This window comes from Ideonella alba (assembly GCF_018069875.1).
GTDB lineage: Bacteria > Pseudomonadota > Gammaproteobacteria > Burkholderiales > Burkholderiaceae_C > Ideonella > Ideonella alba.
Genome location: NZ_JAGQDF010000005.1, coordinates 110,565 through 331,487, shown reverse-complemented (window position 1 = coordinate 331,487; position 220,923 = coordinate 110,565). Strand labels below are relative to the sequence as shown.

Annotated in this window: 199 protein-coding genes and 7 tRNA genes (2 of these 206 running past the window's edge); 78 read left to right on the top strand and 128 right to left on the bottom strand. The window is 70.8% G+C overall.

The annotated features are described in order from the left end of the window. Both KAK07_RS11090 and KAK07_RS11085 read left to right on the top strand, forming a co-directional pair. A protein-coding gene (locus KAK07_RS11090; protein WP_210860701.1) for a M48 family metallopeptidase crosses the window boundary here: on the top strand, nt 1-1,153 show its 3' portion. It extends 749 nt beyond the left edge of the window; 1,153 of the gene's 1,902 nt are visible here — the last part of the coding sequence; its start codon lies off the left edge, out of view; it ends in the stop codon at nt 1,151-1,153. 284 nt (nt 1,154-1,437) lie between these two features. Then, nucleotides 1,438-2,844 (top strand): hypothetical protein, encoded by a 1,407-nt coding sequence (locus tag KAK07_RS11085; RefSeq protein WP_210860699.1) that lies wholly within the window; start codon nt 1,438-1,440, stop codon nt 2,842-2,844. Here KAK07_RS11085 and KAK07_RS11080 read toward each other — a convergent pair. After that, nucleotides 2,825-4,228 (bottom strand): aminotransferase-like domain-containing protein, encoded by a 1,404-nt coding sequence (locus KAK07_RS11080; protein ID WP_210860697.1) that lies wholly within the window; start codon nt 4,226-4,228, stop codon nt 2,825-2,827. The two genes, KAK07_RS11085 and KAK07_RS11080, sit on opposite strands and share 20 nt — an antisense overlap. Nucleotides 4,229-4,351: 123 nt before the next feature. Here KAK07_RS11080 and gabT point away from each other — a divergent pair, with 123 nt between their 5' ends. Both gabT and KAK07_RS11070 read left to right on the top strand, forming a co-directional pair. Continuing rightward, nucleotides 4,352-5,656, top strand: coding sequence for a 4-aminobutyrate--2-oxoglutarate transaminase (gabT, locus tag KAK07_RS11075; RefSeq protein WP_210860696.1), 1,305 nt, complete (start codon nt 4,352-4,354; stop codon nt 5,654-5,656). A 152-nt stretch (nt 5,657-5,808) separates the two neighbouring features. Continuing rightward, nucleotides 5,809-7,287, top strand: coding sequence for an NAD-dependent succinate-semialdehyde dehydrogenase (locus KAK07_RS11070; protein WP_210854541.1), 1,479 nt, complete (start codon nt 5,809-5,811; stop codon nt 7,285-7,287). A 24-nt stretch (nt 7,288-7,311) separates the two neighbouring features. On the opposite strand, the gene KAK07_RS25260 is transcribed toward KAK07_RS11070, so the two are convergent. Beyond that, nucleotides 7,312-8,205 carry a GGDEF domain-containing protein gene (locus tag KAK07_RS25260; RefSeq protein ID WP_247661152.1) on the bottom strand — a complete coding sequence of 298 codons (894 nt, stop codon included), beginning with the start codon at nt 8,203-8,205 and terminating at the stop codon, nt 7,312-7,314. A 152-nt stretch (nt 8,206-8,357) separates the two neighbouring features. Here KAK07_RS25260 and KAK07_RS11060 point away from each other — a divergent pair, with 152 nt between their 5' ends. Further along, nucleotides 8,358-9,557 carry a tetratricopeptide repeat protein gene (locus KAK07_RS11060; protein WP_210860695.1) on the top strand — a complete coding sequence of 400 codons (1,200 nt, stop codon included), beginning with the start codon at nt 8,358-8,360 and terminating at the stop codon, nt 9,555-9,557. Nucleotides 9,558-9,601: 44 nt separating this feature from the next. Here the strand turns inward: KAK07_RS11060 and KAK07_RS11055 are convergent. Next, a tRNA-Gly gene (locus tag KAK07_RS11055) sits at nt 9,602-9,675 on the bottom strand. A 61-nt stretch (nt 9,676-9,736) separates the two neighbouring features. Here KAK07_RS11055 and trmB point away from each other — a divergent pair. After that, a complete protein-coding gene (trmB, locus tag KAK07_RS11050; RefSeq protein WP_210860694.1) occupies nt 9,737-10,450 on the top strand; it encodes a tRNA (guanosine(46)-N7)-methyltransferase TrmB in 714 nt (237 codons plus the stop codon). Nucleotide 10,451: 1 nt separating this feature from the next. On the opposite strand, the gene KAK07_RS11045 is transcribed toward trmB, so the two are convergent. Beyond that, nucleotides 10,452-11,276, bottom strand: a complete 825-nt coding sequence (locus KAK07_RS11045; protein WP_210854538.1) for an undecaprenyl-diphosphate phosphatase — start codon at nt 11,274-11,276, stop codon at nt 10,452-10,454. A gap of 171 nt (nt 11,277-11,447) precedes the next feature. Between KAK07_RS11045 and KAK07_RS11040 the strand changes: the two genes are divergently transcribed. Genes KAK07_RS11040 through KAK07_RS11015 form a run of 6 tightly spaced genes read left to right on the top strand, consistent with a single transcriptional unit; the run spans nt 11,448 to nt 18,882 of the window. Next, on the top strand, nt 11,448-12,098 hold the full coding sequence (locus KAK07_RS11040; RefSeq protein ID WP_247661151.1) for a TetR/AcrR family transcriptional regulator: 651 nt from the start codon (nt 11,448-11,450) through the stop codon (nt 12,096-12,098). Next, nucleotides 12,095-13,249, top strand: a complete 1,155-nt coding sequence (locus KAK07_RS11035; RefSeq protein ID WP_210854536.1) for an efflux RND transporter periplasmic adaptor subunit — start codon at nt 12,095-12,097, stop codon at nt 13,247-13,249. Before KAK07_RS11040 ends, KAK07_RS11035 begins: the two co-directional genes overlap by 4 nt. Before the next feature lie 18 nt (nt 13,250-13,267). Then, nucleotides 13,268-16,414 (top strand): efflux RND transporter permease subunit, encoded by a 3,147-nt coding sequence (locus tag KAK07_RS11030; protein WP_210854535.1) that lies wholly within the window; start codon nt 13,268-13,270, stop codon nt 16,412-16,414. A 51-nt stretch (nt 16,415-16,465) separates the two neighbouring features. After that, the gene (locus tag KAK07_RS11025) at nt 16,466-17,119 is read left to right on the top strand and encodes a protein-L-isoaspartate O-methyltransferase family protein (RefSeq protein WP_210860693.1); all 654 of its coding nucleotides are present in this window, start codon (nt 16,466-16,468) and stop codon (nt 17,117-17,119) included. A gap of 16 nt (nt 17,120-17,135) precedes the next feature. After that, nucleotides 17,136-17,471 (top strand): rhodanese-like domain-containing protein, encoded by a 336-nt coding sequence (locus KAK07_RS11020; RefSeq protein ID WP_210854533.1) that lies wholly within the window; start codon nt 17,136-17,138, stop codon nt 17,469-17,471. A gap of 49 nt (nt 17,472-17,520) precedes the next feature. Continuing rightward, entirely contained in the window at nt 17,521-18,882 is a 1,362-nt protein-coding gene (locus tag KAK07_RS11015) for a TolC family outer membrane protein (RefSeq protein WP_210860692.1), read from the top strand. On the opposite strand, the gene KAK07_RS11010 is transcribed toward KAK07_RS11015, so the two are convergent. Then, a complete protein-coding gene (locus tag KAK07_RS11010) occupies nt 18,860-20,170 on the bottom strand; it encodes a 3-deoxy-D-manno-octulosonic acid transferase (protein WP_210860691.1) in 1,311 nt (436 codons plus the stop codon). The two genes, KAK07_RS11015 and KAK07_RS11010, sit on opposite strands and share 23 nt — an antisense overlap. Further along, nucleotides 20,170-21,558, bottom strand: coding sequence for a phosphomannomutase/phosphoglucomutase (locus KAK07_RS11005; RefSeq protein WP_210860690.1), 1,389 nt, complete (start codon nt 21,556-21,558; stop codon nt 20,170-20,172). Before KAK07_RS11005 ends, KAK07_RS11010 begins: the two co-directional genes overlap by 1 nt. Before the next feature lie 174 nt (nt 21,559-21,732). Between KAK07_RS11005 and KAK07_RS11000 the strand changes: the two genes are divergently transcribed. Genes KAK07_RS11000 through KAK07_RS10975 form a run of 6 tightly spaced genes read left to right on the top strand, consistent with a single transcriptional unit; the run spans nt 21,733 to nt 27,179 of the window. After that, nucleotides 21,733-22,875: a sensor histidine kinase gene (locus tag KAK07_RS11000; protein ID WP_210860684.1), complete on the top strand. Its 1,143-nt coding sequence runs from the start codon at nt 21,733-21,735 to the stop codon at nt 22,873-22,875. 4 nt (nt 22,876-22,879) lie between these two features. Then, nucleotides 22,880-23,632, top strand: a complete 753-nt coding sequence (locus tag KAK07_RS10995; protein ID WP_210854528.1) for a LytR/AlgR family response regulator transcription factor — start codon at nt 22,880-22,882, stop codon at nt 23,630-23,632. 60 nt (nt 23,633-23,692) lie between these two features. After that, nucleotides 23,693-25,168: an Ada metal-binding domain-containing protein gene (locus tag KAK07_RS10990; protein ID WP_210860682.1), complete on the top strand. Its 1,476-nt coding sequence runs from the start codon at nt 23,693-23,695 to the stop codon at nt 25,166-25,168. Then, nucleotides 25,165-25,665, top strand: a complete 501-nt coding sequence (locus tag KAK07_RS10985; RefSeq protein WP_210854526.1) for a methylated-DNA--[protein]-cysteine S-methyltransferase — start codon at nt 25,165-25,167, stop codon at nt 25,663-25,665. The genes KAK07_RS10990 and KAK07_RS10985 overlap by 4 nt, the downstream gene beginning before the upstream one ends. Beyond that, nucleotides 25,662-26,555, top strand: coding sequence for a DMT family transporter (locus KAK07_RS10980; RefSeq protein ID WP_210860681.1), 894 nt, complete (start codon nt 25,662-25,664; stop codon nt 26,553-26,555). Before KAK07_RS10985 ends, KAK07_RS10980 begins: the two co-directional genes overlap by 4 nt. 39 nt (nt 26,556-26,594) lie before the next feature. Then, on the top strand, nt 26,595-27,179 hold the full coding sequence (locus tag KAK07_RS10975; RefSeq protein ID WP_210860680.1) for an NnrU family protein: 585 nt from the start codon (nt 26,595-26,597) through the stop codon (nt 27,177-27,179). 105 nt (nt 27,180-27,284) lie between these two features. Here the strand turns inward: KAK07_RS10975 and KAK07_RS10970 are convergent. The 24 genes from KAK07_RS10970 to KAK07_RS10855 all read right to left on the bottom strand — a co-directional run bounded on the left by KAK07_RS10970 (nt 27,285) and on the right by KAK07_RS10855 (nt 48,118). Further along, nucleotides 27,285-27,361: transfer RNA gene (locus tag KAK07_RS10970), tRNA-Asp, on the bottom strand. A gap of 84 nt (nt 27,362-27,445) precedes the next feature. Continuing rightward, nucleotides 27,446-27,521 (bottom strand) — tRNA-Glu (locus KAK07_RS10965). A gap of 38 nt (nt 27,522-27,559) precedes the next feature. Next, nucleotides 27,560-27,635: transfer RNA gene (locus KAK07_RS10960), tRNA-Ala, on the bottom strand. Between the two features lie 88 nt (nt 27,636-27,723). Beyond that, nucleotides 27,724-27,800: transfer RNA gene (locus tag KAK07_RS10955), tRNA-Asp, on the bottom strand. Nucleotides 27,801-27,884: 84 nt separating this feature from the next. Then, nucleotides 27,885-27,960: transfer RNA gene (locus tag KAK07_RS10950), tRNA-Glu, on the bottom strand. Between the two features lie 38 nt (nt 27,961-27,998). Continuing rightward, nucleotides 27,999-28,074 (bottom strand) — tRNA-Ala (locus tag KAK07_RS10945). Between the two features lie 93 nt (nt 28,075-28,167). Next, nucleotides 28,168-29,559: a glutamate--tRNA ligase gene (gltX, locus tag KAK07_RS10940; protein WP_210860679.1), complete on the bottom strand. Its 1,392-nt coding sequence runs from the start codon at nt 29,557-29,559 to the stop codon at nt 28,168-28,170. Next, nucleotides 29,556-30,797 (bottom strand): O-succinylhomoserine sulfhydrylase, encoded by a 1,242-nt coding sequence (locus KAK07_RS10935; protein ID WP_375141225.1) that lies wholly within the window; start codon nt 30,795-30,797, stop codon nt 29,556-29,558. The genes gltX and KAK07_RS10935 overlap by 4 nt, the downstream gene beginning before the upstream one ends. 2 nt (nt 30,798-30,799) lie before the next feature. Further along, on the bottom strand, nt 30,800-32,317 hold the full coding sequence (gene purF, locus KAK07_RS10930) for an amidophosphoribosyltransferase (protein ID WP_210854522.1): 1,518 nt from the start codon (nt 32,315-32,317) through the stop codon (nt 30,800-30,802). A 40-nt stretch (nt 32,318-32,357) separates the two neighbouring features. Beyond that, nucleotides 32,358-32,870 carry a CvpA family protein gene (locus KAK07_RS10925; protein ID WP_210860677.1) on the bottom strand — a complete coding sequence of 171 codons (513 nt, stop codon included), beginning with the start codon at nt 32,868-32,870 and terminating at the stop codon, nt 32,358-32,360. Between the two features lie 8 nt (nt 32,871-32,878). Further along, nucleotides 32,879-33,745, bottom strand: a complete 867-nt coding sequence (locus KAK07_RS10920; protein ID WP_210860676.1) for an SPOR domain-containing protein — start codon at nt 33,743-33,745, stop codon at nt 32,879-32,881. 70 nt (nt 33,746-33,815) lie between these two features. Continuing rightward, on the bottom strand, nt 33,816-35,108 hold the full coding sequence (folC, locus tag KAK07_RS10915) for a bifunctional tetrahydrofolate synthase/dihydrofolate synthase (protein WP_210860675.1): 1,293 nt from the start codon (nt 35,106-35,108) through the stop codon (nt 33,816-33,818). A 58-nt stretch (nt 35,109-35,166) separates the two neighbouring features. Further along, the gene (accD, locus tag KAK07_RS10910; RefSeq protein WP_210854518.1) at nt 35,167-36,039 is read right to left on the bottom strand and encodes an acetyl-CoA carboxylase, carboxyltransferase subunit beta; all 873 of its coding nucleotides are present in this window, start codon (nt 36,037-36,039) and stop codon (nt 35,167-35,169) included. Nucleotides 36,040-36,087: 48 nt separating this feature from the next. Next, complete coding sequence (gene trpA, locus KAK07_RS10905; protein ID WP_210860668.1) at nt 36,088-36,900, bottom strand: tryptophan synthase subunit alpha; 813 nt, start codon at nt 36,898-36,900, stop codon at nt 36,088-36,090. Next, on the bottom strand, nt 36,897-38,108 hold the full coding sequence (gene trpB / locus KAK07_RS10900) for a tryptophan synthase subunit beta (protein WP_210854516.1): 1,212 nt from the start codon (nt 38,106-38,108) through the stop codon (nt 36,897-36,899). The genes trpA and trpB overlap by 4 nt, the downstream gene beginning before the upstream one ends. A gap of 25 nt (nt 38,109-38,133) precedes the next feature. Then, nucleotides 38,134-38,796 (bottom strand): phosphoribosylanthranilate isomerase, encoded by a 663-nt coding sequence (locus KAK07_RS10895; RefSeq protein ID WP_210860667.1) that lies wholly within the window; start codon nt 38,794-38,796, stop codon nt 38,134-38,136. Next, nucleotides 38,793-39,632 carry a tRNA pseudouridine(38-40) synthase TruA gene (gene truA, locus KAK07_RS10890; protein WP_247661150.1) on the bottom strand — a complete coding sequence of 280 codons (840 nt, stop codon included), beginning with the start codon at nt 39,630-39,632 and terminating at the stop codon, nt 38,793-38,795. The genes KAK07_RS10895 and truA overlap by 4 nt, the downstream gene beginning before the upstream one ends. Next, the gene (locus tag KAK07_RS10885; protein ID WP_210854514.1) at nt 39,622-42,204 is read right to left on the bottom strand and encodes a motility hub landmark protein FimV; all 2,583 of its coding nucleotides are present in this window, start codon (nt 42,202-42,204) and stop codon (nt 39,622-39,624) included. Before KAK07_RS10885 ends, truA begins: the two co-directional genes overlap by 11 nt. A 340-nt stretch (nt 42,205-42,544) precedes the next feature. Continuing rightward, complete coding sequence (gene asd, locus KAK07_RS10880) at nt 42,545-43,672, bottom strand: aspartate-semialdehyde dehydrogenase (protein WP_210854513.1); 1,128 nt, start codon at nt 43,670-43,672, stop codon at nt 42,545-42,547. A 94-nt stretch (nt 43,673-43,766) separates the two neighbouring features. Further along, nucleotides 43,767-44,879, bottom strand: a complete 1,113-nt coding sequence (leuB, locus tag KAK07_RS10875) for a 3-isopropylmalate dehydrogenase (RefSeq protein WP_210854600.1) — start codon at nt 44,877-44,879, stop codon at nt 43,767-43,769. A 33-nt stretch (nt 44,880-44,912) separates the two neighbouring features. Further along, on the bottom strand, nt 44,913-45,566 hold the full coding sequence (gene leuD / locus KAK07_RS10870; RefSeq protein ID WP_210854512.1) for a 3-isopropylmalate dehydratase small subunit: 654 nt from the start codon (nt 45,564-45,566) through the stop codon (nt 44,913-44,915). 2 nt (nt 45,567-45,568) lie between these two features. Then, on the bottom strand, nt 45,569-45,694 hold the full coding sequence (locus tag KAK07_RS10865) for an entericidin A/B family lipoprotein (RefSeq protein ID WP_210801316.1): 126 nt from the start codon (nt 45,692-45,694) through the stop codon (nt 45,569-45,571). A gap of 17 nt (nt 45,695-45,711) precedes the next feature. Then, nucleotides 45,712-47,136: a 3-isopropylmalate dehydratase large subunit gene (gene leuC, locus KAK07_RS10860; protein WP_210860665.1), complete on the bottom strand. Its 1,425-nt coding sequence runs from the start codon at nt 47,134-47,136 to the stop codon at nt 45,712-45,714. A 16-nt stretch (nt 47,137-47,152) separates the two neighbouring features. Further along, nucleotides 47,153-48,118, bottom strand: coding sequence for a LysR family transcriptional regulator (locus KAK07_RS10855; protein WP_210854510.1), 966 nt, complete (start codon nt 48,116-48,118; stop codon nt 47,153-47,155). Nucleotides 48,119-48,358: 240 nt separating this feature from the next. On the opposite strand from KAK07_RS10855, the gene KAK07_RS10850 reads away from it, so the two are divergent. The 5 genes from KAK07_RS10850 (at nt 48,359) to KAK07_RS10830 (ending at nt 52,426) form a co-directional block, all read left to right on the top strand. Beyond that, nucleotides 48,359-49,492, top strand: a complete 1,134-nt coding sequence (locus KAK07_RS10850; RefSeq protein WP_210860663.1) for an MlaE family ABC transporter permease — start codon at nt 48,359-48,361, stop codon at nt 49,490-49,492. Beyond that, nucleotides 49,492-50,241, top strand: a complete 750-nt coding sequence (locus tag KAK07_RS10845; protein ID WP_210854508.1) for an ABC transporter ATP-binding protein — start codon at nt 49,492-49,494, stop codon at nt 50,239-50,241. Before KAK07_RS10850 ends, KAK07_RS10845 begins: the two co-directional genes overlap by 1 nt. Continuing rightward, nucleotides 50,238-51,239 (top strand): MlaD family protein, encoded by a 1,002-nt coding sequence (locus tag KAK07_RS10840; protein WP_247661149.1) that lies wholly within the window; start codon nt 50,238-50,240, stop codon nt 51,237-51,239. The genes KAK07_RS10845 and KAK07_RS10840 overlap by 4 nt, the downstream gene beginning before the upstream one ends. 14 nt (nt 51,240-51,253) lie before the next feature. Continuing rightward, the gene (locus KAK07_RS10835; protein ID WP_210854507.1) at nt 51,254-51,823 is read left to right on the top strand and encodes a PqiC family protein; all 570 of its coding nucleotides are present in this window, start codon (nt 51,254-51,256) and stop codon (nt 51,821-51,823) included. A gap of 135 nt (nt 51,824-51,958) precedes the next feature. After that, complete coding sequence (locus KAK07_RS10830) at nt 51,959-52,426, top strand: CZB domain-containing protein (protein WP_210854506.1); 468 nt, start codon at nt 51,959-51,961, stop codon at nt 52,424-52,426. 40 nt (nt 52,427-52,466) lie between these two features. Here KAK07_RS10830 and KAK07_RS10825 read toward each other — a convergent pair whose 3' ends face one another. The 10 genes from KAK07_RS10825 to scpA form a co-directional block, all read right to left on the bottom strand. Then, a complete protein-coding gene (locus KAK07_RS10825) occupies nt 52,467-54,704 on the bottom strand; it encodes an NADP-dependent isocitrate dehydrogenase (RefSeq protein ID WP_210860660.1) in 2,238 nt (745 codons plus the stop codon). 217 nt (nt 54,705-54,921) lie between these two features. Then, complete coding sequence (locus tag KAK07_RS10820; protein ID WP_210860652.1) at nt 54,922-56,817, bottom strand: propionate--CoA ligase; 1,896 nt, start codon at nt 56,815-56,817, stop codon at nt 54,922-54,924. A gap of 104 nt (nt 56,818-56,921) precedes the next feature. After that, complete coding sequence (locus KAK07_RS10815; RefSeq protein WP_210854504.1) at nt 56,922-57,386, bottom strand: VOC family protein; 465 nt, start codon at nt 57,384-57,386, stop codon at nt 56,922-56,924. Further along, nucleotides 57,383-58,411, bottom strand: a complete 1,029-nt coding sequence (gene bioB, locus KAK07_RS10810) for a biotin synthase BioB (RefSeq protein ID WP_375141223.1) — start codon at nt 58,409-58,411, stop codon at nt 57,383-57,385. The genes KAK07_RS10815 and bioB overlap by 4 nt, the downstream gene beginning before the upstream one ends. A gap of 10 nt (nt 58,412-58,421) precedes the next feature. After that, a complete protein-coding gene (locus KAK07_RS10805; RefSeq protein ID WP_210860650.1) occupies nt 58,422-60,497 on the bottom strand; it encodes an acetyl-CoA carboxylase biotin carboxylase subunit in 2,076 nt (691 codons plus the stop codon). After that, nucleotides 60,490-60,615 (bottom strand): hypothetical protein, encoded by a 126-nt coding sequence (locus KAK07_RS25610; protein ID WP_256441078.1) that lies wholly within the window; start codon nt 60,613-60,615, stop codon nt 60,490-60,492. Before KAK07_RS25610 ends, KAK07_RS10805 begins: the two co-directional genes overlap by 8 nt. A 25-nt stretch (nt 60,616-60,640) precedes the next feature. After that, nucleotides 60,641-62,173: an acyl-CoA carboxylase subunit beta gene (locus KAK07_RS10800; protein WP_210860649.1), complete on the bottom strand. Its 1,533-nt coding sequence runs from the start codon at nt 62,171-62,173 to the stop codon at nt 60,641-60,643. Between the two features lie 24 nt (nt 62,174-62,197). Further along, nucleotides 62,198-63,196, bottom strand: a complete 999-nt coding sequence (gene meaB / locus KAK07_RS10795) for a methylmalonyl Co-A mutase-associated GTPase MeaB (RefSeq protein ID WP_247664334.1) — start codon at nt 63,194-63,196, stop codon at nt 62,198-62,200. Between the two features lie 76 nt (nt 63,197-63,272). Further along, nucleotides 63,273-63,737, bottom strand: a complete 465-nt coding sequence (locus KAK07_RS10790) for a GNAT family N-acetyltransferase (protein ID WP_210854501.1) — start codon at nt 63,735-63,737, stop codon at nt 63,273-63,275. A gap of 12 nt (nt 63,738-63,749) precedes the next feature. Then, entirely contained in the window at nt 63,750-65,903 is a 2,154-nt protein-coding gene (scpA, locus tag KAK07_RS10785; protein ID WP_210854500.1) for a methylmalonyl-CoA mutase, read from the bottom strand. 80 nt (nt 65,904-65,983) lie between these two features. Here scpA and KAK07_RS10780 point away from each other — a divergent pair, with 80 nt between their 5' ends. Together KAK07_RS10780 and KAK07_RS10775 are read left to right on the top strand one after the other, a co-directional pair. Further along, complete coding sequence (locus KAK07_RS10780) at nt 65,984-66,694, top strand: GntR family transcriptional regulator (protein ID WP_210854596.1); 711 nt, start codon at nt 65,984-65,986, stop codon at nt 66,692-66,694. Between the two features lie 32 nt (nt 66,695-66,726). Then, entirely contained in the window at nt 66,727-67,944 is a 1,218-nt protein-coding gene (locus KAK07_RS10775) for an SUMF1/EgtB/PvdO family nonheme iron enzyme (protein ID WP_210860647.1), read from the top strand. Here KAK07_RS10775 and KAK07_RS10770 read toward each other — a convergent pair. The 22 genes from KAK07_RS10770 to KAK07_RS10665 form a co-directional block, all read right to left on the bottom strand. Beyond that, nucleotides 67,937-68,416, bottom strand: a complete 480-nt coding sequence (locus KAK07_RS10770) for an MSHA biogenesis protein MshP (protein ID WP_210854498.1) — start codon at nt 68,414-68,416, stop codon at nt 67,937-67,939. The two genes, KAK07_RS10775 and KAK07_RS10770, sit on opposite strands and share 8 nt — an antisense overlap. Beyond that, nucleotides 68,413-69,300 (bottom strand): type II secretion system protein, encoded by an 888-nt coding sequence (locus KAK07_RS10765; protein WP_210854497.1) that lies wholly within the window; start codon nt 69,298-69,300, stop codon nt 68,413-68,415. Before KAK07_RS10765 ends, KAK07_RS10770 begins: the two co-directional genes overlap by 4 nt. Next, nucleotides 69,297-69,755: a type IV pilus modification PilV family protein gene (locus KAK07_RS10760; protein WP_210854496.1), complete on the bottom strand. Its 459-nt coding sequence runs from the start codon at nt 69,753-69,755 to the stop codon at nt 69,297-69,299. The genes KAK07_RS10765 and KAK07_RS10760 overlap by 4 nt, the downstream gene beginning before the upstream one ends. Beyond that, nucleotides 69,739-70,203 (bottom strand): GspH/FimT family pseudopilin, encoded by a 465-nt coding sequence (locus KAK07_RS10755; protein WP_210854495.1) that lies wholly within the window; start codon nt 70,201-70,203, stop codon nt 69,739-69,741. Before KAK07_RS10755 ends, KAK07_RS10760 begins: the two co-directional genes overlap by 17 nt. Then, nucleotides 70,203-74,378 (bottom strand): NIDO-like domain-containing protein, encoded by a 4,176-nt coding sequence (locus KAK07_RS10750; RefSeq protein WP_210854494.1) that lies wholly within the window; start codon nt 74,376-74,378, stop codon nt 70,203-70,205. The genes KAK07_RS10755 and KAK07_RS10750 overlap by 1 nt, the downstream gene beginning before the upstream one ends. Nucleotides 74,379-74,544: 166 nt before the next feature. After that, nucleotides 74,545-74,943, bottom strand: coding sequence for a type II secretion system protein (locus tag KAK07_RS25755; RefSeq protein WP_210854493.1), 399 nt, complete (start codon nt 74,941-74,943; stop codon nt 74,545-74,547). 33 nt (nt 74,944-74,976) lie between these two features. Further along, a complete protein-coding gene (locus KAK07_RS25750; RefSeq protein WP_310738595.1) occupies nt 74,977-75,384 on the bottom strand; it encodes a type II secretion system protein in 408 nt (135 codons plus the stop codon). Nucleotides 75,385-75,413: 29 nt separating this feature from the next. Then, a complete protein-coding gene (locus tag KAK07_RS10735; protein WP_210854492.1) occupies nt 75,414-75,917 on the bottom strand; it encodes a type II secretion system protein in 504 nt (167 codons plus the stop codon). Continuing rightward, nucleotides 75,914-77,146 (bottom strand): type II secretion system F family protein, encoded by a 1,233-nt coding sequence (locus tag KAK07_RS10730; RefSeq protein ID WP_210854491.1) that lies wholly within the window; start codon nt 77,144-77,146, stop codon nt 75,914-75,916. Before KAK07_RS10730 ends, KAK07_RS10735 begins: the two co-directional genes overlap by 4 nt. Nucleotide 77,147: 1 nt before the next feature. Beyond that, nucleotides 77,148-78,860, bottom strand: a complete 1,713-nt coding sequence (locus KAK07_RS10725) for a GspE/PulE family protein (RefSeq protein ID WP_210854490.1) — start codon at nt 78,858-78,860, stop codon at nt 77,148-77,150. 16 nt (nt 78,861-78,876) lie between these two features. After that, the gene (mshL, locus tag KAK07_RS10720) at nt 78,877-80,469 is read right to left on the bottom strand and encodes a pilus (MSHA type) biogenesis protein MshL (RefSeq protein WP_210854489.1); all 1,593 of its coding nucleotides are present in this window, start codon (nt 80,467-80,469) and stop codon (nt 78,877-78,879) included. Continuing rightward, nucleotides 80,466-81,668, bottom strand: a complete 1,203-nt coding sequence (locus tag KAK07_RS10715; protein WP_210854488.1) for a hypothetical protein — start codon at nt 81,666-81,668, stop codon at nt 80,466-80,468. The genes mshL and KAK07_RS10715 overlap by 4 nt, the downstream gene beginning before the upstream one ends. A gap of 1 nt (nt 81,669) precedes the next feature. Beyond that, nucleotides 81,670-82,398 (bottom strand): type II secretion system protein M, encoded by a 729-nt coding sequence (locus KAK07_RS10710; protein ID WP_210854487.1) that lies wholly within the window; start codon nt 82,396-82,398, stop codon nt 81,670-81,672. After that, entirely contained in the window at nt 82,395-83,027 is a 633-nt protein-coding gene (locus KAK07_RS10705) for a PilN domain-containing protein (RefSeq protein ID WP_210854486.1), read from the bottom strand. The genes KAK07_RS10710 and KAK07_RS10705 overlap by 4 nt, the downstream gene beginning before the upstream one ends. Then, complete coding sequence (locus KAK07_RS10700; protein WP_210860646.1) at nt 83,024-83,965, bottom strand: hypothetical protein; 942 nt, start codon at nt 83,963-83,965, stop codon at nt 83,024-83,026. The genes KAK07_RS10705 and KAK07_RS10700 overlap by 4 nt, the downstream gene beginning before the upstream one ends. A gap of 207 nt (nt 83,966-84,172) precedes the next feature. Continuing rightward, nucleotides 84,173-85,483 carry a citrate synthase gene (locus tag KAK07_RS10695; protein WP_210854484.1) on the bottom strand — a complete coding sequence of 437 codons (1,311 nt, stop codon included), beginning with the start codon at nt 85,481-85,483 and terminating at the stop codon, nt 84,173-84,175. Nucleotides 85,484-85,511: 28 nt separating this feature from the next. Beyond that, on the bottom strand, nt 85,512-85,781 hold the full coding sequence (locus tag KAK07_RS10690) for an FAD assembly factor SdhE (protein ID WP_210854483.1): 270 nt from the start codon (nt 85,779-85,781) through the stop codon (nt 85,512-85,514). Between the two features lie 38 nt (nt 85,782-85,819). Further along, nucleotides 85,820-86,527 carry a succinate dehydrogenase iron-sulfur subunit gene (locus tag KAK07_RS10685; RefSeq protein ID WP_210854482.1) on the bottom strand — a complete coding sequence of 236 codons (708 nt, stop codon included), beginning with the start codon at nt 86,525-86,527 and terminating at the stop codon, nt 85,820-85,822. A gap of 117 nt (nt 86,528-86,644) precedes the next feature. Next, nucleotides 86,645-88,411: a succinate dehydrogenase flavoprotein subunit gene (gene sdhA, locus KAK07_RS10680; RefSeq protein ID WP_210854481.1), complete on the bottom strand. Its 1,767-nt coding sequence runs from the start codon at nt 88,409-88,411 to the stop codon at nt 86,645-86,647. 33 nt (nt 88,412-88,444) lie between these two features. Then, nucleotides 88,445-88,807 carry a succinate dehydrogenase, hydrophobic membrane anchor protein gene (sdhD, locus tag KAK07_RS10675; RefSeq protein WP_210854480.1) on the bottom strand — a complete coding sequence of 121 codons (363 nt, stop codon included), beginning with the start codon at nt 88,805-88,807 and terminating at the stop codon, nt 88,445-88,447. A 22-nt stretch (nt 88,808-88,829) separates the two neighbouring features. After that, the gene (sdhC, locus tag KAK07_RS10670) at nt 88,830-89,261 is read right to left on the bottom strand and encodes a succinate dehydrogenase, cytochrome b556 subunit (RefSeq protein ID WP_210854479.1); all 432 of its coding nucleotides are present in this window, start codon (nt 89,259-89,261) and stop codon (nt 88,830-88,832) included. A 166-nt stretch (nt 89,262-89,427) separates the two neighbouring features. Further along, nucleotides 89,428-90,201 carry a GntR family transcriptional regulator gene (locus KAK07_RS10665; protein ID WP_210854478.1) on the bottom strand — a complete coding sequence of 258 codons (774 nt, stop codon included), beginning with the start codon at nt 90,199-90,201 and terminating at the stop codon, nt 89,428-89,430. 225 nt (nt 90,202-90,426) lie between these two features. Here KAK07_RS10665 and KAK07_RS10660 point away from each other — a divergent pair, with 225 nt between their 5' ends. The 4 genes from KAK07_RS10660 (at nt 90,427) to acnB (ending at nt 96,007) form a co-directional block, all read left to right on the top strand. After that, nucleotides 90,427-91,413: a malate dehydrogenase gene (locus KAK07_RS10660; RefSeq protein ID WP_210854477.1), complete on the top strand. Its 987-nt coding sequence runs from the start codon at nt 90,427-90,429 to the stop codon at nt 91,411-91,413. A gap of 94 nt (nt 91,414-91,507) precedes the next feature. Continuing rightward, nucleotides 91,508-92,518 (top strand): HpcH/HpaI aldolase/citrate lyase family protein, encoded by a 1,011-nt coding sequence (locus KAK07_RS10655; RefSeq protein ID WP_210854476.1) that lies wholly within the window; start codon nt 91,508-91,510, stop codon nt 92,516-92,518. Between the two features lie 98 nt (nt 92,519-92,616). Further along, on the top strand, nt 92,617-93,153 hold the full coding sequence (locus KAK07_RS10650) for a hypothetical protein (protein ID WP_210854475.1): 537 nt from the start codon (nt 92,617-92,619) through the stop codon (nt 93,151-93,153). Between the two features lie 265 nt (nt 93,154-93,418). Further along, the gene (gene acnB / locus KAK07_RS10645) at nt 93,419-96,007 is read left to right on the top strand and encodes a bifunctional aconitate hydratase 2/2-methylisocitrate dehydratase (protein ID WP_210854474.1); all 2,589 of its coding nucleotides are present in this window, start codon (nt 93,419-93,421) and stop codon (nt 96,005-96,007) included. A gap of 45 nt (nt 96,008-96,052) precedes the next feature. On the opposite strand, the gene KAK07_RS10640 is transcribed toward acnB, so the two are convergent. From KAK07_RS10640 to KAK07_RS10620, 5 genes are all read right to left on the bottom strand, one after another. After that, on the bottom strand, nt 96,053-96,616 hold the full coding sequence (locus KAK07_RS10640) for a GNAT family N-acetyltransferase (protein ID WP_210854473.1): 564 nt from the start codon (nt 96,614-96,616) through the stop codon (nt 96,053-96,055). Next, the gene (locus KAK07_RS10635; protein WP_210854472.1) at nt 96,613-97,932 is read right to left on the bottom strand and encodes an RNA polymerase sigma factor; all 1,320 of its coding nucleotides are present in this window, start codon (nt 97,930-97,932) and stop codon (nt 96,613-96,615) included. The genes KAK07_RS10640 and KAK07_RS10635 overlap by 4 nt, the downstream gene beginning before the upstream one ends. Then, on the bottom strand, nt 97,929-98,357 hold the full coding sequence (locus KAK07_RS10630) for a YciI family protein (RefSeq protein ID WP_210854471.1): 429 nt from the start codon (nt 98,355-98,357) through the stop codon (nt 97,929-97,931). The genes KAK07_RS10635 and KAK07_RS10630 overlap by 4 nt, the downstream gene beginning before the upstream one ends. 13 nt (nt 98,358-98,370) lie before the next feature. Further along, complete coding sequence (locus tag KAK07_RS10625) at nt 98,371-98,778, bottom strand: VOC family protein (protein ID WP_210854470.1); 408 nt, start codon at nt 98,776-98,778, stop codon at nt 98,371-98,373. Between the two features lie 86 nt (nt 98,779-98,864). Beyond that, complete coding sequence (locus tag KAK07_RS10620) at nt 98,865-99,221, bottom strand: YciI family protein (protein WP_210854469.1); 357 nt, start codon at nt 99,219-99,221, stop codon at nt 98,865-98,867. Between the two features lie 78 nt (nt 99,222-99,299). Here KAK07_RS10620 and KAK07_RS10615 point away from each other — a divergent pair, with 78 nt between their 5' ends. Further along, nucleotides 99,300-99,872, top strand: a complete 573-nt coding sequence (locus tag KAK07_RS10615) for a peroxidase-related enzyme (protein ID WP_210854468.1) — start codon at nt 99,300-99,302, stop codon at nt 99,870-99,872. A 13-nt stretch (nt 99,873-99,885) separates the two neighbouring features. Here KAK07_RS10615 and KAK07_RS10610 read toward each other — a convergent pair whose 3' ends face one another. The 10 genes from KAK07_RS10610 to KAK07_RS10565 all read right to left on the bottom strand — a co-directional run bounded on the left by KAK07_RS10610 (nt 99,886) and on the right by KAK07_RS10565 (nt 110,432). Beyond that, on the bottom strand, nt 99,886-100,899 hold the full coding sequence (locus KAK07_RS10610) for an MBL fold metallo-hydrolase (RefSeq protein ID WP_247661147.1): 1,014 nt from the start codon (nt 100,897-100,899) through the stop codon (nt 99,886-99,888). Next, nucleotides 100,896-102,284: a prephenate-dependent tRNA uridine(34) hydroxylase TrhP gene (gene trhP, locus KAK07_RS10605; RefSeq protein WP_210854467.1), complete on the bottom strand. Its 1,389-nt coding sequence runs from the start codon at nt 102,282-102,284 to the stop codon at nt 100,896-100,898. Before trhP ends, KAK07_RS10610 begins: the two co-directional genes overlap by 4 nt. 34 nt (nt 102,285-102,318) lie before the next feature. Further along, on the bottom strand, nt 102,319-102,714 hold the full coding sequence (locus KAK07_RS10600) for a PPC domain-containing DNA-binding protein (RefSeq protein ID WP_210854466.1): 396 nt from the start codon (nt 102,712-102,714) through the stop codon (nt 102,319-102,321). Further along, the gene (locus KAK07_RS10595) at nt 102,711-103,703 is read right to left on the bottom strand and encodes an NAD-dependent epimerase/dehydratase family protein (protein ID WP_210854465.1); all 993 of its coding nucleotides are present in this window, start codon (nt 103,701-103,703) and stop codon (nt 102,711-102,713) included. Before KAK07_RS10595 ends, KAK07_RS10600 begins: the two co-directional genes overlap by 4 nt. Further along, nucleotides 103,700-105,232 (bottom strand): class I adenylate-forming enzyme family protein, encoded by a 1,533-nt coding sequence (locus KAK07_RS10590; RefSeq protein WP_210860645.1) that lies wholly within the window; start codon nt 105,230-105,232, stop codon nt 103,700-103,702. Before KAK07_RS10590 ends, KAK07_RS10595 begins: the two co-directional genes overlap by 4 nt. A 13-nt stretch (nt 105,233-105,245) precedes the next feature. Then, nucleotides 105,246-105,944: a hypothetical protein gene (locus tag KAK07_RS10585; protein ID WP_210854463.1), complete on the bottom strand. Its 699-nt coding sequence runs from the start codon at nt 105,942-105,944 to the stop codon at nt 105,246-105,248. Between the two features lie 63 nt (nt 105,945-106,007). Next, nucleotides 106,008-107,129 carry a beta-ketoacyl-ACP synthase III gene (locus KAK07_RS10580; RefSeq protein WP_210860644.1) on the bottom strand — a complete coding sequence of 374 codons (1,122 nt, stop codon included), beginning with the start codon at nt 107,127-107,129 and terminating at the stop codon, nt 106,008-106,010. Nucleotides 107,130-107,208: 79 nt separating this feature from the next. Continuing rightward, the gene (locus KAK07_RS10575; RefSeq protein WP_210854461.1) at nt 107,209-107,898 is read right to left on the bottom strand and encodes a DUF6781 family protein; all 690 of its coding nucleotides are present in this window, start codon (nt 107,896-107,898) and stop codon (nt 107,209-107,211) included. Between the two features lie 82 nt (nt 107,899-107,980). Continuing rightward, a complete protein-coding gene (gene sbcB / locus KAK07_RS10570) occupies nt 107,981-109,411 on the bottom strand; it encodes an exodeoxyribonuclease I (RefSeq protein WP_210860643.1) in 1,431 nt (476 codons plus the stop codon). A 151-nt stretch (nt 109,412-109,562) separates the two neighbouring features. Continuing rightward, complete coding sequence (locus KAK07_RS10565) at nt 109,563-110,432, bottom strand: DNA ligase (RefSeq protein WP_210860642.1); 870 nt, start codon at nt 110,430-110,432, stop codon at nt 109,563-109,565. A 185-nt stretch (nt 110,433-110,617) separates the two neighbouring features. Between KAK07_RS10565 and KAK07_RS10560 the strand changes: the two genes are divergently transcribed. Continuing rightward, complete coding sequence (locus tag KAK07_RS10560; protein ID WP_210860640.1) at nt 110,618-112,141, top strand: methyl-accepting chemotaxis protein; 1,524 nt, start codon at nt 110,618-110,620, stop codon at nt 112,139-112,141. Here the strand turns inward: KAK07_RS10560 and KAK07_RS10555 are convergent. The 5 genes from KAK07_RS10555 to adh all read right to left on the bottom strand — a co-directional run bounded on the left by KAK07_RS10555 (nt 112,131) and on the right by adh (nt 117,404). After that, the gene (locus KAK07_RS10555; RefSeq protein ID WP_210854457.1) at nt 112,131-112,850 is read right to left on the bottom strand and encodes a riboflavin synthase subunit alpha; all 720 of its coding nucleotides are present in this window, start codon (nt 112,848-112,850) and stop codon (nt 112,131-112,133) included. The genes KAK07_RS10560 and KAK07_RS10555 overlap by 11 nt on opposite strands. 45 nt (nt 112,851-112,895) lie before the next feature. Beyond that, nucleotides 112,896-114,878: a response regulator gene (locus tag KAK07_RS10550; protein ID WP_210854456.1), complete on the bottom strand. Its 1,983-nt coding sequence runs from the start codon at nt 114,876-114,878 to the stop codon at nt 112,896-112,898. Nucleotides 114,879-114,898: 20 nt separating this feature from the next. Further along, nucleotides 114,899-115,312: a PAS domain-containing protein gene (locus KAK07_RS25910; RefSeq protein ID WP_210854455.1), complete on the bottom strand. Its 414-nt coding sequence runs from the start codon at nt 115,310-115,312 to the stop codon at nt 114,899-114,901. Between the two features lie 76 nt (nt 115,313-115,388). Beyond that, a complete protein-coding gene (locus KAK07_RS10540; protein ID WP_210854454.1) occupies nt 115,389-115,778 on the bottom strand; it encodes a DUF779 domain-containing protein in 390 nt (129 codons plus the stop codon). Nucleotides 115,779-115,883: 105 nt separating this feature from the next. Continuing rightward, the gene (adh, locus tag KAK07_RS10535; RefSeq protein WP_210854453.1) at nt 115,884-117,404 is read right to left on the bottom strand and encodes an aldehyde dehydrogenase; all 1,521 of its coding nucleotides are present in this window, start codon (nt 117,402-117,404) and stop codon (nt 115,884-115,886) included. 310 nt (nt 117,405-117,714) lie between these two features. On the opposite strand from adh, the gene KAK07_RS10530 reads away from it, so the two are divergent. After that, entirely contained in the window at nt 117,715-119,655 is a 1,941-nt protein-coding gene (locus KAK07_RS10530; RefSeq protein ID WP_210854452.1) for a sigma-54-dependent Fis family transcriptional regulator, read from the top strand. Between the two features lie 23 nt (nt 119,656-119,678). On the opposite strand, the gene KAK07_RS25745 is transcribed toward KAK07_RS10530, so the two are convergent. Further along, entirely contained in the window at nt 119,679-121,163 is a 1,485-nt protein-coding gene (locus KAK07_RS25745; RefSeq protein WP_210854451.1) for a methyl-accepting chemotaxis protein, read from the bottom strand. Between the two features lie 238 nt (nt 121,164-121,401). Between KAK07_RS25745 and KAK07_RS10520 the strand changes: the two genes are divergently transcribed. Together KAK07_RS10520 and KAK07_RS10515 are read left to right on the top strand one after the other, a co-directional pair. After that, on the top strand, nt 121,402-121,764 hold the full coding sequence (locus tag KAK07_RS10520; RefSeq protein ID WP_210854450.1) for a response regulator transcription factor: 363 nt from the start codon (nt 121,402-121,404) through the stop codon (nt 121,762-121,764). 34 nt (nt 121,765-121,798) lie between these two features. Further along, entirely contained in the window at nt 121,799-123,130 is a 1,332-nt protein-coding gene (locus KAK07_RS10515; protein ID WP_210854449.1) for a sensor histidine kinase, read from the top strand. Here the strand turns inward: KAK07_RS10515 and KAK07_RS10510 are convergent. The 5 genes from KAK07_RS10510 to KAK07_RS10490 form a co-directional block, all read right to left on the bottom strand. Further along, a complete protein-coding gene (locus KAK07_RS10510) occupies nt 123,120-124,322 on the bottom strand; it encodes an ammonium transporter (RefSeq protein WP_210854448.1) in 1,203 nt (400 codons plus the stop codon). The two genes, KAK07_RS10515 and KAK07_RS10510, sit on opposite strands and share 11 nt — an antisense overlap. 199 nt (nt 124,323-124,521) lie before the next feature. Next, nucleotides 124,522-125,007, bottom strand: coding sequence for a SixA phosphatase family protein (locus tag KAK07_RS10505; RefSeq protein ID WP_210854447.1), 486 nt, complete (start codon nt 125,005-125,007; stop codon nt 124,522-124,524). Beyond that, entirely contained in the window at nt 125,008-127,071 is a 2,064-nt protein-coding gene (ppk1, locus tag KAK07_RS10500) for a polyphosphate kinase 1 (protein ID WP_210854446.1), read from the bottom strand. It lies immediately after the preceding gene. Between the two features lie 86 nt (nt 127,072-127,157). After that, nucleotides 127,158-129,386, bottom strand: coding sequence for a xanthine dehydrogenase family protein molybdopterin-binding subunit (locus KAK07_RS10495; protein ID WP_210854445.1), 2,229 nt, complete (start codon nt 129,384-129,386; stop codon nt 127,158-127,160). 13 nt (nt 129,387-129,399) lie between these two features. Then, nucleotides 129,400-129,873: a (2Fe-2S)-binding protein gene (locus tag KAK07_RS10490; protein WP_210854444.1), complete on the bottom strand. Its 474-nt coding sequence runs from the start codon at nt 129,871-129,873 to the stop codon at nt 129,400-129,402. Between the two features lie 138 nt (nt 129,874-130,011). On the opposite strand from KAK07_RS10490, the gene KAK07_RS10485 reads away from it, so the two are divergent. Then, nucleotides 130,012-130,917, top strand: coding sequence for an AraC family transcriptional regulator (locus tag KAK07_RS10485; protein ID WP_210860638.1), 906 nt, complete (start codon nt 130,012-130,014; stop codon nt 130,915-130,917). Between the two features lie 48 nt (nt 130,918-130,965). On the opposite strand, the gene polA is transcribed toward KAK07_RS10485, so the two are convergent. Further along, the gene (gene polA, locus KAK07_RS10480) at nt 130,966-133,743 is read right to left on the bottom strand and encodes a DNA polymerase I (RefSeq protein WP_210860636.1); all 2,778 of its coding nucleotides are present in this window, start codon (nt 133,741-133,743) and stop codon (nt 130,966-130,968) included. A 56-nt stretch (nt 133,744-133,799) separates the two neighbouring features. Here polA and KAK07_RS10475 point away from each other — a divergent pair, with 56 nt between their 5' ends. Genes KAK07_RS10475 through KAK07_RS10465 form a run of 3 tightly spaced genes read left to right on the top strand, consistent with a single transcriptional unit; the run spans nt 133,800 to nt 135,879 of the window. Further along, nucleotides 133,800-134,087, top strand: coding sequence for a hypothetical protein (locus KAK07_RS10475; protein WP_210854441.1), 288 nt, complete (start codon nt 133,800-133,802; stop codon nt 134,085-134,087). A 42-nt stretch (nt 134,088-134,129) separates the two neighbouring features. Next, nucleotides 134,130-135,092 carry a homoserine kinase gene (locus KAK07_RS10470; RefSeq protein ID WP_210860626.1) on the top strand — a complete coding sequence of 321 codons (963 nt, stop codon included), beginning with the start codon at nt 134,130-134,132 and terminating at the stop codon, nt 135,090-135,092. Between the two features lie 7 nt (nt 135,093-135,099). Continuing rightward, entirely contained in the window at nt 135,100-135,879 is a 780-nt protein-coding gene (locus tag KAK07_RS10465; RefSeq protein WP_210860624.1) for a BPSS1780 family membrane protein, read from the top strand. Here KAK07_RS10465 and KAK07_RS10460 read toward each other — a convergent pair. Genes KAK07_RS10460 through KAK07_RS10450 form a run of 3 tightly spaced genes read right to left on the bottom strand, consistent with a single transcriptional unit; the run spans nt 135,834 to nt 142,284 of the window. Beyond that, the gene (locus KAK07_RS10460; RefSeq protein ID WP_210854438.1) at nt 135,834-137,900 is read right to left on the bottom strand and encodes a GGDEF domain-containing protein; all 2,067 of its coding nucleotides are present in this window, start codon (nt 137,898-137,900) and stop codon (nt 135,834-135,836) included. The two genes, KAK07_RS10465 and KAK07_RS10460, sit on opposite strands and share 46 nt — an antisense overlap. Continuing rightward, a complete protein-coding gene (locus KAK07_RS25740; protein WP_210854437.1) occupies nt 137,897-139,894 on the bottom strand; it encodes a diguanylate cyclase in 1,998 nt (665 codons plus the stop codon). The genes KAK07_RS10460 and KAK07_RS25740 overlap by 4 nt, the downstream gene beginning before the upstream one ends. Next, a complete protein-coding gene (locus KAK07_RS10450; protein ID WP_210854436.1) occupies nt 139,891-142,284 on the bottom strand; it encodes a UvrD-helicase domain-containing protein in 2,394 nt (797 codons plus the stop codon). The genes KAK07_RS25740 and KAK07_RS10450 overlap by 4 nt, the downstream gene beginning before the upstream one ends. A gap of 199 nt (nt 142,285-142,483) precedes the next feature. On the opposite strand from KAK07_RS10450, the gene KAK07_RS10445 reads away from it, so the two are divergent. After that, nucleotides 142,484-143,461: a GMP reductase gene (locus KAK07_RS10445; protein WP_210854435.1), complete on the top strand. Its 978-nt coding sequence runs from the start codon at nt 142,484-142,486 to the stop codon at nt 143,459-143,461. A 410-nt stretch (nt 143,462-143,871) separates the two neighbouring features. Continuing rightward, nucleotides 143,872-145,887 carry a putative bifunctional diguanylate cyclase/phosphodiesterase gene (locus KAK07_RS10440; protein WP_210860622.1) on the top strand — a complete coding sequence of 672 codons (2,016 nt, stop codon included), beginning with the start codon at nt 143,872-143,874 and terminating at the stop codon, nt 145,885-145,887. Here the strand turns inward: KAK07_RS10440 and KAK07_RS10435 are convergent. The 6 genes from KAK07_RS10435 to KAK07_RS10410 are packed head-to-tail and all read right to left on the bottom strand — an operon-like array spanning nt 145,877 to nt 153,041. Further along, nucleotides 145,877-146,275 (bottom strand): RidA family protein, encoded by a 399-nt coding sequence (locus KAK07_RS10435; RefSeq protein WP_210860620.1) that lies wholly within the window; start codon nt 146,273-146,275, stop codon nt 145,877-145,879. The genes KAK07_RS10440 and KAK07_RS10435 overlap by 11 nt on opposite strands. After that, a complete protein-coding gene (locus KAK07_RS10430; protein ID WP_210860618.1) occupies nt 146,272-147,888 on the bottom strand; it encodes an AMP-binding protein in 1,617 nt (538 codons plus the stop codon). The genes KAK07_RS10435 and KAK07_RS10430 overlap by 4 nt, the downstream gene beginning before the upstream one ends. Further along, entirely contained in the window at nt 147,885-149,051 is a 1,167-nt protein-coding gene (locus tag KAK07_RS10425) for an acyl-CoA dehydrogenase family protein (protein ID WP_210860616.1), read from the bottom strand. The genes KAK07_RS10430 and KAK07_RS10425 overlap by 4 nt, the downstream gene beginning before the upstream one ends. 3 nt (nt 149,052-149,054) lie before the next feature. Next, nucleotides 149,055-149,918, bottom strand: a complete 864-nt coding sequence (locus KAK07_RS10420) for an enoyl-CoA hydratase family protein (protein ID WP_210855674.1) — start codon at nt 149,916-149,918, stop codon at nt 149,055-149,057. 10 nt (nt 149,919-149,928) lie between these two features. Beyond that, nucleotides 149,929-150,684 (bottom strand): SDR family NAD(P)-dependent oxidoreductase, encoded by a 756-nt coding sequence (locus KAK07_RS10415; protein ID WP_210860615.1) that lies wholly within the window; start codon nt 150,682-150,684, stop codon nt 149,929-149,931. After that, on the bottom strand, nt 150,684-153,041 hold the full coding sequence (locus tag KAK07_RS10410; protein ID WP_210860614.1) for a bifunctional salicylyl-CoA 5-hydroxylase/oxidoreductase: 2,358 nt from the start codon (nt 153,039-153,041) through the stop codon (nt 150,684-150,686). Before KAK07_RS10410 ends, KAK07_RS10415 begins: the two co-directional genes overlap by 1 nt. A gap of 86 nt (nt 153,042-153,127) precedes the next feature. Here KAK07_RS10410 and KAK07_RS10405 point away from each other — a divergent pair, with 86 nt between their 5' ends. The 6 genes from KAK07_RS10405 to KAK07_RS10380 all read left to right on the top strand — a co-directional run bounded on the left by KAK07_RS10405 (nt 153,128) and on the right by KAK07_RS10380 (nt 160,542). After that, nucleotides 153,128-153,622: a MarR family winged helix-turn-helix transcriptional regulator gene (locus KAK07_RS10405; RefSeq protein ID WP_210855668.1), complete on the top strand. Its 495-nt coding sequence runs from the start codon at nt 153,128-153,130 to the stop codon at nt 153,620-153,622. Nucleotides 153,623-153,681: 59 nt separating this feature from the next. Then, nucleotides 153,682-154,302: an arylformamidase gene (kynB, locus tag KAK07_RS10400; RefSeq protein WP_210860613.1), complete on the top strand. Its 621-nt coding sequence runs from the start codon at nt 153,682-153,684 to the stop codon at nt 154,300-154,302. A 16-nt stretch (nt 154,303-154,318) separates the two neighbouring features. Then, the gene (kynU, locus tag KAK07_RS10395) at nt 154,319-155,617 is read left to right on the top strand and encodes a kynureninase (protein ID WP_210860612.1); all 1,299 of its coding nucleotides are present in this window, start codon (nt 154,319-154,321) and stop codon (nt 155,615-155,617) included. After that, the gene (gene kynA, locus KAK07_RS10390; RefSeq protein ID WP_210855662.1) at nt 155,614-156,483 is read left to right on the top strand and encodes a tryptophan 2,3-dioxygenase; all 870 of its coding nucleotides are present in this window, start codon (nt 155,614-155,616) and stop codon (nt 156,481-156,483) included. The genes kynU and kynA overlap by 4 nt, the downstream gene beginning before the upstream one ends. A gap of 115 nt (nt 156,484-156,598) precedes the next feature. Further along, a complete protein-coding gene (locus KAK07_RS10385) occupies nt 156,599-158,653 on the top strand; it encodes a putative bifunctional diguanylate cyclase/phosphodiesterase (RefSeq protein WP_210860611.1) in 2,055 nt (684 codons plus the stop codon). 80 nt (nt 158,654-158,733) lie between these two features. Beyond that, nucleotides 158,734-160,542, top strand: a complete 1,809-nt coding sequence (locus KAK07_RS10380; RefSeq protein ID WP_210860610.1) for an aminopeptidase P family protein — start codon at nt 158,734-158,736, stop codon at nt 160,540-160,542. Between the two features lie 106 nt (nt 160,543-160,648). On the opposite strand, the gene KAK07_RS10375 is transcribed toward KAK07_RS10380, so the two are convergent. Genes KAK07_RS10375 through msrB form a run of 4 tightly spaced genes read right to left on the bottom strand, consistent with a single transcriptional unit; the run spans nt 160,649 to nt 162,826 of the window. Next, nucleotides 160,649-161,446, bottom strand: a complete 798-nt coding sequence (locus tag KAK07_RS10375; RefSeq protein WP_210855656.1) for a peptidylprolyl isomerase — start codon at nt 161,444-161,446, stop codon at nt 160,649-160,651. A 21-nt stretch (nt 161,447-161,467) separates the two neighbouring features. Then, nucleotides 161,468-161,764, bottom strand: coding sequence for a BolA family protein (locus KAK07_RS10370; protein WP_210860609.1), 297 nt, complete (start codon nt 161,762-161,764; stop codon nt 161,468-161,470). Continuing rightward, complete coding sequence (locus tag KAK07_RS10365; protein WP_210855653.1) at nt 161,748-162,398, bottom strand: septation protein A; 651 nt, start codon at nt 162,396-162,398, stop codon at nt 161,748-161,750. Before KAK07_RS10365 ends, KAK07_RS10370 begins: the two co-directional genes overlap by 17 nt. Beyond that, a complete protein-coding gene (gene msrB, locus KAK07_RS10360; RefSeq protein WP_210855650.1) occupies nt 162,398-162,826 on the bottom strand; it encodes a peptide-methionine (R)-S-oxide reductase MsrB in 429 nt (142 codons plus the stop codon). The genes KAK07_RS10365 and msrB overlap by 1 nt, the downstream gene beginning before the upstream one ends. A gap of 150 nt (nt 162,827-162,976) precedes the next feature. On the opposite strand from msrB, the gene KAK07_RS10355 reads away from it, so the two are divergent. Further along, complete coding sequence (locus KAK07_RS10355) at nt 162,977-164,626, top strand: 3-(methylthio)propionyl-CoA ligase (protein ID WP_210855648.1); 1,650 nt, start codon at nt 162,977-162,979, stop codon at nt 164,624-164,626. Between the two features lie 76 nt (nt 164,627-164,702). Here the strand turns inward: KAK07_RS10355 and KAK07_RS10350 are convergent, their stop codons facing one another. Continuing rightward, nucleotides 164,703-165,557, bottom strand: coding sequence for a substrate-binding periplasmic protein (locus KAK07_RS10350; RefSeq protein WP_210860608.1), 855 nt, complete (start codon nt 165,555-165,557; stop codon nt 164,703-164,705). After that, nucleotides 165,557-166,042: a cytochrome c-550 PedF gene (pedF, locus tag KAK07_RS10345; RefSeq protein WP_210855644.1), complete on the bottom strand. Its 486-nt coding sequence runs from the start codon at nt 166,040-166,042 to the stop codon at nt 165,557-165,559. Before pedF ends, KAK07_RS10350 begins: the two co-directional genes overlap by 1 nt. A 278-nt stretch (nt 166,043-166,320) precedes the next feature. Between pedF and KAK07_RS10340 the strand changes: the two genes are divergently transcribed. Next, complete coding sequence (locus KAK07_RS10340; protein ID WP_210855642.1) at nt 166,321-168,432, top strand: sigma-54-dependent Fis family transcriptional regulator; 2,112 nt, start codon at nt 166,321-166,323, stop codon at nt 168,430-168,432. A gap of 75 nt (nt 168,433-168,507) precedes the next feature. Here KAK07_RS10340 and KAK07_RS10335 read toward each other — a convergent pair whose 3' ends face one another. After that, nucleotides 168,508-169,395: an MBL fold metallo-hydrolase gene (locus tag KAK07_RS10335; protein ID WP_210860606.1), complete on the bottom strand. Its 888-nt coding sequence runs from the start codon at nt 169,393-169,395 to the stop codon at nt 168,508-168,510. A 230-nt stretch (nt 169,396-169,625) separates the two neighbouring features. Between KAK07_RS10335 and KAK07_RS10330 the strand changes: the two genes are divergently transcribed. From KAK07_RS10330 to KAK07_RS10285, 10 genes are read left to right on the top strand one after another with little or no spacing between them, the layout of a single operon-like run. Further along, nucleotides 169,626-170,408 carry an MBL fold metallo-hydrolase gene (locus tag KAK07_RS10330; RefSeq protein WP_210855639.1) on the top strand — a complete coding sequence of 261 codons (783 nt, stop codon included), beginning with the start codon at nt 169,626-169,628 and terminating at the stop codon, nt 170,406-170,408. 14 nt (nt 170,409-170,422) lie between these two features. Further along, complete coding sequence (gene pedB, locus KAK07_RS10325; protein ID WP_210855637.1) at nt 170,423-171,136, top strand: lanthanide ABC transporter ATP-binding protein PedB/LutE; 714 nt, start codon at nt 170,423-170,425, stop codon at nt 171,134-171,136. Beyond that, entirely contained in the window at nt 171,133-172,095 is a 963-nt protein-coding gene (locus KAK07_RS10320) for a PQQ-dependent catabolism-associated beta-propeller protein (protein WP_210855636.1), read from the top strand. The genes pedB and KAK07_RS10320 overlap by 4 nt, the downstream gene beginning before the upstream one ends. Further along, nucleotides 172,092-173,243: a type 1 periplasmic-binding domain-containing protein gene (locus KAK07_RS10315; protein WP_210860604.1), complete on the top strand. Its 1,152-nt coding sequence runs from the start codon at nt 172,092-172,094 to the stop codon at nt 173,241-173,243. The genes KAK07_RS10320 and KAK07_RS10315 overlap by 4 nt, the downstream gene beginning before the upstream one ends. Next, entirely contained in the window at nt 173,240-174,067 is an 828-nt protein-coding gene (gene pedC / locus KAK07_RS10310; protein ID WP_210855632.1) for a lanthanide ABC transporter permease protein PedC, read from the top strand. Before KAK07_RS10315 ends, pedC begins: the two co-directional genes overlap by 4 nt. Beyond that, a complete protein-coding gene (locus KAK07_RS10305; RefSeq protein WP_247664319.1) occupies nt 174,067-174,771 on the top strand; it encodes a hypothetical protein in 705 nt (234 codons plus the stop codon). The genes pedC and KAK07_RS10305 overlap by 1 nt, the downstream gene beginning before the upstream one ends. A gap of 3 nt (nt 174,772-174,774) precedes the next feature. Further along, nucleotides 174,775-175,380, top strand: coding sequence for a hypothetical protein (locus KAK07_RS10300; protein WP_210855630.1), 606 nt, complete (start codon nt 174,775-174,777; stop codon nt 175,378-175,380). A 4-nt stretch (nt 175,381-175,384) separates the two neighbouring features. Further along, a complete protein-coding gene (locus KAK07_RS10295) occupies nt 175,385-175,879 on the top strand; it encodes a hypothetical protein (protein ID WP_210855627.1) in 495 nt (164 codons plus the stop codon). After that, nucleotides 175,879-176,577 (top strand): hypothetical protein, encoded by a 699-nt coding sequence (locus KAK07_RS10290; protein WP_247664318.1) that lies wholly within the window; start codon nt 175,879-175,881, stop codon nt 176,575-176,577. Before KAK07_RS10295 ends, KAK07_RS10290 begins: the two co-directional genes overlap by 1 nt. Next, nucleotides 176,568-177,557: a tripartite tricarboxylate transporter substrate binding protein gene (locus KAK07_RS10285; protein WP_210855623.1), complete on the top strand. Its 990-nt coding sequence runs from the start codon at nt 176,568-176,570 to the stop codon at nt 177,555-177,557. Before KAK07_RS10290 ends, KAK07_RS10285 begins: the two co-directional genes overlap by 10 nt. Before the next feature lie 15 nt (nt 177,558-177,572). On the opposite strand, the gene KAK07_RS10280 is transcribed toward KAK07_RS10285, so the two are convergent. Beyond that, nucleotides 177,573-178,226 carry a response regulator gene (locus tag KAK07_RS10280; RefSeq protein WP_210855621.1) on the bottom strand — a complete coding sequence of 218 codons (654 nt, stop codon included), beginning with the start codon at nt 178,224-178,226 and terminating at the stop codon, nt 177,573-177,575. Further along, nucleotides 178,219-179,631, bottom strand: coding sequence for a histidine kinase (locus KAK07_RS10275; protein ID WP_210860600.1), 1,413 nt, complete (start codon nt 179,629-179,631; stop codon nt 178,219-178,221). Before KAK07_RS10275 ends, KAK07_RS10280 begins: the two co-directional genes overlap by 8 nt. Before the next feature lie 112 nt (nt 179,632-179,743). Between KAK07_RS10275 and KAK07_RS10270 the strand changes: the two genes are divergently transcribed. After that, complete coding sequence (locus KAK07_RS10270; RefSeq protein WP_210860598.1) at nt 179,744-182,071, top strand: TonB-dependent receptor; 2,328 nt, start codon at nt 179,744-179,746, stop codon at nt 182,069-182,071. A gap of 366 nt (nt 182,072-182,437) precedes the next feature. On the opposite strand, the gene KAK07_RS10265 is transcribed toward KAK07_RS10270, so the two are convergent. Further along, nucleotides 182,438-184,174 carry a PQQ-dependent methanol/ethanol family dehydrogenase gene (locus KAK07_RS10265; protein ID WP_210860596.1) on the bottom strand — a complete coding sequence of 579 codons (1,737 nt, stop codon included), beginning with the start codon at nt 184,172-184,174 and terminating at the stop codon, nt 182,438-182,440. Nucleotides 184,175-184,389: 215 nt separating this feature from the next. Beyond that, complete coding sequence (moeA, locus tag KAK07_RS10260) at nt 184,390-185,673, bottom strand: molybdopterin molybdotransferase MoeA (protein WP_375141222.1); 1,284 nt, start codon at nt 185,671-185,673, stop codon at nt 184,390-184,392. A 113-nt stretch (nt 185,674-185,786) separates the two neighbouring features. Here moeA and KAK07_RS10255 point away from each other — a divergent pair, with 113 nt between their 5' ends. The 3 genes from KAK07_RS10255 to KAK07_RS10245 are packed head-to-tail and all read left to right on the top strand — an operon-like array spanning nt 185,787 to nt 188,049. After that, nucleotides 185,787-186,506: an ABC transporter permease gene (locus tag KAK07_RS10255; protein WP_210855611.1), complete on the top strand. Its 720-nt coding sequence runs from the start codon at nt 185,787-185,789 to the stop codon at nt 186,504-186,506. Continuing rightward, nucleotides 186,503-187,225: an ATP-binding cassette domain-containing protein gene (locus KAK07_RS10250; protein ID WP_210860594.1), complete on the top strand. Its 723-nt coding sequence runs from the start codon at nt 186,503-186,505 to the stop codon at nt 187,223-187,225. Before KAK07_RS10255 ends, KAK07_RS10250 begins: the two co-directional genes overlap by 4 nt. Beyond that, nucleotides 187,216-188,049, top strand: a complete 834-nt coding sequence (locus KAK07_RS10245; protein WP_210860592.1) for an ABC transporter substrate-binding protein — start codon at nt 187,216-187,218, stop codon at nt 188,047-188,049. The genes KAK07_RS10250 and KAK07_RS10245 overlap by 10 nt, the downstream gene beginning before the upstream one ends. On the opposite strand, the gene KAK07_RS10240 is transcribed toward KAK07_RS10245, so the two are convergent. The 6 genes from KAK07_RS10240 to KAK07_RS10215 all read right to left on the bottom strand — a co-directional run bounded on the left by KAK07_RS10240 (nt 188,001) and on the right by KAK07_RS10215 (nt 192,908). After that, nucleotides 188,001-188,462, bottom strand: coding sequence for a BLUF domain-containing protein (locus KAK07_RS10240; RefSeq protein ID WP_210855604.1), 462 nt, complete (start codon nt 188,460-188,462; stop codon nt 188,001-188,003). The genes KAK07_RS10245 and KAK07_RS10240 overlap by 49 nt on opposite strands. A 68-nt stretch (nt 188,463-188,530) precedes the next feature. Then, a complete protein-coding gene (locus KAK07_RS10235; RefSeq protein ID WP_210860590.1) occupies nt 188,531-189,445 on the bottom strand; it encodes a DUF3667 domain-containing protein in 915 nt (304 codons plus the stop codon). A 2-nt stretch (nt 189,446-189,447) separates the two neighbouring features. Continuing rightward, nucleotides 189,448-190,056, bottom strand: a complete 609-nt coding sequence (locus KAK07_RS10230) for a UPF0149 family protein (RefSeq protein ID WP_210860588.1) — start codon at nt 190,054-190,056, stop codon at nt 189,448-189,450. Between the two features lie 3 nt (nt 190,057-190,059). Then, a complete protein-coding gene (serS, locus tag KAK07_RS10225; RefSeq protein ID WP_210855599.1) occupies nt 190,060-191,379 on the bottom strand; it encodes a serine--tRNA ligase in 1,320 nt (439 codons plus the stop codon). A 60-nt stretch (nt 191,380-191,439) separates the two neighbouring features. Next, nucleotides 191,440-192,414 (bottom strand): 4-hydroxy-3-methylbut-2-enyl diphosphate reductase, encoded by a 975-nt coding sequence (gene ispH, locus KAK07_RS10220; protein ID WP_210855597.1) that lies wholly within the window; start codon nt 192,412-192,414, stop codon nt 191,440-191,442. After that, the gene (locus tag KAK07_RS10215; RefSeq protein ID WP_210855596.1) at nt 192,414-192,908 is read right to left on the bottom strand and encodes an FKBP-type peptidyl-prolyl cis-trans isomerase; all 495 of its coding nucleotides are present in this window, start codon (nt 192,906-192,908) and stop codon (nt 192,414-192,416) included. Before KAK07_RS10215 ends, ispH begins: the two co-directional genes overlap by 1 nt. A gap of 27 nt (nt 192,909-192,935) precedes the next feature. Here KAK07_RS10215 and radC point away from each other — a divergent pair, with 27 nt between their 5' ends. The 3 genes from radC to KAK07_RS10200 are packed head-to-tail and all read left to right on the top strand — an operon-like array spanning nt 192,936 to nt 196,675. Continuing rightward, nucleotides 192,936-193,610 carry a RadC family protein gene (radC, locus tag KAK07_RS10210; protein WP_210855594.1) on the top strand — a complete coding sequence of 225 codons (675 nt, stop codon included), beginning with the start codon at nt 192,936-192,938 and terminating at the stop codon, nt 193,608-193,610. 42 nt (nt 193,611-193,652) lie between these two features. Continuing rightward, nucleotides 193,653-194,576, top strand: coding sequence for a class I SAM-dependent methyltransferase (locus KAK07_RS10205; protein WP_210855592.1), 924 nt, complete (start codon nt 193,653-193,655; stop codon nt 194,574-194,576). Between the two features lie 11 nt (nt 194,577-194,587). Further along, nucleotides 194,588-196,675: an EAL domain-containing protein gene (locus KAK07_RS10200; RefSeq protein WP_210855590.1), complete on the top strand. Its 2,088-nt coding sequence runs from the start codon at nt 194,588-194,590 to the stop codon at nt 196,673-196,675. On the opposite strand, the gene KAK07_RS10195 is transcribed toward KAK07_RS10200, so the two are convergent. From KAK07_RS10195 to KAK07_RS10185, 3 genes are read right to left on the bottom strand one after another with little or no spacing between them, the layout of a single operon-like run. Continuing rightward, nucleotides 196,651-197,658: an LLM class flavin-dependent oxidoreductase gene (locus KAK07_RS10195; protein WP_210855588.1), complete on the bottom strand. Its 1,008-nt coding sequence runs from the start codon at nt 197,656-197,658 to the stop codon at nt 196,651-196,653. The two genes, KAK07_RS10200 and KAK07_RS10195, sit on opposite strands and share 25 nt — an antisense overlap. 27 nt (nt 197,659-197,685) lie before the next feature. Next, entirely contained in the window at nt 197,686-198,138 is a 453-nt protein-coding gene (locus KAK07_RS10190; RefSeq protein WP_210855585.1) for a DUF1569 domain-containing protein, read from the bottom strand. Next, entirely contained in the window at nt 198,135-198,662 is a 528-nt protein-coding gene (locus tag KAK07_RS10185; RefSeq protein ID WP_210855583.1) for an Mpo1 family 2-hydroxy fatty acid dioxygenase, read from the bottom strand. The genes KAK07_RS10190 and KAK07_RS10185 overlap by 4 nt, the downstream gene beginning before the upstream one ends. An 81-nt stretch (nt 198,663-198,743) precedes the next feature. Here KAK07_RS10185 and KAK07_RS10180 point away from each other — a divergent pair, with 81 nt between their 5' ends. Next, entirely contained in the window at nt 198,744-199,481 is a 738-nt protein-coding gene (locus KAK07_RS10180; RefSeq protein ID WP_210855581.1) for a Crp/Fnr family transcriptional regulator, read from the top strand. On the opposite strand, the gene pobA is transcribed toward KAK07_RS10180, so the two are convergent. Further along, nucleotides 199,448-200,641 carry a 4-hydroxybenzoate 3-monooxygenase gene (gene pobA / locus KAK07_RS10175; RefSeq protein ID WP_210855579.1) on the bottom strand — a complete coding sequence of 398 codons (1,194 nt, stop codon included), beginning with the start codon at nt 200,639-200,641 and terminating at the stop codon, nt 199,448-199,450. The two genes, KAK07_RS10180 and pobA, sit on opposite strands and share 34 nt — an antisense overlap. A gap of 192 nt (nt 200,642-200,833) precedes the next feature. Here pobA and KAK07_RS10170 point away from each other — a divergent pair, with 192 nt between their 5' ends. From KAK07_RS10170 to KAK07_RS10155, 4 genes are all read left to right on the top strand, one after another. Then, nucleotides 200,834-201,823, top strand: a complete 990-nt coding sequence (locus KAK07_RS10170; protein WP_210855578.1) for a hypothetical protein — start codon at nt 200,834-200,836, stop codon at nt 201,821-201,823. 36 nt (nt 201,824-201,859) lie between these two features. Further along, entirely contained in the window at nt 201,860-202,801 is a 942-nt protein-coding gene (locus KAK07_RS10165) for an extracellular catalytic domain type 1 short-chain-length polyhydroxyalkanoate depolymerase (protein ID WP_210855576.1), read from the top strand. 173 nt (nt 202,802-202,974) lie between these two features. Then, the gene (locus KAK07_RS10160; protein WP_210855573.1) at nt 202,975-203,622 is read left to right on the top strand and encodes a hypothetical protein; all 648 of its coding nucleotides are present in this window, start codon (nt 202,975-202,977) and stop codon (nt 203,620-203,622) included. Then, nucleotides 203,619-204,167 carry a DNA-directed RNA polymerase subunit alpha C-terminal domain-containing protein gene (locus KAK07_RS10155; RefSeq protein ID WP_210855571.1) on the top strand — a complete coding sequence of 183 codons (549 nt, stop codon included), beginning with the start codon at nt 203,619-203,621 and terminating at the stop codon, nt 204,165-204,167. Before KAK07_RS10160 ends, KAK07_RS10155 begins: the two co-directional genes overlap by 4 nt. Nucleotides 204,168-204,201: 34 nt before the next feature. On the opposite strand, the gene KAK07_RS10150 is transcribed toward KAK07_RS10155, so the two are convergent. Beyond that, on the bottom strand, nt 204,202-205,326 hold the full coding sequence (locus tag KAK07_RS10150) for a tetratricopeptide repeat protein (protein WP_210855570.1): 1,125 nt from the start codon (nt 205,324-205,326) through the stop codon (nt 204,202-204,204). An 83-nt stretch (nt 205,327-205,409) separates the two neighbouring features. Here KAK07_RS10150 and KAK07_RS10145 point away from each other — a divergent pair, with 83 nt between their 5' ends. After that, a complete protein-coding gene (locus KAK07_RS10145; protein WP_210855567.1) occupies nt 205,410-206,195 on the top strand; it encodes an ankyrin repeat domain-containing protein in 786 nt (261 codons plus the stop codon). Nucleotides 206,196-206,215: 20 nt separating this feature from the next. On the opposite strand, the gene KAK07_RS10140 is transcribed toward KAK07_RS10145, so the two are convergent. After that, the gene (locus tag KAK07_RS10140; protein WP_210855565.1) at nt 206,216-206,683 is read right to left on the bottom strand and encodes a MarR family winged helix-turn-helix transcriptional regulator; all 468 of its coding nucleotides are present in this window, start codon (nt 206,681-206,683) and stop codon (nt 206,216-206,218) included. 33 nt (nt 206,684-206,716) lie between these two features. Between KAK07_RS10140 and KAK07_RS10135 the strand changes: the two genes are divergently transcribed. Continuing rightward, nucleotides 206,717-207,448 (top strand): siderophore-interacting protein, encoded by a 732-nt coding sequence (locus KAK07_RS10135; RefSeq protein ID WP_210855563.1) that lies wholly within the window; start codon nt 206,717-206,719, stop codon nt 207,446-207,448. Nucleotides 207,449-207,545: 97 nt separating this feature from the next. After that, a complete protein-coding gene (locus KAK07_RS10130; RefSeq protein WP_210855561.1) occupies nt 207,546-208,046 on the top strand; it encodes a DUF4405 domain-containing protein in 501 nt (166 codons plus the stop codon). Nucleotide 208,047: 1 nt separating this feature from the next. Here the strand turns inward: KAK07_RS10130 and KAK07_RS10125 are convergent, their stop codons facing one another. The 3 genes from KAK07_RS10125 to KAK07_RS10115 form a co-directional block, all read right to left on the bottom strand. Continuing rightward, the gene (locus tag KAK07_RS10125; protein ID WP_210855559.1) at nt 208,048-208,536 is read right to left on the bottom strand and encodes an aminoacyl-tRNA deacylase; all 489 of its coding nucleotides are present in this window, start codon (nt 208,534-208,536) and stop codon (nt 208,048-208,050) included. Nucleotide 208,537: 1 nt separating this feature from the next. Further along, nucleotides 208,538-209,599 (bottom strand): aldo/keto reductase, encoded by a 1,062-nt coding sequence (locus KAK07_RS10120; protein ID WP_210855557.1) that lies wholly within the window; start codon nt 209,597-209,599, stop codon nt 208,538-208,540. Between the two features lie 70 nt (nt 209,600-209,669). Then, a complete protein-coding gene (locus tag KAK07_RS10115) occupies nt 209,670-210,275 on the bottom strand; it encodes a hypothetical protein (protein ID WP_210855555.1) in 606 nt (201 codons plus the stop codon). A gap of 24 nt (nt 210,276-210,299) precedes the next feature. Between KAK07_RS10115 and KAK07_RS10110 the strand changes: the two genes are divergently transcribed. From KAK07_RS10110 to KAK07_RS10100, 3 genes are read left to right on the top strand one after another with little or no spacing between them, the layout of a single operon-like run. Next, the gene (locus tag KAK07_RS10110) at nt 210,300-210,878 is read left to right on the top strand and encodes a DUF2975 domain-containing protein (protein ID WP_210855553.1); all 579 of its coding nucleotides are present in this window, start codon (nt 210,300-210,302) and stop codon (nt 210,876-210,878) included. After that, complete coding sequence (locus KAK07_RS10105) at nt 210,878-211,093, top strand: helix-turn-helix domain-containing protein (RefSeq protein ID WP_210855552.1); 216 nt, start codon at nt 210,878-210,880, stop codon at nt 211,091-211,093. Before KAK07_RS10110 ends, KAK07_RS10105 begins: the two co-directional genes overlap by 1 nt. Continuing rightward, nucleotides 211,080-211,658: a hypothetical protein gene (locus KAK07_RS10100; protein ID WP_210855550.1), complete on the top strand. Its 579-nt coding sequence runs from the start codon at nt 211,080-211,082 to the stop codon at nt 211,656-211,658. Before KAK07_RS10105 ends, KAK07_RS10100 begins: the two co-directional genes overlap by 14 nt. Before the next feature lie 15 nt (nt 211,659-211,673). Here the strand turns inward: KAK07_RS10100 and KAK07_RS10095 are convergent, their stop codons facing one another. Genes KAK07_RS10095 through KAK07_RS10085 form a run of 3 tightly spaced genes read right to left on the bottom strand, consistent with a single transcriptional unit; the run spans nt 211,674 to nt 216,087 of the window. Further along, a complete protein-coding gene (locus KAK07_RS10095; protein ID WP_210855548.1) occupies nt 211,674-213,632 on the bottom strand; it encodes a putative bifunctional diguanylate cyclase/phosphodiesterase in 1,959 nt (652 codons plus the stop codon). Then, a complete protein-coding gene (locus KAK07_RS10090; protein WP_210860586.1) occupies nt 213,629-214,135 on the bottom strand; it encodes a YfiR family protein in 507 nt (168 codons plus the stop codon). Before KAK07_RS10090 ends, KAK07_RS10095 begins: the two co-directional genes overlap by 4 nt. Before the next feature lie 5 nt (nt 214,136-214,140). Continuing rightward, on the bottom strand, nt 214,141-216,087 hold the full coding sequence (locus KAK07_RS10085) for a TonB-dependent receptor plug domain-containing protein (RefSeq protein WP_210860578.1): 1,947 nt from the start codon (nt 216,085-216,087) through the stop codon (nt 214,141-214,143). 178 nt (nt 216,088-216,265) lie between these two features. Between KAK07_RS10085 and KAK07_RS10080 the strand changes: the two genes are divergently transcribed. Further along, nucleotides 216,266-216,889, top strand: coding sequence for a DUF7901 domain-containing protein (locus tag KAK07_RS10080; protein ID WP_210855542.1), 624 nt, complete (start codon nt 216,266-216,268; stop codon nt 216,887-216,889). A 21-nt stretch (nt 216,890-216,910) separates the two neighbouring features. Here KAK07_RS10080 and KAK07_RS10075 read toward each other — a convergent pair whose 3' ends face one another. After that, entirely contained in the window at nt 216,911-218,671 is a 1,761-nt protein-coding gene (locus KAK07_RS10075) for an acetate--CoA ligase (protein ID WP_210855540.1), read from the bottom strand. Between the two features lie 207 nt (nt 218,672-218,878). On the opposite strand from KAK07_RS10075, the gene KAK07_RS10070 reads away from it, so the two are divergent. After that, on the top strand, nt 218,879-220,923 hold the 5' portion of the coding sequence (locus tag KAK07_RS10070; protein ID WP_210860576.1) for a chemotaxis protein CheB. Its footprint extends 820 nt past the window's final position; only the first 2,045 of its 2,865 coding nucleotides appear in the window; it begins with the start codon at nt 218,879-218,881; the stop codon falls past the right edge of the window.

Sequence of the window (220,923 nt, the reverse complement as noted above, 5' to 3'; positions counted from 1 at the left end):
CGACCAGACCTCGGTGCGCTGGGTCGGCGCCGCCGCGGCGGCCAATGCGCTGAAGCGGGTCAACCTGGCCGCCGCCGCCTGGTCGCAGTGGCACGACGAGTTGTTCCGGGGGGTGCGCGATCAACCCAGCCCGCCGACCGACCGCGCCCAGCGCTGGGCCGCGCTGTGCCGGCACAGCGACCCGCGCGCCGGCAACTGGTGGGTGCAGGCCGCCGACCGCCCGGCCGAGGTGATGGACACGCACCCGACGCCGCGCCGCCGTCTGCTGGCGATGGGGCTCGGTGCGGATGCGGTCGAGGCCACGCCACCGCCGCTGGCAGGCCCCAGTGCCGCCGAGGCCTGGTTCGGGCCCGGCGTGGCCTCGCTGCGCGAGCAGTTGCAGCAGCGCTGGCACGAGTCCATCGCCGAGGACTGGACCGAGCGCCACAGCGAACACCGCCAATGGCTGGCACGCGTGGCCGAGCTGCAGGCCCTGCCCGAGCGCGACCACGCGGCCGAACTGGAGCTGCTGAACCTGCGCCTGCGCACCGAACCCGAGGCCGATCTGCGCGCGCCGCTGCAGGCCCGGGTCGACGCCGAACCCGACAACGCGCTGGCCCACTACCTGCTGGGCCTGGCGCAACTCCGTGCCGACGACGTCCAGGGGCTGCAGAGCCTGGAGCGGGTGATCGCGCTGGATCCGCCCTCGACCAAGCCCGCCTGCGAGCGCGCCTGGGAATGGCTGCGCAGCCGCGACCGCGACGCCGCCGCGCACTGGCAGCAGCGCTGGCACGAGCGCCACGCGCTGGAGCAGGCGCGCGACCGGCAGCTGGAGAAGGTCAGCCCCACCGACCGTCTGGCCCCACCGGCGCTGGACGATGCCGCGCGCCACGAGGTGTTGCGCCTGTTGGCCACCCAGCAGGCCGTGCGACGGGCCTGGGTGGTGCGGCGTCTGATCGATGCCGATCCGACCGTGGTGGTCCATCTGGTGGTCCTGGAGCTGGGCTGGTGGGCCCGCCTGCGCCGCCAGCATGCGGACATCGTCTCGGCGCTGGCCCGCCAGCCGTGGCCGATGGGCTGCCACCTGCTGACGGCCCACACGCGTCGACGCCCGAAGGCGGAGAAGGTCGACGGTGCCTGGTGCGCCGTCAACCCGCGCACGGCTAGCGCCTGACCGGGTCGGCCGCGGCCCGTCGGCGGGTGGTCGACCCCACGTCCGCGGCGCTGCGCCACCCCGCGCCGCGCACATGGGCGATCCGGCAACGTCCTCGCGGGCGCCTGCGGGGCCGCTTCGTCAGCCACGCCGTGGGTCGTGCCGCCGTCCGACACCGCTGGGTGCCCATCCCACCGCCCTGGCGTTGGCGCGCATCGTGCCCCCCCAAAGATGAAGTACCCGCCTTAGCGGTGGTTAGCGGCGGTCCGGCCAACACTCTCGGCACTTTGTAAGGAGATGCATCCATGCCGGTCGTGACCGAATTCACCCAGTCGATGGACAAGTTCAAGAAGGCGACGCTGCCGCTGTCGCCCTCCGAGTCGTTCAAGGGCTTCCGCGACAGCCACAAGAAGATCCTCGAGGCCTTGAAGGCCATGGACCAGGTGGCCGGCAAGACCGCCGAAGGCATGCGCGAGGCCTACGGCAAGTACGACCAGGAGGTCACTCTCTGGCTGGACAAGATCGACAAGCAGTTGCTGAAGGAGACCAACAAGAAGCCCCTTCAGTCCGAGCTCACGAAGTTCAAGCAGTCGCTGGCGGCACTGGGGCTGGACTACCGGCAGACCTTCACCCGCCTGGCCGAGCAGGAATCCGCCGAGTCGTCGCGCGCCGAGACCCGCGAAACCGGCAAGGGTGTGGCCCAGTCCATGGCGCAGGAGGTCAATCAGCGCAAGCTCGATGCCGCGGTGAAGTACATGAAGGAGAAGCGGTCCGAGGAACTGCACTCGCAGACCGACCTGGAAAAGAAGATGCTGCGCCAGAACCAGGAGATGGTGTCGCACAGGGAGGAGGCGCAGAAGCTGCTGCGTCTGGCCGAGCAGGACGCCGCCGACGGACGCCAGGAGCAGGCGGCGAAGAAGGCCGACCTGCTTCGACGCACGGCCGAGCAGCTGCAGGAAAATGCCCAGAGCCAGTATGAGGAGATGGACCGGGTGCAGAAGGGCTTCGCCGACTTCCGCAGCTCACTGAACTGGGGGGCGATCTCCAAGAAATTCGATCTGGACGCCGTCGCCAACACAGCGGTGTTCCAGAAGGCCTATGAGAAGGAGCTCAAGGGCCAGGCTGGCAAGTATTCCGCCGCCATCCGCCTGGGCATGTCGTGCATCCGCCTGGCCAAGGCCACCAAGGAGGTCGCCAACGATGTGGAGATGATGGCCGGGCAAGCGGTGGCCTTGTCCCGGTCGGCCAAGGACGTGCTGGAGTTCGTGCTGGTCAACCTGATGGACGGCAAGGGCAAGACCCACCGTGCCGCCTTCAACCAGGCGCTGAGCGACGAGCCGAAGAACTCGGTGGACCACCAGTTGCGCTCGCTCGAGTCCGCGCTCTCGTCGGTGAAGGGCTACGTCCAGGACTTCTCCAGCGCCCGCAACGAGGAGGACCGCACACAGGCCGCCGACAATGCGCTGATGCAGTGGGACCGTGCGGAGATCGCCCTGCTCGGTGCGCGCGAGCAACTCAACGCCGCCGTCTCCGCGCTGGGCCAGGCCAAGAGCCGCGTGCCGTCCACCTTGAGCGACAACCCGCTGGTGAAGAAGGCCCTGATGGAGATGGGCAGCAAGGTGATCGAGCGCCAACGCACGCTCAAGGAGCAGGCGCAATCCGCGGAGATGCTGGGCAAGCTGTTGCGTCAGTTCAAGATCCTGCAGGACTGAGCGCCCGCGCCAGGAAACCGAACAGCCGCTCGTCGCCACAGAAGGCGACGTTGAAGCGCATCCACGGCGTGGGCTGCAGGTCGGCCATGAACAGGTGGCCGGGGCCGAGCATGATGTCCTGCTCGGCCGCTTCGTTGGACAGCGCCACCGGGTCGGGCAGCGCCGGGTGGCGCGCCCACAGGAACATGCCGGCCTTGGGTTCGTGGAACAGCTCGAAGCCCAGGTCCATCAGGCGCTGCGCCGCCTGCTGGTGGGCACCGGCCAGGCGCTCTCGCAGCGCTTTCAGGTGCTTGCGCCAGCGGCCCTCGGTCAGCGCGCCGTGCGCCAGGCGCTCGCCGAACTCGGCGCTGGTCAGGCCGGAGATCATCTTCAGCTGCGCCAGGTCCTCGACCAGGTCGGGGTGGCCCAGCAGAAAGCCCACCCGGATGTTGGGCGAGATGGTCTTGCTGTAGCTGCCGATGGTCAGCACCCGGCTGAGCTGGTCCAGGCTGGCCAGCGAAGGGCGCGGCTCGGGGTCGAGGTCGGCATAGATGTCGTTCTCGACGATGGTGAGGTCATGCTTCTCGGCCAGTTGCAGCACCCGGTGCAGCTGGGCCAGCGACGCCACCGAGCCGGTCGGGCTGTGCAGCCGCGGCTGGGTGAAGAAGACCTTGGGGCGGTGGGCGGTCAGCAGCGATTCCAGCGCAGCCAGGTCCCAGCCCTGCGGGGTGCGCGGCACGCCCAGCAATTGCGCGCCCTGGTAGCGCAGCGCGAACAGCAGGTTGGCGTAGCCGGGGTCGTCCACCAGCACCGCGTCGCCCGGGCGCACCAGGCGGCGCACCGCCAGGTCCAGCGCCTGGCTGCTGCCCTGGGTCAGCAGCACCTGGCCGGGGTGGACCTGCACCTCCTGCTCGGCAAAGGCCTCGGCGATGTGCTGGCGCAGCGGCGGGTAGCCCTTCGGGTCGCCGTAGCCGCCCAGGTCGGCGTCATCGGCGGCCAGGTGGCGCAGCGCGCGGCGCAGGCCGTCCTCGAACAGCCAGTCACCCGGCAGCCAGCCGCAGCCGGCCTTGATGCCCAGGTGCCGGTGCTCAAAGATCTTGCGCAGGTACCACATCGAGTCGAAGCCCTGCGGCCCGCTGGCCGCGGCGGCCACCGGTGTGCCCGGCGTGGCCCGCTTGCGCACGAAGAAGCCCGAATGCGGCCGCGACACCAGGTAGCCCTGGGCCACCAGCCGGTCGAAGGCCTCGACCACGGTGAACACGCTGACCTGGTGGGCATGGGCGAATTGGCGGATCGATGGCACCTTGGTGCCGGCGCGCAGCGCGCCCTCGTCGATCTGGGCGGCGAGACCCTCGACGATCTGGGTGACCAGCGGGGTGGCGGAAGTGGGCTGCAGGCTCAGCATGGCATCTGTACTGGGCGGCGGACCGGCACAGTGTGTCCGGACGCCGCCATGGCTGTGCATGGTAGCCGGGCGCCGAAGCGCCTACGATGCGCCCATCGCCCATCCCTTGACGAGGCCCTGATCATGCCGCTTGACGCCAAAACCGCCACCGCCACCAATGCCGCGCTGATGGCGCGCCGCCGCGCCGCCCTGCCCGCCGGCCTGGGCCAGACCTACGAGGTCTTCGTCGACCGCGCCGAGAACGCCGAGGTCTGGGATGTGGAAGGCCGGCGCTACATCGACTTCGCCGGCGGCATCGCGGTGCTGAACACCGGTCACCGCCACCCGAAGATCGTCGAGGCCGTCAAGGCCCAGTTGGACCAGGTGCACCACACCTGCTTCCAGGTCGTGGCCTACGAGCCCTACGTGGAACTGGCCGAGCAGCTGATCGCCCGCACCCCGGGCAACTTCGCCAAGAAGGCCTACTTCCTGTCCACCGGCGCCGAAGCCGTGGAGAACGCCGTCAAGATCGCCCGTGCGGCCACCAAGCGCCAGGCGGTGATCGCCTTCGGCGGCGGCTTCCACGGCCGCACGCTGCTGGGCATGGCGCTGACCGGCAAGGTCGCCCCGTACAAGGCCGGCTTCGGCCCCTTCCCGGCCGAGATCTACCACGCCGAGTTCCCCAACCCGCTGCACGGCGTGACGGTGGCCGATTCGCTGCGCTCGCTGGAGCACATCTTCAAGTACGACGTCGAGGCCGAGCGCGTGGCGGCCATCATCCTGGAGCCGGTGCAGGGCGAAGGTGGCTTCTATGTGGCGCCGCCCGAATTCGCGCAGGCGCTGCGCGCGCTGTGCGACAAGCACGGCATCGTGCTGATCGCCGACGAGGTGCAGACCGGCGCCGGTCGCACCGGCACCTGGCTGGCCTGCGAGCAGTGGGGCGTGGCGCCCGACCTGGTGACCATGGCCAAGTCGATGGCCGGTGGCTTCCCCATTTCCGCGGTGATCGGCAAGGCCGAGATCATGGACAAGCCGCTGCCCGGCGGCCTGGGCGGCACCTACGCCGGCAGCCCGCTGGCCTGCGCCGCGGCGCTGGCGGTGCTCAAGGTGTTCGACGAAGAGAAGCTGCTGGAGCGCTCCAGGGCCGTGGGCCAGCGCCTGAAGGACGGCCTGACCCGGCTGGCCGGCCAGCACAAGAGCATCCAGGACGTGCGCGGCCTGGGCGCGATGGTGGCGATCGAGCTGTTCAAGGGCGGCGACCTGTCGCAGCCTGATGCCGACCTGACCAAGCGCCTGTGCACCGAAGCCATCCAGCGCGGGCTGATCCTGCTGTCCTGCGGCACCTATGGCAACGTGATCCGCATCCTGGTGCCGCTGACCGCCAGCGATGCGGTGATCGACGAGGGCATGGCGGTGCTCGCTGACTGTCTCAAAGCCTGCGGCGCCTGAACTGACGACACCCGGCTGCGGCATCGCCGCAGCCACCCTCCGGGAGGGTGTCCGGGCCGGACGCTTGGGAGCGGCCCGGCGCTGGCCCGGACATTCATCACTCGACCTTACTGCCGAGCGCGGTAGAGTCGCTGCCCATCAAGGAGCCCCCCATGGACATGCCCTCTTCCCCCCTGGCCCTGCTGGCCGACCCCAGCCTGCTGAAGACCGATGCGCTGATCAACGGAGAGTGGGTCGCCGGCAGCAGCCGCTTCGAGGTCACCGATCCCGCCACCGGTCTGAAGCTGGCCGATGTGGCCAACCTGGGTGCCGAGCACACCCACCACGCGATCGTCGCGGCCAACAAGGCCTGGCCGGCCTGGCGCGCCAAGACGGCCAAGGAGCGTGCGGCCATCCTGATGAAGTGGTTCGCGCTGATGCACGCCCATGCCGACGACCTGGCGCGCATCATGACCGCCGAGCAGGGCAAGCCACTGGCCGAGGCCAAGGGCGAGGTCGGTTATGGCGCCAGCTTCCTGGAGTGGTTCGCCGAGGAAGCCAAGCGCGTCTATGGCGAGACCATCCCCACCACCGACGGCAACAAGCGCTACGTCATCATCAAGCAGCCGATCGGCGTGTGCGCGGCGATCACGCCCTGGAACTTCCCGATCGCGATGATCACCCGCAAGGTGGCTCCGGCCCTGGCCGCTGGCTGCCCGGTGGTGATCAAGCCGGCCGAGGCCACGCCACTGTCGGCGCTGGCGGTGGCCGAGCTGGCGCAGCGCGCCGGCATGCCGGCGGGCGTGCTCAACGTGGTGACGGCCGATGCCGCACAGTCGATCGAGGTGGGCAAGGTGCTGTGCAGCTCCGACGTGGTGCGCCACCTCAGCTTCACCGGCTCCACCGAGGTGGGCCGCATCCTGATGCAGCAGTGCGCGCCGACGGTGAAGAAGCTCTCGCTGGAGCTGGGCGGCAATGCGCCCTTCATCGTCTTCGACGACGCCGACCTGGACTCGGCCGCCGAAGGTGCGGCGATCAGCAAGTACCGCAACTCGGGCCAGACCTGCGTCTGCACCAACCGCTTCTACGTGCAGGACAGCGTCTATGACGCCTTCATCGAGAAGCTGGCCGCCAGGGCCGCCGCGATCAAGGTGGGCAACGGCTTCGAGCCGGGCATCAACCAGGGCCCGATGATCGACGACCAGGCGATCGCCAAGGTCGAGGACCATGTGGCCGACGCGCTGGCCAAGGGCGCCAAGGTGGTGGTGGGCGGGCAGCGCATCGGCGAGCGCTTCTACACGCCCACGGTGCTGGCCGATGTGACGCCCGAGATGAAGGTCTCGAAGGAAGAGACCTTCGGCCCGGTGGCGCCGGTGTTCCGCTTCAGCACCGAGGCCGAGGCGATCGAGCTGGCCAATGCCACCGAGTTCGGTCTGGCCAGCTACTTCTACAGCCGCGACATCGGCCGCATCTTCCGGGTGGGCGAGGCGCTGGAGTACGGCATGGTGGGCATCAACACCGGCCTGATCAGCGTGGCCGAGGTGCCGTTTGGCGGGGTGAAGCAGTCGGGCCTGGGGCGCGAGGGCTCGCACCACGGCATGGACGATTACGTCGAGGTCAAGTACCTCTGCCTGGGCGACATCCTGAAGTGACGCCAGCGGCCGGCGCCGGGGCGCTCAGGCCCCGTCGTTGGCGGCCTCGCCCAGGCGCACCAGCCGACCCTCTCCACCCGCGGCCTGCGCGGTGGCGCGCTTGAGCAGGCTTTGCGCGTCGCGGCCGTGGGCCGGGAACTGAGCCAGGCCGTAGCGCATGCCCAGCGGCACGCTCTGGCCCGACACATGCATCGGCACGCTGGCCGTGGCCAGCAGCTTGCGGGCGACCGGTTCGGCGTCCTCGTCGGCGTCCATCCAGGCCAGCAGCACCGCGAACATGTCGCGGCCCAGCGAGGCCACCACGTCCGACGCGCGCAAGGCCGAGCGCAGCCGCACCGCGGCCTTGCGGCGCAGCACGTTCGCCGCTTCGGCGCCCTGGCTGGCCTCGACCGACTGCAGGCCCTCGAGCTGCAGCACCACCACGGCCATCGGCGCGGGCTCGCGCTCGCGCAGCGCCAGCAGGTGGGTCATGTGCTCCAGCAGCTGCTGGTGGTTGGGCAGGCCGGTGGCCAGGTCGATGCTGTAGGCGCGGCGCGCGGCGTCGTCCTGGCGCTTGCGCTCGATCGCCATGCGCAGCACGCGGCCGGCGGCATCGCCGTGCATCTCGCGGCTGGAAGCCACCTCGCGCACGCCGGCCTGCAGCCAGCGCTGGCATTCGGCCAGCGTGGGTTCAGGCGAGACCAGCACCAGCGCGGTTTCCAGCAAGGCGCGCGCCAGGCCGTTCCAGTGCAGCAGCTGCTCGGTCGACAAGCCGGGACCGAACTCCACCACCAGCGCATGCCAGGCATGCTGGTTGAGCAGCTCGTCCACCTCGGCCAGCGTGCGGGCCTGGTGGGCGATGAAGGGGCCGTGGGCGGAAGTGACGAGATCCAGGGGCCGCTGGCTGAGCACCAGGACCTGCAACGGCGTGGGTGACATGACGGGCGCGGGGGTTCTTTGCCCCGATGATGCCTGAGCAGCAGCGGCCACCGGCAGCGCGGAAACACCAAGGCTGGTTGTCAGCGCCGTGTCGGCGTAGCATGTCCGTGTGACAGGCGCCGGCCCCGGCCGAGGCCTCGAAAGGAGCCCGCATGCACCCGCCCTTCCCTGCCGCGCTGGACGGTCCCACGGGCCGGGACTGGTGGCGCGGCCTGTTGCCGCTGATCCTGCTGCTGCTGACGGCCTGCGCCCAGGCCCCCCGCGCACCCGCCTCCGATGCCAGCCGCTGGGCCGACACCACGATGGGGCAGCCGGCGGTCGTGCCGGATGTGGAAGCGGCCCTGCGTCTGGACCCGGCGCTGCAGGCCTACCTGGAGCACACGCTGCGCCCGGCGGCCCGCCGCCAGGGCGCGCTGCTGGCGCTGTTCGAGGCGCTGCGCTCCAGCGACATCCGCGTGGTCTACGACGCCAGCACCACCCGCACCGCCGCCGAGACCTTCGAGGCGCGCAGCGGCAACTGCCTGTCGCTGGTGCTGATGACCGCGGCGCTGGCCGACGGGCTGGGGCTGTCGGTGGAATTCCGCGAGGTGCTGACCGACACCCAGTGGAGCCGCCTGGCCGGCCTGCATGTGGGCAACACCCACGTCAACCTGGCGCTGGGTCCGCGGCCGTCACCATTCGCCAGCGTGCTGCTGGCTCCGCCCCAGACGGTGATCGACTTCCTGCCGCCCGAGGCGGCCGGCAAGCTGCCGGCGCGCCGCATCAGCCGCCAGCGCGTGCTGGCGATGTACCTGAACAACCGCGCCGCCGAATGGCTGACCCAGGGCGACCTGGCCACCGCGCAGGCCTTCAGCCTGGCGGCCCTGGCCCAGGATGCCGCCTACCCCGCCGCCTACAACACTCTGGGCGTGGTGTTCCAGCGCCACGGCCGCGCCGACCTGGCCGAGCGCGCCTGGCGCGACGGCCTGGCCCAGGCCCCGGAGCACGCCACGCTGCTGGCCAACCTGGCGGCCGCGCTTCGCGCCCAGGGCCGCCCGGCCGAGGCCCAGCCACTGGAGGCGGTACTCGCCCGGGTCGAAGGCACCGCCCCGTTCGTGAACCTGTCACGCGGCCTGGCGGCACTGCGGGCGGGCGACCCCGCCGGCGCCCGCGACTGGCTGCTGAGGGAACTGGCCCGCGACCCCGACTACCACGAGATCCACTTCGCCCTGGCCCAGGCCGAACTGCAGCTGGGCCACCCGGCCCAGGCCCTGTCGCACCTGCAGCGCGCCAGCGCCGAAAGCCCGCGGCCCGAGCTGCGCTCCCTCTACGCCGCGAAGGCGGAACATCTGCGGGCGCTGGGCGTGCACTGAAGGCCGGAGACGACGATGCCAGCGCGTGGCTGGCATCTGGATCTTGGAGCGGGTGAAGGGAATCGAACCCTCGTATGAAGCTTGGGAAGCTGCCGTTCTGCCATTGAACTACACCCGCAGCGGTTCGCATTCTAGCTCGGCGACAATCATGCCCCTCGCTGAAACGATCCCCAGAAGGCATGACCGACGCGCCCTCGTCCGCCGACGCGGCAGACTCCCCTGACACCCCCCGCCGCGGCATCCGCAGCTATGTGCTGCGCGCCGGCCGCATGGGCACTGGCCAGCAGCGGGCCCTGGAGGAACTGGGGCCGCGCTTCGTGCTGCCCTTCACCGGCCAACCGGCCGACTGGTCCGCGGCCTTCGGCCGCGAAGCGCCGCGGGTGCTGGAGATCGGCTTTGGCATGGGGGCGGCCACCGCGCAGATCGCCGCCGCCCGGCCCGACACCGACTTCATCGGCATCGAGGTGCACACGCCCGGCGTGGGCGCGCTGCTCAAGCGCATCGGCGAGGAGGGCCTGACCAACCTGCGCATCCTGCAGCACGACGCGGTGCAGGTGCTGGAGCAGATGGTGGCGCCGGACTCGCTGGCCGGCGTGCACATCTTCTTTCCCGACCCCTGGCACAAGAAGAAGCACCACAAGCGGCGGCTGATCCAGGCGCCGTTGGTGGCGCTGCTGGCCTCGCGCCTGGCGCCCGGCGGCGTGCTGCACTGTGCGACCGACTGGCAGCCCTATGCCGAGCAGATGCTGGAGGTGCTGTCGGCCGAACCGCGGCTGGTCAACACCGCCGACGGCTACGCCCCGCGGCCGGACTACCGCCCGCTGACCAAGTTCGAGGCCCGCGGCCTGCGCCTGGGGCACGGGGTCTGGGACCTGCTGTTCCGGCGGCGCTGAATCAGTCGGCCCAGGTCACCCAGCCGAAGTGCGCGGTGACCAGGATCAGCAGCCCGAAGCCGATGCGGTACCAGGCAAAGGGCTTGAAGTCGTGCGTGGCCACATAGCGCAGCAGCCAGCGCACGCACAGCCAGGCCGACAGGAAGCTGAACAGCAGGCCCACGCCGAACAGCGGCGCATCGGCCCAGTCCAGGTCGGCGCGCGCCTTGTACAGGCTGTACAGACCGGCACCAATCAGCGTGGGAATGCCCAGGAAGAAGCTGAAGTCGGTGGCCGCCTGACGCGACAGGCCCATCAGCATGCCGCCGATGATGGTGGCGCCCGAGCGGCTGGTCCCCGGCACCATCGCGAAGCACTGCACCAGGCCCACCTTCAGGGCGTCGGCTGGCGTCATGTCGTCCACCGTGGACACCCGCGTGTGGCCCGCCTGGCGGCGCTCGGCCCACAGGATCACGAAGCCGCCCAGGATGAAGGTCGAGGCCACCACGGTGGGCAGGAACAGGTGGGCCTTGATCCATTTGCCCACCAGCAGGCCCAGCACCACCGCGGGCAGGAAGGCGATCAGCACATTCAGCGCAAAGCGCCGCGCCTGCGGCTGCGCGGCCAGGCCGATGACGGTGTCGCGCACGCGCTGCCAGTAGACCAGGACCACGGCAAAGATGGCGCCGGTCTGGATCGCGATCTCGAAGACCTTCATCTTCTCGCCCACGAAACCCAGCAGCGAACCCGCCAGGATCAGGTGACCGGTGGACGAGATCGGCAGGAACTCGGTCAGGCCCTCGACCACGCCCATCACCGCCGCCTTCAGCAACACCAGCACATCCATCGCGTCATCCGTTCGGGGTCGCTGCGCCCCGGTTGCCCAAAGGCCGTGATCTTACCGACCGCGGTGGTCGCCCCCTGACGGGTCAGGCACCGGCCAAGGCTCAGGATACCATTAGGGGTATTGACGGCCGCCGTCAGCCTGTTAGGATTAATGACCGGTCAGTCAGTAAACATGTCCGAGCCCGCCATTCCCCACCGCCAGCGCCGCAAGGAAGCCCGCCCCAGCGAGCTGCTTGACGCCGCGCTGGCCCTGTTCACCGAAAAAGGCTTCTCGGCCACCCGGGCCGAGGAGGTGGCGCAGCGTGCCGGCGTGGCCAAGGGCACGCTCTACCTGTACTTCAACAGCAAGGAAGAGCTGCTCAAGGCGGTGATCCGCCACACGCTTTCAAGCGCCGTGGCCAACGGCCGCCAGCGCCTGCTGGAGCACCACGGCAGTGCCACCGAGGCACTGACCGAGCTGCTGCCGACCTGGTGGGAAGAGGTGTACGACAGCCCCAGCTCGGCCCTGTTCAAGCTGGTGATCACCGAGGTGCGCAACTTCCCCGACATCGCCGAGTTCTACGCCCAGGAGGTGATCGAGCCCGGCCTGGCGGTGATCCAGGCCCTGCTGCAGCGTGGCATCGACCGCGGCGAGTTCCGCCCGGTTGACGTGGAGGCCGCCGCCCACTCCCTGGTGCTGCCGATCATCATGCTGTGCCTGCACAAGCATTCGGTGGGCGCCTGTGCGCTGGCCGACGCCATGGTGGCCGACCCGCGCCGCATCATCCGAAGCCACCTGCACCTGGTCCTGCACGGCCTGCAGGCCCAACCCATCGCCCCATGAGCCCAGTCCTGCGCCGCGTCCTGATCCTGCTGGCGTTGGCCGGCCTGGCCCTGGTCGGCTGGAAGCTGCGCCCGGGCGCCCCGTCCGCCGGACCGACGACCGCGGCAGCGGCCAGCGCCCCCAGCCGGGCCGCGCTGGAACTGCTGCCCGGCGACCTGGCCGTGGTGGCGGTGCAGCCACTCACCGAGGAGATCGAGCTCACCGGCAGCGTCAAGGCGGTGCGCAGCGCCCTGGTCAAGGCGAAAGTGGCCGCCGAACTGCGTGAACTCACGGTGCGCGAAGGCGACGCCGTGCGCGCCGGCCAGGTGCTGGGCCGGCTGGACGACACCGAGGCCGGCTGGCGCCTGAAGCAGGCGCAGCAGCAGGCCGATGCCGCCAAGGCCCAGCTCGACATCGCCGAGCGCGCGCTGGCCAACAGCCAGGCGCTGGTGGCCCAGGGCTTCATCTCGCCCACCGCGCTGGAATCCGCGCAGTCCACGGCCCAGGCCAACCGCGCCAGCTGGGCGGCGGCGCAGTCCGCGGTGGAGCTGGCCCGCAAGACCCAGGGCGACACCCTGCTGGTGGCCCCCATCAACGGCCTGGTGTCGGCCCGGCTGGCGCAGCCGGGCGAGCGGGTGGCGCTGGACGGGCGCATCCTGGAGATCGTCGACCTGTCGCAGCTGGAGCTGGAGGCGGCGCTGGCACCCCAGGCGGTGGCGCGGCTGTCGGTGGGCGCCACGGCCCGCCTGCGTGTCGATGGCATCACCGAGCCGGTGACCGCACGCGTCGCGCGCATCAACCCCACCGCCACCGCCGGCGCCCGCACCGTCACCGCCTACCTGAGCCTGGCGCCGCACCCGGCGCTGCGCCAGGGCCTGTTCGCCCAGGGCACGGTGGCCCTGGCCCGCAGCGACCGACTGGCCGTCCCGCTGGACGCCTTGCGCCAGGACCAGCCCCAGCCCTATGTGCTGGTGATGCAGGGCGGACAGGCCCGGGCGCATGCGGTGCAGACCGGGCTGCGCGGCCGCTCGCCGCAGGGCGAACCGCTGGTGGAACTGCTGTCCGGTGCCACCGCGGGTGACGCGCTGCTGCGCGAGCGCGTCGGCACGGTGCGCGACGGCACTGCGGTGCGCCTGGCGGCCACCGCGCCCGCCTCGGCGGCGTCCCGCTGAGCAGGGCCGACCCGCACCATGTGGTTCACCCGCGTCTCGATCAGCAACCCGGTCATGGCCGTGATGGTCATGCTGGCCTTCGTGGTGCTGGGTGGCTTTGCCGTGCAGCGGCTCAAGGTCGACCAGTTCCCGAACATCGAATTCCCCTTCGTGGTGGTCACCGTCACCTACCCGGGGGCCTCCGCCGAGGTGGTCGAGAACGAGGTGACGATCAAGGTCGAGGAGGCGGTCAACACGATCGCCGGCATCAACGAGCTGTTCAGCCGCAGCTACCAGGGCACCTCGGTCGTCATCGTCAAGTTCAACCTGGATGTCGACGGCCGCCGTGCCGCCGACGACGTGCGCGAGAAGGTCGCCCAGGTCAAGGCCACGTTCGCCGACGAGGTGGACGAGCCGCGCGTGCAGCGCTTCGACCCCGCGTCCCGCCCGATCTGGACCGTCGCCCTCACCTCGCCCGATGACAGCCGCAGCGCCTCCGAGCTGAGCACCTACGGCGACCAGGTGCTGAAGAAGCGCCTGGAGAACGTGCGCGGCGTGGGCTCGGTGGCGCTGGTGGGCGCGCAGAAGCGCGAGCTCAATGTCTACCTGCGCCCGCAGGCGCTGGAGGCCTTCTCGATCGGCGCCGACGCCGTGACCAGCGCGGTGCGCAACGAGACCCGCAACCTGCCCGCCGGCACGCTGCGCCAGCCGGCGCGCGAAGACGTGGTGCAGGTCGACGGCCGCGTCGCCCGGCCGGCCGACATGGGCCAGATCGTCATCGCCCGCCGCAACGGCCAACCCGTGCGCCTGGACCAGGTGGCCCAGGTGGTCGACGGCCCCGAGGAAACCGACAGTCTGGCGCTGCGCAATGGCCAGCGCATGCTGGCGCTGGACGTGGTCAAGGCGCAGGGCGAGAACACCATCGAGGTGGTCGACGGCCTGAACCGGGTGGTCGAATCGCTGCGCGCCCAACTGCCGTCCGGCATGGCCCTGGATGTGGTGCGCGACAACTCGCGGCCGATCCGCGTCTCGGTCGAGAACGTGCGGCGCACCCTGATCGAGGGTGCGCTGCTGACCATTGGCATCGTCTTCCTGTTCCTGAACTCCTGGCGCTCCACCGTCATCACCGGGCTGACGCTGCCGATCGCGCTGATCGGCACCTTCCTGTTCATGCAGGCCTTCGGCTTCACGATCAACATGATCACGCTGATGGCGCTGAGCCTGTGCGTGGGCCTGCTGATCGACGACGCCATCGTGGTGCGCGAGAACATCGTGCGCCATGTGCAGATGGGCAAGCCGGCGCGCCAGGCGGCGCTGGAAGGCACCGACGAGATCGGCCTGGCGGTGCTGGCCACCACGCTGTCGATCGTCGCGGTGTTCGCGCCGATTGGCTTCATGGGCGGCATCATCGGCAAGTTCTTCCACGAGTTCGGCATCACCATCGTCTCGGCGGTGCTGATCTCGATGTTCGTCAGCTTCACGCTGGACCCGATGCTGAGCTCGGTCTGGCACGACCCGGCGATCGACCGCGAGGGCCAGCCCTTCGTGCCGCGCACGCTGTACGACCGCACGCTGGGGCGGCTGACGCACTGGGTGGACCGCGCCTCGCACCGCCTGGGTCGGGGCTACCACGCGGCGCTGGGCTGGTCGCTGGACCACCCCAAGTCGACGCTGGGCATCGCCGCCGCCAGCCTGGTGCTGGCCCTGGGCCTGACACGGGTGCTGGGCACCGAGTTCGTGCCCAAGGCCGATTTCTCCGAGACCACGGTGGCCTTCTACACCCCGGTGGGCTCCAGCCTGGCGCTGACCGAGGAACGCGCCCGCCAGGTCGACCGCATCCTGCGCCAGATGCCCGAGGTGAAGTACACGCTGGCGACGATCAACACCGGCGTCGCGCTGGGCCATAACCAGGTCAGCATCTATGTGCGCCTGGTGGATCGCAAGCAACGCTCGCGCTCGGTCGACCAGATGTCGGCGGTGCTGCGCGAGCAGCTGGCCTCGGTGCCGGGCATCACTGTCACCCTGGTCGGCCTGACCGACCCGGTGGGCGGCGCCAAGCCGATCTCGCTGTCGCTGCAGGGCCCCGACCTGGCCGAGCTCAAGCGCCTGACCGAGGGCCTGCGCCAGCGCCTGGCCGCCATCCCCGGGCTGGTGGACCTGGACACCAGCATGAAGGAGGACACGCCCACGCTGGCGGTGCAGGTGCGTCGCGACGCCGCCTCCGACCTGGGCCTGAGCCTGGGCAGCATCACCGCCCAGCTGCGCCAGCTGGTGGCCGGCACCACCGTGGGCACCTGGCGCGCGCCGGACGGCAACAACTACGACGTCAAGGTGCGCCTGCACCCCGAGGCCCGCGAGGACCGCGCCGACCTGGGCCGGCTGGTGCTGTCGGCCGGTCAGAACCTGGACGGCAGCCCGCGCATGGCGCGCCTGGACCAGGCCGCCGAGCTGGTGCCCGCCGGCCTGGCCAACCAGATCAACCGGCGCGACCTGAACCGCGAGGTCGAGTTCACCGCCGGCACCGAGGGGCGCGCGCTGGGCGAGGTCTCGGCCGACATCCGCGCCGTGCTCGACAGCACCGCGCTGCCACCGGGCTACCAGTTCCGCTTCGGCGGCTCGACCAAGGACATGCAGGAATCCTTCGTCTACGCGGTCAGCGCGCTGGCGATGGGCGTGATCTTCATCTACATGATCCTGGCCAGCCAGTTCCGCAGCTTCCTGCAGCCGCTGGCGCTGATGAGCTCGCTGCCGCTGACGCTGATCGGCGTGGTCGGGGCGCTGCTGCTGTGGCGCTCGACGCTGAACATCTTCTCGATCATCGGCGTGGTGATGCTGATGGGCCTGGTCACCAAGAACGCAATCCTGCTGGTGGACTTCGCGATCCGTCTGCGCGAGCAGGGCATGGCCCGGCGCGAGGCGCTGCTGGAAGCCGCCCGCGTGCGCCTGCGCCCGATCCTGATGACCACGCTGGCGATGATCTTCGGCATGGTGCCGCTGGCCTTTGCGCTGTCCGAGGGCTCGGAGCAGCGCTCGCCGATGGGCCAGGCGGTGATCGGCGGCGTGATCACGTCCTCGGTGCTCACCCTGGTGGTGGTGCCGGTGATCTACGCCTACCTGGATGACCTCTCGAGCTGGGCGCGCCGGCGCCGCGGCACGGGCAGCCCGGCGTCAGGCGGGGCAGCCTAAAATCAAGGGTTGACCCGAATCCACCGCCGACGCCCACCCGAGGACATCGCCATGAACATCGAACAAGCCCGCTTCAACATGATCGAGCAGCAGATCCGCCCCTGGGATGTGCTGGACCCCGCCGTGCTGGCCCTGCTGGGCGCCGTGCGCCGCGAAGACTTCGTGCCGGCCGCCTGCAAGGCCCTGGCCTTCGTCGACACCGAGGTGCCGCTGGCCGACGGCCAGATGATGCTGGCCCCGCGCGTCGAGGCCCGCCTGCTGCAGGAGGCCAAGGTGCAGCGCCACGAGACCGTGCTGGAAATCGGCACTGGCTCGGGCTTCCAGGCCGCTTTGCTGGGCCACCGCGCACTGCGCGTGATCACCCTGGAAAAGCGCCCGGCGCTGGCCCGTGCCGCGCGCGAGAACCTGCAGCGCGCCGGTCTGGCCAACGTGGAGGTGCGCGAGGCCGACGGCAGCGCCGGCCTGGCCGCCGAGGCGCCGTTTGACGTGATCCTGCTGTCGGGCTCGGTGGCCGAGGTGCCGCAGGCCCTGCTGGCGCAACTCAAGCCGGGCGGTCGCCTGCTGGCCATCGAGGGCCACGAGCCGGTGATGCGTGCCGTGCTGGTGACGCGCCAGGGCGAGTCCTCGTTCGCCAAGGTCGAGCTGTTCGACACCGTGGCGCCGCGCCTGGAGGGCTTCGCCGAGCCCAGCCGCTTCCGTTTCTGAGCCAGCGACCGAGCCGATGAACGCGATCACCGTCCAGCAGTTGCACGCCTTCCTGGCCGATCACGCGGATCGCCAGCCGCTGCTGCTGGACGTGCGCGAGGCGCAGGAACTGGCGATCGCCCCGCTGAACCTGGCCGGCGTGCCCACGCTGCACATGCCGATGCACCTGGTGCCGCTGCGCCGCACCGAACTGGACCCGGCGCGGCCTGTCGTCGTTTTCTGTCACCACGGGGCCCGCAGCGCGCAGGTCGTCGCATACCTGTCGAACCATGGCTTCGACGAGGTGTACAACCTGGAGGGTGGCACCGACGCCTGGTCGCGTCTGGTCGATCCGTCCGTGCCCCGCTACTGACCCCTCAGCGGATTTCGCTCCCGCCTTCATCGCTCCAAGGAAAGCCACCATGACGCCACCGCGCCGTTTCACCCTGCACCGCACCGCCGCCCTCCTCGCTCTGGGCCTGGCCGGCCTGAGCGCGCAGGCGCAGAGCCTGCAGGAGCTGTACGACGCGGCGCGCGGCTACGACGCCACCTACCTGGGCGCGCAGGCCGCAGCCAGTGCCGCGCAGTACCGGGCGGACCAGGCGAATGCGCTGTGGCTGCCCACCGTGGGCCTGAGTGCCGGCGCCTCGCGCACCGAGGCCGACACGCCCTACGCCAGCACCCGCAGCACCAACACCAACGCCACCAATGTGGCGCTGCAGGCGCAGCAGAACCTGTTCAACCGCGCCAACAGCGTCAGCATCGAGCAGGCCAAGCGGGGGGTGGAACTGGCCCAGACCCAGTTGCGCGCTGCCGAACAGGACCTGGTCGTGCGCGTCGCCCAGGCCTATTTCGACGTGCTGGCCGCCCAGGACACGCTGACCACGGTGCAGGCCAACAAGAAGGCCAATGCGGAGCAACTGGCGTCGGCCAAGCGCAATTTCGAAGTGGGCACCGCCACCATCACCGACACCCGCGAAGCCCAGGCCCGCTACGACCTGGTGCTGGCGCAGGAGGTGGCCGCCGACAACGACCTGCGCGTCAAGCGACTGGCGCTGGAACAGCTGGTGGGCAAGACCGGGCTGGAGCCTCGCCCGCTGGCCCAGCCCGTGGCCTTGCCGCCGCTGCAGCCGGCCGAAGTCAATGCCTGGGTGGGCGAGGCCGAGACCCGCAACACCACCATCGAACAAGCCCGTCTGGGCCTGGAGGTGGCCAAGCTGGAAACCGCGAAGGCCCAGGCCGGCCACCTGCCCACGGTGGCGCTGACCGGCAGCTACGGCAAGACGCATGTCAACGTCAGTGGCGACCAGGCCACGCAACTGGGGCTGGTGGGCTACAGCGCGTCGGGCACGGGCACCAATGCCGCCATCGGTGTCAGCGTCACCGTCCCGCTGTTCGCCGGTTTTGCGGTGCAGAACCGCGTGAAGGAAACCCTGTCGCTGGAAGACAAGGCGCGCAACGACTACGAGGCCTCCCGCCGCGGCGTCACCCAGGGCACCCGAAGCGCCTTCTTCGGCGTGCAGGCCGGTCAGGCGCAGGTCAAGGCGCTGGAGGCGGCCGAGTCGTCCAGCAAGCTGGCCCTGGAAGCCACGCAGCTGGGCTACAAGGTGGGCGTGCGCGTCAACCTGGACGTGCTCAACGCCCAGACCCAGCTGTTCCAGACCCAGCGCGACCTGGCCAAGGCCCGCTACGACGTGATCGTCGGTGGCCTCAAGCTGCGCCAGGCAGCCGGCACGCTGCAGCCGGCCGACGTGGCCAACGTCAACGCGCTGCTGGCGAAGTAAGCAGCGCCCCGATGCGGCCGGCCATGCGCTCGGCCGCGCCGCGGTGACGGGCGCTGAAGGCCTGCGCCGCCTGGGCGGCCCCGGTCAGGCGCGACGCGTCGGCCAGCAGTTCCGCCGCCAATGCCAGCGCCTGCGGCAGGTCCGCGGCGCGCCAGGCGGCGCCCTCGGCCAGCGCGCGCTCGGCGGCGTCGGCGAAGTTGAAGGTCGAAGGCCCCAGCACGATCGGGCAGCCGCAGGCCGCTGACTCGATCAGGTTGTGGCCGCCCAAGGGCTCGAAACTGCCGCCCAGCAGCGCCAGGTCCGCCGCTCCGTAGTAGGCCGACATTTCCCCCAGGCTGTCGCCCAGCCAGACCTCGGCCTGGCAGGCGTCCGCACCAGGGCCGGCATCGCCCCAGGTGCCGCGGCGTGACAGCCTCAGCCCGGCCTGCGCCACCAGCGCCGCCACGGCATCAAAGCGCTGCGGGTGGCGCGGCACGATCAGCAGCAGTGGCGCCGCACCGCGCCAGGGGACGCCGCGCCAGGCGGCCAGCAGGCGCGCCTCCTCGCCATCGCGGGTGTTGGTCATCGCCAGCACCGGCCGGCCCAGTCGGGCCCGCCAGGCCTGGCCGCGCGCCAGCAGCGCCGCGTCGGCGCGCAGGTCGTACTTCAGGTTGCCAGCCACCTCCACCTGCGGCACGCCGGCCTGGCGCAGGCGCCGGGCGTCGTCCTCAGACTGGGCAAGCGCCAGGGTGATGCGCTGCGCCGCCGGGCGCAGCACGGCCGCGAAGCGTTCGCCGCGACCGGCACTGCGCTCGGACAGGCGGGCGTTGGCCAGCACGATCGGCACGCCGGCGGCTTCGGCCGCCTGCAGCAGGTTGGGCCAGACCTCGGTTTCCATCAGCACGCCCAGCGCCGGCCGGTGGCGCTGCAGGAAGCGGCGCACCGCGCCGGGGGTGTCGAAGGGCAGCCAGGTCTGCAGGTCGCCCTCGCGCAGCAGCGCCCGGCCGGCCTCGCGGCCGGTGGCGGTGCCGTGGGTCAGCAGCAGGCGCAGGCCTGGCTGCCGGGCACGCAGGGCGTCGACCAGCACCGCCGCGGCCTTGGTTTCGCCCAGCGATACCGCATGCAGCCACAGCGCCCCGGGGGTCTGCGCGGGGCCACCCAGCGCCAGCCGCTCGGGCCAGGCCGAGCGGTAACCCGGCTCGCGTGCGCCGCGCCACCACAGGCGCGCCAGGTAGAGCGGCGTCGCCAGGCGCAGCAGCGTGCTGTAGGCGACACGGGCCAGGCCCGCGCGCCAGCCGGCGGCAGGCATCAGTGGGCCGCGGCCCCCACCTGGGCGTCGGGCTTGACGCTGCGCAGCACGGCCATGAACTCGTCCTGGATGCGGTGCAGCGCCTCGGGCGTGTGGCCTTCGAAGCGCATCACCAGCACCGGGGTGGTGTTGGACGCGCGCACCAGGCCGAAGCCGTCCGGGTAGTCGGCGCGCAGGCCATCGGTGGTGGAGACCTCGGCGCCCGGGAACTGCGAACTGGCCTGCAGTTCGGCGATCAGGCGGTGCGGCTCGCCCTCGGCACAGGCCACGTTCAGCTCCGGCGTGTTGAAGCTGGTGGGCAGGGCGTTCAGCACCGCGCTGGGGTCGTCGTGGCGCGACAGGATCTCCAGCAGGCGCGCGGCGGTGTACATGCCGTCGTCAAAGCCGTACCAGCGCTCCTTGAAGAACATGTGGCCGCTCATCTCGCCGGCGATCGGCGCGTTGGTTTCCTTGAGCTTGGCCTTGACCAGCGAGTGGCCGGTCTTCCACATCAGCGGCACGCCGCCAGCCTCGCGAATGGCAGGCGCCAGGCGCTGGGTGCACTTGACGTCGAAGATGATGGTGCCGCCCGGGACGCGGCTGAGGATGTCGCGCGCGAACAGGATCAGCTGGCGGTCCGGGTAGATGATCTGGCCGTCCTTGGTGACCACGCCCAGGCGGTCGCCGTCGCCGTCGAAGGCCAGGCCCAGTTCGGCATCGGTGGCATGCACCACCTTGATCAGGTCGGCCAGGTTCTCGGGCTTGGAAGGGTCGGGGTGGTGGTTGGGGAAGTCGCCGTCCACCTTCGAGTACAGGTCGATCACCTCGCAGCCCAGCGCCCGCAGGATGGCCGGCGCGCTGGCGCCCGGGATGCCATTGCCCGAGTCGACCACGATCTTCATCGGCCGGGCCAGCTTGCAATCCGACGTGATGCGGTGCGCGTACTCGGGCACGATGTCCATCGCCCCGATGCGGCCGGGGCCCTGGGCATAGTCCTCGGCCTCGATGCGGCGGCGCAGGCCCTGAATCTCGTCGCCGTAGATGGCGCGGCCGGCCAGCACCATCTTGAAGCCGTTCCAGTCCTTGGGGTTGTGGCTGCCGGTGACCTGGATGCCGCTGCTGCAGCCGTGCGCGCCACGCGTGGCGGCGACGTAGTAGGTCATCGGGGTGGTGACGGCGCCGATGTCCACCACGTCCAGGCCGGTCGAGGCGATACCGCGGATCAGCGCAGCGGCCAGACCGGGTCCGGACACGCGGCCGTCGCGGCCCACCACCACGGCACGCTCGCCGGCGGCCTTGGCCTCGGTGCCGAAGGCCCGGCCCAGGTGCTCGGCGAAGGCGTCGTCGAGCGTCTGGCCGACGATGCCGCGGATGTCATAGGCCTTGAAGACGGAGGCGTGGACTTGCATGGTGTGGGGATCGGGACAGTGGTGAGGGGGGTGGCGGCCATTGTAGAGAGGCGGCCCGCCCTCGGGCTCAGCAAGTTGGGTGCCAGGGGCCGCTGCTGTCGATCCGTCGGCCCGGCTGTCGATTCGTCGACGCGCCCGGCCGATCGGGCGCCCGGACTGCCTAGACTGCGCCCCATGGCACTCGACAAACAGCTTCTGCGGCGCTCCTGGCGCGCCTGGACCGACAGCAGCCTGACCCGGGTCGGCCCCATTTGGCTGCAATGGGTGTGGTCCCTGCTGTTCGCGGCGCTGGTGGCCCTGGTCTTCACGGTAGTGGCCTTCGCCACCAGCCCTGAGGCCGGGCTGTGGACGAATGGCACCGCCTGGCGGCGGACCTACGGCCTGAACCTGCTGGTCTCGGCGGTGGTGGCCACCGGCATCCACCTCAGCTTCGACGTCATGACCGGGCTGATCGGCCTGGCGCGCTGGCGGGCCTGGTCGGACCGCCGCCGCGCCTGGGTCGCCACCGCGATCGCCATGGGCGGCACCGCCTGGTCCTGGCCGCTGGGCGTGTGGCTGGCCGGCTACCGGCTGACCTGGTTCGACGGCGGCGGCTCGCCCACCAACGTCAGCATCAGCTGGCTGGTGGTGCTGGTGCTGGTGTCCGGGCTGCACTGGCTGTACCTGGAGAACCGGCGCCGGATCGAGGCCGCCGAGCGGCGCGCCGCCGAGGCCCGGCTGAAGCTGCTGCAGGGCCAGATCGAGCCGCACTTCCTGTTCAACACCCTGGCCAATGTGCTCAGCCTGCTGGAGGCCGATCCGCCCCGTGCCCGCGGCATGCTGGAGGCTTTCGTCGACTACCTGCGCTCTTCCTTCGGCGGCCTGCGCGCCGAACAGCACACGCTGGCCGACGAACAGCGCCTGCTGGAGGCCTACCTGCGCGTGCTGGGCCTGCGCATGGAGGAGCGGCTGCGCTGGCAGATCGACATCCCCGCCGAGCTGGCCGCACGGCCCTTGCCGCCGCTGCTGCTGCAGCCGCTGGTGGAGAACGCCATCCACCACGGCCTGGAGCCCAAAATCGACGGCGGCACGGTGCGCGTGCGCGCCGAGCGCGACCGCGACACGCTGGTGCTGAGCGTCACCGACGACGGCCTGGGCCTGGACACGCCCGCCGTGCGCCGCCCTGGCCAGCGCAGCGCGCTGCAGAATCTGCGCGAGCGCCTGCAGCAGACCTGGGGCGACGACGCCCGCCTGGCGCTGCAGCCCCAGCCCGGCGGCGGTGTGCGCGCCGAGATCCGGCTGCCCTGCCCCACCGCCCAGCCCACCACCCAGCCCTGAGCCCATGCCCACCGCCCTGATCGCCGACGACGAACCGCACCTGCTGCGCCACCTGGCCAGCCTGCTGGCCACGCTGTGGCCCGATCTGCAGATCGTGGCCCAGTGCCGCAATGGCCCCGAGGCCGCCGAGCAGATCGAGGCCCTGCAGCCCGACCTGGCCTTCCTGGACATCCGCATGCCGGGGCTGACCGGGCTGGAGGTGGCCCAGGGCATCGAGTGCGCGACCCGGGTGGTCTTCGTCACCGCCTACGACGAGTTCGCGCTGCAGGCCTTCGACGCCGCGGCGCTGGACTACCTGGTCAAGCCGGTGACCACCGAGCGCCTGGCGCGCAGCGTGGCGCGCCTGAAGGAGGCGATCGGCCACACCACGCCCGAGGACCCGCGGCTGGCCCAGGCCCTGGGCCGTCTGCAGGCCCCGGCCGCCAGCGCGGCGCCGCTGCGCTGGGTGCGTGCCAGCCAGGGCGACTGGACCCAGCAGATCGCGGTGGAGGAGGTGCTGTTCTTCCGCGCCGACGAGAAGTACACCTGTGTCCAGACCGCCGAGCGCGAGTACCTGATCCGCACGCCGATCGCCGAACTGGCCCAGCAGCTCGACCCGCAGCAGTTCTGGCAGATCCACCGCTCCACGCTGATCAACCTGCGCTTCCTCGAGGGCAGCCGGCGCGATGAGCTCAGCCGCGTGCGGGTGCGCCTGCGCGGCTTCGACACCGAGCTGCCGGTGTCGCGCGCCTATGTGCATCTGTTCAAGGCCATGTGAGCCCCAGGCACAGGTCCGAAAACGGCCAGCGCCGCGGCCTGGGCGGGCTAGCATGGGCCCATGTCAGACCTTCGCCCGCTCGATGACGACAGCGCCTACCGGGCGCTGCAGACCCATGATGCGCGCTTTGATGGGCGCTTCTTCGTGGGCGTCACCAGCACCGGCATCTACTGCCGGCCGGTCTGCCGCGTGCGGCTGCCGCGGCGCGAGAACTGCCGCTTCTTCGGCCATGCCGCGGCGGCCGAACTGGCCGGCTTTCGCCCCTGCCTGCGCTGCCGGCCGGAGCAGGCGCCGGGTCTGTCGGGCGCCGACGCCGCGCGCAGCCTGGCCGAAGCCGGGGCGCGGCTGATCACCCATGCGGTGGCCGCGGGCGAACAGCCCTCGCTGCCGGCCATCGCCGAGCGTTTGGGCATCACCGAGCGCCACCTGCGCCGCATCTTCCAGGCCCACCTGGGTGTCAGCCCGATCGACTGGCAGACCACCCAGCGCCTGCTGCTGGCCAAGCGGCTGCTGACCGACACCCGGCTGCCGGTCACCCAGGTCGCTGCGGCCAGCGGCTTCGGCAGCCTGCGACGCTTCAATGCCGCCTTCGCCGAGCGCTACCGGCTCACCCCCGGCGCCCTGCGGCGCGACGCTGCGCCCGACACCGGCCCCGGTGTTCGTCCGCTGCGCCTGCCCTGGCGGCCACCGTATGACCGCGCCGCGATGCTGGGCTTCCTGGCCGCGCGCCCGCTGGCGCGCGTGGAAGCCGCCGGCGACGACGGCTGGTGGCGCCGCACGCTGGCGGTGGTCCACCATGGGCAGACCCTGCGCGGCTGGATCGCGCTGCGTCTGGAGGAGGACGCCGCCGCCCTGGAGGTGGCGCCCTCGCTGGCGCCGGCGCTGGGCACGGTGATCGAGCGCGTGCGCCACCTGCTGGACCTGGACGCCGATCCGGCGCGCATCGACACCACCCTGGCCAGCCTGCCGGTGCCCGTGCGACCCGGGCTGCGCGTGCCCGGCTGCATCGACGGCTTCGAGACCCTGGTGCGCATCATCCTGGGCCAGCAGGTCACGGTGGCTGCCGCCTGCACGCTGGCCGCGCGGCTGGTGGAACGCTTTGGCGAGCCGCTGGTCACGCCCTGGTCGGGACTGGAGCGGCTGTTCCCCGATGCGCGCACGCTGGCCCAGGCCGGCGCCGAGGCGATCGGCACGCTGGGCATCGTGCGGGTGCGGGTGGCGGCGCTGCAGGCGCTGGCACGTGCCGTCGACAGCGGCACGCTGGCACTGCACCCGGCCGCGCCGGTCGAGGACACGCTGGCGCGGCTGCGCGCGCTGCCCGGCGTGGGCGACTGGACCGCCGAGCTGGCCGCGCTGCGCGTGCTGGCCTGGCCCGATGCCTTCCCGGCCACCGACGCTGGCGTGGTGAAGGCGCTCGGCGGCCTGAAGGCCGCGCAATCCCTGCCGCTGGCCGAGGCCTGGCGGCCCTGGCGTTCCTACGCCGTGATGCAACTGTGGCAGTCGCTGGTCGACCGCCCCGAGGAGACCGCCCGATGAACACCCGCCGCTTTGCCGCCCAGGCCCGGATCGACACCCCGCTGGGCCCGATGACCGTGGCGGTCACGACCCAGGGCCTGGCAGGCCTGTGGTTCGACGGCCAGGCCCACCACCCTGGCCCGATCGATGCGCCGCTGCAGCCCGGCCACCCCTGGATCCGGCAGGCCCAGGCGGCGCTGGCGCGGTACTGGTCGGCCCCCGGCGCGCCGCTGCCGGCGCTACCGCCGCTGGACCTGGGCGGCACCGCCTGGCAGCAGGCGGTGTGGCAGGCCCTGCTGGCCATTCCGCCTGGGCAACGGCGCCGCTACGGCGAACTGGCCGCCCAGCTGGGCCGGCCCCGCGCGGCCCGCGCCGTGGGCGCGGCGGTGGGTCGCAACCCGGTCAGCGTGCTGGTGCCCTGCCACCGGGTGACCGGCCAGGATGGGTCCCTGACCGGCTATGCCGGCGGCCTGCCGCGCAAGCAGGCGTTGCTGGACGGAGAATCGCGCCCTTCATGAAGCCTGCCCACCTCGCCGAACTGTTGCTGCTGGCCGCGCTGTGGGGCGCCAGCTTTCTCTTCATCCGCATGGGGGCGCACGAGTTCGGGCCGCTGGCGCTGGCCGGGCTGCGCGTCGCGGGTGCGTCGTTGCTGCTGCTGCCGGTGCTGCTGTCGCGCGGCGAGTGGCCGGCGCTGCGCCAGCACTGGCGGCGCATTGCGCTGGTGGGACTGACCAACTCGGCGATTCCCTTCGTCTGCTACGGGGTGGCGGCGCTGGCGATCACCGGCGGCCTGTCGTCTATCTTCAATGCCACCACACCGCTGTGGGGCGCGCTGATCGGCTGGTGGTGGCTGGGCGACCGCCCCACGAAGCACAAGGCGCTGGGCCTGGCGCTGGGTTTTGGCGGCGTGCTGTGGCTGGCCGGCGGCCATGCCAGCTTCAAGCCAGGCGAGCATGGCGTGAGCCCCGCGCTGGCTGTGGCCGCCTGTCTGCTGGCCACGCTGATGTACGGCTTCTCGGCCAACTTCACCAAGCGGCACCTGCAAGGCATTCCGTCGATGGCGCTGGCCGCCGGCAGCCAGTTGTCGGCCGCTGCGGTGCTGGTGCCGCTGGCGCTGTGGGCCTGGCCGACCACGCCGCCGGCGGCCTCCTCCTGGCTGGCGGTGGCGGCGCTGGCGTTCGCCTGCACCGGCGTGGCCTACATCCTGTACTTCCGGCTGATCGCCCATGTGGGCGCCAGCCAGGCGATGAGCGTGACCTTCCTGATCCCGGCCTTTGCCGTGCTCTGGGGTACGCTGTTCCTGGGCGAGGCGATCACGCCGGTGATGGTGGCCGCCTGCGGCGTGATCCTGCTGGGCACCGCGCTGGTGACCGGATTGGTGACCGGATTCGTGCGCGGGTCACGCTGATCGGGTACAAGCGCGACATCGACGCCAACGGCCCTTGCCATGACCCTGCTGATTCTCGGACTGCTGATCTTTCTTGGCCTGCACTCGGTGCGCATCGTCGCCGATCCCACGCGCGCGGCCTGGGTGGCCCGGCTGGGCGAGAACCGCTACAAGGGCCTGTACTCGCTGGCCTCGCTGCTGGGCTTCGCGCTGATCTGCTGGGGCTACGGCCTGGCGCGGCAGGAGCCGGTGGTGTTGTGGGCCTCGCCGCGGGGCCTGAGCCACGCGGCGGCGGCGCTGACACTGCCGGCCTTCATCCTGCTGGCGGCGGCCTATGTGCCTGGCAACGGCATCCGGGCCCGACTGGGCCACCCGATGCTGCTGGGCACCAAGCTGTGGGCGCTGGCGCATCTGCTGGCCAACAACACGCTGGCCGATGCGCTGCTGTTCGGCAGCTTCCTGGTCTGGGCCGTGCTGTGCTTCCGCGCGGCGCGCCAGCGCGACGCGGCGCAGGGCGTGCAACGGCCGGCGGGCAGTGCGGGCAGGACGGGGATCGTCGTGATCGTTGGCACGCTCGCCTGGGCGGCGTTCGCCTTCTGGGCCCATGCGGTGCTGATCGGCGTGGCGCCGTTTGGGGCCCGCTGAGCCCGCTTCGGACACCGGCCCGGCCGCCTGGCCGGGCCCGCCTGGGGGCCGGAAACGACAACGCCCACCAGAAGTGGGCGCGTGACGATGTTCCCGAGGAAGGGATGGCGGAGTGGACGGGGCTCGAACCCGCGACCCCCGGCGTGACAGGCCGGTATTCTGACCAACTGAACTACCACTCCGCGTGGTGCTGAACTTCGGTGCCGAAGCACCCAGGCATCAACCGCCTGCGCCGTCCTCGCTGCGGCAAGTCACCGCGGCGAATCTGGCATCCCCTAGGGGATTCGAACCCCTGTTACAACCGTGAAAGGGTCGTGTCCTAGGCCTCTAGACGAAGGGGACGTGTAACCTTTTCCATTCTCTCAACAGCGCTGCGTGATTGGTGGAGGTAAGCGGGATCGAACCGCTGACCTCTTGCATGCCATGCAAGCGCTCTCCCAGCTGAGCTATACCCCCGTGGTCTGGAGGCGAGCGCGCCGAAGCGGAGCTCCAACGAAAAGACCTGCGGGACTTTCATCCAGCAGGTCTTTCTGCTGTAACCGTATGGCGGAGTGGACGGGGCTCGAACCCGCGACCCCCGGCGTGACAGGCCGGTATTCTGACCAACTGAACTACCACTCCGCGTGGTGCTGAACTTCGGTGCCGAAGCACCCAGGCATCAACCGCCTGCGCCGTCCTCGCTGCGGCAAGTCACCGCGGCGAATCTGGCATCCCCTAGGGGATTCGAACCCCTGTTACAACCGTGAAAGGGTCGTGTCCTAGGCCTCTAGACGAAGGGGACGTGTAACCTTTTCCATTCTCTCAACAGCGCTGCGTGATTGGTGGAGGTAAGCGGGATCGAACCGCTGACCTCTTGCATGCCATGCAAGCGCTCTCCCAGCTGAGCTATACCCCCGGATCCGTCCACTTGAGCCACCCGGTGTGTACCGCGTCGCTGTTGTGTCAGCACCAGTGCTGTTGAGCGAAGACTAGCAGTATATACCGGAAATCACGCGTTTGCCAACCGGGCGACGACTTCTTCGCGTGAGAACAGCGCCAGCACCGCATCGACCGACGGCGTCTGGGCGCGGCCGCACACCAGCACCCGCACCGGAATGGCCAGTTGCGGCATCTTCAGCCCGAACTCGCCGATCGTGTCCTTGATCGCCTGGTTGATCGCTGCCTTCTCCCAGGCGCAGGTCTGCAGTCGGGCGGCCAGCGCGGCCAGCGCGGGCCGGAGCGCGTCGGTGACGTGCTGGGCCCGGTCCTCGGCCGACGGCGTCACCGGGGCGAAATACATGGCCAGCCAGTCGGCCAGTTCCACGGTGGTGGCGCAGCGGTCCTTGAACAGCGCGCACATCGGCGCCAGCCGCTCGGCATCGGCCTGATGGCCGCGCCGCGCCAGCTGGGCGGCCACCAGGCTGGCCAGCCGCGTGTCGTCGGCCTGCTTCATGTAGTGGGCATTGACCCAGGTGAGCTTGGCCGCATCCCACTGCGCGGGGCTCTTGTTCAGGTGCGTACCGTCGAACCAGGTCACCAGCTGCTCGCGGCTGAACAGCTCGTCGTCGCCGTGGCTCCAGCCCAGGCGGGCCAGGTAGTTCAGCATCGCCTCGGGCAGGTAACCGCCGTCCTCGTAGTTGGACACCGCCACCGCACCGCGGCGCTTGGACAGCTTCAGGCCATCGTCGCCCAGGATCACCGGCAGGTGACCGAACAGCGGCAGCGGCGCGCCCAGCGCCTGGTAGATGTTGATCTGCCAGGGCGTGTTGTTGATGTGCTCGTCGCCGCGGAAGACATGGGTGATGCCCATGTCCCAGTCGTCCACCACCACCGCGAAGTTGTAGGTGGGCACGCCGTCGGCGCGCTGGATGATCAGGTCGTCGAACTCCTTGTTGGCGATGACGATCTCGCCCTTGACCAGGTCGTCCCAGCGCACCTCGCCATCGCGCGGATTCTTGAAGCGGATCACCGGCTGCACGCCCTCGGGGACCGGCGGCAGGGTCTTGCCGGGCTCAGGGCGCCAGCGGCCGTCGTAGCCGGTCTTCTCGCCACGCGCCTTCTGCTGCTCGCGCAGCGCATCCAGCTCGGCCGGCGTGGTGTAGCAGCGGTAGGCGCTGCCGGCGGCCAGCATCTGCTCGATCACCGCCTGGTAGCGATCCAGGCGCTGCATCTGGTAGATCGGACCCTCGTCGTAGTCCAGGCCCAGCCAGTGCATGGACTGCAGGATCTGGTCGACCGAGTCCTGGGTGGAGCGGGCGACATCGGTGTCCTCGATGCGCAGGACGAACTCGCCACCGTGGTGGCGGGCATAGGCCCACGAATACAGCGCGGTGCGCGCGGTGCCCAGGTGCAGAAAGCCGGTGGGCGACGGGGCGATGCGGGTGCGGATCTTGGAAGTCATGCGGTGGGAAGCGTGGCCAGGCCGCGCAGCAGATCGTCGGTGATGTCGTCGACGTGTTCCAGGCCCACAGCCAGGCGGACCATGCCCTGGCCGATGCCGGCGGCCTGGCGCTGCGCCTCGGACAGCCGGCCGTGCGAGGTGGTCGCCGGGTGGGTGATGATGGACTTGGTGTCGCCCAGGTTGGTGGCGATGCTCAGCACGCGGGTGCTGTCGATCACGTGGAAGGCGCGTGCGCGCGCGGCCTCGGGCGTGTCAGCCTGCAGGTCGAAGGACAGCACCGCGCCTCCCAGGCCCGACTGCTGGCGCATGGCCAGGTCGTGCTGCGGGTGGGTGGCCAGGCCGGGGTAGTAGACGCGCGCCACCTCGGGCCGCGCCGCCAGCCAGCGGGCCACGGCCAGCGCCTGATCGCTCTGCGCCTTCATCCGCAGGTGCAGGGTCTCCAGGCCCTTGAGCACCACCCAGGCGTTGAACGGCGACAGCGTCATGCCCACGGTGCGCAGCACCGGCGCCATGATGCCGTTGATCAGCGCCTCGCTGCCGCACAACGCGCCAGCCATCACACGGCCCTGGCCATCCAGGTACTTGGTGGCGGCGTGCATCACCACATCCGCGCCCAGCGACAGGGGCCTTTGCAGTGCGGGCGTGCAGAAGGTGTTGTCCACCGCCAGCAGCGCGCCGCCGGCGTGGGCGATCCCGGCCAGCGCGGCGATGTCGCAGACATCGGTCAGCGGGTTGGTGGGGGTTTCGGCGAACAGCAGCTTGGTGGTGGGTCGCATCGCGGCGCGCCACTCGGCCAGGTCGGTCTGCGCGACGAAGCTGGTCTCGACGCCGAACTTGGCGAACTCCTTGCCAAAGAGCCCGATCGTCGAGCCGAACACCGAGCGTGAGCACACCACATGGTCGCCCGCCTTCAACAGGCCCATGATCAGCAGCAGGATCGCGCTCATGCCGGTGGTGGTGGCGATGGCCGCTTCGGCGCCCTCCATCGCCGCCAGGCGCATCTCCAGGCTGCGCACCGTGGGGTTGCTGGTGCGCGAGTAGGTGAAGTCCAGCATGTCGGCGAAGCGCTTGGCCGAGGTGGCCGCGTCGGGCTGGACATAGGCGCTGGTGAGGAACAGGCCCTCCGAGTTCTCGCCATGCTGGCTGGGCGCCAGCGCGGCGCGCACGGCCAGCGTCTCGGGGCGCACGCCCTCGGGCAGGCGGGCGCGGGCGATGCGGCGCTCTTCGTCGCTCTCCATCGTCATGCATCGCTCCGGCTCTGCAGCGCCAGGCGGCTGCGCGACTCGGCGTCTTCCTCGTCACCCGGCTGCGCGGCGCGCTGGGCCTTCATCGCGGCGAAGTCGGCCACGCTGACGTCACCGGTGATGTAGGTGCCGTCGAAGCACGAGGCCTCGAAGCCCTTGATCGACGGGTTCAGCGCACCCACGACGCGCTTCATCGCATCGACGTCCTGGTAGATCAGCGCGTCGGCGCCGATATAGGCGCGGATCTCTTCCATCGTGCGGTCATGGGCGATCAGTTCCTCCTGCGTGGGCATGTCGATGCCATACACATTGGGGTACTTCACCGGCGGCGCGGCCGAGGCCATGTAGACCTTGTTGGCACCGGCCTCGCGGGCCATCTGCACGATCTCCTTGGAGGTGGTTCCGCGCACGATGGAGTCATCCACCAGCAGCACGTTGCGGCCCTTGAACTCCAGCCCGATCGCGTTGAGCTTCTGACGCACGCTCTTCTTGCGCACGCTCTGGCCGGGCATGATGAAGGTGCGACCCACATAGCGGTTCTTCACGAAGCCCTCGCGGTAGGGCTTGCCGATCTTGTGCGCCAGCTGCATGGCGCTGGGCCGGCTGGACTCGGGGATCGGGATCACCACGTCGATCTCGCTGGGCGGCATGGTGGAGATCAGGCGCTGGGCCAGCGTCTCACCCATGTTCAGCCGCGCCTGGTAGACCGAGATGCCGTCGATCACCGAATCAGGCCGCGCCAGGTAGACGTACTCGAACATGCAGGGGTGCAGCTGCGGGTCCTTGGCGCACTGCTGGCTGTGCAGCTGGCCCTCGGTGGTGATGAAGACCGCCTCGCCCGGCGCGATGTCGCGCACGAAGCGGTGGCCGGTGCCTTCCAGCGCCACCGACTCGCTGGCCAGCATCACCTCGGAGCCATCGCCCGAGACGCCGTAACAAAGCGGCCGGATGCCATGCGGATCACGGAAGGCCAGCAGACCGTGGCCGGCGATCAGCGCCACCACCGCATACGAGCCCTTGATGCGCTGGTGCACCGCACCCACGGCCTTGAAGATCTCCTCGGGCGTCAGCGGCAGGTCGCGCGCGGCCATCTCCAGCTCGTGCGCGAGGATGTTGATCAGCACCTCGGTGTCGCTCTCGGTGTTGATGTGGCGGCGGTCGATGTCGAACAACTCGTCCTTCAGCGCCATCGCATTGGTCAGGTTGCCGTTGTGCACCAGCACGATGCCGAAGGGCGCGTTGACGTAGAAGGGCTGCGCCTCTTCCTCGCTGTAGGCATTGCCCGCCGTGGGGTAGCGCACCTGGCCCAGGCCCACATGGCCCGGCAGGGCCCGCATGTTGCGGGTACGGAAGACGTCGCGCACCATGCCGCGGGCCTTGTGCATGTAGCACTTGGTGCCCTGCATGGTGACGATGCCGGCCGCGTCCTGGCCGCGGTGCTGCAGCAGCAGCAGCGCGTCATAGATCAGCTGATTGACCGGTTGCTTGGAGATGACACCGACGATGCCGCACATGGGAGGTCCGTCCTGAAAAGCGAAGAGAATCCGAGAGAGGTCAGCGGGTGCTCTGGGGACGCCAGGCCTGCCACACGGCCCCGGCCTGCCCCAACCACGCGACGACCTGCGAGGACTGCCACGCCGCCGAGCGCGACAGCGGCGTCCAGCCGACCACGATGACCACGGCCAGCAGCAGCAGCGCACCACGCACCGCACCAAAGACAGCGCCCAGCAGGCGATCGATCCAGCGCAGTGGCGTGGCCGCCACCAGCATGCGCAGCAGCCGCGCCAGCAGCGCGCCCAGCAGCAGCGTGCCCATGAAACACAGCGCATAGCCCAGGGCCACGCGGGGCGCGGTGCCGGTCTCGTTCAGCGGCAGGCGGGCCGCCAGATCCGGCCCCCAGTTCAGGGCCACCAGCCAGGCCATCACCCAGGCCGCCAGCGACAGCAGCTCATAGACCAGGCCACGCCACAGCCCCACCAGCACCGAGATCAGGCCGAGTCCGGCCAGGGTGACATCGACCCAGCCCAGGCCCAGCCAGGCGGTGGTGGCGGCGTGTTCCGGGCCCACGGGCGACCTCAGAGCACCAGCACGGCGGCTTGCAGGCCGCCCGCCTTGATGCGGGCCGCGGCCTTGTCGGCCTCGGCCTTGGTGGCGTAGGGGCCGACGCGCACGCGGATGCGTCGGCCGGTGGCCGAATCGATCACCTGGGTGTAGGTCTTCAGGCCCATGCCCTCGACCTTCATGCGCGCCTCACGCGCGCTGCCCACCTCGGCGAAGGCGCCGATCTGGACCACGTAGCGGCCTTCGTCGGCCGCGGCCGGCTTGGTGTCGGTCTTGGCTTCGGGCTTGGCGGCGGGCTTGGGCTCGACCTTGGCCTCCGGCTTGGCGGGGGGCTTGGCCTCCGGCTTGGGCTCGGGCCTGGCGGGCGGCTTGGCCTCGGGCTTGGACGCGGGCGGAACCGGCGGCTTGACCTCGGGTTTGGCTTCGGGCTTGACCTCGGGTTTGGCGACCGGCTTGGCCGGCGTCGACGCCACTGGCGGCGGGGTCACCGGTTTGGTGTCGGCCGGTGCGGACGGCTTGGCGGCCGCCGGCTTGGCGCTGGCCGAGGCGGCCGAAGCCGGCAGCACCGGCTCGTCGATCGGCTCGGCGGGGCGGGCTTCGGGGCGGCGCGCATCCGCGCGGGCCACCGGGGCGTTCAGGGCCGGCGCTCCTTCGCGGGCAGGAATCTCGATCGGCAGGTCCACCGGAATCGGCCGCGGCCGGCTCTCGAACAGCAGCGGCAGGCCGATGATGCCCAAGCCCAGCAGCACGCTGGCCCCAATCAGGCGGCGTCGGGCACGGCTGCGGGCCTCGCGCACCACCTCGGCGGCATCCAGCATCGACGCAGGGGCCGCAGCGGGTGACTTCTTGAACAGGGAGGTCAGGAACGGTGGCAAGGCCATGCGGACGCGTCGGGCAGGTGGGCGGAGCGGCAAACGCCCCGACCATCCGCAGGCGTCACGGCGACGCCGGTCAGCCCTTGTGGGGAGCGCTCAACCGGGGCACGCCGTCCTTCAGCACGCCGCCCACGGTCAGGAAGGAGCCGAAGACCACGATTCTATCAGCCGGGTCCGAGGCTTCGAGGGCCGCGGCCAGTGCGGCAGCCGGGTCCGGGTGGGTCTGCGCCGGCACGTCGGCGCGGACCTGGCGCACCACCGCCGCCAGATCCGCGGCGCGGGCGGCGCGGGGCAGCGGCAGATCGGTCAGGTGCCAGGCATCGACCAGCGGCGCCAGCCGCGCCACCACCGCCGCCAGGTCCTTGTCGTGCATCGCGCCGAACACCGCCCGGGTGCGCGGGAAGAAGCCCATCTGGTCGAGGTTCAGCGCCAGCGCGGCAACGCTCTGGTCGTTGTGAGCCACGTCCAGCACCAGCGCCGGCTGGCCCGGCACGATCTGGAAGCGACCCGGCAGCTCCACCGTGGCCAGGCCCACGCGCAGCGCCTGGGCATTGATGGGCAGGCGGTCGCGCAGCGCCTCGAGCGCGGCGATCGCCCCGCTGGCGTTGAGCAGCTGGTTGGCGCCGCGCAGCGCCGGGTGGCCCAGCGCGTGGTAGCGCCGCCCTCGCCCACTCCACGACCACTGCTGGCGGTCGCCCTGCTGGTTGTAGTCGCGGCCCATCAGCCACAGGTCGGCACCCAGCGCTTCAGCGGCCCGCAGCACGCTGGCCGGCGGCACGGGGTCGGAGACGATGGCGGGCCGGCCGGCGCGCAGGATGCCGGCCTTCTCGCGGCCGATGCTCTCGCGGTCGGGGCCCAGGAAGGCCACGTGGTCGATGTCGATCGAGGTGATCACGCTCACGTCGGCATCGAAGGCGTTCACCGCATCCAGCCGGCCGCCCAGGCCCACCTCCAGGATCACCAGCTCGGGCTGGGCGGCAATCAGGCGCCGGGCAATGGCCAGCAGCGTGAACTCGAAGTAGGTCAGGCTGACGTCGCCGCGCGCGGCTTCGACCGCCGCGAAGTGCTCGACCAGCGACTCGCCGCTGACCATCTCGCCGTCCACCCGGCAGCGCTCCTCGAAGTGCACCAGGTGCGGCTTGCTGAACAGCCCCACGCGGTAGCCGGCGGCGCGGGCGATGCTGTCGAGCATGGCGCAGGTCGAGCCTTTGCCATTGGTGCCGGCGACGCTGATCACCGGGCAGTCGAAGCGCAGGCCCAGGCGTTCCTTGACCGTGCGGACACGGTCGAGGGTCATCTCGATCTCGGTGGGGTGCAGGCGCTCGCAGTGGGCGAGCCATCCTGCCAGCGTGGTGGGCAGCGAGCTCATCAAAGACAGCGCCCCGGGCGACGGTGTCGCACCGGGGCGGGAAGGGGGGTGAACAGGGTCAGGCGACGGCGTCAGCGCTCTGGCGCTGCAGCATGGCCAGTTGGTGGGCAATCGCCTGGCGCAGTTGGCGGCGGTCCAGGATCATGTCGACCGCGCCCTTTTCCAGCAGGAACTCGGCGCGCTGGAAGCCCTCAGGGAGCTTCTCGCGCACGGTGTTCTCGATCACCCGCGGGCCGGCGAAACCGATCAGCGCCTTGGGCTCGGCGATCACCACGTCACCCACAAAGGCGAACGAGGCCGACACACCGCCCATCGTGGGGTCGGTCAGCACGCTGATGTAGGGCAGGCGGGCCTTGGCCAGGCGGGTCAGCGAGGCGTTGGTCTTGGCCATCTGGAACAGGCTGAACAGGCCTTCCTGCATGCGCGCGCCACCGGTGGCGGTGAAGCAGATGAAGGGCACCTTCTGCTCGATCGCGGTCTCGACGCCGCGCACGAAGCGCTCGCCCACCACCGAGCCCATCGAGCCGCCCATGAAGTCGAATTCGAAGCAGGCGGCGACCACCGGCATGCTCATCACCGCGCCGCCGATGACGATCAGCGCGTCGGTCTCGCCGGTGGTTTCCAGCGCGCTCTTCAGGCGCTCGGGGTACTTCTTGCTGTCCTTGAACTTCAGCGCATCGACCGGCAGCACCTCATGGCCCACCTCGTAGCGGCCTTCGGCGTCAAGGAAGGCATCAAGGCGCGCGCGCGCCCCGATGCGGTGGTGGTGGTCGCACTTGGGGCAGACGTTGAGGTTGCTCTCCAGATCGGTCTTGTAGAGCACCGATTCGCACGAGGGGCACTTGATCCACAGGCCTTCCGGCACCGAGCGGCGTTCGCTCGGGTCGGTGTGCTGGATCTTCGGTGGCAGCAGTTTCTCAAGCCAGCTCATCGATCAAGGCTCCTCAACGATTCGGTCCAGTAGTCTGCCAGAAAGCCTTCAGAGGCTGTCCAGCGCGGTGCGGATCTCGGCCATGAAGGCGCGGGCCGCCGCGGGCGCATTGTCGCGCGTTTGGGTTTCCAGGATCTGGATCAGGCGCGAACCGATGACCACGCCGTCCGAGACCCGGCCCACCGCCTGCGCCGAGGCCGCGTCGCGGATGCCGAAACCCACGCCCACCGGCACCTTCACATGCTGGCGGATGCGCGGCACGGCGGCCGCCACCGCGTCGGTGTCCAGGTTCCCGGCGCCGGTCACGCCCTTGAGCGAGACATAGTAGACGTAGCCGGTGGCGATCTCGCCGACCAGGCGCATGCGCTGCTCGGTGGAGGTGGGCGCCAGCAGGAAGATCAGGTCCAGGCCGTGCGCCTGCAGCGCCTGCGCAAAGGCACCGCACTCCTCGGGCGGGTAGTCGACGATCAGCACGCCATCCACCCCTGCGGCCGCCGCGTCCTTCACGAAGGCGCCGCCGCCGTGCTTCTGGTCGTAGCGCTCCACCGGGTTGGCGTAGCCCATCAGCACCACCGGGGTGTCGGCGTTGCGGGCGCGGAAGTCCCGCACCATTGCCAGCACCTGGGCCATGCCGATGCCGCGCGCCAGCGCGCGCTCGGCGGCCTTCTGGATCACCGGGCCGTCGGCCATCGGGTCCGAGAAGGGCACGCCCAGCTCGATCACGTCGGCGCCGCCCTCGGCCAGCGCCAGCATCACATCGACCGTGCCGTCGGCATGCGGGTCACCGGCGCAGACATAGGGAATCAGGGCCTTGCGACCATCGGCCTTCAGGGCCGCGAATGTGGCTGCGATGCGGCTCATGCAATGCCCTCCAGGCCGGCCAGCCTGGCCACGGTGTTGATGTCCTTGTCGCCGCGGCCGCTGAGGTTGACCAGCACATGCTGGTCGGGGCGCATCGTGGCGGCCAGCTTCATGGCGTAGGCCACTGCATGGCTGGATTCCAGCGCCGGGATGATGCCTTCGGTGCGGCACAGGCGGTGGAAGGCGGCCATGGCCTCGGCGTCGGTGCAGCCCACGTATTCGGCGCGGCCGATGTCGTGCAGGTAGGCGTGCTCGGGGCCGACGCCGGGATAGTCCAGGCCAGCCGAGACCGAATGGGTCTCGATGATCTGGCCGTTCTCGTCCTGCAGCAGGTAGGTGCGGTTGCCGTGCAGCACGCCGGGGCTGCCGGCCGAGATGCTGGCGGCATGGCGGCCCGTATCCAGGCCATCGCCTGCGGCCTCCACGCCGATCAGGCGCACCTGCTCGTGGGGGATGTAGGGGTAGAAGATGCCCATCGCATTGCTGCCGCCACCCACGCAGGCCACCACCGCATCGGGCTGGCGGCCGGCGCCCAGGTACTCGGGCATCTGCTGCAGGCATTCGTCGCCGATGACGCGCTGGAAGTCGCGCACCATCTCGGGGTACGGCGCCGGGCCGGCCACGGTGCCGATGATGTAGAAGGTGTTTTCGACGTTGGTGACCCAGTCGCGCAGCGCTTCGTTGAGCGCGTCCTTCAGCGTCTTGGAGCCGCTCTCGACCGGCACCACCTTGGCGCCCAGCAAGTGCATGCGGTAGACATTGGGGCTCTGGCGCTTCACGTCCTCGCTGCCCATGTAGACGATGCACTCCAGGCCGTAGCGGGCGCAGATGGTGGCGGTGGCCACGCCGTGCTGGCCGGCGCCGGTCTCGGCGATCACGCGCGGCTTGCCCATGCGGCGGGCCAGCAGGGCCTGGCCGATGGTGTTGTTCACCTTGTGCGCGCCGGTGTGGTTCAGGTCTTCGCGCTTGAGGTAGATCTGCGCGCCGCCCACCTCGCGCGACAGGCGCGCGGCGTGGTAGATCGGGCTGGGACGGCCAACGAAGTGCTTGAGCTCGTCCTCGAACTCGCGGCGGAACTCGGGATCGTTGCGGTAGTGGGCGTAGGCGGCCTTCAGTTCCTCGAGCGCATGGGTCAGCGTCTCGGAGACGAAGCTGCCGCCGTACGGACCGAAGTGGCCCGATGCATCGGGCTGCTGGTACTCATACATGACAGGAATCCTTGGAATGCAGCGTTCAGGTGCCGGCGCTGGCCTGGGCGACTCGGGCATCGGCCTCGCGCACCGCCTGGCAGAAGCGGTGCATCAGCGCGGCGTCCTTGATGCCCTTGGCGCTCTCCACGCCGGAGCTCACGTCAACGGCCCAGGGCCGGACGTGCATCACCCCATCGATCACGCTTGCAGGATTCAACCCACCAGACAAAACGACCGGACAGGGAACGCCGGGCGGTATGAGAGACCAATCGAACGCCTTTCCGCCGCCCCCGTAGCCCTCGACATGGGCGTCGAGCAGCAGCGCCTGGGCGCTGGGGTGGCGAGCCGCCAAGTCTAGCAAATCGACGTCCGGTGCCATCCGGGCCGCCCGCAGGTAGGGTCGGCCGGGCGCGGTGCAGGCCTCGGGGGGCTCGTCGCCATGGAACTGCAGCAGGGCCTGCGGCACCGCCGCCAGGCCGGCGGCGATCTCGTCGGCGGTGGCGTTGACGAACAGCAGCACCGGTGTCACGAAAGGCGGCAGACGGCGCGCCAGGTCGCCCGCGCGCGCCGCCGTGACGGCGCGAGGGCTCTTCGGGTAGAGCACGAAGCCGATCGCATCGGCGCCAGCGGTGACGGCGGCGTCGACGTCGGCCTCGCGGGTCAGGCCGCAGATCTTGATGCGGGTGCGCGGTGTCAGGGGGTTCATGGCATCCAGTCCATGGCCGCCGTGTGCTCCGGCAGGCCGAACCCGGCATCGTAGCGGGGCCCCAGGAAGTACAGGCCGTCCGGGGCAAAGGTGGGTGCGGCGGCGTCACGCGATCGCGCGGCCAGCACCTCGGCCATCCAGCCGGGCGGGCGGGTGCCGGCGCCCACCGCCACCAGGCAACCCATGATGTTGCGCACCATGTGGTGCAGGAAGGCGATGCCGTCGAACTCGAAGCGCCAGTAGGCGCCGCGCTGATCGATGCGGATGGCGTGCAGCTGCTTCACCGGCGACGCCGCCTGGCACTCCGACGAGCGGAAGGAGGTGAAGTCGTGCTCGCCCACCAGGTGAGCGGCGGCGGCGCGCATCGCATCGGCATCGAGCGGCCGGAAGCTCCAGCCGCAGCCGCCGCGCTCGATCGCCGGGCGCACCGGCGACTCCAGCAGCAGGTAGCGGTAGCGCCGGCCACGCGCGCCGTTGCGCGCATGGAAGTGCGGCGGCACCTCGCGGCACCACTGCACGGCGATGTCATTCGGCAGGTAGCGGTTGGTGCCGCGTACCCAGGAGAAGTCCTCACGCGCCAGTGGCGTGTCGAAGTGAACCACCTGGTTCAGCGCATGCACCCCGGTGTCGGTGCGGCCGGCGCAGACGGTGTGCACCGGCTGCGCGGCGAACTGCGACAGCGCCTGCTCCAGGTGGTCCTGCACGGTGCGTCCGCCCGGCTGGCTCTGCCAGCCGTGGTAGGCCTCGCCACGGTAGGCCACGCCCAGCGCGATGCGCCGCAGTGGCCGCCCCGCCCGACCGTCGCCCATGGGCGACGGCACGGGCTCAGAGCTCATCCAGCAGGCTCTGGGCGCGGGCCTTCAGCGCGCCATCGGACTTCTCGATCACTTCCTGGAGCAGGTCGCGGGCACCTTCGATGTCACCGATGCGGCGGAACTCGTCGGCCAGCTCGATCTTGCGCTGCAGCGGATCGCCACTGCCGGCGTCCAGGTCATCGCCGCTGGGCGGCGGCGGCGGCGCGGCCGGCTCATTGGGCAGGTCGAGCGACAGGTCGCCGAAGTCGAAGTCCACCGGTGCCGAGGGCTGGGCGTCGCGCGGCGCGGGCGCCGGGGCGACGGCCGGTGGCAGTTCAGGCGCCAGCGCGTCGAAGGCGCTGGGCGTGGTCGCCTCGCCCAGGTCCAGCTCGTCGAGCTGGCCGCGGCGGGTGGTCACCGGGTCGTCGTCGAGCATGCCGTGGACCGAGGGCTCGCCCAGGTCCATCGTCGGCTCGGAGCCGGTCATCGGCCGGGTGTTCTCGAGGCCGCTGAGCTGCGACGGGGAATCGAGGTCGATGTCGATGTCGTAGGTGGACGAAGGACCGGCCGGCGCGGCCGCGGCGGCGGGCACCGGGTCGGGTTCGGGCAGTGGGTCGGGCTCGACGGCGGCGGGGGGCGCGCTGTCGTCCACCAAGGAGGCGGTGGCCGGCAGCATGTCCTCGTTGGCCGCGAACATCGGCTCGGCCGGATCGATCTGTCGACCCAGTTCCGCCGCACGCGCCCAGTCCTCGCCCTGACCGCCGGTCATCTCGTGCAGCTGGCGCGCCTGCTGCATGAAGGCCTCGGCATCGGCGCGCTTGGCATAGACCTCGAGCAGCTTGGTGCGGATCGCGGCGCGGGCCGGGTCGGTGCGCAGGGCTTCCTTGAGGATCTCCTCGGCCTGCAGGTCGCGGCCATAGGCGAGGTAGACGTCGGCTTCGGCCACCGGGTCGACATCGCCGATCGCATCGAGCTGGCTCAGCGAGTAGCTCAGCGACGAGGACGCGGCCGCGCTGGTGGCACCGTCGCGGGTGTCGACCCGCTGGCCGCCAGAGGCGCCGAAGAAGGAATCGGGCTGGAGCTTGCTCTCGATGAACGAGGTCTCGCCGGCGCCCTCCTGGCCGCGGCGGCGCAGGCGCATCACGCCCCAGCCGGCCAGCAGCGCCACCAGGCCCACGCCCAGCAGCAGCACGAAGGGGTTCTCGCTCAGCGAGTCCAGCACGCCGGGTTCGGCGGCGGGGGCCGGCTCCGGCGGGCGCGGCGGGCGCGATGCCGCGGCCGAGGCCGGCTCGGCCACCGCAGGCGCGGCCGACGCTGACGGTGCCGCCGCCGACGCGGGCGCCGCGGCCGAGGCCGGCGCACTGGCCACGACCGGCGGCGGGGCCACCGAGGCGGCCGGCGCCGGCGGAGGCGGCGGAGGCGGCGGGGGTGGAGGCGGCGTCACCGGCTTGGTCACCGCCACCGGCGGCTGCGCCGGCGCAGACGCTGCCTTGCCCACCGCAGAAGCGCCAGAAGACAGGCGCTTGAGCTCCTCGACGTTGCGCGTCAGCTCGGACATGCGCGCCTCGGCGGCCTTGCGCTCGGTGTCCTTGGAGATCTTGGCTTCGGGCGCGCTGGCGGCCTTCAGACCGCCCTTGGAGAGCTTGAGCTGATCCGGCGTGGGCGCGCTGTCGGTCTTGCGGTCCTTGACCGCGGCATCGACCTTGCCCTGGGCCTGGCGCGGCGGCTCGGCCGACTTGACCACCGGCGCGGCGCCGGCCAGGCGCTGACGGAAGGCGGCGAAATCGGCGCTCTGCGCCTGGAACACCCGGCGCGCCTCGGCCGCCGGAATCTCGCCGGCACGGGCCTGGGCCTCGGCCACGTCGAGCACGACGCCGGCCTTGAGGCGGTTCATGTTGTTGCCAACGAAGGCGTCGGGGTTGCCGCGGTACAGGGCCACCAGCATCTGGTCCAGCGACACGCCAGGCCGTGCGTTGGCGTTGGCGATGCTGGAGAGCGTGTCGCCGCTCTTCACACGGTAGCCCTGGGTCGGCGCCGCCGGTGCCGCCGGGGTGCTGGGCGGGGTCGGTGCCGGCGGACGGGCTGCGGGGGCCGAGGCCGCCGTCGGCGCCACCGGCTCGGCGCTGGGCGCGGGCTGCGGCCGCACCGGGCGGGCCACCGGCGCCTGCGCCGGCGCGTTGGACATCACCGGAGCGGTCTGTGGCGCGGGTGCTGGGGCCGGCTTGATCGGCGGATCGATCAGCAGCGTGTAGGACCGCTGCAGGCGGCCCGAGGCCCAGCTGAGGTCCAGGATGACGTCCAGGAAGGGCTCGCTGACGGCGCGGTCACCCGCCATGCGCAGTACCGGGCGGCCATCGGCGCCCCGCACCAGCGTCACCTGGACACCTTGCAGCGCCGGGTTCATCTCGACCCCGGCCGAGCGGAAGGACTCGGGCGAGGCCAGCACGGCCTTGAGCGTGTCGGCTTCCTCGGGCGTGATGCTGCTGATGTCGATCTCGGCGCGCAGCGGCTCGCCCAGCGCGGAACGCACGCTCAGGCGCCCCAGGCCCAGGGCCTCGGCGGCGGGCGCGGACAGCGCCAGCCAGGCCGCGATCGCCAGGCTGGACAGGGCCATTCCCGCGGACGTTGTGGTGGTGTTCTTCAAGGCGTCTCCGACAACGCTGGGCACAGACGCCTGGGCGGCTGCGCCGTCATCGATGGTTTTCTGCAGCCCCGCACGACCCCCTGGTCGCACCAAGGCGAGAAAACACCATAGCAGCAAGCATATAGGCTCGCAAGCTCATCCAAAACCTGAGTTGATGCCGGTCGCGCTGTTTGCCCGCAGCGCAGCGCCTTTATCGTTGCCAGACGGCAACGAGTGGCAACGACTTGCAACAGGCCCGGCCGCCAGCCCGCGCAGGCGGGTCATGGACGGCTCGGACATCCGGCGCCCGCTTCGGCGCCGGTGGTGGCACTCACTGGGCCAGCAGGATGCGCAGCATGCGGCGCAGCGGCTCGGCGGCGCCCCACAGCAGCTGGTCGCCGATGGTGAAGGCGCCGACGTACTCGGGGCCCATGGCCAGCTTGCGGATGCGACCCACCGGGATGGTCATGGTGCCGGTCACGGCCACCGGCGTCAGGTCCCGGAGCGTGGCCTCGCGGGTGTTGGGCACCACCTTCACCCACTCGTTGTCGGCGGCAATCATGGCTTCCAGATCCGCCACCGGCACGTCCTTCTTCAGCTTCAGGGTCAGGGCCTGGCTGTGGCAGCGCATCGCGCCCACACGGACGCAGAAACCGTCCACCGGCACCGCGGGAGCGCTGAAGCCCTCGCCCAGGCCGAGGATCTTGTTGGTCTCGGCCATGCCCTTCCACTCTTCCTTGGATTGGCCGTTGCCCAGGTCCTTGTCGATCCAGGGGATCAGCGAGCCGCCCAGCGGCACGCCGAAGTTGGCGGTCTCGGCGCCCGACAGGGCACGCTGCTTGGCGATCACCTTGCGGTCGATTTCCAGAATGGCGCTCTTCGGGTCGTCCAGCAGGGCCTTGACCTCGGCGTTGAGGGTGCCGTACTGGGTCAGCAGCTCACGCATGTGCTGCGCACCGCCGCCCGAGGCGGCCTGGTAGGTCTGGGTGGACATCCACTCGACCAGACCGGCCTTGTACAGCGCGCCCACGCCCATCAGCATGCAGCTGACGGTGCAGTTGCCGCCGATCCAGTTCTTGCCGCCCTTGGCCAGCGCGTCCTTGATGACGGGCATGTTCACCGGGTCCAGCACGATGACGGCGTCCTTCTCCATGCGCAGCGTGGAGGCGGCGTCGATCCAGTGGCCATTCCAGCCTTCGGCGCGCAGCTTGGGGTAGACGGCCGAGGTGTAGTCGCCCCCCTGGCAGGTCAGGACGATGTCGCAGCGCTTGAGCGCGGCGATGTCATGCGCGTCCTGCAGACGGGTTTCGTTCTTCGCCTGCGCCGGGGCGGCACCGCCGGCATTGGAGGTGGAGAAGAACAGCGGTTCAAAGTGCGCGAAGTCGTTCTCGGCCTGCATGCGGTCCATCAAGACCGAACCGACCATGCCGCGCCAACCGACGAGACCTACGAGTGCCATTTCCAGTTTCCTTGTGTGTAGCCAATCCCGGACCCCTGACTTCCCCGGCTCGTTCGCCGGGGTCCAGGTGTGGGGGCGAGACGAAACCGAGCTGTCAGCTCTTGGTGATCGTGGTAATGGTTTTGCCCGCGCCGTTGCCCATGAGGGCGGCGACGACTGCATCACCCATCTCGCGCGTGCCCACCTTCTGGGTGCCTTCGCTCCAGATGTCCGGCGTACGGTAGCCGGCAGCCAGCACCGATTTGACGGCCGACTCGATGCGGTCGGCAGCCTCGGGTGCTTGGAGGGAGAAGCGGAGCATCATGGCAGCAGACAGGATTGTAGCCAGCGGGTTTGCAATACCCTTACCAGCGATGTCCGGCGCGCTGCCGTGGCTGGGCTCGTACAGACCCTGCTTGCGGTCGTTCAGCGAGGCGGAGGGCAGCATGCCGATCGAGCCGGTCAGCATCGAGGCCTCGTCCGACAGGATGTCGCCGAACATGTTGCCGGTCACCACCACGTCGAAGGACTTGGGCGACTTGACCAGCTGCATCGCCGCGTTGTCGACGTACATGTGCTGCAGCTCGACATCGGGGTACTGGGCATGCACCTCGATGACCACGTCCTTCCAGAACTGGAAGGTCTCGAGCACGTTGGCCTTGTCGACGCTGGTGACCTTGCGGCCGCGCTGGCGCGCTGCCTGGAAGGCGACATGGGCGATGCGCTCGATCTCGGGGCGCGAGTAGCGCATCGTGTCGAAGGCCTCGTCGGCGCCGGGGAACAGGCCGTCCACCGCGGTGCGGCGGCCCCTGGGCTGGCCGAAGTAGATGTCGCCGGTCAGCTCGCGGATGATCAGGATGTCCAGGCCGGCCACCAGTTCGGGCTTGAGGCTGGAGGCGCCCACCAGCTGCTCGTAGCAGATCGCCGGGCGGAAGTTGGCGAACAGGCCCAGGTGCTTGCGCAGACCCAGGATGGCCTGCTCGGGGCGCAGCGGGCGGTCGAGCTTGTCGTACTTCCAGTCGCCCACGGCGCCGAAGAGGATGGCGTCGGCGGACTTGGCCAGGTTCAGCGTGCCCTCGGGCAGCGGGTGGCCGTGCAGTTCGTAGGCGGCGCCGCCCACCGGGGCCTGCTCCATCTCCAGCGGCAGGTCCAGCACCTGCAGGACCTTGACCGCCTCGGCGACGATCTCGGTGCCGATGCCGTCACCCGGCAGCACGGCGATCTTCATGCTCATCGTGTTCTTTCTTGGAATGTCGGGAATTCAGAGCTGCGGCATCGAGGTGCCCAGCCAGGGCATCTTCGCCAGGCGCTCGGCCTCGTAGGCCTTGATCTTGTCGGCGTGGCGCAGCGTCAGGCCGATGTCGTCGAAGCCATTGACCAGGCAGTACTTGCGGAAGGCCTGCACCTCGAAGGGCAGTTCGCTGCCGTCGCCCTTGACGATGACCTGGCGCGGCAGGTCGATCGTCAGCGTGTAGCCCGGAAAGGCCGCCACCTCGTCGAACAGCTTCGCCACCTGCGACTCGGGCAGCACGATCGGCAGCACGCCGTTCTTGAAGCAGTTGTTGAAGAAGATGTCGGCGAAGCTGGGGGCGATGATGGCGCGGAAGCCGTACTGCTGCAGCGCCCAGGGCGCGTGCTCGCGGCTGGAGCCGCAACCGAAGTTGTCGCGCGCCAGCAGGATGCTGGCGCCGGCATAACGCGGCTGGTTCAGCACGAAGTCGGGGTTGGGCCGGCGGCTGGCCGGGTCCTGGCCGGGCTCGCCCTTGTCCAGGTAGCGCCACTCGTCGAACAGGTTCGGGCCGAAGCCGGTGCGCTTGATCGACTTCAGGAACTGCTTGGGGATGATCGCGTCGGTGTCGACATTGGCGCGATCCATCGGGGCCACCAGGCCCTGGTGTACGGTGAACTGGTCCATGCTTACTTCTTCTTGGCAGCGCCTTCGATGGTCTCGCCGGCCTTCTGGATGTCCTTGCCCATGCCCTCGAAGGTGTTGCAGCCGGCCAGGACGAACAGCGCGGCGATCAGGGCGAACACGGTCTTCATGCGGTGGCTCCTTGCGTTCAGGCGATGCGACGGATGTCGACGAAATGGCCGGCCATCGCGGCGGCGGCGGCCATCGCGGGGCTGACCAGGTGGGTGCGGCCGCCGTTGCCCTGGCGGCCCTCGAAGTTGCGGTTGCTGGTGCTGGCGCAGCGCTCGCCGGGCTCCAGCCGGTCGGCGTTCATCGCCAGGCACATGCTGCAGCCGGGCTGGCGCCACTCGAAGCCGGCGGCGGTGAAGACCTTGTCCAGGCCCTCGGCCTCGGCCTGCGCCTTGACCAGGCCCGAGCCCGGCACCACCAGCGCCTGGCGGATGTTGGCGGCAATGCGCCCGCCCACGCGCTGCACCACCGCGGCGGCCTCGCGCATGTCCTCGATGCGGCTGTTGGTGCACGAGCCGATGAAGACCTTGTCGACGCGGATGTCGTTGATCGCCTTGTTGGGCTCCAGGCCCATGTAGCTCAACGCCCGCTCGATCGCAGCCCGCTTCACGCCGTCCTTCTCCTTGTCGGGGTCGGGCACGCGCTCGTCGATCGCCAGCACCATCTCGGGGCTGGTGCCCCAGGTGACCTGCGGCTTGATCTGCGCGGCATCGAGCACCACCACCTTGTCGAAGTGCGCGCCGTCGTCGGAGTGCAGGGTGCGCCAGTGCGCCACCGCCAGTTCCCACTCCACGCCCTGGGGCGCGAAGGGGCGGCCCTTGACGTAGTCGATGGTCTTGTCGTCCACCGCCACCAGGCCGGCGCGGGCGCCCGCCTCGATCGCCATGTTGCACACGGTCATGCGGCCTTCCATGCTCAGCGCGCGGATGGCCGAGCCGCCGAACTCGATCGTGTAGCCGGTGCCGCCGGCGGTGCCGATCCTGCCGATGATCGCCAGCACGATGTCCTTGGCGGTCAGGCCGCGGGCCAGTTCGCCGTCCACCCGCACCAGCATGTTCTTCGCCTTCTTGGCGAGCAGGGTCTGGGTGGCCAGCACGTGCTCGACCTCGGAGGTGCCGATGCCATGCGCCAGCGCGCCGAAGGCGCCATGGGTGGAGGTGTGGCTGTCGCCGCAGACCACCGTCATGCCCGGCAGCGTGGCGCCGTTCTCGGGGCCGACCACGTGGACGATGCCCTGGCGCTTGCTCATGAACGGGAAGTAGGCGGCCGAGCCGAAGGCCCTGATGTTGGCGTCCAGCGTGACCACCTGCTCCTTGGAGATCGGGTCCTTGATGCCGTCCAGGCCCAGCTCCCAGCCGTCGGTGGGCGTGTTGTGGTCGGCGGTGGCCACCACCGAGCTGGTGCGCCAGACCGGCCGGCCGGCCTCGCGCAGGCCTTCGAAGGCCTGCGGGCTGGTGACCTCGTGCACCAGGTGGCGGTCGATGTAGAGCACGGCGGTGCCGTCCTCCTCGGTGTGGACGACGTGTTCGTCCCACAGCTTGTCGTACAGGGTGCGTGCGGTCATGGCAGGCCGGAGAAGGTCAGGAAGGAATCGTCGCGCGGGGTGCGCGCGGGACAGGGATTGTCGGCGATGCGCCGCCGGTCGGCGAGACCAGCGGCACGTCGCGTGTCAGGGCATCGACGAAGCGCTGCACCACGGCCGGCAGCACCTCCTGGTCGCGCGCGGCGATCAGGTAGGTGCGCTGTGACCAGGCATCGAGCAGCGGTCGCACCTCGATCGCGAACAGCCGGGCGAAGCGCTCGGCCACCGCCGCCGGCAACAGGGCCACGCCCAGGCCGGCGTCGACCAGCTGGGCGATGGCGTCGAAGCCGCGCACCTGCAGCCGGGCGTTGAGCGTTCGGCCGCGCTCCAGCGCGCGCTGCAGCATCAGCTCGTGCACCGAGGCGCCGATGTGCAGGCCGACGATGTCGTAGTCCAGCAGCGACTCGAAGGCCAGTGCGCCCGGCTCGGCCGCCAGCGCGTGGCCGCGCGGCAGGATCACCGCCAGCTGGCCGTCGCGGTAGGGCCAAGCGCGCAGGCGCTGGTCGGACAGCGGCTGGGCGAAGATGCCCACATCGGCGCGGCCATCGGCCACCGCGGCCTGGACCTCGGCGCTGGTCAGGTCTTCCAGGCTGATGCGGATCTGCGGATGCTCACGCGAGAAGGCGGCCAGGTCGGCCGGCAGGCACTCGGCAATGGCGCCGGCATTGGCGGCGATGCGCAGGTGGCCCTTGATGCCGCGGCTGAACTCGACCACCTCGCTCTCCAGCGCATGCAGCGAGGCATGCAGGCCGCGGATGTGGCGCACCAGCGCGCGGCCGGCCTCGGTGGGCTCCACGCCGCGCGCGCGGCGAACGAACAGTTGCACGCCCAGGCGGGTCTCCAGGTCCTTCAGGCGCTTGCTGGCGGCGGCCAGCGCCAGATGCTCGCGCTCCGCCGCCCGCGTCAGGTTGCGGGTCTCGGAGATCGCGAGCACCAGGTTCAGCGTGATGAGGTCGAAACGCATCGCAGCACAGGAATGGGGGGCGACCGCTGCATGCACCGTCCCCGGGTGGCCATGGTCAGGCGGCCAGGGATCGGCTGGGAGAGGACCGGTGAGTCCAGCACCAACAGCCGCATCGCTGAACCGGATGTTGCACGAAGGCTCGGGCCGGCGCACACGGGGTTTGACAAGCAAGCATTCGCCCCAGGCGAACGATACACCCACCCGCCAAGGTCGCGCCGCATTGGCCTTACAGTGAGGGTGATGGCTGACTCCGCCGACCGGATTCCCCCGGCCGCCCATTGGCAGGCCGATGGGCCGCTGGCCACCCTGGACCTGCGTGGCGACTGGCGGGCGCCCGAGGCCTCGGCCGCCTGGCCTGGCCTGGGTGGCCTGCCGGCCACGGCGCGGCGGGTGCAGGTGCGCGCTGACGCGCTGCAGGCCTGGGACAGCCGGCTCGCCGCGCGGCTGTGGCAGCTGGGCGCGGACCTGGCCCGGCGCGAGCCTGCGGTGCCGCTGGACCTGGCCGCCCTGCCCAGCGGCCTGCGCGAAGTTTTGTCGCTGGCCAGCGCGTCCAGCGCCGCAGCGCCGGTGCCGCCCGAACCCGGTGTGCTGAGCCGCCTGGGGCTGCTGCTGACGCGCTTCGTCGAACGCGCCACGGTGACCCTGGGTTTCGTCGGCGAGACCCTGATGGCCCTGGGGCGCCTGCTGCGCGGACGCACCGCGATGCGCGGCCAGGACCTGGTGCACCAGCTCTGGGCCACCGGGCCGTCCAGCCTGCCGATCGTCTCGCTGGTCAGCGCCCTGGTCGGGCTGATCATCGCCTACCTGGGCGCGGCGCAGCTGCAGCGCTTCGGCGCCCAGATCTACATGGCCGACCTGGTGACGATCGGCGAGGTGCGCGAGGTGGCCGCGCTGATGACCGCGGTGATCCTGGCCGGCCGGGTGGGCGCGGCCTTCGCGGCGCAGCTGGGCAGCATGCAGGCCAACGAGGAGATCGACGCGCTGCGCACCCTGGGCCTGGACCCGGTGGAGCACCTGGTGCTGCCGCGCACCATCGCGCTGACGCTGATGGCGCCGCTGCTCACGGTGTACGCGGCCGGGGTGGCGATGATCGCGGGCATGTTCGTCGCGGTGGGCATCTTCCGCGTCGAGCCGCTGGAGTACCTGGTGCGCAGCTTCAATGCGCTGAGCCTGGCCCATGTCTCGATCGGCCTGCTCAAGGCCACGGTCTACGGCCTGCTGGTGGCGCTGGCGGGCTGCCGCCAGGGCCTGCACGCCGGCCGCAGCGCCCAGGCGGTGGGTGAGGCCACCACCGCGGCGGTGGTGCAGGCCATCGTCTGGATCGTCGTCGCCGCGTCGGCGCTGACGATCAGCTTCCAGCGCCTGGGGTGGTGATGGACGACGCGCTGGTGCATGTCGAGGACCTGACGCTGGCCTGGGACGGGCGGGTGATCCAGCATGACCTGAACTTCGCGGTGCAGCCCGGCGAAGTGCTGGTGCTGATGGGCGGCAGCGGCTGCGGCAAGAGCACGCTGTTGCGCCACCTGATCGGCCTGCAGGCCCCGGCGCAGGGGCGCATCCGCTACGGCGACATCGACCTGGCCAGTGCCGACGAGGCGCAGCGCGACCTGCTGCGCGAACGCTTTGGCGTGATGTTCCAGGCCGGCGCGCTGTGGAGCTCGATGAGCGTGGGCGAGAACGTGATGCTGCCGCTGCAGGAGCTGACCACGCTGGCGCCGGCCGAGGTGGAGTCCCTGGCCCGCTTCAAGCTGGCCCTGGTGGGCCTGGAGGGCGCCTTCGACGCTGCGCCGGCCGATCTCTCGGGCGGCATGAAGAAGCGCGCTGCCATCGCCCGCGCGATGGCGCTGGACCCGCCCCTGCTGTACCTGGACGAGCCCAGCGCCGGGCTGGACCCGATCACCTCGGCGCGGCTGGATGAGCTGATCCTGCACTTGCGCGATCATCTGGGCACGACGATCGTGATGGTGACCCATGAGCTCGACAGCATCTTCGCGGTCGCCGACCGTGCCCTCTTCCTCGACGCCCAGGAGAAGACCATGACCGCGCTGGACGCGCCCCGCACCCTGTTGCAGCACGGCCCCGAGCCGGTGCGGCGTTTCCTGCAGGGACGGGCCCGGCCATGATCCGCCGCCACGGCAACCCGGCGCTGCTGGGCCTGTTCGTCGTCGGCGCCCTGGTGCTGCTGTTCGCCACCGTGTTCACCGTTGCCGGGGGGCGGCTGTTCGCCACCCGCCAGCAGGTGGTGATGTACTTCAGCGGCAGCATCTACGGCCTGCAGGTGGGCGCGCCGGTGGTCTTCCGCGGTGTGCGCCTGGGCAGCGTCAGTTCGGTGGGCGTGAAGTGGGATGCCGCCGGGCACCATGTCAGCATCCCGGTGGTGGCGGAACTCGACGCCGATGCGCTGCGCAATGTCGGCGGCGGCAGCGCCGATGCCAACCTGCGCGCCACCGTGCAGACCCTGGTGGGCAGCGGCCTGCGGGCCCAGCTGGCGATGCAGAGCATCCTCACCGGTCAGCTCTACATCGACCTGGACTTCCGCCCCGACAAGCCCTCGATGAGCCAGGGCGGCACCGGCCAACCCGAGATTCCCACGGTGGCCACGGTGTTCCAGGAACTGCGCAACCAGATCGACCAGATCGACGTCAAGCGCCTGATCGAGGACATCGGCGCGATCGCCAGCACCACCCGGGCCATGGTCAGTGCGCCCGAGCTGTCGCGTGCACTGAAGGACCTGGACGACATCACCCGCCACCTGGTCAACCTGAGCCAGCGCCTGGACCAGCGCAGCGGGCCGCTGCTCGACCGCGCCGAGGCCACGCTGGACGCCGCCCGCAAGACCACCGAGGACCTGCGCGTGGCGGCCAGCGCCGTCACCGACTCGGCGCGCCGGGTGGGCACCACCTTCCAGCCCGATGGCGCACTGGCCACCAAGCTGCGGGGCGCCGCCGACGAGATGGCCCGCACCGGCGTCGTGCTGCGCGAGTCGGTGGGTACCGACGCGCCGCTGAACCGCGACCTGCAGCGCGCCCTGACCGACCTGGCCAGCGCCGCGCGCTCGCTGCGCGAGCTGGCCGACACCCTGAACCAGCAGCCCGAATCGGTGCTGCGTGGCCGCCAATGAGAAAGCCCGCCGCCATGCGCCTGCGCCTTGCTCCCCTCGCCCTGGCAGCCCTGCTCGCCGCCTGCAGCAGCTCCCCGGCGATCACCTGGTACCAGCTGCGCGCCGAAGCGCCCGGCCCGGTGGCGCCCGCGCGGGCCGACAGCCCGGTCTGGCAATTGCTGGCGGTGCAGTTGCCGGCCTACCTGGACCGTGAATCGGTGCTGCGCCCCAGCGGCCGGTCGGCCCTGAATGCCGTGCCCGCGGCCCGCTGGGCCGAACCGCTGCGCGACGCCGTGCCGCGGCTGCTGCTGGCCGACCTGGCGCGGCTGCGTGGCACCGCCAGCGTCTTTGCCGGCGGCCTGCCGCCGGGCGTCAGCGCGGCACGCCAGCTGCGCGTCGAGATCCAGCGTCTGGATCCCGAGCCCGACGACCAGGCCGTGGTGCTGAGCGCGCGCTGGTGGCTGCAGGACCCGCAGGGCCGGGAGGCGCCGGCGGTGCGCGAGATCAGCCTGCGCGCCACCGCCGCCAGCGCCTCGACCGACGACCTGGTGGCCGCCCAGCGCGAACTGCTGTGGCGCCTGGCCCAGGCCATCGCCCAGGCCTGAACAACGATCCTGGGCACGGCGTGGCGGCCAGGGCACAGCGGGGGCCGCCGCCGTGACGTGCTCACGAAGCCTTGCGCGGGACTGAAGTTCGCTGCGCAATGGCCGATAAGCTGGTCGACTGCCCTGCGCCGACCCATGCTCACCGGACTCTTCACCCGCCTGATCCACCGCTTCGGGACCGCGCCGCCTGCCGAACCGCAGGACGACGCGCTGCATCGCCTGCTCGACCTGCTGGCGGCCCAGGCGGCACACGACCACTGGAAGATCCGCTTCGAGGGCCAGCTCAGCGGCCTGACGGACGCGGGCATGAAGCCCGAGGACATCTGCTTCGACGACCGCTGCGTGCTGGGTCGCTGGCTGCAGAACGACGGCAAGGCCTCGGTGGGCCAGCTGCCGGCCTTTCGCCAGCTGGTGGACAGCCACCGCAGCTTCCACCACGCGGCGTCCAACCTGCTGAGCCTGCAGCGCAGCGGCCGCATCCACGAGATGGAGCGGCTGCAGCGCGGCGCCTACAGCATCAGCGCCAGCGGGGTCGCGCGCTCATTCATGGCGCTGCGGCGGCAGCTGGACCTGCCGCTGACCCAGGCACCGCAGCCCGACTGAGCCTCTCAGCCCAGCGGGCCGCAGCGCCCGCGCACAGCGCTCAGCGGCTCAGCGAGGCCAGCGCCGCGTTGAAGGTGGCGCTGGGGCACATCACCGCGGTCAGCTTGGCGGTGTCGGGCTTGTAGTAGCCGCCGATGTCGGCCGGCTTGCCCTGCACCTCGGCCAGCTCGGCCACGATCTTGGCCTCGTTGTCGGCCAGGGTCTTGGCCAGCGGCGCGAACGTGGCGGCCAGCTCGGCGTCCTCGGTCTGGCCCGCCAGCTCCTGCGCCCAGTACATCGCCAGGTAGAACTGGCTGCCGCGGTTGTCGAGCTCACCGGTCTTGGGGCTGGGCGACTTGCGGTTGTCCAGCAGCTTGCCGGTGGCCGCATCCAGCGTCTTGGCCAGCAGCTTGGCGCGGCTGTTGCCGTTCTTCAGGCCCAGGTCCTCCAGGCTCACCGCCAGCGCCAGGAACTCGCCCAGGCTGTCCCAGCGCAGATGGTTCTCTTCCACCAGCTGCTGCACATGCTTCGGGGCCGAGCCGCCGGCGCCGGTCTCGTACATGCCGCCACCGGCCATCAGCGGCACGATCGACAGCATCTTGGCCGAGGTGCCCAGTTCCATGATGGGGAACAGGTCGGTCAGGTAGTCGCGCAGGATGTTGCCGGTGGCGCTGATCGTGTCCATGCCGCGGATCACGCGCTCCAGCGTGTAGCGCATCGCCCGCACCTGGCTCATGATCTGGATGTCCAGGCCATTGGTGTCGTGCTCGTGCAGGTACATCTTGACCTTGCGGATCAGCTGCGCCTCGTGCGGGCGGTAGCTGTCGAGCCAGAAGACCACCGGCATGCCCGAGTTGCGGGCGCGGTTGACGGCCAGCTTGACCCAGTCGCGGATCGCGGCGTCCTTGACCTGGCACATGCGCCAGATGTCGCCCTCTTCCACGTTCTGGCTCAGCAGCACCTCGCCGGTCTCGAGGTCGGTGATGTTGGCCACACCGTCCTCGGGGATCTCGAAGGTCTTGTCGTGCGAGCCGTATTCCTCGGCCTGCTGGGCCATCAGGCCGACGTTGGGCACCGTGCCCATGGTCTTCGGGTCGAAGGCGCCGTGCCACTTGCAGAAGTTGATCATCTCCTGGTAGATGCGGGCGAAGGTCGATTCGGGCATCACGGCCTTGACGTCCTTCAGGCGGCCGTCGGCGCCGTACATCTTGCCGCCCGAGCGGATCATCGCCGGCATCGAGGCGTCGACGATCACGTCGTTGGGCGAGTGGAAGTTGGTGATGCCCTTGGCCGAGTCCACCATCGCCAGCTCGGGGCGGTGCTCGTGGCAGGCGTGCAGGTCGCGCTTGATCTCGTCGCGCTGCGAGGCCGGCAGCTTCTCGATCTTGGTGTAGAGATCGACCATGCCGTTGTTGACGTTGACGCCCAGCTCCTTGAAGGTCTCGGCGTGCTTGGCGAAGGCCTCGCGGTAGAAGATCTTCACGCAGTGGCCGAAGACGATCGGGTGCGAGACCTTCATCATCGTCGCCTTGACGTGCAGCGAGAACATCACGCCGGTCTTGCGGGCGTCCTCGATCTCCTTCTCGTAGAAGGCCAGCAGGGCCTTCTTGCTCATGAACATGCTGTCGATCACCTCGCGGTCGAGCAGCGAGACCTTGGGCTTGAGCACGATGGTCTTGCCGCTCTTGGTGATCAGCTCCATCTTCACATCGCGCGCGCGGTCCAGCGTCATCGACTTCTCACCGTGGTAGAAGTCGCCGGCGTGCATGTGCGAGACGTGGGTGCGCGAAGCCTGGCTCCACTCGGCCATGCTGTGCGGGTTCTTGCGCGCGTACTCCTTGACGGCGCGCGGCGCGCGGCGGTCGGAGTTGCCTTCGCGCAGCACCGGGTTCACCGCCGAGCCGGTGCACTTCGAGTAGCGCGCCTTGATCGACTGCTCTTCCTCGTTCTTCGGGTTCTCGGGGTAGTCGGGGATCTTGTAGCCCTTGTCCTGCAGTTCCTTGATGGCCGCCTTCAGCTGGGCGATCGAGGCGCTGATGTTGGGCAGCTTGATGATGTTGGCCTCGGGGCGCAGCGTCAGCTTGCCCAGCTCGGCCAGGTTGTCCGGCACGCGCTGCTCTTCGGTCAGGCATTCGGGGAACTGCGCCAGGATGCGGCCGGCCACCGAGATGTCGCTGGTGGCCACGTTGATGCCCGCAGGGGCGGTGAAGGTGCGGATGATCGGCAGGAAGGACCCGGTCGCCAGCAGCGGCGCCTCATCGGTCAGCGTGTAGATGATGGTGGACTTCGGGTCGCTCATCGCTTATCTCCTGGATCAATGTGAATGAATGCTCTGGCCGCGAGGGGGCGTCGCGGACAACCGGGAACGATGCGGCATTTTGCTTTCGAGGGTCTGACCCTGGCCCCGGTTTTTGCATTGATATTTCATGATGCAAAAAATGGCCCGGATTTTTTGGCGGCCCCAAAGACAAGGCCGCCCCGAGGGGCGGCCTGGCCAGGGAGGGTGGCGCGGCGGATCAGCGTGCGACCAGGTCCTTGACCTGCTGCAGCGCGGCCGGGTCTTCCATCGTCGTCAGGTCGCCCGGATCGCGGCCCTCGCAGACCGCCTGGATCGCGCGGCGCAGCAGCTTGCCCGAGCGGGTCTTGGGCAGCACGCTGACGAAGCGCACCCGGGCCGGACGGGCCACGGCGCCGAGCTGCTCGTCCACCACCTTCATGATCGCGCCTTCGAGCTTCAGCGCGTCGGCGTCCGAGGCGGCCTGGCTGGGGTCCTTCAGCACCGCGAAGGCCACGGCCACCTGGCCCTTGAGCTGGTCGGCCACACCCACCACCGCCACTTCGGCGACGTTCGGGTGGCTGGAGATGCTCTCCTCGATCTCGCGCGTGCCCAGGCGGTGGCCGGCCACGTTGATCACGTCGTCGGTGCGGCCCAGGATGAAGAAGTAGCCGTCCTCGTCCTTGATGCCCCAGTCGAAGGTGCTGTACATGACCTTGTTGTGGATGCTGGACCAGTAGGTCTTGACGTAGCGTTCGTCGTCACCCCACACGGTCTGCAGGCAGCCCGGGGGCAGCGGGCCTTCCACCGCGATCACGCCCTTCTTGCCGGGCTCGGTGATCTCCTCGGCGGTGGTCTCGTCGATCAACTTGACGTCGTAGCCGTACACCGCCTTGCCCGGCGAGCCGAACTTGGTGGGGGCCTTCTCGACACCGTTGCAGATGGCCATGATCGGCCAGCCGGTCTCGGTCTGCCAGTAGTTGTCGATGATCGGCTTGTTGATCGCGCCGGCGATCCAGGTGGCGGTGGGCTCGTCCAGCGGCTCGCCGGCCAGGAACAGCGCCTTCAGGCTGGACAGGTCGTACTTGGTCAGGAAGGCCGGGTCCTGCTTCTTCAGCACGCGCGCGGCGGTGGGCGCCGAGAACATCACCGAGACCTTGTACTTCTCCACCAGGCTCCACCAGATGCCCGCGTCGGGGCGGATCGGCAGGCCCTCGTACATGATCGTGGCCATGCCGTTGATCAGCGGGCCGTAAATGATGTAGCTGTGGCCCACCACCCAGCCGATGTCGGAGGTGGAGAAGTAGGTCTCGCCCGGGTTGCCCATGTAGATGTGCTTCATCGACGCGGCGAGCGCGACGGTGTAGCCGCCGGTGTCGCGTTGCACGCCCTTGGGCTTGCCGGTGGTACCGCTGGTGTAGAGGATGTAGCTGGGGTGGGTGGAGTCCACCCACTCGCAGGGCACCTGGGCGTCCATGTTGGCGGCGCGCAGGCTGGCGTAGTCCTCGTCGCGGCCGGCGACCCGGGCGAACTCGGCCAGGCCGCGGTTGACCATCAGCACCTTGGCCGGCTTGTGCGCGGCCAGGTTGATCGCCTCGTCCAGCAGGTGCTTGTAGGGCACCGACTTGCCGCCGCGCATGCCGGCGTCGGCGCTGATGATGGCCACCGGCTTGGCGTCATCGATGCGGCTGGCCAGCGAATGGCTGGCGAAGCCGCCGAAGACCACCGAGTGGATCGCGCCGATGCGCACGCAGGCCAGCATCGCGAAGCAGGCCTCGGCGATCATCGGCATGTAGATCAGCACGCGGTCGCCCTTGCCCACACCCAGCCCCTGGAGGATGGCCGCCATGCGGTTGACCTCGGTGTGCAGTTCGCGGAAGGAGTAGGCCTTCTCGGTGTCGGTCTCGGTGGAGACGAAGATCAGCGCGTTCTGGTCCGGCCGCGTCGCCAGGTGGCGATCGACCGCGTTGTGGCACAGGTTGGTCTGGCCACCGGCGAACCACTTGGCGAACGGCGGGTTGCTGTAGTCGCAGACCTGGTCGAAGGGCCGGTGCCAGTCGACCAGCGCGGCCTGTTCGCGCCAGAAGCCGTCGCGGTCGGTGATGGAGCGGCGGTGGAACTCTGCGTAGCTGGTCATGAATGTCTCCTCGGGGCCGTGTTCGGAGCCCGGCCACAGCGCCGAGCGTCAATCCGGAATTGCAGCGCCACAGCCTGACGCTGCACTGTCAAAAACAATGCATTTCAGCCCAGCGCCGCCACCACTTCAGGGGGGGCTTGCACCAGCTCAATCAGCACGCCCTCGCCCCCCACCGGGAACTCGTCGTTGCCCTTGGGGTGGATGAAGCAGATGTCGAAGCCCGCGGCGCCTTTGCGGATGCCCCCGGGGGCAAAGCGCACGCCGTTGGCGCTCATCCATTCCACCGCCTTGGGCAGGTCATCCACCCACAGGCCGACATGGTTCAGCGGCGTGGCATGCACCGCCGGCTTCTTGTCGGGGTCCAGCGGCTGCATCAGGTCGACCTCCACCGCGGTCGGGCCGCTGCCCAGCGCGCAGATGTCCTCGTCGACGTTCTCGCGTTCGCTGACAAAGGTGCTCTTGACCTGCAGTCCCAGCATGTCCACCCACAGGCTCTTGAGCTTGTCCTTGCTGGGGCCGCCGATGGCGATCTGCTGGATGCCGAGGATCCTGAAAGGCTTGGTGCTCATCGCGTGGTGTCCTGGGAAGCGTTGGAGAGTTCGGCGCTGATCGGCAGGTCCAGCCGGGCCAGCAGGCGGCGGTCCTGCTCGGCATCGGGGTTGCCGGTGACCAGCAGCTTGTCGCCGTAGAAGATGGAATTGGCGCCGGCCATGAAGCACAGCGCCTGCACGCCCTCGTCCAGACCGCGCCGGCCGGCCGACAGGCGCACCCGCGAGGCGGGCATCGTGATGCGGGCGGCGGCGATCACGCGCACCACCTCGAAGGGATCGACCGGCTCGGCGTCGGCCAGCGGCGTGCCCTCGATGCGCACCAGCTGGTTGACCGGCACAGAATCCGGCGCCGGGTCCAGGCTGGCCAGCTCGGCGATCAGGCCGGCACGCTGCAGCCGGGTCTCGCCCATGCCGACGATGCCGCCGCAGCACACCTTGATGCCGGCCTCGCGCACATGCTCCAGCGTGCGCAGCCGGTCTTCGTAGACGCGGGTGTGGATGATGTCGCCGTAGAAGTCGGGCGCGCTGTCGAGGTTGTGGTTGTAGTAGTCCAGGCCCGCATCACGCAGCATCACGGCCTGGTGCGGCTCGAGCATGCCCAGCGTCGCGCAGGTCTGCAGACCCAGGTCCTTGACGCCCTGGACCAGCTCGGCCACTTTCTCGACGTCGCGGTCCTTGGGCGCGCGCCAGGCGGCCCCCATGCAGAAGCGCGAGGCGCCGGCCCTCTTGGCGGCGCGCGCCGCGCCCAGCACCGCCTCGACGTCCATCAGCTTGCCCGCCTCGACGCCGGTGTCGTGGTGGGCGCTCTGCGGGCAGTAGGCGCAGTCCTCGGGGCAGCCGCCGGTCTTCACCGACAGCAGCGAGGCCAGCTCGATGTCGCCGGCCGGGAAATGCTGGCGATGCACCTCGTGGGCCTGGTGGACCAGGGCCATGAAGGGCTGCTGCATCAGCGCCAGCACGGCCTCGGCCGTCCAGCGGGCGGTGCGGGGCGCCGGACGGCGCAGCAGCTGGATCGGCGCCTCGGGTGCGTCGGTCTGGATCACTGGTCAGACCTCACTCGAAGGCAATGATCGGCTGGTCCACGGACAGGCTCTCGCCCTTGCTGGCGCGCACTTCCTTGACCACCCCGTCCTGCGCGGCGACCAGGATGTTCTCCATCTTCATCGCCTCGATGACCGCCAGCTTCTCGCCGGCCAGCACCTTCTGGCCCACGCTGACGGCCACATCCACCAGCAGCCCCGGCATCGGCGACAGCAGGAACTTCGACAGGTCGGGCGGTGCCTTGTAGGGCATCAGCTTGTGCAGCTCGGCCGCACGCGGCAGCAGCACCAGCGCGTCGATGGCGGTGCCGTTGTGGGCGATGCGCATCGACAGCGGCCGCTTGGCCGAACCGCGTTCCACCTGGGCGCTGAAGGGCTGGCCGTTGACCGTGCCGATCATCAGCACCTCACCCAGCTTGGTGTGGCTCTGGATGGCGTAGGTCTTGCCGCCCACCGTGACATCGGCACGGCCGCTGGCCGGATCGAACTCGCCCAGCGTGACGTCGTGGTAGACGTGCTGGCCCTCGGCGCCGAGTTGCACCACCACCAGCTCGTTCTTGTGCGCCACTTCGTGGCCCGGCAGCTGACCGCTGATGCCGGCCGCGCGCTCGCGCGCCTTGCGACGCACGAAGGCGGCGATCGCCACCAGGAACAGCGGGTCGTCGTGGGGCACGTCCTCAGCGCGGAAGCCCTTGGCGTAGTGCTCGGCGATGAAGCCGGTGTTGAACTGGCCGGTGACGAACTTCGGATGCGCCAGCAGCGCCGCCTGGAAGGGGATGTTGCTGCTGATGCCGCGGATCACGAAGGCGTTGAGCGCAGCGCGCATCTTGGCGATCGCGTCGTTGCGGTCCCGGCCGTGCACGATGAGCTTGGCGATCATCGAGTCATAGAACATCGGGATCTCGCCGCCTTCATAGACGCCGGTGTCCACGCGCACGCCACCGAAGCGGCCGTTGGCATAGGCGGCGCCTTGCAGCGTCTCGGTGCCCTGCTCCAGATCCGCGGCCGGCGGCTGGTACTTCACCAGGCGGCCGGTGGACGGCAGGAAGTTGCGGAACGGGTCCTCCGCGTTGATGCGGCACTCGATGGCCCAGCCCTCGCGCTGGATGTCGGCCTGGCCGAAGGACAGCTTCTCGCCGGCCGCCACGCGGATCATCTGCTCCACCAGGTCCAGGCCGGTGATGCACTCGGTGACCGGGTGCTCCACCTGCAGGCGGGTGTTCATCTCCAGGAAGTAGAAGTCCTGGTCCTTGCCGACCACGAACTCCACCGTGCCGGCGCTCTGGTACTTCACCGCCTTGGCCAGCGCCACGGCCTGCTCGCCCATGGCCTTGCGCGTGGCATCAGAGATGAAGGGGCTGGGCGCCTCCTCGATCACCTTCTGGTGGCGGCGCTGGATCGAGCACTCGCGCTCGTTGAGGTAGACCACGTTGCCGTGGCTGTCGCCCAGCACCTGGATCTCGATGTGGCGCGGCTCGAGCACGTACTTCTCGATGAAGACTCGGTCGTCGCCGAAGCTGTTGCGTGCCTCGTTGCGGCACGAGGAGAAGCCCTCGAAGGCCTCCTTGTCGTTGAAGGCCACGCGCAGGCCCTTGCCGCCGCCGCCGGCCGAGGCCTTGATCATCACCGGGTAGCCGATGCCCTTGGCGATCTCCACCGCCTGCTCGGGCGTGTCAATCGCGTCGTTGTAGCCCGGGATGGTGTTGACCTTGGCTTCGTTGGCCAGCTTCTTGGAGGCGATCTTGTCGCCCATGGCCGCGATGCTGAAGTGGCGCGGGCCGATGAAGGCAATGCCCTCGTCCTCGCAGCGCTTGGCGAAGGCCTCGTTCTCGGACAGGAAGCCGTAGCCCGGGTGGATGGCCTCGGCGCCAGTGGACTTGGCCGCCGCGATGATCTTGTCGGCCACCAGGTAGGACTCGCGCGAGGGCGCCGGGCCCAGCAGCACGGCCTCGTCGGCCAGCTCCACATGGCGTGCGTCCTTGTCGGCCTCGGAATAGACGGCGACCGTCTGGATGCCCATCTTCTGGGCGGTCTTGATGACGCGGCAGGCGATTTCCCCGCGGTTGGCAATGAGGATCTTCTTAAACATGGTGGGTCTCCGCGGGGAACTCGCCTGCGTGCGCTTCGCGCACCCGGCAATTTGGCTTCGCCGAAACGGCCTTGCGGCCGTTTTCGCCGCGGTTCGCAATCAGGATCTTCTTGAACATGCTTTTTTCTCCGCGCGGCCTGAACTCAAAGAGGGATGTTTCCGTGCTTGCGCCACGGGTTTTCCAGCTTCTTCTCGCGCAGCATCACCAGCGAGCGGCAGATGCGCTTGCGCGTCTCGTGCGGCTGGATCACGTCGTCGATGAAGCCGCGCGCGCCCGCCACGAAGGGGTTGGCGAAGCGGGCCTTGTATTCGGCCTCCTTGGCCGCGAGCTTCTCGGGGTCGCCCTTGTCCTCGCGGAAGATGATCTCCACCGCGCCCTTGGCGCCCATCACCGCGATCTCGGCGTTGGGCCAGGCGAAGTTCACATCGCCACGCAGGTGCTTGGAGGCCATCACGTCATAGGCGCCGCCATAGGCCTTGCGGGTGATCACGGTGATCTTGGGCACGGTGCACTCGGCGTAGGCATAGAGCAGCTTGGCGCCGTGCTTGATGATGCCGCCGTACTCCTGGCTGGTGCCGGGCATGAAGCCGGGCACATCCACGAAGGTGACCACCGGGATGTTGAAGGCGTCGCAGAAGCGCACGAAGCGCGCGGCCTTGATGCTGCTCTTGATGTCCAGGCAGCCGGCCAGCACCAGCGGGTTGTTGGCAACGATGCCCACGGTCTGGCCCTCCATGCGGGCCATGCCGATGACGATGTTGGCGGCGTAGTCGGGCTGCAGCTCGAAGAAGTCGCCGTCGTCGACCGTCTTGACGATCAGCTCCTTGATGTCATACGGCTTGTTCGGGTTGTCCGGCACCAGGGTGTCGAGCGAGTAGTCCAGGCGGCTGGCCGAATCACCGCTGGGGCGCACCGGCGGCTTCTCGCGGTTGTTCAGCGGCAGGTAGTTGAAGAAGCGGCGCAGCATCAGCAGCGCTTCCACGTCGTTGTCGAAGGCCAGGTCGGCCACACCGCTCTTGGTGGTGTGGGTGCTGGCGCCGCCCAGTTCCTCGGCGGTGACCTCCTCGTGCGTCACGGTCTTCACCACCTCGGGGCCGGTGACGAACATGTAGGAGCTGTCCTTCACCATGAAGATGAAGTCGGTCATCGACGGCGAGTACACCGCGCCACCGGCACACGGGCCCATGATCATGCTGATCTGCGGGATCACGCCCGAGGCCATCACGTTCTTCTGGAACACGTCGGCATAGCCGCCCAGTGAGGCCACGCCTTCCTGGATGCGGGCGCCGCCCGAGTCGTTCAGGCCGATCACCGGCGCCCCCACCTTCATCGCCTGGTCCATGACCTTGCAGATCTTCTCGGCGTGGGTTTCGCTCAGCGCGCCGCCGAACACCGTGAAGTCCTGGCTGAAGGCGAACGCCAGACGGCCGTTGATCATGCCGTAGCCGGTGACCACGCCGTCGCCGGGGATCTTGGTGTCGGCCATGCCGAAGTCGACGCAGCGGTGCTCGACGAACATGTCCCATTCCTCGAACGTGCCCTCGTCGAACAGCAGTTCCAGGCGCTCGCGCGCGGTGAGCTTGCCCTTCTTGTGCTGGGCGTCGATGCGTTTGTGCCCGCCGCCCAGCCGGGCCTTGGCGCGCTTTTCTTCGAGCATCTGCTGGATGTCATGCATGGGAGTGGCTCCTCGGTCTTGCCTTCAGGTCAACTTGAACAGGTCCAGCAGGCGGCGCGCCGCCACACTGGCGGCCACGCGTCCCTGGCGGACGGATTGGGTGGTGGTGGCCAGCGCCTCGCGCACCGCGGGGTGCTGGTGGAAACGCTCACGCAGGCCCGATTCAATGCGCTCCCACATCCAGGCCTCGTCCTGGGCGTGGCGGCGCGCGGCCAGCCGGCCGCTGGCGGTCTGCAGTTCGCGGTAGCGCTGGACGGTCTGCCAGAACTCGGCGATGCCGGTAGACTTCAGCGCGCTCATCTGCAGCACCGTGGGCTGCCACAGCGCGGTGTCGTGCGCCGCATGATCCGGATGCCCATGGTGGCCGTAGATGCGCAGCGAACTGGTGATCTGGGCGCGGGCGCGGGTGGCGGCGTGCTCATCGATGTCGGCCTTGTTGATGACCACCAGGTCGGCCAGCTCCATCACGCCCTTCTTGATCGCCTGCAACTCGTCGCCGGCATTGGGCAGTTGCAGCAGGCAGAACATGTCGGTCATGCCGTGCACCGCGGTCTCGCTCTGGCCCACGCCCACGGTCTCGACGATCACCACGTCGAAGCCGGCGGCCTCGCAGACCAGCATCGCCTCGCGGGTGCGCTCGGCCACGCCGCCCAGGTTGCCGCTGCTGGGGCTGGGGCGGATGTAGGCGGCCTCCTGCACGCTCAACTGCTCCATGCGGGTCTTGTCGCCCAGGATGGAGCCGCCCGAGACGCTGCTGGACGGATCGATCGCCAGCACCGCCACGCGGTGGCCCTGGGCGATCAGGTGCAGGCCCAGCGCCTCGATGAAGGTGCTCTTGCCCACGCCCGGCACGCCCGAGATGCCCAGGCGCAGCGAACGCCCGCTGTGCGGCAGCAGCGCGTTGAGCAGCGCGTCGGCACGCAGGCGGTGGTCGGCGCGGGTGCTTTCGAGCAGCGTGATGGTCTTGGCGATCGCACGGCGGCGCGGCGCATCCTCACCGGCGGTGACCTGCGCCAGCAGCATGGCGTCGGGCGGCGGGAGCTCGGCGGCGCCGGCGAGCGGCGGTGGCGTGTCGGACATCGCGTTCATCGCGGTGCGTTCAGGTCCGCGCGGGGCGCAGGTAGTACAGGTCCCACTCGCCCTCGGCCTGCAGCACGAAGCCGTGGCGCAGGTAGAAGCGGTTGGCGTCGGAGTGCTTCAGCGCGGTGACGCTGACCGCCTTGCGCTGGGCATCGGCGTCCTGCAGCACCTGGTCCAGCACCCACGAGCCGATGCCCTGGCCTTGCGCCGACGGGTGGATGTAGAGGTGGTCGAGCAGGCAGTCCTTCTCGCGCGGCACCACCACCACGAAGCCCACCAGTTCGCCGCGCAACCGGATGTGGCGCGTGTAGGCCGGCAGGTACCCGCGGGAGAGGCGCTCACGGGCACGCTGGGGATCGAAGCGGCCCACGCGCTCCAGGCTCTCGCGCATCGCGGCCATGCGCAGCGCCAGCAGGGCCTCGAAATCGCCCTCGCCGGCCGGCAACAGCGCCAGGCCCTCGGGTGCGCGGTGCGCGTGCGGCATGTCGGCCCGGCCTCAGAGACCCTGCGCGGCGCGGATCTGTTCCAGCACGTCCTTGGCGCTGGCGGGGATCGGCGTGCCGGGGCCGTAGACGCCCTTGACGCCCGCATCGAACAGGAAACCGTAGTCCTGCGCCGGGATCACGCCGCCGACGAAGACGATGATGTCGTCGGCGCCCTGCTTCTTCAGCTCGGCAATGATGGCCGGCACCAGGGTCTTGTGACCGGCGGCCAGCGTGGACACGCCCACCGCATGCACGTCGTTCTCGATCGCCTGGCGGGCGCACTCTTCGGGGGTCTGGAACAGCGGACCCATGTCGACGTCGAAGCCCAGGTCGGCGAAGGCCGTGGCCACCACCTTGGCGCCGCGGTCATGGCCGTCCTGGCCGAGCTTGGCGATCATCACGCGCGGGCGGCGGCCCGCCTGCTCGGCGAAGGCGTTGATCTCGTCCTTCAGCTTGTCCCAGCCCTCGGCCGAGTCATAGGCAGCAGCGTACACACCGGTCACCTTCTGGATGTCCGCGCGGTGGCGGCCGTAGACCTTCTCCAGCGCATCGCTGACCTCGCCCACCGTGGCACGCAGGCGGATCGCCTGGATGGCCAGGTCCAGCAGATTGCCCTGGCCCGATTGTGCGGCGGCCGTCAGCGCCTCCAGCGCGGCCTGCACCTTGGCGCCGTCGCGGGTGGCCTTGATCTGCTGCAGGCGGGCGATCTGCGCCTCGCGCACGCGGACGTTGTCGACCTCGAGGATGTCGATCGGGTCTTCCTTGGCCAGCTTGTACTTGTTGACGCCGACGATCACGTCCTTGCCCGAGTCGATGCGGGCCTGCTTCTCGGCGGCGCTGGCCTCGATCTTCAGCTTGGCCCAGCCCGAATCCACCGCCTTGGTCATGCCGCCCATGGCCTCGACCTCCTCGATGATGGACCAGGCCTTGTCGGCCATCTGCTGGGTCAGCGACTCCATCAGGTAGCTGCCGGCCCAGGGGTCGACCACGTTGGTGATGTGGGTCTCTTCCTGGATGATCAGCTGCGTGTTGCGGGCGATGCGGGCCGAGAACTCGGTGGGCAGCGCGATGGCTTCGTCGAAGCTGTTGGTGTGCAGGCTCTGCGTGCCACCGAAGACCGCGGCCATCGCCTCGATCGTGGTGCGCACCACGTTGTTGTAAGGGTCCTGCTCGGTCAGGCTCCAGCCGCTGGTCTGGCTGTGCGTGCGCAGCATCAGGCTCTTCGGATTCTTCGCGTTGAAGCCCTTCATGATGCGCGCCCACAGCAGGCGGGCCGCACGCATCTTGGCGATCTCCAGGTAGAAGTTCATGCCCACCGCCCAGAAGAAGCTCAGGCGGCCGGCGAAGTCATCCACGTCCAGGCCCTTGGCCAGCGCGGTCTTCACGTACTCCTTGCCATCGGCCAGCGTGAAGGCCATCTCCAGCGCCTGGTTGGCGCCGGCTTCCTGCATGTGGTAGCCCGAGATGCTGATCGAGTTGAACTTCGGCATGTTCTTCGCCGTGTACTCGATGATGTCGCCGATGATCCGCATGCTCGGCTCGGGCGGGTAGATGTAGGTGTTGCGGACCATGAACTCCTTGAGGATGTCGTTCTGGATGGTCCCGCTGAGCTTGTCCTGCGACACGCCCTGCTCTTCCGCTGCCACCACGTAGCCGGCCAGCACCGGCAGCACGGCGCCGTTCATGGTCATGGACACGCTGACTTTGTCGAGTGGGATGCCGTCGAACAGGATCTTCATGTCCTCGACGCTGTCGATCGCCACGCCGGCCTTGCCGACGTCCCCGGTGACGCGCGGGTGGTCGCTGTCGTAGCCGCGGTGGGTGGCCAGGTCGAAGGCCACCGACACGCCCTGCCCGCCCGCGGCCAGCGCCTTGCGGTAGAAGGCGTTGGACTCCTCGGCGGTGGAGAAGCCGGCGTACTGGCGGATCGTCCACGGCCGCACCGCGTACATCGTGGCCTGCGGGCCGCGGATGAAGGGCTCGAAGCCGGGCAGCGTGTTGGTGTGGGGCAGCCCGGCCACATCCTCGGCGGTGTAGAGCGGCTTGACGACCAGGCCTTCCGGCGTGTGCCAGTTCAGCTTGTCGAGGTCACCGCCGGCCGACTTGGCGGCCGCTTTGGCCCATTGCTCGAGGCTGGCGGGATTGAATTCGTGGGCGTTCGACATCACAGGGCTCCAGGGCTCAGACACGGCGCGGCCCGAGGGATGACCCCCACCCGGACCCCGCTTGCTTCACATCATACATGATGCATAATTATGAATACAAACTTGAACGCTTCCTGACGCACCCGTCCCAGCCCACCACCGCCGTGCCCACCGACGCCGACACCCTGTTCGCCCCGCGCGCCCTGTACCAGCAGGTCGCCGAGAAGCTGCGCGAGCAGATCTTCGCGCGCCAGCTGGAGCCCGGCAGCTGGATCGACGAGCAGAAGCTGGCCGCCGACTACGGCATCAGCCGCACGCCGCTGCGCGAGGCGCTGAAGGTGCTGGCGGTCGAGGGCCTGGTGACGATGAAGGTGCGCCGCGGCGCCTACGTCACCGAGATGTCCACCGACGACGTGCGCCAGGTCTACCGCCTGCTGGGCCTGTTGGAAAGCGATGCCGCTGCCGAGGTGGCCGAGCACGCCACCGAGGCGCACATTGCCGAGCTGCGCGCGCTGCACGAGGCGCTGGAGTCGCAGGTCAGCCAGCGCGACGCCTTCTTCGACACCAACGAACTGTTCCACCACCGCCTGCTGCAGATCGCCGGCAACCGCTGGCGCCAGCAGATCGTGGGCGACCTGCGCAAGGTGATGAAGCTCAACCGCCACCACTCGCTGTTCAAGAGCGGCCGCCTGGCCGAGTCGCTGGCCGAGCACCGCGCGGTGATGGCCGCGCTGGAGGCCCGCAACGGCACCGAGGCCGCACGGCTGATGCGCGCCCATTTCGACAACGGGCTGGCCGCCGCCACCGTCTGAGCCCGGCGCGGGGCGCCGATAATCCGCGCCCGATGAGCCTGGACGACCCCCTGCTGACCGCCACCGGCGATGGCCGCGCGCTGGCGGCTGCGCTGACCGAGGCCCGCGGCCACTGGCTGCCGCTGGTCGCACCGCTGCGTGCCCTGCTGGGCGAGGCGATGGAGTTGCGCTACCTGCCCGAGCTGACACCGCCCCGCTGGCAGATCGCGCACGGGGCCTGGCTGGAGGACTGGTGGGTGGGGCGCAACCCGCAGCGCCGCCAGGGCCTGGCCGCCAGCGCCGGCGCGCCGCGCGGCCGCGCGGCCACGGCCCGCGAAGATGCCGCGCTGGACCCGCGCCGGGTCAGCCACGCCGGCCGCTGGCATGCCGAGGTGCCCACGCTGGCACGCGCGCTGGCGGCGTCGCAGCAGTGCCGCCAGCGCAGCCTGGCGCTGCTGGCCACCGAGTCCCGCGGGTCACCCTCTGCGGCGCTGGCGCCCTGGCGCCTGCTGCTGTGGCACGAGGACCATGAACGCGCCACCTGGCTGGGCCTGGCCCAGGCGCTGGGGGCCTGGCCCGACAGCGCGCTGCCCGAGATGCCCACGCTGCGCAGCGACGACACACCGCGCACCCTGCCCGCCGGCACCTACCGGCTGGGCGCCCCCGACGGCGCCTGGCTGGCCCCGGACGAGTACGCCGCGCGCGAGCTGACGCTGCCGGCCTGCACGATCGACCCCCAGCCGGTCAGCTGGGCCCGCTACCTGCCCTTCATCGAGGTCGGCGGCTACGACGACCCGCAGTGGTGGAGCCCGGAGGGCTGGGCCTGGCGACAGCGCCACAGTGCCGGCCGCCCGCGCCACCTGGGCCGCAACGAGGACGATGGCGGCTGGCGCCTGGCCCGCTTCGGCCGCTGGCTGCCGCTGGATCCGGCCGCGCCGGCGATGCACCTGAGCCGCCATGAGGCCCAGGCCTGGTGCCGCTGGGCGGGACGCCGCCTGCCAACCGCCGACGAATGGGAGGCGGCGGCGCGCGCCGGCCTGCTGTCCTGGGGACAGGTGCTCGAATGGACGGCCGATACGCTGCCCGGCGACCAGCCGGTGGCCGACTGGGCCGCCAGCAGCGCCCATGCGCGCGCGGGACGCGTGGGCGACGCGCTGCTGTGCGGTGCCAGCTTCGCCGAACCGCCCCGGCTGCACCGGCCCTGGCGGCGCCTACCGGCGGCGCCGCAGGACGGCAGCGGCTTCTGCGGATTCCGCAGCGCCCTCAGTTGACGATCACCGACTGCGTGGACCGCTCGACATAGCCCAGCTCCACCACCCGGGCGTTGTCGGGGCAGCCGGCCGAGGAATTGCAGGCCGTGGCGGTCAAGGTGTAGCTGGTCACCGTGCGCGCGGTGCCGGGCGCGCTCTCGCCCTCGTTGTAGGCGGTGGCCTGGCAGGCCACGGTGACCCACAGGCCGGTGTCGGCGCTCAGGTCCAGCGTCTGGCTGGCGGCGTTGCAGCTGCCCCAGCTGCCCTTGAGCACCTGCCAGGCGCCCCACTCCAGGCCGGCGGCTGCGGCGGCCGTCGCCCGGCTGGCCGACAGGCCCTGCGCCAGGCTGCCCTGCTGGGACACGCCGATGCGCACCACCGCCGCCGCCAGCGCCGCCATCAGCACCAGCACCACGAGCGCGGCGATCGCGCCGAAGCCGCGCGGGCGACGGCGACTGCGGCGGTCACGGCATGTTCGGGCGTTCGTGCTCATGGGATGTTCGACACGTGGGCGCCCATGCTCAGGTGGGCGGTCTCGCCGGCGCGGGCGATCTCGATCTCCATCCAGACAAAGCCGCTCTGCTGGGTGGCGCCCTGGTTGGGGTCGTAGACAAAGTTGCAGCTCTTCACCTTGGACGCCAGCACCGTCCCGCTGCTCGGGCAACTGCTGGGGTACGCCGCGTTGAATCCATAGGCCTCGTTGAGCAGCAGCGTGCCCTTGCCGTCGCCCGCGGCGTCGAGGGTGCCGTCGGCGCCGGTGCAGCTGAAGAACACCGCCTGCCGGCTGGCCGGCACGATGAAGAAGCGGCCGCCGTCGTAGCCCGGCGACACCTGCTGCGCCGCCATCGTGATGCGCTGCTTGCCCTGGCTGGCCGACGGCGTGCTGAGGCCCGTGATCAGCGACCGGTTCAGGCCGTCGTAGACATCGTTGCCATTCTGGTTGTTGATCACCACGTAATCACCGACCGCGGCCACCGACGAGCCCCAGCCCAGTACATCGAACACCGTGGTGGCGGCGCTGGTATCCACCCAGGCCGCGCAACTGGCGCCCGGCGTGCAGCCCGGCGCCGAGTCGTTGACGGTGTCGGGCCCGGCACGGTAGCGGCCGCCCGCCTTGGTGGGCACCAGCTCGAAGCACTGGTTGCCGACCATGCGGATCGAGTTGGGCAACGCCCGGCGCACGTCGCGCACGATCGTCGTCAGCGCGCCGTCGGCGCGGTGCAGCAGCTCGCCGCGCTGGCGGCTGGCCACGTAGTTGTCCACCGCAGGTCGCAGGAAGATCACCAGCGCCGCCGCCAGCACGCCGCCGATGGCGATCACCAGCACCAGCTCCACCAGCGTGAAGCCGCGTGCGCGGGTCTCTCGGGAGCGGCTCATGAGGCGTAATCCGTGCGCCAGCCCACCAGGCTCAGCGACTGGCCCGAGCGGCTGACCGTGACCGTGATCTTCAGCGCGGTCGCCCCGGCGAGCGTGGTGGGCAGCACGCTGACGGCGACCGAGTAGCCGCTGAGCGCGGTGATCGGCGTGCCATCGATGCTGCAGATCGCGCCATTGCTGGCATAGCCGTTGTAGTCGGCCACATCGTTGTAGGTGTTGCGGGCGCAGGCCGCCGGGGCGGTGTTGGCCGTCGCGGCATAGGGCTTGAGGGCGATCTCCTCGAGCATCTCCACCGCGATCACCTCCATCTGGCGCTGCACCAGCGGATCGGCCGAGCCGCGGCCCACGGTGGAGAAGGCCAGCATCAGCCCGGCCACGCCCAGCCCGAGCACGACGATCGCGATGACCAGCTCGACCAGCGTCAGGCCGCGCTGGCGCTTACTCGACGACACCATTGACGCCCCGCATGGTGATGGCCGACGACCCGGAGGGCGTCAGCGTGAAGGTGGTGCTGGCACCGCCGGCGGTGGCCGACACGCCGCCCCAGGCCTGGATGTACAGCGTGGTCGACGGCGAGGCCGACAGCGTCACGCCGGCGGGCGGCACGGCCCAGTTGCTGGAGCCATCAGGCGCGCCGATCGTCGCGCTGCAGCTGGTGTCCGACTTGGCCACCGCAATGCGAACCGTCATGGTCCCGCCGCTCAGGTCCACGCAGACCAGCCGGCGGTGGCTGATCGCGGTCGACTGGGCCAGCCGCAATCCGGCCACCAGGCTGTCGCGGTAGGCCTCGGTGCGCGCGCCGGTCAGGCCCTGGAAGCTGGGCACGGCCACCGCCGCCAGCACGCCGACCAGCACCAGCACGACGATCAGCTCCACCAGCGTGAACCCCCGAGCGCGGCGCATCAGAACAGCTCCCGGATCTGCATCAGCTTGCGCGACTCGGGCGCGTACACGCCGAAGGTGGCGCGCGCCGACGGGTCGCGGTCCCAGGTGGCGGCACACGAGCCATTGCGCGAGCGCAACCAGGGCAGGCCGGCGCCGGCGGCGCTGCTGTGGCTGGCCAGGCAACTCTGATCGGCCGCCGTGCCGCTGCCCAGGTGGACCGCCACGTCGACGGTGCCGGTGCCTGACGGGCTGGGCGGCGCCAGCGTGATCGCGCCCTGCCCGGCGCTCAGGCTGACCGCGCTGACCGCGCTGGTCCAGCTGGCCGCGCTGCCGTTGTGGTTGACGACACGCGGACGCACCACCGCGCTGGTGGGGATGCTGGTGCAGCTGTCGTCGCTGTTGAGCACCCAGCTCATGCCGCTCCAGGCCTGCACCTGCAGCGGCAGCTGCAGGCTGGACTTGTCGGTGCCGAAGGCATTCGACACCACCAGGCGGCCACTGCGCAGCATCATCGAGCCCTCGGTGTAGCCCTGCGAGCTGACGGCGTTGGCATCGACGCCGCGCACCGTGATCGTCTGCTCGGGCGTGAGCTTGCTGGTGAAGCTGAAGACCGGCGCGGTCCCGCTGCCCACCCCGGCGGTGAAGGCGCTGGCCGCCAGGCTGCCCGCCAGGCTGCCGGTGCTGTTGCCGCTGGCGTCGACAAAGCTGATCGCCTGCGCCTGGTTGGGGCTGGTGGCCGCGCTGCCGTCGTAGTTGAGGGTGACCCCGTTGACCGCGTTGCGCGCGGTCACCGTGACCCCGAAGGGCTGGCCGGCATAGCTGAAGCTGCCGCAGGCGGCGCTGGTCTGCAGGTCCAGGTGGTGGGGAATGACCGCAATGCTGCCCGGGTCGGTGGTCTGGCTGCCGGACTGCACGGCGTAGTAGCAGTCCTTCTCGAAGCCATAGTCGGGGTCCTGTCCGAAGGTGGTGTTGTCACAACTCAGGCTGCCGCTGATGCCATGCAGGTGCAGCATCTTGCCGCGCGAGATGTAGCGCACGGTGGCGACGATGCCGCTGGGCAGCGTGCAGGTGCTGCGCTCATGGGCGCAGTAGGTCCAGGCGCCGGTGGTGCCGGCCACCGAGATGCCGCTGCCCAGGTAGTTGCCGCTGGCCAGGCGGGCCGTGGCCTCGAGCCGCCCCACCTCGCTCCAGGCATTGCCGCTGAAGGTGACGCTGGCGGCACTGACACTGCCGGCGCTGCCCACGGTGAAGCTGCCATCCACCGCGCCACTGCCACCGGGTTTGGCGCGGTAGAAGCTGAGCGCGGGCTTCAAGGGCGTGGTCTCCAGACCGTAGTTGGGCGTGGCGCTGCCCAGGCTGTTGACGGCGGTGACCGTCAACGCAAACGGATCACCTGCCTTCACCGTCGATGGCAGGCCGCTGAAGGTGTAGCCATACGGGGCGGCGACGAAGCTGTCGCTGCCAGTGAGATTCAGCCCGGCGTCGGCACCGCTGCCGGTGTAGCTGGCGCTCAGCGCCACCTGGCCGGCATCGCGGTACTGCACGCTGATGCTGGCCACGCCGCTGGTGTTGAAGCTCAGGCTGAAGGCCTTGCCGGCGGCATCGCAGGCGGCGCTGGCGTTGCCGGCGGCGTTGGTGGCCGTGCCGTTGACCAGCGCCGGCAGGGTGCCGGTCGTGGGGTTGAGGTAGCTGCACTTGAGCGTCACGCTCTTGGTGCCGCTGAACGCCGCGCCGCAGCTGCCGCCGGTGTTCTTGACCGCGGTGATCGACACCGTCTGGCTCTCGCCCGAGCGGTGCGACGGCACGTCGAACAGGAAGCCGCTGCTGGCCGGCGTGAAGCTGCAGCTGTTGGTGGACGAGGCAGCCACACCCAGCCCGCAGAACACCGGCTTGGCGTTGCCCGGCGTGACCGACAGGCCGGTCAGGCCGACCGTGGCGGTGGTGGTGGAGGTCACCTGGGCCTGGATGGTGGTGGTCGACGAGCCGGCGGCAATGCTCCAGGCCGCGCCGCTGGGGTAGGTCACGGTGACCCCGGTGCCGGTGATCGCCAGGTTGCCGCTGAGACCGCCGACGTAGTAGCCGCTGCAGGCCGCGTCGGCACAGGCGCGGATCGTGTAGGTCGTGGGCTGGCAGGTGACGCTGCTGGTGGCGTCGGTGGTCACCTCGATGTGGTCAAGCTGCCGGCGGGTGACGCTGAAGTAGCCGGTGCCGCCCAGCGCACTGAGCTGCGCGGCCGACAAGGTGGCCGCGCGGCCGGACACCGAGGTGCTGACGCCCACCCCCGTGCCCGGGCAGTTGGCCGCCGCCATCACCACCGAAGCCACGTTGGTGCTGAGGTTGGCGTCGCTGGCGGCATTGAGCTGCAGATCGCTCAGCGTGCCGGTCAGGAAGCTGGCGGGGATCAGCGTGTCGGGGATGCACACCGTCAGCTGCGTCGGCACGGTGCCGGTGGTCTGCACGCGCCACAGGCGGCCGCTGCGCGCGCGACCGGCCAGCGTGCCGCTGCTGATCGACACCGTGCTTTCCACCGTGCCGTTGTTGTCGCCCGCCAGCACGAAGGAGCGGTCGGCCGAGAAGGCGGTACCGGTGGTCGGGGCGATCGTCGAGGCGGTGGACGGCACCGTGGCCGAGGTGGTGATGGTGATCTGGTCGCCGCTGTTGACCGAGCGCGAGATCCGCTGGTCCAGCTTGGACAGATCGTCACGCCCGACACCCACCACGTTGTAGTGCAGGCCGGTGCCCGCCGCCCAGATCGTGCTGCCGCCACTGTGGACGTAGGCGTTGGCACTGGCGCCATTGCTGCCCAGGGTGATGCCGTACTTCACCGCCAGGTAGCTTTCCAGCTGCACCGCCAGCGCCGGCGTCATCGTGTTGCCAAGGAACATCATGCCCTCGGCCAGGTAGCCCTGGAAGTTGCCGTCCCAGCCCGGCCACCCCACGCGGAAGTTGCCATTGTTGCCAGTGAAACTGATCTGGGCGTTGGCGGTGCCGTCGCCCGCGACGACGGCCGCGGCACCGTTCTGCCGGATGCCCTGCTTGCCGGCACCGGGCGCACCGGTGGTCGTGGTGTCCACCGAGAACAGGTAGATCGATGGCCCGTTCACCAGATTCGGTGGCGTGTAGAACTCCCGGTTGGTGGTGCAGCAGTTGCCCGCATCCCAGTAGATGTGCGGGTTCCACGGGAAATGCACCGACAGACGGCCATCGACGTAGCCCGACGGCGTGACGGTGTCCTCGTAGAACAGCCAGTTGTTCTGGGTGCTCGACACCGGGTAGCCCACGGCCACGTAGTGCGCGCGCGTCCAGGTGGATGTGCCCAGGAAACTGGGCCCGGTGAAGTACTGCGCCCCGGCCGCGGTGGCGGTGGTGCTGGTGAACTCCACCGTCGGGTTGAAGTTGATGTTGCGCGCGTTGGTGTTGCGAAACACCGGCGCCGTCGTGCTGCCCGTGAGGTTGCGGCTGTAGCTGGCGTGGTTGGTCCAGGTGCTGATACCCGCGCCATCGGCCAGGCCGATCGAGCCGGCGCGCCCCCACCAGACATGGCCGCTGACGCCGCCCGGCGATGTCCCCTCGGCCGCGCTGAAGCGGATCGCGGTGGACGAGGACGCCTTGGCCGGCGTGTTCAGGCTCCACTGGGTGTAGTCGCTGCCGCTGAGCTGCAGGCCGATCGTCGCGCTGGAGCCGGTATCGCCCATGCTCTGGTAGCGGAACTCGACGTCGCCGTACTCGTACAGCACGGCCTGGAAACTCAGCCGGACCGCGGTGTTGCTGAACAGCGCGACGCTGTTCCAGCTGATCACGAAACGGCGGTTGGGCGCCGAACCGAGCGTGCCGTACACCACCGAGGCGCCACTGACGTCGGTGCGCAGGTCGTCCCAGTAGGGCAGCAGCAGCGGCGCGGTGCCGGTGGGCAGCGCGGTATTGTTGTAAGCGGTGTTGGCGCCGCTGAAGGCCACCAGACCGTTGGACGAGATGTAGACGGTCGACACCGTCACCCCGCCCACCGTGACACTGAAGGGCAGGCTGATCGCCCCGGAAGACACGTCGTCGCCGATGACGCCGGCGCTGGTGGACACCGTGTCCCAGCTGTAGGTCACGCTGCTGGCGGTGAACGTGGCTGCGCTGACCTTTGCGCCCGCCAGGAGCAGGCAGGCCAGCAGCCCATGCAGCAGCAGTCGCACGATCTTCGACATGCGTCGATTCTGCGAAGCGCCACCGCCGCCGAAGCGCCGATAAGACGCCCAAAGGCCAGGCTGAACCGGCCCCGCGCGACACGCAGGACCGGCTCAGCCTGGCCAGGGGCCCAGGACGCCGGGATCGACCCGGCCACCGCCTCGCGTCTGCCCCCTGAAGGGCGGATCAGTTGCCGGCGGCGATGCCCTTGAAGCTGGCGCTGCTGTTGCTGACCGTCACCGTGCAGTTCGCCGTGGTGCCGTTGGTGGTGCCCGGCTCGGACCCCGAGGCGGCCACGCTGTAGCCCGAGGGCAGACCGCCCTGCAGCAGGCCGGAGACATCGGAACACTCGTCGACCTTGGCGCACTTGCCTGCTGTGACCGTGTTGTTGGTCAGCATGCAGCCGGCATAGTTGTTGTTCATGGCCGCGGCGGCCGCACCGGCCACGCCCGCGGCAGAGCCGCCGTAGGCGTCGTCACGCAGGTCCATGAACTTGGGCAGGGCGGCGGCCGCCAGGATACCCAGGATGACGATCACGACGATCAGCTCGATCAGCGTGAAGCCGCGTTGCAGGTGGGATTTCATCGCATGCTCCTTGCGCAGGCAGGGCGGTGGAACTCAGTTGCCGGCGGCGACGCCCTTGAAGCTCGCCAGCGCTCCGGCCTGGTAGCCGGTGTAGAACACATTGCAGTCGCCCGTGGCGCCGTTGGTGGTGCCCAGGTCGGTGCCCGACGCCGCCACGCTGTAGCCGCTGGGCAGGCCGGCCTGCAGCAGGCTGGCCACGTCGCTGCACTGGTCCACCTTGACGCACTTGTTGGCGGTCACGGTGTTGTTGGTCAGCATGCAGCCGCTGTAGTTCAGGTTCATCGCGGCGGCACCAGCGCCGGCCACGCCTTGCGCGGCCGAGGCGTAGGCATCGCCACGCAGGTCCATGAACTTGGGCAGCGCCGTGGCGGCCAGGATGCCCAGGATGACGATCACGACGATCAGCTCGATCAGCGTGAAGCCTTTGGTGGTGGATCTCATCGGAAGCTCCTTCGAGGCGAGGGGGTGGGTCAGGAACAGGTGGACTGCAGGACGGTGATTTCCGGCCGCTGCCCCACGCCGGCGGGGGCGAGGTAGACCAGCTCGCACGTCCCGTTGTCGGCATGTCGCAGCGAGACCTTGAGCCCGGCCTGTCCATGCTGCCGGGTGGTTTCGACACGGAATTGATCAGCAGCAGGCTCGCCAGGCACCAGACCGACCAGGCGGCCGATGCCGTCCAGCCCGGCCTGCGGGTAGCCCAGCTCACCGCGCACCAGCCACAGGCCGACGCGCACTTCATGGCAGTCCTCGCGCAGATCGCGGGTCTGCGCCGCCAGACACTGCCAGTGGAACTGGTCGACCGCCTGGATCATCAGCAGCGCCATGTTGTCGAGGGTGGCGGTGCGGGCGTAGCGCTGGGCATCGCGGTAGCGCGGCAGCGCCACGGCCAGCAGCGAGGCGGTGATCACGATGACCACGGCCAGCTCCAGCAGGCTGAAGCCTGGCGCGCGGTGGATGCGGCGCAGCGACTTCATTTCTTGAAGGCCGCGCGGCCCAGGTCCCAGACCGGCAGGAAGACACCCAGCGCCAGGATCAGCACCAGGATGCCCAGGAAGACGATCAGGATCGGCTCGATCTGCTGCGACAGGGTCTTCAGTTCGTACTCGACGTCGCGCGCATACAGATCGGCCACCTCGTCCATCAGCTCGTCGACCGCACCGGTCTCCTCACCCACCGCGATCATCTGCAGCACCACCGGCGTGAAGATGCCGGCCAGTGCCGCAGCGCGCAGGATGGTCTCGCCGCGCTCGACGCTGTCGCGGATGCCTTCGACCCGCTGGCCGATCCAGCGGTTGTCCACGGTCTGTGACACCACCGCCAGCGCCTGCGCCACCGGCACGCCCGAGCGCAGCGACAGCGCGAAGCTGCGCGCGAAGCGCGACAGCGTGGCCTTGTGGACGATCTTGCCGGCCACCGGCAGCCGCAGCTTCAGGCGGTCCCAGGTCAGCCGTCCGGCGGCCGTGCCGGCCCAGCGCCGGAAGGCCACGAAGCCGGCCACCGCACCCAGCGCCAGCAGCCAGCCGAACTGCACGGTGAAGGCCGATGTCGCCATCAGCACGCGGGTCATCCACGGCAGCTCGGCGCCGAAGTTGCGGAACACCTGGTCGAAGGCCGGGATGACGAAGAGGTTGATCACCGCCACCGCCACCACCATCGCCGCCACCACGAAGCTGGGGTAGCGCAGCGCCGAGCGCACCTGCTGGCGCATGAACTGCTCGAACTCCAGGTGCTTGAACAGGCGCAGGAAGACTTCGTCCAGCCGACCGGTGGCCTCGCCCACCCGCACCATGGCGATGTAGAAGGCATCGAAGACCGCCGGGTGCGCGGCCAGGGCCTGCGACAACTCACGGCCCGATTCCAGCGTCTGGCGCACCGCGGCCAGGGTGGACCGCATCGCCGGGTTGGCGGCCGATTCGATCAAGCCCCCCAGCGCACGCAGGATGGGCACGCCGGCACGCAGCAGGGTGTTGAGCTGGCGCGAGAACAGCAACAGGTCCACCGTGGCCACACGCGGCGCGCGCCAGGCGGGCAGGCGCAGCGTGAGCGAGGGCGTCGGCCCGGCCGGCACGGTGCCGGCCTGGATGCGCAGCGGCGTGATGCCGCGTGCCTGCAGCAGCTCCGCCACCGCACCCGCGGTGGGCGCCTCCAGCGTGCCGGAGACCGCACCGCTGGGGCCGTGGCCGGTGTAGGCGAATTCGGCCATCTCAGCCTTCGTCCACCTGGTTGGTCGCGCGCATCGCCTCTTCCAGCGTGCTGCGGCCCTCGATGGCCAGGCGCACCGCATCGCGGCGCAGCGTGTGGCCGGCCATCTGGCGCCGCGCGGCCTGCGTGAAGGCCTGGGCCTCACCGTGGTTCAGCGCCTCGACCAGGTCCTGGCTCATCTCGACGAACTCGTAGATGCCGGTGCGGCCGCTGTAGCCGGTGTGGTTGCACAGCGCGCAGCCGCGGCCGCGCCAGAAGGGCGTGTCGGCGGCGCGGTCGCCCAGCTCAGTTTCCAGGAACTGGCGCTCGGCCGGCGAGGGTTCGGCCGGCGCCTTGCAGGCCGGGCAGATCACCCGCACCAGGCGTTGCGCCAGCACCATCTGCAGCGACAACGCCACCATGTAGCGCGGCACGCCCATGTCCAGCAGGCGCACCGGCGTGGACAGCGCGTCGTTGGTGTGCAGCGTGGACAGCACCAGGTGGCCGGTGATGGCGGCGCGCATGCCGATCTCGGCGGTCTCCTGGTCGCGCATCTCGCCGATCAGCACCACGTCCGGGTCCTGGCGCAGCGCGGCGCGCAGCACGCGCTCGAAGCTGAGGTCGATCTTCTCCTGCACCTGCACCTGGTTCAGGCCCGGCAGGCGGTACTCCACCGGGTCTTCGGCGGTGAGGATCTTGCGGTCGGTGCTGTTGAGCTGGTTGAGCGCGGCGTACAGCGTGGTGGTCTTGCCCGAGCCGGTGGGCCCGGTGACCAGCACCATGCCGCTGGGCCGGGCGATCGCACGGCGCAGCGCGGCCAGCACGCGCTCGGGCATGTGCAGGCGGTCCAGCTCCAGCAGGCCGGCGTTCTGGTTCAGCAGGCGCATGACCACCGATTCGCCATGCTGGGTGGGCAGTGTCGAGATGCGCACGTCCACCGTGCCGCCGGCCAGCTTGACGGCGAAGCGGCCGTCCTGCGGCAGACGCTTCTCGGAGATGTCCAGGCCGCTCATCAGCTTCAGGCGCAGGGCCACCGCGCCGGCGATCTTGGCGTCGGTCTCGGTCTGCACGCGCAGCAGGCCGTCGATGCGGAAGCGGATGCGCAGTTGCCGCTCCTGCGGCTCGATGTGGATGTCGGAGGCGCGCACGCGCAGCGCCTCCTCGAAGACGCTGGTCAGCAGGCGCACCACCGGCGCGTCCTCGGCGCCCAGGTTGCCCAGGCCCAGCACGTCGGCCAGGCGGGTGTCGGCGGCGCCGAGTTCGCTGGTCAGCTCGCGCGCCAGGCCGGCGATCTCGTCGCTGCGCTGGTAGCTGCGCTCGATCGCCGCCAGGAAGGCACCCTCGGTGACCACCGAGATCTCGATCGGGCGGCGCAGCAGCCGGCCCAGCTCATCGTAGGCGCCGATGTCGGTCGGGTCGGCCATGCCCACGCGCAGCGAGCCGCCCTCCTCGGCCAGCACCACCGCGCGCAGGCGGCGGGCCTGCACCTCGGGCAGCAGCTTGATCAGCTCGGGCCGCAGCGACTGCGGCTGCAGCTCGACGAAGGGCATGCCCAGCTGGCGGGCGATCAGGCGCGCCACCTGCTCCTCGGTGACCCAGCCGTTGTCGACGAAGGTGCGGCCCAGCTTGCGGCCGGTGCGGCGCTGCTCTTCCAGCGCACGCTCGAGCTGCTCGGGCGCGAGCAGGCCCTCCTTGATCAGGAGGTCACCCAGGCGGACGCGTTCGGGGCGGGCCATCGTGTTGCTCGTTGGCTCAGCGGGCCGGGGCCTCGAGCTGGATGACCTGGCGGGCGCGGGCGTCCTCGGCCGATTCGGGCCAGCGGCCGTCCTGGATCACCGTGGGTTTCATCAGGATCACCAGCTCGCGCTTGCGGCTCACCGCGTTCTTCTGGCTGAACAGCTTGCCGACCAGGGGCATGTCGCCCAGCACTGGCAGGCCCGACTTGTCCAGCGTCTGGCTCTGCGTCATCAGGCCGCCGATGGCGACGATCTGGCCGTCGGCCACGCGCACGATCGAGTCGGTCTCGTTGACCGCGCTGGTCGCCAGCGGCAGCTTGTAGCTGCCCAGCGAGCCCAGGTCGACGTTCTTCTGCCGCTCGCTGACCACGCTGATGCTGGGATGCACATGCAGCATCACGTTGCCGCGCTCGTCGATCTGCGGCGTCACGTCCAGCGCGATGCCCGAGAAGAAGGGCTGCAGCGTCACCGTCGGCGTGCTGCTGGAGCTGGTGGCGGTGCTGGTGCTGGTGCTGGCCACGCCGGTGACGTAGAGCTCGTCGGTGCCCACTTTGAGCACCGCCTTCTGGTTGTTCAGCGTGGCGATGCGCGGGCTGGACAGCACCTGCACGTCGCCCTGGGTCTGCAGGAAGTTCAGCATGGCCGCGAAGGTGCCGGCCTGGAAGGCGATGCCGTACATGCCGCCGCCCAACGCATTGGCCATCAGCGCGCTGCCCGGCGTGGCCAGGTTGCCGCTGCCGTCGACCAGGTCGCCGGTGTTGCCGATCGTGGCGCCCGGCTGCAGCATGCCCACGCTGAGCTTGCCCTTGCCGAGGAACTTGCCGAAGCTGCTCCAGTTGATGCCCTGCTGCGACTCCTGGCCCAGCACGACATCGACGATCTTGGCCTCGATCATCACCTGGCGCTCGATGTTGATCTGCACCGCGCCCAGGTACTGCTCGACCTGGCGCAGCTCGGCCGGCGAGGCGCGCACCACGACCACGCCCGCCGCCGGATTGAGCACCACGCGGCGATCGGCGGCGGTGCCGACCAGGGCATTGAGCGAGCTCTGCACCTCGCGCCAGAAATCGGCGTCGGAGGTGGTCCGCACATGGGCCGAATCCTCGGCGCGCCCCCCCACGGTGCCGCCGCTGGTGGTGCTGCCACCGGCGCCGGCCGCTGCGGCAGCGCTGCCGCCGGTGCCGGCCTGGGTGATCGAGCTGGACGACACCCGGATGTCCGAGGCGCCCTGGCGGCGGCCGGGCAGGTAGTTGATGCGGAACAGCCGCGTCTGCACGGTGTTCGAATAGACCGTGATGCGGTTGCCCTGGACCTTGAAGTCGTAGCCGTAGAGGTCGCGCAGTGCCGCCAGCGCCTCCATCAGCGTGGTGTCCTTGAGCGACAGCGACACGGTGCCGGTGACCTCGGGCGAGACCAGCATGTTGTAGCGGCTGCCCACGGCCAGCTGGGCAAACACGGCCGAGGCGGGGGCGTTGTTCATCGCCACGTCGAAACGTGGGCCGTCACCGGTCTCGGCCGCGGCGGCGGACAGGGGCGCCGGCAGCGGTGCGGCCGAGGCCAGCGTGGTCCAGGCCAGGCCGACGGCCAGCAGCAGGGGTCTGACGTTCATGGCGTCTCCTTGTTCAGGGCGACCACGCCCACCAGGTGCGGCCCGGTCAAGCGAAGCGCGGGGGGCGCGAGCGGTGCGCGCAGCGCGTGGGTCGTGGCAGGCGCCGAGGCCGGACGCGGCAGCGCCTGGGCCCAGGCCCGTGCCGGCTGGGGCCGCAGCGGGCGCACCGGCGCGCGGCGCAGGGCCGGGGCCGGCGCGGCGGCGACGGTGACCGGGGCCGGCCGCAGGGACACCGGTGGCGTCCACCAGGTCGATGCGGCATCGGTCGCCGCCGAGTGGCGGGTCCAGTGCGAGGGATCGCCCGCACCCGTCGAGGGCCGGGCGAGCACCACGCTGGGCGGCAGCGGGCCCCGCAGCGGTCCGCGCGCCCGCACGGCGGGGCGCGGCTCCACGCGGGCCAGGGTCGGCCACGCAAAGGGCAGACCGCGCCAGCTGGCGGCGGCGCGGGACGGCGCTACCACCGGGGGCTTCGGCGCCTGGGACGGGCCGGCGGCCACCTGCATCCGCGGCGCCTGACTGGGCAGACGCAGCACCGGTTCGGCGCGCGGCGGTGCGGCCGGGCGCAGCGGTGCCGGGGGCGGGGCCGACGGCCCAGGCGCCACCAGGTCGGCCCAGCTCAGGCGCGTGACCGGCGGCAGCGAGGGGGCCGGCGCCGGGGTCGGCGCCGGCACGGGGGTGTACTGCCACTGGGCGGTGCTCAGCGACGGCGTGGCGCGGCTGATCGGCGCCTGGTTCATGGCGCCGGCGGCGCTGGCGGCCTCACCGGCCACGGGGGCCGAGGGCAGCGGCACGGCGCGGCGCGCACGGGCCTTGGGATCGAGGTACTGCACGCCGACCAGGGTCCAGCGCTGCGGCCCGCCAGGGCCCTTGGCGAGCACGCCCTGGGCGTCGATCGAGACGATCTCGAAACCATTCCAGCGCTGGCCGGCGTGCAGCAGCTGGCCGTCGACCAGGGCGCTGGCCACGCCATCGCGCGGCATCTGCAGCGATTGCAGCTGCGGCTCGGTCGGCACCACCGCCGGGGCAGCCGCCGGCGCAGCGGCGCGGGCTGCGCCGGAGGGGGCCGCGGCGGGCTCGCTGCCCGGCAGGCCCGTCAGCGGCCGGGTCGGATCGGTCATGCCGGCGCAGGTCAGGCCCGGGACCAGGCCCAGGACCACCACCAGGGTGCCAGCGCGGGGGACGCAGGATCGACCGGTCATGTCAGATCTCCATCCAGTTCTTGTCCAGGCTCAGCGTGTACAGGCGCAGGGTCAGCGCAGCGCGCGGATGGCGTTCGACCACGAAGCTCATGCCGCCGGGCAGCAGGCGCTGCGGCAGCTGCTCCAGGCCCTGCACATAGCTCGCCAGATCCACGAAGCTGCCCTCCAGCACGATCTCCACGCCCTGCTTCCACAGACCGGGCAAGTCGCCGCCCGCGCCGGAGGCCGCCGGCGACGCCGCCAGCGCGGCCGCTGACAGCGACTTCACGCTGCGCACCCGCAGGCGGCCGGCGCAGGCCGAGCCGGCGCCACAGGCCTGCTGGCGCAGCAATTGCTGCAGCAGCGGCAGCATCTGCTGCGCACTCACCAGGCCATTCGGCCCGCCCAGCAGGCTTTGCTGGACGGCCGCGGCACGCTGGCGCGCCGCATCGATCTGTTGCTGCTGGGTCTCGGCCAGCTGGCGGATCTCGCGGGCCAGCGCCTGGGCCTCGGCATCCGCCGCCTGGCGCTGCACGGCCAGGCTGCGCTGCTCGGCGCTCTGACGCTGCCATTGCTGCAGCTGGCGACCCAGGAACAGGGTGTCGGCCAGCGCCCACAGCAGGGCCACACCGCAGGCGATCAGCGCCCAGCGTTCGCGCGGACTGCGCGCATCGAAACGGCGGGCCAGTTCGGGCCAGCGGTCCTGGACGTCCGCCAGGGCCTGACGCAGGGCATCGGTGCGCGACATCATCGGGCCTCCTTGGTTTCGGTGCCCGGCGGGCCACTGCGCACGACGAACTCGGTCAGCACGGCGCCCGCCTCGACCGCGCCGTCGCTGCCCACGGTGGTGACGTTCAGCTGCGCGAACTGGCGACCGCGGAACACCGGCTCGGCATTCAGGCGGGCGAGGTAGTCCGGCACGGCCGCGGCGTCCAGCGCCCGGCCGCGCAGTTCCAGCGATTGGCCATCGGGCGAGACGCTGAAACCGGTGATCCACAGCGCCCCATGGGCCTGGTTGGCCAGGGCCTCGAAGTAGGCGGAGTAGGCCGGTGCCGAGGCCGACTCGGCCGGCCCGCGCAGGCTGGCCTGGACCTTGGCAATCGCCTGCTCGATGGCCCGCACCCGCGACAGTTCGGCGTCCACCCCGCGGCGGCGCTGTTCCAGCTCGGATTTCAGCGCCTGGATCTGCGCCGCCTGGGTGCTGCGCAGCGCGTCGTCCTGGCTGGTGGGCAGGCCCCGCTGGGTCCAGGCCAGCCAGCTGCCCAGGCCCAGCAGCAGCACGGCGGTGGCGGCCCAGATCCACAGCGCACGGTCCAGGCCGACGCCTTGGCGCTGCGGGCGGAATGCTCCGCGGTAGAGGTTGATCTGCTGGCGGCTCATGTCGGGGCCTGCACCGCCTGGCGCAACGCGGCACCCAGGGCCACCAGGTGGGTTCCCAGGCGAGCCGGGTCGGCCAGCTCGGGTGCGTCGCTGACATCGACCAGCTCCTGCACCGGCATCAGGCTGACCGGCACATACAGCACCTGACCCAGCTCGTCGCACAGGGCCTGGGCGGCAGCGCCGGGCAACACCGCCAGACCCGCGACGTTGGCGTGGCTGAACTGGCGCTCGCACAGGTCCAGCGTGCGCTGCAGTTCCAGTGCCATGCGGTCGGTGGCCTGTTGGCGCAGGCCGGCGTCCTCATGCACCAGCAGGTCGCCGGCGACGTCGATGCGCCGCGCCAGCAACAGCTCGCCACGCAGCGTGACCACCAGCACCGCCTGCTGCGGACCGGCCCACAGCAGGGCGCGGGCACGCTCATGGTCGTCGCTCAGCGCACACAGATTGCGCAGCGCGGTCTCGACGATGTCGATCGCCTCCAGCGGCAGCCGGGCCGTCTGGCAGTCCTCGGCGAGCGGCTGCAGGGTGGTGGCCGGCGCCGCCACGACCCAGGTGCTGCGCACCGGGGCCGTCGGGTCGGCGGGGGGCACGGCCAGCACATCGATCGCGGCATCCTCCACCGGGAAGTCGACCGCGTCCTTGATGCGCCAGCGCAGCGCATCGGGCCAGTCGGCGCGGGGCAGCTCGGGCGCGTCGGCGCCCAGCAGACGGTAGCCCGCCATCGGCAGCACCAGCACCACGGGAATGGCGCCCAGCTCGTGGCGACGACGCAGCGCCTGCCAAGGCCGCCAGCCCTGCGGCCGGGGGCCGCTGGCCACACGCACCACGCACGGACGCGCACCCGCCGGCTGGCGCACTTCGGCCAGGGCGTATTCGGCGTCGGTCAGCGCCAGACCGACCCAGTGGTCGGTGTCGCGGACGGCAGGCGTGGTCGGCACAGGGTATCCCCACTACTGAGATACCCCCATCTTCAAGCGCCCGGGCGCCGCCTTGTCGGCCGAAAAGCGACCGGAATCAAGGCCTTACCGAGCCCATCTGTGTGATGCAACGCACGCTTGAGCCGCCCCGCAGCGGCAGCGCGCCATGAAAAAGGCCGCCCCGAGGGCGGCCTGCAGTCACCGGGCGACAGCGCGCCCGGGGTGGGATCAACGCTCGGCCAGCGGCTTGACGTCGCGCTTGGCGGCGCCGACGAACAGCTGACGCGGACGGCCGATCTTGTACTCGGGGTCGGCGATCATCTCGTTGAGCTGGGCGATCCAGCCCACGGTGCGGGCCAGCGCGAAGATCGCGGTGAACAGCGACACCGGGATGCCGATCGCGCGCTGCACGATGCCCGAGTAGAAGTCGACGTTCGGGTAGAGCTTGCGGGCGACGAAGTAGTCGTCTTCCAGCGCGATCTTCTCCAGGGCCATGGCCAGCTTGAACAGCGGGTCGTTCTCCAGGCCCAGCTCGACCAGCACTTCCTTGCAGGTTTCCTGCATCAGCTTGGCGCGCGGGTCGTAGTTCTTGTAGACGCGGTGACCGAAGCCCATCAGGCGCACGCCCGAGTTCTTGTCCTTCACCTGGTTCATGAACTCACCGACCTTGGCCACGCCGCCCATGGCCTGGATCTCTTCCAGCATGTTCAGGCAGGCCTCGTTGGCGCCACCGTGGGCCGGACCCCACAGGCAGGCCACGCCCGCGGCGATGGCCGCGAACGGGTTGGTGCCCGACGAGCCGCACAGGCGGACCGTGGAGGTCGAGGCGTTCTGCTCGTGGTCGGCGTGCAGGATGAAGATGCGGTCCAGCGCGCGCTCGATGACCGGGCTGACCGTGTAGTCCTCGCAGGGCGTGGCGAACATCATGCGCATGAAGTTGCCGGCGTACGACAGCTCGTTGCGCGGGTACATGTAGGGCTGGCCCACGCTGTACTTGTAGGCCATGGCCACCAGCGTGGGCATCTTGGCGATCAGGCGGATCGCCGCGATCTCGCGGTGCTCGGGGTTATTGATGTCGGTGCTGTCGTGGTAGAAGGCCGACAGCGCGCCCACCAGACCGGTCATCACCGCCATCGGGTGCGCATCCCGGCGGAAGCCACGCAGGAAGAACTGCATCTGCTCGTTGACCATCGTGTGGTTGGTCACGCGCTTGCGGAAGGTGGTGCGCTGCTCGACGTTCGGCAGGTCTCCGTACAGCAGCAGGTGGCAGGTGTCGAGGAAGTCGCACTGCACGGCCAGCTGTTCGATCGGGTAGCCGCGGTACAGCAGCTCGCCCTTGTCGCCATCGATGTAGGTGATGGTCGAGTTGCACGACGCGGTGCTCAGGAAGCCCGGGTCATAGGTGAACTTGCCGGTCTGGCCGTAGAGCTTGCGGATGTCGATCACGTCGGGCCCGATCGTGCCCTTGTAGATCGGCAGGTCCATGCTGGGGCTGCCGTCGGAGAACGACAGGGTGGCTTTCACGTCGGACGGGGTCATCGTCGGGTCCTTTCAAACAAATCGTGCTTCAACCGGGCTGGCGCAGCTGCGCCAGGACGTCCCGCACCTCGGGTTGGTCGAGATCGCCTTCGGGCTCCTTGCGGGCCAGCAGGAGATCGAGCAGGTCGTTATCGGCCAGGTCCATCAGTTTCTGCAGGCCTTCCACCTGTCGCACCGAGAGCGTGCTCTCGTAGCGACGGAAGAAGCGCTCCACGAACAGGTCGTTCTCGAGCAGCCCACGCCGGCAACGCCACTTGAGGCGGCTGATGTCGGTGGCTGTCAACGGTGCAGTGTCCATGCCCAGGCTTGCTCGAAGTTGACCGTGGCGCGTCGTCGTCAGACGGCGCGGCGGACCATCAGCTCCTTGATCTTGCCAATCGCCTTGGTGGGGTTCAGGCCCTTGGGGCAGACGTCCACGCAGTTCATGATCGTGTGGCAACGGAACAGGCGGTACGGATCTTCCAGGTTGTCGAGACGGGCGCTGGTGTCCTGGTCGCGGCTGTCGGCGATGAAGCGGTAGGCCTGCAGCAAGCCGGCCGGGCCGACGAACTTGTCCGGGTTCCACCAGAAGCTGGGGCAGCTGGTGGAGCAGCTGGCGCACAGGATGCACTCGTACAGGCCATCCAGCTCCTCGCGCTGCTCGGGCGACTGCAGGCGCTCCTTCTCGGGCGGCAGCGTGTCGTTGACCAGGTAGGGCTTGATCGAGTGGTACTGCTTGAAGAACTGGGTCATGTCCACGATCAGGTCGCGGATGACCGGCAGGCCCGGCAGCGGACGCAGCACCACGGTCTGGGGCAGCGTGCGCATGTTGGTCAGGCAGGCCAGGCCGTTCTTGCCGTTGATGTTCATCGCGTCCGAGCCGCACACGCCTTCGCGGCAGGAGCGGCGGAAGCTCAGCGTCGGGTCGACGGCCTTGAGCTTGACCAGGGCGTCCAGCAGCATGCGCTCATTGCCATCGAGCTCGATCTCGATGGTCTGCATGTAGGGCTTGGCGTCCTTGTCGGGGTCGTAGCGGTAGATCTGGAACGTGCGCTTGTCAGACATGTTTACCCCTCGTTCGTCGGGTACGCCGACCGATCCCCCAAGGGGATGCCGGCCGGCTTGGGAGCGGCCCGGCGCTCGGCCGGACGCTCGTTGGAAAGGAAGTGGCGATGCACCGGCTTAGAACGTACGGACCTTCGGCGGCACCGATTCCACGGTGAGCGGCGTCAGGTTGACCGGCTTGTAGTCCAGGCGGTTGCCTTCGGAGTACCACAGCGTGTGCTTCATCCAGTTGGCGTCGTCGCGGTTCGGGTAGTCGTTGTGCGCATGCGCACCGCGGCTTTCCGGACGCGCCGCGGCCGAGGTCATCGTGGCCTTGGCGGCCTCGATCAGGTTCTCCACTTCCAGCGCCTCGATGCGGGCGGTGTTGAAGACCTTGGAGTTGTCCTTCAGGCCGATCGACTTCACGCGCTCGGCGACCTGCATGATCTTCTGTACGCCCTCGTCCATGCTGGCCTGGGTGCGGAAGACGCCGGCGTGCTTCTGCATCGTGGCGCGGATGTCGTTGGCCACGTCCTGCGCGTACTCGCCGTTCTTGGCCGAGTCCAGGCGCGCCAAGCGGGCCAGCGTGCGGTCAGCGGCGTCGGCCGGCAGCGGCTTGTGGTTCTTCTGCTTGAGCGCGCTGGCAACGATGTGGTTGCCGGCGGCACGGCCGAAGACCACCAGGTCGAGCAGCGAGTTGGTGCCCAGGCGGTTGGCGCCATGCACCGACACGCAGGAGCACTCGCCCACCGCGTACAGGCCGTTGACCACCTCGTTGGGCACGCCGTTCTTCGGCACCACCACCTGGCCGTTGACGTTGGTCGGGATGCCGCCCATCTGGTAATGGATGGTCGGCACCACCGGGATCGGCTCCTTGGTGATGTCGACGTTGGCGAAGTTGTGGCCGATCTCGAACACCGAGGGCAGCCGCTTCATGATGGTCTCGGCGCCCAGGTGGGTCATGTCGAGCAGCACGTAGTCCTTGTTCGGACCGCAGCCGCGACCTTCCTTGATCTCCTGGTCCATCGAGCGCGAGACGAAGTCGCGCGGCGCCAGGTCCTTCAGCGTGGGCGCATAGCGCTCCATGAAGCGCTCGCCGTTGGCATTGCGCAGGATCGCGCCTTCGCCGCGGCAGCCTTCGGTCAGCAGCACGCCGGCGCCGGCCACGCCGGTCGGGTGGAACTGCCAGAACTCCATGTCCTCCAGCGGGATGCCGGCACGCGAGGCCATGCCCAGACCGTCACCGGTGTTGATGAAGGCGTTGGTGGAGGCGGCGTAGATGCGACCGGCGCCACCGGTGGCCATCAGCACCGTCTTGGCTTCGAGGATGTGCAGGTCGCCGGTTTCCATCTCCAGCGCGGTGACACCCACCACGTCGCCGTCGGCGTCGCGGATCAGGTCCAGCGCCATCCACTCCACAAAGAAGTTGGTGCGGGCCTTGACGTTCTGCTGGTACAGCGTGTGCAGCAGCGCGTGGCCGGTGCGGTCGGCGGCGGCGCAGGCGCGCTGCACCGGCTTCTCGCCGTAGTTGGCGGTATGGCCGCCGAAGGGGCGCTGGTAGATCGTGCCGTCGGGATTGCGGTCGAACGGCATGCCGAAGTGCTCAAGCTCATAGACGACCTTGGGCGCCTCGCGGCACATGAACTCGATCGCGTCCTGGTCGCCGAGCCAGTCGGAGCCCTTGACGGTGTCGAAGAAGTGGTAGTGCCAGTTGTCTTCCGACATGTTGCCCAGCGAGGCACCGATGCCGCCCTGCGCCGCCACGGTGTGCGAGCGGGTGGGGAAGACCTTGGACAGCACGGCCACGTTGAGGCCGGCCAGCGACAGCTGCAGCGAAGCGCGCATGCCGGAGCCGCCGGCGCCGACGATGACGACGTCGAACTTGCGCTTGGAAACTTGAGTCATGGTGTGTCTCTTCTCAGTCGGGTGCGTGGGCGATCAGAGGCGCCACAGCACTTGGATGGCCCAGCCGGCGCAGCCGACCAGCCAGACGATGGTGAAGACGTGCAGCGCCAGGCGGATGCCCACCGGCTTGACGTAGTCCATCCAGATGTCGCGCACGCCCACCCAGGCATGCCAGGCCAGCGCGACGATGACCGAGAAGGTCAGGAACTTCATCCACTGGGCGGCGAAGATGCCGGCCCACTTGTCGTAGCCCATCTCGCCGGGCATCAGCACCTGCACCAGCAGGACCACCGTGAAGAGCGCCATCAGCACCGCGGTGATGCGCTGGGCCAGCCAGTCGCGCAGGCCGTAGCTGGCGCCGACGACCAGCCGCTTGGAACCGTGTTCGATTGCCATGTCGTGTTGTCCTTGTCGTGGCTCAGTACAGGCCGAAGAGCTTGGCGCCCAGGGCCGCGGTCAGCAGCAGGCTCACCGCCAGGGTGATGACGGCCGAGCTCTTGCCCTGCTCCTTGCTGACGCTGTGGGTGGCATCCATCAAAAGGTGGCGCACGCCGGCGGTGAAGTGGTGCAGATAGGACCAGATCAGACCCAGCACGACCAGCTTGACCAGCACGCCGGGGATCGGGCCCAGGCCGGCCAGGAAGGCGCTGCGGAAGGTGTCGAAGCTCACCTCCGAGGTGACGCTGGTGTCGAACAGCCAGATCACCAGGGGCAGCAGCAGGAACATGACCATGCCGCTGATACGGTGCAGGATGGAGACGATGCCCGCCGGCGGGAGCCGGTAGTTGCGAAGGTCCGTCAACGCATTGATGTTGCGGAACTCCGGGCGTTGCTTGAGCGTATCGGCCATGAGGGGGTGTCCTTGTTGTGGTCGCTCGGGAAAGGATCGGAGTCGGGAGGGGGCTAGCGGTTCACGGTGTTCCCACGGTGAAACCGAAAGATTCTATTGCACTGCAACAAGCTTTCAGTGGGCTTGCCAGCGTCGAGATCACGGACTCGCGCGGGCCCGGGCCGCCTCAGTTGAGTTCATTGCGGTAGAAGTGGGCGGCGGTGTTGTACAGGCCGCGGCGCAGTTCCACCGGGCGATCACCATAGGTGTGGGCCAGGCGCTCGACGCTCAGCAGCGGCGTGCCGACCGGCACCTCCAGCAGTTCCGCCGTGGCGGCATCGGCCGCCACGGCGCGGATCTTTTCCTCGGCGCGGATCATGCGCACGCCGAACTCGCTCTCGAACAGGCCGTACATCGGACCGGCGTACTGCGACAGGCGCTCGGCGCTCAGGCCCTTGAACGGGCCGGCGGGCAGCCAGATCTCGTCCAGCACCACCGGGCTGCCGTCCCGGCTGAGCGTGCGGCGCACCAGCACCGCACTGTCACCAGCCTTCAGCGCCAGGGCCTTGGCCACCTCGGCGGGCGCACGCATGCGCCGGCAGTCCAGGAAGCGCCGCGCCATGCCGGTGGACGGACCGTCATCGGGCGTCAGCCGCAGGAAGCGGTACTGGATGTTCTCTTCGGCGTGGGTGGCGACGAAGGTGCCCTTGCCCTGGCGGCGCACCACCAGGTTCTCGGCGGCCAGTTCGTCGATTGCCTTGCGCACCGTGCCCTGGCTGACCTTGTAGCGCTGGGCCAGGTCGGTCTCGCTGGGGATTGCCTCGGCCGGCTTCCATTCGCCTTCCTGCAGGCTGCGCACCAGCAGCGCCTTGATCTGCTGGTACAGGGGGCTGAAGGCAGGGCCCTCGGCCACCGGCAGGACGTCGGCGTCGGGTGGATCGGCGGGCAGTTGCGCAGACATGGGCGCGCATTGCAGCACAGGCGCACCAGCGGCGTCCATGAAAAACCAACTGATGTCTTATATAAGACATATGAATCTTGACGATCTCCGGGTTCCCCCCTAGACTCAGAGGCTCTACGTGCGGTCTGCCAGCCGCCCCGGCGCCTGCCCCGCGCGCGCCCAGGGACGACAGCCCCGCGTCAGCCGGTTAACGCAACCTCCCTCCTCTTTTCCCGGAGCCCCCTCATGAGCAAGACCCCCGTTCGCGTGGCCGTCACCGGCGCCGCTGGCCAGATCGGCTACGCGCTGCTGTTCCGCATCGCCTCTGGCGAGATGCTGGGCAAGGACCAGCCCGTCATCCTGCAACTGCTGGAAATTCCCGACGAGAAGGCCCAGAACGCGCTCAAGGGCGTGATCATGGAGCTGGAAGACTGCGCCTTCCCGCTGCTGGCCGGCATCGAGGCCCACAGCGACCCGATGACCGCCTTCAAGGACACCGACTACGCGCTGCTGGTCGGCGCCCGTCCGCGCGGCCCCGGCATGGAGCGCGCTGACCTGCTGGCCGCCAACGCCCAGATCTTCACCGCCCAGGGCAAGGCCCTGAACGCCGTGGCCTCGCGCAACGTCAAGGTGCTGGTGGTCGGCAACCCGGCCAACACCAACGCCTACATCGCGATGAAGTCGGCCCCGGACCTGCCGGCCAAGAACTTCACCGCCATGCTGCGCCTGGACCACAACCGCGCCGCCTCGCAGATCGCCGCCAAGATCGGCTGCGCCGTCGGCGACATCCAGAAGCTGTGCGTCTGGGGCAACCACTCGCCCACCATGTACGCCGACTACCGCTTCGCCACCGTGAACGGCAAGAGCGTCAAGGACACGATCAACGACCACGATTGGAACGCCAACACCTTCCTGCCCACCGTGGGCAAGCGTGGCGCCGCCATCATCGCCGCGCGCGGCCTGTCGTCGGCCGCCTCGGCCGCCAACGCCGCGATCGACCACATGCGCGACTGGGCCCTGGGCACCAACGGCCAGTGGGTCACCATGGGCATCCCGTCCAAGGGCGAGTACGGCATTCCGGCCGAGACCATGTTCGGCTACCCCGTCACCTGCGAAGGCGGCGAGTACAAGATCGTCGAGGGCCTGCCGATCGATGCGTTCTCGCAAGAGTGCATCAACAAGACCCTGGCCGAGCTCGAGGGCGAGAAGGACGGCGTCAAGCACCTGCTGTGATGCCTCGCCGCTGACCGCATTCGCGCGGTAAGCTCGACAGCCGGCGCGCCCACCAGGCCGCCGGCTTTTTCTTTGTCTTCAGCGTCGATCGCCGATGAGTTCCCTGCGCCACCCTGCCGAGGTCCTGTTCGAGGAAGGCGATGCCGTTCCCGAGATGCCGGTCTGTGACCACTACTGTGGCGTCGAGGCGCGCATGCGCAAGAGCCTGCAGTTGCAGGCCGAGCTGGGCCCGGTGTTCGATGTCACGCTGGACGGCGAGGATGGCGCGCCGGTGGGCGGCGAGGTGGAGCATGCCCACCTGATGGCCGAGCTGGTCGACTCGCCGCTGAACCGGCATGGCCGCGTCGGCGCACGCGTGGTGCCGGTCGACCACCCGGCCTTCCAGCCGATGCTCGACGCCCTGCTGCCGCGCGCCGGCCAGCGCCTGGCCTACCTGATGATCCCCAAGCCGCGCGACGCTGCCGACCTGGACGCCGCCGCCCGCGCGGTGGACGCCACGCTGGCGCGCAGCGGCATCACCCGGCCGCTGCCGCTGCAGGCGCTGGTGGAAACCCACGGCGCGCTGCGCGATGTGCGGGCGCTGGCCGAGCACCCCCGGCTGGAGAGCCTGTCCTTCGGGCTGATGGACTTCGTCTCGGCACACCGCGGCGCCATTCCGCAGTCGGCGATGGGCGTGCCCGGCCAGTTCGAACACCCGCTGGTGCTGCGCGCCAAGCTGGAGATCGCCGCCGCCTGCCACGCCGCCGGCAAGGTGCCCTCGCACTGCGTGGTCACCGAGTTCAAGGACCTGGACGGTCTGCGCCAGGCCGCCCGGCGCGCGGCGCGGGAGCTGGGCTACACGCGCATGTGGAGCATCCATCCCGACCAGATCCGCCCCATCGTCGAGGCCTTCTCACCGGCGGCCGACGAGGTCGAGCAGGCGCTCGAGATCATCGTGGCCGCGCAGGAGGCCGACTGGGCACCGATCCCCCACCGCCATGCCGGGCGTGAGCAGTTGCATGATCGTGCGAGCTTCCGTTACTTCTGGCAGGTGGTGCAGCGTGCCCACCGCACCGGCGCCGCCCTGCCGGCGGACATGGTGCAGCGCTTCTTCGTCACGGCCTGATCACTGCCACTTGGCCGGGCCGGCTCCGGAAACGTCCGGACACCGCGCACCGGGCCGCCGGGGGACAATCTGGCTTCATCACCGTTGCCCTGACATCCATGAAGTCTGTCGTTGTGTCCGCCCTGGCCTGCCTGGCCACCCTGCTCCCCGTCGCTGCGTCGGCGCAGCCCAATGCGGCGGCGGCCAAGCCCGCCGCCAAGGCGCCTGTGCGCAAGAAGGCGCCGCCCGCGCCGGTCGAGGTGCCGCTGCCGGCCGCCACCGGTGAGCAGAACGCGGCCGCGTCGATGACGCTGTTCGGCGACTACGCCTGCGAGTTCAACCAGACCGTCAAGGTGTCGATGAACCCGAAGTACGACGGCTACATCGATGTCAGCTTCGGCAAGCGCCAGTGGACGATGAAGCCCGTCCTGTCCAGCACCGGCGCGCTGCGCCTGGAGGACGTCAAGGGCCAGACCCTGATGCTGCAGATCGCCCACAAGTCGATGCTGATGGACGTCAAGCTGGGCCAGCGCCTGGTCGACGAGTGCCAGAGCGAGAAGCAGATGGAAGCCAAGCGCGCCTACGAGGCCCAGCAGGCCATGGGTGGCGGCGCCACGCCGGGCCTGCTGCAGGCCGACCCGCCGCCCCAGCGCTGACGGCCGCCCCACACCGCGCCGGCCTGTCACGCGGCTGACGCACACCGATTGCCCTGCACGCCGGGTCGAATATCGCCCGGCGTTCGCCTTTCTGGCGCCAAAATTGCATGTTGCCCGGCCGCCCGCCGCGGCCGCCACACGCCCGGCCCTGAATCAGTGCTTGGCAAGTCTTATATAAGATATAAAATACCGTAGTTACCCGCAGTCACCCGACCCGGGTCCCGCCGCAGAACCACCGACGACCGCCCCCATCAGGAGCCCCGACATGCTGCAAGCCTACCGCCAACATGCCGCCGAACGCGCCGCGCTCGGCATCCCCCCGCTGGCCCTCGACGCCAAGCAGGTGTCCGAGCTGATCGAGCTGATCAAGAACCCGCCGGCCGGTGAAGAGGCCTTCCTGCTGGACCTGCTGACCCACCGCGTGCCGCCTGGCGTGGACGATGCCGCCAAGGTCAAGGCCAGCTTCCTGGCCGCGGTCGCCCATGGTGACGTGAAGGTCGGCCTGGTCTCCAAGGCCAAGGCCACCGAACTGCTGGGCACCATGGTGGGTGGCTACAACGTGCACCCGCTGATCGAACTGCTCGACGACGCCGAGGTGGCGGGCGTCGCCGCCGAGGGCCTGAAGAAGACCCTGCTGATGTTCGACTACTTCAACGACGTCGCCACCAAGGCCAAGGCGGGCAACGCCAAGGCCCAGGAAGTGATGCAGTCGTGGGCCGACGCCGAGTGGTTCACCTCGCGTCCCGAGGTGCCCAAGAGCATCACCGTCACCGTCTTCAAGGTGCCGGGCGAGACCAACACCGACGACCTGTCGCCCGCGCCGGACGCCTGGAGCCGCCCGGACATCCCGATGCACTACCTGGCGATGCTGAAGAACACGCGCCCCGACGCGGCCTTCAAGCCCGAGGAAGACGGCAAGCGCGGCCCGATGCAGTTCATCGAGGACCTGAAGAAGAAGGGCCACCTGGTCGCCTACGTGGGCGACGTGGTGGGCACCGGCTCCAGCCGCAAGTCGGCCACCAACTCGGTGATCTGGGCCACCGGCCAGGACATCCCGTTCGTGCCGAACAAGCGCTTTGGCGGCGTCACGCTGGGCGGCAAGATCGCCCCCATCTTCTTCAACACGCAGGAAGACTCGGGCTCGCTGCCGATCGAGGTGGATGTGTCCAAGCTGGAGATGGGCGACGTCATCGACGTGCTGCCCTACGACGGCAAGATCCTGAAGAACGGCGCCGAGGTCGCCTCGTTCGCGCTGAAGAGCCAGGTGCTGCTCGATGAAGTGCGCGCCGGCGGCCGCATCAACCTGATCATCGGCCGCAGTCTCACCGCCAAGGCGCGTGAGTTCCTGGGGCTGGGCGCCTCCACCACCTTCCGCCTGCCGGTCGCCCCGAAGGACAGCGGCAAGGGCTTCACGCTGGCGCAGAAGATGGTGGGCCGCGCCTGCGGCCTGCCGGAAGGCCAGGGCATCCGCCCGGGCACCTATTGCGAGCCCAAGATGACCACGGTGGGCAGCCAGGACACCACCGGCCCGATGACCCGCGACGAGCTGAAGGACCTGGCCTGCCTGGGCTTCTCGGCCGACATGGTGATGCAGTCCTTCTGCCACACCGCCGCCTACCCGAAGCCGGTGGACGCCAAGATGCACCGCGAGCTGCCGCCCTTCATCAGCAGCCGCGGCGGCGTGGCCCTGCGTCCGGGCGACGGCGTGATCCACAGCTGGCTCAACCGCCTGCTGCTGCCCGACACCGTGGGCACCGGCGGCGACAGCCACACCCGTTTCCCGATCGGCATCTCGTTCCCGGCCGGCTCCGGCCTGGTGGCCTTCGGCGCCGCCACCGGCGTGATGCCGCTGGACATGCCCGAGTCGGTGCTGGTGCGCTTCAAGGGCACGATGCAGCCCGGCGTCACGCTGCGTGACCTGGTGCATGCGATCCCGCTGTACGCGATCAAGGCCGGTCTGCTGACCGTGGCCAAGGCCGGCAAGAAGAACATCTTCTCGGGCCGCGTGCTGGAGATCGAAGGCCTGCCCGACCTGAAGGTGGAACAGGCCTTCGAGCTGAGCGACGCCTCGGCCGAGCGCTCGGCCGCCGGTTGCACGATCAAGCTCAACAAGGAGCCGGTGATCGAGTACCTGCAGTCGAACATCGTGCTGATGAAGAACATGATTGCCGACGGCTACCAGGACGCCAAGACCCTGGCACGCCGCATCGAGAAGGTCGAACAGTGGCTGGCCAACCCGCAGCTGCTGGAAGCCGATGCCGACGCCGAGTACGCCGCCGTCATCGAGATCGACCTGGCCGAGATCACCGAGCCGATCGTCTGCTGCCCGAACGACCCGGACGATGCCAAGACCCTGTCCGAAGTGGCCGGCACCAAGATCGACGAGGCCTTCATCGGCTCGTGCATGACCAACATCGGCCACTTCCGTGCCGCCGCCACCGTGCTGGGCGGCGCACGCGACATCCCGGTCAAGCTGTGGGTGGCGCCGCCGACCAAGATGGACGCGGCCGAGCTGATGAAGGAAGGCCACTACGCCGCCTTCGGCAGCGCCGGTGCGCGCACCGAGATGCCGGGCTGCTCGTTGTGCATGGGCAACCAGGCGCAGGTGCGTGAAGGCGCCACGGTGATCTCCACCTCCACCCGCAACTTCCCGAACCGCCTGGGCAAGAACACCAACGTGTTCCTGGGCTCGGCCGAGCTGGCCGCGGTGGCCTCCAAGCTGGGCAAGCTGCCCACCAAGGACGAGTACCTGGCCGCCACCGGCGTGGTCACCGCCAAGGCCGACCAGATCTACAAGTACATGAACTTCAACCAGATCGACGAGTACGTGGAGACCGCCAAGACCGTCGCCTGACGCGTCAACGCTCGCCTCTGAAGGCCCGCCCTGTGCGGGCCTTTTTCATGCGTCGGCGCCAGGGCGCGGGTCGCTGGCCAGCAGGCCCCAGAGGTGGATGTCGTAGGACCGGCCCTTGCCGGTGTAGCGCTGGCGCAGCCGCCCTTCCAGCGTGAATCCCAGCGCCTGCAGCAGCGCATTGGAGGCGGTGTTGTCGGGGTTCACCTCGGCTTCGATGCGGCGCTGGCCCATCGGCCCGAACACCTGCCGGATGACCGCCGCCAGCGCCTCGCGCGCCAGGCCCTGACGCCAGTGGCTGCGCGCCAGCACATAGCCCAGCTCCAGCCGCGCACTGGCCGGGTCGTGCTTGAACAGCAGCACGGTGCCGATCGCCAGGCCGTCGGCCCGGCGGGCCATCACCAGCTGCCGCGTGCCGCCAGCGGCCTCCAGGGAACGCATGCGTGCCAACCAGGCCTGCGCATCGTCCAGGCTGCGCCAGGAGGCATAGGGCAGGAAGCGCGTGGTCTCGTCATCGCCGTTGACGGCCATCAGCGCCGGCAGATCGGTGTCGGCCACCGCACGCACCGTCAGGCGCGTGGTGGAGAGGGCAGGCCATTCAGGCAGGCTCATGCGGCGTCGGTCGGAGCAGCCATGGCGGCAGCGCTGCGGGCCGCCTGCTCGGCACGGGTCAGCAGGCTCTGGCGCTCGCGCCGATTGCGGCTGGCCCGGGCCGCCGTTTCGAAGGCGGCGCGGGCTTCGGCGTGGCGCCCCAGCCGCGACAGCAGATCGGCACGGACCGCGGGCAGCCAGGGATAGGCTGCCAGCGTGGGTTCGGCTGACAGCGCCTCCACCAGCGCCAGCCCGGCAGCCGGGCCCTGGTGCATGCCCACGGCGACCGCGCGGTTGAGCGCCACCACCGGCGACGGAGTGCGCTGCATCAGCTGGGCATACAGCGCGCAGATGCGGCCCCAGTCGGTGTCCTCGACCCGCCAGGCGCGGGCGTGGCAGGCTGCCAGTTCGGCCTGCAGCTGGTAGCTGCCGGCGTCCGCGCCACCCAGCAGCGTGCGGGCGCGCGCCAGGGCCTCCAGGCCATGGCGAATCAACAGCCGGTCCCAGCGTCGGCGGTCCTGGTCGGCCAGCAGGATGGGGTCGCCCTGGGCATCGGTGCGCGCCGCCGTGCGCGAGGCCTGCAGGCTCATCAGCGCCAACAGCCCCCAGGCCTCGGGCTCGGCCGGCGCCAGTTGCACCAGCATGCGGCCCAGACGCAGCGCCTCGTCGCACAGCGCCGGACGCATCCAGTCCTCGCCAGCGGTGGCGGCGTAGCCTTCATTGAAGACCAGGTAGACCACCTCCAGCACCGAGCCCAGACGCGCCGCCAGGGCTTCGCCGCGCGGCAGCTCGAAGGGCACGCCGGCCTCGCCCAGCGTGCGCTTGGCGCGCACCAGGCGCTGCGCCATCGTCGGCTCGCTGACCAGGAAGGCGCGGGCGATCTCGGCGGTGGACAGGCCCGCCAGCACCTTCAGCGTCAGCGCCACGCGCTGCGGCGGCGGCAGCACCGGGTGGCAGGCGGTGAACAGCAGCCGCAGGAGTTCGTCGCTGCCCACGGCCTGCGCCTCGCGGCGGGCGTCCAGCGTGTCGGCGTGGTCGGGGTGGCGGTCGGCCTGCATTGCGATCAGGTCCTCGGCCAGCGCCGACTCGTGGCCGGCGGCCATCTGGCGGTGGCGCAGCCAGTCCAGGGCCTTGCGCTGCGCAGTGGTCATCAGCCAGGCGCCGGGCTTGTCGGGCAGGCCGTCCTGCGGCCAGCGCTGCAGGGCCTCCAGCCAGGCGTCCTGCGCCAGTTCCTCGGCCACCCCCAGATCACGCACGCGCCGCGCCACGGTGGCCACCACACGGGCCGACTCGATGCGCCAGACCGCCGCCAGCGTGGCGTCCAGCGGGGCGCTCACCGCAGAGGCAGCGCGGCGTCCATCGCCTTCATGCGCTCGATCTCGGCGCTGGGGGGAAACTCCTCCAGCTCGATCAGCTGCCGCACCTCGATCACCGCCGGCTGACCGCGGCCGGCCGGGTTGGGAAAGCGCCGGGCCCACTCCATCGCCTCCTCGCGGCTGCGCACCTGGATCAGGGTGTAGCCGGCGATCAGCTCCTTGGCCTCGGCGAAGGGGCCGTCCACCACCTGGCGGCTGTCATCAGCGCCGTAGTGCACCCGCCAGCCGGTGCGGCTGGGGTGCAGTCCGGCGCCCTCCAGCAGCACGCCGGCGCGGGCCAGGTCCTCGTGGTACGCGGCCATCTCGGCCAGCAGCTCGGGCGGGGCCTCGGGGGTCTGCTCGGCCTCGAAGGCCTCGCAGGATTTCACGATGATCATGAAGCGCACGGCTGGCTCCCCCTCAGCCCGGCATCAGGGGCTGCAGCATGCTGTGGCGGTTGCCCTCGGTGTCGACGAAGGACACGTAGTCGCCGACACCGGGGATGGGCATGGGTTCGCCCATCACCTCGCCGCCGCCAGCGTTGACGCGGGCCATCGCCGCGCGGATGTCGGCCACGGCGATCACCACGCTGGGGTGCTGCATCGGCCAGTCGGCCTTGAACGGGAACAGGCCGCCGTTGATCACGCCGCGCTTGGTGCCCGGCTCGGCGCTGTCCTCGCCGGCGGTGGTGGCCATCAGATAGTGGCCCATCTCCTCGCCGAAGGCCTGGATCTGCCAGCCGAAGACCTCGGTGTAGAAACGCGAGGCGCGGGCGGCATCTCGGTAGGGCATCTCGAAATGGACGACGGGACACATCGGCGTGCTCATGGCGGTTTCCTCCAGGACGGGGTGATGTCAGGACGACGCACAAGCCTCGCGCGTTTCGACGCCCGGAACCCTGGGGCAAACCCGGATCAGCCCCGGTTCGAGCCCTCGAAGCACGGCGCCAGCGCGCGCACCTCCACCGTCGCCCACTCGGCCGCCGGGCAGCGCCGCGCCCAGGCCAGCGCCTGCTCGCGGCTGACGTTCTTCAGCAGGAAGAAGCCGCCGACCATCTCCTTGGCCTCGGTGAACGGGCCGTCGTGCTGCACGCCGTGCTCGATGCGCACCGACTGCTCCAGCCCGGCCAGCGACTCCACCGCGGCCAGTTGCCCCTCGGCGGCGATCGCCTCGCCGAAGCGCTGCATGCGCGCATAGGCCTCGCGGCCTTCGGCCTCGGTGCGGGTGGCGCGCTGGCCAACGGGTTCGTGGATCAGCAGGAGATAGGACATCGACGGATCGGATCGGGGCTGGGGATGCCCGATGCTACGCTTGGATCCAATCACCCCGATCGCCTGGAGACCTTCGCCATGAGCCCCACCGCCCCGATCAGCCGCTTCCCCGTACCCGAGCTGAAGGACCTGCCCGAGGACATCCGCGCGCGCATCCTGGCCGTGCAGGAGAAGTCGGGTTTCGTGCCCAACGTGTTCCTGACGCTGGCCCACCGGCCCGACGAGTTCCGCGCCTTCTTCGCCTACCACGACGCGCTGATGGACAAGCCCAGCGGTCTGAGCAAGGCCGAGCGCGAGATGATCGTCGTCGCCACCAGCAATGCCAACCAGTGCCAGTACTGCGTGATCGCCCATGGCGCGATCCTGCGCATCCGCGCCAAGAACGCGCTGGTGGCCGACCAGGTGGCGGTCAACTACCGCAAGGCCGACATCACGCCGCGCCAGAAGGCGATGCTGGATTTCGCGATGAAGGTCTCGCAGCAGTCCTACGCGGTGGACGACACCGACTTCGCCGCGCTGCACGCCCACGGCTTCAGCGATGAAGACGCCTGGGACATCGCCGGCGTGGCGGCCTTCTTCGGCCTGTCCAACCGCCTGGCCAATGTCACCGGCATGCGGCCCAACCCCGAGTTCTACGCGATGGGGCGCTGAGGGCCCCGCCGCGTCACTCGATCGGCCGGGTCTCGCCGCGCTGCATCACGCTGAACGCGGCCTCGGGCAGGCCGGCGGCCTGGCGGGCGATGGCCAGGTCCCTGGGCGCCTGGTCCAGAGGTTCATCGCACAGGTCGGCAAAGGTGCCCCAGTGCACGCCCACCGCGCGGCGCGCACCCAGGTCCTGGAAGATGCGCACCGCATCGGCCGGGTTGACGTGCTGGTCCTGCATGAAGCCCCGCGGCTCGTAGCAGCCCACCGGGATCAGCGCCAGATCGAATGGCCCGCGGTCGGCAAAGCGCTGGCGGATGTCCTTGAAATCGTCGGCGTAGCCGGTGTCACCGGTGTAGAGCAGGCGCAGGCCGCCGGTGAAGACGGCAAAGCCGCCCCACAGCGTCTGGCGACGGTCGAACACGCCGCGCGCCGACCAGTGGTGCGCGGGCGTCAGCACGATCTCGGCCTCGCCCACACGGTGCGACTGCCACCAGCCCAGCTCCACCACGTTCGTGATGCCGATGTCGGCGAACCAGGCCTTCAGGCCCAGCGGCACGACGAACAGCGGCGCGCCGCCCGGCTGTGCCGCCAGCGCCTGCACCGAGGCCACGTCCAGGTGGTCGTAGTGGTTGTGCGAGATGACCACCACATCCACCTTCGGCAAGGCCGACAGCGCCACCCCCGGCGGGTAGGCGCGCTTCGGACCGGCGAAGCTGAAGGGCGAGGCGCGCTCGGAGAACTGCGGGTCGGTGATCAGCGTCAGGCCCGGCAGGCGCAGCAGCATCGTCGCGTGGCCGATCCAGGTGAGGTGGGGCACCGGCGCGTCCAGGCGTGGCTGGGCGGCCGGCAGTGGCGGATTCGGCAACGGGGCCGACTCGCGCGACAGGCGCCAGCGCAGCACCTCCATGAAGGGCTTCTCGATGTCGCCGCCGTGCAGGTTGCGGTACGGCGGCTCGTCGCGAACGGCCGCCGCCAGCCACCCGGCCAGGCCCAGCGCAACCAGCCCGGCCAGGCCCCGGCGCCAGCGCCTCATGCCGCCAGCAGGCGCGCGATCAACGCCCCCTCGGCCGGCCCCTCCAGCGGCAGCCACACATGCAGCGGGCTGCCCGGCGCCACGCTCAGCGGCTCGCCCTCGGCGCCCTGCATCGCGCTCAGCGTGATGGTGCGGTTGCCCTGCGGATGGATGATCTCCAGCTGGTCGCCCACGGCGAATCGGTTCTTGGTTTCCACCTCCACCCAGCCATCGGCGCGCTGTCCCACCACCTCGGCGACGAACTGGCTGCGCTGGCTCTCGGAGTGGCCGCTGAGGTAGTTCTGGTAGTCCTGGCTGGGTCGGCGCTCCAGCAGGCCGCCGGTGTAGCCGCGGTTGGACAGGCCCTCGAGCTCGCGCAGCAGCTCGGGGTTGAAGGGCCGGCCGGCCACCGCGTCGTCGATCGCCCGGCGGTACACCTGGGCCGTGCGCGCCACGTAGTAGTGGCTCTTGGTGCGGCCCTCGATCTTCAGCGAGTCGATGCCGATGGCCGCCAGCCGCGCCACATGCTCCACCGCGCGCAGGTCCTTGCTGTTCATGATGTAGGTGCCGTGCTCGTCCTCCATCACCGGCATCAGCTCGCCGGGGCGCTCCTTTTCCTCGAGCAGGTAGACGCCATCGGCCAGCGGGTGACGCTGGCCACCGCCGCAGGTGGCGAACGAGGCGTCGGCCTCGGACTGCTCCTTCGAGAAGCTGAAATCGCGGATCAGCTCGACCGGCTGCACCTCGCCAGTGTCGGTGGCGTCGGTGCCGGCGTGGGTCTTGTAGTCCCAGCGGCAGGCGTTGGTGCAGGTGCCCTGGTTGGGGTCGCGGCGGTTGAAGTAGCCACTCAGCAGGCAGCGGCCCGAGTAGGCGATGCACAGCGCGCCGTGCACGAAGACCTCCAGTTCGATGTCGGGGCAGTCGTCACGGATCTGCGCCACCTCGTCCAGGCTCAGCTCGCGCGAGAGGATGATGCGCGCCACGCCCTGCTTCTGCCAGAACCTCACCGAGGCGCTGTTGGTGGTATTGGCCTGCACCGACAGGTGGATCGGCACCTCGGGCCACCGGCCCTGCTCCATCTGCTCGCGCACCAGCATGATCAGGCCGGGGTCGGCCATGATCAGCGCATCGGGCCGCAGTTCCACCACCGGCTGCAGGTCGCGCAGGTAGGTGCGCAGCTTGTCGTTGTGGGCGATCAGGTTGCTGGTGACGAAGAAGCGCTTGCCGCGCGCATGCGCCTCGGCAATGCCCTGGGCCAGCTGCTCCATGCGGAACTCGTTGTTGCGCGCGCGCAGGCTGTAGCGCGGCTGGCCGGCATAGACCGCGTCGGCGCCGAAGTCATAGGCGGCACGCATGCGCTGCAGGCTGCCGGCGGGCAGCAGCAGCTCGGGGGCTCGGATCGTCATGGGCGGCGATTGTCCGCTGCCCGCGCCGGCCCTGTCAGGTGCGGGGGCGCACGACCAGTTCAGCGTAGCCGGTGGCCGCATCGGCGGCGCGCGACAGCCGCCAGCCCGGCAGCGGCGCCAGCAGCAGCTCGGCCGTGGTGCGGACGCGGTTGCCATCCAGCAGGTGACCGCCCCAGACACGGCCCTGGGCATCGGCCAGCGCCGCGTGCAGGTGGGCGCCATCGGTGCTGAGCGTGCCTTGCAGCGACAGCAGCTCGCAGGGGCCGGCGATCTCGGTGGCCGCGTCCGCGGCGGCCAGGCGCAGGCGGGCGCCGTGCAGGCTGCCGATGCCGGCCACGACGAAGGCGCCGTCGGCCCAGGCCGGCTGCGCCAACAGCGCCAGCAGGCCGGCCTTCAGGTCGGTGCCCGGCGGCAGTCGCAGCGGGGTCATGGTGCGGCCGCCAACAGCGCCTGTTCGCGCTCGGGCGCCAGGCCGGTGGTCGGGAAGGCCTGTGCGTCGGCCGGCAGCGTACGCCACCAGGCCAGCGTGTCGGCCACGGTGGTGGTGGCAGAGCGGCAGCGCAGCCCCAGCGCCTCGGCGCGGCGGCAATCCACCCGCAAGAAGCCGTCGTGCTCGCCATCGGCCGGAATCCACAGCGGCAGCTCCACCCAGGGCTGCACGCCGGCGGCCACCAGCCGTGCCTCGGGCACCCAGACCGGCTGGAAGCCGGTGGCGGCCCCCGCCAGGCAGGCGTCGGCCAGATCGCCCCAACGGAAGTGGCCGGCCGGCGAACCCACGTTGAGCGCGCCGCAGGGCCCCTGCGCCGCCATCGCCAGCGCAAAGCGCGCCAGGTCGCGCGCATCGATCCACTGCAGCGGCCCCAGCGGGTCGCCCGGCCACAGCATCGGCTCACCCGCCTGGGCGCGGGCGGCGCGCGCCGGCCACCAGGGGAAGCGGCCGGTGGGGTCGTGCGGGCCGACGATCAAGGTGGGGCGCAGGCTCAGGTGGCGGTCGGGCAGCCGGGCGGCCAGCGCGGCTTCACAGGCGGCCTTCAGCGGGCCGTAGGTGTCTGCGTCGATCACCTCGGTGGCAGGATCGACGAGCGTGCCGGTGGCGGCGGACTCGTCGCAGGGCGCCGAGTGGTTGGCATAGACCGACACGCTGGAGAGGAAGACATAGCGGCCCACCCGGTGCGCCAGCGCGTCGGCCATGGCGGCCACCTCGCGCGGCAGGTAGCCGCAGCAGTCGATCACCGCGTCCCAGCGGCCCGCGTGCAGCGCGGACAGGTCGCCCCGGCGGTCGCCCGTGATGGCCTGCACGCCCGGCAGCGGCGGCTGGCTGCCGCGGTTGAAGGTGGTGACGGCATGCCCCTCGGCCAGCGCCGCCTCGACGATTGCCCGCCCGGCGAAGCGCCCGCCGCCAATGACCAGCAGCCTCATGGTCCGCGCAACTGCTCACGCAGCGCCGTCTTCAGCACCTTGCCGTAGGCGTTCTTGGGCAGTGCTTCGACGACCAGGTAGCGCTTGGGCCGCTTGAAGCGCGCGATGCGCGACAGGCACAGCGCGTCCAGCGCCGCCGCATCCGGCGTGGCGCCTGGGGCGGGCACGATGAAGGCCACCAGGCGCTCGCCCCACTCCGGGTCGGGCTCGCCCACCACGGCCGCCTCGGCCACCGCGGGGTGCTCCAGCAGCACCTCCTCGATCTCGCGCGGGTAGATGTTCGAGCCGCCACTGATCACCAGATCCTTGCTGCGGTCCTTCAGCGTCAGGTAACCGGACTCGTCCAGGCAGCCCATGTCGCCGGTCCACAGCCAGCCGCCGCGCAGCGCCTCTGCGCTGGCGGCCTGGTTGCGCCAGTAGCCGGCCATCACCGAGTCGCCCTGCACCAGCACCTCGCCCACCTCGCCGGCAGGCAGCGGCTGGCCGTCGGCACCCGCCACGCGGATGCACACCGGCGTCTGCGCCACGCCCACCGAGGCCAGACGCTCGGCATGGCGCGGGTGGGCGCTGTCGGCCAGGTCGCGGCGCGACAGCACGGTGCCCACCATCGGCGTCTCGCCCTGGCCGTAGATCTGCACGAAACGCGGGCCCATCACGCGCAGCGCATGCTGGATGTCGGCGGCATACATCGGGGCGCCGCCGTAGACGATGGTCTTGAAGGCGCGGGCGCAGTCATGGGGCGTCAGCCCGGCCGCCTCGGCATGCTCGACCAGCCGCCGCACGATGGTCGGTGCCGCGAAGGTGGAGAGCGGTCCGACCTGGGCCCCCAGCGCGAACAGTTCGGCCGGGTCCACGCCGCCGCTGTCGGGCACCACATGGCGCGCGCCGGCCATCAGGTGCGGCACCAGGTAGATGCCCGCGCCATGCGACATCGGGGCGGCGTAGACCATGGCGTCGTCGGGGGACACCGCGTCCACATCCACCTGGTAGCCCAGACCCATGGTCATCAGGTTGCGGTGCGTGATCATCACGCCCTTGGGACGACCGGTGGTGCCGCTGGTGTAGAACAGCCAGGCGGTGTCGTCCGGGGCCCGCGGGGTGATTGGCAGCCGCTCGCCCGCGGCCAGCAGGGCGCTGCCCTCGTCGCTGTCGATCTCGACCACTCGCGCAAGTCCCGGCAGCGCCGCAGCGCCTTCGGGCAGCACATCGGCGCTGTGGACCACCCAGCGTGCCTGGGCGTTGTCGACGATCCAGCGCAGTTCCTGGGCATGCAGCCGGGCGTTGATCGGCACCACCACCAGCCCGGCCCACCAGCAGCCCAGCATCCACTGCGCGTAGCGCACATGGTTGCGGCTGAACAGCGCCACGCGGTCACCCGGCTGCAGGCCCGCGGCCCGCAGGCGCCAGGCCAGCGCCGCGGCGCTGGCGGCCCAGTCGCCGTGGCTGGCCACCACCTGCCGGCCGCTCAGCAGGGCCGGCCGCTCAGGCGCGCGCAGCGCCTGGCGCTCCAGCAGATGGGCCAGGTTCATCGCGGTCGCGGCATCACTTGCCCGAGCGGATGATCTTCTCGTGGTCCTCGTTGTAGGGCCGGTTGCCGCAGCGCTCGCTCCAGGCCAGGCGGGTTTCCTCGAAGCCGGCCACCTCGTCGTCGAGCGCCTTGCTGCGCGCGTTCCAGTCGTTGGCCTTGGCGCCCTGGGCATCGGTGCGCTGCTTCAGGTTGTTGGCGATGGTCTCGCGCTCGGTGGTCAGGGCCTGGCCCTCGGTGCGCAGCGGGCCTTCCAGGGCCAGCAGCTGATCACGCTCGGCATCCAGGGCCTTGCGCTCGCGGTCGCCCGCCGAGCCCGAGGGCGGATTGGCATTGAACTCGGTGGAGCGCTTGTTGAAGGCCTCGACCCGTTCCTTGAAGGCCACCTGGCGCTGGTTGAAGGCGGTCACCTTGGCCTGCAGCGCGGCGGCCTGGCCATCGTTGCGCAGCGCCTCGGCCTCGGCCTCGATCGACTTGCGCTCCTCGGTGAGGGCGGCGCGGCGGCTGTTCAGGTCATCGGCCTTGGGTTTGAGCTGGTCGTACTCCTTGAGGCAGGACTCCAGTTCCTTGAAGGTCATCAGCTTGCCCACGGCGGCCTTGCCGGTGATGGTCTTGCTGGGCACGGGGGCGGCTGCGGGCTTGGTCTGGGCAGCAGCGCCCAGGCTGGCCAGGGACAGGGCCATGGCGCACAGGGCGGCGGGACGGATCAGCGGCATCGGCGGATTCCTCGGTCAATCAGGGACATGAAGGGCGGCATGATGCCACCGGCGCACAACGGCTCAGCGCCGACGCACGATGACACTGCCGATCGAGTAGCCGGCGCCGAAGGAGCAGATCACCCCCAGGTCGCCGGCGACCAGGTCGCCACGGTGTTCGTGGAAGGCGATGACCGAGCCGGCCGAGGCGGTGTTGGCGTACTCGTGCAGGATCAGCGGCGCGATGTCGTCGCCCACCTCGCGGTCGACCAGCTTCTTGAGCACCAGCTGGTTCATGCCCAGGTTGGCCTGGTGCAGCCAGTAGCGGCGCACCTGCTGGGGCGTGACACCCAGCGTGCCCAGGTGGGCCTCGATGTGGGCCGCGGCCATCGGCACGACCTCCTTGAAGACCTTGCGCCCCTCCTGCCGGAACTTCTTGTCGCGGGCCTCGGGGTCGCTGTCCTCGCAGCTGTTCATGAAGCCGAAGTTGTTGCGGATGTTGTTGGAGAACTTCGTGGCCAGCTTCGTGCCCAGCACCTCCCACTGCTCGGCCGAGGTGGCGGTGTCGGCGGCCTCGACGACCACCGCGGTGCAGACATCACCGAATATGAAGTGGCAGTCGCGGTCGCGCCACTCCAGGTGTGCCGAGGTGATCTCGGGGTTGACCATCAGCACGCAGCGGGCGGTGCCGGACTTGATCGCATTGACCGCCTGCTCGATGCCGAAGGTGGCCGAGGAGCAGGCCACGTTCATGTCGAAGCCGAAGCCGCCCGCGCCCAGCGCGTTCTGGATCTCGACCGCCATCGCCGGGTAGGCGCGCTGCATGTTGGCGGCCGAGCACAGCACCATGTCCACCTCGTCGGCGCGCTTGCCGGCGGCGGCCAGGGCCTGGCGGCCGGCGTCCACCGCGATCTCGGCCATCAGCGAGAGCTGGTCGTCGGAACGTTCCTGGAAGCGCGGGTACATGCGGGTAGGGTCGAGCACGCCGTCCTTCTCGAGGACATGGCGCTGCTTGATGCCCGAGGCCTTCTCGATGAACTCGACGCTGGAGGGCACCAGCGGCTCGCGCGTGCCGGCGGCGATGGCCTCGGCGTGGCGCTCGTTCTGCAGGGCGACGTAGGCGTTGTAGGAGGCCACCAACTCGGCGTTGGTGATGATGTGCTGCGGCCGGAACAAGCCGGTGCCGCTGATGACGACAGAGGTCATGGAATGCGAGGGAGAGGTCAGAACGACAGGCGTCGGGCCGGACGCCGGTCAGCGCCGGGTCCGGCCACAGCCCGGGAGATCAGCGCTTGCGGGCCGGCTTGGCGGCCGGTTCGGCCGCGGCGCCCGTGGTGAGCGCGTCGGACAGGCCGATCAGCACGCCGCTGACCAGCGCGGTGTAGCTCTGCGCCAGCACCTGGGCGGCCTTGAAGCTGGCCGCCCTGCCCTCGCGCAGCGCCTGCTGCATCTGGCCGGCCATCTGCTGGGCCGTGGCGGCCGCCTGGGCCCCGGACTGCGAGCCCTGGGCCTGGAACTTCTCGAGCACCTGGTTCCAGGGGCCTTCCATCGTGGTGCCGGCGCCGACCGCGGCCTTCTTCATCGCGGCGAACATCGTGTCCTCGAACTTCTCGAGGTCGTCCAGCGCCTTCTTCAGCTGCTTTTCCTGCAGACCGATGCCCTGGTCGACGAAGCGCGCCAGGGCCACCTTGTTGGCCTCGACCGCCTTGAGCAGCGCGTCATCGACACCGGCCACGGCCGAGGCCAGCAGCTTCTCCATGTCGACCTTGGGCATCACGTTCTGGGCCGCGCCGGCGCTGGCGGCTTCGGCCACCGACTTGACGACGCTGCGGATGTTCTTGAGCGTCATCTCGCGGCCCTGCAGGGCTTTGAGGGTGGCCTCGGTGACCACCTGACGCAGCTGGGCGGTCTGGCGTGCGCTGGCGCCCGCGAACTGCTCGATCAACGCATCCTGGTCGATGCCGGATTTCAGCATGGAAGCTCCTGTGGGGTGGAAACAGGCCCGACGATACGCCCGTCCGGGCCGATCGGCCACACCGGGCAAACACGCGCGCCCCTCAGGGCGGCGGCGGGGCGATCTGTTCGGCCCAGTCGACCAGGGCTTCCAGCAGGGCCTGGCCGCGCTCGTCGGCGGTCTCGACCAGGTGGTCGATGCGCTCGCTGAAGGCGGCCAGCGTCAGGCCGCCGGCGGCACCTTCGTGCAGCGCCGCGGCACGCCACTGCAGCCAGCGGGCCTGCTCGGCCTCGTCCAGCATCTGGGGAAAGTTGCGGGCGCGCCAGCGGAAGACCAGCTCGGACAGGCGCGGATCGTCGAAGCTGGCCCGGCGCAGGGCGGCCGGCTCGGGGGCACGGCGCAGGCCGTCCAGGCGTTTTCGGTCAGTGGGCGAGAGGAAGCCGCCGTAGAGGTCTTCGTCGACATCGGGGGCGCGCTCGGGTGCCGGGCGGGCGAACACCTCGGGCCAGCGGCCCGACAGGGGCTCGACCAGGGCCTTGGCGCGCTCGGCGTGCTGCAGTGCCGCCGCCACGTCCAGGCCCCAGCGCTCGGCCTGGGCGGATTGCAAGGTCCTGACGTTGCCGATCACGACCGGCGACTTGTTGACGTGGATGGTCTTGAGCGGCAGGCGCTCGACGCCCTCGGGCAGGTCGGCGCTGCGGGTGAACATCCGCTGGCGCAGCGCGGCAGCGTCCAGGTCGGCCAGCACCGACGGGTCCTGCGCGCAGTCCCAGACCAGCAGCTCGTTGCGGTTGGTGGGGTGCAGGCCCAGCGGGTAGACCAGCGCCAGGCAGCCGCGCTCAGGGCCGTACATGCCCGAGACATGCAGGAAGGGCTTGCCCACGCCAATCTCGTCCCACACCGCCTGCTTGTGGCGCAGGCGCAGGCAGAAATCCCACAGGCGCGGGTTGGCCTGGCGGATCAGGCGGGCCAGGCCGATGGTGGCGCGCACATCGGACAGCGCATCGTGGGCGGCCTCGTGCAGCAGGCCGTTGGCGGCGCTCAGGTGCTCCAGCTTGAACGAGGGCCGGCCGTCCTCGTGGGTGGGCCACTGCAGGCCATCGGGGCGCAGCGCGTAGAGGCAGCGCACGGTGTCCAGCAGGTCCCAGCGGCCGCAGTCGTTCTTGTACTCGCGGGCGTAGGGGTCGATCAGGTTGCGCCAGAACAGGTGGCGGGTGACCTCGTCGTCAAAGCGGATCGAGTTGTAGCCCACGCCCACGGTGCCGGGCTGGGACAGCACCTCATGGATGCGGCTGGCAAAGTCGTTTTCCGGCAGGCCCAGTTCGGCGCAGTGCTGCGGCAGGATGCCGGTCAGCAGACAGCTTTCAGGGTCGGGCAGGCTGTCCAGCGCGGGCTGGCAATAGACCATCACCGGCTCGCCGACCTCGTTCAGGTCGGCATCGGTGCGCACGCCGGCGAACTGCGCAGGACGGTCACGGCGCGGCACGCGGCCGAAGGTCTCGTAGTCGTGCCAGAAGAAGCTGAGGTCGCTCATGGCGCCACGATAGCAGCGCACGGCACCGGCGCGGGCCGGTCGGGCGGGGGCGCGCTGACGCCCCGCTGGGCCAGCCTGGCGGCGCGCCGGGCAGCGTGCCGTACACCTTGCCGTGCAGGGCGCCGTGCATCAAGGCCGGGCTGGCGCCGCTTCAATCGCCCGCCCCCAGCAGGCGCCAGAAGCTGGCGTGGCGAGGCAACCCGGTTGAGGTGCGGCCCCGGTGATGGAAGGCGACACGGCTGCCCAGCGGCGGCGGCTGGCGACGCTGGGCGTCGGACAGGCCGCTGCCGATGCGGAACACGCGTCCCTGCGCGTCGCGCACCGTCAGCGCGCCCACCAGGCCGGAGAGGCGACCGCGACCCGGGACCAGGCCGATGACCACCGCTTCGTCGTCGGGCTGGGGCTTGAGCTTGAGCAGCGCATCGCTGCGGCCGGTGTGCCAGGGGCTGTCGGCACGGTGCAGCATCAGGCCCTCGCCGCCGCCTGCTACCACCTCCTGCAGCCAGGCGGCCAGGGCCTGGGCATCGGGCAGGCGGCGCTGCGGCGCCACCTGCCAGACGCCATCGGCCGCGGCGAGGCGCTGCAACTGGGCCACGCGCTCGGCGAAGCTGCCGCCGCCGCCTGGCAGCTCGAACACCATGAAACGCACGGGCGCCCAGTCGGCCTCCGAGGCGTCGGCGCGGTGGACCAGCGCCGACATGGCCTGGAAGCGGCCGCGGCCCAGCCACAACTCGCCGTCCAGCGCCTGGGCCGGCAGGCGGGCCAGAAAGCCCGGCGGCGCAGGGAGCTGGCGGCCGCTGCGGCTGCGCAGGCGGGTGCCGTCCCACAGCGCACGCACACCGTCGTATTTCTCGCTGACCAGCCAGCCGGTCGGGTCTGGACGGGCCGGCGCGTCTCGGGCCAGCAGCAGTGCGGGCGGCACCTGTGGCTGCGCCACCTGGGCGGCCGTGACGGCACTGGCGGCGAGGGCAGCGCTGGGGGCATGGGCAGCGACCGGGGCCGCAGACAGGTCAACGGGCATGTCACCCACGATAAATGCACCACGCGCGTGCGCGCTACCCGCTGATGGGGGAGGTGGATGCCCGCAATCGGTGCCTGTCCGGAAATTGCCGGTGGGCGACCGCTGATTTCGCGGTTTTGCGTCGGCGCCGTCCCTTCAGCATGGCGGCTTCGAAGATCCGACCCCGCTTCCCGAGGCCGCCAGACATGGACATCCGCATCAAGCTCCCCCTCGCCTTCGCCGCCGTGCTGGCGCTGACACTGCTGGCCGGCGGCGGCGGACTGTGGCAGGCCCAGCGCAGCATGACCGTGTTCGAGATCGAGGTGCAGGGCCGCCATGCCGACGTGCGCGCCGCCGACGACCTGGAATCGCACTTCAAGACGCAGGTCCAGGAGTGGAAGAACGTGCTGTTGCGCGGCTCGGACACGGCGCTGCTCGACAAGCACTGGAAGGCCTTCGAGAAAGAGGAAAAGCTGGTGGACGACAACGCCCGCGCGTTGCGCCTGCACCTGGACGATGCGGGGGAACAGGCCCTGGTCGATGCCTTCCTGGCCGCCCACGCCAAGATGGCGCAGGCCTACCGCGGCGGCCTGGAGAAGTTCAAGGGCAGTGGCATGGAATCCTCGGTCGGCGACCTGGCCGTGCGCGGCATCGACCGCGAGCCGGCGCAGTTGCTGAACAAGCTGCAGACATCGATCACCGAGCGCAGTGCGGCCGTGGCCGCGCAGGCCGCGGCCGCCGGTCGGCAGGCGATCGGCTGGAGCGTCGGCCTGATGCTGGCGGCGATGCTGGCCGGCATCGGCATCGCAGTGGTGATCAGCCGCCAGGTGTCGGCCTCGCTGCAGGCGGCGATCGATGCCGCGCGCCGCGTGGCCGCCGGTGACCTGCGCCAGGCCATTGACGCACGCGGCAGCGACGAGCCGGCCCGGCTGCTGCAGGCGTTGTCGGAGATGCAGGCGCACCTGCGCGACCTGGTCAGCCAGGTGCGCGCTGGCGCCGAGAGCGTGGCAGCCGCCAGCGGCCAGATCGCCCAGGGCAACGGTGACCTCGCCGGCCGCACCGAGCGCCAGGCTTCAGAACTGCAGATGGCGGCCAGCTCGATGAGCGACCTCGGCGACACGGTGCGCCGCAACGCCGACAACGCGCGCCAGGCCACCGGCCTGGCCGCCACCGCCAGCGAGGTGGCCCAGCGCGGCGGTCAGGTGGTGCACGACATGGTGAGCACCATGCGCGCGATCGACGACAGCGCCAAGCGCATTGCCGACATCATCGGCGTGATCGACGGCATCGCCTTCCAGACCAACATCCTGGCGCTCAATGCCGCGGTCGAGGCGGCCCGTGCCGGTGAATCCGGCCGCGGCTTCGCGGTGGTGGCCTCGGAGGTGCGCAGCCTGGCACAGCGCAGCGCCGATGCGGCGCGCGAGATCAAGTCGCTGATCCAGGCCAGCGTCGAACGCGTGGGCCAGGGCAATGAACTGGCCGGTCTGGCCGGGCACACGATGCAGGAGGTCGTGACGGCCATCGGCCGGGTCGACCAGATCATCCGCGAGATCAGCCAGGCCAGCGACGAACAGAGCGCCGGCGTGGGCGCGATGGGCCAGGCGGTGGCGCGCATGGATGGCCACACCCAGCAGAACGCGGCGCTGGTCGAGCAGACCAGTGCCGCCTCCGAGAGCCTGAGCCGTCAGGCCACGGCGCTGGTGGAACGGGTGTCCACCTTCAGGACTTGACCGGACCGCCCAGGCGCGGCGCGGCACCCGCCAGCAACTCGGTGCCCAGGCCCTTCTCGGCCAGGAACTGCTCCAGCAGCGGCATCAGCGGCCCCAGGCGCTCATCCAGGGTGTCGCGCACGGTGTCGACGAAGACCTGGGTCTGGCGCTCGATCTCGATGTTGAGCCGGTCGCCCGGGCCCTTCTCGGCGAAGGTGGTCATGCGCAGGGTCTCAGGGATCAGCCAGACCTCGAACCAGCCCGCCTGGCGGTCGGCCTCGGCCACGGTCAGGCTGGCGCCGTTGATGGCGATGTAGCCCTTGGCGAACACGTAGCGCATCCACGGCGGGGGCACCTGGATGCGCAGCACCTGGTTGTTCTCGGGGCGGCGCACCTCGACCACCTGGGCGGTGAAGTCGATGTGGCCCGAGAGCGGATGACCGCCGATTTCGGCACCGTCCCTGGCAGCGCGCTCGACGTTGACGCGGCTGCCCTCGACCAGCCCGCCCAGCGAGGTCAGGTTGAGGCTTTGCAGCATCACGTCGAAGTCCGCAGCGTCATCGCCATGCAGTGCGGTGACGGTCAGGCAGACGCCGTCGGTGCTGACGCTGGCACCGATGGCCAGGCCCTGGGCAAAGCCCGGCGGGAAACGCAGCGTGAAGCTGCGCAGGCCCGGTCGGTCGATGATGCGCTCGACAGTGGCGACGCCCTGGACGATCCCGGTGAACATGGTGGGGAGATGGAGAACCGATGGGGGTCCGATTGTCGCCGCTGTTCAGACGGCCTGCCGGGCGGTCCAGCGACGCACGGCTTGCAGCGCCTCCTCCCAGGCGACGAGGTAGGCGCTGGCCAGGCGCGCGCTGGCGGTGAGATCGCCGCTGCGCGCCGCCGCCTCCAGCACCACGGCCTGCTGTTGCAGGCGCAGCGCCCCGATGGCACCGGCTGCCGACATGGCGGTGTGGGCCAGCCGGCCGACACGGTCGAGTTCACCGCGCGCCAGCGCCTCGAGCAACTGCTCGCGGTCCCCGGCATGGGCCTGGGCGAAGGCCTGCAGCAGACGGCGCTGCAGGTCCTCGCGCCCCATGCAGCGCTGCAGACCCAGGCCGAAATCCACGCCACCGGTGACCGCGGGCAGCGCCTGCGGGGCGGCCGCGTCGTCGGCCCGCCAGCCCAGCCAGTGGGCCAGCGTGCGGAACAACTGCACCGGCTCGTAGGGTTTGACGATGACGTCGTCCATGCCGGCCAGCAGACACAGCTCGCGGTCGCGCGCCATCGCATGGGCGGTCATGGCCAGGATCGGCCGGCCCGGCCCCCAGGCCGCGCGCAGCCGGCGCGCCACCTCGTGGCCGTCCAGGCCAGGCATCTGCACATCCAGCAGCACCAAATCGTGCGTGCCCGCCAGCGCGGCCGCCAGCGCCTGCTCGCCGTCGACGGCCATGTCCACCCGCGCGCCGGCCACGTCGCACAACAGGTCGGCGGCCACCAGGCGGTTGAGCGCGTTGTCCTCGGCCAGCAGCAGATGGCGGCCGCGCAGCCAGGCCAGCTCGGGCGGCGGGGCCGCCGCGGGGCGCAGCACCACCGTGGCGCGCTGCTGCAGCAGGGGCAACAGGGTCTCGGGCGTCACCGGCTTGGCCAGGTAGCCGCTGAAGCCGGCCTCGCGCGCACGCGCGGCCACGCCCTGGTCGCCATAGGCCGTGACCATCACCAGCGGCGGGCAGGCGGTGCCCAGGTGCTGGCGCAGGCGCTCTGCGGCCTCGAACCCGTCGATGCCGGGCATGCGCCAGTCGATCAAGGCCAGGTCGTGGGGGTGCCCGGCCAGCAGGGACCGGGCCTCGTCGACCGTGCCCGCCTGGCTGACGCCGCAGCCCATGGCGCCCAGCAGGTCGGCCAGGATGGCGCGCGCGGCGGCGCTGTCATCCAGCACCAGCACCTGGCGGCCCTGGCCCGCCTGCGGCCAGGCCGGCTCGGACGCTGCGCCGGGCACACGACCGAAGGGCAGCAGCACGGTGAACTCGCTGCCCCGCCCCGGCTCGCTGCGCACCGAGATCGAGCCGCCCATGCGCTCCACCAGCTGGCGGCTGATCGCCAGGCCCAGGCCGGTGCCGCCATGGCGCCGCGTGGTGGAGGCGTCGAGCTGCTCGAAGGGCTGGAACAGGCGGGCCTGCTGTTCGGCGTCCATGCCGGCGCCGGTGTCGCGCACGCTGAAGCGCAGGCGCCAGCCGTCGCCGTCCTGGGCCTCGGCCTTGACGGTGACGACGACGATCTCGCCGCGCTCGGTGAACTTGACTGCGTTGCCGCACAGGTTGAGCAGCACCTGGCCCAGGCGCAACGCATCGCCGACCAGCTCGCGCGGCACATCGGGCGCGGTGTGCAGCAGGAAGTCCAGGCCCTTGTCCGAGGCCCCGTGGCCGACGATGGACGTGACCCGGTCGAGCACCTCCTGCAGCACGAAGGGCTCGTGCTCGATCTGCAGCTTGCCGGCCTCGATCTTGGAGAAGTCCAGCACGTCGTTGAGGATGCCCAGCAGCGACTGCGCCGCCGACTGGATGTGCTGCAGGTACTCGCGGCTGCGCGGGCCGAGCTGCTCATCGCGCAGCGCCAGGCCCGACAGGCCGATGATGGCGTTCATGGGCGTGCGGATTTCGTGACTCATGTGGGCGAGGAAGTCAGCCTTGGCGCGACCGGCCGCGTGGGCCTCGTCGCGCGCCAGCAGCAGCGCCTCGTTGCTCGCCTCCAGCTCCAGCGTGCGGTCAGCCACCCGCTGCTCCAGGCCCTGGTTCAGGGCCCGCAGCTCGCGCTCGGCGCGGCGGCGGGCCGAGATGTCCTCGACGAAGACCAGCGTCTCCTGCTCCGAGCGGAAGGGTACGTCGGTGACCGAGATGTGGCACTCGAACTCGCTGCCGTCCAGGCGCCGGCCGATGGTCTCGTAGCCGTCCTCGACCGCCAGGCCGGCCTGGCGCTGCGGCGGGCCATCTCCGGGCGGGCCGACGGCGCGATCAGGTCGGGCACCTGCAGTGATTCGATCGCCACCCCATCGGCCAGGCCGAACAGGCGGCGAAAGGCGGGGTTGCCATAGACGACCCGCTCGCCGGCGGACACGCCGATGGCCACGGGCGCGGCCTCGATCAGGCGGCGAAAGCGCCCTGGCTCGGCGTCGGTCTCGGAGCGTCGCTCGCTCGGTGTGCTCTCCATCGGCAGCCCCTCTCGGTACGGCATCGGTGCGGCGGACCGGCCCGATGATGCCGCAGCACGGCGCCGCTGGCGAGTCTCAGCCCGTCGCCAGCCCCGGCAGCGGGTGCGCGGCCAGCCAGGCGGCCTCGGCGTCGGTCCACAGCCGCGTGCGGGCCTTGAAGTGCAGTCCCTCAGCATCCTCCAGCGAGAAGCTGCCCAGGCTGCCCTGCCCGACATCCAGGATCAGCTGCGTGCCCTGCATGTAGTCGGCCTGGGTGCGGCCCACCCACATCGTCACGCCGTCGATCTCGCCGTAGTGCAGGTCATCCGGCGTGAGGCGCATCTCGCCGGGCTGGAAGGCCATCGGGGTCGAGCCGTCGCAGCAGCCGTGCGACTGGTAGAGGAAGATCGCGCCGTGGCGCTGGCGCAGCCGCTGCAGCAGGTCTCGGGCGGCATCGGTGGCCACCACGCGCTGAACCGGGTCCATCGTGTGCTCCTGGATGAAAAAAGGGCAGCCCGGAGGCTGCCCTGCCAAGATCGCCCGGGGCCGACCAGGCCCACAGGCGTCCCGATCACGAAGAAACAGGCCGGCTCAGAAGAAGCCCAGCTTGTGCGGGCTGTAGCTGACCAGCAGGTTCTTGGTCTGCTGGTAGTGGTCCAGCATGACCTTGTGCGTCTCGCGGCCGATGCCCGACTCCTTGTAGCCACCGAAGGCGGCGTGCGCCGGGTAGGCGTGGTAGCAGTTGGTCCACACGCGGCCGGCCTGGATGCCGCGGCCCATGCGGTAGGCACGGTTGCCGTCACGGCTCCAGACGCCGGCGCCCAGGCCGTAGGGGGTGTCGTTGGCAATGGCCAGCGCCTCGGCCTCGTCCTTGAAGGTGGTCACGGCCAGCACCGGACCGAAGATCTCCTCGCGGAACACGCGCATGTTGTTGTGGCCCTTGAACAGCGTCGGCTGGATGTAGTAGCCGCCCGACAGGTCGCCACCCAGCTGGGCCGCGCTGCCGCCGATCAGGACCTGGGCGCCCTCCTGCTTGCCGATCTCCAGGTAGGACTGGATCTTGTCCATCTGCATGGCCGAGGCCTGGGCGCCGATCATGGTGTCGGTGTCCAGCGGGCTGCCCTGCTTGATGGCCGCCACGCGCGGCAGCACGCGGGCCATGAACTTGTCGTAGATCGATTCCTGGATCAGCGCGCGCGACGGGCAGGTGCAGACCTCGCCCTGGTTGAAGGCGAACAGCACCAGGCCCTCGATCGCCTTGTCGAAGAAGGCGTCGTCGGCATCGGCCACATCCTCGAAGAAGATGTTGGGGCTCTTGCCGCCCAGCTCCAGCGTGGCGGGGATCAGGTTGGCGGCCGCAGCCTGGCCGATGATCTTGCCGGTGGCGGTGGAGCCGGTGAAGGCGATCTTGGCGATGCGCTTGCTGGTGGCCAGCGGCATGCCGGCCTCGCGACCAAAGCCGTTGACGATGTTCAGCACGCCCGGGGGCAGCAGGTCGGCGATCAGCTCGGCCAGCACCAGGATCGACACCGGGGTGCTCTCGGCGGGCTTGAGCACCACGCAGTTGCCGGCACCCAGCGCGGGGGCCAGCTTCCAGGCGGCCATCAGGATCGGGAAGTTCCAGGGAATGATCTGGCCGACCACGCCCAGCGGCTCGTGCAGGTGGTAGGCCACCGTGTTCTCGTCGATCTCGCTGATCGCGCCTTCCTGGGCCCGCACGCAGCCGGCGAAGTAGCGGAAGTGGTCCACGCTCAGCGGGATGTCGGCGGCCAGGGTCTCGCGGATCGGCTTGCCGTTGTCCACGGTTTCGGCGTAGGCCAGCTTCTCCAGGTTGGCTTCCAGGCGGTCGGCGATCTTCAGCAGGATGTTGGCGCGCTCGGCCGGGCTGGTCTTGCCCCAGGCGTCCTTGGCCTTGTGGGCGGCGTCCAGGGCCAGCTCGATGTCGGCCTCGGTGGAGCGGGCGGCCTGGGTGTAGACCTTGCCGTTGATCGGCGTGATCACATCGAAGTACTGGCCGCCCTGCGGCGCGACGAACTTGCCGCCGATGAAGTTGTCGTAGCGGGCCTTGTACTGGACCGGGGCGCCGGCAGTGCCGGGAAGGGCATACAGCATGGGGTGTCTCCTGTGGTGGCTTGCGGCGCCGTGAACCGTTCACTGCGCAGCGCGGCGGCCGCATCGCAGCGTTTGTGCCAGCGCAAGTTCCGCCAGGAATCGCGCCTTCGCCGTCCAAAGCGGGCCCGGAATCTGCACCGCGTTGTGCAGCACCGGCTGATCACCGGCGCACCTGTTCCGACACGACGCAGATGACCCCGCAGATCCTGCACAAACCGTCTCCAGATGGGCCCCCCCCCGCCGCCAACCCTGGTGATCACCCTCATGCACGAGTTTGCATAGGTCGATGCGACTGTTCCTTGGCTGAACCATGCACCACGCCCTCACCCCCGTCCTGCCCCCTGCCGATGTGCGCGAGGCCCGAAGGCAGCTGAACAACTCCGGCGAGGTTTCGACCGAACTGCTGGGACCCCTGCTGGCGCGCAGCTGGCAGCGCTGCGCCAGCGCCGGCCTGCAGCCGGACGGCCGCACGCCCGGCACGCCGCACGCCTCTGCGGCCCAGCTGGCGCGGGCCCTGGAGCTGCAGCGCGACCTGCTGTCGCACGCCCGCCCGGTGATGGAGTTCCTGCACGAGCAGACCCGCGACACCGACAGCATGGTCATCCTGGCCGACGCCCAGGGCATGCTGCTGCACGCGCTGGGCGACGACCACTTCATCGACCGCGCCGAGCGCGTGGCGCTGCGCCCCGGCGCCAACTGGCACGAGCGCTGGCGCGGCACCAACGCGATCGGTACGGCGCTGCAGGAGGCGCAGCCGGTGTCGGTGCATGCCGGCGAACACTACCTGGAGCGCAACGGCTTCCTGACCTGCGCCGCCGCGCCGATCCACGACCCCACCGGCCGGGTGCTGGGCGCCCTGGACCTGTCGGGCGACCACCGCGGTTTTCACCGCCACACACTGGGCCTGGTGCGCTCGGCGGTGCGCATGATCGAGCACGGGCTCTTCCAGTCGCGCCACGGCCAGGGCCTGCGCCTGCGCCTGCACGCCCAGCGCGACGGCCTGGGCTCGCTGACCGAGGGCCTGCTGGCACTCAGCGAAGACGGCTGGCTGGTCGGCGCCAACGACACCGCGCTGAAGCTGCTGGGCCTGGGCTGGGCCGATGTGGCCGCCCGTCGCCTGCCCGACCTGCTGGCGCTGGACACGCTGCAGCTGCTGGCCAGCGCCCACCGCGGCCTGCGCCAGCCACAGGCCACGCAGACCCGCGATGGCCGCAGCCTGTGGTGGATCGCCGAAGCCGATCGGCAGACCGTGGCCTCGCTGCGCACGCCCGTGCCGGCACCCGCGCTGCCCCCGGCGGCCGATGCCCTGGCCGCGCTGGACACCGGCGACAGCGCGCTGCGCGCGGCGCTGGAACGTGCGCGGCGCGTGCAGGGCAAGCCGATCGCGCTGCTGCTGCTGGGCGAATCGGGCGTCGGCAAGGAGGTCTTTGCCCGGGCCGTGCATGCCAGCGGCCCGCGGCGCGAGCAGGCCTTCGTGGCGGTGAACTGCGCGGCCTTGCCCGACACCCTGATCGAGGCCGAGCTGTTCGGCTACCGCCCCGGCGCCTTCACCGGCGCCCACCGTGACGGCGCTCCCGGCCGCATCCGCGAAGCCGATGGCGGCACGCTCTTCCTGGACGAGATCGGCGACATGCCGCTGGCGATGCAGGGCCGCCTGCTGCGCGTGCTGCAGGAGCGCCAGGTGACACCGCTGGGTGGCGGCAAACCGGTTCCGGTGAACATCCAGCTGATGTGTGCGACCCACCGGCCGCTGCGCGAGGACATGAAGGCCGGCCGCTTCCGCGAGGACCTGTACTACCGCATCAATGGCCTGGCCTTGCAATTGCCAGCACTGCGCGACCGCCAGGACCTGGCCGAGTTGGTGCGGCGCCTGCTGGGCGAGATCCGTCCCGGCCTGGCCACCGTGCTCTCACCCGAGCTGGCCACGCTGGCGGCCCGCTACGCCTGGCCCGGCAACCTGCGCCAGCTGGCGAATGCGCTGCGCACCGCCTGCGCCCTGATGGACGAGCGCGAGGACGAGATCGGCTGGGAGCATCTGCCCGACGATCTGGCCGAGGACCTGCGCCAGCTGCGCGAACGCACGGCCTCAGCGCCAGGCGCTGCGGCGGCCGAAGGCACGCTGCGCGAACTGGAGCGCCAGCAGGTCGAGGCGGCGATGGCCCTGGCCCGGGGCAATGTGTCGGAAGCGGCGCGCCGTCTGGGCGTGAGCCGCAACACGCTCTACCGGCGTCTGCGCCAGAGCGGCCACTGAGCGGGTCGCGCCAGCAGCGGCGCTCAGAAGTACTCGACGGCGTCGGCGGTGGCGTCGGCGGCCGGTGCGGACGAGGCCGCGGATGGCGACAGGTTCGCCGCCGGTGCCGAGGCCATCGGTGCCCCTGCCGAGACCGGTGCCGTCGACGGCGGCGCGTCGCCATCGCCCAGCCGGAAGGCGCCCAGCACCGATTCGAGCTGCTGACCGCGGTTGTGCAGCGCGCCGGCGATGCGCCCCAGCGAAGCGGCCATCGCGGCGTTGTCGCGCGTCAGCTCGTCCACCTCGCGCACTGCGCCCGTGACCGTCTCGATGCTGCCGGCGTGCTCGCTGGTGTCGGCCGACAGCGTGGCGAAAACCTCGCCCACGTTGCGCACCGAGCGCACGATCTCGCCCATCGCCGTTCCCGCGGCATCGACCAGGTCCGAGCCCTGGCGCACCGTCTCGTTGGAGCGCTGGATCAGTCCTTTGATCTGCGATGCGCTGGACGCCGAGCGCAGCGCCAGCGAGCGCACCTCGGCCGCCACCACCGCGAATCCGCGGCCCTGCTCGCCCGCACGCGCCGCTTCGACCGCGGCATTCAGGGCCAGGATGTTGGTCTGGAAGGCGATGCCATCGATGACGCTGATGATCTCGGCGATCTCGCGCGAGGAGGCGTCGATGTCGCGCATCGTGTGGACCACGCGCCCGAACAGCTCGGCACCGTGTTCGGCCTGCTTGGAGGCATGCTCGGCGGTGCTGCGCGCTTCCATCGCGGCATCGGCGCTGCTCTTGACGATCACGCTGATCTGCTCGAGCGTCATGACGGCGTCGCGCAGCCCGGCCGCGCCGCGCTCAGTGCGCGCCGTCAGCTGGTGGGATTCCTGGGCCAGTTCGGCCGAGGCCGATTGCACCTCGGACGACGCGGTCCGGGCCTCGCGCAGCGCGCCGGCCATGCGGTCCTGCAGGTCCCGCAGGCGCTTGCCCAGCGTCGACTCGGCGCGCACCGCGCTGAGGTTCAGGCGGATCGGCCCCTGCTGGCCCATCGCCCGGACCAGGAAGGTGACATCGGCGTTCTCGGCGAACTGGCGGCCCAGGTGCAAGGTACGGGTCGACAGCAGCGCCCCCTGCACCAGCACCAGCAGCAGCGGCAAGGGCTGCAGCGGCATCGCAACCAGGCCGCTGAGCGAGAGCAGCAGCGGCGTGGCCACCAGCGCCACGGTGGCCGCCACCAGCAGTGGCAGGCTGCGCAGCGGCGGCAGCAGGCTCAGCGCCAGCATCGACACCAGCGCGCCCTGGGCCATGTCGGGGCCCAGCGCCTGCCAGGCCACGGCCATCAGCACCTGCGCCATGCCGACCGCCACCGTGTCCAGGCGACGCCAGCGGCGCCAGGCCCACCACACGATGCCCAGGGCGACACCGACCATGGGACCCAGCCAGACCGCGTCGCCGGGCGTGGCATGAACGCCCAGCAGCGCCAGCAAGGCCAGGACGGCGAGGCCGGGCAGGAAGGAAGCGTTGGAGCTTGGCATCTCGGAACAGGTCCAGCCGCCGCGACGGGCGCGGCTGGGTCAGGGTTGAGGAATGGGGGGCAGCTTACGGGGATCCCGCGACCCAGCGTCTGGCGATATGCACCGCTGTGGGGCCGTATATGCGGGCTTCGGCGTGCCGCAAGCGCCCTAGAGTCCGCTCAGGCACCCTGGTGGCGGGTACGCGCCACGCCCGGGTGAATGACAGACACGGCCAACGCCTGCATTGAGGACCCCACCCATGAAGCGCATCCTGATCGTCGAGGACCAGCCCGACATCCGCGAACTGATCCGCATGAGCCTGGAAGCCAGCGACTTCGAAATCCACGAGGCCGAGGATGGCGAGTCCGCGCTGCAGATGACCCGCCAGCTGCAGCCCGACCTGCTGCTGCTGGACGTGATGATGCCGGGCTCGATCGACGGCATCGGCGTGTGCCAGAAGCTCAAGGGCGATGCGGCGCACAAGCGCACCCGCATCGTGATGCTGTCGGCGCGCAGTGGTGCCGCCGACCGCCAGGCCGGGTTGCGCGCCGGTGCCGACGACTACCTGGTCAAGCCGTTCAGCCCGCGCCAGTTGCTGCAGGTCGTGCGGCGCAGCCTCTGACACCACCGGCCCACCGAACTGCGGGAAGCATTGCGTGGAAGTCATCGAACACCACCGCCGTCGTCGCACGCCAAGAGTCGTCGGTGCACCGGACGGCGCGCTGGCGCGCGGGCTGGGGCGGCCCTGGCTGACCGCTGCGGCCGTGATCGGCCTGGTGCTGGCTGCCGGCCTGTCCGATCATCTGGCCCTGCCGGCCGCGGGCCTGCTGGCCCTGCTGCTGTGGCGGCAATCCAGCCTGCGCTGGCATGCCGAGCGGTCCACCGCCGACCGCGGCGACGAGGTGGCCGCGCGCACCCGCTGGCTGGACGCGGTCAGTGGCCTGTCGCCCGACGCCGTCCTGGTGTTCGAGCGCGACACCGACGGGCAGCTGCGCCTGGTCTTCACCAATCCGGCCTTCAGCGAACTGTTCGGCCTGCGGCCGCAGGAACTGCTGGGCCTGAGCGAGGCCGCCACCGACGAATGGCTGGCCGGACTGGCCAGCGACGAGCGCCCGATGCCGCCGCTGCTGGACGGCGACGCCCGCATCGAGCTGGCCGGGCCGCCGCTGCGCACCCTGCTGCGCACCTCGCGCGAGGACCGCAGTCAGCGGGTCTACTACTTCCGCGACATCACCCACGAGACCGCGGTGGAGCGCCTGAAAAGCGAGTTCCTGACCACCGCTGCGCACGAGCTGCGCACCCCGCTGGCCAGCGTCTACGGCTTCTCCGAACTGCTGGCCAGCGGCCGGCTCAGCGAGGAGCGCCGGCAGCAGGTCTGCAGCGTCGTGCACCGCCAGGCGGGCGTGCTCAAGCACCTGGTCGACGAGCTGCTGGACCTGGCGCGCCTGGATGCCCGCGGCGACGCCGACTTCCAGCGCCAGCCCTGTGACCTGCGGGAGATCGCCAGCGAGGCCATCGAATCGGCGCAGTCGCCCGACGAGGACCAGCGGCTCCAGTGCGCCTGCGGCGAGCAGGCGCTGTGGGTCATGGGCGACGCCTCGCGGCTGCGCCAGGCGCTGGTGAACCTGCTGGCCAATGGCCTGAAGTACTCCATCGCACCCGCACCGGTGCAGCTGCAGCTGCACCACGAGCACCTGGACGGCCAGGACTGGGCGGTGGCCACGGTCAGCGACCAGGGCATTGGCATGACGGCCGAGCAGCAGCAGCGCGCCTTCGAGCGCTTCTACCGCGCCGACCCGTCCGGCCATCTGCTCGGTGCCGGGCTGGGCCTGTCGATCGTGCAGGAGATCGTGCAGCACCATGGCGGCCGCATCGACCTGCGCAGCCAGGCCGGCGTGGGCAGCCATTTCTCGGTGTGGCTGCCCGTCTGTGGGGCGGCGCAGACCCCGGCGGTTCAGGCCCTCGAGGCCGCCGAACTCACCAGCTGACTTCGCGATCGGGCGTGGCGCCGATGCGGTGGATCGACAGATCCGCGCCCTCGTACTCTTCCTCCTGGCTCAGGCGCAGGCCCAGCACCGCCTTGATCACGCCATAGACCACCAGACCGCCGGCAAAGGCCCAGGCCACACCAGCCAGCGTGCCGATCAGCTGCGCGCCGAGCGTGACGCCCCCCAGTCCGCCCAGCGCGGTCTGACCGAAGATGCCGCAGGCGATGCCGCCCCAGGCGCCGCACAGGCCATGCAGCGGCCAGACGCCCAGCACGTCGTCGATCTTCCAGCGGTTCTGCGTCAGCGTGAACAGCGAGACGAAGATCGCCCCGGCCACGCCGCCCACCACCAGCGCGCCGGCCGGATGCATCAGGTCGGATCCGGCGCACACCGCCACCAGGCCGGCCAGCGGGCCGTTGTAGGCGAAGCCGGGGTCGTTCTTGCCCATCACCACCGCCACCAGCGTGCCGCCGACCATGGCCATCAGCGAATTCACCGCCACCAGGCCCGAGATCTTGTCGATCGTCTGCGCGCTCATCACGTTGAAGCCGAACCAGCCCACCGCCAGGATCCAGGCGCCCAGCGCCAGGAAGGGAATGCTCGACGGCGGATGCGCGCTCATCGCGCCGTCCTTGCGGTAGCGGTTCTGCCGCGCGCCCAGCAGCAGCACCGCGGCCAGGCCGATCCAGCCGCCCACCGCGTGCACCACCACCGAGCCGGCGAAGTCATGGAACTCGGCACCGGCCACGCCCTTGAGCCAGGCCTGCAGCTCGAACTTGCCGCCCCAGACCACCCCCTCGAACAGCGGGTAGATGAAGCCCACCAGCAGCGCCGTGGCCAGCAGCTGCGGCTGGAAGCGGGCCCGCTCCGCGATGCCCCCCGAGACGATGGCCGGAATCGCCGCGGCAAAGGTCAGCAGGAAGAAGAACTTGACCAGCTCGTAGCCGTTCTTCTGGGCCAGCGTCTCGGCACCACTGAAGAAGTCGACGCCATAGGCGACGGTGTAGCCCACAAAGAAGTAGGCGATGGTCGAGACGGCAAAGTCGACCAGGATCTTGACCAGGGCATTGACCTGGTTCTTCTTGCGCACCGTGCCCAGCTCCAGGAAGGCGAAGCCTGCGTGCATGGCCAGCACCATGATGGCGCCGAGCAAAATGAACAGGGCGTCGGTGCCCTGCTTGACCTGATCCATCGTGACTCTCCGGTGGGGGCGGCGCACCACGGCCGCGCGAAAACCGCACCAGGAAAGCAATCGATGTGCCCGCGTTGGTGCACTCAGGCACCCGTTGCACCGCGCCGCGGCGCATGGATGCGCACCACGGCCGCGCGAATGCGCCCACCTACAGTGCGCTTTCGCACCTGTTTAGTGCGCCATGTAGGTCAGTGCCGGCTCACATCATTTCGGCCGTGCGCACCGCGACCAGCACCACCTCGCCCCGCTCCTCCCGCGGGCGATGGCGCAGCCACCAGACGCTGCCCTTCTTGACCGCCCAGGGCCGCAGCGTGCCGGCGTCGGCGCCCAGGCGCGCGCCGGTCATCAGGTAGGCCGCCACCAGCCCCAGCGTCGGTTGATGGCCGACCACCAGCACCGGCTCGCGGGCCTCGGGCCAGCGCGCCGCGGCCAGCAGGCCCTCGACACTGCCCTCGGGCGACAAGGCCTCGACCAGCTTGACCCGCCGCTCCAGCGCGGCGGCCGTCTGCTGGCAGCGCAGCGCCGGGCTGCTCAGCACACGGGTGCCGGCTGGCAGGAACCGGTTCAGCCACTCGGCGGCCCGCCGCGCCTGCTTCAGGCCGCGGGGGGTCAGGCCGCGGTGCGGGTCGTCGATGCCGGGGGCCAGTTCCTCGGCCTCGGCATGGCGCCACAGGATCAGGTCCATTCAGCCCCCGTAGCGGCGCAGCAGAGCGGTCTGCGCGCCCGGCCCGTCGGTGCCGACCCGCTCATAGCGGCCGTCGGAACGCAGCTGCCAGGCATCCCGCGCATCGTGCAGGTAGGGCACCAGGGCCTCGTCGATCACGCGCTGGCGCAGCGCCGGATCGCGCACCGGCCAGGCCACTTCCACGCGGCGGGTCATGTTGCGGTTCATCCAGTCGGCGCTGGACAGCCACAGCTGCTCCTCGTCGGGGGCATCGCCCCAGCGCAGGTAGATGATCCGTGAATGTTCCAGGAAGCGGCCGACGATCGAGCGCACCCGCACCCGCTCGGTCCAGCCGGGCAGCCCGGGCGGCAGCATGCAGGCGCCGCGCACCACCAGATCGATCTCGGCGCCGGCCTGGGCGGCGCGCACCAGCGCATCGATCAGCGGCAGGTCGGTCAGCGCATTGCACTTGAGCACCACGCGGGCGGGCCGGCCGGCGCGGGCAGCATCGGCCACGCGGCGCAGGCAACCCAGCAGGCGATCCTGCATCACGAAGGGGGCCGTCAGCAGCTGACGCGGGGGGCGCACCCGGGCCTGGCTGGCGATCTGCTGGAACACCCCCTCGGCGTCGGCGCACAGCGCCGGGTCAGCGGTCAGCATGCCCAGGTCGGTGTAGAAGCGCGCGGTCTTGGGGTTGTAGTTGCCGGTCGACAGGTGCAGGTAGTCGCGCAGGCGGGTGCGACCGCGGCGGTCGGTCTCGCGGCGCGTCACCAGCAGCAGCTTGGCGTGGGTCTTCAGACCGACCACGCCGTACACCACCTGGGCGCCCACGGCCTCCAGGCGCTCGGCCCAGTTGATGTTGGCCTCTTCATCGAAGCGGGCCTTCAACTCGACCACCGCCGTGACTTCCTTGCCGCGCCGCGCCGCCTCGACCAGCAGGTCGCCCAGCACCGACTTGTCGCCGGTGCGGTAGATCGTCTGGCGGATCGCCAGCACCTCGGGGTCGTGCACCGCCTGGCGCAGGAACTCGACGACCGGCTCGAAGCTCTCGAAGGGGTGGTGCAGCAGCAGGTCGCGCTGCTGCAGCAGGTTGAACACCGATTCGCCGCGCGGCCAGCCGTGCTCGGGCCAACGTGGCTCGAAACCCGGAAATCGCAGGCCACCGGGATCGTCGGCCTGGTCGATCAGCTGGTTCAGGCGCACCAGGTTGACGGGACCGTTGACGCGGTAGACGGCGGCATCGGGCAGATCGAACTGCTCCAGCAGCAGGCGCCACAGCGCCTCGGGGCAGGTGTTGACCACCTCCAGCCGGATTGCCTCGCCGTAATGGCGGGTGCTCAAACCCGAGCGCAGGGCCTGGCGCAGGTTGGCCACGTCCTCCTCGTCGACATCCAGGTCGGAGTCGCGGGTGACTCGGAACTGCGAGAAGGCCTCCACCGTGCGCCCCGGGAACAGCGCCTCCAGGTGCGCCCGCATCACGCTGGTCAGCATCACGAAGACCTGCTGGCCCGGTGCGCACACCTCCGCCGGCAGGCGGATCACCCGCGGCAGCACGCGTGGCACCTTGACGATGGCGATCGCGTTCTCGCGCCCGAAGGCATCCTGGCCCGAGAGCTGGACGATGAAGTTCAGCGACTTGTTGGCCACCAGCGGAAACGGATGCGCCGGGTCCAGCACCACCGGCATCAGCAGCGGTCGCACCTCGCGTTCGAAGAAGCGCTCGACCCAGCGCCGCTGGGCCGGGTCACGCTCGGCATGGTTGACGATGCGCAGGCCCTGGGCGGCCAGCGCCGGCATCACCTCGTCGTTGAACAGCGCGTACTGCTCGTCGATCAGCGCATGGGCCTCGGCCGCCACACTGGCCAGGCTGCCCGGTGCGCTGGTGCCGCTGCGCGCGGCCTCGACCACGTCGGCAAAGCGCACCTCGAAGAACTCGTCCAGGTTGGACGAGACGATGGTGATGTAGCGCAGCCGCTCAAGCAGCGGCACGTCCGGGCGGCGCGCCTGGGCCAGCACGCGGCGGTTGAACTCCAGCAGGGAGCGCTCGCGGTCGAGCAGGGGCACGGCATGGTCCGGACGGGTCATGCCGGGCAGTGTATGAAGACCGCGTGACGCTCCCGTGACAGCTGGCCGGCAGACCGCCGGCCAGCTGTCACACGCCAGACCCGGGCTCAGGCCGCATCAAAGGGCAATCGGCGGATCGGCTTGCCGGTCAGACGTGCCACGGCATTGGCAAAGGCCGGTGCCAGCGGCGGCAGGCCCGGCTCGCCCATGCCGGTGGGCGCGTCGGCGCTGGGCACGATGTGCACCGAGAAGCTGGGCATGTCGCTCATCCGGGCCACGGTGTAGTCGCCGAAGTTCTGCTGCTCCACCACGCCGTCCTTCAAGGTGATCGCCGCGCCAGGCAGGCACATGCCCAGGCCCATCAGCGCCGCACCCTGGACCTGGGCTTCCACCGTGCGCGGGTTGACCGCCAGGTTGCAGTGCACGCCCGCGGTGACCCGGTGCAGCGTCGGCCGGCCACCCTGCAGCGAGGCCTCGACCACATAGGCCACCACCGAATTGAAGGACTCGTGCAGCGCCACGCCCCAGGCGCGACCGGCGGGCAGCGGCGTCTTGCCGTAGCCGCTGCGCGCCACGGCCAGCTCCAGCGCCGCGCGGTGGCGCGGGTGCTTGTCGCCCATCAGGGCCAGCCGGTAGGCGACCGGGTCCTGGTTCGTCTCGCGGGCGATCTGGTCGAGCAGCGTCTCCATCACGAAGGCGGTGTGGGTGCTGCCCACGCTGCGCCACCACAGCACCGGCACGTTCTGTTTAGGATGGTGCACGGTCAGGCGCATCGGCAAGGCGTAGGGTTCGCGCATGCCTTCGACCGCGGTGTTGTCGATGCCGTTCTTGACCATCATGGCCTCGAAGGGACTGCCCGAGACGATGGACTGGCCGACGATCACATGGTCCCAGGCCAGCACGCGGCCCTGGGCGTCAAAGCCGATCTCGGCGCGGTGCAGGTGCATCGGGCGGTAGTAGCCGCCGCGCAGGTCGTCCTCGCGCGTCCAGACAGTCTGGATCGGCGCCTTCAGGCCCGCCGCCCGGGCCGCCTTGGCGATCCCGCAGGCCTCGACCAGGTAGTCGCTGGTGGGGATCGCGCGGCGGCCGAAGCCGCCCCCCGCCATCTGCACCTGCAGCGCCACCTGCTCGGGTTTCAGGCCCAGCACGCGCGCCGCCGCCATGCCGTCCAGGCCGGGCATCTGCGATCCCGCCCACACGGTGGCACCGTCGTCGCGCAGCTCGACCGTGCAGTTCAGCGGCTCCATCGGCGCATGGGCCAGGTAGGGGAAGCTGAACTCGGCCTCGATGCGCCGGGGCGCGTTGGCCAGCGGCGTCATGTCGGCGTCGAAGTGCTTCGGTCCGGGCTGGCGGGCCAGCGCGCGGTAGTCGGCCAGCTGCCTGGCGCTGTCGACCTTCTCGACACCCGCGGTGTCCCACTCGATCTTCAGGGCCTGGCGCCCCTGGATCGCCGGCCAGGTGCTGCGGGCGATCACCACCACGCCCTCGGCGCCGCGGTCCAGCGGCACGCGCAGCACGGCCTGCACGCCCTTGACCGCCTTGGCGGCGCTGTCGTCCACCGAGCGCGGCTTCGCACCGAAGACCGGGGGCCGAGCCACCACCGCGACCAGTTGGCCCGGGCGCTTCACGTCCAGGCCGAAGGACTGGCGACCGCTGCTCTTGGCGCGCGCGTCCAGGCGCGGCGTGGGTCGGCCCACCAGGCGGAACTGCGCCGGGTCCTTCAACACCACCTTCTCGGGCACGGGCAGGGCCATCGCGGCGGCGGCCAGCTCGCCGTAGCCGGCCTTCTGGCCGGCCGGGCCCAGGACCGTGCCGGCCTCGGTGCGCAGGCTGGCCACATCCACGCTCCAGCGCGTGGCGGCGGCCTGCAGCAGCATCGCGCGGGTGCGCGCACCCAGTTCGCGGTACTGCATGAAGCTGTTTTTGATGGAATTGGAGCCGCCGGTCAGATGCAGGCCGAACAGCGGGTCGGCGTAGGCGCCGTCGTTGGTGCCCAGCTGGCTGCGCACGCGCGACCAGTCGGCGTCCAGCTCCTCGGCCAGCAGCATCGGCAGCGCGGTATTGATGCCCTGGCCAAACTCCAGGCGGTTGACGGTGATCGTGACCGTTCCGTCGGCGCCGATCATGACGAATGCCGCAGGTTGCTGCTGGGGCTTCAGGCCGGCGGCCGGCGTGGCCTGCGCCGCGGCGCCCAGCGGAAACAGGCCCAGGCCGAAGCCTCCGACCACGCCCAGCTTCAGGAACTGGCGGCGGGGGAGTTCGGCAGGCTCGGTGGCATCGCGCGCCAGCAGGTGCTGCAGGGCGCGGGGCATCTCGGCGGTGAGGTCGAAGTGCATGCGGTGTCTCCCTTCAGGCCAGCGCGCGGGCGGCGTCGGCCACCGCGGCGCGGATGCGTTCATAGGTGCCGCAGCGGCAGATGTTGCCGCTCATCGCGGCATCGATCTCGGCCGGCGTGGGCTGCTTCCCGCGCGGCAGCGTCGCCAGGAAGGCACTGGCGGCCATCACCTGCCCGCTCTGGCAGTAGCCGCACTGGGCCACGTCGTGGCGCACCCAGGCGTCCAGCACCGCGCGGCCGACTCGGTCGTCGCCGCCGGTCACCGCCTCGATGGTGGTGATGCGCTGGCCCTGCACCGCGCCCACCGGCGTCACGCAGGACCGCGTGGCCTGGCCGTTGAGGTGCACCGTGCAGGCGCCGCACTGCGCGGCGCCGCAGCCGAACTTGGTGCCGGTCAGGCCCAGCTCGTCGCGCAGTGCCCACAGCACCGGCGTGGACGGGTCGACGTCGAGCGTGTGCTCGCGTCCGTTGACGTTCAGTGAAGCCATCGAGGGGTCTCCCGGTTCTTGAAGGGGCCAGTGTCCCGGCAGGGGGCCGGGTGGCGGTAGCCTGATGCTGCGCGAAGCTTGCCCAAAACTGCGTGCGCGGCGGACCGCTGGGCAAGACCTGGTTAGCATGCACCGACCATGTTGCCTGTCGACCCGCTGTCCCGCCTGCGCCACCGCCTATTGACCCATGCGCCCAATGGGGGCATGCAGGCCGCTGCAGCGCTGCCGGACCTGCGGCTGATCCGCAACGAACAGCCCTACAGCAACCACTGCGGCGCCTACGAGCCCTGCGTGGCGCTGATCGTGCAGGGGCGCAAGCGCCTGACACTGGGCGGCACGCTGCTGGACTACGGCCCAGAGCGCTATCTGATCGCGTCGATGGACCTGCCGGTCACCGCCGCGCTGCTGGAGGCCAGCCCCGAGCGGCCCTACCTGGCCCTGGCGCTGCGGCTGGACCCGCGCGAGATCGCGTCGCTGATGCTGGAGGTGCCGCCCGGCAGCGGCGGCGGTCGCGCCGACGACGACCGCGCGCTGGGCACCGGCGCCGTCACGCCGGCGCTGCTCGATGCCTTCGACCGCCTGCTGGCGCTGCTGGACCAGCCGGGGGACATTCCGGCTCTGGCGCCGCTGGTGCGGCGCGAGATCCACTACCGCCTGCTGACCGGCGAGGCCGGCGCCCGGCTGCGCCAGATGGCCACCGCCGGCAGCCCCAGCCAGCAGGTCGCCCGCGCGGTGGCGCTGCTGAACCAGCGCTTCGACCAGCCGCTGCGGGTGGACGAGCTGGCGCGCGCGGCAGGCATGGGCGCATCGGTCTTCCACCAGCGCTTCAAGGCGCTCACGGCGATGAGCCCGCTGCAGTACCAGAAGGCCTTGCGCCTGTCCGAGGCGCGCCGGCTGATGCTCTCCGACCGCCTGGACGCCGCAGCGGCCGCGTACCGCGTGGGCTACGAGAGCCCGTCGCAGTTCAGCCGCGAATACGCGCGGCGCTTCGGCGCGCCGCCGGCGCGCGACATTGCGGCGCTGCGCGAGCGCGAGACCGCCTGAGCACCGACCCGGCGCGTGGCCGTGGGACCCCGCAGCCGGGCACCCCAGTCAATGCGCCTCGTCCCAATTGGCGCCCTGGCCCACTTCGGCCAGCAGCGGGACGCTGAGCTCGGCAGCTCCGGCCATCAGCCGGGGGATCGCCTCGCGCGCCCAGGCCATCTCGGCCTCGGGCACCTCCAGCACCAGTTCATCGTGCACCTGCATCACCATGCGGGTGGCGCGGCCCTCGTCGTCCAGTGCACGCTGCACCGCGATCATCGCCAGCTTGATCAGGTCGGCCGCCGTGCCCTGCATCGGCGCGTTGATCGCCTGGCGCTCGGCGCCGGCCTTGCGCGGGCCGTTGCCGCCGCGGATCTCGGGCAGCACGATGCGCCGGCCGAACAGCGTTTCCACGTAGCCCTTCTCGCGCGCGCTGGCGCGGGTGGCTTCCATGTAGTCGCGCACGCCGGCGAAGCGCTCGAAGTAGCGGTCGATGTAGTTCTTCGCCGCCTTCTGGTCGATGCCCAGGCTTTGCGCCAGACCGAAGGCACCCATGCCGTAGATCAGGCCGAAGTTGATGGTCTTGGCATAGCGGCGCTGCTCGGAGGACACCTCGGCCAGCGGGATGCCGAAGACCTCGGCGGCGGTGGCGCGGTGCACGTCCTGGCCTTCGGCGAAGGCGCGCGTCAGGCCCGGGTCGCCGCTGATGTGGGCCATGATGCGCAGCTCGATCTGCGAGTAGTCGGCGCTCATCAGCACATGGCCCGGCGGCGCGATGAAGGCCTCGCGCACGCGCCGGCCCTCGGCCGTGCGGATCGGGATGTTCTGCAGGTTGGGGTCGTTGCTGGCCAGGCGGCCGGTGATGGCCACTGCCTGCGCGTAGTTGGTGTGCACGCGCCCGGTGTCGGGATTGACCATCAGCGGCAGCTTGTCGGTGTAGGTGCCCTTGAGCTTGGCCAGGCTGCGGTGCTCCAGCAGCAGCGCCGGCAGCGGAAAGTCGGCGGCCAGTTCCTGCAGCACCTCCTCGTCGGTGCTGGGGGCGCCGCTGGCGGTCTTCTTCTTGACCGGCAGGCCCAGCTTGCCGAACAGGATCTCGCCGATCTGCTTGGGGCTGGCCATGTTGAAGGGCTGGCCGGCCGCCTCGTAGGCCTGCTGCTCCAGCGCCACCATGCGCTCGGCCAGCTGCTGGCTCTGCGCGGCCAGGCGCGCCGGGTCGATCAGCACGCCGTGGCGTTCGATGCGCTGCAGGATGGCCATCGCCGGCATCTCGATGTCGGCATAGACGCGGCGCAGGCCCGGCTCGGCCTCGATCTGCGGCCACAGCACCTGGTGCAGCTGCACGCACATCTCGCTGTCCTCGCCGCTGTAGGTGCTGGCGCGCTCGATGTCGACCTGCGAGAACGGGATCTGGTTGGCGCCCTTGCCGCACAGCGCCTCGTAGCTCAGGCCCTGGCGGCCCAGGTGGCGCTGCGCCAGCTCCTCCAGGTTGTGGCGCAGGTGGGCCTCGAGCACATAGCTCTGCAGCAGGGTGTCGTGGGTGTAGCCGCGCACCGCGATGCCGTGGTTGGCAAACACATGCAGGTCGTACTTGACGTTCTGGCCCAGCTTGGCGGCGCCGGCATCCTCCAGCCAGGGCCGCAGGCGCGCCAGCACCTCGGCCAGCGGCAACTGGTCCGGGGCGCCGGGGTAGTCGTGGCCGGTGGGCACGTAGGCGGCGCGGCCGGGCTCGACGGCAAAGCTGATGCCCACGATGCGCGCGCGCATCGGATCGAGCGAGTCGGTCTCGGTGTCGAGCGCACTGATCGGCGCGGCCCGCAGGCGGGCGATCCAGTCGTCCAGTTGCTCCAGCGTGTGCACGGTCTGGTAGTCCCGCGGCAAGTCCACCGCGGGCGCGGGGGCGCTGTCGAACAGGTCGGGTGCGGCGGCGGCTGGCGCCGCCGAGGTCGTGCGGCCCAGCTGCTGCTCCAGCGCGCGCAGCGCGGTCTTGAAGCCGAAGCGGGTGTAGAAGCCGACCAGGCCGTCCAGGTCCGGCGCCCGCAGCGCCAGCGGCTCCAGCGCCGGCCAGCCGGGGATCTGGGCCGACAGGTCGCAGTCGGTCTTCACGGTGATCAGCCGCCGGCCCAGCGGCAGCCAGTCCAGCGCCTTGCGCAGGTTGTCACCAGCCACACCCTTGATGGATTCGGCCGCGGCGACGATGCCGTCCAGCGAGCCATGCTCCTGCAGCCACTTGACCGCGGTCTTCGGGCCCACCTTGTCCACGCCAGGCACGTTGTCCACCGCGTCGCCGATCAGCGTCAGGTAGTCGATGATCAGCGAGGGCGGCACGCCGAACTTGGCCAGCACGCCGGCCTCGTCCGACACGCTGGGCGGCTTGTCCATGGTGTTGATCAGCGACACCGCCGGCGTCACCAGCTGGGCCAGGTCCTTGTCGCCGGTGGAGATCACCACACGGTGGCCGCTGGCCTCGCCAAAGCGGGCCAGCGTGCCGATCGCGTCGTCGGCCTCGATGCCCGGCACCTCCAGCACCGGCCAGCCCAGCAGGCGCACCACCTCGTGGATCGGCTCGATCTGGGCGCGCAGGTCGTCCGGCATCGGCGGGCGGTGGGCCTTGTACTCGGGATACCACTCGTCGCGAAAGGTCGGACCCTTGGCGTCGAAGACGCACACCGCATGCTCGGCGCCGACGTGCTCGCGCAGCCAGGTCATCATGTTGACCACGCCGTGGATGGCGCCGGTGGGCACGCCCTCGGGGCCGCGCAGGTCGGGCATCGCGTGGTAGGCCCGGTACAGGTAGCTGGAGCCGTCGACCAGCAGCAGGATCGGGGCGTGGGAGGGGGCGTCGTTCATGGGGCGATTCTCGCCCGCCCGCAGACCCGGGCGGCCAGCCTGCCTACAATCGGGCGATGCGCCGTCTTCTTCTCCTGGGCTGCGGGCTGCTGGCCCTGCCTGCCCATGCCGACCCTGTGGCCGGCACGCCCCTGCCTGGCGAGCCGCAGGTGATCCAGCGGGTCACCGAGGACGACCAGGTGCGCATCGAGGAGTTGCGCGTCCGCGGCCAGACCCGCCGCCTGACGGTGCAACCCAAGATCAAGGGCCTGGGCCCTTACGAGATCACGCCGCCCGAACCCGGCCGCGACCCGGCCCAGGACCCCAAGGCCGGCCAGCGCATCTGGTTCTCGCTCAGCTTCTGAATTCCTGCCGGCGCCGGCCCGAGCCGCGCGCCCTCCTCGTCCATGGCGGTCTACACCCAAGTCTCTCCCGATCAGGCCGACGCGCTGCTGGCCCATCTGGGCCTGGGGCCGCAGCAGGCCCTGGTCCCGGTGGCCAGCGGCATCGAGAACACCAACTACTTCGTCAGCACTGCCGAGGGCGAATGGGTGCTGACCGTCTTCGAGCGCCTGGCCGCCGAGCAACTGCCCTACTACCTGCGCCTGATGGCCCACCTGGCGGCCCACGGCCTGCCGGTGCCGGCGCCGCGGCCCGACGCCAGCGGTGGTCTGGTGCACACGCTGGCGGGCAAGCCGGCGGCGCTGGTGGAGCGGCTGCCCGGTGCACCGGTGGACGCGCCGGACATCCACCACGTGGCCCTGCTGGGCTCGGTGCTGGCCCGGATGCACCTGGCCGTGGCCGACTTTGCGATGCACCAGCCCAACCTGCGTGGTCCGGCCTGGCGCGCCGACGCCGGCCAGCATGCCCAGGCCTGGCTCCAGGGGGCACCGGCCGAGTTGCTGCGCGCCGAACTGGCCTTCCAGCAGACGCTGGCCGATGCGCCGGCGCTGGCCGCCCTGCCCCAGGGCGCGGTGCATGCCGACCTGTTCCGCGACAACGCCTTGTTCGATGGCGCGCCGGGCCAGGAACAGCTGTCCGGCGTCTTCGACTTCTACTTCGCCGGCCACGACCACTTCATCTACGACCTGGCGGTGGTGCTGAACGACTGGTGCATCGACCTGGACAGCGGCGCGCTCGACGAACCCCGCGCCCAGGCCCTGCTGCAGGCCTACCAGGCGGTGCGCCCGCTGCAGGGCGCCGAGCAGCGCCTGCTGCCCGCCCTGCGCCGCGCCGCTGCGCTGCGTTTCTGGCTGTCGCGCCTGGACGACTGGCACCGCCCGCGTGACGCGCAGTTGCTGACCCCGAAGGACCCGGCCCACTTCGAGCGCGTGCTGCGCCATGCGGTGGACCAACCCTGGCACCCCTGATCATCCGATGCGACTGTCCCTGACGTCCCAACCGGCCTCGGCCGGCCTGCGCTGGTTCAAGGCCGGCTTCCAGGAGCTGCTGCGCCAGCCGCTGGCCTACGCCGGCCTGTTCGCGACCTTCATGCTGGCGGTGTTGCTGATCAGTGTCGTGCCGCTGGTCGGCGGGCCGCTGCTGATGATGTCGATGCCACTGCTGAGCCTGGCCTTCGTGATGGCCGCCGCCGGCACCCGCCGCGGCGTGCCGGTGCGGGTGGCGGTGCTGGTGGCGCCCTGGCGCAGCGGACCGGCGCTGCAGCGGCGTCGTCTGTTCCAGCTGTGCCTGAGCTACGCGGTGGCGCTGACCCTGCTGTTGTGGCTGGCCGGCCTGATCGATGGCGGCCAGTTCGACCGCTGGCTGGAGCTGACGGCCAAGGGCGACACCGGCAGCGCCGAGTGGGAGAACCTGGCCAACGACCCCGCGGTGCGGGACGGCCTGCTGTTCCGCGTGGTCAGCGGCAGCCTGCTGTCGATGCTGTACTGGCACGCCCCGCCGCTGGTGCTGTGGGCCGATCAGGGCGTGGCGCAGGCGCTGTTCTCCAACGTGCTGGCGCTGTGGCGCTCGCTGGGCGCGTTCGTGGTCTACAACCTGTGCTGGATGGCGGCCGGCCTGGGCCTGATGCTGGTGCAGCTGGCGGTGCCGGCGCTGGGCATCCTGACCCTGCCCGCCTGGCTGCTGCTGTCGACCGCCTTCTACGCCTCGCTCTACGCCAGCTTCGTCGACAGTTTCGCCGCCGTCTCGCCCGACTGACGCTCCAGGCCGATCCAGTGGACCAGGCCGCGCTGACGGGCCTGGGCGAACTCATGGCTCAGCAGGGCCCGCTCCTCGTCGCCGCGGGCGGTCAGCTTGATCAGCCGCACCGCCCGGTCGCGGCCATCCGCGCGGGCCGCATAGACCGCCAGCTCCACCCGGGCCAGGGCGCGCTCCCAGTCCACCGGCGCCGGCTCGCCCTCGAGCGGGAACGCCACCACCCCCACCGAGGCGGTGACAGCCAGGTGGTCGCCGGCGTGGGCGATCGGCGTGTCGCCGATGGCGGCCAGCAGCCGCTGTGCCAGCTGGTCCAGCGCCTCGGGGGCGGTCTCGTCCAGCAGCACCAGAAAGCTGGAGTCGGACCATCGGCACAGGCGGTCGGCGTCGCGCACCGCGTCGCGCAGCCGGCTGGCCATCCCGGCCAGCACCGCCGGGGCCGCGGCAGCGCCGAGACGCTCGGACAGTCGCGCCCAGTGGTCGATGTCGACCATCACCAGGCTGCCGCGCAGGCCCGCGGGCGACTGGGCCTGCTGCAGGGCCTGGGCCAGCAGCTGGCGGCGATGCGGCAGGCCCGTCAGCGGATCGCGCCGCCGCGTCCAGCGCGACCACCAGGGCGCCCGGCGCGCGCCCGGCTCAGGACCCTGGCCGCCACGCAGGCGCACGACCAGCAGACCCAGCATCGCTGCCATCGCCAGCAGCGAGCCACCGATCAGCCACTGCACCCGACGCAGCCACTGCTGGCTCTCCAGCCGGGCGGTGGCCAGCAGGTTCTCGGCGCGCAGCCGGTCAAGGTCGAGGTGCTCGGCCTCCTGGTCGCGCCGCTGTCGCAGCTCGCGCAGCGCGGCGTCGCGGTTGGCGTCGTCCTGGGCCTCGGTGAGGCGGCGTTCACGGTGCAGCCACGCCAGCGCCTGGGCATGCTCGCCCACCGCATGCAGCGCGTCGCCCCCCTGGCGCAGGGCCTCGCGCAGCGCGCCCTGCGCCCCCTGACGCTCCCACTGCGCCACCGCCGCGCCCAGTTCGGCCTGTCCGGGCTTGACCTGCCCCAGCGCCAGATGGGCCAGGCCCAGGTTGAACTGCAGCAGCGGATCCAGGCGCCGGTCATCGAAGCGCCGCACCACCGGCAGGGCCTGCTCGATCGAGGCCACCGCCTCGCGCGAGCGCCCGCTGCGGCCCAGCAGGTCGGCCCGGTTGGCCTGCACCAGTGCGCGCAGGCGCGGCATCTCGTGCGATCGCAGCGTGTCCAGCGCCTGGTCCAGGGCGCGCAGCGCCGCCGCCGGGTCGCCCCGGCGTTCCTCGACGCGGGCCCGGTTGAGCAGCACGCGTACGCCGGTTTCGGGGCGGTCGTCGCGCACCGCCAGGCGCTGTGCACTGGCCAGTTGCTCCCGCGCCAGGTCCGACTCGCCCAGACGCTGCGAGGCCACCGCCGCCGCGGCCAGCGACCAGGCCTGCAGGTACAGATCGCCCGCCTGGTCGGCCACCTCGGCGGCCCGCAATTGCAGGCTGCGGGCCTCGATCCACAGGCCCTGGGACTCGGCCCGCAGGGCGCGCAGGCGCAGCAGACGCCACCAGGTGGGCAGGTCACAGCCCGGCAGCTGCGCCGGCGCACAGACGGCGGCGTAGGCCTGCTCGGCGTCGCTGGCGGCGGCCTCGACGTCCTGCACCCGGCCCTCGCGCTCGGCCCGCACCGCTTCCACCAGGCGCGCATCGGCGCGCGCCAGCGAGGCCTGCGGCCCGCTCCAGCCCCGCAGCTCGGCCAGGGCCTCGTCGGCCGCAGCCTCGACATGTCCGGCCGCGGCCACCACGCCGCGGGTGCGCCACCAGTGGCGCCGCCAATCGTCGGCCCCGGCGGGAGGCCGCAGGGCGGCCAGGCGGGCCAGCACACGCTCAGGCGCCTCGTAGCCTTCCTGCACCCAGGCCGACCAGTGCGGCTCGTGCTGTGCCCTCGTCGGCAGGCCCGCCAGCAACAGCGTGGCCAGCACGCCGGCGTGGCGCAGGGTCCAGGCGCGGTGCAGCGGCCTCATGCGGCGGCCTTCCACGGACCGGTCAGGTGCAGCAGGGTCAGCAGACCGCGCTCGCAGGCCTCGTCCAGCGCTTCCAGGTCCGGTACGCCCTCGCGGAACACACCCGGCGGCGCCCCCAGCAGACCGCAGGCCCGGTTGCGACCACCCTGGCGGGCCCTGCGCAGCATGGCGTCGGCCAGCGTGATCGCGCGGGCGCCGTCCAGCACCGGCCCGCCGCCGGACAGCGGCAGGCGCAGGAAACCCATGGACGCCGTCACGGTGATGGACTCGCCGCCCACCGTCATCGGCACACCTGCCAGCACACCCAGCAGCCGGGTCACCAGGCCTTCGGGGTCGGTGTCAGGGCCGGGCGGCGCCAGCACCAGGAACTCCTCGCCCCCCCAGCGCAGCACCAGGTCCGGCTCACGGGTGGCGGCGCGCAGGCGCCGCGCCACCTCGACCAGCACCTGGTCGCCCGCCGCGGCGCCGAAACGGTCGTTGATCGACTTGAAATGGTCCAGGTCGATCAGGCACAGCAGGCCCGTGGCCGGTTCGTTCAGCGGAGGCATCAGGCGCCGGTTGCCCAGGCCGGTCAGCGGGTCGATCGCACTGTCCAGGCGGGCCCGCGCAGGGGCGCCGGCCCGCAGCGTCTGGGTGCTGCGCAGGCGGTGGTAGACCAGCGCCGCCAGCGTGGCCAGCACACCGGCGGCGCCGGTCATCAGCAGCCAGAAGCGGTCGCTCAGCTCGCGCCCGCGCCACTGCGCCTCCTTGAGCTGGTTGTCGGCGATCAGGCGCGCGCGCTCGTCGCGGCGTCGGTCGGCCTCGAAGGCCTCCTGCAGCTCGAGCAGCTGGGTCTGGCGGGTGCGGCGCGCGACCTCGTCGGCCAGCTGGCGGTGCTCGCGCAACGCGTCGTAGGCATCGGCCAGGTGGCCGGCACGTTCCAGGTACAGGCCCAGCTCGACCAGGGAATCGGCGGCGCTGACGATGTCATCGGCCCGCAGGTCGGACTCGATCGACGCACGCACGCGCCGCACGCCCTCTTCCTTGCGCTGCAGCGCGATCAGCGCCAGGCCGGCATTGACCTGGGCCAGGCCCTCGGCCACGGTGTTGCGGGTGCGCCGGGCCATGGGCAGCGCCCGCTCGGCCACGGCCAGGGCCTTGGCGGCCTGGTCGTGGCGCAGGTGGTAGTCGCTGAGGTTGGCCAGGCAGTGGGCCTCGTCGCTGGTGGCTTCGGCGTCGCGGGCCAGCGCCAGCGCCTGCTCCATCGCCTGGAGTTCGTCTTCGCTGCGGCCCTGGTCACCCAGCTGCATCGCCTGGACGGTCAGCGCATGCGACTGCGCCAGCTGGTCGCCATGCTGGCGGGCCAGCTGCAGCGCCTGCTCCTGCATGGTGCGCGCCGCATCGCGCTGTCCGACGCGCCACAGCACGTCGGACAGCGTGGTGCGCAGCTCACTGCGCCGCCAGGTGGCGCCGCTCTGGTCGGCGTCGCGAATCGCCACCTGCAGCGTGCGCGCGGCTTCGTCGTAGCGGCCCTGGCCCTGCAGCACCAGCGCGTGCAGATGGGCACAGCTGTGGCGCAGCCCCGGCGTGGGCGAGGCCGCCAGGGCCGGCGCCGCCTGCTGCAGCAAGGCATCGGCACGGCCCAGCGTGCCGGTCTTGCGCTGGCGGGCGGCGCGCAGGCAGGTGCTCAGCGCGCCGGCATCGCGCAGCAGCCCGGGGTCGCTGGCGGCGGCGGCCGCCGCGTCGATGCGCGTGATCACCTGGTCGGTGGCACGCATGTCGCCGCGCCACAGATAGGCCTCGGCCAGCACGCGCTGGCCCTCCAGCCATTCGGGCCGCTCGGCGGGCAGGCCTTCCAGCGCCTGCTGCAGGTCGGCCACGACCTGCTCGGGGTCGGCCCAGGCGCGCTGTTCCCAGCGCAGCAAGGTGGCGCTGTCCAGCGACGCCCAGGCGCCAGCGGCGACCAGGGCGGCCGCCAACGGCAGGGCACGGCGCAGGACCCGCCAGCGTGTCATTCGATCGGCGTCAGCTTGGCCACGCTCAGCGCCAGCCACTTCAGACCGTGCCGGCCGAAGCGCACCTGGGCGCGGGCATCGTCACCCGCCCCCTCGAGGGTGACGATCACCCCCTCGCCGAACTTGCTGTGGAACACCCCCTGCCCCACCCGCAGCCCATGCCCGGCCGCCTTGGCCTGGGCCTCGGCCATCGCCCGCGGCAGCGGGGCCGGTGGCGCCACCGGCGCGGCGCGGCCAGCCCCGACCATCGAGCCCAGGCCGCTGCCGCGCTGCCAGGCCTGCTGGTAGTCGCGCGCGAATCCCGAACCGAAGCCCTGGTTGCGCGGCGTCAGCCACTTCAGGCCGTCCTCGGGCAGCTCATCCAGGAAGCGGCTCTTGACGTTGTAGCGCGTCTGCCCGTGCAGCATGCGGGTCTGGCTGAAGCTCAGGTACAGGCGCTGGCGGGCGCGCGTGATGGCCACGTACATCAGCCGACGTTCCTCTTCCAGACCATCGGCATCCGACATCGCGTTCTCGTGCGGGAACAGGCCTTCCTCCAGACCGGTGATGAACACCGCGTCGAATTCCAGGCCCTTGGCCGAGTGCACCGTCATCAACTGCACCGCGTCCTGCCCGGCCTGGGCCTGGTTGTCGCCGGCTTCGAGCGCCGCGTGGGTGAGGAAGGCGGCCAGCGGCGACATGATCTCGCCGGTCTCGGCGTCGGGGGTCAGGTCCACCGGCGCCACCGCCGGTGGCTCGCCGGGCCTGGGCGCAGCGATCTGGCCGGGACCATGCTCATCCACCGGCAGGGCCACCGCATCCTTGCCGAAGCCTTCCTGGGTGACAAAGGCCTCGGCGGCGTTGACCAGTTCCTCCAGGTTCTCGATGCGGTCGGTGCCTTCCTTCTCGGTGCGGTAGAAGTCGACCAGGCCGGAGCGCTGCAGCATGTGCTCGATGATCTCGCGCAGCGTCAGGCCCAGCGTGGCGTTGCGCATGCTGTCGACCAGCGCATTGAAGGCGATCAGGTTGGCGCCGCCCTTGCCGCCCACCGCGCCCACGCTCTGCCACAGGCTGCGGCCGCTCTGGCGCGCGGCGTCCTGCAACTGCTCCAGCGTGCGCGCGCCGATGCCGCGGGTGGGGAAATTCACCACCCGCAGGTAGCTGGTGTCGTCGTGGCAGTTCTCGATCAGGCGCAGGTAGGCCAGTGCGTGCTTGATCTCGGCGCGCTCGAAGAAGCGCAGGCCGCCGTAGACGCGGTACGGAATGCCGGCGTTGAACAGCGCCGACTCGATCACCCGGCTCTGCGCATTGCTGCGGTAGAGCACCGCGATCTCGCGCCGCGGCAGGCCCTGGCGGTGCAGCTGCTGGGCCTCCTCGAGCAGCCACTGGGCCTCGTTGAAGTCGCTGGCGTTCTCCTGCACCCGCACCGGCTCGCCGTGGCCGGCCTCGGTGCGCAGGGTCTTGCCCAGGCGGCGGCTGTTGTGGGCGATCAGCGCGTTGGCGGCGTCCAGGATGTGGCCGCTGGAGCGGTAGTTGGTTTCCAGCTTGATCAGGTGGCCGACGCGGAACTCACGCTCGAAGTCGGCCATGTTGCCGACCTGGGCGCCGCGGAAGGCGTAGATGCTCTGGTCGTCGTCGCCCACCGCCAGCACCGCGGTGTCGGGGCCGGCGAACATCTTCAGCCAGGCGTACTGCAGGCGGTTGGTGTCCTGGAACTCGTCGACCAGGATGTGGCGGAAGCGCCGGCGGTAGTGCTCGCGCAGCAGCGCGTCGTCGCGCAGCAGCTCGTAGGTGCGCAGCATCAGCTCGGCGAAATCGACCACGCCCTCGCGCTGGCACTGGTCCTCATAGGCCTGGTAGACCTGCACCAGCGTCTGCGTCTGGCCGTCGCGCACCGGCACGTCCTTGGGGCGCTGGCCGTTCTCTTTCGCGTCGGCGATGAACCAGGTGACCTGCTTGGGCACGAAGCGCTCTTCATCCAGCTGCATCGCCTTGATGACGCGCTTGACGGCGCTGAGCTGGTCGCCGCTGTCCAGGATCTGGAAGCTCTGCGGCAGGCCGGCGGCCTTCCAGTGGGCGCGCAGGAAGCGGTTGCACAGGCCGTGGAAGGTGCCGATCCACATGCCACGCACATTGACCGGCAGCATCGCACCCAGGCGGGTGAGCATCTCCTTGGCCGCCTTGTTGGTGAAGGTGACGGCCATCACGCCGCCGGGCGAGACGCGCCCGGTCTGCAGCAGCCAGGCGATGCGGGTGGTCAGCACCCGCGTCTTGCCCGAGCCCGCACCGGCCAGGATCAGGGCCGGCTCGTCGGGCAGCGTCACGGCGGCCAGCTGCTCGGGATTGAGACCGCGCAGCAGTCCCTGGGCGTCGGGGCGTGCAGACGCCTCGGAAGATGCCGAAAAAACCATCGTCGGATTGTAGGGATGCGCGGGCACCTCTAGAATCGGCCACCGGGCCCAAATTCTGGCGCCCGGTTTTTTGTGCCCGCTCGCCTCAGATCTGAGGACGCACTGCAGCGGCCACGTGACCGGCCCCCAGGTCAAGCGCTCGCAGCCCTTGGCCGACGCACTGCCTTCAACGCGTCGGCGCCTTCACTGGAGCTTCGAGATGGAAATCTTTGACTACGACAACATCCTGCTGCTGCCGCGCCAATGCCGCGTGGAAAGCCGCTCGGAATGCGACACCGGCATCGACTTCGGTGGCCGCCGCTTCAAGCTGCCGGTGGTCCCGGCCAACATGAAGACGGTGGTCGACGAGCGCATCACCGAATACCTGGCCGCCAACGGCTACTTCTACGTGATGCACCGCTTCGACCTGGACAACGTGGCCTACGCCCGGTCCATGCGCGACAAGGGCCTGTTCGTGTCGATCAGCGCCGGCGTCAAGCAGGCCGACCGCGAGATGGTCGACCGCCTGGCCGCCGAGGGCGTGGGCGCCGACTACATCACCATCGACATCGCCCACGGCCATGCCGAGAGCGTGCGGCAGATGATCGATTACATCAAGCAGCGTCTGCCCAAGACCTTCATCATCGCCGGCAATGTGGGCACGCCCGAGGCGGTGATCGACCTGGAGAACTGGGGCGCCGACGCCACCAAGGTGGGCATCGGCCCGGGCAAGGTGTGCATCACGCGGCTGAAGACCGGCTTCGGCACCGGCGGCTGGCAACTCTCGGCGCTGAAGTGGTGCGCCCGCGTGGCCACCAAGCCGATCATCGCCGATGGCGGCATCCGCCACCACGGCGACATCGCCAAGAGCGTGCGCTTCGGCGCCAGCATGGTGATGGTGGGCTCGCTGTTCGCCGGCCACGAGGAATCGCCCGGCAAGACGGTGGAGGTCGACGGCCAGCTCTACAAGGAGTACTTCGGCTCGGCCTCGGACTTCAACAAGGGCGAATACAAGCACGTTGAAGGCAAGCGCATCCTCGAGCCGGTCAAGGGCCAACTGGCCGACACGCTGCGCGAGATGCGCGAGGACCTGCAAAGCAGCATCAGCTACGCAGGCGGCCGCCAGCTGGGTGATCTGCGCCGCGTCAACTACGTCATCCTCGGGGGTGAAAACGCCGGGGAACACCTTCTGATGTAACGCTCCACGGTGAATCGGCGTTTCGACGCCCCGCCAGGGGCGTCACAACGCCAACGGACACCCAGTGATGTGACCCTCCACCGTGAACCGGCGTTTCGACGCCCCGCCAGGGGCGTCACAACGCCAACGGACACCCAGTGATGTGACCCTCCACCGTGAACCGGCGTTTCGACGCCCCGCCAGGGGCGTCACAACGCCAGCGAACACCCAGTGATGTGACCCTCCGCCGTGAACCGGCGTTTCGACGCCCCGCCGGGGGCGTCACAACGCCAACGGACACCCAGTGATGGGACCCTCCGCCGTGAACCGGCGTTTCGACGCCTCGCCAGGGGCGTCACAACGCCAACGAACACCTCTCGACGCCGGGTGCGCGCCCTACAGCCCCGGTCCGCACAACCGATACTCGCTTGATGAAGTGGCCGATCCAGTCGATCCGGGGCACGGTGCTGCTGGGCATCGTGGCGGGCGTGCTGCTGCCGGCCTTGCTGCTGCTGGCGCTGGACCAGTGGCAGTCGCGCGATGCGCTGCGCCAGCAGGCGCAGCGTGACCGCTCGGCGACGCTGACGCTGGCCGCCACCCGCCTGACGCTGCCGGCCTGGTCGCTGGACGTGTCGGCGCTGCACGCCATCCAGGGTGAGCTGCTGCGGCTGCCGGCGGTGTGTGTGGTCGAGGTCTCCGAGCTGCAACCCCCGGGCACCGAAGGCCATGGCGTGCCGCCGCTGGTTCGCGAGCAGGGTTGCCAGGCCGACACCGTCGCCGCCTGGCTGGACACCGAGCTGACCTACGAGGGCCAGCACGTGGGTCGCCTGCGCGTGGGCTTCGACGACAGCGAGATCGAACGGCAGCTGGCCCAGCGCCGCGCCTCGCTGGCCACGCTGGTGGCGATCCAGGTGCTGGTGGGCATGGCGGTGCTGGCGGCCGTGCTGTCGGCGCGGCTGCTGCGGCCGATCGGCCGTCTGAAGGCGCAGGCCGGGCAACTCGCCGCGCGGGAACCCTTGCCGCCGCAGGAATGGTCGACCAACGATGAGCTCGGCCAGCTCGGGCAGCACCTCAACACCGTGCATGCACAGATCCGCAGCCTGATCGAGGAGCTGGAGGGCAAGAACGAGCAGCTGCACCGCATGGCCATGTTCGACCACCTGACGGGCCTGCCCAACCGCACGCTGATGCGCGAGCTGTTCGCCCGCGAGGCGGCCCGGGCGCGCCGGGTGGGCGGCCAGCTGGGTCTGATGTTCATCGACCTGGACCACTTCAAGCAGGTCAACGACCGCTGGGGGCATGCCGCCGGCGACGAGTTGCTGGTGCACGCCGCTGCCCGCATCCGCTCGGCCCTGCGCGAATCGGACCTGGTCTGCCGCGTCAGCGGCGACGAGTTCATGGCGCTGTTCGACACCCAGCGCGACAGCCAGACCGCCACGCTGGCCGCGCAGCGCGTGGTGGCGGCACTGGCGCAGCCGCTGCACCTGCCTGCGGCCGACGAGCCGGTGCGTGTGGGCGCCAGCATCGGCTACGCGCTGTTCCCGCACGACGGCGAGGACTTCGAGGCGCTGTGCCGTGCCGCCGATGTGGCGATGTACCGCAGCAAGGAGCAGGGCCGCGGCCGCGGCACCGCCTACCACGCCGACATGGACGCGCTGCTGCGCCAGCGGATGGACCTGGAGCGCGCGCTGCGCACCGCCATCGACCAGCAGCAGCTGCGCCTGCACTACCAGCCGGTGGTCGATGCGCGCACCGGCCAGGTGGTCGGCGGCGAAGCGCTGGTGCGCTGGCAGCACCCTGAGCGCGGGCTGCTGATGCCCGATGCCTTCATCGGCGTGGCCGAGAGCTCGGGCCTGGTGCGCCCGCTGGGGGCCTGGGTGCTGCGTGCCGCGGCGGCGCAGCTGGCACGCTGGCATGCCATGGGCCTGGGCGGGCTGCAGATCTCGATCAACGTCTCGGCACTGCAGTTGCGCGAGGCGGAGTTCGTCGAGTCGGTGCGCACCGAGATCGATCGCTACGGTCTTCGCCCGGGCAGCCTGACGCTGGAACTGACCGAGAGCACGCTGCTCGACGACAGCGAGGGCGCGCTGCGGGCGGTCGCCGCACTGCGCCACAGCGGGGTGATGCTGGCGGTGGACGACTTCGGCACCGGCTACTCCTCACTGGCTGCGCTGAAGCTGGTGCGACCCGACCGCTTGAAGATCGACCGCGGCTTCGTGCGTGACCTGCCGGCAGCGGCCGACGACGCGGCGCTGATCGAGGCAATGTTCGGCATGGCCCGAGCGCTGGAGATCGAGGTCATCGCCGAGGGCGTGGAAACCGCGGCCCAGCGCGACTGGCTGGCGATGCGCGGCGGCCACCTGCAACAGGGCTGGCTGTGGTCGAAGGCGGTACCGCCGGAGGACTTCGTCGCGGCGGTCGAGCAGCACCGCCGGGCTAGCCGATGACGGCAGTCACCTCGATCTCCACCTTGGCCCGGTTCTCGATCAGGGCGGCCACCTGCACCGCGGTCATCGCGATGCCGAACTCGCGGCCCAGCACCTCGCGGTAGGCGCGGCCGATGTCGACGGCGCGGGCCAGGTAGTCGCGCTTGTCGGTCAGGTACCAGGTCATGCGGCAGATGTGTTCGGGGCCGGCGCCGGCCTCGGCCAGCAGCGCACGCACGTTCAGCAGCGCCTGGCGCACCTGGTCGACCAGGTCATCGCTCTCGAAGACGCTGTCGGCGTTCCAGCCGATCTGGCCGGCCACGAAGATGGTGCGGCCGCTGGCGGCCACGCCGTTCGCATAGCCCTTGGGCGCCGCCCAGCCCACGGGTTGCAGCACGGTCTTGCTCATTGCGGATCCTTCAGCTTGAAGCGTTGCAGCTTGCCGGTCTGGGTGCGCGGCAGGCTGGCGCGGAACTCCACGGCCCGCGGGTACTTGTAGGGGGCGATCGACTGCTTGACGTGGTCCTGCAGCGCCTGGGCCATCTCGGCACTCTCGACCTGGCCAGGCCGCAGCACCACATAGGCCTTGACGATCTGGCCGCGCTCGTCGTCGGGCACGCCGATCACCGCGCATTCGGCCACCGCCGGGTGCAGCATCAGCGCCTCTTCCACCTCGGGGCTGGCGATGTTGTAGCCGGCCGAGATGATCATGTCGTCGGTGCGCGCCTGGTAGAAGAAGTAGCCGTCGGCGTCCATCAGGTAGGCGTCGCCGGTGAGGTTCCAGCCGTCCTTGACATAGCCGGCCTGACGCTCGTCATCCAGGTAGCGGCAACCGGTGGGGCCCTGCACCGCCAGCTTGCCCACCACGCCGGGCGGGCAGGTGCGGCCGGCCTCGTCGATCACCTTGGCGCGGTAGCCGGGGATCGCGCGGCCGGTGGCGCCGGGGCGGCTGTGGGCCTCATCGGCCGAGATGAAGATGTGCAGCATCTCGGTGGCGCCGATGCCGTCGATCAGCTCGATGCCGGTGGCCTCCTTCCACTGCGCGCGGGTGGCCGCGGGCAGCGCCTCGCCGGCCGACACGCACTGGCGCAGCGGCGTCTTGCGCAGCTCGTGGCCGCGGGCCGCCAGCGTGCGGTAGGAGGTGGGCGCGGTGAACAGCGTGCTGGCGCCAAAGGCCTGGATGGCCTCCAGCAGCTGCGGCGGCCCGGCCTTCTCCAGCAGCACCGTGCTGGCACCCACCGTCATCGGGAACAGCAGCAGGCCGCCCAGGCCGAAGGTGAAAGCCAGCGGCGGGCTGCCGATGAAGACGTCGTCGGGCTGCGGACGCAGGATGTGGCGCGGGAAGCAGGCGCAGGCGGCCATCACGTCGCGGTGGAAATGCATCGTCGCCTTGGGCACGCCGGTGGTGCCCGAGGTGAAGGCGAAGATGCAGCAATCGTCGGCCGCGGTGTCCACGTTGTCGAAGTGGCCGCTGTGGCGCGCCATGGCCGCTTCCAGCCCATCGGGGCTGTCCGCGTTGAAGTGGCGCACCGCGCGCAGCACCGGCACCTCGGGCCGGGCCAGCGCCAGCTCCTCGGCCAGTTGGGCGTCGCACAGCGCATGCGTGACCTGGCCCTTGTCGATGATGGCCTTGAGCTCCTTGGCGCGAAGCAGGGGCATCGTCGCCACCGCGATGCCGCCGGCCTTGATGACGCCGAACCAGCAGGCCGCCAGCATCGGGTTGTTCGGCGCACGCAGCAGCACACGGTTGCCCGGCACCAGGCCCATGTCCTGGACCAGCACCTGGGCAATGCGGTTGGACTTGTCCTGCAGGTCGGCGTAGGTCCAGACCAGGCCCCCCGGGGCACGGATCACCACCCGGTCTCCGCGGCCTTCGGCCACGTGACGGTCGAGCAGCTCGGTGGCGCAGTTCAGGCGCTCGGGAAACTGCAGCTCGGGCAGCTCGAACAGGAAGGCGGGCTGCGCCTCGGGCGCGGGCAGGTGGTCGCGCGCAAACGTGTCGACATGGCCGCTGCGGATCATGCACTCACCTCCTTCAGCAGTTCGCGGGCGATGATGAGTTGCTGCACCTCGGTCGCCCCTTCGTAGATGCGCAGCGAGCGGATCTCGCGGTACAGGCGTTCCACCGGCTGCTCGCTGACCACGCCCAGCCCGCCCCACAGCTGCACCGCGGCGTCGATCACCTGCTGCGCGCCTTCGGTGGCCACCATCTTGGCCATCGCGGCCTCGCGGGTGACGTTGCGGCCCTGATCGCGCTGCCAGGCGGCGCGGTAGGTCAGCAGCGCGGCCGAGTCGATGGTGGTGGCCATCTGGGCCAGCCTGGCCTGGGTCAGCTGGAAGTCGGCCAGCACGCCGCCGAACATCCGACGCGTGGTGGCCCGCTGCAGGCCTTCGTCCAGCGCCCGACGGGCAAAGCCCAGCGCCGCCGCCGCCACCGAAGTGCGGAACACGTCCAGCGTGCGCATCGCCACCTTGAAGCCCTCGTCCGGGGCGCCGATGCGGGCACTGGCCGGCACGCGGCAGGCCGTGAAGCGCAGCCGCGCCAGCGGGTGCGGCGCGATGACGTCGATGCGCTCGGCGATCTCGAAGCCGGGCGTGCCGGCCGGCACGATGAAGGCACTGATGCCTCGCGCGCCGGGCGCCTCGCCGGTGCGGGCGAAGACCACATAGACATCGGCGATGCCGCCATTGCTGATCCAGGTCTTCTCGCCGTCGATCACATAGTGGTCGCCATCCGCACGGGCAGCGCAGGCCAGCGCCGCCACATCGGAGCCGGCCTCGGACTCGGACAGCGCGAAGGCGCTGATCGCCTCGCCGGCGGCCACCTTCGGCAGCCAGGCGGCGCGCTGCTCGGCCGAGCCGGCCAGGCTGATCGCGCCGGAGCCCAGGCCCTGCATCGCGAAGGCGAAGTCGGCCAGCCCGGCGTGGCGCGCCAGCGTCTCCCGGATCAGGCAGATGCTGCGGGTGTCGATCACCTCGGCGGCCCCGCCATGCGAGGTGCCGCCCACGGCATGGCGCAGCCAGCCCGCGGCGCCCAGCGATCGCACCAGCGCGCGGCATTCGGCGTCGACATCCGGGCCATGCGCGTGCGCGAGGTTCACCTGCGCCCAGCGGTCCAGCTCGCGCGCCAGCTGGCGGTGGCGGTCCTCCAGGAACGGCCAGTCTAGGTAGGCGGTGTCGGCCATGGTTCAGTTCCCCTGGAAAACCGGCTTCTGCTTCGCGGCAAAGGCCTCGTAGGCGCGCCGGAAGTCGTTGGTCAGCATGCACAGCGCCTGGGCCTGGGCCTCGGCCTCGATCGCCTGGTCCACGGTCATCGCCCACTCCTGGTGGAGCATGGTCTTGGTGATGCCATTGGCGAAGGTGGGGCCCTCGCACAGGCTGGCGGCCAGCGCCTGGGCGTCGGCCAGCAGCGCCTCGGGCGCCACCAGGCGGTTCAGCCAGCCCCAGCGTTCGCCTTCCTCGCCGCCCAGTGCGCGGCCGCTGTAGAGCAGCTCGCTGGCGCGGCCCTGGCCGACGATGCGCGGCAGGATGGCGCAGGCCCCCATGTCGCAGCCCGCCAGGCCCACCCGGTTGAACAGGAAGGCGGTCTTGCTGCGCGCGGTGCCCAGGCGCAGGTCCGAGGCCATCGCCATGATCGCGCCGGCGCCCGCGCAGACGCCGTCGAGCGCCGCGACGATGGGCTGCGGGCAGGCGCGCATCGCCGCCACCAGGTCGCCGGTCATGCGCGTGAACATCAGCAGCTCGGGCGCGGCCAGGCGCACCAGCGGACCGATGATCTCGTGCACATCGCCGCCCGAACAGAAGTTGTCGCCCGCACCCGCCAGCACCACCGCGTGGATGTCACTGGCGTACTTCAGCGCCCGGAACAGGTCGCGCAGCTCGGCATAGCTCTCGAAGGTCAGCGGGTTCTTGCGCTCGGGGCGGTTGAGCGTGATGGTGGCCACGGCGCCCTGCACGTCCCAGCGGAAGTGGGTGGCGGCGTAACCGGCCAGTGCGCGGCGGTTGCCGGCGAGCAGGCCGGGGTCGATGTCGGTGGAGGTCGTGTTGCTCATGGTCGGTCTTTCACATGACTTCGCCGCCGCTGACGGAGATGCATTGGCCGGTGATCGCGCTGGCGCCGTCTCCCAGCAGCCAGCGCACCGCGTCGGCCACTTCGGCGGGCTGCACCAGGCGGCGCTGCGGGTTGCTGGCGGCGAACTCGGCGCGCGCCTGCTCGGGCGTGCGGCCGGTCTTGGCCACCACGTTGGCCACGCTCTCCAGCAGGATGTCGGTCTCGGTGTAGCCGGGGCACACCGCGTTGACGGTGATGCCGGTGGGCGCCAGCTCCAGCGCCATCGAGCGCGTCAGGCCCACCACGCCGTGCTTGGCGGCGGTGTAGGCGGCGACATAGGCATAGCCACGCTGGCCGGCGGTGCTGGCGATGTTGACGATGCGCCCCTGGCCGGCAAGGCGCAGGTCGGCCAGCGCAGCACGGCTGCACAGGAAGCTGCCGGTCAGGTTGACCGCCAGCATGCGCTGCCACAGCTCGGTGGAGGTGCGGTGCAGCGGCGCACTCTCGGCCTGGCCGGCGTTGTTGACCAGGCCCCAGACCGGGCCCAGTGCCGCGCGGGCGCCGTCGAACGCCGCCTGCACCTGGGCCTCGTCGGCCACGTCGGCCGCGGCGCAGTGATGGCGGCCGGGCAGCGTGGCGGCCAGCGCCTGCAGGCTGTCCAGCCGGCGGCCGAGCAGCGTGAGCCGGTGGCCGTCGGCAGCCAGCGTCCGCGCGATCGCCGCGCCGATGCCGCGCGCCGCGCCGGTGATGACGATGTGCTGGCTCATCACTTCTGCGCCTGCGCCGCGCGCAGCGCCAGCGCTTCCATCTGCGACTTGCCCGACACCAGCTGCTTTGGCCAGGCGATCGGCGTGTGGCCGATGCGCGCCGCCTCGGCCAGCGTCCACGCCGGGTTGGCCAGGTGCGGGCGGCCCACGGCGCACAGGTCGGCGCGGCCGGCGGCGATGATCGAATTGACGTGGTCGGCTTCGCTGATCGCGCCCACCGCCATCGTGGCGATGCCCGCCTCCTGGCGGATGCGGTCGGCGAACGGCGTCTGGTACATGCGGCCGTAGGTGGGCTTCTGGTCGGGCGAGACCTGGCCGGAGGACACGTCGATCAGGTCGGCCCCCGCCGCCTTGAAGGCGCGCGCCACCTCCACCGCATCGGCCGGCGTGAGGCCGCCATCCACCCAGTCGTGGGCCGAGATGCGCACCGACATCGGCCGGTCCGCCGGCCAGGCGCCGCGCACCGCCGCACACACCTCCAGCGGATAGCGCAGCCGGTTGGCCAGCGAGCCGCCGTACTCGTCGTCGCGGTGGTTGGTCAGCGGTGAGATGAAGCTGGACAGCAGGTAACCGTGCGCGCAGTGCAGTTCCAGCCAGTCGAAGCCGGCCTCGGCGGCGCGGCCGGCGGCGGCGATGAAGTCGGTCTTCACGCGGTCCATGTCGGCGCGGCTCATCGCGCGCGGCACCTGGCCATCGGGCAGGTAGGGCCGGGCGCTGGCGGCCAGCAGGCCCCAGTTCCCGTCGGGCAGCGACCGGTCCATGCCAGCGCCCTGCCAGGGCACGCAGGTCGAGCCCTTGGGGCCGGCGTGGCCGATCTGCACGCCGATCGCAGCGTCGCTGTTCGCATGCACCCACTGCACGATGCGACCCCAGGCCTGCGCCTGGGCGTCGTTCCACAGGCCCGGGCAGCCGGGGGTGATGCGCGCCTCGGGGCTGGTGCAGGTCATCTCGGCCATCACCAGCGCGGCGCCGCCCAGGGCGCGGGCGCCCAGGTGGACCAGGTGGTAGTCGCCCACCACGCCGTCCACCGCGCTGTACTGGGCCATCGGCGAGACCACCACGCGGTTCTTCAGCCGCAGGTCGCGCACGCGCCACGGCGTGAACATCGGCGGCACGGGCTTCAGCGCCGCTGGCTGCAGCGTTGCCGGCTGCGCGGCGCCGCCCGCCAGTGCCGCCTGGGCGCGCTCGGCGAACCAGCGCTCGTAGCCTTCCAGCCAGCCGGCATCGCGCAGGCGCAGGTTCTCGTGGCTGATGCGCTGGCTGCGCGTCAGCATCGAGTACATGAACTGCTCGGGCTCGAGCTGGTCGCAGTAGCGCGCACCGCAGACCTCGAACCATTCCATCGCGTTCCAGGCGGCGTTCTGGATGCGCAGGGTCTCGATGCTGCGCGCCGCCTGGTAGCTGGCCAGCACCGCGCCGATCTGCGCGGGGTCGTCGCCCAGCAGCTTGAACTGCCGCACCAGCTCGATCGCATCCTCCAGCGCCAGCTTGGTGCCCGAGCCGATCGCGAAATGCGCGGTGTGCACGGCGTCGCCCATCAGCACGACGTGGCTGCCGTGGCGGTTCTTCAGCCACCACTGCTCGCAGACCACGCGCTGGAAGTTCAGCCACGCCGAGCCGCGCAGGTGGCGCGCGTTGCTCAGCAGCTTCTCGCCCTGCAGGTTGTCGGCGAACAGGCGCTCGCAGAAGGCGATCGAGTCGGCCGGGTCGGCCTTGTCCAGGCCGTGCGCCAGCCAGACGTGTTCGGGGCACTCGACGATGAAGGTGCTGGTCGTGTCGTCGAACTTGTAGATGTGGGCCTGGAACCAGCCGTGCTCGGTGCGCTGGAAATCAAAGGTGAAGGCGTCGTAGAGGCGCTGGGTGCCCAGCCAGATGTAGCGGTTGGGGCGCACCACGATGTCGGGGCGGAAGACCTCGGCGTACTGGCTGCGCACCCGGGAATTGATGCCGTCGCTGGCGATGACCAGGTCGGCGTCGGGGTAGTCGAGGTCGGACTCGGCCTCGGTCTCGAACACCAGCTCCACCCCCAGCGCCTCGCAGCGCGCCTGCAGGATGTTGAGCAGCTTCTTGCGGCCGATGCCCACGAAGCCATGGCCGCCGGAGCGGATCGTGCGGCCCTTGAACAGCAGCTCGATGTCGTCCCAGTGGTTGAAGGCCTGCTGGATCTCGTCGGCGGTCACCGCGTCCCACTGGCGCATGTTGTCCATCGTGGCATCGGAGAAGACCACGCCCCAGCCGAAGGTGTCGTAGGGCCGGTTGCGCTCGACCACCTGGATCTGGTGCGCCGGGTTGAGCTGCTTCATCAGCAGTGCGAAGTACAGGCCGGCGGGGCCGCCGCCGATGCAGACGATCTTCATGCGCTCGTTCCTCCGAATGCGGGTTTTAGTTTAGTCCTAAAGCTTTAGAACTGAAGTAAATTAAAACCCTGAGAGGTCTGCCACCCATGAAGAACCCTGCCCTCGACGAGCACCAGATCGGCCTGGAAGCCCGTGCCGACGCCGACGACCACCTGGCCGTGCGCACCTGGCTGCGCCTGCTGTCGCTGACCACCCAGGTGGAGCAGGAGATCCGCACCCGGCTGCGCGAGCGCTTCGGCACCACGCTGGCGCGCTTCGACTACCTGGCCCAGCTGGAACGCCACCCCGACGGCCTGCGCATGAGCGCGCTGTCGCGCTACCTGATGGTGACCGGTGGCAACGTCACCGGCCTGACCACGCAGCTGGAGGGCGAGGGCCTGGTGGAGCGCCAGCCCGACCCCGAGGACGGCCGGTCCTGGCGCGTGCGGCTGAGCGAGCAGGGCCGACGCGACTTCGCCGCGATGGCGGTGGAGCATGAGCAATGGGTGCGCGCGCTGTTCGACGGCGTGCCGGTGCGCGACCAGCAGCGCCTCTACGAGTTGCTGGGCCAGTTGCGCCACCACCTGGCGCGCCCGGCCTGAGCCGCCGTTGGAAATAACCGACACCACGCCGCCCCGAATCGCCTTAGCGTGCCGCCCCCATGAGCCTGATCGACATCTCGCCCACCGTCCATGCCGCCGCCCCGATCTTCCCCGGCGACGAGCCCTATGCCCTGCGCTGGACCGCCCGCCTGGGCTCCGGCTGCCCGGTCAACCTGAGCGCGCTGACGCTGTCGCCGCACATCGGCGCGCACGCCGACGCGCCGCTGCACTACGCCCACGATGCGCCTGCGATCGACCAGGTGCCGCTGGACGCGTACCTCGGCCCCTGCCGGGTGATCCACGCCATCGGCTGCGGACCGCTCGTCACCATCGAACACATGCGCCACGCCGAATCCGGCCTGCCGCCGCGTGTGCTGGTGCGCACCTGCGAGCGCGCCGACACGGTCTGGAACCCCGACTTCAGTGCCTATGCCCCCGAGGCGCTGGCCTGGCTGGCCGAACGCGGCGTGCGGCTGGTGGGCATCGACACGCCCTCGGTGGACCCGGCCGACAGCAAGACCCTGGACGCCCACCAGGTGCTGCGCCGCCATGACCTGCGGGTGCTGGAGAACCTGGTGCTCGACGCCGTGCCCGCGGGCGACTACGAACTGATCGCTCTGCCGCTGAAGCTGGCCGGCGCCTGCGCCTCGCCGGTGCGTGCCGTGCTGCGGCCCCTGTGACCCTGGAGACCTGCCGATGACCGAACCGATCACCCGCGCCACCTGCGCCGCGCACGATGCGGCCGACCCGCTGGCCCCGCTGCGCGCCCAGTTCGCGCTGCCCGAGGGCGTCAACTACCTGGACGGCAACTCGCTGGGCGTGCTGCCGGCGGCCACCGCTGCACGCGTGCAGCAGGTGGTGACCGAAGAATGGGGCAGCGGCCTGATCCGCAGCTGGAACACCGCCGGCTGGATCACCCTGCCGCAGCGCGTGGGCGACAAGATCGGCCGCCTGGTGGGGGCGAAGTCCGGCGAGCTGGTGGTGGCCGATTCCACCTCGGTCAACCTGTTCAAGGTGCTCAGCGCCGCCGCGCAGATCGCCCGTACCGACGACCCGGCGCGCACGGTGATCGTCTCCGAGCGCAGCAACTTCCCCACCGACCTCTACATCGCCGAGTCGGTGGCGGCGCAGCACGGCATGACGCTGGAGCTGCTGGACATCGACGCCATCCCGGCGCGCCTGGGCCCCGACGTGGCGGTGCTGATGCTCACCCAGGTCAACTACCGCAGCGGCCGCATGGCCGACATGGCCGCCGTCACCGCCCAGGCGCACGCCGCCGGCGCGCTGATGCTGTGGGACCTGGCGCACTCGGCCGGCGCGGTGCCGGTGGACCTCAACGGCGCCAACGCCGACTTCGCCGTGGGCTGCGGCTACAAGTACCTCAACGGCGGCCCCGGCGCCCCCGCGTTCTGCTGGGTGCACCCGCGCCACGCCGAGCGCTTCTGGCAGCCGCTGTCGGGCTGGATGGGCCACGCCGCGCCCTTCGTCTTCGAGCCCGGCTACCGGCCGGCGCCGGGCATCGGCCGCTTCCTCTGCGGCACGCCGCCGATCATCGGCATGAGCGCGCTGGAGTGCGGCGTCGACACCCTGCTGGCGGCCGAGCCGCTGGGCGGCATGGCGGCGCTGCGCGCCAAGTCGGTGGCGCTGTCCGAGCTGTTCATCGCGCTGGTGCGCCAGCGCCTGGGCGGCAGCGGCCTGACGATCCACACGCCGCTGGACGCCGCGCAGCGCGGCAGCCAGGTCTCGCTGGGCGTGTCCCCGGACGGCTCGATCGACGGCTACGCGGTGATGCAGGCCCTGATCGACCGCGGCGTGATCGGCGACTACCGCGCCGGCGACGGCACGGCCGCCGAGCCCCACCTGCTGCGCTTCGGCTTCACGCCGCTGTACACCCGTTTCGTCGACGTCTACGACGCCATCGACGCGCTGGCCGACATCCTGGCCCGCGCCAGCTGGCGCGAGGCCCGCTTCATGCACAAGGGAGCCGTGACATGACCTGCCCGTACCACAGCGAACCGGCCGCGCCGCGCGGCGAAGCCATCGTCGCCACCGAGGGCGCGCAGCTCGATTTCGCCGGCGACATGAGCTATGGCGACTACCTGCAGCTCGACGCCGTGCTGAACGCGCAGAAGCCGCTGTCGCCCGACCACAACGAGATGCTCTTCATCGTCCAGCACCAGACCTCGGAGCTGTGGATGAAGCTGATGCTGCACGAGCTGCGTGCGGCCGTCGGCGCGATCGCCCGTGACGAGCTGCCCCCCGCCTTCAAGATGCTGGCGCGGGTCTCGAAGATCATGGAGCAGCTGGTGCACGCCTGGGACGTGCTGGCAACGATGACGCCCCCGGAGTACTCGGCGATCCGCCCGTATCTGGGCCACTCCAGCGGCTTCCAGAGCTGGCAGTACCGCTGCATCGAGTTCTCGCTGGGCAACAAGAACGCGGCCATGCTCAAGCCGCACGCCCACCGGCCGGACCTGCTGGCCATCGTCGAAACCGCCTGGCGCGCCCCGGGCCTGTACGACGAGGCGCTGCGGCTGCTGGCCCGGCGCGGCCTCCCGGTTCCCGCCAGCCACCTGGAGCGCGACTGGACCCTGCCCTACAGCCCGTCGGACGCGGTGGAGCAGGCCTGGCTGACGGTCTACCGCGACCCGTCCGCCCACTGGGATCTGTACCAGCTGGGCGAGGAGCTGACCGACCTGGAGGACGCCTTCCGCCTGTGGCGCTTCCGCCACCTGACCACCGTCGAGCGGGTGATCGGCTTCAAGCGCGGCACCGGTGGCACCGGCGGCATCAGCTACCTGCGCCAGATGCTGGACACCGTGCTGTTCCCGGAAATCTGGCGCTTGCGCACCGAACTGTGACCGCGTCCCCGGACTGTGGCTGAATTCAGCCGCTGATCCGGGCGTACGGTCGCCCAGACTGGGCTATGCTTTCCGCAGAGGACGGCCGAAGCAGTTGTGCGGCCGTCCACACTGCATGGACACACCAGGCCCCCACCAGGATCGAGCGAGCGCCTGCGGCATCGACACCGTTCAGGCGCCGCTGAGCGTGCACAGCTCCGCGCTGGACGCCTTCGAGCGCCTGGGTCACCCCATCTGGCTCTACGACTTCGATCGCCAGCGTGTGGCCTGGGCCAATGCGGCCGGCCTGACGCTCTGGCGCGCCGAGTCGCTGCAGGAACTGTGCTCACGCGCCCTGGGCGCCGACATGTCGCCCGCGGTCGACAAGCGCCTGCGCCAGTACCAGCGCGACATCGAGGCCGAACCCACCCGGGAGTTCCAGGAGATCTGGACCCTGCACCCGCGGGGCGTGCCCGTGACGGTGCAGATCCGCTTCAGCGGCATGCGCCTGGAGGACGGGCAACTGGCCTGCCTGTGCGAATCCTTGCCCATGCCCACGCTGGATGTGGACACCCTGCGCAGCGCCGACGCCCTGATGCACACCTCGGTGCAGATCACCCTGTACGACAGCTCGGGGGCCGCGCTCTACCGCAACCCGGCAGCACGTGCCACCACCGCGGCACCGCACCAGACCATGGACCAGCACCTGGTGTCGGCAGCCGACCAGCTGACCCTGCGCGAGGCCCTGAGCAGCCGCGGCGAGCACCAGATGGTGGCCCAGGTGCAGACCATCCATGGCCGGCGCTGGCACGACCTGACGGCCCGCCGCTGCCTGGACGCGGTGACCGGCCGCGAGGCCTGGCTGGTCAGCGAGACCGATGTCAGCGCGGTCAAGGCCGCGCAGCGCCAGGCGCAGCGACTGGCCGAGCGCGACCCCCTGACCAACCTGCCCAACCGCAACCACGTCAACCTGCAGTTTCCGGCGCTGCTGGAAGAGATCCGCAGCATCGGCCGCCAGGCGGCGATGATCTTTCTGGACCTGGACCGTTTCAAGCACGTCAACGACTCGCTGGGCCACGAGGCCGGTGACCGCCTGCTGATCGAGGTCGCGCGCCGCCTGCGCCACACCCTGCGCGCGGGCGACCAGGTGGTGCGCCTGAGCGGCGACGAGTTCCTGATCCTGGTCAGTGACGACGATGTGGTCACCCATGTGCGCCGCCTGGGCCTGCGCCTGCGCGAGGCGGTGTCGCAGGTGATCCGCCTGGGCAGCACCTCGGTGCGGGTCACGCCCAGCCTGGGCGTCAGCCTGTTCCCGGCCGATGGCGACGACGTGGCCACCCTGATGCGCAACGCCGACATGGCGATGTACCGCGCCAAGCGGCTGGGCGGTGACCAGATGGCCTTCTACTCCGCCGACCTGGCGGTCGAGGCCGGCCGGCGCCTGACGCTGGAGAGCGAGCTGCTGCAGGCCTTTGACCGCGGTGAGTTCGTCGTCCACTACCAACCGCGGCTGGACGCGGGCACGCGCCAGGTGGTCGGCGCCGAAGCCTTGGTGCGCTGGCGCCACCCCACCCGCGGGTTGGTGCTGCCTGGCGAGTTCATCCCGATCTGCGAGGACACCGGGCTGATCCTGCCGCTGGGCCGCTGGGTGCTCGAGCAGGCCGCGCGCCAGGCGGCGCTGTGGCACCAGCGTGGCCACGCGCTGACGGTGTCGGTCAACTTCTCGGCCCGGCAGATCCAGTCCCAGGCCCTGGTCGAGACCATGGACCAGGTGCTGCTGGATTCCGGCTGCCCGCCGCAGGCGCTGGAGATGGAGATCACCGAGTCGCTGCTGCTGGGCGAGGACGCGGCGATGCTGGGCCAGCTCGACGCGCTGAACCGCCGCGGCCTGCGCATCGCGATCGACGACTTCGGGACCGGCTACTCCAACCTCGCCTACCTCGAGCGGTTCCCGCTGGACTGCCTGAAGATCGACCGCAGCTTCGTCAACCAGCTGGAAACCCGCCCCGCGATCGCCGAGTTGATCATCTCGATGTGCAAGGTGCTGGAGCTGCAGATCGTGGCCGAGGGCGTCGAGACCACCGGCCAGCTCGACTGGCTGCGTGCCCAGGGCTGCCACCACTACCAGGGCTTCCTGAGCAGTCCGGCGGTGCCGGCCGACCGCTTCGAGACCCTGCTGGCGCCGGCTTGAGCGCGCCCTCCTAGAATCGCCGTTTTGCCCCCGGAGGCGGCCCCACCCGGGCCCGACCTCCCCGACCGCGGAGCCTCACCATGGACACCCGAACCTCGCCCGCTCGCCTGCGCATCGACCGCCTGCGCGAACACCTCGCCCGCCTGGGCCTGCAAGCCGCGCTGGTCCCCTCCAGCGACCCGCACCTCAGCGAATACCTGCCGGAGCACTGGCAGGGGCGGGCCTGGTTCTCGGGCTTCACCGGCTCGATGGGCACGCTGGTGGTGACGCTGCGCGAGGCCGCGCTGTTCGCCGATGCGCGCTACTGGGAACAGGCCGAGACCGAGCTGGCCGGCAGCGGCATCGTGCTCGAGAAGATCCCCACCGGCACCTCGGCGAATCATCTTGAATGGATCCGCACGCACCTGCAGCGCGGCGAGGCCCTGGGCGTCGATGCCCAGGTGCTGGGCCTGGCCGACGCCAAGGCGCTGCGCGAGGTCTGCGACGAGGCCGGCATCACGCTGCGCACCGACACCGACCCGCTGGCCGGCGCCTGGCCCGAGCGGCCGGGCCTGCCCTCGGCGCCGGTGTATGAGCACCCGGCATCGTTCGCGCCGGTGTCGCGTGCTGACAAGCTGGCCCGGGTGCGCGCCGACATGGGCACGCTGGGCGCCAGCCACCACCTGGTGTCCACCGTTGACGACATCGCCTGGATCACCAACCTGCGCGGCTCGGACGTCGAGTACAACCCGATCCTGCTGGCCCACCTGCTGATCGCGCCGGCCCGCGCCACGCTGTTTGTCGGTGCCGGCAAGGTGGCGCCGGAGCTGGCCGACCAGCTGGCGGCCGACGGCGTGCTGCTGGCCGACTATGGCCAGGCCGCCGCCCAGATCGCCGCGCTGCCGCCCGAGGCCGTGCTGCTGGTCGACCCCAAGCGCGTCACGCTGGGCCTGCGCGAGGCGGTGCCGGCCCCCGTGCGGGTCATCGAGGCGATCAATCCCAGCACCCTGGCCAAGGGCCGCAAGACCGAGGCCGAGATCGCCCAGGTCCGTGAGGCCATGGCCGAGGACGGCGCCGCGATGTGCGCCTTCTACGCCTGGTTCGAGGCGGCGATGGCACGGGGCGAGCGCATCACCGAGCTGACGGTGGACGAGAAGCTCAGTGCCGAGCGCGCCAAGCGTGCGAATTTCGTCGGACTGAGTTTCTCCACGATCGCCGGCTTCAATGCCAACGGCGCGATGCCGCACTACCGTGCGCTGCCCGAATCGCATGCGGTGATCGAGGGCCACGGCCTGCTGCTGATCGACTCCGGTGGCCAGTACCTGGGCGGCACCACCGACATCACCCGCGTCTGGCCGATTGGCACGGTGACAGCCGACCATCGCCGCGACTTCACCCGCGTGCTGCAGGGCATGATGAACCTGTCGCGGGCCCGCTTCCCGGCCGGCACGCCAGGCCCGATGCTCGACACCCTGGCCCGGGCGCCGCTGTGGGCTGAGAGCTGCGAGTACTTCCACGGCACCGGCCACGGCGTGGGCTACTTCCTCAATGTGCACGAGGGCCCGCAGACCATCAGCAAGGCCGTGGTCGCGCCCCAGATGGCGATGCGCGCCGGCATGATCACCTCCAACGAGCCCGGCATCTACCGCCCGGGGCGCTGGGGCGTGCGCATCGAGAATCTGCTGCTGACGGTGCCCGCACCGGCCAGCGAGTTCGGCGAGTTCCTGCAGTTCGAGACCCTGACGCTGTGCCCGATCGACACCCGCCTGGTCGAGCCGGCCCTGATGCGCGCCGATGAGATCGCCTGGCTCAACGCCTACCACGCCACCGTGCGCGAGCGCCTGGCGCCGCGCGTCAGTGGTGACGCGCTGGCCTGGCTGCTCGCCCGCACCGAGCCGCTGGCGGCCTGAGGCCCCCCTGAGTGACACGGGCCGCCCGGTGGGCGGCCCACAATGACATAGGCCGCCCGGTGGGCGGCCTGTGCTGTCACGCGGCGCCAGCGGGCGCCGGCGTGGCTTATTCCTGCGAGAACTTGTAGTCGGTCTTCGCGGCCTTGCGCAGCTGGTCCTGGTAGGCCTGCAGCTTGACCTGCGAGGCGCGTTGCATCAGCTGGGCCTTGACGTCCTCGAAGGCCGGGAACTGGGCTTCGCGGGTGTCTTCCAGGCGGATGATGTGCCAGCCGAACTGCGACTTCACCGGCTCGGCGGTCATCTCGCCCTTCTTCAGCGCCATCATGGCCTTGCCGAACTCGGGCACGTAGGTGTCGGGCTTGGCGAAGTCCAGGTCGCCGCCGTTCTCGGCCGAGCCCGGGTCCTTGGAGTTCTTCTTGGCCACGTCCTCGAACTTCGCGCCGCCCTTGATCTCGGCGATCAGGCGCTTGGCGTCGTCTTCCTTCTCGACCAGGATGTGGCGGGCGCGGTACTCGGTGCCCGACTGCTGGGCCTTGACGCGGTCGTATTCGGCCTTGGCATCGGCCTCGCTGGGCGGGTTCTTCTTCTGGAAGTCGGCGAACAGCTCGCGGATCAGCACGCTCTGGCGGGCCAGTTCCATCTGTGCCTTGAACTCGGCGCTGGCGGCGACGCCGCGCTTCTCGGCTTCCTGGGCGTAGATCTCGCGCAGCACCACCTCGTCGCGGGCGCGCGATTCCATCTCGGGCGGCACCGGCTGGCCGGCACGGGCGGCCTGTTGCAGCAGCGTGGTCAGGCGGGCCTTGGGCACGGCCTTGCCATTGACGATGGCCACGTTCTGCGCCATGGCGGCCAGCGGCAGGATCATGGCCGCAGCGGCCAGCACGACGGAGGACTTGAGTTTCATGTAGCTGGAGAGAAGGGGGGATCAGGAAGAGCCGGGGCCGGCCTCGGCGGGGGTGCGGGCGTCGATGGCCAGGGCGTGGATACCCCGCGGGATCAGCTCGCGCAGGGCATCATACACAAGGCGGTGGCGGGCCAGCCGGCCCAGGCCGTCAAAGCGCGCGCTGACGATCGTCACGTGCAGGTGGCTGCCCTCACGGGCGCCGGCATGGCCGGCGTGGGCGGCGCTGTCGTCACGCACGACCAGCGCGGTGGGCGCCAGTTGCCGGGTCAGCGCGGCGTCGACCTCGTCGGCGCGGACATGCTCAGGCAGTGGGGCCATCGCCGGTGGACTCCTCGGCCGCGGCATCGGGCCAGGCCTTGCTGATCCACACCGTCTGGCCGACGATGAAGGCCACCATCAGCCCGGTGGCGCCAAAGACCTTGAAGTTGACCCAGGTGGGGGTGGACACGGTGTAGGCCACGGCGATGTTGAGCAGGCCCATGGCCACGAAGAACAGGATCCAGGCCCGGTTCAGCGCCGCCCAGGCCGGGGCCGGCAGCCGCAGCTGGCCGCCCAGTGCCAGCGCCAGCAGGTTCTTGCCCAGGGCCGCGCTGCCCCAGTAGACGGCCGCCAGTGCCCAGTACACGCCGGTGGGTTTCCACTTGATGAAGGTCTCGTCGTGGAACCACACGGTCAGCCCGCCCAGCACCGTGACCATGGCCAGCGTGATCCAGGTCATCGGCTCGACGGGCCGGCCCCGCAGGCGCAACCAGGCGACGGTCAGCAGCGTGGCGGCAATCGCCACCAGCGTGGCCAGCAGCATGGGCGCCTGGTCGGGCGTGACCACACCGCCCGAGGTGAGCATGCCCACGTGGCCGGTGGCGAACTCCGCGGCCGCGTCCTTGTGCCCTTCAGCGAACTTGAAGGTGGTGAAGAACAGGATCAGCGGCAGGAAGTCGAGCAGCAGCTTCATCAGGCGGGGTCGGGATCGGTGCCGAAGTGTATCGCCGCCGAGTTGATGCAGAAGCGCTCGCCGGTGGGCGCCGGGCCGTCGTCGAACACGTGGCCCAGGTGGCTGCCGCAGCGGGCGCAGCGCACCTCCACCCGCACCATGCCGTGCGAGCGGTCCACCAGGCGCTCGACGCGCGCCGGGTCGATCGGCTGCCAGTAGCTGGGCCAGCCGCAGCCGGCGTCGAACTTGGTGTCGGAGGCGAACAGCGGCTCCTGGCAGCCGACGCAGCGGTACACGCCGGGCTCCCAGTGGTTCCAGTACAGGCCGGTGAAGGCCCGCTCGGTGGCGGCATGGCGCGCCACCGCGTACTGGGTGGGGTCGAGCTGGCGACGCCATTCCTCGTCGGACTGGCGCACCGGGTACGCAGGATCGTCGTGCGGCTTGGTCATGGCGCGGGCGTGGCAAAAAGCACAGTGTAGGCAGCGGCGCAGTCTCTTGCGCGACGTCAGGACATTGGGGCCTGTCCGGACCGGCAGCGCCCATCCGGCTGCCTATGATGCGCCTTGGAGTATTTCCCCGAGACAGGACAGGAGACCGCCATGAGCGCCTTGATGGGCCAGATGATGAGCATGCCGCTGATGATCTCGTCGCTGCTGAAGCATGCGGCGCGGCACGCGGCCGACACCGAGATCGTCTCCAAGCGCGTGGAGGGCGACATCCACCGCACCACCTGGTCGGCGCTGGAACAGCGGGCCCGCCAACTGGCCCAGGCCTTCGCCCGCCTGGGCTGCCAGCCCGGCGAGCGCATCGCCACGCTGGCCTGGAATGGCTACCGCCACCTGGAGATCTACTACGCCAGCGCCGGCTCGCAGCTGGTCACGCACACCATCAACCCGCGCCTGTTCCCCGAGCAGATCGCCTGGATCGCCAACGACGCGGCCGACGGCGTGCTGTGCTTCGACCTCAGCTTCCTGCCGCTGATCGAGAAGCTGGCCGGTGAACTCAAGACCGTGCGCCATTTCGTGCTGATGACCGACCGCGCCCACATGCCGGCGGCCACCACCGTGCCGAACCTGCTGTGCTACGAGGAACTGGTCGAGGCCGAAGACGGCGACTACCGCTGGCCCGTGTTCGATGAGAACACCGCCTGCACGATCTGCTACACCTCGGGCACCACCGGCAACCCCAAGGGCGCGGTCTACAGCCACCGCTCCACCGTGCTGCACGCCTATGGCGCGGCGTTGCCCGACGCGATGGACTGCTCCAGCCGCGAGGTGATCCTGCCGGTGGTGCCGATGTTCCACGTCAACGCCTGGGGCATCCCCTACACCGCGGCGCTGGTCGGCGCCAAGCTGGTGATGCCCGGACCGCACCTCGACGGCAAGTCGCTCTACGAGCTGTTCGAGGCCGAGAAGGTCAGCTTCTCGGCCGGCGTGCCCACGGTGTGGCTGGGCCTGATCACCTTCATGAAGGCCAACGGCCTGAAGTTCAGCAGCTTCAAGCGCACCGTGATCGGCGGCTCGGCCTGCCCGCCGGCGATGATGAAGACGCTGCAGGAGGACTTCGGCGTCGAGGTGGTGCATGCCTGGGGCATGACCGAGCTGAGCCCGCTGGGCACGCTGTCCAAGCTCAAGAGCAAGCACGACGGCCTGGACCGCGAGGCGCAGCAGCGCCTGCTGGAGAAGCAGGGCCGCGCCATCTATGGCATCGACATGGCCATCATCGACGAGGCCGGCCACGCCCTGCCCTGGGACGGCCAGGCCTCGGGCAACCTGGTGGTCAAGGGCCAGTGGGTCATCAACAGCTACTTCAACCTGCGCGTCTCGCCGCTGGTCGAGGTCGATGGCGAGCCCGGCTGGTTCCCCACCGGCGACGTGGCGACGATCGACGCCGACGGCTTCATGCAGATCACCGACCGCAGCAAGGACGTGATCAAGTCGGGCGGCGAGTGGATCAGCTCGATCGACCTGGAGAACATCGCCATGGCCCATCCGGCCGTGCACGAGGCCGCCGCGATCGCCGCCAAGCACCCGAAGTGGGACGAGCGCCCGCTGCTGGTGGTGGTGCGCAAGCCCGGCGCCACGCTCACGCGCGAGGAGATGCTGGCCTTCTTCGATGGCCGCATCGCCAAGTGGCAGATCCCGGACGACGTGGCCTTCGTCGACGAGATCCCGCACACCGCCACCGGCAAGATGCAGAAGCTCAAGCTGCGCGAGCAGTTCAAGGACTACAAGTTGCCGGGCGTCTGAAGCGGTCCGCACCATGAACAAGGCCCGGCCATGCCGGGCCTTGTCATTGGCTTGCCGATGGCTCGGCCTCAGGGGGTCAGGGCCGGCGCCAGCGCAGCTTGCCCGCGGCAAAGATGCGGCTGAGCTCGCCGTTGTCGGCCAGCGTGTTCACCGCGGCCTGCAGCGCCTGCGCCAGATCGGTGGACGCGGCCTTGACCGCCATGCCCACCGCCCAGCCGTCCTTCATGCGCGGCAGCGGCAGCGGCTCGATCGCGAAGCGCTCGTCGCCACCCAGCGTCGATTCCAGCTCGCTCAGGTGACCGGCGGCGGCCACCACCTCGCCACGCGCCAGCGCCTGCGCCGCCTCTACGCCGTCGGCGTACTTGGTGCGCAGGCTGTCGCGGTAGCGGCCGCCCTCGGCTCCGATCAGCAGCCAGCCGGCCAGCGACTGGCCCGGCACGGCCACCGCCTTGCCCAGCAGCGGGTCGAGCGAGTCCAGGTTGGGCAGCGCCTTCAGGTCGCGCGCCACCATCACCCGCTCGCGCCAGTACGGCGCCAGGATCTTGACCTGCGGGCTCTTGTCCATCAACGGCCGATCCACCGGCACGTGCAGCATCACGTCGGCCGGGCCGAAGCCCAGGTAATGGCCTTTCCAGACCATGTTGCGCAGGTCATCGCCCATGTCCTCGCCGGCCTGGAAGGGCAGCAGCGAGAGCTTCAGGCCCAGCGCCGCGGCCAGCGCACCGGCCAGGTCGACCTCGATGCCGCGGCCGGCCACGTGGAACGGCGGCAGGTCCTGGTAGACGCCGACGATCAGGCTGCCGCGGGCACGCAGGCGCTCCAGCGCCGGGGCTTCCTGGGCGCGCAGGGGCGCGGCGGCCGACAGCGTGGCGGCGGCCGAAGCCGCCAGCCAGTCGCGCCGGGTCAGGCGGGTCGGAAGATGGCGGCTCATCAGAGCGGCTTCTCGCGGCGGCTTTCCAGGTAGGACTTGATCGCCCAGATGGCTTCCTGGTTCAGCACGCCCTCGAACGGGGGCATGTAGACCGCGCCGTTGCGCGTGCGGCCGCGGCGCACGGTGGTGGTCATGTACTCGTCGACGTCCTTCACGCAGGCCGCCTTCTTGGCCGGCACCGCCAGCGTGGCGCACTCGTTGTCCAGCTTGCGCAGGTCCGGCGCGATGCCGCCGGAGATGGCCTCCAGGCCATGGCAGCGGGCGCAGTTCTGGTTGTAGGCCGAGGTGCCGATGCGGATCGCGATGTCGTTGCCCCGGAAGGGGTTCTCGCTGCGCCACTCGCTGCCCAGCTGCGGCAGTTCATGCGTGTCGACGGCCTGCGGCGTGACGTCGCCATGGGCCCAGGCGCCGGCCGCAGCCAGCGAGAGGACACAGGCCAGCAGCGTGCGTGAGGGGGTGCGGGGGCGGAAGGTGGGGCGGAACATGGGGCCTGTCTCCTGGATTGGCATGGGGCTGCGGAATAGCCCTGAGGGGGCGGGGGTCAGGCATCAAATCTGCAAAGCGTGTGCCACCAGCCCGTCACCGCCCGCCAGACCCCCTTCAGGGGCCCGGTCATCGGGGTGATCCCCAGGAAGATGCTGCAATCTGACGCGATATGACGCATCAGACCGGAATCGGACCCACGGTGACAGGCAAAACTGTTAGATTTCAGAGCACACCAAGAATGTCCAGCGTGTCACACACGCTGGTGGAGACAAGGCCCATGAGCGGTTACTACCCCCCTGCCAGCGGCGGCCGACAGCGTCGCGGCCTGGAATCCGCCGCCCGCACGGCGACGGCGACCCGCAGCACCAGCCGCAACCCGGCCCACGAGTCGGCGATCGAGCACTCCCACGAGCGCTGCGCCGCCCTCGGTCTGTCGCGCATCGAGCGCCCTGACCACTCGCCGGTGGGCCGCAGCGACCTGACCGTCGCGCGCGAGCGCAACCTGCGGCTGTACTCCCACGCCGCGCCGGTGATGGAGATGCTCTTCGAGCAGATCATCAACTCCGAGAGCATGGTGGTGCTGACCGACGCCACAGGCACCATCCTGCACTCGATCGGCGACGACGAGTTCCTCGGCCGCGCCGCCAAGGTGGCGCTGGCGCCCGGGGCCAACTGGTCGGAGTCCAGCAAGGGCACGAATGCGGTGGGCACGGCGCTGATCGACGAAGTGCCCACGCTGGTCCACGCGGACGAGCACTTCATGCACGCCAACCATTTCCTGACCTGCTCGGCGGCGCCCATCCTGGACCCGCGCGGCAACATCCTGGGCGTGCTGGACGTGTCGGGCGACCAGCGCAGCTACCACCAGCACACGATGGCGCTGGTGAAGATGTCGGCGCGCATGATCGAGAACCACTGGCTGACCGACGACTACCGCAACGTCATGCGCCTGCACCTGCACAGCCGGGTGGAGTTCATCGGCACGCTGATGGAAGGCATCCTGGCCGTGGCGCCGGACGGCAAGATCGTCGGCGCCAACCGCGGCGCGCTGGAACAGCTGGGCCTGTCGGGTGCGGCGCTGCGCATGCACAGCCTGGGCTCGCTGTTCGGCACCTCGGTGGGCACGCTGGTCGACCGCTTCCGCTCGCCACTGGCGCTGCCCATGCAGGTGGAAACCAGCGACGGGCGGCCCTTCCATGTCTATGCGCGCTTCAACTGGCCGGTCTGGACCAGCGTGACCGAAGCCGCGCAGACCTCGCCCCCGCTGGGCACCAGCACCGACACCACCAAGCCGGCCCTGCCGGAAATGGCTGCCCCGCCCACCCCCGCGATGCCGGCCACTGGCACCGGCCTGAAGCAGTTGCTCACCGGCGACGCCCAGATCGAGACCGTGGTGGGCAAGATCCGCCGGGTCCTCAACCGCGACATCCCGGTGCTGATCCTGGGCGAGACCGGCACCGGCAAGGAACTGCTGGCGCGGGCGATCCACCAGGATTCCGAGCGCGCCCGCCAGCCCTTCGTGGCGGTGAACTGCGCCTCCATCCCCGACACCCTGATCGAGGCCGAGCTGTTCGGCTACGAGGAAGGCGCCTTCACCGGCGCACGCCGCAAGGGCTCGGTGGGCAAGATCGTGCAGGCCAACGGCGGCACGCTGTTCCTCGACGAGATCGGCGACATGCCGATCGGCCTGCAGGCCCACCTGCTGCGCGTGCTGCAGGAGCGCCAGGTGACGCCGCTGGGCAGCACCAAGTCGGTCTCGGTGGATGTGGCCATCATCTGCGCCACCCACCGCAACCTGCGCGAGATGATCGCCGCCCAGCAGTTCCGCGAGGACCTGTACTACCGGCTCAACGGTCTGGCCGTGCGCCTGCCCGCGCTGCGCGAGCGCACGGACCTGCTGGCCCTGGTGCAACGCATCCTGGACCAGCAGAGCCCGCAGCGCCGCCTCAGCCTGGCACCCGATGTGCTGCGCCTGTTCCAGTCCTGCGACTGGCCGGGCAACGTGCGCCAGCTGTTCAATGTGCTGCGCACCGCGGCCGTGATGGCGGCCGGTGACAGCGTGATCACGCGCGACCACCTGTCGGACGATTTCATCGACGACGCCCAGCGCGGTTGGGCGCGGCGCGCCCATGCCGAGGTGCCGGCGGCTTCGCCCGCCGTCGCCCTGGCGGCGGCACCGGCGCCGGCCGAGCCGGCGCCCGCCTTGTCCGCGCCACCAGCCCCGGCCGCGCCGGCGGCTGCCAGCGCCGGCCCGCGCTCGCTGCAGGACCTGGAACTCGAGGCCATCCGCCAGGCCGTCGAGCAGGCCGGCGGCAACATCTCCGAGGCGTCCAAGCGCCTGGGCATCAGCCGCAACACGATCTACCGCAAGCTGCGCTGGCAGAGCTGAGCGGCCGCCGCCGCACCCGGCAACGCCGCGGCGCCCCGGGCCTCCCTGTCCCCGCAGGGCCAGGCTTGGCAGCGCTCAGAACAGCGCGGCCTCGCGCTGCGACCAGGTGCGCTGCCAGTTCAGGGCCTGGCGCGGGTGGCGCCCAGACAGCGCGGCGGGGGGCGCGTCGGTGACCAGGTCGCCCCGCCGAAGCGCGGCGTCCACCGCATCCACCAGCTGATGCAGCTCATCGCGCTGGCGGCGCAGTTGCACCGGCGTCATCCACGGGCCCTGCTCAGGCAGCACGCGCGCCGAGGCCGACATCCGGGCCAGCAACTGGTCGATGGAGCGCGCCAGCTGCAGCGCCTCGCCATCGCGCAGGTCCGGCGGGCCGTCGCCCCAGGCCAGGCCGTGGGCGCTCCACAGGGCCCGGCCGTGCCAGCGCAGCGCCAGCACCGCGGTGTCATCGGACCGCTGCAGGCGCCACCAGTCGAACGGCCCGACGCGGCCCTGTGCGCCGTGCAACACGTGGGTGGGGCGCGGGATCGGGTCGTCCCCCAGGTCGGCTGCCGCCGCCCCCAGGCGCTGGGCCATGCGCTCGACGCAGCGCGGGCAGCGTTGGCGCATGGCCTCGGCGGTGTCGGCATGCACCCACAGGCGTGCCCCCTCGAAGGCCCGGGCCCCCAGCGTCAGCTCGGCATGCGGCCAGGGCAGGATCACGTCGGTGACCCGGCCGGCGCCGGCCTCGCGCAGCAGGCAGGCCACCTGCCGCGCCAGCACCGGGGTGCCGGCGCCGCCGACCAGCCACAGGGACCGGCCCTGGCGCAGGGCCCACAGGTTGGCGGTGGCGCCGCGGTTGATCGCGTCGCTGTCACCGCTGGCCGCTGGCAGCCACCAGGCGCCGGGCCCGATCGCCCGCAGCTGCCCCGCCGGACCGGCACAGGCGGCCTGGGCCGGCGGGGTCAGCAGCAGGCCGAGCCCCAACGCGGCCCCGTACAAACCCTGTGCCAAGGCCGGACAAAGCGCCCGCAGCGCGTGACAACCACGGCGCACCAGCCCCCGGGCAAGCCCGCGGAATCGGGCCGTCGGGGCGACAGACTGTCGCCCCGACAGCGGGCATGTGTCTTGCACCGGAGGGCTCCGATGACAGGGAGACATGTGCTTCATTCCATGGATCTTGCCGCAAGACCGCACGGGTGTCCCGGGAGGCCCCGATGAAGCTCGTCGTGCTGCGAGGCGGTGGCGCGGCCGATGCGCAGCGGGCCGGCCTGGAGCCCGCGCCCACCAGCCGGCATGGCGCGATCGCGCTGTCCGACCGCGGTGAGCAGTGGGCGCTGCTCAATGTGGCGCCCAATGTGGCCGACCAGCTGGTGGCCGACCCCACGCTGCGCCACCACGCCGGCCTGGCCGATGCCGAGGTGCGCACGGTCGTGCTGACCGACGCCCAGGTCGACCACGTCAGCGGCCTGCTGAGCCTGCGCGATGGCGCACCCATCGCGCTGTACGCCACGCCGGCGGTGTTCGAGGTGCTCAGCCAGGACATGCCGGTGCTGCAGGTGCTGCAGCGCTACTGCGGTGTGCACTGGCATGTGATCCCGGTGGCCGGCGAGACCCTGTCGGCCAGCTTCCGCGTCGAGGGCCTGCCCGACCTGGAGTTCACCGCGCTGGCCACCGATGCGCTGGCCCCGCGCGTGCTGGAGCCGCACGAGGCGCCGGTGGCCGTGGGCCACAGCATCGCGCTGGCGGTGCTGGACCACCGCACCGGCCAGCGACTGTTCTGTGCCGCAGGGGGCCAGGCGCTGGGTGAACCGCAGCTCGACTGGCTCAGCAGCGCCGACTGCGTGCTGCTCGATGACCGCACCACCTGGCCCGAGTCGGGACACCTTCCCGTGCCCGACTGGCGGGCGCAGCGCAAGGTGCTGTTGGCGCGCAGCGCCAGTGGGGTCGGTCGGGATGGTTTCGAGCCCGCCTATGACGGTATGGTGATCGAACTCTGACCTCACCCCGTTTCATGCTCGAGATCCAGTCCCTGACCAAGCGATACGGAGAACGCACCGCCCTGGCCGGCCTCAGCGTCGCCATCCCGGCCGGTCAATTCGTGGCGCTGCTCGGCCCCAATGGCGCCGGCAAGTCCACGCTGTTCCAGGTGCTCACCGGCCTGTTCGTCGCCGATGGTGGCGAGGTGCAGGTGGCCGGCCTGTCGCTGAGTCGCTCGGCCGTGAAGGCTCTGGCCCACATCGGCGTGGTGTTCCAGCAGATGTCGCTGGACCTGGACCTGTCGGTGCGGCGCAACCTGCAGTTCCACGCCGACCTGCACGGCCTGCCGGGCGCGCTGGCGCGCGAACGCATCGACGCCGGCTGCCAGGCGCTGGGCACCACGGCCGACCTGGACCGTCCGGTGCGCGAGCTCTCGGGCGGCAACCGGCGCAAGGTCGAGCTGGTGCGCGCGCTGCTGCACCACCCGAAGCTGCTGCTGATGGACGAGCCCACGGTGGGCCTGGACCCGAAGTCGCGGCGCGACCTGCTGGCCGCGGTGCGCGCCGACGTGGCCGCGCGTGGCACCTCGGTGCTGTGGGCCACGCACCTGGTGGAGGAAGCCGAGGCCGCCGACCGCGTGCTGGTGCTGCACAAGGGCCGGCTGCTGGCCGATGGGCCACCGGCCCAGGTCGCGGAACAACTGGGAGCCGCCCAGCTCGAAGAAGCTTTCATCAAGGCCACCACATGAAGCCCACCCTGATTCCCCTGCTCGGCCTGCTGCTGGCCGCCGCCGCCCAGGCCCAGGGCACCGCCTGGGTCAGCAGCGAGAAGGACCATGCGCTGACGCTGATCGACATGGCCACGATGGGCGTCACCGGCACCGTGCCCACTTGCAAACGCCCGCGCCACCTGCGCGTGCTGCCCGACGGCAAGCGGATGATGGTCGCCTGCGGCGATTCCTCGCAGGCCGACATCATCGACCTGGCCAGCCGCAAGTCGGTGGCCCGCATCCCGATGGGCGACGACCCCGAGGCCTTCGACCTCTCACCCGACGGCAAGCTGATGTACGTCAGCGCCGAGGAGGAAGGCGAGCTGCTGGTGCTGGACGCCGCCAGCGGCAAGCAGCTCAAGGCCGTCAAGGTGGGCGAGGAGCCCGAGGGCGTGCTGACTGCGCCCGATGGCAAGCACGTCTACGTCACCTCCGAGGTCGCCAGCCTGGTCCACGTGGTCGATCCGGCGGCCGGCAAGGTGGTCAAGAACATCGCCGTGGGCAAGCGCCCGCGCCGCATGGTGCTCACCCCGGACGGCAGCCAGCTGTGGGTCACCAACGAGCTGGGCGCCAGCGTCAGCATCGTCAGCACCAGGGACCTCAGCGTGGTGGCCACGCTGAAGTTCGAGGTCAAGGGCCTGCGCGCCAGCGACATCACCCCGGTGGGCATCGTGATGAGCAAGGACGGGCGGCGGGCCTTCGTGGCGCTCGGCCAGGCCAACCGCGTGGCCTTTGTCGACGTGGCCAGCCGCCAGGTGACCGACACCGTGCTGGTGGGCAAGCGGGCCTGGAATGTCTCGCTGGACAAGGCCGGCCAGAAGCTGTGGGTGGTCAACGGCCTGTCGGACGACGTCACCGTGGTCGACATCGCCAGCGCCAAAGCCCTCAAGAGCATCCCGGTCGGACGCGTGCCCTACGCCGCGCTGCTCGCCGAATGAAGCCGCTGGCCTGCCTGCTTGCGCTGGCCGCCGCCAGCGCCTCGGCTGCGCCGCTGCGCGTGACACTGCTGCTGCCCGACGACGACCCGCGGCTGGAGCGCAACCGCGTCGAGCGCGCCTACTTCGGCCACCCCACGGGGCCGGCCCAGGACGGCCTGCAGATGGCGCTGAAGGACAGCCAGCTCGAGCTCGACGCGGCCGGCCACGGCCTGGCGCTGGACGTGGTGTCGGTGGCCTCGCCCGACGCCGCCAAGGCCGCCGCCCAGAAGGCCGAGAAGGCCGGCGCACTGGCCCTGGTGACCGACCTGCCTGCCGCCTGGACGCTGGCTGCGGCCGATGGCGCCAAGCTGCCGGTGCTCAATGTGGGCAACCCGGAAGACCGCCTGCGCGAGGCCGACTGCCGGCCGCGCCTGTACCACCTGATCCCCTCCGAGCGCATGCGCGCCGATGCCATCGGCCAGACCCTGGCCAGCCAGCGCTGGCAGCAGGTGCTGCTGCTGACCGGCCCCTCGGCCGACGACCAGCGCCGCGCCGCCGTGGTGCAGGCGGCGATCAAGCGCTATGGCCTGAAGCTGGCCGGCAGCAAGCCGTTCAAGCTGTCGGCCGACCCGCGCGAGCGCGACCTGGCCAACCCGCGCCTGCTGACCACCGGCAGCTACGACGCGGTCTGGGTGGTCGACAGCGACGGCGAGTTCGCCCGCAGCCTGCCCTACCGCACCGTGCTGCCGCGTCCGGTGGTGGGCGACGCCGGCCTCACCGCGCTGGGCTGGCACGCCCAGTTCGACCGCTTCGGCGCGCCGCAGGTCTCGCGCCGCTTTGCGCGCAACGCCAGCGGGCGGGCCATGCAGCAGGCCGACTGGGCCGCCTGGATGGCCGGCAAGGCGCTGGCCGCTGCGGTGCTGGCCGTGCCCAAGGGCAAGCCCGCCGAGATGCAGGCGGCGCTGGCCCAGGTCGAGCTGGACGGCTCCAAGGGCGTGTCGATGAGCTTCCGCGCCTGGGACGGCCAGCTGCGCCAGCGCCTGCTGATGACCGACGGCCAGGGCGTGGTGTCGCTGGCGCCGGTGGACGGCGTGCTGCATCCGAAGAACGTGCTCGACACCCTGGGCGCGGACCAGGGCGAGAAGCTGTGCAAGGCGAGGGGCGGATGAACCTGCGACATGCGCTGCAGGCCCTGTGGGCCATCGTCCGCCGCGAGGTGCTGAAGTTCCTGCGCCAGTACGGCCGCCTGGCCTCGGCCCTGGTGCGGCCGCTGCTGTGGCTGGCGGTGTTCGCCGCGGGCTTTCGCAATGTGTTTGGCATCGCCGTCAACGAACCCTACGACACCTACATCCCCTACGACGTCTACATCGCGCCCGGCCTGGTGGGCATGGTGCTGCTGTTCAACGGCATGCAGTCCAGCCTGGCCATGGTCTACGACCGCGAGATGGGCCTGATGCGCCTGCTGCTGACCGCGCCGCTGCCGAGGTGGTGGATCCTGCTGGCCAAGCTGTGCGCCACGGCCGCGCTGTCGCTGCTGCAGGCGCTGGCTTTCGTGCTGGTGGCCTGGGCGCTGGGCACCGAGCTGCCGCTGCTCGGTCCGCAGACACCGATGGTGCTGGCCGCTGCGGTGGGCGCGGCGCTGATGCTGGGCGCGCTGGGCCTGCTGCTGAGCGTGCACATCAAGCAGCTCGAGAACTTCGCCGGCACGATGAACTTCGTCATCTTCCCGATGTACTTCATGTCCACCGCGCTCTACCCGCTGTGGAAGCTCGAGGAATCGGGCGCCGAGTGGGTGTGGTGGATCGCCCGCTTCAACCCCTTCACGCATGCGGTCGAATGGCTGCGCTTTGCACTGTACGGCAAGGACCCCGGCATCGCCCCGCTGGTGGTGCTGGGCACGCTGGCGCTGTGCTTTGCGCTGGCGGCCTGGGGCTACGACCCGCAGCGCGGCTTCGGTGCACTCACCAAACGGGGTCCCGGAGGACCAGCCTGATGATGAAACTGCTGGGTGCGCTGCGCCGCCCCGCCAGCGCAGCGCCGGTCGCTGCGCAGCGCGAGAGCGAGCCGCTGCTCTTCGAATGGCTGGCGCTGGGCGGACTGATGCTGTTCGGCACCTGGCTGCTGGGCGTGCGCGGCGTCTGGGCGCTGCTGCTGACCTCCGATCCCACCGGCCTGACGCTGGTGATCATCGTCGTCTTTGCCACGTCCACGCTGTGGGCCGGCGCCCGCAGCCGTGAACTCGAGCGCCAGCGCCGCCATCTGGAGGCCGCCCGTGCCGGCACGCCGCTGACGCAACTGCAGGGCTGGGCCGGCGAGTACCTGCGCGCCCTGGACAGTACGCCCCGCGACAGCGCGGCGCCGCTGGACCTGCTGCTGGAAGACAGCCACGGCCCGCACCAGACCGCCTGGTGGGTCAACGGCATCCAGCTCAAGCTGGGCCTGCTGGGCAAGGTGATCGGTTTCTCGGTGCTGGCACTGCACATCGGCCAGCTGCAGAGCTTTGACGCCTCGCAATCGCAGGACCTGCTCAAGAGCCTGACCGCCGGTCTGGGCATCGCGCTGCTGACCACGATGGTGGGCCTGGTAGGCAACATCCTGCTGGGCCTGCAGCTCACCCGGCTGGACCGCTTTGCCGACACCCTGGTGGCCGACTGCCAGCGCGAAGGGCTGCGCCGCTTCGCCACCGCACGGAGCTGAGCCATGCCCAGCCGCCGCCACGCCCGCGAGCCCGAGGTCGATCCGTTCTACGACATGTTGTTCAATATGTTGATCGCCTTCGTGTTCTGCTTCATCGTGGCGCTGCTGGCGATGAACCCCAAGGCGCTCAAGGCCGGGGACATCCCGGCCAAGGCCGAGTACATCATCAACGTGTCCTGGCCGGACATGAACCCCAACGACATCGACACCTGGGTCCAGGACCCGGGTGGCAACCTGGTGTGGTTCCGCGCCCGCGAGGCCGGCATGATGCACCTGGACCGCGATGACCGCGGGCTGGCCAACGACACCATCGTCATCAACGGCAAGCAGATCAGCAACCCGCTGAACCAGGAAGTCGTCACGCTGCGCGGCATCGCCGCCGGCGAGTACACGGTCAACGTGCACTACTACGACTCCAAGGACGGGCAGCCGGTCGAGGTGACGGTCTCGGTCATCAAGGTCAACCCGCGCGCCGAGGTCGTCTACTACGGTCAGGTCAGCGTCGCCCGCAAGGGCGACGAAGCCACGGCCGTGCGCTTCACGCTGCTGCCCGACGGCAGCGTCACCAACATCAACACCCTGCCCAAGACCCTGGTCGAGAGGATCTGAACCGATGACGCTCGCCGTCGTGCTCTCCTTCAGCGTGCTGCTGCTGCTGTGCGCCCTGGCCCTGCTGCAGTCGCGCTGGCCGGCCTGGCTGAAGGCCCTGCTGGTCACCGGCGTGGCGGTCTTCTACTTCTACGCCGACGAGGCCGTGCACCAGCTCAGCGGCTGGCCCACCCCGGATGCCCTGCCCGAGCGCTTCGCGCTGCTGGCCGCGGTGATCGAGGAGCCCAGCAACAAGAGCGCCGGGGCGCTGTACGTGTGGGTCAACGCGATCGAGAACGGCAAGCCCAGCGCCCAGCCGCGGGCCTACAAGCTGCCCTACACCAAGGACCTGCACAGCCTGCTCAACGAGGGCATGAAGAAGGCCCGCCAGGGCGTCAGCCAGATGGGCACGGCCACGCCCAAGGCCGGCAAGCGCGGCCTGGCCTGGCTGCGGCCCGGCAGCGACGAGCAGGAAGTCAAGATCCGCGACATGCCCGTGCCCCAGCTGCCCGAGAAATGATGCTGCGCCTGGTTCCGCCCCTGATGGCCTGTGCACTGCTGGCGGGCTGCTCCAAGCCGCCTGGCACCGAGCTGTTCCCGCTCGACGACGGCCACCGCTGGACCTACCAGGTCCGCAGCGAGTACGAGAACAACACCACCGAGACCGAGACCCGTGTGATGCGCAGCCTGGGCCGCGACAGCCTGGCCGACGGCAGCGCCTGGCACCGCCGCAGCGATGACGGTATCGACTACTGGCTGCGCAGCGACGACACCGGCATCTTCCGCGTGGCCACCAAGTCCGATCTGGACGACGAGCCGAAGAAGGACGCCCTGCCCCGCTACGTGCTCAAGGCGCCGCTGGCCGTGGGCACCGGCTGGCAGGCCACCACCACCGCCTACCTGCTGCGGCGGCGCCAGGAGTTCCCGCCCGAGATCCGCCACAGCCACCCCAGCATCCCGATGAACTACACGATCGAGGCGCTGGGCGAGGCGGTCAAGACCGCGGCTGGCGACTTCAGCGGCTGCCTGCGCGTGCGCGGCATCGCCACGCTGCGCCTGTTCGCCGACCCGGTGGTGGGCTGGAAGGACATGCCGCTGACCACGCGCGAGTGGTACTGCCCCGGAGTCGGCCTGGTCAAGCTGGTGCGCGAAGAGCCCGCCAACTCGACCTTCCTGACCGGTGGCACCCTGACGATGGAACTGACCGAATGGCAATGAACCCCGATCGCCGTGCCGCGCTGCAGGCCCTGGCCGCGCTGGGCCTGGGGGCCGCGTGGCCCGCCGCGCAGGCCCAGGCGCCCGACGGCTTTCCCAGCCGCCCCGTGACGCTGTGGGTGCCCTGGCCGGCCGGCGGCGCCACCGACCTGACGATGCGCCTGCTGGCCGAGCTGACCAGCCGCCACCTGGGCCAGAAGGTGATCACCGAGAACCGCTCGGGCGCTGGCGGAACGCTGGCCATGCCGGTGCTGCAGCAGGCCGCGCCCGATGGCTATACCGTGGCCCAGATGCCGCAGCCGGTGTTCCGCATGCCCTGGACGCAGAAGGTGCAGTGGGACCCGATCCGCGACACCACGCCCATCATCCAGCTCACCGGCGTGACCTTCGGCATCGTGGTCGCGGCGGGCAGCCCTTTCAAGACCCTGGACGACCTGTTCGCCGCTGCCAAGGCCAAGCCCGGCGAACTGACCATCTCGACCAATGGCGTCGGCACCACACCGCACGTGGTGATGGACGAACTGATGGCGCGCAAGGGCCTGAGCTACAACCACGTGCCCTACAAGGGCACGGCCGAGCAAATGCTGGCGGTGGCCTCGGGTCAGGTGCAGGTGGGCATCAACAGCAATGGCTTTGCGCCGTTTGTGGAGAGCGGCAAGCTGCGCCTGCTGGTGACCTTCGGCGAACACCGCCACAAGCGCTGGAACACCGTGCCCACGCTCAAGGAGCTGGGACACGGCATCGTCGCCAGCTCGCCCTATGGCCTGGCCGGCCCGCGCGGCATGAGCCCGGCCGTGGTCAAGGTGCTGCACGACGCCTTCAAGGCCGCGCTGTTCGACCCCGCGCACCTGGCCGAGCTGGCCAAGTACGACCAGGAGCCGATGTACCTGGGCCCCGAGGAGTACGGTGCCGCCATGCGCGAGGCCTTTGCTGCCGAGAAGCGCACCGTCGAGCGCCTGGGGCTGGCGGCCAACAAGGGCTGAGCCCGCCTCAGGGCATCAGGGCATCAGGCCGTGCTGCTGTGCATAGCGCAACAGCTCCACCGCATTGGCCACGCCCAGCTTCTGCCGCAACTGGGTCTGCAGGTTCGACACCGTTTTCGGGCTGATGTGCAGCTGCTCGGCGATCTGCTCCAGCGCCTGGCCCTGCAGCAGGCCACGCAGCACCTCGAATTCGCGCGGGCTCAGCGACAGGTGCGGCAGCGGACCGGCCGGCGCCTGGGCATGCGCGGCAATGTCGGACGACAGCACCGCCTGGCCACGCGCCACATGGCGCACCGCGGCCACCAGGTCCTCGGGTGGGCTGCTCTTGGTGATGTAGCCCAGCGCGCCAGCGCGCAGCGCCTGCTGCACCCGTGCCGGGTCCTCGTGCATCGAGAACACCAGCACCCGCAGCGCCGGCCAGTGCGCCTGGATGCGGCGCAGCAGGTCCAGCGCGCTGCGTCCGGGCATGCTCAGGTCCAGCACCAGCACATCGGCGGCCAGGCTGCCGCGCTGCAGGGCGTCGAACACCGCGTCGGCGTCGGCGAATTCGCCGCAGACCACCAGATCGGACTCCAGCGACAGCAGCCGGCGGTAGCCCTCGCGCACCACCGCGTGGTCGTCGGCCAGGGCCACGCGGATCGGCACCAGTGGGGCGGACAACTCAACCATGGACAGTCTCCGGCAGGTCGACCTCGATGTGGGCGGCCAGCAGCGTGCCCGGGCGGGCGGGGTGCACCGTCAGCTCGGCGCCCAGCGACCACAGGCGCTGCTTGATGCCGGCCAGTCCGCTGCCCTGCTGCAGCGCGGCCGCCGGGTCGGCAATGCCCCGGCCGTCGTCCTGCACCGACCAGTCCAGGCCCAGGCCGCGGCCCTCGGCCCGCAGCCGCGCCTGGATGGTCAGCCGGGCCGTGCTGGCCTGCGCATGGCGGGCCACGTTGCTCAGGGCCTCCTGGCTGATGCGGTAGAGCACCATTGCCGTCTCGGCCGACAGGGGCCGCTGCGCGGCGAGCGCCCAGTCCAGGGGCTGGCCCTGGGCGTCCTGCAGTTGCAGGTCCAGCACCAGGCGGGTGGCATCGGCCGCGCCGCGCGGCCAGGCGCGCTGCAGCGCGTCGAGCATGTGACCCACGCTGAGCAGGGTCGGCGCCTCGTCGGTGCCGGGTGGCCGCAAGCGCGCCAGCACACCGCGCACGTCCTGCTGGATGGCTTCGCACTGCTGCGCCATCTCGCGCGCCACGCCGGCCAGTTCGTCCTGGCCGGCCAGACGGCGCTGCAGCCAGGCCGCGTTGGCCCGCAGCGCGGTCAGGTGCTGGCCGAATTCGTCGTGCAGCTCCTGGGCCAGGCGCTGGCGCTCCTCCTCCTGCAGCACCTGCAGCTGGCGCGCCAGCTGGCGGCGCTGGGCCTGCGCGGTGGCCAGCTCGCCATCCAGGTGGCGCAAGGCACCGGCGATGGTCTCCAGCTCGGCCACCGGCATCGCGGGCAGGCGCCGCACGCCGGGGTGCCGGCCCTCGCCGTCACCCATCTCGCCGATCGCCGCCACCAGGCGCGCCAGCGGGGCCAGCGCGCGACCCGTGTTCCAGCCGATCGCCACCAGCATGCCCAGCACCACCAGCGCCAGCAGCAGCGTGTCCACGCCCAGGCCGATCAAGGCCTCCGCGCGCTCGCTCTGCGGCCGCGCGGTCAGCGCCACCTGCCAGGCCTCGCCCTGAGGCCGCGGCTGCATCCAGGCCACGGTGAACGACGGTGTGTCGCCGAACACGGACTCGACCGCCGCCAGGACAGCCTGTACCGGCGCCGGCAACTGGCCCTCGGGCTCGGCCACCAGCAGCGTGCCGCCGCTGGCGTCGGTGACGCGCAGCTGCAGGTGCCGGGTCGGGCCGTCGCCGGGGCCGGGCGCCAGCAGGCGGCGGGCACGGTCGGGGTCGGGCATGGCGCTGGCGCTGGCCAGACGCTCGAACAGGCTGGCCAGGGCGCGCGCGCCATCCAGTTCCTCGTCGACGTCGGCGGCCATGCGCGCCAGCCCGATCACCGCCCACAGCAGCACCCCGGCCACAGCCACCCAGGCGGCACGGCGCATCACCAGGCGCGGCAGGGTGAGCGGCGGTTCGGGAAGTCTTCCCGCGGGTTCAGGAACCTGGCTTGCTTCCATGACGATGTATTCCCAACAATGATTCGAGGAGACAAGTTCCATGCCCGCTCCCCACCGGGTTCACCCTGAAACCCGCTGCGCATTGTCCGTGCGCCTGGCACTGTGCAGTGCCGCCCTGCTGGGCATGAGTGGTCCGCTGGCAGCGCAGACAGCGCCGCAGCAGGTCGAGGTGGTTGGCACCTCGCCGCTGCCCGGCCAGGGCGTGGACCGCAATGCCCTGCCCTACGGCACCCAGGTCGTGCGCCGCGCCGCGCTGGACGAGGCGCAGGCCGACAACACCACCGACTTCCTGGGCCGGCGCGTACCCGGCGCCCAGGTCAATGACATCCAGGGCAGCCCCTTCCAGGGCGACCTGACCTTTCGCGGCTACCGGGCCTCGGGCATCCTGGGCGCGGCGCAAGGTGTGTCGGTCTATGTCGATGGTGTGCGCTTCAACGAGCCCTTCGGTGACGTCGTCAACTGGGACATGGTGCCCGAGTTCGCGCTGCACAGCCTGTCTCTGGTGCCCGGTGCCAACCCGGCCTTTGGCCTGAACACGCTGGGTGGCGCACTGTCGCTGACCACCGCCACCGGCTTGACGGCGCCAGGCCTTCGTGGCGAGGCCTCGCTGGGCAGTTTTGGCCGCAAGAAGTTCGAGCTCTCGCACGGCGGCAGCCACGACGAGGGCTGGCACCACTACGCGGGCGTGGGCCTGTTCGATGAGACCGGCTGGCGCGATCACTCCGCCGGCCGGCTGGCCAATGGGCTGTTCAAGATCGGCCGTCAGGTGGGCGATGACGACATTGTCGTCAGCCTGCAGGCCGGCCGCAGCCGCCTGGTCGGCAACGGCCTGGTGCCGCTGGTGACGCTGGACGAGAACGGCGAGCGCACGCCCGACCTGGGCGCGCTGGACCGCGCCGCCGTCTTCACCCACCCCGACCTGACCCGCAACCAGCTGCTTCAGCTCAGCGCCCAGTGGCGCCGTCAGCTGGATGGGCGCACCACGCTGGAGTCACTGGTCTACGTGCGCGACTCGCGCCGCACCACGATCAATGGCGACGGCGCGGACGACGAGGCCGAGGCCGCCGCCCAGCGCCAGCCCCTGGCCGACGAGGACGAGCCCAACGCCACCTTCAACCGCACCGCCACGCAGCAGAAGTCGGCCGGCGTGGCGCTGGCGCTGTCGGGCCGCCATGGCGCGCACCAGTGGCAGCTGGGTGCGGCGCTGGACCGCGCCACGGTGCACTACGAGCAAACCGAACAGGCCGGCATGTTTGACGCGACGCGCGGCGTGCAGCCGATCGCCGGCGAAGACCCCGAGCTGAGCGCCACGGTCAGCGGCACGTCCACCAGTGCTGGCGTCTATGCCAGCGACACCTGGCAGGTCGCGCCCGAGACCCACCTCACCGGCGCCGTGCGCATCAACTGGGCCCAGGTGGGCAACACCCTGTCCTCGATCAACGATGACACCGGCCTGTTCGAGGCCCATCCCCACGAGCGCTTCCGCTACACCAGCGTCAACCCGGCCCTGGGCGTGGCGCACAGGCTGAGCCCGGCGCTGACGCTGTTCGCCAACGTGGCCCGCAACAACCGGGTGCCCACGGTGATCGAGCTGGGCTGCGCCGACCCCGAGGAGCCCTGCCGCCTGCCCGCCGGCCTGCAATCCGATCCCTACCTGAAGCAGGTGATCGCCACCAGTGTCGAGGGCGGCGCCCGCTTCGCGCTGCCCGGCGGCGTCAAGGGCAGCATCACCGCCTACCGCACCGACAACCGCAACGACATCCTGTTCCGCAGCACCAGCATCACCGGCCAGTTGGGCTACTTCGCCAACTTCCCGCGCACCCGCCACCAAGGCCTGGACCTCGACGCGCAATGGACGCTGGGCGAGTGGGAGCTGGGCGCCGGCTACAGCCACCTCGAGGCCACCTACCAGGCCAGCGGCGTGCTGCGCATGGGCGAGCGCAACGTCACGATCACCCCCGGCACACGTATCGCCGGCCTGCCGCGCCACCAGTTCAAGCTCAGCGCCGACTGGCGCGTGGGCGGCGGCTGGAGCCTGGGCGCCGACCTGCAGGCCTTGTCGGGCCGCGGCGTGTCGGGCAATGAGGACGGTCTGCTGGAGGACGGCGCGGGCCAACGCGTCGATCTGTCGCTGCCAGGCTATGCGCTGGTCAACCTGCGCGCCACCTGGAAGCCTGCGCAGGTCAAGGGGCTGGAACTGTTCGGTCGGATCACCAACGCCTTCAACCGGCGCTACGCCAGCTTTGGCGCGCTGGCCGCCACGCAGTTCGATGCGCAGGGCCAGTTCACCGGCGACGACACCGCGGCGCTGTTCGTGGCGCCCGGTGCGCCACGCGCCATCCAGGTGGGTCTGCGCTGGCAGTACTGAGGCGGAACAAGGGCCCTGGACGCCGTGCGTTCAGGGACCGAGGCTGCTGACTTGCCCGGGACTCAGCGGACCAGCTTGAGCAGCGCGCGGCCAGCCGGGCTTTTTGGGCGCCTCGAGGTCCACCGTGCCGTCGTTGTCGGGGTCCTGGGCCTTGAGCCAAACGCAGGGAGCAGCGGATCCGCCTGCGGGTCTTGTCTTGGGCTCATGATCCGGCAACAGCCGATCGTGCCGCGAGACCATCCAGCTGTGCAACAAGCGCCATGCGCTGTGTTCAGGATGCATCTGCGGCACATCAGGCCGCCGCCGACCACCCACGAAAAAGGGCCCCTTGCGGGGCCCTGGGTGCGTTGGCGGGTCAGCCAGCGGTCACTTGGTCATCTTGAAGACCCAGACCGAGCCGCCCTGCTCCAGGAAGCTGACCTTCTTGGCCACGTCGCCGCCCCACAGCGGGACAGCGCCGCCCCAGCCGGAGACCACGGCCACGTACTGCTCGCCCTTGTCTTCCCAGGTGACCGGGGGCGCGACCACGCCGGAGCCGGTCTGGAACTTCCAGACGATCTTGCCGGTCTTGGCATCAGCCGCCTGCAGGTAGCCTTCCGGCGTGCCCCAGAACACCAGGTTGCCGCCGGTGGTCAGCACACCACCCCACAGCGGGGCGTTGTTCGGCGCTTCCCAGACGATCTTGCCGGACTTGGGATCGATCGCGCGCAGCGCGCCGATCGGGCCGTCGTTCAGCGTCTTGATGGTGAAGCCGGCGCCCAGGTAGGCCGCGCCCTTCTTGTAGGTGATCGGCTCGTTCCAGATCTCCATGCCCCACTCGTTGGCGGGCACGTAGAACAGGCCGGTCTGCGGGCTGTAGGCCATCGGCATCTGGTTCTTGCCGCCCAGGAAGGACGGGGCGGCGAAGACGCTCTGGCCCTTCTTGCCGTCGGCGCCGGCGGTGGGGTCGCCCGGGCGGTTCTCAGGCACGAAGTTCGGGCGGCCGGTCTTCAGGTCGATGCCAGTGGCCCAGGTGACCTTCTTGACGAAGGGGAAGGCGTTGACCAGCTTGCCGGTCTTGGCGTCGTTGACGTAGAAGAAACCGTTGCGGTCGGCCTTGCCGCCCAGCACCTGGTTGCCGTCGTCGTAGGTGACGAACTCGTTGACGCCGTCGAAGTCCCAGCCGTCGTTGGGCGTGTTCTGGTAGTGCCAGACGATCTGGCCGGTCTTCACGTCGATGGCGACGGTCGAGCAGCTGAAGAGGTTGTCACCCTTGCGCAGGTGGCTGTTCCACGGCGCCGGGTTGCCGGTGCCGAAGTAGGCCAGACCGGTCTTGGCGTTGTAGGTGCCGCCCAGCCAGGTGGCCGCGCCGCCGGTCTTCCACAGGTCACCCGGCCAGCTCTTGCCCTGGGTGCCGGAGATGCCGTTCTCGGTCTTGTTGCCGTTGGCGTCGAACTTGTAGCCCATGTGGCCTTCGACGGTCGGGCGCACCCAGACCAGCGCGCCGGTCTTGGGGTTGCGCGCCTCGACGCGGCCCACCACGCCGAATTCGCCGCCGGACACGCCGGTCAGCAGCAGGCCGCCAGCGATGATCGGCGCGGCCGAGGCGGAGTAGCCGTCGGCGTAGTTGTCGATCTTCTCCTTCCAGACGACGTCACCGGTGTCCTGGTTCAGGGCCACCAACTGGGCGTCCAGCGTGGCGAAGATGACCAGGTTGTCATACAGCGCGGCGCCGCGGTTGATCACGTCGCAGCAGGGCATGATGCCTTCGGGCAGGCGGTGCTCGTACTTCCACAGCTTCTGGCCGGTGGCGGCGTCCAGCGCGTAGATGCGCGAGTACGAGGCCGTGACGAACATCTTGCCGTTCTGGATGACCGGCTGCGACTCCTGGCCGCGCTGCTTCTCGCCACCGAACGAGAAGGACCAGGCCGGCACCAGCTTGCCGATGTTGCCGGTGTTGATCTTGGCCAGCGGCGAGAAGCGCTGGCCCTGGGTACCGATGCCCCACGACAGCACGTCGCCGGGGGACTTGGCGTCGTTCTCGATCATCTGGTCGGTGACGACGGCCTGGGCCATCTGGGCCGTGCCGAGCGTGATCAGCAGGGCAAGCAGTTTCATGCGCATGGGTTGTCTCCTGTAGCGGGGGCTTCGCGTTGTCACGCCCTGGCACTTCCGGGGCGTTCCGGGAGTTCTTCCCGGCAAGTGGCGTGCCAGTCGCTGCAGGGCCGAAAACTCAGGGTTGGACCGGACGCGCGGCGCTCAAATCCCCGGGAAAACACGGGGCAATTGCTCCAGCCTCGCACACCGGTGCGGGCCCGTGCTAGCGCGTGTGACGCCGCTCAGCGCAGGCCGTCGAACAGCCAGACCTCGACCTCGTCGCCCGCCGCCACGCTGCCCTGGTCGTGGCGCAGGCAGACCAGCGCATTGGCCTCGGCCATGCTGCGCAGGATGCCGGCGCCCTGGGCGCCGGTCAGGCGGACCTGCCAGCCACCGCCCTCGGCGGGCTCGACGATGCCGCGCTGGAACTCGCTGCGCCCGGGGCGCTTGCGGATCGCCGCCACGCTGCGCGCGCGCAGCGCCGGCAGCGCTCGTGCAGTGGCGCCCGCCAGCACCAGCAGTGCCTCGCGGGCGAAGACGTAGTAGGTGACCAGCGCCGCCACCGGATTGCCCGGCAGCGCGAACAGCCAGGCACGCCGCCCGCCGGGCCCGTCGAGCGGGCCGAAGGCGAAGGGCCGGCCGGGGCGCATCGCCACCTTCCAGAAATCGACCTGGCCGCGCGCCGCCAGCAGGTCGCGGGTGTAGTCGGCGTCGCCCATGCTGACGCCGCCGCTGGTCAGCACCACGTCGGCCTCGGCGATCGCGCGGTCCAGCGTGGCGTTCAGCGCGGCCGGGTCGTCGGGCACCAGGCCCAGGTCCAGCACCTCCACGCCCAGGCGCTGCAGCGCGGCCATCAGGCTGTAGCGGTTGCTGTCGTAGATGCAGCCCGGATCCAGCGGCTGGCCCAGCGTGCGCAACTCGTTGCCGGTGGAGAACAGGGCCACGCGCAGGCGGCGACGCAGCGGAACGGTCTCGATGCCCAGCGAGGCCACCAGGCCCAGTTCGGCCGGGCCCAGCACCGTGCCGGCGGCCAGCGCCGGCTTGCCCTGGGCCAGGTCCTCGCCCTGCGGACGCCGGTTCTCGCCCGGACGCAGCACGCCGGGGGCGATGTGCACGCCGTCCGCATCGACGCGGCACAGCTCGATCGGCACCACGGTGTCCAGGCCTTCGGGCATCACCGCGCCGGTCATGATGCGCACCGCGTGGCCGGGCGGCACCGCCGGTGAGGTCGGCGCGCCGGCAAACACGGTCTCGGCCAAGGCCGTCAGCCGGGTCTCGCCGCTGGCGGCCAGGTCGGCACCGCGGAAGGCGTAGCCGTCCATCGCCGAGTTGTCATGCGCCGGCACGTCGATCGGCGAGACCACCGGCTCGGCCAGCACCCGGCCCAGCGCCTGGGTCAGCGGCACCGTCTGCTGGTCGGTGATCGGCCGCAGCGTGGCCAGCACGCGGCGGCGCGCCTCGTCAACCGGCAGTTCATGGCCAGCGGCCAGGGGGGAAGGTCCGAGTTCGGGCATGGGGACGGGCACGGCAGCGGTGGGAAGGGTGGCGATTGTCGGCGCCAGGCGACGTTCGCCATGATATGCAATGCCATGCATATCGCCTTGCGCCAGGGCGCCCGCCAGAATCGCGCCGCCCCCGCATGAACACCCTGTCCGAGAGCCTGCAGCGCGCACTGCAACTGATCCTGGCCGCCGACCCCGAGCTCTGGCGGATCGTCGCCTTGTCGCTGCGCGTCAGCGCCACCGCCTGCCTGCTCGGCGCGCTGATCGGGCTGACGCTGGGCGCCTGGCTGGCCGTGGCCCGCTTCCCCGGCCAGGGCACGCTGGTCTGGGCACTGAACACGCTGCTGGCCCTGCCCTCGGTGGTGGTGGGTCTGCTGGTCTACCTGCTGCTGTCGCGCTCCGGGCCGCTGGGCGACTGGGGCCTGCTGTTCACGCCCACGGCCATGGTGATCGCGCAGAGCATCCTGGTGGTGCCCCTGATCGCCGCGCTGACCCGCCGCGTGGTGCTGGGCGCGCTGGCCGAGGGGGGTGACCAGCTGCGCTCGCTGGGTGCCGGGCCGATGCTGTCAGCCGGCCTGATGCTGATGCACGAGCGCCTGGCGGTGCTGACCATCCTGCTCACCGCCTTCGGCCGGGCGATCGCCGAGGTGGGGGCGGTGATGATCGTCGGCGGCAACATCAATGGCGTGACGCGGGTGATGACCACCTCGATCGCGCTGGAGACCAGCAAGGGCGACCTGCCGCTGGCGCTGGCGCTGGGCCTGCTGCTGCTGGCGGTGGTGGGCCTGCTCAACGGCCTGGCGGCGCTGCTGCCGGGCAGCGAATCCTCGGTCACCGAGGCCCGGGCGCTGGCATGAGGTCCGACGCCGCCACCCTGCTGGCCGAACCGCTGCTGAGCCTGGCAGGTGCCAGCGTGCACTTCGGCAGCGTCTGCGCGCTGCAGCCGCTGCACCTGACGCTGTCGCGCGGCGAACGCCTGGCGCTGATCGGCCCCAACGGCTCGGGCAAGACCACGCTGCTGCGCCTGCTCCACGGTCTGCAGGCGCACCAGGGCCAGCGCACGCTGCACCGGCCGCTGGTGGCGGCCATGCTGTTCCAGCACCCCTTCCTGCTGCGCCTGTCGGCCTGGCACAACCTGACGTTGGCGCTGTGGCTGCGCGGCGTGCCGGGCGAGCAGCGCGCCGAGCGCGCCCGGCTGGCGCTGGAGCGCGTGGGCCTGGCAGAGATGGCCCGGCGCCCGGCGCGGGCGCTGTCGGGCGGCCAGCAGCAGCGCCTGGCCCTGGCCCGCGCCTGGGCGCTGCAGCCCGACATCCTGTTCCTGGATGAGCCCACGGCGAGCCTGGACCCCAGCGCCAAGCGCGAGGTCGAGACGCTGATCGATGAATTCGCCCGCGACGGCATGACCCTGGTGCTGACCAGCCACAACCTCGGTCAGGTCAAGCGCCTGAGCACGCGGGTTGTCTGCCTGGACCACGGCCGCGTGCTGGCCGACCTGCCCACCGACGAGCTCTTCCATCGCACCGACCTCGACCCCGAGGTCAGCCTGTTCCTCAAAGGAGAACTCCCATGGACCTGAGTCCCTTCACCCGCCGCCAGCTGGGCCTGGCGCTGGCCGCCGCCGTCGCCAGCCTCAGCCTGCCCAGCTGGGCGGACGACAAGTTCATCGTGATGGCCAGCACCACCTCCACCGAGCAGTCGGGCCTGTTCGGCCACCTGCTGCCGGCCTTCAAGCAGGCCACCGGCATCGAGGTGCGCGTGGTGGCTGTGGGCACTGGCCAGGCGCTGGACATGGGCCGCCGCGGCGATGCCGATGTGCTCTTCGTGCACGACACCGCCGCCGAGGAGAAGTTCGTCGCCGACGGCTTCTCCACCCAGCGCCGCAACGTCATGTACAACGACTTCGTGCTGGTCGGCCCGGCGGCGGATCCGGCCAAGGTCAAGGGCGGCGACATCGGGGCCGCCTTCGGCAAGCTGGCCGCGGCGGGCGCCAGCTTCATCTCGCGCGGCGACAAGAGCGGCACCCACGCCGCCGAGCTGCGCCTGTGGAAGGGCGCCGGGGTCGACCTGGCCGCGGCCAAGCCGGCCGGCTACAAGGAATGCGGCTGCGGCATGGGCCCGGCGCTGAACATGGGGGCCTCCACCGGCGCCTACGTGCTGACCGACCGCGGCACCTGGCTGAACTTCAAGAACCGCCAGGACCTCAGCGTGCTGGTCGAGGGCGACAAGAAGCTGTTCAACCAGTACGGCGTGATGGTGGTGAACCCGGCCAGGTTTGCGCACGTGAAGAGCGCGCTGGCCCAGCAGTTCGCCGACTGGGTGGTGTCACCGGCCGGCCAGGCCAGCATCAGCGCCTACAAGATCAACGGCGAGCCGCTGTTCTTCCCCAACGCCTCGCGCTGATCACCGCTCGCGAACTGGCGCAGCAGCGCCAGCGCCGGCGACAGCGGTTGCCGGCGCTCGGCCACGGCCTGGGCGATGCGCCATTGCTCATTGGCCAGGCGCTGCAGCAGCGAGGCCGGCGCCTCCAGGCACCCCATCTGCCAGTCGGCGAACAGGCGAGTATCGATCGGCTCGCGCCACAGCACGTGCAGCTCGCGGTGGCGGGGTGAGGCCGACACCCGGTCCCAGACGCGCTGGACGCCGTCGGGCGGGCCTTCCAGGTACTGCAGGAAGCGTTCGCTGTCGTACAGCAGCACGCCACTGACGCCCTGGCTGGCGTTGAACATCCGGGCCTGGAGCAACAGGTTGCCCAGGTCGGTCGCGCTCATCGGGCGGGTCGGCACACTGCTGTAGGCCAGGGCGAGCCAGTTCACGGATCGGGACTCCAGGGGATTCATCCTTCACCGTTATCGGCTGAAACGCCGGGCGGTTGAGGGCCGGCTCAGTGACCCGACCCCATCGCCAGCCAAGCCATGCCCACCGCGGCGGCCACCAGCAGCGTGCAGTAGACCAGGCTGGTCACCACCATGCCGGCCAGGCGGCCCGCTCCGGGTGACCCGTGCACGCGCCGCATCGCCAGCACCGCATACACCGGCAGGCCCAGCAGCGGCAGCATGTCCACCGGGCCCGGCAGGGCCATGGCTGCCAGCAGCAGCAGGTACCAGGCGCTGTGCAGGTGCAAAGAGAACACGAAGTGCTCGCCATAGCTGCGCCGCCGGTCCAGGTAGAGCAGCTTCAGCAGGGCGGCGAACACCGGCTGCATCAGGAACATGGCGTAGGGTGCCCAGGCCAGCACCCGGGCACTGTTGGCCAGGTTGCCTCCACTGGCCGCACCGGAGGCGGCACTGGCGATGCCCTGGGCCACCGCCTGCAGGCGCTGGGCGTCGCGGCACTGCGCCTCGGTGGGACGGCTGGCCGCCGAGGCCACGGCCGACGCCGGCGCAGGCCCCTGGCAGGCCGCCAGCAGCTCATCGGCCTCGGTCTGCAACTCATCGACCGCCACCGCGGCGGACTCGGCCCCGGAGCGCTGCACCTCGATCTCGGGCGGGGTGGCATTGAGCTTGAGCGCCAGGAAGAACACGAAGCTGCAGCTCAGGTACAGGCGCAGCGGCAGCAGGTACAGACGGCGTCGACCGGCCAGGTACTCCAGCGTCAGCCGGCCCGGCACCGCCAGACCACGCAGCGTGCGCCACAGCGCGCCTTCCAGCGCCACGTAGTGGGTGATGAACTCGTGCACGAACTCCCACAGCGTGGGCGCGTGCAGGTGGGTCTCCTGGCCGCAGTTCGGGCAGTGGCGCGCCTGCGGCCACACCGACAGATCCTGGCCACAGTTGGGGCAGGCGGCCGGATGGTCCATGCTCAGGCGCGCTCGGCCAGCGCCAGCGCCGCTTCGGCCGCGGCGCGGCTCAGCGACTCGCGCACCGCGGGATCGTCGAGGTCCTCGTTGTCCGCCTCGCCGTCACCGCCCAGCAGCGCGATCGGCACCAGCAAAGGCCCGAGCTGCGGGTCGTCGAACAGCGGCGCCCAGGCCGCCGGGTCCAGGTCGGTGGCCTGCAGGAAGCCGGTGCACCAGTCGCCGGCATCGGCCCACTCGTGGCCTTCGTGCTCGGCCAGGCTGAACACCGGCTCCCACAGCGTAGGGTGTTCGCGCAGCGTGCTGAGGATGGCCTGCAGATGCCGCAGCACCAGCACCACCGTGCGCTTGCGCTGCTGGTTGCTGGTGAACGGGGCGCCGTCGTCACCATCGCCCCCCCAGACGGCGGGCAGCCAGTCGGCGGTGGGCAGGGTGTCGAGCACGCTGGCCGGGCCCACCGCCAGCGCGGTGAGGTAGCCGTCCAGACCGTCCAGGCTCATCACGCCGTCGCGGCCGGACTGGGCCAGTTGCAGCAGCCACTGGTCGAGCTGTTCCAGCTCGGCCTCGGTCAGCGGGGTGTTGGGTGAAGCCCGGTTGAATTGCGGGTATTGCATCGTTCAGGCCCCGATGAACTCGTCGCCGCCCAGGTAGGGGCGCAGCGCGGCCGGCACGCGGATGCGGCCGTCGGCCTGCTGGTGGTTCTCCAGCACCGCCACCAGCGCGCGGCCCACCGCCAGGCCCGAACCATTGAGGGTGTGGACCAGCTCGGTCTTGCCCTGGGCGTTCTTGAAGCGCGCCTGCATGCGGCGGGCCTGGAAGGCCCCCATGTTGCTGCACGAGCTGATCTCGCGGTAGGTGTTCTGCGCCGGCAGCCAGACCTCCAGGTCGAAGGTCTTCACGGCGCCGAAGCCCATGTCACCGGTGCACAGCAGCACCACGCGGTAGGGCAGCTCCAGCCCCTGCAGGATGGCCTCGGCGTGGCCGACCATCTGGTCGAGCGCGGCGAAGCTCTGGTCAGGGGTGGTGATCTGCACCATCTCGACCTTGTCGAACTGGTGCTGGCGGATCATGCCGCGGGTGTCGCGTCCGGCGCTGCCCGCTTCCGAGCGGAAGCAGGGCGTGTGGCCGGTCAGCTTGATCGGCAACTGGTCAGCGCTGAGGATGCTGTCGGCCACGGTGTTGGTCAGCGTGACCTCCGAGGTGGGGATCAGGTACCACTTGTTGCCGGCCTCGTCGCCGTCGCCCGAGGTGACATGGAACAGGTCCTGCTCGAACTTGGGCAGCTGGCCGGTGCCGCGCATGGCGGCGGCGTTGACCATGTAGGGCGTGTAGCACTCGGTGTAGCCGTGGCGCTGGGTGTGGGTGTCCAGCATGAACTGGGCGAGCGCGCGGTGCAGACGCGCCACCGGGCCGCGCATCAGCGAGAAGCGCGCGCCGGCCAGCTTGACGCCGGCCTCGAAGTCCAGGCCCAGCGGCGCGCCCAGGTCCACGTGGTCCTTGACCGGGAAGGCATAGGTGCCGGGTGTGCCCCAGCGGCGCACCTCCTGGTTGGCCGTCTCGTCCGGGCCCACCGGCACGCTGTCGTCGGGCAGGTTGGGGACACCCAGCAGCAGGCCTTGCAGCTCGGCCTGCAGCGCGTCCAGGCGCGTGGCGCCGGCCGTCATCTCGTCGGCGATGCCGGCCACCTGGGCCATCAGCGCCTCGACCTGGGCGGCCGTGTCTTCGCCCTTGGCGGCCTTGCCCTTGAGCTGGCCGATCTGCTTGCTCAGCGCATTGCGCTGCGCCTGCAGCTCCTCGGTGCGGGTCTGCAGCGTCTTGCGCTCGGCTTCCAGTGCGCCAAAGCGCGGCACGTCCAGGAAGGGTTGCGGGGTCTTGCGGGTCTCAAGCTTGGCCACGACCGCGTTCAGGTCACGGCGCAGCTGGGTGATGTCGAGCATGGAAGTCTCTCTTCGCGAATTCGAATCGGGGCCGGCGCAGCGCGTCGGCGGGCGGCAGGATCAGGCCTCGGAGCGCCCGGATCGCTCGGCCGCGAAGGCCGCCATCGACTTGTCGCCCAGGCCCTTGGGCAGCGGAAACTGGATCGTCTCCTCAACGCCCGTCATCTTGCGCACACCGGTGGCGCCCAGCGCCTTCAGGCGGGCGATCACCTGCTGCACCAGCACGTCGGGCGCGCTGGCGCCAGCCGTCAGGCCCACGCGCGGGCGGCCGTCCAGCCAGGCCGGCTGCAGGTCGTCGGCGGCGTCGACCATGTAGGCCGGCGTGCCCAGGCGCTCGGCCAGTTCGCGCAGGCGGTTGCTGTTCGAGCTGGTGGGGCTGCCCACCACGATCACCACATCCACCGCCGGGGCCAGCACCTTGATCGCGTCCTGGCGGTTCTGGGTGGCGTAGCAGATGTCCTGCTTCTTGGGTTCGCGCACGTTCGGGAAGCGCGCCTTCACCGCGGCGTGGATGGCCGCGGCATCGTCCACGCTCAGCGTGGTCTGGGTGACCACCGCCAGGCGGTCGGGGTTCTTCACCGGCACGGTGGCCACATCGGCCTCGTCCTCGACCAGGTAGATGCCCTCATGCAGCTGGCCCATCGTGCCTTCCACCTCGGGGTGGCCCTTGTGGCCGACCATGATGAACTCGTAGCCCTCCTTCGAGAGCTTGGCCACTTCCACGTGGACCTTGGTGACCAGCGGGCAGGTGGCGTCGAAGATGCGAAAGCCCCGGGCCTCGGCCTCGGCCTGCACCGCCTTGCTGACGCCATGCGCCGAGAAGATCAGCGTGGCACCGGCCGGCACCTCCGAGAGCTCCTCGATGAAGATCGCGCCCTTGGCCTTCAGGTCGTTGACCACGTAGGTGTTGTGGACGATCTCGTGGCGCACATAGATCGGCGCGCCGTACAGCGTGAGCGCGCGCTCGACGATCTCGATCGCCCGGTCCACCCCGGCACAGAAGCCACGCGGTTCAGCCAGCAGGATCTCGCCCATCACAGCACCCCGATCACCTGGACCTCGAAGGTCACGGCCTGGCCGGCCAGCGGGTGGTTGAAATCGAACTCGACCCAGCCCTCGCCCACGGCCCGCACCACACCGGCGAAGCGGCCGGTGTTGTCGGGGGTGGGGAACTCGACCACATCACCCACGTGGTACTCGGCCTCGGGGTCGCCCATCTCGTTCAGGACCTGGCGCTTCAGACGCTGCACCATATCGGGGTTGCGCGGGCCGAAGGCCTCGCCCGCCGCCAGCGTGAAGGCCTGGCGTGCGCCCTCCTGCAGCCCGATCAGGCGCGCCTCAAAGGCCGGCGACAGCTGGCCGGCGCCCAGCGTCAGCGTGGCCGGCTTGTCGTGGAACGTGGTGACCACGTCGGCGCCGTCGGGGCCCGCAAGGCGGTAGTGCAGGGTCAGGAAGGACCCTTGCTGGATGGTGTTCACGGTGGGAAAACTGGTAGTCTGGGCGCTGATTTTACGGGTCGCCCCACGCATGGGCGCCTGAATCTCAGGGAGACGGGCATGACGATCAAGGATCTGCCGGCCGAGTTGCGGCCGCGCGAGAAGCTGCTGGCCCGCGGGCCGGCCGCGCTGGCCGACGCCGAACTGCTGGCCCTGCTGCTGCGCACCGGCCTGCCGGGCCAGGGTGTGCTGGCGCTGGCGGGCAGCCTGCTGGAACGCTTTGGCGGCTTTGGCGGCCTGCTGCACGGCACGCCGGCGGATTTCGGCCAGGTCAAGGGCCTGGGGCCGGCCAAGCGGGCCGAACTGGCCGCGGTGATGGAGATGGCGCGGCGCGCGCTGGCGCAGCAGATCCGCGCGGAACCGGTGTTCGACGCCCCGACCAAGGTCAAGGACTTCGTCGCGCTGAAGCTGGGCGGCCAGCGGCGCGAGGTCTTCGGCGTGCTGTTCCTGGATGGCCAGCACCGGCTGATCGAGTGGCGCGAGCTGTTCCAGGGCACCCTCACGCAGACCAGCGTCTACCCGCGCGAGGTGGTCAAGGAGGCGCTGGCGCTGAATGCCGGCGCGGTGATCCTGGCCCACAACCACCCCAGCGGCCTGGCCGAGCCCTCACGCGCCGACGAGTACCTGACCCAGGCGCTCAAGAGCGCGCTGGCCCTGGTGGACGTGCGGGTGCTGGACCACCTGGTGGTGGGCACCGGCCAGGTGGTGAGCTTCGCCGAGCGGGGACTGCTCTGAGCCGGGGTATGGTCGCGGCCACACCCACACGCTGACCTGCCCATGCACGCCCTGCTGACCACCCTGCGCCAGATGACCCTGCCCACCGAGGCGGCGCGGGTCTTCCACGGCCGCGGCGGCCTGCACCCGGGCTGCGAGGCCTGGACGCTGGACTGGTATGACCCGGTCTGGCTGCTCACCAGCTTTGCGCCCGCCAGCGAGGCCGACCTGGCGGCGATCGGCGCCGCACTGGCCGCGCGCTGGGCCGAGCTGGCGCCCGGCCAGCCGCTGAACTGGGTGTTCCAGCAGCGCGACGAGATGCGCGCCGACAACCGTCTGATGGCCGGCCAGATCCCCGAGCCGCATGTCGTCATGCTGAACGGCGCCCGCTTCGGCGTGCACCTGCTGCGCGGCCAGAACCACGGCCTGTTCCTGGACATGGCCGAGGGCCACCGCTGGGTGCGCGAATGGGCGGCGGCGCATCCCGGCGCGCGGGTGCTGAACCTGTTCGCCTACACCGGCGCCTTCTCGGTGGCGGCCCTGCGCGGCGGCGCCGCCCGGGTGGACAACTACGACATGGCCCGCGGCGCGCTGGCCATCGCCAAGCGCAACCACCTGCTCAACGGCCTGGACCAGGGCGCGGCCTTCCTGCCGCACGACATCTTCAACTCCTGGGGCCGCATCACCCGCCACGGCCCGTATGACCTGGTGGTGATGGACCCGCCCAGCCACCAGAAGGGCAGCTTCGTCGCCGACAAGGACTGGGCGCGCCTGCTGCGCCGCCTGCCTGAGCTGCTGGCGCCCGGCGGCGAGGCCCTGCTGTGCCTGAACTCGCCCAAACTGGGTGAGGAGGTCCTGCGCCAGACCCTGGCTGAAGCCGCGCCGACGATGGAAGTGGTTGCGCGCCTGCCCAACCCCGCGGCCTTCGCCGACGTCGATCCGCAGCGCGCGCTCAAGGTGCTGCAGGTGCGTCGCGCGGCGGCGTAGCATCGGCGGCCATGATCGACCGCGCACGCCTGTGGCTGCTCGCCGTGCGCGACAGCTTCGTGATGCTGTTGCCGCTGACGGCGCTGGGCATCGGCGCGGTGCTGCTGTACCACTTTCCCTGGGCGCCCTACCGGGACCTGACCCAGTCCTGGTTCGGGCCGGACTGGGCGCATGCGCTGAAGGCGGTCGAGCGCTCGACCCTGGGCGTCTTCGGTCTGGCCCTGTCGGCCCTGGTGGCGGTGCGGCTGACGCGTCTGCTGCCGCCGCCGCGCGCGCTGGACCAGCACCTGCCGGCGCTGGCCGTGGGCACCCTGTCGATGGCGAACTACCTGCTGTGCGGCCGCATGCTCCACCCAGGCCAGCCGCCGGTGCTGGACAACCTGGTGCAGGGCATGCTGGTGGGCGTGGCCACGGCGGAGCTGCTGCAGCGCTGCGGCGCCTGGCACTGGCTGTGGCCCCGCGGGCTGCCCTTCGGCAGCGATGGCCAGTTCTTCCATGCGCTGCGCATCACGCCGGCGGCGGTGTTGAGCAGCCTGGTGCTGATGGGCGCCGCCTGGCTGCTGGCACCGCTGCTGCGCCCGGACGGCCAGTGGGTCGACCCGGCACTCGCCTGGCTCCACGCGCGCAGCAACCCCCAGCAGTGGCTGACACTGACCGCGGTGCTGCTCAATCAACTCGCCTGGAGCGTCGGCATTCCCGGGGGGCATCTGCTGGACATGGACACCGCCACGCTGTTCGCACCCACCGGCGGCCCGCCACTGCCGGGCCGGATGTGGCGGCCGGTGTTCGACAGCTTCGTGCTGATGGGCGGCAGCGGCGCCACCTTCGGCCTGATGCTGGCGATGCTGTTCAACAGCCGCCCCGGGGCCACCCGGCGACTGGCCTGGCTGTCGCTGCTGCCGGGCAGCTTCAACATCAACGAGACCCTGATCTTCGGCCTGCCCCTGGCCCTGAACCGCCACTTCCTGCCCGCCTTCATCGGCGTGCCGGTGCTGATGGCGGTGCTGACCCTGGTCGCCTTTGACCACGGCTGGCTGGCGCTGGCGATCAGCGATGCCCGTTCGGTACCCTGGACCACGCCGCCGTTGATTTCCGGCTGGCTGATCACCGGTTCCTGGCGGGGCGCGGCCTTCCAGGCGCTGCTGCTGGCGCTGTCGACCGCGCTGTACTGGCCACTGGTCAGCCGCTGGGAACGCCGCCGCGAAGCCCTGGACAGGCAGACCCTGGACGCCACGGTGGCCGCGCTGCTGGACACGACCGCCGGCACCGTGCCGCCGCTGCGCCGGCAGGACAACGTGGGCGGCAGCGCACGCGAACTGCTGGCCGACCTGCGCCAGGCCCTGGAGCGCGGCGCGCTGGTGCAGCACTACCAGCCGCAGGTCGATACCGCAGGCCACTGCGTCGGCGTCGAGGCCCTGCTGCGCTGGCATCACCCGCGCCATGGCCCGATCGCCCCAGGCGCAGTGGTCGCTCTGGCTGAGCAGGGTGGGCTGATCGACGCCCTGGGCGACTGGGCGCTGGACACCGCGCTGGCCTGCAAGGCCCGCTGGAACCGCCAGGGACTGCCGCCGGTGGTGATGGCGGTGAACCTCTCGCCCACCCAGTTGCGCGACCGCCGCCTCGCCCAGCGCATCGGTGCGGCGCTGCAGCGCCACGGCCTGCGCGCCGAGGAGCTGGAGCTGGAGCTGACCGAAACACACGCGGTGCCTGCGCTGCGCGAGGTCGACGAGACGCTGCAGGCGCTGGCGCAGACCGGCGTGCGCCTGTCGATGGATGACTTCGGCATGGGCTATTCGTCGCTGCTGCAACTGCGCCGCATCCCGGTGCACACGATCAAGATCGACGGCTCGATCACCCGCGACATCGTCAGCAGCCGCAGCGACGCCGACATCGTGCGCAGCATCGCCCAGCTGGGGCGCGCGCTGGGCGTGCGGGTGCTGGCCGAGTTCGTTGAAACCACCGAGCAGCGCCAGTGCCTGGCCGAACTGGGCTGCGGTCTGTTCCAGGGCTACCTGCACAGCCGGCCGCTGTCGGCCGAGGACTGCGCCGCGCTGCTGCAGACGGCGGGCGGTCGTCAGCCCAGCGTCGCCATCGCCTGAGCCGCGATGTCCAGCGAACGCCAGCGCAACTCGGGCTCGTAGACGTCGCAGACCAGCATCAGCTCGTCGGCGCGGGTGGCCTCGAGCAGGGCGGCGAAGCCCTGGCGCACGGTGTCGGGCCCGCCCACCACGGCGCAGCCCAGGAAGTCGGCGATGCCGGCGCGCTCCGCGGGCGACAGTGACTCGACGAACCCGGCCTGCGGCGGCTGCAGGCGCTGGCGGTCGTTGCGCAGGATGCCCAGCACCCGCTGGTAGACGCTGCTGGCCAGGAACTGCGCCTCGTCGTCGGTGGGGGCCGCCACCAGTGGCACGCCGATGATCACCTTCGGCTGGGCCAGTTCGGCGCTGGGGCGGAACAGCCGGCGGTACAGGTCCAGCGCCTGCAGCAGCAGCCGCGGCGCGAAGTGCGAGGCAAAGGCATAGGGCAGACCGCGCTCGGCCGCCAGCTGGGCCGAGAACAGGCTGGAGCCGAGCAGCCAGATTGGCACGCGCGTGCCGGCGCCGGGCATGGCCAACACGCGCTGGCCTGGGGCGGGGTCGTCCAGCAGTTGCTGCAGCGCGGCCACGTCGCGCGGGAAGTCCTGCTCTGATTCAACCCGGTCGCGGCGCAGCGCGCGCATGGTCTCGCGGTCGGTGCCGGGCGCGCGGCCCAGGCCCAGGTCGATCCGCCCGGGGTAGAGCTCGGCCAGCGTGCCAAACGCCTCGGCCACCACCAGCGGCGCGTGGTTGGGCAGCATCACCCCGCCCGAGCCGACGCGGATGCGCCGCGTGGCGCCGGCGATGTGGCCCACCAGCACCGCGGTGGCGGAGCTGGCGATGCCCGCCATGTTGTGGTGTTCGGCCAGCCAGTAGCGGGTGAAGCCCAGCCGCTCGGCATGCAGGGCGGTCTGCCGGGCCACGGCCAGCGCATCAGCCACGCTGCGCCCATCGCGCACCGCGACCAGATCCAGCATCGACAGGGGAACGGGCTGCATCGGGTTCATCACCCGATCATCGCACCCAGACCAAAGTCACTCGGCCAGGAAGGCCTGCAGGTGGTCGGCCAGGTGCATCGCGTGGGCCTGCTCGTGACCGGCGCGGTCGAGTGCGCCGTAGGCGAAATGCGGTGACCAGGGCCCGGGCCAGGCGCGGAAGGCCGCGATCGCCGAGTGCAGCCGGGCCAGGGCCTGGGCCTCGTCGGCATGGTCGGGCGGCGGGGGCTCGCCGGGCACCGGCGCACGGCGGTCGTGCGACATCCAGCCACGCCGCCGGAACACCGCGAAGGCCAGCGCACCTACGCTGAGCTGGAACCAGCGCGGCTTGGGCTGCGGGAAGCCCTGCATCGAGTACTCGATGCCCTGCGCGCAGTGCAGCAGCGCCTGGGCCAGGGTACGGCCTTCGACCACGGCCGGAAGCGACGAGCGCGGCAGCGCTGCCAGCCCGGTCAGGGCCGCGTCGAAGTCGTGCCAGCGCAGGCGGCTCATCCGCGGGCCTGCGGCGCCAGGGCCTGCGGATCCCGACGGGCCACCGGGCCGGCCGCGGCATCGATCGCCTGCGCCACCTCGCGGCGCCAGCCCAGCCGGAATCCCGCCTCGGCCGCCACGAACAGCGGCCCGATCACCAGGCCGACCAGATCATCCACGAAGGCCGGCTTGCGGCCTTCCCACCAGTGGCCGACGAACTGGAAGACCCAGCCGACGATGAACAGGCCGATGCCCCAGGCCAGCCAGCTGGCGGTGCTGCCCGCGGCCAGCCCCTGGGCGCCCCAGAGCGCCAGTGCCAGCAACGCCGTCATCGCCACGCCGTAGCGCCCGTCCAGGCGCAGGTAGTACACCGAAAAGGCCGCCGCCAGCGCCAGCGCAGGCGACAGCGCGCCCCAGGCGGGACGCGACAGCAGCACCGCGATCGCGAACGTGATCATCGGGATGCCCACGAAGTGGGTGGCGATGTTGCGCGGGTCGCGGTGGTAGCGGGCGTACTGGATCAGCTGTTCGTTCAGGGTTTTCATGGTGGCACCTCGGGGACGCTGGGGGCGCAGTATTCGGCCTGAGGCGGCCCGGCGACTATCGGGCAGCCGACAATTCCCACGATGCCCCGCTCAGGACAAACCCCGACCGATGACTGGCTGACCCCGCTGCGGGCCGGCCGCTGGTTTGCCGACCTGGGCGAGCCCGCCCAGCGCGCCCTGCTGGCCGAGGCGCGCTGCGTGACGCTGGGCGCGGGTGACACGCTGTTCCGGCGCGGCGATGCCTGCGACGGCCTGTATGCGGTGCTGGATGGCGCCGTGCGCATCGGCGCGGTGGACGCCGCCGGGCGCGACCTGCTGCTGCAGGTGCTGGGCGCGCCGCACTGGTTCGGCGAGATCGCGGTGATCGACGGTGGCGCGCGCACCCACGATGTCAGCGCCCGCGGCGAATGCCGCCTGCTGCAGGTGCCGCAGGCGGCGCTGCAGGCCTTGCTGGCGGACGATCCGCTGTGGTGGCGTCACCTGGGTCGGCTGCTGGCCGAGAAGTCGCGCGCGCTGCTGGCCGGCCTGGAGCAGATCGCGGCCCTGCCGGCGCCGCAGCGCATCGCGCTGCGCCTGCTGGCGCTGGCCGAGGGGCACGGCATGCTGGCCCCGGGTGTGGTGCAGCGCGAGCTGGCGCTGAACCAGGAACAGCTGGGCGCGATGCTGGCGCTGACGCGCCAGACCGTCAGCGAGACCCTGGGCGACTTCGAGGCCCGCGGCTGGCTGCGCCGCGGCTATGGCCGCATCGAGCTGCTCAATGCCGACGCGCTGCGCGCACTGGCCGATCAGCCACCAAAGTCCAGCGGCAGGCCGACATAGTTCTCGGCGATGGTCTTCAGGCCGTTGGCCGAGTGCATCAGGTAGTCGAGTTCGGCACTCTTGAGCTTGGCCTCGATCGGGCCCTCGTCCGGGAAGCGGTGCATCAGCTGCGTGAACCACCAGCTGAAGCGCTCGGCACGCCAGATGCGGCGCAGGCAGCGCTGCGAGTAGTGGTCGATGCCGGCGTCGCTGCGCTCGGCGTAGTGCTCGATCAGCGCGCTGCTGAGGTATTTCACATCGGTGGCCGCCAGGTTCAGGCCCTTGGCGCCGGTGGGCGGCACGATGTGGCCGGCGTCACCCGCCAGGAACAGGCGGCCAAAGCGCAGCGGCTCGGTGACGAAGCTGCGCAGCGGGGCGATGCTCTTCTCGATCGATGGCCCGGTGACCAGCTTGTCGCGCCCCTCCTCGTCCAGGCGCAGGCGCAACTCCTGCCAGAAGGCCTCGTCGGTCCACTCCTCGATCTTGTCGGTCAGCGGCACCTGCAGGTAGTAGCGGCTGCGCGTGGTGCTGCGCTGCGAGCACAGGCTGAAGCCGCGCGGCGTGGCGATGTAGATCAGCTCATGGTGCACCGGCGGTGTGTCGGACAGCAGGCCCAGCCAGCCGAAGGGGTAGACCTTCTCGTACTCGGTGATCGCGCTGCGCGGCACGCTGGCGCGGCACACGCCGTGGAAGCCGTCGCAGCCGGCGATGAAGTCGCAGTGGATCTCGTGCGCGACGCCGTCCTTGGTGTAGGTCACGCGCGGGTGGGCGGTGTCGAAGTCGTGCACCGCCACGTCGCGCGCTTCGTACACCGTGGTGAGGCCCGCGGCGGCGCGGGCTTCCATCAGGTCGCGCGTCAGCTCGGTCTGGCCGTAGACCATCACATGCTGACCGCCGGTCAGGCCCGCCAGGTCCACGCGGTGGCGCTGGCCGTCGAACAGCATGTCGAAGCCGTCATGCACCAGGCCCTCGCGGTGCATGCGCGCACCCACGCCGGCCTCATCCACCAGGTCGATCGTCACCTGCTCGAGGATGCCGGCGCGGATGCGGCCCAGCACATAGTCGCCGGTCTGGCGCTCGAGGATGATGGCTTCGATCCCGGCCTTGTGCAGCAGCTGACCCAGCAGCAGGCCTGAGGGGCCGGCGCCAATGATTGCGACCTGGGCGCGTTGAGTGGCCATCGGAAACTCCTGATCGGTCGAGGGAATGGACGCGCATTGTTCGCCGTGGCAATGGCGCCGGCACTGCGCGGAAGGTCTAGCTGCTATACGGCCACAGCATAGGCAACGCCCAGCGCTCGCCGCTCCATGATCCGCCTGGCCCCCAGAAGCGGCGTACACCGATACACCCGCCGCTCGCAGAGGAGTCACACCATGCCCCCCAGCCGTCGTCTGATCTGTCTGGCCGCCCTGGCCGCGTGGCCCATGTGGAGCGCCGGCCAGACCGATGCGTCCACACTGCCCATTCAGGTCAATGTGGTGAATCCGGAAGACCTGCTCGACTCCAACAAGACCGTCGTCATCCCTACGGTCTACCTGACGCTGCTGGTCGATGGCCGGGTGGCGGCCACCAAGCAGTCGGGCCTGTTCAGCGGCGGCAACAACAGCGCCAAGGCGTCGGCCAGCTACCAGGTCGAGGGCCTGGACAAGGCCTTCGCGCAGCAGCTCGCCCAGGCCGCCTACGACGACGCCGTGACGCGCCTGCGCGCCGCGGGCTACACCGTGCTGACCTGGGCCGACATCAAGGACCGCGACATGGTGCGCGGCCTGGCCCGCGACACCAGCACCGGCCCGATGGGCCTGCCCACCGTCTCCGAGGGTGGCAACAACTACGTCATCGCCACGCCCAGCGACGAGCAGTTCTTCAAGAAGGGCCTGGGCGGCGGCTGGTTCGCCGAGTTCCAGCAAGGCGGCAAGAACCGCTTCACCGATGCCACGCTGATCATCCCGACCTACACCATTCACGCCCCGCAGGCGTGGACGGGCACCAGTGCCGGCTACAAGAGCATCTCGGCCGAGGCCAACGTGGCCGAGGGCATGAACCTGTGGGTGGCCAACGCGCACTGGATGGGCCAGCCCAAGTCGCGCATGATGCGCGGCATCCCGGGCGTGGCCACCAAGCAGCAGGTGATCAACGTCACCGAGAAGGCGGGCACCGTGACCAAGGTGGCCGACACCACGCCGCAGACCGCCAATGCCCTCAGCGGCCTGCTGGGTGCCCTGACCGGCACGGGATCGATCAGCGCCAGCAGTGGCCAGTACAAGCTGACCATCGACCGCGAGGCCTACACCCAGGGCGTGATGAACGGCGTGCGCGCCTTCAACGCCGAGCTGGCCAAGGCCGCCGCCGAAGCCAAGCCCTGAGGACCCCGGGACCGCACAGCGGCGCACAATCGCCGCATGACGCTGCGCCTTCGCCTGCTGCTGCTCCTGTGTGCCCTGCTCGGTCTGCCGGCGCACGCCGCTGACCTGGCCGCCGGCACCCACCACTGGCGCCTGGACTGGGCCGGCCAGTCGCGTGAACTGGTCGTGCATGTCCCGCCGGGCCTGCCCGCCGGCCTGCCGGTCCCGCTGGTGCTGGCGCTGCACGGCGGCGGCGGTCATGCGGCCTTCATGGCCGACGACGAGCGTTACGGCCTGAGCCGCCAGGCCGACCGCAGCGGCTTCGTGGTGGCCTACCCGAACGGCTTCAGCCGCCTGCCGGGCGGGCGCTTCGCCACCTGGAACGCCGGCGGCTGCTGCGGCGCCGCCCGCGACCGCGGCAGCGACGACGTGGGCTTCATCCGCGCCGTGGTGGCGTCGGTGCGCGAGCGCATCACAATCGACCCCACGCGCATCTTCGCCACCGGCATGTCCAACGGCGGCATGCTGGCGCACCGCCTGGCCTGCGACGCGGCCGACCTTTTCCGCGCCGTGGCCGCGGTGGCCGGCACCGATGCCACGCGGCAGTGCACACCGTCGCGGCCGGTGTCGGTGCTGCACATCCATGCGCGTGACGACACCCACGTACTGTTCAACGGCGGCGCCGGGGCGGAAGCCTTCCGCGATCGCGCCCAGGTGATGGACTTCGTCTCGGTGCCCGACACCATTGCCCGCTGGGTGCAGCGCGATCGCTGCAGCGGCGCACCCCAACGCATCCTGGAGCGGCCGGGCGCTTACTGCGAGGAGCACCGCGACTGTGCCGGTGGCAGCCGGGTGCGGCTGTGCGTCACCGACACCGGTGGACACTCCTGGCCCGGGGCCGAGCAGGTGCGGCGTGGCAAGCCGGCGGCGTCCACCGCGCTGGATGCCAACGAGGCGATCTGGCGTTTCTTTGACGACGTGTCGTCCGCGCGCCGCTGAGCAGCCCGCGCGGCTGTCAAGGGGTTCCCGAACGCGCCGCCCGGTTGTTCGCTTGCGGCCCGACCCGCTGCGGCGGATCATCACCACCGATCGCACCTGACGCCTGTGGCCGGCCCTTGCCGGCGGCAGGCGCGGTGCGATTGTCTTTGTGGGGTCGCCAGCAGGAGCAATGCATGCACATCTCGGAACTGATTCAGCTGATCGAGGCCGCGGTGCCGCCCGGTGCGGCGCCGGGCACCCGCCACACCGTGGAAGGCACAGTCGACACCGGGGCCCAGGCCCATGCGGTGAGCATCGCCATGCGCATCGACCCGGCCGGACGTCGCCGCGAGACCTGGCTGTGTGATGGCATCCGCGTCCAGCCCGCGCTGCTGATGCGCCTGACCTGCGCCCAGCGCGACTGCCCGCAGGCCCAGCAGGCACGGCGCGACTGGCAGAACTTCCACCGCCGCCGGCTGGGCCTGCCGGTCAGCCACGAGCCCTTCGGCGGCCGACATGCCTTCAACCGGGAACGTCGCGCGGACCTGGTGTCGCTGGAGAGCGGCGCCCTGATGCTGCAGGCGCGCCTCAGCCGGTTCCCCGGCTACGCCGCCTGCCCCAACCAGGCCCACCCGCCCACGCGGCGGGATCTGCCGGGCTACGACGTGTTCGAAGGCGGCGAGTACCTGATGGGCGGTGGCCGGCAGGTGCTGCGCGATGGCCGGGTGGTGGACATGGGACCGGCGCTGCCCAGCCTGGAACAGGTGCAGGCGCTGCTCGACCAGAGCCACCAATGCGCCCGGCAGGCGATCGGCCGGGCTGCCGCGGGGGCCCGCTCATGAACGGGCCGCTCGGGAGACTCGAAGCCCAGCGCGGTTCGGTGACCACCGAGGCTGTCGTGGCCAGCGGGCTGGGCCTGACGCTGGGCGGCTGGATGGCCGCGCATCTGCGTCAGCAGCCCGGGGTGCGGGCGGTGCTGCCGCGGGTACGCCCGGCGCCTGCGGGGCGGTCCGGCCAGGGCGAGCGGCTGACGCTGCAGGTGGACGCTGACGCCGGCACCGATCCGCGCGCCACCTTGGCCCGTGTGGCCCGCCAGCTGCGTGCAGTCTGCGTGTCCTTCGCGCCCGAGGCCGCCGCGCCGCCGCCACCGCCGCCGGAGCGCCCGCGCCTGCGCGGCTCACTGGCTTGGCCGCTGGACGCCCTGGGGCTGTCGCTGCGCTGCGAGCTGGCGCTGCGCCGGGCAGGCATCGAACAGCTGGGCGCCCTGGCCGCGCTGGACGAGCGACAGCTGCTGGCCCTGCCGCACCTGGGCAGGCGGCAGGTGGCCGAGGTGGTGGACATGCTGGCCGCTCACGGCTTGCAGCCCGGCACCCCCTTGCCTGGCTGAGGCGGGAGCGGGCGGGTGCCTGCCCGGCCCTCGCTCACCGCTGGCCGATGGGCTTCGACAATGGCACCGGTTGCCAGGCCTGCAGGCGACGCTGGACTTCGGCACGCTGGGTCGCATCGAGCTGCCCGAGTTGGCGGTCACGCATCGGCGCCAGATCATCGTCATGCCGGCTGGCCAGCGACAGCCAGACAGCGCTCTGCACCGGATCCTTCGGCACACCCACGCCGTCTGCCGCCATCAGGCCCAGCATGGCCTGCGCGCGGGGATGGTCGCGCTCTGCCCCTGCGGTCAGCCAACGCGCCGCCGCGGTCAGGTCCTGTGGGAGGCCCTTCCCACCCAGGTATCGACCACCCAGTTCACCCATCGCCGCGGGCAGGCCGCCCTCCGCCGCTCGCTGCAGCCACAGCATGGCCTCATGTTCGTCAACGGAGCCCCCCACACCCTGGATCAGCATGAGGGCCAGGCGAAACTGCGCCTGGGCATGACCCGCCGCCGCAGCGCGCTGAACCCAGGCCCGGCCTTGCACTGCATCTCTTGGCTGTCGGGCCTCGCCCCGCAGGTAGGACAGACCGATGCGGTCCATCGCCGCCGCATGTCCTGCCTCCGCCGCTCGCCGGATCCATTGCAAGGCCTGAGCCAGATCGACGGCCGTACCGCGACCCTCCTCGTACAGCAGGCCCAGGTTGTACGCCGCGCTGCGGTGACCCTGCTCCGCGGCACGGCGGTACCAGTCCACCGCGGCCGCGGCGTCCGCCGAAACGCCGTCGCCCGCGGCCAGCAGCACGGCCGTGTTGTAGGCGCCCTCCACATCACCGGATTCAGCGGCGCGCCGATACCAGCGATAGGCCTCGGCCGGGTCGCGCTGACCCGCCCAGGCGTAGGCATAGGCACTGCCCAGCAGCACCTGGGCCGCGGCGTCACCCGCCTCTGCGGCGGGGCGCAGCAGGGCCATCGCGGCGCCGGGATTGCCGGCCAGTTGCAGGGCCGACGCGTCCTCGACGACACCACCCTGTGATGCCGTAGCCACCAGCAGCCAGGGTGCCAGCAGCAGCGCGCGCAGCCAGACTGCGCTCCTTCGGAGAGAACCCATCGTCACCTCGCTTTCCGGTGTTGGCGTCGCCGGCTGATTCCATGCTGCGCCATCGAGGACACCGACCATTGAGGCAACGCAAGACTGGCCGGCTCGCCGCGCGATGCAATCTGCCCAGATCAATGGTCACCGGTCGCGGCCCAGGAATGTTCATGAGCTACCGAGCCCGCCTGTCCAGCGCCCTTGTGGTGCCGCTCATGGCTTCGGCGACGTTCAGCGCGGTCGCCGACTCGGCAGGCATGCCGGCTTCCGAGGTGCTGCTGTCGCGATGCCTGGACGTCGAGCGCAGCGCACTGCTGCCGCGCCTGGGTGTCGATCCACGACTGCCGGACCGCACTGCGGTGGACACCGCGGCTCGCTACCTGTGCGAGCACGCGGCACGCAGTTGCACCGAGGCCCCGACGGCGGATGCCTGCCAACTGGCCTTGTCCAGGTACGGCTTGGGCAGCGGCGCGATGGTGTCTCCCGGCGGTCGATCCCTGTTTGATGCGGCCTATGTCGGTCATTCGGACCGCGTGGCCACCCTGTTGAAGGACGGCGCCGACCGGAACTGGACCAACGTGGCCGGTTGGACGCCGCTGATGATCGCAGCCGCAGAACGTCACGGCGAGATCGTGGCCATGCTCATTGCCGCAGGCGCCGACCCCAATCGCCAGAACCACCTCGGCCGCACAGCGCTGATGTTTGCCAGCAGCTATGGGGAGCTGGACATCGTGCGGCAACTGGTGGCGGCCGGCGCCAACGTCGACCTGGTGCCCGGCGATGGCGTGGGCATGACCGCGCTGATGGCGGCAGCAGCGCGAGGTCATGTCGAGGTAGTGGCAGTGCTGCTGGATGCCCAGGCCACGCCGTCGCTGAAGGCAAAGAACGGCAAGACCGCATTGGATCTGGCCCGCGAAGGCAATCACACCCGCGTCGTCGAACTGTTGGATCGCTGACGGTCTACCCCGCCGGGCACTCAGCCAGCGCCGGCCCGCATACCCGCCGCGATGCGCTCCAGCAAACTGCGCAACTGCTGCAGTTCGGCCGCGTCCAACACCGAAAAGGCCTGCGCCGCGCTGCGGCCGCGCACCTGCATCACCCGCTGATGCAGACGCGCCGCTGCAGCGGTGGGGTGAAGCCGGGAAACGCGGCGATCATGCTCGTCGGTGCGCGCCTCCAGCAACCCGCGCTCGCGCAGCGCCGCCACCAGTCGCGCCACCTGGGCCTTGTCGCGGCCACTGTGCTCGACCAGCTGCGAGGCGGTGGCGCCGGGGTGACGCAGGAAGAAGCCCAAGGCCCGGCCTTCCATCGGTGCCAGGCCGTCGTCCAGCGGCTCCGCCGCGGCGGCGGCGCGCAGGCGGTGCACCACCGCGTGCAGAGCCTCGACGACGCCCGCCACCGGGTCCTCGGGCTTTTGGTTGACACTATCAACTTTGTTCGGCATGATGGATGACATTATCAACCAACAAGACCCCGAATGGAACACAGCCTCCAGGAACGCCGCGTGCGGCGTGTCCGCCATGAACTGAAGCTGCGCACGCTGCAGGTGCTGCGCGTGGAACACCCCCACCCGGCCTTGGCGCGGGTGGTGCTGGGCGGCGAGGACCTCGCCGACTTCCTGTCCCTGTCCTTTGACGACCACGTCAAGCTGTTCGTGCCCGACGGCGCGGGCGGCGAGGCCCGCCGCGACTACACGCCCCAGGCCTTTGATGCGGCCCGCCGCGAGCTGACGATCGAGTTCGCGCTGCACGGCCATGGCCCCGCCACCACCTGGGCGCGGCAGGCCCAGCCGGGTCAGTGGCTGAAGGTGGGCGGGCCGCGCGGCTCGATGGTGATCGATCCGGACCTGGCGCTGGTGCTGGCCGGCGACGCCTGCGCGCTGCCGGCCATCCGCCGCGCACTGGCCGAGGCCCCAGCGGGCGCATCGGTGCGGGTGATCGCGCTGGTCGACGATGCCGCCGAGCTGGCCCTGCCGGCGACCGCAGCACCCGTCGAGGTTCATCACTGCCGCCAGGCCGAGGACTGGCTGGCCGCCCTGCCCCGGGCCCTGCCCGCCGCCGACGAGGGCTTCGTGTGGTGCGCCGGCGAAGCCGCGCTGATGGCCCGCGCCCGTGACAGCTTGCAGGCCGCAGGCCTGCCGGTGGCCGCGATGCGCGTGGCCGCCTACTGGAAGCGCGGCGCTGCCGACTTCCACGACACCCTGGCCTGAACGCGCGCCCATTTGACCTGGCTCAGAGTCGCGCTACAGAGCCTTCACATGCGCTGGCTATCCTGAACCCGATCTCCGCTCACGTCCCCTGCACACCATGAAGATCTCCCGCGAATGGGCCACGCCGCTGACCATCGGCAGCTTCGCCCTGATGGCCGTCACCGGCGTCCTGATGTTCTTTCACCTCGACAGCGGCCTGAACAAGACCGCCCATGAATGGCTGGGCTGGCTGATGGTGGCCGGCGTGGCCGCCCACGCCGCTGCCAACTGGCTGGGCTTCAAGCGCTACTTCCTGAACAGCGGCACCGGCCGCGCCATCATGGCGGTCAGCGTGCTGGTGCTGGCCGGCAGCTTTGCACCGCCGCCTGGCGCCAGCGAAGGCGGCGGCTCGCCGCCGCAACTGGCGATCCGCGCGATCACCCAGGCCCCGCTGGCGCAGCTGGCGCCTCTGACGGGCCGGCCAGTCGAGCAGTTGCAGGCCGACCTGGCCGCCGCGGGGATCGCTGTCGAGGGGCCTCAGGCCACGCTGGCCAGCGCGCTGGGCGGCAACCGCGAGCAGATCGGCAAGGCCATCGGGGTGATGTTCGGCAAGCGCTGAATCACAACGCGCAGTGCACGGCCCGCGCGCCCAGCGGGCCGCTCAGCACCGCGGGCTCGATGCCCACCAGGTAGCCCCGGCGGCCGCCATTGATCAGGATGCGCGGCAGCGCCAGCACACCGGCCTCCACGAACACGCGCATCGCCTTGCGCGTGCCGAAGGGCGAGGTGCCCCCCACCAGGTAGCCGCTGTGGCGCTGCGCCACCTCGGGCTTGCAGGGCTCGACGCTCTTGACGCCGATCTCGCGCGCCAGGTTCTTGGTGCTGACCTGGCGGTCGCCGTGCATCAGGATGATCAGCGGCTCGGCCTTGTCGTCCTGCATCACCAACGTCTTGACCACCGCGTGCTCGTCCCAGCCGAGTTGCCTGGCCGACTCGGCGGTGCCGCCGTGGTCGACGTAGTCGTAGGCATGCTCGGTGTAGGCGATGCCCTGCGCCTTGAGCCACTGCGTGGCCGGCGTCTCGCTGACGTGCCTGTCCTTCTTCGCCATGTCACTGTGCGGGGTCGCGCATCTCCCAGCGGATCTGGTCGATCGCGGCCAGCAGTTCGGGCGAGAGGCTCACGCTCCAGGCGTCCAGGCATGCATCGAGCTGGGCGACGCTGGTCACGCCGATGATGGTGGAGGCCACCCGCCAGTTGCGGTAGCAGAAGGCCAGCGCCATCTGGGCCGGGCTCAGGCCGTGCTCGCGCGCCAGCGCGTTGTAGCGGCGCGCCGCGGTCAGGGCCTCGGGCCGGGCCCAGCGCTGCTTGCGCATGCTCTCGAAGCGGGCGATGCGGCCCAGCTCGGGCTGCGCCGGGTCGAAGCCGGGGCCGTCGTACTTGCCGGTCAGGCCCCCAAAGGCCAGCGGCGAGTAGGCCAGCAGGCCCACCGATTCCTTCTTCATCACCTCGTCCAGACCGTTGTCGACCACGCGGTTGGTCAGCGCATAGGGGTTCTGCACCGTCTGCACGCGCGGCAGGCCGTGGCGCTCGGCCTCGCGCAGGAAGGCCATCAGGCCCCAGGGCGTCTCGTTGGACAGGCCCACATGGCGGACCTTGCCGGCCTTCACCAGCGTCTCCATCGCCCGCAGCTGGGCCTCGATCGAGGTCTGCTCGGCGTCCTTGGACGGGTCGTAGTACAGCGCGCCGAAGGCCGGCGCATTGCGGTTGGGCCAGTGGATCTGGTAGAGGTCGATCACATCCGTCTGCAGGCGGCGCAGGCTGTCCTCGCAGGCCTGGACGATGTGCTCGGGCCTGAGGTCGCGGGCGCCGCCACGAATCCAGTCCATGTTGCGGCTCGGTCCGGCCACCTTGGTGGCCAGCACCACCTGGCGGCGCACTTCGGGACGCTTGGCGAACCACTGGCCGAGGATGGTCTCGGTGGCGCCGAAGGTCTCGCGCCTGGGCGGCACCGAGTACATCTCGGCGGTGTCGAGGAAGTTGATGCCGCGCGCCAGGGCGCGGTCCAGGATGTCATGGGCCAGGTCGGTGCCGACCTGTTCGCCGAAGGTCATCGTGCCCAGGCAGATCGGGGTGACCTGCAGATCGCTCAGGCCGAGGGAAACATGCTTCATGGGGAGGGGTCCAGGTCCGTCGTCAGCCCCTGAGTGTGCCGCATCCGTGCACACCCGGTGGCGCGGCGGCTCAGCAGCGCGGCAGGGCGGGCGGTGCGCCGTCGGGCTGCAGGTCAGCCAGCGTGGCACCGTCCAGCAGACGCAGATCGCTCTGCCCCGGCTTCCAGCGCAACCAGGCGTCCACCGCCACCTCGGCGGGCGGCGGCGGCGTTCTGGCGCGGCTGCAGGCGTTCAGCTCGGCGCCCAGGCCCAGCGTGCGCTTGGCGTCGGGACCATCGGCGTCGCGCCAGGCCTGCATCTCGCGGCGCAACTCGGCCAGGCGCTGCTGCTCGTCGGCCGGCAGCCCCAGCGCCAGCCAGCGACCGCCCGCACGCGGCGCGCTCAGGCCGTGGGTGGCCGCGGCCCCGGACAGCGGCGTCAGGTGCAGATCCATTTCGCGCTTGTCGGGGCGGCCGTTGCCCCGCTCGACCTTGACCCGCACCGTCAGCGCGCCACCGGCCAGGTCCACGCCCTCGGGCAGCCACAGCAACGCGCGCAGCGCGGCGGCATCTACGTCGGCGAACTGCAGGCCGCGCAGCGCCCACAGGCTGGACAGCGGGATCTTGCTGCAACCGGCCAGCAACGCCGCCAGCGCCAGCACCGAACAGCCGCGGAGAAATGATTGTTTGACGTTCATGTTTTATCGTTTTACATTAATTTCATGGACATGGATACCCCTTCCCCCCTGCCCCGCCCCGAACTGGCCCGCCGTCTGCGCGGGCTGGCGCGGGCGGTGCGTGCGCTGGCGCTGCTGGGCGCCCTGGGCCTGGTGGCCTTGCCGCCCTGGATTGCGCTGGGCAGCGGCTCCTCGCTGGAACCCATGCAAGGCCTGTTCGGCGGGCACCTGCTGGACATGGCCCAGGGCGGCATCACGCCTGCCGTGCGCTGGCGCCTGGCGCTGGTGACCGTGCTGCCGGTGGCCGCGGCCCTGAGCGCGCTGTGGCAGCTCTGGACGCTGTTCGGCGCCTACCGCCATGGCGACGTGTTCGGCCCCCTGCCGCTGGCCAGCCTGCGCCGCTTCGGCTGGGCGATGACGGTGCTGGCCGCGGCCCAGCCGCTGAGCACCACGCTGGCCTCGGTGGCCGCCTCCTGGGACAACCCGCCGGGCCAGCGCCTGGTGGCGGTGATGCTGGGCAGCAACGACTACGCGCTGCTGATGAGCGCGCTGGTCTTCGTCGCGCTGGGACGGGTGATGACCGAGGCGGCGCGCCAGGCCCAGGAGATCGAGGCCTTCGTCTGATGCCCATCGTCGTTCACCTGGACGTGATGCTGGCGCGGCGCAAGATGCGCTCGCGCGAGCTGGCCGAGTTGGTGGGCATCACCGAGCAGAACATCTCGCTGCTGAAGTCCGGCAAGGTCCGCGGCGTGCGCTTCGACACACTGGAAGCGATCTGCCGGGCCCTGGACTGCCAGCCGGGCGACCTGTTGCGCTGGGAGCCCGATGAGCCGCACTGACTGGCGCACGGCCACCCTGGTGCTGCTGCTCCACCTGCTGCTGTTCGGGGCCTTGCACACCCTGATGCGGCGCCCGGCCCCCAGCGCCGTGGCGCAACCCGCGCTGCAGTGGATCACGCTGCCACCGCTGACCCAGCCGCCGCCGGTCCCCGCGCGGCGCGTGCCCCCCGCTGCGCCGCCGCCGAGCACCCGCCCGGCAGCGCCGACGCTGCCTGCGCGCACGGCCGCCCCCCAGGAAGCGCAACTGCGCCTCGTCGAGGCGCCCAGCGCGCCTGTGCCGGTGGAGCCGCCTGCGTCGGCCGCCTCGGCGCCCCGCACCCGGCTGCTGGATTCGGCGGCCAGCCGCCAGGCGCTGCGCCAGCTGGGCAGCCAGCCGCTGCTCAGCGAGCGCGCCGCACGGGCGACGGACACCGACATCCAGCGCACCGACACCGCACTGGCCAACGACGTCAAGGCCGCCCAGCACGGCGACTGCCTGAAGGGCGAGTTCGCCGGCAGCGGCATGGGCTTGCTGAGCCTGCCGGCGCTGGCGGTGGCGGCGGCGCGCGGCCAGTGCGCGCGCTGAGCCGCCCGCCGCCGCTCACAGCACGGTCTCGGCCGCCGCCGTCGTCAGTTCCTGGCGCACCCGTTCTTCGAAATCGGCGGCTGACAGCGGCCGGCTGAACAGGTAGCCCTGCCCCTGGTGGCAACCCAGCGCCGCCAGTTCGCGGCGCTGACCTTCGGTTTCGATGCCCTCGGCCACCACCTGCAGCCCGAAGGCCCCGGCCATCGCCACGGTGGCACCGACGATCGCCGCATCCCCTTCATGGACCTGCATCCCGGCCACAAAGGAGCGGTCGATCTTCAGCTTGTTCACTGGCAGGCGCTTCAGGTAGGACAGCGAGGACAGGCCGGTGCCGAAGTCGTCGATGGCCACCTGCACGCCGCGCTGCTGCAGGGCTTCGAGCAGACTGATCTGGCCATCGGCCGTCTCGACCAGGCTGTGCTCGGTCAGCTCCACCGTCAGGTGGTGCGGGTCGGCGCCGCTGGCGGCGATGGCCTGGTCGAACTGCTGGGTCAGCAGGCCGCGGCGCAACTGCTGCGGCGACACGTTGACCGCCAGGTTCAACCAGCCCAGGCCGGCCTGGCGCCAGGCCACCCACTGGCAGGCGGCGGCGCTCAGCACCCAACCGCCGAGCTCGGCGATCAGGCCCGAGCGTTCGGCCACCGGCACGAAGTCGCCGGGCAGCATCCAGCCGCGCAGCGGGTGCTGCCAGCGCACCAGGGCCTCGGCGCCGATGGTGCGGCCGGTCTGCAGATCGACGATGGGCTGGAACTGCAGGCGCAACTCGTTGCGGCGCAGCGCACCGCGCAGGTCGTTGGCGATCTGCATCCATTGCTCGGTGCGCTCGCGCAGCGCCGGCTCGAAGATCACCAGCTGGTTCTTGCCGCGCTGCTTGGCGGCGTACATCGCGATGTCGGCCGCCTGCAGCAGCCCGGCCACGTCGCCCGCATCGCGCGGGAAGCGGGCCACGCCGACGCTGGCGCCCAGCTGCATGTCCGGGGCTTCGGCCAGCGGCTCGATCGCCAGCGCGTCCAGCACCAGGCGGTGGTACATCGCGGGCTGCTCCAGGCCTTGCTCGCAAGGGCAGATCACGACGAACTCGTCGCCGCCGAAGCGGTAGGCCTGCCCGCCGGGCCGCAGGCCGCGCTGCAGCCGCGCCGCCACCCGGGTGAGCACCGCATCGCCCGCTGCATGGCCGAGCGTGTCGTTGATCAGCTTGAAGTCGTCCAGGTCGATCGAGATCAGCGAGAAGGGCCGCTGCGGCCGGTCCCCGGTGCGGACCAGGTCCTGCAGATGGCTGGTCGCCGCATGGCGATTGAACAGTCCGGTGACCGGGTCGCGGTGCGCCAGGTCGTCCAGCCGACGCTCGACACGGTCGATGTCGCGCCGCACGCCCACCGCAAACAGCCAGGCCATGGTCAGCGCCACCGCGCCCACGGCCATCGTCAGGCCGCCGAACACCAGGCCGCGCTCCAGCAGGCTGGCGGTGTCGACCTCCAGTTCCAGGTGGGCCAGCTCGCGTCCGTCCAGCAGCACCGGCGCGGCCACGCGCAGCCGCTCGACCCAGGGCTCGGCCCCCCATCCGCCGGCTGCACGCACGCTGACCTCGCCAACCCGGTCGTAACGACCCAGCAGCAGGCCACCGGCGCCCTGCAGCGTGGCGTGGGTGATCGATGGCACCCCCTCCAGGCTCTGCAAGGACTCGCCCATCGCCGGGCGGTCGTTGAACGCGACCGCCGCGCCGAGCTGCGCGGCCACCAGCCGGGCCTGCTCGGCCGACTGGCGCAGCAGCGCCTCGCGGCCCATCAGGTAGGTCGCCAGGTTCAGGGCGGCGCCGGTCACCAGCAGGGCCAGCGCAGCGGCCCACATCGACAGGCGCGTCAGCCGGGCCGCCAGCGAACCCGGCGCGGGCGGGGTGTGCGCAGACTCGCGTGGCGCGGGCGGCGACGCGCCCAGGGGGCAGGCGGCGCCGTCGGCATCCCTCGGATGGCTCATTCGCGCACCTCCCGGGCCAGACGCAAGGCCTTCGAGCTGATCTGCAGGCCGCCGGCGCGCAGGCCGGTCAGGTCGATGTCGAACACCACCCGATCACCGTGCACCGCCAGCCGCACCGCCCAGGGGCCGGTCGCGTCTCGGCCGTCGGCAATCAGCAGTTGGGCACCTTGGCGGCTTGCCGGGCGCAGACCGGCATCGAGCTGGACCACCTGACAGGCGGCGGTGTCCGCGGACCGGCTCACCGCGCGCACCGCCACGCGGGCGTGCCGCACCGGGCGCTCCTGCAGGCCCTGCAGCGCCGGCCACCAGGGGCTGCCCGGATCGACGCACCAGACCAGCGGCGCGCCCGCGGGCCAGCGGTCCTCGTCAGGCCACTGCGTGAACAGCAGCAGGTTGTAGGCGATCGCGGCCTTCAACGGCCACTCGTCGACCGGCGACGGCGGAGCGGCCCCCGCCGGGCAGAGCGCCCAGCCGAGCCCGGCCATGCACAGCAGCCAGCGCATCCGCCTCATCGCGACGGCTCCCAGGACCACTCCAGCCAGAACTGGCGGGCTTCGCCGCGCACCAGCGGCTGGCGCACAGCGTCCGGCCCCGGGTCGTACCAGCGGCGGTTGGCCAGATTGCGCACGCCCAGCGCGAGCTGCCACTGGCGGTCTTCGCTGCGCAGCGACAGGCGCGCATGGAGCAGGAGGTGGCCGGCGGCGTCGCCGCGCCGCGAACGCGCCAGCGCATCGACCGCCAGCAGGCTGCGTTCGCCCAGCTGCCACTGGGCCTGGGCGCCCAGCAGGCGCTGCGGGTAGGTCAACGCGCCCGGCCACTGCGTGGAGCGCAGGGTCCGGTTCAGGCCCAGCTGCAGGCGGTAGCGGTCGGCCCCCGACAGCGCCTCGACCTCGGCCTCGATCCCCTGGGTGCCGAGCGCGCCCAGGTTGCGCACCTGGTAGCGTTCGGTGGCCGGGTCGTAGTGCAGCACCGTCAGGCCGTCGGCCTGGTTGCGATAGGCCGCCGCCGCGGCGCGCCAGGCTCCGCGCGACCAGTCGATGCCGATCTCGTCGGCGCGCACCTGTTCGCCATGCAGCGCAGGGTTGAGCTGCCAGCTGCCCGGCCCGTCGCCGTGGTAGCGGCGCTCGTAGGCATTGGGCTCGCGGAATGCGCGGCCATGCTGCCAGCGCCAGGTCCATTCAGGGGCCGCGCGCCAGACCAGCGCCAGGCGCGGACTGGTGTGTGCCCGGCCCAGCTCACGGTCCAGGCGCACGCCGGCATGCAGCGTCCAGTCGTCGGCCGGCGACCACTGGTCGTCGACATAGACGCCCCAGCGCCAGCCGCGCTGCAGGTCGTCCAGGTACAGCAGCGGCGCCGGTTGGACATCCGCGTTGTACTGCCGTTGCCGCTGCTGCCGCTGCAGCTCCGCCCCCACGACCACGCGGTGGCTGGCGGTGGGCGACCACAGCAGCCGCCCTTCGAGGCCCCACCAGTCGCCGTCCGCGTAGTCGCGGTTCAGCGTCACCGGCGGGTAGTCGATCGGGTAGTCGCCCAGGAAGCGGTAGCGGCCGGCGAAGGCGCGCACCAGGCCATCCAGGCGCTCGTCCAGCACCAGCCGGCGCTCGACATCGACCAGCAAGGTGCTGTCGACAAAGCGCGCCCGCGTGTCGCCGAACACGATGTCCGGCCCCGCCGGGGTGCCCTGGCTGCGGCGGGATGACATCAGGTTCATGCGCCAGCCCGTGGTCTCCCAGCGGGCCGACCAGCTCTGGCGCGCCAGGCGGGCCGTGCCCTCGGCCTGGCCGGTACCGAACCAGGCCTCCTGGACCGCCTCGCCGCGGTCATGCTGCAATGAGGCGCCCAGCGCCAGGTGACCACCTGCCAGCGCCGTGTCCAGGCTCACCCAGGTGTCCACCGCGGCGCCATGGGACAGGCGCAGGCCGCCGCGCACGCCCGAGGCACCCGACGCGCGCGTGACGACGTTGATGACGCCGAACAGCGCATTGGCGCCGTACACCGCCGAGCCCGGGCCGGCGATGAACTCGACGCGCTCGACCTGCGACAGATCGAGCACGAATTCGGTGCCAAGCATGGCCTGGTCGAAGACGTTGTCGTTGACCCGGTTGCCATCGATCAGCAGCAGGACCCGGGTGTTGTAGTCGCCCGCCGAGGACATGCCGCGCACCGCGGCGTAGCTGTAGCTGCCGTCGCTGCTGATGTCGATGCCCCGCACCAGACGCAGCACGTCGGACAGGCGGCGCAGGCCCAGAGCCTCGATCTGCTGGCGGTCGATCACGGTGACCGAGGCCGGGCTGTCGCTGCGGCGGGTGCCCAGGCGCGACGCCCCGCTGACCGGCAGGTCCAGCAGGGCTTCCAGCGGCAGCTCAGCCAGCGTGGCGTCCGGCGAGGCGATGGCCGGCGCGGCCAACACCAGGCACAGCAGGGACAGGACGGCGCGGGGAAATCGGCAGGACATCGGTGCAGGTCGGCAGCGGGCCCCGGGGTGGGGCCGTCCTGGGGATATCGGCGCGGTGTCGGCCGGATTGAGGCGCACGCCGCAGGAGACCGGCCAGCCCAGCGAGGCGCCAGCCTTGTCCGTCGGCCCCGTTTCGCCATAAAATGGCCATATTGCACATTTATAGACAGGATCCCCGATGCGCCCGCTGCTTCGCTCCGCCTGCCTCACCGCCGCCCTCGCCCTGGGCATGGCACTGTCAGGTCCGGCCTCGGCCGCCAAGCTGTTCCGCCAGGTCGTGTCGGTGCCGGGTGGCCTGGCGCCCTCGGCCCAGTGGGGCGTGGACGGCAGCGACTGGGACCAGCAGGTCTGGGACAACTTCCGCCTGACGACGGACGCCAAAATCACCAGCGTGCACTGGTGGGGCGGCCTGGGCAACTGGGGCACGGCCACCACGGTGGACAGCTTCCACCTGGAGTTCTGGACCTCGATCGACTACCCCGACGGCCGGCCGGTGCAGCCCGATGTCGGCAACTACCAGGGCGGCATGGTGCAGGCCTACCGCTTCGCGATCAGCAAGGTCACGCAGACCGTGGAGGGCGACCGCATCCACTACCAGGTCAAGCTGCCCCAGCCGCTGCTGCTCAAGGGCGCCACCAACTACTGGCTGAGCGTGCTGGCCTGGCAGAGCGGCGTGCCCACCTGGGGCTGGGCCTGGAGCGATGGGGGCGACCACCTGGACTTCTACTGCACCGCCTGGACCGGCGACAAGTTCTACCTGCACGGCAGCCAGGACATGGCCTTCCAGCTGGTGGGCCGCTGAGCGCCTGAGGCACTCGGCCCCTCAGGCCCGGCCAGCCGCCCTCGCCTCTTCCTGCAGCCGCAGCACGCGGCGCTGGACCTTGCCGGTGGTGGTCATCGGCAGCGCGTCGATGAACTCGATCTCCTTCGGGTACTCGTAGGGCGCCAGGCGGCCGCGCACGTGCTGCTGCAACTCGGCCACCAGGGCCTCACCCCCGGTGAAGCCCGGCGCCAGCACCACATAGGCCTTGACCAGCGCGCCGCGCTCGGGGTCGGGCTTGGGCACCACCGCGGCGTTGGCCACCGCGGGATGGCGCACCAGGCAGTTCTCGACCTCGCTGGGCCCGATGCGGTAGCCGGCGGCCTTGAAGACATCGTCGCTGCGGCCCTGGTACCAGAGGTAGCCGTCCTCGTCCATCACCGCGGTGTCGCCAGTGCGGCACCAGCTGTCGTCCACCGGGCCGGTGTATTTGGCGCGGGTGGCTTCGTCGCGCTTCCAGTAGCCCAGGAAGAACACCGGATCGGGTTGGCCGTGCACATCGCGGCGGTGCACGGCCACGTCACCGGGTGTGCCGCGCGGACACTCGCGCCCCTCGTCATCGATCACCGCCACCCGGTGGCCGGGATAGGCCCGGCCCATGCTGCCCGGGCGCGCCGGCCAGCCTGGTGCCGGGTGGCCGTCGGTGCCCAGCGTCTGGCTGCAGTTGCCGACGATGTAGTTGATCTCGGTCTGCCCGAACATCTCGTTGACGGTGACACCCAGCGCCTCGCGGCACCAGTGGAACACCGTGTCGCCGACGGCCTCGCCGGCGCTCATGATCGCCCGCAGCCGCAGCGCATGCTGCTCGCGCGGACGCGGGCAGGCCTTCATCATCGCCTTGAGCGCGGTGGGGAACAGGAAGGTGTTGGTCACCCGGTGGTGCGCCATCAGGGCCAGCGCCCGCTGCGGGTCGAAGCGTTCAGCGCAGGCGACGATCGGCATCGCGAAGTACAGGCTGGGCAGCAGCGCGTCCATCAGGCCACCGGTCCAGGCCCAGTCGGCCGGGCTCCAGAACACCGCATCGGCGGGCAAGCCGCCCGGCCCCAGGGCGCGACGCAGCGGCCGCCCGCTGCCGCTGCGCAGCAGGTTCTGGCTGCAGACAAAGCCGCTGAGGTTGCCGATCAGCGCCCGGTGCGGGATCAGCGCACCCTTGGGCGGCCCGGTGGTGCCGCTGGTGTAGATCAGCACCGCGGCCTCGTCGGCATGGGTGCGCACGGCGGTGAAGCCCGCCTGCTCGGCGGCCAGTGCGGCGGTCCAGTCGATGTCCGTGCCGGCGGGCGTGTCGACCGCGATCAGGTGGCGCAGCGCGGGGCACTCGCCACGCACCGCGCGCAGGGCGGCGATCGTCGAGGCGTCGCCGACGGCCACCACGGCCTCGCTGTCCTGCAGGCGGTAGAGCAGCGCCTCGGGACCGAAGAGCTGCGACAGCGGCATCGCCACCGCGCCCAGCTGGTAGATGGCGATGTGGGCCACCGCGGTCTCAATGCGCTGCGGCATTACCACCGCCACGCGGTCACCGCGCCGCACGCCCAGGCGGCGCAGCGCCCTGGCCAGGCGGTCGGCCTGGGTCTGCAGTTCACCAAACCGCGTCAGGCGCACGCTGCGGCCCGCGGCTTCGGTGCGCAGGGCCACGCGCTGCGGATGGCTGCGCGCCCAGCGGGTGCAGCAGGCCTGGGCGATGTTGAAGTGGTCGGGCACCTGCCAGACCAGGCCGCCGTGCAGAGCGGCCCAGGCGTCGGTGCCATCAGGGATCGGGGTGGGCATGGCGCCAGCCTATCCGGCGACCGGCGCCCCCACCATCGGGAGCAGCCCGGCCGCGCCACATTGACCGTGATCAACGCTCGTTGAAGTCCTGACCGTCAAGCGCGCATTGTGTGTGGCCAGGTTGACACCCGACCTTGACCTGGGCAAAGCACTGTGGGGAACATGCCGTCCACTGACCTGTGCCCTTCGCCTTGACGGTTCGCACCCGTGGACGATTCCCCTGACCCCAGCAGCCTGCCGCCGCACCCGCCGTGGGTGGTGGCCATCGGCGCCTCCGCCGGCGGGCTGGAAGCCCTGCAGCAGTTCTTCGCCGCGCTTCGGCACCCGGCGGGCGCCGCCTTCGTCGTCATCCAGCACCTGGCCCCGGACCACAAGTCGCTGATGGCCGAGCTGCTGGCGCGGCACACCGCGCTGCCGGTGTGCACCGCCCAGGACGGCATGGCGCTGGCGCCGAACCAGGTCTACCTGATGCCCCCCGGTGTGTCGATGTCGCTGGCCGCCGACACCCTGCACCTCGAACCCCGTCCGGCGCAGGGCCTGGCCCTGCCGATCGATCACTTCCTGTTGTCGCTGACACAGCCTGCGCCCGAGCGGGTGGTGGCGGTGGTGCTGTCGGGCTCGGGTTCCGACGGCAGCGTGGGCGCCGACGCACTGCGCCGCGCTGGTGGCTATGTGCTGGTGCAGGCCCCCGACAGCGCCAAGTTCGACAGCATGCCGCGCAGCGTGATGGCCAGCACCGCGGTCGATGCGGCGCTGCCACCTGCCGCCCTGGCCGAGCTGGCGCAGGAGATCGTGCGTGGCGAATCGGCCCGGATGGGCCAGGGCGACCTGCTGGCCTCGCGCCAGCTGCGCCCGGCACTGCAGCGCATCTTCGACCTGCTGCTGGAGCATGGCCGCATCGACTTCAGCGTGTACAAGCTGCCCACCGTGCTGCGCCGGCTGGAGCGCCGCCTGCTGGTCACACGCGCCGCCAACGCCAGCGACTACGCCGACCAGCTGGAGAAGTCCAGCGAGGAGCGCGAGCGCCTGCGCCGCGAGTTGCTGATCCCGGTGACCAGCTTCTTCCGCGATGCGTCCGCCTTTGACGCGCTGAGCCGCCAGGTGCTGGAGCCGCTGCTGCTGGAGCGCCGCGGCCAGCCGATCCGGCTGTGGTGTGCCGGCTGCGCCTCGGGCGAGGAGGCCTACTCGCTGGCGATGGCCTGCGTCGAAACGGCCGAGCGCCTGGGGGTGAGCGCCTCCATCAAGGTGTTCGGCACCGACGTCGATCCGCAGGTGCTGGACATCGCCACCCAGGGCCGCTACCCCGCCATCACCGCCGAGGTGCTGGGGCAGGAGCGCCTGGAGCGCTTCTTCGTGCGCCAGGGCGAGCTGTGGATGGTGCGGCCCGAGCTGCGCCAGCTGGTGCTGTTCGCCCGCCACAACCTGCTCGACGACGCCCCGTTCACGCGCATGGACCTGGTGGCCTGCCGCAACACCCTGATCTATTTCCAGACCGCGGCGCAGGAGCGCCTGCTGCGCCGTCTGCAGTACGCCCTGCTGCCCGGCGGCACGCTGTTCCTGGGGGCGAGCGAGTCGCTCGGACCGATCCAGGCTGAATTCTCCACCCTGGACGGCCTGCACAAGATCTACCGCCTGGAGCGCCCGGTGGCCACCGCCTCGGCGCTGCGCGACGCCTTTGCCAGCAGCGCGCGGGTGGCGCGGCCGCAGCATGCCGGCCCCACGCCGTCCCACGCCCGCAGCCTGATCGACCAGGGGCTGCACCAGCTGATGTCCGCCTGGCTGCCGGCCAGCCTGCTGATCTCCGCGCAGCGCGAACTGATCCATGCCTGGGGCCCGACGCGGCGCTACCTGCGCATGCCCGAGGGCGAGGGCTCGCTCGACGTGATGCGCATGCTGCCCGAGCGCCTGGGACCGGTGGTCCTGCACCTGCAGCACCTGGTGCAGGCCGATCGGCAGGCGCATCGCTCGGCGCCGGTGCAGCTCGACATCGACGGCGTCGCCCATCGCCTGGTGGTGCACGCCCAGCCGCTGGATGCGGGCCATGCGCTGGACGGCGTGCTGGTCTCGATCGAGGAGCTCGCGCTGCCCGAGGTGGCGGACGGCGTCGAGACCCGGCCAGTCGACACCGTCAGCGCGCTCGAGCAGGAACTCAGCGCCACCCGCCAGAGCCTGCAGGCGACCATCGAGGCGCTCGAGTCCTCCAATGAAGAGCTGCAGTCCACCAACGAGGAGTTGATGTCCTCGAACGAGGA

What these genes read in the sequence shown, in the direction of transcription:
- KAK07_RS10655 (WP_210854476.1), top strand. Translation starts at nt 91,508, where the DNA reads ATGAGTTCCCTGCGCCACCCTGCCGAGGTCCTGTTCGAGGAAGGCGAT.
- KAK07_RS10185 (WP_210855583.1), bottom strand. Translation starts at nt 198,662, where the DNA reads ATGAAAACCCTGAACGAACAGCTGATCCAGTACGCCCGCTACCACCGC.
- kynB (WP_210860613.1), top strand. Translation starts at nt 153,682, where the DNA reads ATGAGCCTGATCGACATCTCGCCCACCGTCCATGCCGCCGCCCCGATC.
- KAK07_RS10495 (WP_210854445.1), bottom strand. Translation starts at nt 129,386, where the DNA reads ATGCACTTCGACCTCACCGCCGAGATGCCCCGCGCCCTGCAGCACCTG.
- truA (WP_247661150.1), bottom strand. Translation starts at nt 39,632, where the DNA reads ATGAGCTCTGAGCCCGTGCCGTCGCCCATGGGCGACGGTCGGGCGGGG.
- gltX (WP_210860679.1), bottom strand. Translation starts at nt 29,559, where the DNA reads ATGACTTCCAAGATCCGCACCCGCATCGCCCCGTCGCCCACCGGCTTT.
- sdhC (WP_210854479.1), bottom strand. Translation starts at nt 89,261, where the DNA reads ATGGCCGATACGCTCAAGCAACGCCCGGAGTTCCGCAACATCAATGCG.
- KAK07_RS11015 (WP_210860692.1), top strand. Translation starts at nt 17,521, where the DNA reads ATGACGCCACCGCGCCGTTTCACCCTGCACCGCACCGCCGCCCTCCTC.
- KAK07_RS10410 (WP_210860614.1), bottom strand. Translation starts at nt 153,041, where the DNA reads ATGAAGATCGTCTGCATCGGCGGCGGCCCCGCCGGCCTGTACTTCGCA.
- KAK07_RS10820 (WP_210860652.1), bottom strand. Translation starts at nt 56,817, where the DNA reads ATGACCAGCTACGCAGAGTTCCACCGCCGCTCCATCACCGACCGCGAC.
- KAK07_RS10230 (WP_210860588.1), bottom strand. Translation starts at nt 190,056, where the DNA reads ATGCAATACCCGCAATTCAACCGGGCTTCACCCAACACCCCGCTGACC.
- KAK07_RS10135 (WP_210855563.1), top strand. Translation starts at nt 206,717, where the DNA reads ATGGAACACAGCCTCCAGGAACGCCGCGTGCGGCGTGTCCGCCATGAA.
- KAK07_RS10405 (WP_210855668.1), top strand. Translation starts at nt 153,128, where the DNA reads ATGAAGAACCCTGCCCTCGACGAGCACCAGATCGGCCTGGAAGCCCGT.
- KAK07_RS10555 (WP_210854457.1), bottom strand. Translation starts at nt 112,850, where the DNA reads ATGTTCACCGGGATCGTCCAGGGCGTCGCCACTGTCGAGCGCATCATC.
- KAK07_RS10435 (WP_210860620.1), bottom strand. Translation starts at nt 146,275, where the DNA reads ATGAGCAAGACCGTGCTGCAACCCGTGGGCTGGGCGGCGCCCAAGGGC.
- KAK07_RS10245 (WP_210860592.1), top strand. Translation starts at nt 187,216, where the DNA reads ATGGACCTGAGTCCCTTCACCCGCCGCCAGCTGGGCCTGGCGCTGGCC.
- KAK07_RS10125 (WP_210855559.1), bottom strand. Translation starts at nt 208,536, where the DNA reads ATGGCGAAGAAGGACAGGCACGTCAGCGAGACGCCGGCCACGCAGTGG.
- KAK07_RS10155 (WP_210855571.1), top strand. Translation starts at nt 203,619, where the DNA reads ATGAACGGGCCGCTCGGGAGACTCGAAGCCCAGCGCGGTTCGGTGACC.
- KAK07_RS10750 (WP_210854494.1), bottom strand. Translation starts at nt 74,378, where the DNA reads ATGTCGAAGATCGTGCGACTGCTGCTGCATGGGCTGCTGGCCTGCCTG.
- KAK07_RS10490 (WP_210854444.1), bottom strand. Translation starts at nt 129,873, where the DNA reads ATGGCTTCACTGAACGTCAACGGACGCGAGCACACGCTCGACGTCGAC.
- trhP (WP_210854467.1), bottom strand. Translation starts at nt 102,284, where the DNA reads ATGACGATCCGAGCCCCCGAGCTGCTGCTGCCCGCCGGCAGCCTGCAG.
- KAK07_RS10120 (WP_210855557.1), bottom strand. Translation starts at nt 209,599, where the DNA reads ATGAAGCATGTTTCCCTCGGCCTGAGCGATCTGCAGGTCACCCCGATC.
- KAK07_RS10625 (WP_210854470.1), bottom strand. Translation starts at nt 98,778, where the DNA reads ATGAGCACGCCGATGTGTCCCGTCGTCCATTTCGAGATGCCCTACCGA.
- KAK07_RS10595 (WP_210854465.1), bottom strand. Translation starts at nt 103,703, where the DNA reads ATGAGGCTGCTGGTCATTGGCGGCGGGCGCTTCGCCGGGCGGGCAATC.
- KAK07_RS10080 (WP_210855542.1), top strand. Translation starts at nt 216,266, where the DNA reads ATGCGCCCGCTGCTTCGCTCCGCCTGCCTCACCGCCGCCCTCGCCCTG.
- KAK07_RS10510 (WP_210854448.1), bottom strand. Translation starts at nt 124,322, where the DNA reads ATGGATCAGGTCAAGCAGGGCACCGACGCCCTGTTCATTTTGCTCGGC.
- KAK07_RS10800 (WP_210860649.1), bottom strand. Translation starts at nt 62,173, where the DNA reads ATGCATGACATCCAGCAGATGCTCGAAGAAAAGCGCGCCAAGGCCCGG.
- KAK07_RS10110 (WP_210855553.1), top strand. Translation starts at nt 210,300, where the DNA reads ATGGACATGGATACCCCTTCCCCCCTGCCCCGCCCCGAACTGGCCCGC.
- KAK07_RS10895 (WP_210860667.1), bottom strand. Translation starts at nt 38,796, where the DNA reads ATGAACCCCCTGACACCGCGCACCCGCATCAAGATCTGCGGCCTGACC.
- KAK07_RS10315 (WP_210860604.1), top strand. Translation starts at nt 172,092, where the DNA reads ATGAAGCCGCTGGCCTGCCTGCTTGCGCTGGCCGCCGCCAGCGCCTCG.
- KAK07_RS10415 (WP_210860615.1), bottom strand. Translation starts at nt 150,684, where the DNA reads ATGAGCCAGCACATCGTCATCACCGGCGCGGCGCGCGGCATCGGCGCG.
- KAK07_RS10130 (WP_210855561.1), top strand. Translation starts at nt 207,546, where the DNA reads ATGAAGATCTCCCGCGAATGGGCCACGCCGCTGACCATCGGCAGCTTC.
- KAK07_RS10475 (WP_210854441.1), top strand. Translation starts at nt 133,800, where the DNA reads ATGCGCCGTCTTCTTCTCCTGGGCTGCGGGCTGCTGGCCCTGCCTGCC.
- KAK07_RS11085 (WP_210860699.1), top strand. Translation starts at nt 1,438, where the DNA reads ATGCCGGTCGTGACCGAATTCACCCAGTCGATGGACAAGTTCAAGAAG.
- KAK07_RS10090 (WP_210860586.1), bottom strand. Translation starts at nt 214,135, where the DNA reads ATGCGCTGGCTGCTGTGCATGGCCGGGCTCGGCTGGGCGCTCTGCCCG.
- KAK07_RS10850 (WP_210860663.1), top strand. Translation starts at nt 48,359, where the DNA reads ATGGCTGACTCCGCCGACCGGATTCCCCCGGCCGCCCATTGGCAGGCC.
- KAK07_RS11070 (WP_210854541.1), top strand. Translation starts at nt 5,809, where the DNA reads ATGGACATGCCCTCTTCCCCCCTGGCCCTGCTGGCCGACCCCAGCCTG.
- KAK07_RS10460 (WP_210854438.1), bottom strand. Translation starts at nt 137,900, where the DNA reads ATGAGGCCGCTGCACCGCGCCTGGACCCTGCGCCACGCCGGCGTGCTG.
- KAK07_RS10355 (WP_210855648.1), top strand. Translation starts at nt 162,977, where the DNA reads ATGAGCGCCTTGATGGGCCAGATGATGAGCATGCCGCTGATGATCTCG.
- sdhA (WP_210854481.1), bottom strand. Translation starts at nt 88,411, where the DNA reads ATGACTCAAGTTTCCAAGCGCAAGTTCGACGTCGTCATCGTCGGCGCC.
- KAK07_RS10830 (WP_210854506.1), top strand. Translation starts at nt 51,959, where the DNA reads ATGCTCACCGGACTCTTCACCCGCCTGATCCACCGCTTCGGGACCGCG.
- KAK07_RS10805 (WP_210860650.1), bottom strand. Translation starts at nt 60,497, where the DNA reads ATGTTTAAGAAGATCCTCATTGCCAACCGCGGGGAAATCGCCTGCCGC.
- KAK07_RS10610 (WP_247661147.1), bottom strand. Translation starts at nt 100,899, where the DNA reads ATGAGGCGCTGGCGCCGGGGCCTGGCCGGGCTGGTTGCGCTGGGCCTG.
- KAK07_RS10520 (WP_210854450.1), top strand. Translation starts at nt 121,402, where the DNA reads ATGAAGCGCATCCTGATCGTCGAGGACCAGCCCGACATCCGCGAACTG.
- KAK07_RS10990 (WP_210860682.1), top strand. Translation starts at nt 23,693, where the DNA reads ATGTCAGACCTTCGCCCGCTCGATGACGACAGCGCCTACCGGGCGCTG.
- KAK07_RS10100 (WP_210855550.1), top strand. Translation starts at nt 211,080, where the DNA reads ATGAGCCGCACTGACTGGCGCACGGCCACCCTGGTGCTGCTGCTCCAC.
- KAK07_RS10445 (WP_210854435.1), top strand. Translation starts at nt 142,484, where the DNA reads ATGGAAATCTTTGACTACGACAACATCCTGCTGCTGCCGCGCCAATGC.
- ispH (WP_210855597.1), bottom strand. Translation starts at nt 192,414, where the DNA reads ATGGGCGAGATCCTGCTGGCTGAACCGCGTGGCTTCTGTGCCGGGGTG.
- KAK07_RS10190 (WP_210855585.1), bottom strand. Translation starts at nt 198,138, where the DNA reads ATGAGCCGCCTGCGCTGGCACGACTTCGACGCGGCCCTGACCGGGCTG.
- leuB (WP_210854600.1), bottom strand. Translation starts at nt 44,879, where the DNA reads ATGAAGATCGCCGTGCTGCCGGGTGACGGCATCGGCACCGAGATCGTC.
- KAK07_RS10165 (WP_210855576.1), top strand. Translation starts at nt 201,860, where the DNA reads ATGACGCTGCGCCTTCGCCTGCTGCTGCTCCTGTGTGCCCTGCTCGGT.
- adh (WP_210854453.1), bottom strand. Translation starts at nt 117,404, where the DNA reads ATGCTGTATGCCCTTCCCGGCACTGCCGGCGCCCCGGTCCAGTACAAG.
- KAK07_RS10760 (WP_210854496.1), bottom strand. Translation starts at nt 69,755, where the DNA reads ATGGTGTCGTCGAGTAAGCGCCAGCGCGGCCTGACGCTGGTCGAGCTG.
- KAK07_RS10095 (WP_210855548.1), bottom strand. Translation starts at nt 213,632, where the DNA reads ATGAGCCATCCGAGGGATGCCGACGGCGCCGCCTGCCCCCTGGGCGCG.
- KAK07_RS10215 (WP_210855596.1), bottom strand. Translation starts at nt 192,908, where the DNA reads ATGCGTGGGGCGACCCGTAAAATCAGCGCCCAGACTACCAGTTTTCCC.
- KAK07_RS10420 (WP_210855674.1), bottom strand. Translation starts at nt 149,918, where the DNA reads ATGAGCAACACGACCTCCACCGACATCGACCCCGGCCTGCTCGCCGGC.
- KAK07_RS10200 (WP_210855590.1), top strand. Translation starts at nt 194,588, where the DNA reads ATGATCGACCGCGCACGCCTGTGGCTGCTCGCCGTGCGCGACAGCTTC.
- KAK07_RS10755 (WP_210854495.1), bottom strand. Translation starts at nt 70,203, where the DNA reads ATGCGCCGCGCTCGGGGGTTCACGCTGGTGGAGCTGATCGTCGTGCTG.
- KAK07_RS11040 (WP_247661151.1), top strand. Translation starts at nt 11,448, where the DNA reads ATGTCCGAGCCCGCCATTCCCCACCGCCAGCGCCGCAAGGAAGCCCGC.
- KAK07_RS10150 (WP_210855570.1), bottom strand. Translation starts at nt 205,326, where the DNA reads ATGGTCGGTGTCCTCGATGGCGCAGCATGGAATCAGCCGGCGACGCCA.
- KAK07_RS10425 (WP_210860616.1), bottom strand. Translation starts at nt 149,051, where the DNA reads ATGGCCGACACCGCCTACCTAGACTGGCCGTTCCTGGAGGACCGCCAC.
- KAK07_RS10920 (WP_210860676.1), bottom strand. Translation starts at nt 33,745, where the DNA reads ATGGCCTTGCCACCGTTCCTGACCTCCCTGTTCAAGAAGTCACCCGCT.
- KAK07_RS10640 (WP_210854473.1), bottom strand. Translation starts at nt 96,616, where the DNA reads ATGAGCCTGCCTGAATGGCCTGCCCTCTCCACCACGCGCCTGACGGTG.
- KAK07_RS11025 (WP_210860693.1), top strand. Translation starts at nt 16,466, where the DNA reads ATGAACATCGAACAAGCCCGCTTCAACATGATCGAGCAGCAGATCCGC.
- KAK07_RS10470 (WP_210860626.1), top strand. Translation starts at nt 134,130, where the DNA reads ATGGCGGTCTACACCCAAGTCTCTCCCGATCAGGCCGACGCGCTGCTG.
- KAK07_RS10685 (WP_210854482.1), bottom strand. Translation starts at nt 86,527, where the DNA reads ATGTCTGACAAGCGCACGTTCCAGATCTACCGCTACGACCCCGACAAG.
- KAK07_RS10295 (WP_210855627.1), top strand. Translation starts at nt 175,385, where the DNA reads ATGACGCTCGCCGTCGTGCTCTCCTTCAGCGTGCTGCTGCTGCTGTGC.
- KAK07_RS10530 (WP_210854452.1), top strand. Translation starts at nt 117,715, where the DNA reads ATGCACCACGCCCTCACCCCCGTCCTGCCCCCTGCCGATGTGCGCGAG.
- KAK07_RS10980 (WP_210860681.1), top strand. Translation starts at nt 25,662, where the DNA reads ATGAAGCCTGCCCACCTCGCCGAACTGTTGCTGCTGGCCGCGCTGTGG.
- polA (WP_210860636.1), bottom strand. Translation starts at nt 133,743, where the DNA reads ATGAACGACGCCCCCTCCCACGCCCCGATCCTGCTGCTGGTCGACGGC.
- KAK07_RS10320 (WP_210855636.1), top strand. Translation starts at nt 171,133, where the DNA reads ATGAAGCCCACCCTGATTCCCCTGCTCGGCCTGCTGCTGGCCGCCGCC.
- KAK07_RS10105 (WP_210855552.1), top strand. Translation starts at nt 210,878, where the DNA reads ATGCCCATCGTCGTTCACCTGGACGTGATGCTGGCGCGGCGCAAGATG.
- KAK07_RS11080 (WP_210860697.1), bottom strand. Translation starts at nt 4,228, where the DNA reads ATGCTGAGCCTGCAGCCCACTTCCGCCACCCCGCTGGTCACCCAGATC.
- KAK07_RS10695 (WP_210854484.1), bottom strand. Translation starts at nt 85,483, where the DNA reads ATGACCCCGTCCGACGTGAAAGCCACCCTGTCGTTCTCCGACGGCAGC.
- KAK07_RS10380 (WP_210860610.1), top strand. Translation starts at nt 158,734, where the DNA reads ATGGACACCCGAACCTCGCCCGCTCGCCTGCGCATCGACCGCCTGCGC.
- KAK07_RS10115 (WP_210855555.1), bottom strand. Translation starts at nt 210,275, where the DNA reads ATGAACGTCAAACAATCATTTCTCCGCGGCTGTTCGGTGCTGGCGCTG.
- meaB (WP_247664334.1), bottom strand. Translation starts at nt 63,196, where the DNA reads ATGCTGCTGGCGCAGGTCACCGCCGGTGAGGATGCGCCGCGCCGCCGT.
- KAK07_RS10845 (WP_210854508.1), top strand. Translation starts at nt 49,492, where the DNA reads ATGGACGACGCGCTGGTGCATGTCGAGGACCTGACGCTGGCCTGGGAC.
- KAK07_RS10775 (WP_210860647.1), top strand. Translation starts at nt 66,727, where the DNA reads ATGAGCCTGGACGACCCCCTGCTGACCGCCACCGGCGATGGCCGCGCG.
- KAK07_RS10385 (WP_210860611.1), top strand. Translation starts at nt 156,599, where the DNA reads ATGGACACACCAGGCCCCCACCAGGATCGAGCGAGCGCCTGCGGCATC.
- KAK07_RS10265 (WP_210860596.1), bottom strand. Translation starts at nt 184,174, where the DNA reads ATGCGCATGAAACTGCTTGCCCTGCTGATCACGCTCGGCACGGCCCAG.
- KAK07_RS10290 (WP_247664318.1), top strand. Translation starts at nt 175,879, where the DNA reads ATGCTGCGCCTGGTTCCGCCCCTGATGGCCTGTGCACTGCTGGCGGGC.
- accD (WP_210854518.1), bottom strand. Translation starts at nt 36,039, where the DNA reads ATGAGCTGGCTTGAGAAACTGCTGCCACCGAAGATCCAGCACACCGAC.
- KAK07_RS10715 (WP_210854488.1), bottom strand. Translation starts at nt 81,668, where the DNA reads ATGACCGGTCGATCCTGCGTCCCCCGCGCTGGCACCCTGGTGGTGGTC.
- KAK07_RS10600 (WP_210854466.1), bottom strand. Translation starts at nt 102,714, where the DNA reads ATGACCCCGCTGCGACTGCCGCCGGGCACCGACCTGAAGGCCGGCCTG.
- ppk1 (WP_210854446.1), bottom strand. Translation starts at nt 127,071, where the DNA reads ATGACCCGTCCGGACCATGCCGTGCCCCTGCTCGACCGCGAGCGCTCC.
- KAK07_RS25610 (WP_256441078.1), bottom strand. Translation starts at nt 60,615, where the DNA reads ATGTTCAAGAAGATCCTGATTGCGAACCGCGGCGAAAACGGCCGCAAG.
- leuC (WP_210860665.1), bottom strand. Translation starts at nt 47,136, where the DNA reads ATGACCGCACGCACCCTGTACGACAAGCTGTGGGACGAACACGTCGTC.
- KAK07_RS11030 (WP_210854535.1), top strand. Translation starts at nt 13,268, where the DNA reads ATGTGGTTCACCCGCGTCTCGATCAGCAACCCGGTCATGGCCGTGATG.
- KAK07_RS10440 (WP_210860622.1), top strand. Translation starts at nt 143,872, where the DNA reads ATGAAGTGGCCGATCCAGTCGATCCGGGGCACGGTGCTGCTGGGCATC.
- KAK07_RS11045 (WP_210854538.1), bottom strand. Translation starts at nt 11,276, where the DNA reads ATGGATGTGCTGGTGTTGCTGAAGGCGGCGGTGATGGGCGTGGTCGAG.
- KAK07_RS10540 (WP_210854454.1), bottom strand. Translation starts at nt 115,778, where the DNA reads ATGGACCCGGTTCAGCGCGTGGTGGCCACCGATGCCGCCCGAGACCTG.
- KAK07_RS10375 (WP_210855656.1), bottom strand. Translation starts at nt 161,446, where the DNA reads ATGAAACTCAAGTCCTCCGTCGTGCTGGCCGCTGCGGCCATGATCCTG.
- KAK07_RS25740 (WP_210854437.1), bottom strand. Translation starts at nt 139,894, where the DNA reads ATGACACGCTGGCGGGTCCTGCGCCGTGCCCTGCCGTTGGCGGCCGCC.
- KAK07_RS10330 (WP_210855639.1), top strand. Translation starts at nt 169,626, where the DNA reads ATGAAGCTCGTCGTGCTGCGAGGCGGTGGCGCGGCCGATGCGCAGCGG.
- KAK07_RS10650 (WP_210854475.1), top strand. Translation starts at nt 92,617, where the DNA reads ATGAAGTCTGTCGTTGTGTCCGCCCTGGCCTGCCTGGCCACCCTGCTC.
- kynA (WP_210855662.1), top strand. Translation starts at nt 155,614, where the DNA reads ATGACCTGCCCGTACCACAGCGAACCGGCCGCGCCGCGCGGCGAAGCC.
- KAK07_RS10340 (WP_210855642.1), top strand. Translation starts at nt 166,321, where the DNA reads ATGAGCGGTTACTACCCCCCTGCCAGCGGCGGCCGACAGCGTCGCGGC.
- KAK07_RS10975 (WP_210860680.1), top strand. Translation starts at nt 26,595, where the DNA reads ATGACCCTGCTGATTCTCGGACTGCTGATCTTTCTTGGCCTGCACTCG.
- KAK07_RS10075 (WP_210855540.1), bottom strand. Translation starts at nt 218,671, where the DNA reads ATGCCCACCCCGATCCCTGATGGCACCGACGCCTGGGCCGCTCTGCAC.
- KAK07_RS10935 (WP_375141225.1), bottom strand. Translation starts at nt 30,797, where the DNA reads ATGGAGAGCGACGAAGAGCGCCGCATCGCCCGCGCCCGCCTGCCCGAG.
- KAK07_RS10160 (WP_210855573.1), top strand. Translation starts at nt 202,975, where the DNA reads ATGCACATCTCGGAACTGATTCAGCTGATCGAGGCCGCGGTGCCGCCC.
- KAK07_RS10735 (WP_210854492.1), bottom strand. Translation starts at nt 75,917, where the DNA reads ATGAAGTCGCTGCGCCGCATCCACCGCGCGCCAGGCTTCAGCCTGCTG.
- KAK07_RS10590 (WP_210860645.1), bottom strand. Translation starts at nt 105,232, where the DNA reads ATGAACCTGGCCCATCTGCTGGAGCGCCAGGCGCTGCGCGCGCCTGAG.
- KAK07_RS10710 (WP_210854487.1), bottom strand. Translation starts at nt 82,398, where the DNA reads ATGATGTCGCGCACCGATGCCCTGCGTCAGGCCCTGGCGGACGTCCAG.
- KAK07_RS10365 (WP_210855653.1), bottom strand. Translation starts at nt 162,398, where the DNA reads ATGAAGCTGCTGCTCGACTTCCTGCCGCTGATCCTGTTCTTCACCACC.
- msrB (WP_210855650.1), bottom strand. Translation starts at nt 162,826, where the DNA reads ATGACCAAGCCGCACGACGATCCTGCGTACCCGGTGCGCCAGTCCGAC.
- KAK07_RS10885 (WP_210854514.1), bottom strand. Translation starts at nt 42,204, where the DNA reads ATGGCCCTGTCCAGCCTGGCGATCGCGGCCTGGCTGGCGCTGTCCGCG.
- KAK07_RS10465 (WP_210860624.1), top strand. Translation starts at nt 135,100, where the DNA reads ATGCGACTGTCCCTGACGTCCCAACCGGCCTCGGCCGGCCTGCGCTGG.
- KAK07_RS10835 (WP_210854507.1), top strand. Translation starts at nt 51,254, where the DNA reads ATGCGCCTGCGCCTTGCTCCCCTCGCCCTGGCAGCCCTGCTCGCCGCC.
- KAK07_RS10790 (WP_210854501.1), bottom strand. Translation starts at nt 63,737, where the DNA reads ATGCCGCACGCGCACCGCGCACCCGAGGGCCTGGCGCTGTTGCCGGCC.
- KAK07_RS10275 (WP_210860600.1), bottom strand. Translation starts at nt 179,631, where the DNA reads ATGCGCCGTGCCGCCTGGGTGGCTGTGGCCGGGGTGCTGCTGTGGGCG.
- KAK07_RS10560 (WP_210860640.1), top strand. Translation starts at nt 110,618, where the DNA reads ATGGACATCCGCATCAAGCTCCCCCTCGCCTTCGCCGCCGTGCTGGCG.
- KAK07_RS10350 (WP_210860608.1), bottom strand. Translation starts at nt 165,557, where the DNA reads ATGAGCCGCCATCTTCCGACCCGCCTGACCCGGCGCGACTGGCTGGCG.
- gabT (WP_210860696.1), top strand. Translation starts at nt 4,352, where the DNA reads ATGCCGCTTGACGCCAAAACCGCCACCGCCACCAATGCCGCGCTGATG.
- KAK07_RS10205 (WP_210855592.1), top strand. Translation starts at nt 193,653, where the DNA reads ATGCACGCCCTGCTGACCACCCTGCGCCAGATGACCCTGCCCACCGAG.
- pedC (WP_210855632.1), top strand. Translation starts at nt 173,240, where the DNA reads ATGAACCTGCGACATGCGCTGCAGGCCCTGTGGGCCATCGTCCGCCGC.
- KAK07_RS10140 (WP_210855565.1), bottom strand. Translation starts at nt 206,683, where the DNA reads ATGCCGAACAAAGTTGATAGTGTCAACCAAAAGCCCGAGGACCCGGTG.
- KAK07_RS10620 (WP_210854469.1), bottom strand. Translation starts at nt 99,221, where the DNA reads ATGTCCTATCTCCTGCTGATCCACGAACCCGTTGGCCAGCGCGCCACC.
- KAK07_RS10300 (WP_210855630.1), top strand. Translation starts at nt 174,775, where the DNA reads ATGCCCAGCCGCCGCCACGCCCGCGAGCCCGAGGTCGATCCGTTCTAC.
- KAK07_RS10485 (WP_210860638.1), top strand. Translation starts at nt 130,012, where the DNA reads ATGTTGCCTGTCGACCCGCTGTCCCGCCTGCGCCACCGCCTATTGACC.
- KAK07_RS10815 (WP_210854504.1), bottom strand. Translation starts at nt 57,386, where the DNA reads ATGAGCACCAAGCCTTTCAGGATCCTCGGCATCCAGCAGATCGCCATC.
- KAK07_RS11010 (WP_210860691.1), bottom strand. Translation starts at nt 20,170, where the DNA reads ATGCCTGCCGCCGGCTGGCGCGCGGGCCTGGCCCGTGTCGCCTACAGC.
- KAK07_RS10865 (WP_210801316.1), bottom strand. Translation starts at nt 45,694, where the DNA reads ATGAAGACCGTGTTCGCCCTGATCGCCGCGCTGTTCGTCCTGGCCGGC.
- KAK07_RS10725 (WP_210854490.1), bottom strand. Translation starts at nt 78,860, where the DNA reads ATGGCCCGCCCCGAACGCGTCCGCCTGGGTGACCTCCTGATCAAGGAG.
- KAK07_RS11020 (WP_210854533.1), top strand. Translation starts at nt 17,136, where the DNA reads ATGAACGCGATCACCGTCCAGCAGTTGCACGCCTTCCTGGCCGATCAC.
- KAK07_RS10430 (WP_210860618.1), bottom strand. Translation starts at nt 147,888, where the DNA reads ATGATCCGCAGCGGCCATGTCGACACGTTTGCGCGCGACCACCTGCCC.
- purF (WP_210854522.1), bottom strand. Translation starts at nt 32,317, where the DNA reads ATGTGCGGCATCGTCGGTGTCATCTCCAAGCAACCGGTCAATCAGCTG.
- KAK07_RS10580 (WP_210860644.1), bottom strand. Translation starts at nt 107,129, where the DNA reads ATGACCTCTGTCGTCATCAGCGGCACCGGCTTGTTCCGGCCGCAGCAC.
- KAK07_RS10180 (WP_210855581.1), top strand. Translation starts at nt 198,744, where the DNA reads ATGCCCCGCTCAGGACAAACCCCGACCGATGACTGGCTGACCCCGCTG.
- KAK07_RS10280 (WP_210855621.1), bottom strand. Translation starts at nt 178,226, where the DNA reads ATGGTTGAGTTGTCCGCCCCACTGGTGCCGATCCGCGTGGCCCTGGCC.
- KAK07_RS10660 (WP_210854477.1), top strand. Translation starts at nt 90,427, where the DNA reads ATGAGCAAGACCCCCGTTCGCGTGGCCGTCACCGGCGCCGCTGGCCAG.
- KAK07_RS25745 (WP_210854451.1), bottom strand. Translation starts at nt 121,163, where the DNA reads ATGCCAAGCTCCAACGCTTCCTTCCTGCCCGGCCTCGCCGTCCTGGCC.
- KAK07_RS11035 (WP_210854536.1), top strand. Translation starts at nt 12,095, where the DNA reads ATGAGCCCAGTCCTGCGCCGCGTCCTGATCCTGCTGGCGTTGGCCGGC.
- KAK07_RS10840 (WP_247661149.1), top strand. Translation starts at nt 50,238, where the DNA reads ATGATCCGCCGCCACGGCAACCCGGCGCTGCTGGGCCTGTTCGTCGTC.
- trpA (WP_210860668.1), bottom strand. Translation starts at nt 36,900, where the DNA reads ATGAGCCGCATCGCAGCCACATTCGCGGCCCTGAAGGCCGATGGTCGC.
- KAK07_RS10255 (WP_210855611.1), top strand. Translation starts at nt 185,787, where the DNA reads ATGAACACCCTGTCCGAGAGCCTGCAGCGCGCACTGCAACTGATCCTG.
- KAK07_RS10370 (WP_210860609.1), bottom strand. Translation starts at nt 161,764, where the DNA reads ATGGCCCCACTGCCTGAGCATGTCCGCGCCGACGAGGTCGACGCCGCG.
- KAK07_RS10450 (WP_210854436.1), bottom strand. Translation starts at nt 142,284, where the DNA reads ATGGTTTTTTCGGCATCTTCCGAGGCGTCTGCACGCCCCGACGCCCAG.
- KAK07_RS10985 (WP_210854526.1), top strand. Translation starts at nt 25,165, where the DNA reads ATGAACACCCGCCGCTTTGCCGCCCAGGCCCGGATCGACACCCCGCTG.
- KAK07_RS10690 (WP_210854483.1), bottom strand. Translation starts at nt 85,781, where the DNA reads ATGGACACTGCACCGTTGACAGCCACCGACATCAGCCGCCTCAAGTGG.
- KAK07_RS10825 (WP_210860660.1), bottom strand. Translation starts at nt 54,704, where the DNA reads ATGAGCGACCCGAAGTCCACCATCATCTACACGCTGACCGATGAGGCG.
- asd (WP_210854513.1), bottom strand. Translation starts at nt 43,672, where the DNA reads ATGGCACTCGTAGGTCTCGTCGGTTGGCGCGGCATGGTCGGTTCGGTC.
- KAK07_RS10575 (WP_210854461.1), bottom strand. Translation starts at nt 107,898, where the DNA reads ATGCTGAAATCCGGCATCGACCAGGATGCGTTGATCGAGCAGTTCGCG.
- pedB (WP_210855637.1), top strand. Translation starts at nt 170,423, where the DNA reads ATGCTCGAGATCCAGTCCCTGACCAAGCGATACGGAGAACGCACCGCC.
- KAK07_RS10765 (WP_210854497.1), bottom strand. Translation starts at nt 69,300, where the DNA reads ATGAGCCGCTCCCGAGAGACCCGCGCACGCGGCTTCACGCTGGTGGAG.
- KAK07_RS11005 (WP_210860690.1), bottom strand. Translation starts at nt 21,558, where the DNA reads ATGCAAGTCCACGCCTCCGTCTTCAAGGCCTATGACATCCGCGGCATC.
- pobA (WP_210855579.1), bottom strand. Translation starts at nt 200,641, where the DNA reads ATGGCCACTCAACGCGCCCAGGTCGCAATCATTGGCGCCGGCCCCTCA.
- KAK07_RS10285 (WP_210855623.1), top strand. Translation starts at nt 176,568, where the DNA reads ATGGCAATGAACCCCGATCGCCGTGCCGCGCTGCAGGCCCTGGCCGCG.
- KAK07_RS10270 (WP_210860598.1), top strand. Translation starts at nt 179,744, where the DNA reads ATGCCCGCTCCCCACCGGGTTCACCCTGAAACCCGCTGCGCATTGTCC.
- pedF (WP_210855644.1), bottom strand. Translation starts at nt 166,042, where the DNA reads ATGTTCCGCCCCACCTTCCGCCCCCGCACCCCCTCACGCACGCTGCTG.
- KAK07_RS10705 (WP_210854486.1), bottom strand. Translation starts at nt 83,027, where the DNA reads ATGAGCCGCCAGCAGATCAACCTCTACCGCGGAGCATTCCGCCCGCAG.
- sbcB (WP_210860643.1), bottom strand. Translation starts at nt 109,411, where the DNA reads ATGAGCGACCTCAGCTTCTTCTGGCACGACTACGAGACCTTCGGCCGC.
- KAK07_RS25910 (WP_210854455.1), bottom strand. Translation starts at nt 115,312, where the DNA reads ATGGAGAGCACACCGAGCGAGCGACGCTCCGAGACCGACGCCGAGCCA.
- KAK07_RS10615 (WP_210854468.1), top strand. Translation starts at nt 99,300, where the DNA reads ATGAGCCCCACCGCCCCGATCAGCCGCTTCCCCGTACCCGAGCTGAAG.
- KAK07_RS10770 (WP_210854498.1), bottom strand. Translation starts at nt 68,416, where the DNA reads ATGAGCACGAACGCCCGAACATGCCGTGACCGCCGCAGTCGCCGTCGC.
- KAK07_RS10995 (WP_210854528.1), top strand. Translation starts at nt 22,880, where the DNA reads ATGCCCACCGCCCTGATCGCCGACGACGAACCGCACCTGCTGCGCCAC.
- KAK07_RS10235 (WP_210860590.1), bottom strand. Translation starts at nt 189,445, where the DNA reads ATGGACCATCCGGCCGCCTGCCCCAACTGTGGCCAGGATCTGTCGGTG.
- KAK07_RS25755 (WP_210854493.1), bottom strand. Translation starts at nt 74,943, where the DNA reads ATGAAATCCCACCTGCAACGCGGCTTCACGCTGATCGAGCTGATCGTC.
- KAK07_RS10665 (WP_210854478.1), bottom strand. Translation starts at nt 90,201, where the DNA reads ATGTCTGCGCAACTGCCCGCCGATCCACCCGACGCCGACGTCCTGCCG.
- KAK07_RS25750 (WP_310738595.1), bottom strand. Translation starts at nt 75,384, where the DNA reads ATGAGATCCACCACCAAAGGCTTCACGCTGATCGAGCTGATCGTCGTG.
- radC (WP_210855594.1), top strand. Translation starts at nt 192,936, where the DNA reads ATGACGATCAAGGATCTGCCGGCCGAGTTGCGGCCGCGCGAGAAGCTG.
- kynU (WP_210860612.1), top strand. Translation starts at nt 154,319, where the DNA reads ATGACCGAACCGATCACCCGCGCCACCTGCGCCGCGCACGATGCGGCC.
- leuD (WP_210854512.1), bottom strand. Translation starts at nt 45,566, where the DNA reads ATGGACCAGTTCACCGTACACCAGGGCCTGGTGGCCCCGATGGATCGC.
- KAK07_RS10305 (WP_247664319.1), top strand. Translation starts at nt 174,067, where the DNA reads ATGATGAAACTGCTGGGTGCGCTGCGCCGCCCCGCCAGCGCAGCGCCG.
- acnB (WP_210854474.1), top strand. Translation starts at nt 93,419, where the DNA reads ATGCTGCAAGCCTACCGCCAACATGCCGCCGAACGCGCCGCGCTCGGC.
- KAK07_RS10250 (WP_210860594.1), top strand. Translation starts at nt 186,503, where the DNA reads ATGAGGTCCGACGCCGCCACCCTGCTGGCCGAACCGCTGCTGAGCCTG.
- KAK07_RS10170 (WP_210855578.1), top strand. Translation starts at nt 200,834, where the DNA reads ATGCCCCCCAGCCGTCGTCTGATCTGTCTGGCCGCCCTGGCCGCGTGG.
- scpA (WP_210854500.1), bottom strand. Translation starts at nt 65,903, where the DNA reads ATGTCGAACGCCCACGAATTCAATCCCGCCAGCCTCGAGCAATGGGCC.
- KAK07_RS10585 (WP_210854463.1), bottom strand. Translation starts at nt 105,944, where the DNA reads ATGCCGCTGATCCGTCCCGCCGCCCTGTGCGCCATGGCCCTGTCCCTG.
- trpB (WP_210854516.1), bottom strand. Translation starts at nt 38,108, where the DNA reads ATGTATGAGTACCAGCAGCCCGATGCATCGGGCCACTTCGGTCCGTAC.
- trmB (WP_210860694.1), top strand. Translation starts at nt 9,737, where the DNA reads ATGACCGACGCGCCCTCGTCCGCCGACGCGGCAGACTCCCCTGACACC.
- folC (WP_210860675.1), bottom strand. Translation starts at nt 35,108, where the DNA reads ATGAGCTCGCTGCCCACCACGCTGGCAGGATGGCTCGCCCACTGCGAG.
- KAK07_RS10780 (WP_210854596.1), top strand. Translation starts at nt 65,984, where the DNA reads ATGCATAATTATGAATACAAACTTGAACGCTTCCTGACGCACCCGTCC.
- KAK07_RS10085 (WP_210860578.1), bottom strand. Translation starts at nt 216,087, where the DNA reads ATGTCCTGCCGATTTCCCCGCGCCGTCCTGTCCCTGCTGTGCCTGGTG.
- KAK07_RS10730 (WP_210854491.1), bottom strand. Translation starts at nt 77,146, where the DNA reads ATGGCCGAATTCGCCTACACCGGCCACGGCCCCAGCGGTGCGGTCTCC.
- KAK07_RS10565 (WP_210860642.1), bottom strand. Translation starts at nt 110,432, where the DNA reads ATGCCCGTTGACCTGTCTGCGGCCCCGGTCGCTGCCCATGCCCCCAGC.
- KAK07_RS10505 (WP_210854447.1), bottom strand. Translation starts at nt 125,007, where the DNA reads ATGGACCTGATCCTGTGGCGCCATGCCGAGGCCGAGGAACTGGCCCCC.
- KAK07_RS10195 (WP_210855588.1), bottom strand. Translation starts at nt 197,658, where the DNA reads ATGAACCCGATGCAGCCCGTTCCCCTGTCGATGCTGGATCTGGTCGCG.
- KAK07_RS25260 (WP_247661152.1), bottom strand. Translation starts at nt 8,205, where the DNA reads ATGTCACCCACGCCGTTGCAGGTCCTGGTGCTCAGCCAGCGGCCCCTG.
- KAK07_RS11000 (WP_210860684.1), top strand. Translation starts at nt 21,733, where the DNA reads ATGGCACTCGACAAACAGCTTCTGCGGCGCTCCTGGCGCGCCTGGACC.
- KAK07_RS11060 (WP_210860695.1), top strand. Translation starts at nt 8,358, where the DNA reads ATGCACCCGCCCTTCCCTGCCGCGCTGGACGGTCCCACGGGCCGGGAC.
- KAK07_RS10855 (WP_210854510.1), bottom strand. Translation starts at nt 48,118, where the DNA reads ATGCGTTTCGACCTCATCACGCTGAACCTGGTGCTCGCGATCTCCGAG.
- sdhD (WP_210854480.1), bottom strand. Translation starts at nt 88,807, where the DNA reads ATGGCAATCGAACACGGTTCCAAGCGGCTGGTCGTCGGCGCCAGCTAC.
- mshL (WP_210854489.1), bottom strand. Translation starts at nt 80,469, where the DNA reads ATGAACGTCAGACCCCTGCTGCTGGCCGTCGGCCTGGCCTGGACCACG.
- serS (WP_210855599.1), bottom strand. Translation starts at nt 191,379, where the DNA reads ATGCTCGACATCACCCAGCTGCGCCGTGACCTGAACGCGGTCGTGGCC.
- KAK07_RS10145 (WP_210855567.1), top strand. Translation starts at nt 205,410, where the DNA reads ATGAGCTACCGAGCCCGCCTGTCCAGCGCCCTTGTGGTGCCGCTCATG.